Source organism: Nocardioides jishulii (genome assembly GCF_006007965.1).
In the GTDB taxonomy this organism is placed as follows: Bacteria; Actinomycetota; Actinomycetes; order Propionibacteriales; family Nocardioidaceae; genus Nocardioides; species Nocardioides jishulii.
On record NZ_CP040748.1, the window covers coordinates 2,950,061 to 3,175,881 of the forward strand.

The window sequence follows — 225,821 nt, forward strand, 5'->3', positions numbered from 1 at the left end:
GATGGCCCGCAGCGCTGACTCGAAAGGATTGTCGGCCAGCGCCGACGCGGCCGCCGCGACCCGCCGCGCTCGGCCCGCCCCCCGGCCGCGCAGGCCACCTGCCAGCGCGATCAACTCGTCCGCTCCGTATCCATCGCGCAAAGCGGAGTCCGCGACCGAGAGCGCGATGCGCAGGTCCAGCGTCCGGAGGCAGTCGACGAGCGTCCGATCGCGCGACGTGATCGAGTCGTTCACCTCGTCGAGGGTCAGGTCTGCCCAGTGCAGCACGACCTCGGGCAAGGTCCGCTGCCGAGCGCGGCTCCCGCGGGGGACCGTGACGTGCACCCGCTGGTCGACGGTCAGCACCGGCCACCCGTGCCAGTGAGCGGCGGAGGTGTGCGACAGGACCCCTCCCGCCGCGTGGGCAAGGCCGCGGTCCTCAGCCGTGCTCGCCAGGACCCAGCGTCCGCGGGCCACTCGGCGGATGCTCCCCGCGGACGCCGCGGCTTCCAGGCCGTGGCGCCCCACCACCTGACGCAGCTGCTGGGTGGTCGCCACCCCGCCCCATCGTCGGACCAGCTCTCCCACCCGGCCTGATCCCACGGCCCAGGGGTCGGCGCCGCTCCCCCACTCCCGGTCTCCGGGAAGATCCTCGATCGGCACGGGCCCACCGTCGCAAAACGGCGACGCGCCCCGTGGAGTCTCTCCACAGGGCGCGTCGCGCCAGACCGGTCACCTCGGAGCAGTCGCCTCGGCTCAGGCTCCGCAGGCAGGTGCTGCCGGCAGCGGAGCCGGCACACCGATGGCGGGCATCCCCAGACCGACACCCTTCGCGGGGGCGGGCTCTGCGGTGCGCCTCTCCCAGGCGTCACCGGCCCGCGTACGCCGCACGGCCAGGATCGGCGCGTCGGCGATGAGGTGGTGCGGGGCGGCGCGGGTGAGCTCGACCGTGACCATGTCGCCGGGGCGCACGGAGTCGGCCTCGACGCGCGAGAAGTCAGTGGCGAAGTGCACCAGACGGTTGTCGGGGCCGCGGCCGGAGAGCCGGTGCGTGGCGCCGTCCTTGCGACCCTCACCCTCGGAGACCATCAGCTCCACGGTGCGACCGACGAGCTTCTGGTTCTCCTCCCAGGTGATCTGCTCCACGAGCGCGGCGAGGCGCTGGTAGCGGTCCTTCACCACGGCCGGGTCGATCTGGTCGGGCATCGTCGCGGCGGGAGTGCCGGGGCGGATCGAGTACTGGAAGGTGAAGGCCTGCGCGAAGCGGGCCTGGCGCACGACCTCCATCGTCTGGAGGAAGTCCTCCTCGGTCTCGCCGGGAAAGCCGACGATGATGTCGGTGGAGATCGCGGCGTCCGGGATGAGTGCGCGCACCTTGTCGAGGATGCCGAGGAACTTCTTCTGACGGTACGAGCGGCGCATCGCCCGCAGCACCGTGTCGGAGCCGGACTGCAACGGCATGTGCAGCTGCGGCATCACGTTCGGCGTCTCGGCCATCGCCTCGATGACGTCGTCGGTGAACTCGGCCGGGTGCGGCGAGGTGAAGCGCACGCGCTCCAGCCCTTCGATCTCGCCGCAGGCGCGCAGGAGCTTGGAGAACGCCTGCCGGTCGCCGAACTCCACGCCGTACGCGTTGACGTTCTGGCCCAGCAGGGTGACCTCGGTGACGCCCTCCGCCACCAGCGCGCGCACCTCCGCGAGGATGTCGCCGGGGCGGCGGTCCTGCTCCTTGCCGCGCAGCGACGGGACGATGCAGAACGTGCACGTGTTGTTGCAGCCCACCGAGATGGAGACCCACGCGGCGTACGCGGAGTCGCGCTTGGTCGGCAGGGTCGAGGGGAAGACCGAGAGCGACTCGAGGATCTCGACCTGCGCGGCTTCCTGCGACCGGGCCCGGTCGAGCAGCGCGGGGAGCGAGCCGATGTTGTGGGTGCCGAAGACGACGTCGACCCACGGGGCCTTCTTGACGATCGTGTCGCGGTCCTTCTGCGCCATGCAGCCACCGACGGCGATCTGGAGGTCGGGCTTCTTCGCCTTGACCGGTGCGAGGTGGCCGAGGTTGCCGTAGAGGCGGTTGTCGGCGTTCTCGCGCACGGCGCAGGTGTTGAAGACGACCACGTCGGCCTGCTCACCCTCGGGCGCGGCCACGTAGCCCGCATCCTCGAGCAGGCCGGTGAGGCGCTCGGAGTCGTGGACGTTCATCTGGCAGCCGTACGTCTTGACCTCGTACGTGCGGGGCGCGGGCTGGGTGGCGTCAGGCAGGGCAGTCATGGCGCCTTCAAGAGTACGGCGGCGCGGCGGCAGGCGGAGAAATCCCGCGCGCGTGAGGGCTCAGGGGATCCGGTTCGCGCAGCCCGCGACCGTCTCGTCGCGCCACGAGAGCAGCAACGCCTCCAGCTCGTCCACCTCGTCGTGGGCGATCGGGTCGGCCACGTGCTCCAGGACGGGCCTGGACGCGTCGACGAGTGCGCGTACGAGGTCCTGCAGCGGCACCGTGCCCTCCCAGACCGTGTGGCCGTCGTCGTCGAGCAGGTCGGTGACACGGCTGGCGACGTGGACGATCCTGACCAGCACGGCGCTGCCCGCCCGGCGCAGGATCCACCGGAACTCGCCGGGATCCTCGGCCCAGGCGCAGCGGGCGTCGTGGGCCCCGGCAGCGAGCGCCGAGACCGCCCGCAGCAGGTCCCCGAGGGCGGCGGTGACGTCCTGGGCAGAGATGACGGCCCGCAGGCCGCGCAGCGAGAGGCCCGCCGTGGCCCACCCTCCGGGCCCCACGTCGCACCAGAGCTGCAGCCTCTGCGACGACGCCCAGTCGCCCCATTGGGTCGGTCGGACCACCGCCCCCACCTCCTGTTCCCGAGAACGGCCGAAAGGTAGCAGTCAGGTCACAGAGCGGTAAAGGAACGGAATTGGCCGCACCCCGCGGTGGCCCGCATCGCCCCTGTGCGACTACGTTCAGACGCATGACAGCCGCGGTGGAGCCCCAGAGCAGCGCCCCGAGCACCGATGGACTCGTGGTCCTGCGCGGGGTCAACAAGTACTTCGGTGCGATGCAGGCCCTCAAGGACGTCAACCTGTCCATCAAGCGGGGCGAGGTCGTCGTCGTGATCGGGCCATCAGGCTCGGGCAAGTCGACGCTGTGTCGCACGATCAACCGTCTGGAGACGATCTCCGAGGGCGAGATCCTCATCGACGGGCACAAGCTGCCCGAGGAGGGCAAGGCCCTGGCCGACCTCCGGGCCGATGTCGGCATGGTCTTCCAGTCGTTCAACCTCTTCGCCCACAAGACGATCCTCGAGAACGTCACGCTCGGACCGATCAAGGTCCGCAAGCAGAAGAAGGCCGAGGCCGAGAAGCGGGCCATGGAGCTTCTCGAGCGCGTGGGCGTCGAGGCCCAGGCCCAGAAGTACCCCGCACAGCTCTCCGGTGGCCAGCAGCAGCGCGTGGCGATCGCCCGCGCCCTGGCCATGGAGCCGAAGGTGATGCTCTTCGACGAGCCCACGTCCGCCCTCGACCCGGAGATGATCAAGGAGGTCCTCGACGTCATGGTCGACCTCGCCAAGCAGGGCATGACCATGGTCGTGGTGACCCACGAGATGGGCTTCGCGCGCACGGCCGGCGACCGGGTCGTCTTCATGGCCGACGGCGCGATCGTGGAGGAGAACACCCCCGAGGAGTTCTTCACCCACCCGCGCAGTGACCGCGCCAAGGACTTCCTGAGCAAGATCCTGGAGCACTGAACACCGGGCCGAGGGCTCGGTGCCCTCGGTGGACGAGTTTTCGACAGAGGGAGAGTGACATGCGATTCAGAAGGACGAAGGCAGTCGTCGTGGGCGTCAGCCTCGCGTTGGCCATGGCCGCGTGCGGCGGCGACGACAAGGACAGCGGGCCGGAGGTCAAGTCCGACATCGACTTCGAGTCGGGCACCACGATGGCCGAGATCGCGGACCGTGGCACGGTCACCATCGGCACCAAGTTCGACCAGCCCGGCTTCGGCCTGCGCAACCTCAAGGGCGAGCCCGAGGGCTTCGACGTCGAGGTCGGCAAGATCATCGCCGGTGCGCTGGGGATCCCCGCCGAGGACATCACCTGGAAGGAGACCCCCTCCGACGTCCGCGAGCAGGTGATCGAGAACGGTGACGTCGACTTCGTCATCGCCACCTACACGATCAACGACGAGCGCAAGAAGCGGATCACCTTCGCCGGTCCCTACTACGTCGCGGGTCAGCAGCTGATGGTGCGCTCCGACGACGACAAGATCAAGGACCTCGAGGACCTGAAGGACCCCAAGGTCCGGGTCTGCTCGGTCACCGGATCGACCCCGTCCGAGACCATCCGTGACTTCCTCGCGAACGAGCGCCAGCTGACGCTCTTCGACGTGTACGACAAGTGCGCGAGCGCCCTGAAGAACGGCCAGACCGACGTGGTCACCACCGACAACGTCATCCTGGCCGGGTTCGTCTCCGAGTCCGACGGTGACTTCAAGCTCGTCGGTGACCAGTTCACCGAGGAGCCCTACGGCATCGGCATCAAGAAGGGCGACGTCGACTTCTGCGAGTTCATCAACGAGACGCTCGAGGCCAACGAGGACAGCTACAACGAGGCCTGGTCCTCGACGGCCGGCAAGATCGAGGGCACGTCCCCGGCGCAGCTGCCGGACGCCGACTCCTGCTCGTGACGCAGGCCTGAGTCATGACACCGTCGCCGGCGGTGCAGCCACCCCGCTGCACCGCCGGCGACCACCCCCCGAACGAGGAGAGAAGTGGACGCCGTCTTCGACAACCTTGACCTCTTCTGGTCAGGCTATCTTCGGTCCCTGGGCATCTGCCTGTGGGCCATGGCGGGTTCACTCGTCCTCGGCACGCTGATCGCCGCCTGCCGCGTCTCCCCCGTGCCCGCCCTGCGCTGGTTCGGCACCTCCTGGGTGACGCTGGTGCGCAACTGCCCGCTGACGGTCGTGCTCTTCATGATCGCCTTCGGCATCCCCGAGCTCGGGATCAACGCCTCCTACTACGTCTTCGGCGTGGCCGCGCTGGTGCTCTACACCAGCGCGTTCGTCTGCGAGGCCATCCGCTCGGGCATCAACGCCGTGCCGGTGGGCCAGGCGGAGGCGGCGCGGGCCATCGGCCTGACCTTCACCCAGAACCTGAGCCAGGTGATCATGCCGCAGGCACTGCGCACCTGCATCCCGCCGCTGGGCAGCGTGATCATCGCCATGTTCAAGAACTCCGCGGTCCTCGGTGCCTTCGGCGTCGCCGGCGACCTGTGGGGCGTCGGCAAGCGACTCTCCTCCGCGCAGGGGTACGACGCCTTGCCCGTCTTCATCGGGGTCGCCATCGGCTACCTCTGCATCACCCTCCCTGCCGCGGCTGTCCTGGCCTACCTCGAGCGGAAGGTGGCGATCGCACGATGAGCAACGTCCTCTACGACGAGCCCGGCCCCAAGGCACGGCGCCGTTCACTCATCGGCACCGTCATCGTCTCCGCGGCGATCCTCGCCCTGCTCCTGCTGGTGGCCAGGCGGCTCGACGAGCAGGGCCAGTTCGCGGGCGACCTGTGGGCGCCGCTCTTCGACCCGAACAACGAGTACTTTCCCGACGTGTGGCGGTCCCTCGGCAACGGCCTGAGGGCCACGCTGGTCGCTGCCGTCCTGGCGATCGCGGCCTCCCTCGCCGTCGGGACCCTGCTCGGCGTCGGGCGTCTGATGTCGGGCCGCCTTGCGCGCATACCGCTGGTGACCGTCATCGAGCTCCTGCGCGGCCTCCCGGTGATCGTCACCATCTTCCTGGTGCACACCGCCGTCAAGGAGTCCGACCTCGACCTCTCGTTCCTCCCGGGCGACGAGGGCCTGTGGGTGCTCGTGGTCGGTCTGACCCTCTACAACTCGGTGATCATCGCCGAGATCGTCCGCGCCGGGGTGGGCTCCCTGCCCCGCGGGCAGGCCGAGGCCGGCTACGCGATCGGCCTCACGCGGTGGCGGACGATGCTGTCCGTCCAGCTGCCGCAGGCCTTCCGCACGATGCTTCCGGCGTTGATCAGCCAGCTCGTGGTGATCCTGAAGGACACCTCGCTGGTGGCGGTGCTGGGCATCTACAGCGAGCTGCTGCGTGAGGGGACGTTCATCTCGCAGTACCTGAAGAATCCACTCCAGGTGTACCTCCTCATCGGCGCCATCTTCATCCTCATCAACTACCTGCTCTCGCGGCTGGCGACCACGGTGGAGCGGCGCCTGAGCACGCGTACCTCCGGAAGCGTGGCCAACGCGCACTCCGTCACCCCGACCGGCGCGAACACCTGATCCGGGAGCCGGGGCACCATGACGACGTCGAGAAGCTCCCGGCGGATGACAGGCGCGGAGCGCCGTGAGCAGCTGATCACGATCGGCCGCGGGATCTTCGCCGAGCGCGGTTTCGAGGGGACGGCCATCGAGGAGGTCGCCTCCCGCGCGGGGGTGTCGAAGCCGGTCGTCTACGAGCACTTCGGCGGCAAGGAAGGGCTCTACGCCGTCGTGGTCGACCGTGAGGTCACCCAGCTGCTGCTCCAGATGCGGTCGTCGCTCTCCCCCGCGGAGCCCCGAGCCCTGCTCGAGTCGTCAGCGCTGGCCCTGCTGACCTACATCGAGGAGAGCCCCGACGGCTTCCGGATCATCGTGCGGGACTCCCCGCGAGGAGCGGCCAGCTCGACCTTCCAGTCGATCATCGGCGACGTCGGCCACCGGGTCGAGGGGATCCTGGCCGAGGAGTTCACCCGCCACGGACTCCAGGCCGAGCACTCCCCCATGTATGCGCAGATGCTGATCGGCATGACCGTCACCCTGGGGCAGTGGTGGCTGGACACCCGCAGCCCGGACAAGACCACGGTCGCCGCCCACCTGGTCAACCTGGCGTGGAACGGCCTGACCGGTCTCCAGGTCGAGCCCGAACTCCGCACCGAGCGACCCTGACGTCTCGACGTCAAGATTCTCGATGGTGGGCTAGGCTGATCCCATGCGCGACGAAGTCGACGATCTCGTGGAGGCCTGGGCGCGTGAGCGCGCCGATCTCGACCTGACCCCGGTCGAGGTCTTCAGCCGGATCGGGCGTCTCTCGCGCCACCTCGACCTGGCCCGCAAGGGCGCCTTCGCCGCCAGCGGCGTGGAGTCCTGGGAGTTCGACGTGCTGGCCGCGCTGCGGCGCGCCGGCGACCCGTACGAGCTCTCCCCCGGTCGCCTGCTGCGCGAGACGCTGGTGACCAGCGGGACGATGACCAACCGCGTCGACCGGCTCACCACCCGGGGCCTCGTCGAGCGGCTGCCCGACCCCAACGACCGTCGCGGGGTGCTCGTACGCCTGACGCCGGAGGGCAAGAGCACCGTGGACGCGGCCTTCGAGGCCCTGCTCGACGCCGAACGGGCGTTGATGCCCGACCTGGACGCCGAGGACCGCGAGCAGCTGGCGACGCTGCTGCGGCGGCTGCTCGAGCCCTTCAGCTGACCCGGCCCGCTGGCTCAGCCCTCGAGCAGCTCGCTGGCCTCCAGCCACTCGAGCTCCAGGGACTCACGCTCCTGCGCCAGCTCGCCCAGGGTGGCGTTGAGCTCGGCCATCCGGTCGTACTCGGTCGTCGAGGCCAACGACGCTAGCTCCTCGTGGATCTTCTGCTCGAGCTCGGTGATCTTGGCGAGCCGCTTGTCGATCCGGGCGACCGCCTTGCGGGCCGTACGCTCCTCGCTGCTGCCGGAGCGTGCCTTGCCGCCGCTCGGGGCAGCAGGCGCCGCCGACGCAGCAGCCGCGGAGGCAGCGGCGTTCGCGCTCGCCAGTCCGGCCGCGCGACGCTCCAGGTATTCGTCGACCCCACGCGGCAGCATCGAGATCTGGCCGTCACCCAGGAGCGCCCACACCGAGTCGGTGACCCGCTCGAGGAAGTAGCGGTCGTGGGAGACCACGACCAGGGTGCCGGGCCAACCGTCGAGGAAGTCCTCGAGGACGTTGAGGGTCTCGATGTCGAGGTCGTTGGTCGGCTCGTCGAGGAGCAGGACGTTGGGCTCCAGGAGCAGCAGTCGCAGCAGCTGGAAACGACGGCGCTCGCCACCGGAGAGCTCGCCGATCCGGGCGACCAGGCGGTCGCCGGTGAAGCCGAAGCGCTCCAGCATCGAGGTCGCCGTCAGCTCCTGGCCGTCCGCGGTCTTCGTGACCCGGCGGATCGACTCCACCATCGGGAGCACCCTGGCGTTGGGGTCGAGGTCGTCGAGCTGCTGGCTCAGGTGCTGCATCGAGATGGTGCGACCGTGCTTCACCTTGCCGGAGCGCGGCGCCAGGTCACCGGCGAGCATGGAGAGCACGGACGTCTTGCCCGCACCGTTGACGCCGACCAGGCCGACGCGGTCGCCGGGCCCCAGGCGCCAGGTGGCGTGGGAGAGCAGCTGACGCTCGCCGCGGTAGAGGTCGACGTCCTCGACGTCGATGACGTCCTTGCCGAGCCGCTGCGAGGCGAACTTCTGCAGCTCGAGGCGGTCGCGCACCGGGGGCACGTCCGCGATCAGGGCGTTGGCCGCCTCGATCCGGAACTTGGGCTTGGCGGTCCGGGCGGGCGCACCGCGACGCAGCCAGGCCAGCTCCTTCTTCATCAGGTTCTGGCGTCGCCCCTCGGTGACCGCGGCCTGACGCTGGCGCTCGGACTTGGCCAGCACGAAGGCGGCATAACCACCCTCGTAGGCGTCGACGACCCCGTCGTGCACCTCCCAGGTGGTCTGGCAGACCTCGTCGAGGAACCAACGGTCGTGGGTGACGACCACCATCGCGGTGGGCCGGTTCTTCATGTGCTCGGCCAACCACGCGACCGCCTCGACGTCGAGGTGGTTGGTGGGCTCGTCGAGGACGATCAGGTCGTGCTGCTCCAGCAGCAGCGCAGCCAGCGCACAGCGCCGGCGCTCGCCGCCGGAGAGGCCCAGGACCGGGCGGTCGAGGTCGAGGCCGGTGAGCAGCTCCTTGACCACGCCACGGGCGGTGGCGTCGCCGGCCCACTCGTGGTCGGCCTTGCCGCCCAGGACGGCCTCGCGCACGGTGTGGGAGTCGACGAGCTCGTCGCCCTGGTGCAGGTAGCCGACGTCGACCCCGGACGTACGGGAGACGCGACCGGAGTCCGGCTCCTCCTGCCCGGTCATGATCTTGAGCAGGGTCGTCTTGCCGTCGCCGTTGCGACCGACGATGCCGATGCGTTCACCGACGCCGATGCCCAGGGAGACACCGTCCAGCAGGGGTCGGATCCCGTAGGACTTCGAGACGCGTTCGAGGTTGAGCAGGTTGGCCATCAGTTCTCCGGGAAGGGCGAGGTGTCGACCACGTGGGCGCCGGCCACGGGTCCATGGGCGGTGAGGACCACCGGTCGGGTGGAAGCGAGTGAGGCGGCCACGTCGCGCGCAGCCTCCGCCGACTCGCAGAGGAAGACGCAGGTGGGGCCGGAGCCGGAGACGAGTCCGCGCAGGGCGCCCTCCGACTCACCCCGGGCGAGCAGGTCACCCAGGTCGGGGCGCAGGTCGACGGCCGCGGCCTCCAGGTCGTTGTGCAGGGCGGCGGCCAGCGCCACCGGGTCACCGGAGGCGAGCGCGGTCAGCACGGGCTGGGCGGGGGCGGGCTCCGGCGAGGCGTCGGGGAAGAGCGCGTCGAAGTGCCGGAAGACCGCCGGGGTGGACAGGCCCCGGTCGTCCGGGACGACGACCCACGACCATGCGCCGAAGTCGTCGGTCGGGGTGACGAGCTCGCCGCGACCCACCCCGCGAGCGGTGCCACCGATCAGCGAGAAGGGGACGTCGCTGCCCAGCTCGGCAGCCAGCGCGAGCATCTCGCTGTCCGGCGTCCGGAGGTCCCACAACCGGTCCAGGGCGACGAGGGCGGCGGCCGCGTCGGCGGAACCGCCAGCCATGCCCCCGGCGACCGGGATCGTCTTCGAGACCTCGACCCGCGCGGTCGGTCGGCAGCCGTCGTCGCAGCGTCGGGCGCAGAGCAGCTCCGCGACCCGGTCGACGATGTTGTCGCCTGCCGCGGGAAGCTCCACCTCGCCGAGGTGGGCGGCGACCGCGGTGGTCAGCGACCAGTCGTCGGCGGCGTACGCCGTGAGGTCGTCGTAGAGGCTGACGGCCTGGTAGACGGTGTCGAGGGGGTGGAAGCCGTCCTCGCGGGGCGCACCGACCCCGAGGTGGAGGTTGATCTTGGCCGCGGCACGCACGGTGAGACTGCGGGTCATCTGCCGATTCCCGAGGTGGTCTCGAGGAGCGCCTCGGTGATCCGTACGAAGTCGTCGAGGACCAGCGTCTCGCCGCGCGCCTGGGGGTCGACGCCGGCCGCGACGAGGGCGGACTCCGCACGCTCGCCCGAGCCGTCGACGAACTGCTTGAGCGTGGAGCGCAGGGTCTTGCGGCGCTGGGCGAAGGCCGCGTCGACGACCCCGAAGACCTGCTCCCGGGTCGCGGTCGTGGCCGGGGGCTCGCGACGGGTCCACGCCACCAGGCCTGAGTCGACGTTGGGAGCGGGCCAGAAGACGTTGCGGCCGATGGCACCGGCACGGCGTACGTCGGCGTACCAGGACGCCTTGATCGAGGGGATGCCGTAGACCTTCGAGCCCGGCCGCGCGGCCAGGCGGTCGGCGACCTCGGCCTGCACCATCACCAGTCCACGCTCGAGGGAGGGCAGCAGGGCCAGCATGTGCAGGAGCACGGGCACCGAGATGTTGTAGGGCAGGTTGGCGACCAGGGCGGTCGGCGCCGGGCCGGGGACCTCGGTGATCCGCATCGCGTCGGCGAGCACGACCTCGAAGTGGGCCGCCTGCTCGGGGGCGTAGGCCTCGATGGTCTCGGGCAGGAGCCCGGCCAGGAGGGGGTCGACCTCGATGGCCACCACCCGCTGGGCCACCTCCAGCAGCGCCAGGGTGAGCGAGCCCAGGCCAGGGCCGATCTCGATCACCACGTCGTCGGCGGTGATGGCCGACTCGCGGACGATGCGACGCACGGTGTTGGCGTCGATCACGAAGTTCTGCCCGCGCTGCTTGGTGGGCCGCAGGTCGAGGCGGGCCGCCAGCTGACGCACATCGGCCGGCCCCAGTAGACGAGGGCCGGCCGATGCGTTGGTCATGCGCGCAAGGGTAGTTGTCGCGTCAGCACAGACCCAACCCGCGCGTCAGCGCAGGCCGAGCTTGGCCGAGCAGTGGGGCCACTGGCCCCAACCGGCGCGGGCCTGGAGAATCTTGCCGCGCTTGATCTGCTCCTCACGGCTGTGCTGGTGGGGCAGTCCGCTGCCGCCGACCGAGGCCCACGTGCTGGCGCTGAACTGCAGGCCACCGTAGTAGCCGTTGCCGGTGTTGGTGCCCCAGTTGCCACCGGACTCACACTGCGCGAGCCGGTCCCAGACGGTGTTGCCGCTGGTGAGGACCGGAGCAGCCGGAGCCGGCGCCTTCTTGGTGCCGACCTTGATGATCGCGTCACGGGACTTGCGGGTGACCTCGGAGCTGACGACCTTGCGGGCGACCAGCTTGCCGTTGACGTAGCGCAGCTCGTAGACGACGTCGCGCAGGCCGGCGCGACCGGCACGGACGACCGCCTTCTTGCCCTCGGGCATGGAGGCGTCGGTGCGCTGGATCGTGTCGAAGCCGAGCTTCTCGCCGGAGACGTTCTTGCGCACGATCTTGATGCGCTTGACGGTGATGCGGTCGCCGGGCTTGATCTTCTTGCCGGGGCGAGGGGTGACCACGTCGTGCTTGCCGAGCTTGACGTCGAGCTCCTCGAGCACCTCACCCACGGTCATCGCCGGCACGTCGACCTTGCGGGCCTTGCCTGCGCCGACGGCGAGACGGACCTCCTTCGGCGTGACGACCTCGAGCTCCATGCCGGAGCGGCGGATGGTCGAGGAGCGGCTGGCCGAGAGGTCAGCGCCGGCGAAGCGGCGGCCGATCTGGCTCAGGGCGCCACCGACGGAGGTGGCGGTCACCCAGTGGGTGGATTCCTTGCCGTCGACGTTGAGCTCCAGGGGACGGCCGAACGCCACGGTGATGGCGGTGCCGTCGGAGACGGAGGTGTCCAGGGAGGGAGCGACCTCGTCGTACTTGCCGATCTCGATGCCTTCGGAGGCGAGGACCTCCTCGACGGTGCCACCGAGGACGGTGACCTCGTTGCTCTTCCCGTCGAGGGTCAGGGTGACCGACTTGCTGAGTGCTGTGTATCCGAGAGTGGTGCCTACGACAACCAGGGCAATGACGGCGCTCAGGGCGACGAGGAGCTTGCGGCTGTGCAGGGCAGTCTGGATGGACGGTGCGATGCGCACGTTTCTCCGAACGTCGTGCTTCCCGGTTCTCAGGGATCAGCACGTGTGCCACACGCACCACGACGTTGTCATGGGGGGAAGAGCATGTGGTGCTCCGAGCCTGACGTGATGTCAACCCGGCGTGTTGATCGGTGGTTGGGGGGTCCTGATCCCGGCTTTCCGCTTTCGACGATAACGAAAACGGCCCGGACCCCCAAACGAATCAGGCAATTCAGGCCCCTCCCAGGGGGCCCACCACGTCAGATCACGGAACGATCACGCCTGAATGACGCGGTCTCGGCGCGTGACGAGGCTCTCGTCGAGGATCCGGCGCTGAGAGCGCTACCACGCGCCCCCGAAGGCGACTTCGGTGTTGGTGTCGACGGCCGCGCAGAGCTCCCCGAGGTCGTCTCCCCTGACCTCGGCCATGAACCGCATCGTGAGCGGAATGAGGTAGGAGGCGTTGGGGCGTCCTCGCCACGGCACGGGCGTGAGGAACGGTGCGTCCGTCTCGACGAGGAGGCGGTCACGCGGTGTCACCGCGAGCGCCTCGCGCAGCGGGTGGGCGTTCTTGAAGGTCACGGTCCCGGCGAAGCTCAGGTGGGCGCCACGGTCGAGGCACTCGCGCGCGAAGTCGGCGTCGCCGGAGAAGCAGTGCATCACCCAGCGCTCGGGCGCACCCTCGGAGTCGAGCACGTCCAGCACGGCCCGGTGGGCGTCGCGGTCGTGGATCACCAGCGTCTTGTCGAGGCGCTTCGCCATGTCGACGTGGCGTCGGAAGCTCTCCTCCTGCGCCGCGACGCCCTCGGGACCGGTGCGGAAGAAGTCCAGCCCGGTCTCCCCCACCGCTCGCACGTCCGGGTGCGCGGCGGCCAGCTGCTCGATCTCGTCCAACGCCGCTTCCAGCTCGCCCTTCTCGGCCAGGCGGGGCGCCTCGTTGGGGTGCAGCGCGACGCCGGCGACGATCGCCGCGTGGTCACGGGCAGCCTCGACGGCCCAACGAGCACCCGGCAGGTCGCAGCCGATCTGGACGATACGGGTCACCCCCACGGCCGCCGCGCGAGCCAGCGCCTCGTCCGTCGCCAACCAGTCGCCGTCGGCGATGTCGAGGTGGCAGTGGTTGTCGACGACCGGGTGCGGCAGCGGCTCGGGGGCGGGAGGCCGTTCGCGCTCACGCCTCGCGCCCGACTTCTCCTCGGTCGCCGCCCGTTCACGGACGGGATGGTCACTCATGGGCGCCGTCGACCCGCTCCAGGATGATCTCGGCCAGCACGGCCGGGACCTCCTCGGGGATCCAGTGACTGACGCCGTCGAGCTCGACGTAGCGGTAGTCGGCCTCGACGAACTCGTCGCACGCCTCGGCGGCCGCCCGCGAGATCGCGCTGTCGCCGGTGCTCCAGACGTACGTCGTGGGCACGGTGACCTGGCGGCTGCCCGACGGCCGGCCCGACGGCAGGAGGGAGAGCGGGAGGGCGCGGTACCACGCCAGGGCACCGCTCAGGGCACCGTCGGCGACGATCTCGCGGTGGAAGCGCTCGAGCTGCTCGTCGGTCATGCCGCTGCCGCGCAGCCAGCCGTCGAGCACGTGCGGACGGGCGTTGACGATCCCGTCGACCAGGAAGGGGACGTTGAAGAGTGCGAAGTACCACGAGCGCAGCGCCTGCGTGCTGGTCATGGTGGCCCGCGCCATCGCGCCGGGGTGCGGCACCGAGACGGCGGTCAGCGTGCGGACGAGGTCGGGCCGCGACGTGGTCAGGCCCCAGCCCACGATCGCTCCCCAGTCGTGGCAGACCAGGTGGACCGGCTCGCCGATCTCCTCGACGAGCGCGACGACGTCGCCGACGAGGTCACGCATGCGGTAGTTCCAGCGCCCCTTGGGGCGGGCGTGCGGCGAGTAGCCGCGCTGGTCGGGGGCGTAGGTCCGCAGCCCCGCGGCGTGCAGCACCGGCTCGACCTCACGCCAGGCGGTGGCGCGCTGGGGGAACCCGTGGAGCAGCACCACCGGCCTGCCGTCCACGGGCCCGCCCGTGGTGACGTCGAACGAGAGTCCGTCGCGCACGAAGCTCTTCATCGGACGTGCACCACGTCGTAGACCTCGCGCTTCGGCACGCCCGCCAGCTTGGCGACGGCGGCGATCGCTTCCTTGCGGCTCATCCCCCCACCTTCGCGCTCCGCCACCGCCTCGCGCAACGCCTCGGGCGTGTTCTCGACCGCGGCCGTCGGCGCGGCTCCCTGGACGACGACGGTGACCTCACCGCGTACGCCCTCGGCGGCCCAGTCGGCCAGCTCGCGCAGGCCACCGCGCACGACCTCCTCGTGGGTCTTGGTGAGCTCTCGGCAGACCGCCGCGGGACGCTCGTCGCCGAGCGCGGCGGCCATCGCCTCGAGGGCAGCCTCGGTGCGGTGCGGCGCCTCGAAGAAGACCATCGTGCGCTCCTCACGCGCCAGTGACTCCAGGCGGCGTGAGCGCTCGCCGGCCTTGCGCGGCAGGAAGCCCTCGAAGCAGAACCGGTCCACGGGCAGGCCCGAGACGGCCAGCGCCGTGAGGACGGCGCTGGGCCCGGGGACCGCAGTGACCCGGACGTCCGCCTCGACGGCCGCGGCCACGAGCCGGTAGCCGGGGTCGGAGACGCTGGGCATCCCGGCGTCGGTGACCAGCACGACCCGCTCGCCGGCGAGCAGGGCCTCGAGCAGGACGGGCGTACGCGCCTGCTCGTTGCCCTCGAAGTAGGAGACGACCCGCCCCGACAGGGTGATGCCGAGGTCGGTGGTCAGCCGCTTGAGCCGGCGGGTGTCCTCCGCGGCGACGACGTCGGCGCCGGCGAGCTCCTGGGCCAGGCGCGGCGGCGCGTCACCCGCCTGACCGATCGGGGTCCCGGCGAGCACGAGGACCCCGGGACCCGCCGCGTCCGGTCCCTTCGCGCTCGATTCGTGAGCTCTCGATCCGCTCGCTCTGGGAGACGTCGCCGCTGACATGGGCCCCATCCTGCCGTGTGATGACTACAGTGACCGATCGTGACCCCTGAGGCGAGGCTCCCCACGCGGGCGAAGCCCCGGTCCGAAGCCCGGACCCCCACCCCGCGCGGAGTCGAGCCTGCCCACGCCCCACCGCGTCGCGGCCTCGAGCAGCCGATGTACGCCTTGGGCGGCGCCGCGCTGCTCACGCTCTTCTCGTTCGTGCTGCGCGTCTTCCGGATCGGTGAGCCGAACTCGTTCGCCTTCGACGAGACCTACTACGCCAAGCACGGGTGGGCGCTGACCCACTTCGGCTACGCCAGGAGCTACGTCGACGACGCCGACGCCAAGATCCTCACCGGCCAGACCGACAACCTGTGGACCGACACCCCCGAGATGATCGTCCACCCCGAGGTCGGCAAGTGGCTGATCGGTGCCGGGGAGATGATCTTCGGGATGGATCCCACCGGCTGGCGGATGGCCTCGGCCATCGTCGGCTCGCTGATGGTGCTGGTGATGTGCCGCTTCGCCACCCGGGTCACCGGATCGGTCTTCCTCGGCCTCCTGGCGGGCTTCCTGCTCTCCCTCGACGGACTGCACCTGGTGCTCTCGCGCCTGGCGCTCCTCGACATCTTCCTCGCCTTCTTCATGCTGCTGGGCGTGCACTGCGTCGTCGCCGACCGGCAGTGGTTCACCCGCCGCACCGCCGAGGCGGCCGACCAGCCCGTCGGCACGTGGGGCCCGGTCTGGCTCTACCGGCCCTGGCTGCTGGCCGCAGGGCTCTGGTTCGGCCTCGCCGTGGGCACCAAGTGGACCGCGCTCTACCCGCTCGCCGCCTTCGGTGTCTGGGCGTGGGTCTCCAACGCGGTGGCGCGTCGCTCCCTGCGGGTGCGGTGGGCGGTGGCGAAGTCGGCCCTCGTCGACGGCGTCCCGGCCTTCCTGCACCTCGTCGGCGTGGCCTTCGTCGTCTACGTGCTGTCGTGGACCGGCTGGATGCTCAACGCTGAGGAGTACGAGCAGCACCTCTCCGACACCCAGTACTCGCGGTTCAACGGTGGCGGCAAGTGGCCCAGCGCCACGCAGCCGGACGCCGCGTGCGACGGCCCACTCGACGCAGTGACGAGCCTGTGCGTGCCGAAGGAGGCCGTGCAGACGCTGCGCTCGCTGGCCTCCTACCACCGCGACGTGTGGAACTTCCACACCGAGTTCCTCAACGACGCGACCCACACCTACGCCTCGAAGCCGTGGGGTTGGCTGGTGCAGAACCGGCCCGTCGGGGTCGACGCCCAGCTCGACATCAAGCCCGACACCGAGGGCTGCGGGGCCGCCGCCGACTCGTCGTGCCTGCGCCAGGTGCTGCTGCTGGGCAACCCGATCCTCTGGTGGGGCGGATGCGTGGCGCTGGTCGCCTCACTGGTGCTGTGGGTCGGGCGCCGCGACTGGCGCTTCGGCGTCCCCGTGGTCGGCGTCGCCGCCACGTGGCTGCCGTGGCTGCGTTACGACGACCGCACGATCTTCCTCTTCTACGCGATCGCCATCCTGCCCTTCGTCGTGCTCTCACTGACGCTGTGCATCGGCGCGCTGCTCGGGCCCACGCTGCGGGCGTCGACGAGGCGCACGGTCGGCGCCGTCGTCTCAGGCGTCTTCGTCGGCGCCGTGGTGCTGGCGTTCGGCTGGTTCTGGCCGATCTGGACCGACCAGCTCATCACCCACGGGGAGTGGATGCGGCGAATGTGGCTGAAGTCGTGGATCTGATCGGGGCCTCGGAGCTCTCGACGAGACCCTGCACGATCAGCCACTGCGCCACGAGGTAGGTCGACATCACCCAGAAGCCGTGGGCAGGCAGGGCCAGACCGGCGCCCCCCAGGCCGATCAGGGAGTCGGAGAGCACGAAGAGGGCGGCGCCGGCAGCCGTGGCCGGGGAGACCCGGTGCGCCAGGAAGGCCATCGCTCCCAGCGCCAGGCCGTAGAGCGCCACGGCGAAGAGGAACGGGCTCACCCCACCGGTGGCGAGGAAGAAGCCGGCCAGCGCCAGCCACCACACCACGTACGGGGCGAGCAGGGCCGGACGGCCTGCGGTGCGCGAGGCGTCGCCCGCACGGACGAACGCGGCGGCGTAGGCGACCTGCGCGATGCCGAAGAGGCCGACACCGGCCAGGAAGAGGTCGGGGTTGATCAGCGCCAGGTCGCCGAACCAGCTGAAGGTCACGCCCACCGCGGCCAGCGGCCACCAGGAGGGCAGCGGACCGGAGGCGGTCCGGCGTCGGTGGGCGAGCACGAGTCCGAGCGCCGGGAGCAGCAGCGCCTTCGAGACCGGCGCGACGACGCCGGCCCCGGGTACGCCGGCCGCCACCCCGAGCTGGGCGACGAGGTGGACACCGGTCACCGCCCAGAAGGGCGCCGTGACGCCGGCGGGCACACCCCGCATCCGGGGCATCCGGGGTGTCCCGGTCGCACCGGGCATCCGGGCGGCCAGTCTCGACACCGTGCTGCGCAGTCCCCGACGTGCTCGCGTTCGCATGCCCGCACCCTGCCGCACCCGGGGCCGAAACGTCGAGCAAACTCGCCAGACGATGGGAATCAGAGGGTGGAAATCAGTCGGCGGGGATCAGTCGTCGAGACTCTTGAAGAAGGGGCCGAGCAGGGTGGCGACGTGGCCGGTGACGGTGGCCCGGTCGCGGCCCTCCTCCAGCATCCGCGAGGCGGTGTAGACGACCGACTGCACCAGCTCGGCCAGCGCCTCGGCGCCGCCGAGCGCCTCGAGCAGCGGCCGGCCGATCTCCTCGTGCAGCTCGCCCCCCGCGGTGGCCATCCGGTCCCGGGCGTGGGTCGCCAGGCCGCGGACCACGGCGTGCTCGCCCTCGTCGACGAGCGCGAGGTTGGCCTCGATGTACGCCGCCACCTTGGCCCCGGGAGTCGCGGCAGCGCTCATGGCGACGTGGATCCGCTCGCGCCATCCCGGCAGGACGTCGGCGATCACCGCGTCGAGGAGCTCCTCGCGGGAGGAGAAGTACTGGTACAGGCTGGTGCGCGCCAGACCGGCCCGCCGCCCCACCTCAGCGAGGCTGGGGGCGGCGGACCCGTCGGCGAGCAGGTCCCGGGCAGCGTCCAGCAGAGCTCGGCGCTGCTTGGCGCGGTGCTCGGCAAGACTTGCGGCGTTGATCCGGGGCATTTCTCTCCACTGCTCCCTCAGGGCTGGCGGGTCAGACGTCCGTCAACCATCTCGTAGACCGAGTCGCAGTGCGACAGCACGTCCCGGTCGTGGGTCACCATCACGGTGGCGACACCCTGCTCGCGGGTCTCCCGGGCGAGCAGCGAGACGACCTCCTGGGAACGCTGACGGTCGAGTGCGGCCGTCGGCTCGTCGACGAGCAGCACCTTCGGGCGCACCATCAGGGCCCGGGCGATGCCGACGCGCTGACGCTCGCCACCGGAGAGCTCGTGGGGGCGACGGTCGGCCTTGTGCGCGATGCCGACCTCGTCCAGCAGCGCGTGCGGGTCACGGGTGTCGGCGAACTTGCCGAACGTCGTGGGCAGGCGCAGCTGGTCGACGGCGGTCAGGGCCGGCACCAGGTTGGACGTCTGGAACACGAAGCCGATCTTCTCGCGGCGGATCCGCGACAGCTCCTTGGCCGAGCGGCCGACGAGCTCCTCGTCGCCGATCTGCACCTGGCCCGAGTCAGGGGTGCTCAGTCCGCCGGCCACGGCCAGCGAGGACTTGCCCGAGCCCGAGGGGCCGACGACCGCGACGAACTCGCCGGGGGCGACCTCGAGGCTGACGTGGTCGAGTGCGGTGACGATCTCGTCGCCGTCACCCAGGGTGAGGCTGACGTCGGTGATCTTGAGGCCGTTCATCGGCTGGCTCCCAACGCGGTGAGGGGGTCGACTCGGGTGATGCGGACGATGGCGATGGCGGCACCCACGAGGCCCAGGACGATCAGCAGGACCGAGGCCAGGGCGATCGGGCCGACCTGCAGGGCGAACGGCATGGCCGTGGTCTGCAGCCCGGCACCAGCACCGACGCCGATCAGGACGCCGAGGCCGACCGAGACGAGGAGGAGGATCAGTGCCTGTCCGAGGCCGTCACGCAGCAGGTAGCCGGTGGAGGCACCCATCGCGCGCATGACGGCGATCTCGTCCTTGCGGTGGATGGTCAGCACGGTGAAGAACGCACCGGCCACGAGGGCACAGATCGCGTAGAGGAAGACCTGGATCAGCATGAGGGTCGAGGTCTCGGCGGTGTAGCCGGGCGACGCGCCGTAGGACTCCTTCAGCGTGAGCGAGGAGGTCCCGACCTTCTCGTCACCGGCAGCGAGCTGGTCGGCGGTCGGCTCGTCGTCGTACTGCACGGCGATGGCGCTGACCTGGTTGTCGCGACCCTGCGGGAGGTCGGCGTCGAGCGAGACGCCGGCCGCGGCTGCCTGCCAGGTCGGCAGCTCGACGTAGCCCATGTCGACGTGGCCGAAGGTGTTCTGGCCGTCGAGGAAACCGCTGACGGTCAGCTCGATGTCGGACTGCTCGAGGGTGATGACGTCACCGATCTCGATGCCCTGCTCCTCGGCGTCGGCCGAGAGCACGACCGAGTGGGCGTCGACCAGGCCGTCGCCCTGGGCGGCCTCGGGAGCGACGAACGAGTCCTGCTCGACGCCGATGAGGGCCAGGTCGATCTGGGTGCCCTTCTGGTTGGCACCGTTGACCAGCGCGAGACCGAACGGCGCAGCGTCCTTGACGCCGGGCTGCTCGGCCCAGGCCTCGGCGTCGTCGACCTCGACGACGCTGCGGGTGAAGGCGGAGTCCTTCTGGATGTCCTTCTCGAAGGCGAAGGAGCTGACGGGGAGGTTCTGGAGTCCGGAGACTCCGTCCTTGGTCAGGCCTTGGGCGAGGCCGGAGAGCAGCACCATGAGGATGGCGATCAGGACGATCACTGCCCCCATGAGTCCGAACCGGGCCCGCGCGAAGCGGAGCTCACGAAGAGCGAGGAACATGGGTCCACCTAGATGAGGTTTGACGACACAACGTCGGCAAGTTTACGGACAGGGTGTCGGGAAACCCAAGGGATGCCCCGCCGGGAGCGCGAATGTGAGCAGGCGCACGCTGGCGCCCCCCCAGGGGTATGGACAGTGGCCGCCAGCCGGGTGAGGATGCCCGGACGAGCGACACGCCCCTTCTCGAGGAGACACATGTCCAGGCGCACCCGCATCGGAGCCATGGCCGCCACCCTGGCCGCCTCCGCCCTACTCGTCAGCAGTCTCGGTCAGGCATCGACCGCCACACCGGGCCACCACAAGCCCTCCCACCACCGTACCGTCGGAGTCCAGGTCCTCTCCTTCAACGACTACCACGGTCAGATCGAGGCGCCGGCCGGCAGCAGCGCCATCCTCGGCGAGGCCGACGACCCCAGCAACACCGTCGTCGGTGGCGGCGAATACCTCGCCACCCACCTCAAGAAGCTGCGCAAGGGCGTGCGCCACTCCACGACCGTCGCGGCCGGCGACCTGATCGGCGGCTCCCCCTTCCTGTCCGGCCTCTTCCACGACGAGCCGGCGGTCGAGTCGCTCAACGCGATGGACCTCGACATCTCCTCGGTCGGCAACCACGAGTTCGACGAGGGCGTCACCGAGCTGCTGCGCATGCAGAACGGCGGCTGCCACCCGGTCGACGGCTGCTACACCGACAAGCGCTTCCGCGGCGCCGACCACCAGTGGCTCGCCGCCAACGTGGAGTACAAGCCGGGCACCCGCAAGGCCGGGCGCACCGTGCTCCCGCCCTACGAGATCAAGCGCTACCAGGGCATCAAGGTGGCCTACATCGGCATGACGCTGGAGGGCACCCCTGAGATCGTCGCCCAGGCGGGCATCCGTGACGTCCGCTTCCTCGACGAGGCCCGGACCGCCAACCAGCTGGTGCGCCAGCTCAAGCGCAAGGGTGTCGAGGCCTTCGTGGTGCTGCTGCACGAGGGCGGCTTCGCCCCCGGCACGTACGACGAGTGCGGCGGCCTCTCCGACCCGATCAAGACGATCAACGACAACCTCGACCCCGAGGTCGACCTGCTCGTCACCGGGCACACCCACTCCCCGTACGTCTGCCCGCTGCCCGACGCCCGCGGCAACACCCGCTACGTCACGAGCGCCTCGTCGCAGGGGCGCGTCGTCAACGAGACGTGGCTGCAGCTCGACCCGCGTACGCGTGACGTGGTGCGCGACAAGGTCACCTCGACCAACCACCTGGTGACCCGCGACGTGCCCGCCGACACCAGGCAGAGCGCGATCATCGCCAAGTGGAGCGCGCTGGCCGCCCCGATCTCCAACCGCGTCGTGGGCACCATCTCCGGCGACATCACCCGGGCCGCCGACCGGCAGACCGAGTCCGGCCTGGGCAACCTCATCGCCGACGCCCAGCTCGCAGCCACCTCCGCCCCGGCGGACGGTGGCTCGGTGGCCGCCTTCATGAACCCCGGTGGCGTGCGTGCCGACCTGACCTACAGCCAGGTCAGCGGCGGGGAGGGCCCCGGCGAGGTGACCTACGGCGAGGCCTTCGCGGTGCAACCCTTCGGCAACCTCGTGGTGACCATGGACCTCACCGGTGACGCCATCGAACGGCTGCTCGAGCAGCAGTTCGCCGGAGACACCAAGCGGTTCCACCTCGGAGTCTCCGAGGGCTTCACCTACACCTACGACATGTCGCGACCGGCCGGGGACAAGATCGACCCGGCGACGATCGCGATCAACGGGGTCACGCTCGACCCGAGCGCGACCTACCGGATCACGACCAACAACTTCCTCGCCGACGGCGGGGACGGGTTCACGGTCTTCACCGAGGGCACCAACCGTGCCGGAGGCGGCGACGACCTCGCCGCCCTGGTCGACTACATGGCAGCGCGCCCCCAGCTGGCACCGGCTCCCACGGACCGGGTGACCGAGCTGCCCTGACGCCCCTTCGGCGGTCAGCCGACACGACCGGGTCGCTCCCACGAGCGGCCCGGTCGTGCTGCTTCGGGAGAGTGGCGCCGGGCTGTGGAGTGACGTGAGAGAATGAGGGTGCCGTTCTGCTCGTCATGAGCGGCGCCGCACGCCGATCCGCATCAAACGAAGAGTGTGAGCATGGAGTTCTCCCAGGGCCAGACGGTCATCCACCCCCACCACGGTCCCGCGACCGTGGCCAAGGTGTTCAGCCGTACCTTCAAGGGGAAGGAGAGGCAGTACCTGGAACTGAAGGTTCACAGCAGCGACCTGTCGATCAACCTTCCCATCGACCAGGCCGACGAGGTCGGCGTCCGGGCCGTCTTCGCCCAGGACGAGACCAACGACCTGCTCGACGTGCTTCGTGCTCCCACCGGCGCCCAGGAGCAGAACTGGTCGCGCCGGATGAAGGCCAACTCCGAGCGCCTCAAGCTCGGCGACCTCCCGACCACGGCCAGCGTCGTGCGTGACCTGATCCGTCGTCAGGAGGAGCACGGACTCTCTCCCAACGAGCGCGAGATGCTGAAGGCCTCGAGCCGCCTCGTGCTCGCCGAGTTGGCGCTGTCGCTCTCGATCGAGGAGAGCGCGGCCGAGGAGCTGCTCCGCGCCACGGTCCTCGGCGAGGAGACCGCCCTCGGCGACGAGGTCGCGGCCCAGCCTGCCGACGCCTGAGCGTTCCAGCGCCTGAGCGTTCCAGCGCCGAGCCTGCCCCGCGTGTGCGGGCGGGCTCGGCGTTTGCGTGCCCGGGGTCAGTGCTCCCGCAGGAGCGTCCCTGAGCCCTCGACCCGGTCGTCGATGCCGTGCTCGCGCAACGCGTGCCACAGGGTGGCGGCGTTGATGGCCACGACCGGCTTGCCCAGCTCGGCCTCGAAGGTCTCGGCGTGCCGGACGAAGGAGAGGTTCGTGCCGACCTGCACGATCGCCTCCACGTCTGGGCCGTCGATCTCGGCCACGACCTCGCGCAGCCGGTCCTCCTCCACGCGGGCGATGTCCATCGCCGTGGGGCAGCGCAGGCCCGTGATGGCAGCCACGTCGAAGCCGGCCTGGGTGAAGAACCGTCCGACTTCACGGTCGGCCACGGGCTGGTAGGGCGAGAAGACGGCGACACGGCGTACGCCCAGCACCTGGAGCGCGGCGCGGCAGGCGCTCGCGCCCGTGGTGACCGGCAGGCCGGTGCGCTCGGTGATCCGCCGCTCGAACGCCGCGTTGCCCTCCACCCCGCCCCAGAAGGTCTCGGCCGACATGCCCATCACCATGCGCTCGGGCTCAGCGGTGAGGACATCGCGCACGGCGTCGTCCATGGAGGCGCGGATCTGGGTGAGCAGGGCCTCGAAGCCCGCGTCGCCATCGATCGTCGGGTCGGGGATGTACATCGAGCCGGCCCGGAAGGCGACGCCCTCCACCCCGGCCTTCCAGTAGTCGTGCTCGACGACGGTGTTGGTGGAGGGGACGATGACGCCGAAGACCGCGCGCGGGCCGACGACGTTGGTCATGCCGCGTCCTGGGGGAAGTAGAGGTCGACCGCCCGGTGGGCGCGTTCACGGCTCGCGGGACGGTCGAGGAGCAGGGCGTCGACCAGCAGGGGCGCCACGATCGCGTTGACCGCGTCGTCGGCGCGCTCCCCCGTCACTCCGTCGCTGGCCAGGACCGCGCGGAAGGGAGCCACCAGGTCGTCGACGTAGCGCTGGCGCAGCGGACCCGCCGCGTCGTCGCTGGCAGCCATGGTGACCAGCGCCTGGAGGAAGGCGGCCACCGGTCGGTCACGCAGGCGGTCACAGAGCAGGTCGACCTCGGCGTGCAGGTCGGCGACCGGGTCGCCGGAGAGCACCCGCTGCACCGGCGGCGCCACGTCGATGAGGGCGGCCAGCACGTCGGTGGGCGTGGCCCAGTGCCGGTAGATGGTCGAACGGGAGACTCCGGTGGCCTGGTGCAGGCGCAATGGGGTCAGTGCGGCGCCCCCCTCGGTGAGGAGGACCTCCAGCGCCGCAGTCAACACGGTGGAGACGGTGTCCGCTGCTGGCCCCGCGGGGCGACCGATCTTGCTCACGAGGGTTGACGGTACAGCGTGCACCGCACCATGTACTACCTCCGCGGGGTGAGTCGGGCATCGAATCGCCCTCGGACGGGTAGGGGTCACCCGGACGAACCCCCACCCTCACGAGGAGGACGCATGTCCAAGGTCATCATCATCGGCGGGCACGGCAAGGTCGCTCTGCGCCTGGCCCCGCAGCTGGTCGAGCGCGGCGACGAGGTCACCAGCGTCTTCCGCAACCCCGACCACGAGGCGGAGGTCGCCGCCACCGGCGCCCAGCCCGTGGTGGGCGACGTCGAGACGATGAGCACCGAGGCCCTGACCGAGCTCGTACGCGGCCACGACGCTGTCGTGTGGTCCGCCGGAGCCGGCGGGGGCGACCCGAAGCGCACGTACGCCGTCGACCGCGACGCCGCGATCCGCAGCATGGACGCCGCCAGGGCCGCCGGGGTGGAGCGTTACGCGATGGTCTCCTTCCTGGGCGCCTCCCGGGAGAACCTCCCTCCGAAGGACGACTCCTTCTACCCCTACGCCGACGCGAAGGTGGCGGCCGACGAGCACCTGCGCGACAGCGGGCTGGCCTGGACGATCCTGCAGCCCGGCGCCCTGACGCTCGACGAGCCGACCGGGAAGATCGACCGTCTCGACGCCGTGCCCGAGGACGGGCACACCTCCGTGAGCCGCGGCGACGTGGCGGCGGTCGTGGCGGCGGTGCTGGCGGACCCGGCCACCGTGGGGCGGTCGATCGCGTTCCGCAACGGCAGCACACCGATCGGCGACGCCGTCCAGGGCTGAGAGGCACCGCAACGCACAGGATCCGGTCCGTCGAGTGACGGACCGGATCCTGTGAGTGGTGGAGCTTAGGGGATTCGAACCCCTGACCTTCTCATTGCGAACGAGACGCGCTACCAGCTGCGCCAAAGCCCCGTGAGCCGTGAGGCCCACGCACCCGAAGATGCGTCAGAAAACATAGCATCCCACGCCCCGACCCAACCAATCAGGTGGCTCGGTCGGTGGGTCAGTGACCGACGGCGCGGCGGTGAGCCGCTTCTTCGGCCGCCTGCGCCTCGGCCTTCTTGATCTCCTGCGCGGTGCGGGCCAGGGCCGACTCCGACTCGGAGTGGCCCGAGGTCCAGACTCCGGTCGACTCCAGGTCGATGGTCTGCACGGTGCGCCGCGCGACGGCGGGCTTCGTGACGTAGGTCGGCAGGGTCACGGGAACCATGTCCCAGCGTGACGGGTCGTCGGGGTCCAGGTCGGCCTCGACGGCAGGCATGGAGACCGAGGAGTCGGAGAGCTCCGCGGTGACGACGGGGTGGGCCGCGGTCGGCTCGTCGGCCTCGGCCGGCGGGGCGACCGGAGCACGGCGTACGACCGGGGCTGCGCGCCGCTCGGACTTCACCATGAGGCGGCAGGCCACCAGCCAGGCGACCAGGAGCGTGGCCGGGGCGGTGACCGCCCACCAGGTGACGACGTCGGCGGCGGCCAGGGCCAGGACGACGACCAGGCCGAGCAGGATCACCGAGAGGACGTTGCGCCGACGACGGGCCGCGCGGTTGGCAGCAGCGCGCCGAGCAGCGACGGAGGCGACGACCGGGGCCGGCCCCTTGGTCTCGATCACGGGACGGGAGGGAGCACGACCGGGCTGGATCACCAGGCGGGCGTCGCGGGACGAGGTGGGCTCGCGCCGAGCCAGCACCCGCATCCGGTGGGAGAAGCGCTCCACCGAGCGGCTGCGTTGCACCGAGTCATGGTGCTGGAGCGCCTTGGGCAACAGATACACGGCCCACGCCACGGCGAGGGCGACGAAGATCAGTGCGCTGGGGTCCACGTGACGAGACTAGATTCGCCGAGGCCGTGTGAAGTGCAACGCGGCAGGTGTGTCGCGCAACTACTGGTGTGACTGTTGTGATTTGTGGTCACCGAGGTCGTGCCGTGCCGCCTCACCCGGCGAAGGGGGGCCCGATCTCCCGCGAGCTCCGCAGCCGGGCGAGCATCCCGTCGGGGACCTCCTCCTTCGTCACCGCGTAGATCCGGTGGTCGCGCCAGTCGCCGTCGATGTGCAGGTAGCGCGGCGCCAGCCCGACCTCACGCATCTGGAGCTTCTCCACGACTCGCAACGAGTTGGTGTTCTCGGGGCGGATGCAGATCTCGATGCGGTGCAGTCCAGCGGTGGTGAAGCAGTGGTCGATCACCAGGGCGACCGAGTGCGGCATCAGGCCGTGGCCCGCCACCGCCTGGTCGATCCAGTAGCCGACGGAGGCCGACTGGGCAGATCCGCGCACGATGTTGTTGACCGTCACCTGCCCCACCAGCGACCCGCCGACCTCGATCACGAAGGGCATCGTGGTGCCCAGCTTCGCCGAACGGTGCAGCCGCCTCACGAGCTGGTTGAAGGCCGAGGGCCGGGGTTCGGTGCCGGCCGGGACGGTGGCCTCCCAGCGCTCGAGCCAGTCGCGGTTGCGGGAACGCGCCTCCATCCACGCCCGACCGTCGCTGCGGGCGATCGGCCGGATCCTGAGCGGACCGTCGACGAGCACGGCAGGCCATCCCTGAGCCATCCTCAGTCTCCGTCCGTTCGGGGGTGGTCACCTCCGGCGACCTGGTCGACCGCGTGCGCCAGCACGGGGGCCAGCACCGCGAGTCCGTCCTTCACCCCGCCGCGTGAGCCAGGGAGGTTGACCACGAGCGTACGTCCGCAGAGGCCGGCCAGTCCTCGGGACAGCATGGCCGAGGGCACGCCCTGGGCGACGCCGTACGCCCGGATCGCCTCGGCGATGCCCGGGACCTCGGCGTCGAGCACCGCACGGGTCGCCTCCGGCGTCCGGTCCGTGGGGGTCAGACCGGTGCCTCCGGTGGTCAGTACGACCCGCGCGCCAGCGGCGACCGCCTCCCGCAGTGCCTGCTCGACGGGATCCCCGTCCGGCACCACGACGGCGTCCTGGACGGTGAAGCCCCGGCCGCGCAGCCACTCGACGATCACCGGCCCGGTCTCGTCGGCGTAGACCCCGGCCGCCGCCCGGTTGGAGGCCACCACCACGACCGCCGTGGGGGCGGCGCTCATCGGGACCAGTCCCCCGACCTGCCGCCAGCCTTCGACTCCACGCGTACGTCGGTGATCACCGTCGCCTTGTCGACCGCCTTGACCATGTCGACGACGGTCAGAGCGGCCACCGAGACCGCGGTCAGCGCCTCCATCTCCACGCCGGTGCGGTCGGTCGTCGAGACCGTGGCGGTGATCTCCACCGCGTCGTCGGCGACCACCAGGTCGACGGTGACCGACGAGAGAGCCAGCGGGTGGCACAGCGGCACCAGCGTCGGCGTCTGCTTCGCGCCCATGATCCCCGCCAGCCGGGCGACCGCCAGGGTGTCTCCCTTGGGGACCCCCGCTCCGCGCAGCAGGGCGACGACCTCGCCGCTGACCAGCACGCGCCCGGAGGCCACCGCCGTACGCTTCGTGACCGCCTTGTCGGAGACGTCGACCATCCGGGCAGCCCCGGACTCGTCGACGTGCGTCAGTCCCGTTGCCTCGCCCACGCGTGCCTCCTCGGCAGTCGTCGTCAGAAGTCCTCGTCCAGGCAGAGCACCTGGACCATCTCGCCGGCGCTGACCCCGGTGCTCTCCTCCGGCACCACGACGAGCGCGTTGGAGGCGGCCAGGTCACCGATCATGTGCGAGCCGTGGCCGCCGACGGGCGTCACCCAGGCCCCACCCCGGTCGGCGCCGTGGACGGCGCGCACGAGCTGGCGCTTGCCGGGCGTCGAGGTGATCGGCTCGGTGAGGCGGGCGCGACGGGTGGGTCGCGAGGCCGGGCTCTTGCCCATCATCGTGCGCAGCGCCGGCAGCACGAAGGTCTCGAAGGAGACGTAGGCCGAGACCGGGTTGCCGGGCAGCGTGAAGATCGGGACCTCGTCCTCGCCCACCACGCCGAAGCCCTGCGGACGTCCGGGCTGCATCGCCACCTTGCCGAACCAGACGGTGCCGAGGCCGCCGAGCGCCTCCTTGACCACGTCGTAGTCGCCCTCGGAGACACCGCCGGAGGTGATCACCAGGTCGGCGCGCACGAGCTGGTCGCTGAGGGCCTCGGTGAACGAACGTACGTCGTCGGGCACGATGCCGACGCGGTACGCCGTTGCACCGGCCTGTCGGGCGGCCGCGGCGAGCAGGTAGGAGTTGCCGTCGTAGATCGAGTCGTGGCCCAGCGGCGTGCCGGGGTCGCGCAGCTCCGAACCCGTGGAGATGACGACGACGCGCGGTCGGGGACGGGACCTCACGGTGGCCCGGCCGATCGAGGCGAGCAGGCCGAGGTGGCGCGGCCCCAGGACGGTGCCGTGCTCGACGACCAGGTCACCGGCCTGCACGGCCTCCCCCGCCCGACGGATGTTGGCCCCGGCGTCGGCGCCACGCTCGATGCGCACGGTGGCGACGCCACGGTCGGTCCACTCGTAGGGCACCACGGTGTCGGCACCGGCGGGCACGGGCGCACCGGTCATGATCTTGACGGCCGTGCCCGGGGAGAGGGCAAGGTGGGCGGCCCGCCCGGCGCTGATCTCGCCGACCACCGGAAGGCGGACGGGGGCGTCGGCGGTGGCACCCGCGACGTCAGCCGCGCGCACCGCGTAGCCGTCCATCGCGGAGTTGTCGAAGCTCGGCAGGGCGACCTCGGCGACGACGTCCTCCGCGATCGCCATCCCGAACGCCTCCATGAGGGGCAGCGGGAAGTCGGCCAGCGGGCTGACCGAGGAGACGATCCGGGAGACCAGCTCGTCGACGCTGGTCACGTCGGAGGGGGCCTCAGGCATGGGCGCCGCCGTCGTTGCCGTCGCTGTTGCCGTCGCTGTTGCCGTCACCCAGCACCTCGCCGGCGGCGACCCGCTGCGCGGAGGTCGCCTCGAGCGCCACGTCGCCCTTCAGGCGGACGCCGCGCCCGAAGGTCCAGTCACCCTCGATGCGGACCGAGGAGGCCTCGCGCAGTGACGGCGCGCCCTCGGGGAAACGCTTGTCGAACTCGCTCACGAGCTTGTAGTAGTCGCTGTCGAGGTCGACGAACGGGACGGTGTCGGTGACCTGGTCGAGCACGAAGTCCTGGCCCAGGTCGTAGATGTCGGAGCGCAGCACCAGCAGGTCGTTGGTGGTCTTGACCGGTACGAAGCGGTCACGGCCCACCTCGATGGTCCTGGCTCCCTCGAAGACCTCGATGGCCGCGCCCATGGCGGTCTCAATCTGGACGACCTCGGGCGAGGTCGGGTCGGCGGGGTCGACGGTCTTGACGTTGCGGATCAGGGGCAGCCCCAGGATGCCGCTGCGCTGGGCGAGGGTGTCGCGCATGGCGTGCAGGTCGAACCAGAGGTTGTTCGTGGAGGTGAACCGGTGCCGGTCCAGGTCGGCCAGCGCCTCCTTGTCGGACTCGAGCGTCTGGGCCGACTCCCGCAGCACGATCCGTCCGTCGGACTTGCGGCGGGCGAAGTGGCCGCCCTTGCGGTCGGAGGCGGTGCGGCGCACGGCCTCGATCGCGAAGGGGGCACCCGAGGTCGCGAACCACCCGGCGACCCGGGCGTCGGGGACCGCGCCGAGGTTGTCGGAGTTGGAGACGAAGACGTAGCGGTAGCCGGCGTCGATCAGCTGCTCGAGGAGGCCCGAGCCCTGGAGCGCGGTGTAGATGTCACCGTGACCCGGCGGGCACCACTCGAGGTCGGGGGCAGGGGGCCACGCCACCGGCGTGAGGCCCTTCAGGAGGAGCTTGGGCTCCTTGTTCTGCAGGAACTCCAGGGGCAGGCCCTCGACCGCCAGGTCGGTGTAGCGGGCGAGCGCGTCGCGGGTGTCCTGCGAGGTGCGGAAGCTGTTCATGAAGATCAGCGGCAGGGTGGCGCCGTAGGTCTTCCGCAGCTGCAGGACCTGGCGCACGATGATGTCGAGGAAGGAGAGGCCACGGCGCACGCAGAGCAGCGACTTGGCCCGGTCCATGCCCATCGAGGTGCCCAGACCGCCGTTGAGCTTGATGACGGCGGTGGCGCGCACGGCGGCGAGCGCGTCCTCGTCGCTGACCTCCACGTCGTCGAGCTTCTCCATGTCGAGGGGCTCGATGGAGGACTCCGCGATCATGCCGGTCTCGCCGTGCTCGAGGAGTCGGTAGTAGTGCGCAAAGGTCTCGATCGCCACCTCGTCGACACCGGCGTCGCGCATCTTGGCGCGGGCGGCCTCCAGGCCCTTGCTCCGAACAGTCGTTGCCATACCTACGATCGTAGGCTGATCGCGTGACGGACGACGCCTTCCCCCACACAGCGGTCACGGACACCGCGTCGGTGGCGGCCAAGAAGGCGCTGCGCCGCACCCTTCTGGCCGCCCGCGCACAACTCGGCCCCGACGAGCTCGAGGCCACCGCCGAGCGCCTCAGCACCCACGTGCTCGCCCTCCCGCAGCTCTCGCCGGGGGCGTGCGTGGCGGCGTACGTCTCGAGCGGGAGCGAGCCCGGGACCCACGTGCTGCTGGAGCGGTTGCGCGAGGCCGGCGTACGGGTGCTCCTGCCGGTGCTGCTCGCCGACGACGACCTCGACTGGGCGGAGTACGCCGGCGCCGACGCCCTCGTCGACGGGCTGCGGCGCACCCGGCACCCCAGCACGCAGGCGCTGGGCAAGGACGCGGTCGCCGAGGCCGACGTGGTGCTCGTGCCGGGCGTCGCGGTCTCGACCACCGGCCACCGGCTGGGGCGGGGCGGCGGCTCCTACGACCGGGCGCTCGCCCGCGTGGAGGGGGCCTTCGTCGCCGTGCTGCTGCACCCGGGCGAGGTCGGGCAGCGGGTGCCGGTCGAGGCGCACGACCAGGTCGTCGACGCAGCCATCACCCGCGACGGCGTCCTCCCGCTCGGCTGAGGCCTACTCGGTCGGCCTGAGCAGCAACCGGTCGCCGCTCGCCCGGCGTACCTCCTCGCGGCTCCACCGCCACGGCAACGTGCGCCCCTCGACGTAGGCCTCGACCTGGTCGTCGTAGTGCGCCGAGGCCGGGTGGCCGGACACACCCGTCAGGTTGACCCAGCGCGAGTCGTCGAAGTCGGCCAGGTCGACCACCATCCGCATCGACGGCGCGGAGGTCACCGTGAAGCCGTCGGTGAGGTCGTACGCCGTCGCGTTGGGCACGGCCCCGCTGCCGCCGATGCCGCCGCCGTCGCGGTTGAAGATCCGTTCGACGATCCCGATCCCGGAGGTGCCGAGCGTGGCGTGGGTCAGCTCCAGACGGTGCGCCCTGCCCCACTGCCAGCGGTCCGGGTTGCGCGCCTGACGCTGCGTCATCTCGTCGCGCGCCTCGACCAAGGCCTTGCGCAGCACGTCGTCTCGCACCTCGACGGTCTCCTCGGTCTCGCGGTCGTCCCAGAGCACGTGGGTGGGATCGCGCAGGAGGTTCTGGACCACGCTCACCCAGCGCGCGCCGCCGCCGGGGTGGATGCGTGTGCGCAGGTCGTCATGGAAGGTCAGGGCGAGCAGCCGCTCCCACACGACGTGGAAGTACGCGGCCGCCGCGCTGTCGGCGTCGTCCTGGCCGTCCCACTCGGAGAGCAGGTCGACCGCCTCCTGGACGTAGGGGTCGAGGCCGTGGATCGACTCCAGGGCGGGCACCAGGGAGGGCGCCAACGGGTTGCGGGCGTCGAGCTGGATGCGAGTCACGTCGTCGACGGTCAGCTCGCGCTGGTCGACGAGGAGGTCGCGGATGCGCTGGGCGCGGTGGCCATCGTCCCAGTCGTCGGTGAGGAAGTAGGGGTAGTCGTCGCCGATGACCGCCTGGTTGGCGGTCACGATGAAACCCTCGTCGGGGTTGAGCACCGAGGGCAGCGCCTCGAACGGGACGTACTTCCCCGTCCAGTCGTTGCGGGTCAACCACCCGGCAGCGGGCGTACGGCCGTCGTGACCAGCCTTGCGCACGGGGATCTTTCCGGGAGCCTGGTAGCCGATGTTGCCGGCTCGGTCGGCGTAGACCAGGTTCTGCGACGGCACGTCGAAGAGGGCGGCGGCGGCGCGGAAGTCGTCCCAGTCCTGGGCCCGGTTGAGCGCGAAGACGGCGTCGGCGGTGGCGCCCGGGTCGAGCGCGGTCCAGCGCAGGGCCACCGCGTACGGACCGGCATCTTCCGCACCAGCTGCGTTGGCACCGATCGAGCTCGCGTCCTGGGAGACGTCGGAGATCAGCGGACCGTGGTCGGTCTCACGGACCCGCAGGGCGAAGTCGTCCTCACCCCGCACCTTGACGACCTCGGTGCGGGTCCGGAGCGGGCGCGCCTCGCCGCCGTGCCACCAGGAGTCGCCGTCGATGCGCTCCAGGTAGAGGTCGGTGACGTCGGCGCCCAGGTTGGTGAGGCCCCAGGCGACCTCGGCGTTGTGCCCGATCACGACACCGGGAAAGCCGGAGAAGGTGAACCCGGCGACGTCGAGGGTGCAGTCGTCGGTGACCTGGCGGCAGTGCATCCCCATCTGCATCCAGATGCCGGGCTGGCTCGTGCCCAGGTGGGGGTCGTTGGCCAGCAGGGGCTTGCCGCTGGCGGTGCGCGACCCGGCGACCACCCAGGAGTTGGAGCCGAGGGCGTCGCCGCGTCCCAGCAGCGCGGGCACGGCGTCGACCGCGTCGCGGACGCCGCGCAGGGCGGCACCCGCCTCGCGCGCAGCGTCGTCGGCGGTGCGGGTGCCCGTCGCGGTGCCGGTGGCGCTCCCGGCGCCGTCGCGGGCGCGGGAAACTGACGGCGCCCGGGCCTCGAACCGCCCATCCGAGACCTCACCGCCGCGCACGATGGGGAGGTTGCTTCCGAAGTCGTAGTCGGGGTGGAGGGCGGCCACCACGTCGGCGTCGTTGTCCAGCGCCGCCACGGCGCGGTCGACCTCGTCGTCCATGTTGCCGCGCAGGTCCCATGCCATCGCCTTGAGCCAGGCCAGGGAGTCGGTGGCCGACCACTTCGTCGGGACGTGGTCGACCCCGGTCAGTCCGAGCACCGAGTACTCCACCGCGACCTCACCCGGGTCGCGCTGGGCCAGGTAGGCGTTGACCCCGTCGGCGTAGGCGTCCAGCAGCGCCCGGGTGCCGGAGGAGACGAGCCCCAGCTCCTCCTCCGCGACACGGCGCCAGCCCATGGTGCGCACCATCAGGTCGCTGTCGAGCGCCTCACGCCCGAAGAGCTCGGCGAGGCGACCGGCCGTCGCGTGACGACGTACGTCCATCTCGAAGAAACGCTCCTGGGCGTGCACGTAGCCCTGGGCGCGGACGAGGTCACGGTCGGTGTCGGCGTAGATCTGCGGGACGCCGTGCTCGTCGCGCAGGACCTCCACCGCACCCCCGAGGCCGGGGAGGTCTGCCTCCCCGGTGGTCTGCGGCAGCGGGGCGCGGTAGGTGTTCACGGCGTAGGCCGACAGCGCCACCAGGAGCAGCACCAGCGCCAGCACCAGACCCGTGGTGACGTGGGCCCACGTGGGCCAGGCGCGGTAGCGCACCCACCACGACGCCTCCGGGACGTGGACTCCGGACGAGGCGTGGGTCACAGGGGCAGTCGGCGTGGTCATCGCTGGACATTCTGCCTACCCGAGGTGCTTTATCATGTGCGACGTGCCGACCTACCAATACGCCTGCACCGAGTGCGACCACGCCTTCGAGCAGTTCCAGAGCTTCAGCGACGACGCGCTGACCGAGTGCCCCCAGTGCCACGGGCGCCTGCGCAAGCTCTTCAACGCCGTGGGTGTGGTCTTCAAGGGATCGGGCTTCTACCGCACCGACAGCCGCTCGGGTCAGTCCTCCAGCGTCCCTGCTTCCTCGACCTCCTCGGACTCGAGCAGCCCCTCGAGCACCTCGTCGTCAAGCACCTCGACCTCGGGCACCTCGAGCGCTGCGCCGGCCACCACCGCCAGCTGACACCACACACCAGCTGAGCGCCGCCGCGCCTGAACAGGCGCGGCGCCCCCGGCAGCTCTGTGCACGAGTGGTCCGCTGCCCCGCGACGCTCTTCTAGCGTCGCCGCATGCCTGCTCCTGAGACCTCTCCTGCCCACGGGCGCACTCGTCTCCTGGCCCGTCGCTGGTGGCGCCGCCACGTGCTCGCGCACCGCCGAGGTCTCGCGGCGTGCTGCGTGGGCGTCGCTGCCCTCGCGACCCTGAGGACGGTCTCCCCCGCTTCCCCACCCGGGGTCGAGACCTGGGTCGCCTCCCGCGACCTCCCGGCCGGGACCAGCCTGGTCGCCGGCGACGTGGTCCGGGCCACGTACGCGCCCGAGGACGTGCCCGACGGCATCGTGGACGCGCCGGAGGGAGCACAGCTGGCCAGCCCTCTGCGACGTGGAGAACCAGTGACCGACGCCAGGGTGCTCGGCCCCGACCTCGCGGCGGGCTATCCAGGACGTGCCGCGGTGCCCGTACGGGTGCCGGACCCAGCCGCGGTCGGGTTGCTGCGCGTGGGCGACGCCGTCGACGTGCTCAGCGCCGACCCCTCGACCGGAGCAGCGTCGACGGTGGCGCGGGACGCCCCCGTGGTCGCGCTGCCCACCGAGCCCGGTGGCGTCACCGGGCAGGCCACGACGGGGCGGCTGGTCGTCCTCGCCCTGCTCCCGGAGGAGGTGCAGGGGGTCACGGTCGCCGCCGTGCAGCAGTACCTCACCGTCGTGTGGTCGCGTTAGCGTGGGGCGGTCACACCCCCTGCGCCCCTGAAGATCTGGAGAGACACATGAGCGGCTTCAAGGCCTTCCTCCTGCGAGGCAACCTCATCGAGTTGGCCGTCGCGTTCATCATGGGCGGCGCCTTCGCCACCGTGGTCACGGCGATGGTCGACGTCATCATGGACCTCATCGGTCTCCTGGGCGACCAGCCCGACTTCTCGAACTACGCCCCCAAGGATGTCTCGGTCGGCGCCTTCATCACGGCCCTGATCGCCTTCCTGATCCTGGCGGCGGTCGTCTACTTCGCGATCGTCGTGCCCTACACGAAGGCCAAGGAGAAGTACTTCCCCGACGCCGACAAGGAGGACGCGGCCGCCCCGGAGGACGTCCAGCTGCTCCAGGAGATCCGCGACCTGCTCAAGGCGCAGGCGCAGCGCGGCTGACCTCAGTGGCCGCCGTGGTGCGGGGGGACCTGACGCTTGAGCCAGGCCTCGCTGGCTGACTCCTTGGTCGCCGCGCGGCTGTCCGGGTCCCGCTCGTCACTGGTCGTCGCGGGGAGGACGTCGCCGAAGATCTCGGCGAGGCGGCGTCGCTTCTTCCAGTCCGGCTCGACCGCCGAACTGTCCTTCTCACTCATGCGACCAGCCTACGCCGGGACCCCGAGGCGGGGCGTACGCACGGCTCAGGCGCAGCGCGCCTCGTACTCAGCTGCCCGGACCTCTGCCTCGGTCGGCTTCTCCTCGCCCGGCTCCGGCGACTCGCTGGCCGAGGGGCTCGGCGAGTCGGAGGAATCGCCCTTCTCCTTGCCGGGCGCCCGGTCGGCGCGGATCGCCTTGGAGGTGAGCTCGGCGCCCAGCGGCTTGTCACGGGCGATCCTGCGCCACATCTCGTCGGCCTGCTCGGTCCAGGCCACGCGTCCCCAGTCTGGTGAGTCCCGCGGGAACTCGGTGAACGGCACGGTCACGAACTGCACCTTGTCCATGCCGACGTTCTGCAGGCTCATGGCGATGCCGGCGAGCTGCTTGAGGTCGCTCATGTTCTCGGAGATCGTCAGGGCACTCGCCACGGCCTTGAGGAAGGCCAGCACCTTGTCCGGACGCGAGAGCGTGCCGGCAGAGCTGACCTTTTTCACCATGGAGGCGATGAAAGTCTGCTGGCGCGAGATGCGGCCGATGTCGGACCCGCTTCCCACGGCCCGCACGCGCACGTAGTCGAGGGCCTCGGCACCGCGGATCTCCCGCTCACCGGCCTTGATGAAGATGTCGTGCTTGGGGTCGTCGATGTCGTAGGGCACGCAGACCGGGACGCCGTCGAGCGCGTCGACCATGCCCTTGAAGCCGTTGAAGTCGAGCTTCACGAAACCGTCGACACGGACGCCCGTGTTGAGCTCGAACTGCTCGACCGTGCAGCCCTCCCGGCCGATCTCGAAGGCCTTGTTCCAGATCGAATTCTCCGCGCCCGCGATCTCGTCGTTCGCGCCGCAATCGGGGCGGGTGACCAGTGAGTCGCGCGGGATCGAGATGCCGTACGCACGCTTCCGGTCGGCAGAGATGTGCAGCAAGATGTTGGTGTCGGAGTGCTCCACGCCGACATTCTCGCCGTCGAGTTTGTTGCCCTTGCCTAGGCGCGTGTCGGTGCCCATGACCAGGATCCGCACCGGCTTCTTCGGACCGGTGTCGAAGTCCTCCGGGCGGTTGTTGACCTCGTCCAGCGCGGTGGACCTGTTGATGTTGCCGGAGATGCTGCGGTAGAACGCGACGGCACCGAGCCCGGTGACGAGGCTCAGCACCAGGATGGTGGAGAGGATCACCGTGCCGACGGTGTGGCGCTTCTTCTTGCGGCCGCGACGCTTCGGGCCGGTGCCCGCGTCGTTCGACGGCTCGGATACCTCGCTCACGCACACCTCGGGAGATCAGGGGAAACAGGACCCGGGGCAGGGACTCCGGGACGGGTCGAATGTACGGCAACTCGCCAACTGGCGTGGTTGTCGGCCCTTGGCTACACGTGTGTCGCCTGCCACGATGACCCGATGCCGACCCCAGAATCCGCCGCTGACCGCGACCTCGACCTCGTCCTGCTGGGTGCCACCGGGTTCGTGGGTCGGTTGACCGCCGCGCACCTCGCGGCCCATGCCCCGGCCGACCTGCGCTGGGCGGTGGCGGGCAGGAACGAGTCCACCCTCGGCTCCGTCGTCGCCGACCTGGCCGGATCGCCGTGCCCACCCGTCGAGACCGTCGTCGTCGACGTGACCGACCGAGCCGGCCTCGACACCCTGGCTGGCCGCACCCGGGCACTGGCCACGACGGTCGGCCCCTACCTCTCCTACGGAGAGCCCGTGGTCGCGGCCTGCGCCGCCGCTGGGACCGACTACCTCGACCTCACCGGGGAGGCTGAGTTCGTGGACCGGACCTGGATCCACCACCACGCCACGGCCGTGGCGTCGGGGGCGCGGTTGGTCCACGCCTGCGGCTTCGACTCGGTCCCGCACGACCTGGGCGCCCAGTTCACCGTCGAGCAGCTGCCGGCCGACGTCCCGCTGACGGTGCGCGGCGTCGTACGCTCGAACGCTGCCTTCTCCGGCGGCACCTACCAGTCCGCGCTGACGGCGATCTCGCGGACGTCGCAGGCCAGGCAGGCGGCGAAGGTCCGTGGTTCCCGAGAAGGTCGCCCGCAAGGGCGCTCCTCGCGGGCCGTGGCCGCGAAGCCGGGGCGCGACGAGATCCTGGGCTACTGGCTCCTGCCGCTCCCGACCGTGGACCCCCAGGTGGTGGCTCGCAGCGGGGCAGCGCTGGAGGCGTACGGCCCCCGGTTCCGCTACTCCCACTTCGCCGGCACCCGTACGCTGCGCGCTGCCGCGGCCGGCGCGCTGGGTGTCGTGGCGCTGGGTTCCGCCGCCCAGGTGCCGCCCCTGCGCAAGCTCCTGGCGACCCGGGTGCCTGCAGGCACCGGACCGTCGGAGGAGAAGCGGGCCCGCTCGTGGTTCACCGTCGACCTCGTCGGTGAGGGCGGGGGTCGTCGCGTGCACACCCGGGTCAGCGGCGGGGATCCCGGCTACTCGGAGACAGCGGTGATGCTCGCCGAGGCGGCCATCAGCCTGCTGCGCGACGACAACCCGGAGACGTCTGGCCAGGTCACCACGGCGGTGGCGATGGGCCCGCGCCTGCGCGAACGGCTCGTGCGTCACGGGATGGGCTTCGAGGTGGTGGACGCAGGCCCCCTGCCCTGATCCGCCTCCCTCACGGCACGCACCCCGCTGGATCCTCTTCACCCACACCAGCGGCGAGGCCGCTGAGGCCCGCGCTCGCGCCGAGGGTCATAAGCTCTCGACCGCCGAGCGGGCCAAGGGCAGCGCGGGCCCGTACGGCGCGGCGGAGCTGCAGGAGCGCGACGCCCAGGTCGTCCATCAGGAGCTGGAGCGCGCCGCAGCTCCTGATCAGTCCCTGGAGCGGGCGGCACACCCGACGGACGAGATGGACGACCCGTGCGGTCAGCTCGGCCACCACTGCGGGAAGAGCGGCGCCCAGGGTGAGGCCACTGACCATCAGGCGCTGGGTCGCCATGGTCGCCAACTCCGCGAGGGCGTCACGCACCAGTGCGTGCACCACCGCGACGTAGCTGGCGGCCACCTCCAGCGCGCGGGCCACACCGCTGAGAGATGCCGCGGTCGCGCGGAGGTTGGTCTCCAGCACCCGGCACTGGGCGGCACCCGACTCAGCGGCGATCCCCTCCATGCCACCCAGCGTCGAGACCATGTCGCGGCTGACGTCGTCCGCAGCGGCGAGCACGCGGGTGGCCTCGCCCTCCATGACCCGCGCCGTCACGCGCACCTTCTCCTGGTTGCCCGTCAGCTCCATGAGCCAGACGTTCAACGGCGCCACCTTGTCCAGCACCTCGGCTCCGAGCCAGGAGACCAGCGAGCCGAGAGGGTCGGCCATCGTGCCGGCGACCCCCAACCCGACGGCCCCGGACTCCAGGAAGGCAGCACCCCACTCCCCGCGTTCGATCTGGTCCACGACCCCCATGGCTTCCTGGGCCAGCGTCATCCCGCCCAGGAGGCCACCTGCGCCCCCGTTCACCACTCACACCTTCCGGCGAGCAGGGCAGCCAGATGGGCATCGACCGCACCCATGTCGCGGCTCAGGGCGGTGACCGCATCGGCGGTCACGGCCACCGCCTCCGCCTGGTCGCGCAGGGCGTCGACCACCCTGTCGCGCAGGAGGTCGACGGCGGACGCCAACGAGACGTTGAGCAGTCCGAAGCTGTCCTGACCGATCGCGACCCCGCCGACGAAGTGGCCGCGAGCGTTGACGGCGTCGGCGACCACGCGCAGGCGGTTGGCCTCCGCCTCCAGCACGTCGGGATCGATCCGGAGACGCGGAGCGACCGGCTCCCTCATCGCGCACGCCCGACGACGACGTCGGCCAGACCCAGCCGATCGGCTGCCTCGGCCACGATGCGGGCGGCCAGCGAATCGCTGCTCCCCCACACCCGCTGGGCGTGCGACTGCACCTGTCCCAGCGCGTCGAGCTGGGCAGCCCGCAGCGCCGACATCACCGCGCGCGCCAGGGCGTCGCCGGGCGGCGACGCGGTCGCGGTGAAGCGGAGGCCGCGCAGCACCCCGACGGCGTCGACCTCGGCCTCGACGCCCGGCGCCGAGCCCCGGCCCCGGACCGCGCCCACGGCAGTCTGGAACTCCTGGGCTCGCAGCATCTGCTCGGTGGCGGCCTGCGCCTGCGCGTCGATGCGGGCGAGGACGTCGTCTGTTGTCTCGTGCGTGACTGTCTCGTGCGTGACCATGCGCCCACCCTCGCCCTGCGACGACGACGCCGGGCCAAGCTCTCCACAACGCCGAGGTCAGCACGAACGTGTGCACGGACGGTGGCCGTCAACCTGTGGAAAAAGCCCCGGGGGGGCGGTGCTGTGGTGCCCCAGGCAAGAGTCGAACTTGCGACCTTTCGCTTAGGAGGCGGCTGCTCTATCCACTGAGCTACTGGGGCGTGACGACCGGGCACCCGTCCCGGCGTCAGGGGACATCTTGGCATGTCCGACGACAAGGGCTGTCGAGACCACGGGAACCGACGGGCCCGGGCGCGCGTCCCATCCCCATGACGACTTCTCCTCACCTGCGCCCGACCCTCGTCACCGCAGGCGTCATCGTGGCGGTGACGGGCGTCTTCGCGGCGGGTGTCCTCACCGGCGCCCGAGGCCCGTCCGCCCGCGACGATGCACCGCCCCCAGCACAGGGTCCCTTCCACCTCGTCGGTCACGGACTCGAGGCAGCCGGTTCGTGCGACGACCTGCTGGAGGCCTACCAGGAGCGGGCGCTCCCTCTCGTGACCGCCTGGGGTTGGGGAGCAGGACGAGACGAGCTGATGGCCGGGGACAGCATCGCCCGGACACAGGCAGGCGCCTCAACGGCCCCCGCTCCCTCAGCTGCGACGTCGAGCGCGACCGGCACCAACGTGCAGGAGGCGGGCGTCGACGAGCCCGACCTCGCCAAGACCGACGGCAGCGCGCTGGTCCGGGTCCAGGACGGCACCCTGGTGGCCCACGACGTCGCCGGCGCCGAGCCCGTCGAGCTCTCGCGACTTCGCCTGCCGGGCCTGCGCGACGCCGAGATCCTGCTGGTCGACGACACCGTCGTCGCGCTCGGGCCCACCCGGGGCGCCCGCGACAGCGCCCACGAAGAAGGCACCCGCGTCGTCACCGTCGACCTCACCGACCCGACGTCACCCGAGATCGGCGCGCAGACCACGTACGACGCCCCGCTCGTCACCGCGCGCCTGCACGGGGACGTGGTCCGTCTCGTGCTGCGCAACGACCTGCCGGAGCTGGACTTCCGCCACGCCAACCAGGTGCTCGGTGAGCGCTTCACCCGCTGGAGCAACCGCAAGCTCGTCCGCGAGACCACCCTGGCCGACTGGCTGCCGCAGGTCGACGGCGAGCAGGCGGTGGACTGCGCCGACGTCGCCGTCCCCGACACCGAGGCAGCGGTCGGGACGACCACGACCGTGGCGTTCACGGCGGACGAGCCGACGAGGCGTACGTCCGTGGCCGTCGCCACGGCGACCGACCTGGCGTACTTCTCGACCGACCGGCTCCACCTGGCCACGCAGCCCTCGTGGAGCTGGAGCCGCGACGACACCTCCAGCAGTGCGGTGCCCTCGGGTGGGTCGGATGGACGCAGCCAGCTCTACGCGTTCGCCCTGGACGCCACCGACACGACCTTCGTGGCGGCGGGCGAGGTCGAGGGCGGTCTCCGGGACCGGTGGTCGATGGACTCGGCCGACGGCCTCCTTCGCCTCGCGGTCGGCCCGACCATCGCGACCGGCAACTTCAACTCCGTGGTGACGTTGGCCGAGGAGGACGGTCACCTCGTCGAGCGCGGTCGCCTCGACAAGCTGGGGGTCGGCGAGGAGATCAAGGCCGTGCGGTGGTTCGACGACCTCGCCCTCGTCGTCACCTTCCGTCAGACCGACCCGCTCTACGCCGTCGACCTCACCGACCCGGGCGACCCGACGCTGCTCGGGGAGCTCAAGATCCCCGGGTTCAGCGAGTACCTCCACCCCATCGGGCCGAACCGGATCCTCGGGATCGGCCAGGACGCCGACCCGCGTTCGGGGGCGACGCGCGGCGCCCAGACGGCCCTCTTCGGTGTCACCGACCTGACCTCTCCGAAGCGGCTCGACACCGTCTCCTACCCCAAGTTCAGCGTGGCGGGGGCCGCGACCGACCCGCGGCAGTTCACCTGGCTGCCCACCGAGAGGGTGGCGCTGACGGTGGTCTCGAAGGGCTGGGAGGGGCGCACCGGCTGGCTCTCGATCATCAGGCCGCGCGACCACCGACTCACCGAGACGCGGCGCGAGGTGGAGTACGGCACCGACGTCGACCGCGTCCGGATCCTCCCCCTGCCGGACTCCCGGGTCGCCCTGGTGACGGGAGACGGCGTCACGTTCGTCGACGTAGATTGAGTGGCATGTGCCGCAACATCCGCCCGCTCAACAACTTCGAGCCGCCGGCCTCCTCCGAGGAGGTGTCCGCCGCTGCGCTGCAGTACGTCCGCAAGGTCGCCGGGACCACGAAGCCGTCCGCCGCCAACCAGGCCGCGTTCGACGCCGCGGTGGCGGAGATCGCCCACACCACGCGTCACCTCCTCGACTCCCTGGTCACCACGGCCCCACCCAAGAGCCGTGAGGTCGAGGCGGCCAAGGCACGCGCCCGCGCCGAGCTCCGCTACGGCCGATGACCGAGCAGCTCGTCACGCACCACGAGGTGGGGCCGGCGTACGCCGCCGCGCTCGACGTGCTCGCCGGCCGGCGGCTGGTGGTGCTCACCGGGGCCGGGCTCTCCACGGACTCCGGCATCCCCGACTACCGCGGCCCGGGCTCGACGGCGCGCATGCCGATGACCTACTCCGAGTTCGTGGGCTCGGCACGAGCACGTCAGCGCTACTGGGCGCGCAGCCACGTCGGGTGGTCGCGCATGCGAGGGGCCCATCCCAACGCCGGCCACCTCGCGCTCGCGCGGATCGACCCCGAGCTCCTGATCACCCAGAACGTCGACGGCCTCCACGAGGCGGCCGGCAGCCAGCGGGTCGTGGCGCTGCACGGGCGCATCGACGAGGTCGTCTGCCTGGCCTGCGGCTCGGTGCAGCCGCGCGCCGACCTGCATGCGCGCCTCGACGAGCTGAACCCTGGCTGGCTGGTTGCGCACTCCGCCGTGGAGACGCTCCCTGACGGCGACGTCGAGCTCGACGACACCGACGACTTCGTGGTGCCCGACTGCGCGCGCTGCGGCGGCGTGCTCAAGCCGCACGTCGTCTTCTTCGGCGAGAACGCTCCCAAGGAGAAGGTGAGGCGTTGCTTCGAGGCGGTCGACGCGCTGTCCGACCCTGAGCCCGACAGGCGTGGCGCGCTGCTGGTCGCGGGCTCCTCGCTGACCGTGATGAGCGGGCTGCGCTTCGTGAAGCGGGCCGCGCGCGACGACCTCCCGGTCGTGGTCGTCAACCGGGGCGCGACGCGTGGCGACGACCTGGCCACGCTGACCGTCCACGCCGGGACGAGTGAGTTCCTCACCGACCTGGCGCGACGCCGGGGCCGGTGAGGGCTCAGACCACCTTCACGAAGATGTGGTCAGCCGACTCGTAGTCGATCTCGGCGCTCTCGCCACCGGAGCCCAGCAGCACGCCGTCGGCGGTGGCGATGATCGTGACCGTCTTGTCGGGCACGGCGCCGACGCGACGCAGGGTGGCCATCAGCGCCTCGTCCTTCTGGACCTCCTCCGAGATGCGTCGCACGTGGACGCGGGAGGGGTCGAAGGTCGCGATCTTGGAGAGCGACGCGACGCCCTCCATGAAGGCCTCCGCCTGCTCCTCCTGGCCGAGCTCGTCCAGCCCCGGGATCGGGTTGCCGTAGGGCGACTCGGTCGGGTTGTCGAGCAGCTCGATGAGGCGACGCTCCACGGTCTCGGAGATCACGTGCTCCCAGCGGCAGGCCTCGGCGTGCACCAGCTCCCAGTCGAGGCCGATGATGTCGGTCAGCAGCCGCTCCGCGAGGCGGTGCTTGCGCATCACGCGGGTGGCCAGGCGCAGACCCTCCTCGGTGAGCTCGAGGTGGCGGTCGCCCTCGACGGTGAGGAGCCCGTCGCGCTCCATGCGCGCGACCGTCTGCGAGACCGTCGGGCCACTCTGGTGCAGGCGCTCGGCGATGCGGGCGCGCAGGGGGACGATTCCCTCCTCCACGAGCTCGAAGATCGTGCGGAGGTACATCTCGGTGGTGTCGATGAGGTCGCTCACGGGGCCCATTGTGTCCCATGGCGCCGACAGTGGCACGCTGACGAGATGAGCACGCTCGTCGTCCCGTCGCGTTTCTGTGGTCCCCCGGTCTCGGCCAACGGCGGGTGGACCGCCGGTGAGCTGGCCTCCCACCTCGACACCCGGCTGCCGGTGCGGGTCCGCCTGCGTCAGCCCCCGCCGCTCGACGTGGAGATGAACGTCACCGAGGCCGACGGCACGACGGCGCTCCTCCACGCCGAGGCCGTCGTCGCCCAGGCCGTGCCCAGCCCGGTCGAGCTGGTCCCCGTCGACGGCGTGGACGTCGAGACGGCCCGCGCGGCGCAGGCGTCGTACGCCGGTGCCGCCCGGCACCCGTTCCCGACCTGCTTCGCCTGCGGCCCGGACCGGGCCGAGGGTGACGGTCTGCGGATCTTCCCGGGCGAGGTGACCCCGGTGGCGGGCCGGCGACGGGTCGCGGCGACCTGGACCCCCGATCCCAGCCTCGCCGGGACCGACGGCCGCACCAGTCAGGCCGTCACGTGGGCGGCGCTCGACTGCGTCGGCGGCTGGTCGGAGGACCTGCTCGGCCGTCCGATGGTGCTCGGCCAGATGACGGCACGGATCGACCGCCTGCCCGAGGTGGGGCAGACGGTCGTCGTCATGGGAGAGCACCGCGGCACCGAGGGCCGCAAGAGCTCCACCGCCTCCACGCTCCTGACGGCCGACGGCGAGGTGCTCGCGGTCGCCGAGCACGTCTGGATCGCGGTCGATCCGGCCCGGTTCAGCTGACGAGCTCCTCGGCGAAGAGCGAGTTGTAACGGCCCAGGCCGGTCACGAAGTCGGCCAGCGCCGCGTCGTCCCACAGGGCGACGCGCTCGCGCAGACGCTCTCGCCGGCGGGCGTCAACCTCCGCGAGACCCTCGCGGGCGGCGTCGGTCAGCGTGAGCAGGCTGGCGCGCTTGTCGACGGGATCGGCCGTACGCTCCACCAGGCCCAGGTCAACGGCGTGCTGCACCTGCCGGCTGACTGCGCCCTTGTCCATGTCGTGGGCGTCGCAGACCTCCGAGGCCCGCATCGCCCCGCGGTCGCGCAGGAGCAGGAGCAACAGGTAGGCCGCGGGCTGCAGCTCCGGGTGGATCTGCGCGGCACGAAGGGCGACGACCCGCCTGGCGCGACGGACCAGCACCAGGATCTCGCCCTCGAGGGCGTCGAGCACCAGGTCCCGGTCGTCGCGAGCCGGGGTCACTGCTGGCCCACCGTGGTCGGCGTCCCGGCCACCGCTTGCTTCACCTCGTCGGCGCGCTGCACCGTACGCCGCAGCGGCACCTCCTTGATGAAGAGGATGCAGACGAACGAGAAGAGCGCGAAGGGCACCGTCAGGGCGAAGATCATGGCGATGGCGTCGCCGTAGGCGTTCTCGAAGACCAGGCGGATCGGCTCCGGCAGCTCGGCGAGGTTGGGCACGGAGTGGGAGTCACCCGAACCGGTCATGCCGACGCCGAGGGCACGCAGCCCCGCGGTGACCGAGTCGGAGACCTGGTGCGCCAGGACCGCCCCCAGAGCGGCGACACCGGCGGATCCACCGATCGAGCGGAAGAAGGCCACCAGGGCCGAGGCGGCACCCATGTCGGAGAAGGCGGTGTTGTTCTGCACGGCCAGCACGAGGTTCTGCTGGATGGCCCCCACGCCGACGCCGAGCACGGCCATGAAGAGGCCCACCTGGACCAGGTGGGTCTCGCGGTCGATGGTGCCGAGCAGGCCGAGACCCACGATCACCAACAGCGAGCCGCCGACGAGGTAGCGCTTCCACTTGCCGGTGTCGGAGATCAGCTTGCCCGACAGGATCCCGGCGACCAGCGTGCCGGCGACCATGCAGATGCTCATCAGGCCGGCCCGGGTCGGCGTCATGCCGCGCGAGAGCTGGAAGTACTGGCTGAGGTAGACGCCGGAGCCGAACATCGCGACCCCGACGGTGATCGAGGCAAGGGTCGCCAGCGTGGTGGTGCGGTCACGGAAGAGGCGCAGCGGGATCACCGGGTCGACGGCGACCTTGGCCTCCCACCACGTCGCGAACGCGAGCACCGCCACCGAGGAGACCAGCAACATGTAGCTCGTGAAGGAGGTCCACGCGAACTGGTTGCCGGCCAGGGAGACCCAGACCAGGAGGAGCGAGACGCCCAGCATCAGGAGCAGCGAGCCGACGTAGTCGATGGTGACGTCCTTGCGCGCACGCGGCGGCAGCTTGAGGGTCTTCTGCAGCAGGAACCACGCAGCGACCGCGAACGGCAGGCTGACCCAGAAGCACCAGCGCCAGCCGAGGGTGTCGACGACCAGGCCGCCCACGAGGGGGCCCGAGACAGTGGCGACGGCGAAGACCGAGCCCATGTAGCCGGCGTAGCGACCGCGCTCGCGCGGCGACACCATGCTGGCGATGACGACCTGGACCAGCGCGGTGAGACCACCGATGCCGAGGCCCTGGATGACGCGGGCGCCGATCAGCATCTCCATGGAGGTGGAGAAGCCGGCGATCAGCGAGCCGAGAGCGAAGATGCTCAGGGCCGTCTGGGTGAGGATCTTCTGGTTGAAGAGGTCGGCGAGCTTGCCCCAGATGGGCGTCGTGGCGGTCATCGCCAGCAGCGTGCCGACGACGACCCACGTGTAGCCGGTCTGGCTGCCGCCGAGGTCGGCGACGATCGGCGGCAGGGCGGTGTTGACGATGGTCGAGGCGACCATCGCGGCAAACATCGCCAGCAGCAGGCCGGACAGGGCCTGCAGGATCTGGCGGTGTGACATCTGACCGGACTCCTCCGCGGTGGCGGCGGGAGAGGGTGAGGACATGGGAGCTCGTTTCGGTGGCAACGTGACGGAGTGACGAGACCTGGACGACTGGCGTCGCGGGGGTCTCCCCCGACACCGGTCCTGGCTCAGTTGATGGGTGAAAGGTTGTCAGAAGCAACTTTATTCCGACAGTCGCCGCGTCGGCATCGCGGTTCAACCACGACAATCGGCATGGATCCGAGGGCGAGCGGGCACAAAGGTTGAATGTGCCAACGCAGCAGAGTTGAATGAACTGATGCAGAAGATTCGGGTCTTCTTGCTGGATGATCACGAGATCGTGCGTCGCGGGCTCCGCCACTTGCTGGAGGCCGAGGACGACATGACGGTCGTCGGCGAGGCCGGCACCGTCCGTGACGGTCGTCGAGGAGTGTTGGAGCAGCGACCGGACGTCGCGCTGCTCGACGCGCGCCTGCCCGACGGTTCCGGCGTCGAGGTCGCCCGTGGCATCCAGGACGTGGCGCCCGAGGTCAGGACCATGATCCTGAGCAGCTTCGACGACGAGGAGACCCTCGTCGCGGCGTTCTCGGCCGGGGTGAGCGGCTACGTGCTCAAGCAGATCGAGGCCGACTCACTGCTCAAGGGCATCCGTGAGGTGGCGAGTGGGAAGTCGCTGGTCGCCCCCGCCGTCGCCTCGCGGATGATGGAGCGGATGCGCCAGAGACGGGAGAGCGGTGCCGGCGCCCTGCCCGACCTGACCCCGCAGGAGCGACGCATCCTCCAGCTCATCGGGGACGGCCTCACCAACCGGCAGATCGGCGACCGTCTCTTCCTCTCCGAGAAGACGATCAAGAACAACGTCACTCCCCTGCTGGCCAAGCTCGGCGTGCAGCGGCGCGCCCAGGCGGCCCTGCTCGCCGCCCACCTCCTCGACTAGACCTCGTACGCCGCCGCTCACCGCGCCAGCGCGGCTGCGTCCTCCCGGATCCGGTAGACCGACGAACGACCGGCGGGCACCCTCTCCCAGGAGTCGTCGACACCCATCGTCATCTCTGCCGCGCCGAGGAAGAGGTAGCCGTCGGGCGCCATGACCTGACGGACCCGACGCAGCACGTCGCGCTTGGTCTCGACGTCGAAGTAGATGAGCACGTTGCGCAGGAAGACCACGTCGAACTGGCCGATCGGGCCGAACGGACGGGTCAGGTTGAGGCGCGAGAACTTCACCATCGACGCAATCTCGGGGTTGAGCTTCCAGCTGGCGCCCGAGCGCTGGAAGTGGCGCACCAGGGTCGTCGCCGGCAGGCCGCGGTTGACCTCGAGCTGGGAGTACTCCGCGCGCCGGGCCCTCTCGAGCACCTCCTCGGAGAGGTCGGTGCCCAGGATGTCGACGTAGAAGCGCTGGATGGCGGGGGTCTCGCGCACGGCCATCGCGACGCTGTAGGGCTCCTGCCCCGTCGAGCAGGCAGCCGTCCAGATCCTCAGGCGCCGCTGCGGGCGGCGGGCGGCCAGGGCGGGCAGCACGTCCTGACGCAGCGCCACGAACGGGTCGTTGTCGCGGTAGAACGAGGTCTCGTTGGTGGTCAACGCCTCGACGACCCTGCGCAGCAGCACGGGGTCACGGGTGCGCTGGACGTGCCGGACGAACTCCGTGACGTCGGCATGCCCGCAGGCGCGCGCCAGTGGCATCAGGCGCGAGTCCACGAGGTAGACCTTGCCGGCGTCGAGCACGATCGCACTCTCCGCCCGGACGTGGTCACGAACGAACGCAAAGGCGTCAGCAGACAGGCTCATGCCTCTCCTCCCCTGGTGTCGTCCTGGTGCGACGTCACACGACGCCGGACCTCTGCAGCCACCTGCCCCAGGGGCAGCAGCTGCTCGGCGAGCCCGGCGGCCGCCACCGCTCCTGGCATGCCCCACACCACCGAGGTGGCGCGGTCCTGCGCGATCACGCTGCCGCCGGCGTCGACCAGGTGCTGCGCCCCCTTGGCGCCGTCGGCGCCCATCCCGGTCAGCACCAGCCCCAGCACCGGACCACCGGCAGCCCGCGCGGCCGACCGGAAGAGCACGTCGACGGCTGGGCGGCAGTAGTTCTCCGGCGGCTGCTGGTTGAGCCGGGCCACGAGGTCGCGACCGGCGCGCTCCACCACCAGGTGGTGGTCGCCGGGGGCGATCGTCACGGCGCCGGGGGCGAGCACGGCGCCGTCCGTGGCCTCCCGCACCGGGAACTGGCAGTGCCGGTCGAGCCGCGCGGCGAACTGCGTGGTGAAGACGGGCGGCATGTGCTGCACGACCACCACCGGGACCGGCAGCGGCGGCAGCGAGGTGAGGACGGTGAAGAGGGCCTCGGGCCCACCGGTGGAGCTGCCGACGGCGAGCAACCGGTAGCCGGTCGCAGGCATGCGTCGATCGCGCGTGACGGGCGGCGCGACGACTGCCTGCGCAGGCGTCGGTGCGGACGTGGCTGCGGGCGTACCGGCGGCGGACGGGGCCGTCGCGCGCGCCGCCGTCAGCCGTGGCGGGGCCAACGACTTGATCAGCGGGATCAGGGCGTCGCGCACCTGCTCCATCGAGCGGCTCACGCTGCCGACGTTGGCCGGCTTCGGCACGTAGTCGGAGGCGCCGGCCGCGAGGGCGTCGAAGGTCGCGGTGGCGCCGCGCTCGGTGAGCGTGCTGAACATGATGATCGGGAGGCGGTTGCCCCCTGCGCGGATGGCGCGCACCGCCTCGATGCCGTCCATCCCGGGCATCTCGATGTCCATGGTCACGAGGTCGGGCGCGAGCGACTCGATCTTCTGCAGGGCGGCACGACCGTTGATCGCCGTGCCGACGACCTCGATGTCGGGGTCCTCGGAGAGCAGGCTGGTGACCAGGCGCCGGATGACGACCGAGTCGTCCACGACGAGCACGCGGATGGGGGGCACGCAGGGTCCTTCGATGATCGTGGCCGCCGAGCAGCGGACGCGCTTCTGATCGGCGCCGGGCGGCGCCACCTGAGCAGAAGCGGCAGCAGTCGGCGGGTGAGGCCGCAGGTCGACCCGTCCCGAGCGCGGGTCGACCTGCGACGTACGACGCTCAGACGCGGAAGCTGTCCACTCTGGTCCGCAGGCTCACGGCCATCTGGGCGATCTCGTTGACGGCGGCGTGGGCCTGGGTGACGGCCTCGGTCGTGGACCCGGCTGCCTGGGAGACGCCGTCGATGTTCTCGGCGATCTGCTGCGTGCCGATGGAGGCGTCCGCCACGTTGCGGCCCATCTCGTTGGTGGTCGCGGTCTGCTCCTCCACCGCCGAGGCGATGGTCAGCTGGTAGTCGTTGATCGAGCGGATGATCGCGTCGATCTCGCCGATGGCCGAGACCGCGCCCGCGGTGTCGCCCTGGATCGTCTCCACCCGACGCGCGATGTCCTCGGTCGCCCGCGCGGTCTCCTGCGCCAGCTCCTTGACCTCGTTGGCCACCACGGCGAAGCCCTTGCCGGCCTCACCGGCACGCGCAGCCTCGATGGTGGCGTTGAGGGCGAGGAGGTTGGTCTGCTCGGCGATCGAGGTGATCACCTTGACGACCTTGCCGATCTCCTGGCTCGACTCGCCCAGCTTCGACACCGTCGCGTTGGTCGACTCGACCGTGCGCACTGCGTCGCCGGCGACCCGGGCGGCCTCGTTGGCCGAGTGCGCGATCTCGCGGATCGACGCCGTCATCTGCTCCGATCCCGCGGCGACGGTCTGCACGTTGCGGCTGACCTCGTCGGCCGCACCGGAGACGACGCTGGCCTGCACCGAGGTCTCCTCGGCGGCGGCGGCGATCTGCTCCGACCCTGCGGAGAGCTGGACGGCCGCGGAGCTGACCGCGTCGGCCGAGCCCATCACCCCGGTCATCAGCTCACGCAGGCGAGCCGTGGCCACGTCCAGGCCGATCGCCATGTCTCCCACCTCGTCACGGTTGGCGACCTCTGCACGACGGGTCAGGTCGCCGTCGGCCAGACCGTCGATGACCTGCTTGACCCGGGCGATGTTGCGCGCCAGCGTCATCGCGATCCACCAGGCGACCAGTGCGGCGAGCGCGATGCCGAGGACCATCACGGCGATGTTCAAGCGGCGCGTGGAGACGTACATCTCCCTCGTCTCCTCCACCGCGGCCTCGGCCTGGTCCAGCTCGTGCGAGGTGAGCGCGTCGAGCGACTCCTCCATCACCGCGGTCAGCTTCTTGACCTCGGTGGAGTTCGCCTCGTCCCAGCCCGTGAAGTCGGACGCCAGGGCCAGATCGGCCATGGTCGTGACCTGGAGGTCGTGGTAGGCCGTCGCGGCCTCGGTCTGGCGGCCGACGATCTCGCGCGCCACCGGGTCCAGCCCCGTGGCGTCGTGGGCACGTTCGGCGGCCTCCAAAGCTCCGAAGTGCTCCTCGAGCTCCTCCAGCGACGCCCTCTTCCCAGCCTTCGTCGGCTTGATCAGCGCGTCACGCGCAGCCATGCGCATACCGTCGACGGCCGCGCGCATCCCGTCGACCCGCTCCACGCCCATCACGTTCTCGTCGTGGAGCTTCTGGGCGTTCTCGTTGAGCTGGCCGAGCGCGAGGATCCCCACCACGCCGACCACCAGGGCGACGGCGTTGCCGATGCTGACGGCGGCCAACATCTTCGTACGCACGCTGCGATCACGCAGGAATGACTGGACGAACGAACGGCGTTCGGCGGCGAGGGGCAGGTCAGTGCTCATCAGGGGTGTCCTTCGGGCAGCGTCGGGTCTTCAGTGCTCTGGAGCTCCCATCGGCAGCCATGGCCTCGACCGGAGGAGAAGGGCCCGCCTGACGCAGACCTTCGGTGGTGACCCCCGTGAGGTCAGGCGGCCACGGCCCGCTCGACGTCGAGGGCGAGCAGGAGCTGCCCCTCGAGCTTGTACGCACCGTGGAGGAACTCCCGAGAGGCTCGGGTCAGGGTGTCGGGCGGGAGCTCGAACTGCTCCTCCTCCACGTCGACCACGGCGCCGATGCTGTCGACCAGCAGCGCGATCGTCTCGCCGGCGACCCGGACGACGACGAGCATCGCCTCCTGGTCGGCGGCACGGTCAGGCAGCCCGAGGCGGGCACGCATCTCGACGGCGCTGAGCACCTGACCACGCAGGTTGATCAGGCCTGCGACGCTCTGCGGGGCCAGCGGGACCCTGGTCTGGGGCTGCCCGCGCAAGACCTCCTGGACCGACGCGACGTCGACGCCGTAGAGGTGCCCGTCGAGGGTGAAGGTGACCAGTCGGGTGCTCACATCGCCTCCTGGAGCTCGGGCCGGAGGTCGACCTCCGAGGCCTCGTAGAACATGGGGTCGGCCGAGAGGATCGCGGCGCGGACGTCGAGCACCTCGACGACGCGGTCGCGGACGAGCGTCGAACCGAGCACGCCGTGGGCGGTCACGTCGGCCTGGAGGTCGCCACCGCCGTCGACGATGTCGACGATCTCGTCGACCACGATCGCCACGCTGCGCGAGCCGACGGTGTAGATGACGACGACGAGCTCGTCGTCGGTGCGGTCGCTGAGCGTGCCGTAGAAGGAGCTGAGGCGCACCAGCGGCAGGATGCCGCCGCGGTACTGGACGACCTCGCGGCCACCGATGTGCTCGACCCCGGAGGTCGGGAAGTTCTCCAGGCGGGTGACCGAGGAGAGCGGGATCGCGACCTTGCGGTCCCCACCCAGCCCGGCGACAAGGAGGCGCAGGCTCTCGTCGACGACGGGCCGTGCGCCGGTGTCGGCGACCCGCTCCTGCTCGAGCACGTCGCTGTTGAGCACGCGCCGGGCCAGGGCCTGGACGTCGAGGATCAGGGCCACGGTGCCGTCGCCCAGGATGGTGGCACCGGAGTAGGCGCCGATCGCCTTGAGCTGGGTGACCAGCGGCTTGACCACGATCTCCTCCGTGCTGAGGACACGGTCGATGACCAGGCCGAAGCGGCGGCCCTCGGCCTGCAGGACAGCGATGACGACGTGGCCGTCGGAGCGGTCGGACTCCACGCCCAGCAGGTCGGCCAGGCGGACCAGCGGCAGCAGGGACCCGCGCAGGCGGTGGACCGAGGCGCCGTTGACGTCCTCGACGGCGTCGGCGGCCCGGTCGGCGTCCAGCGCCACCAGCTCCAGCAGGCTGACCTGCGGGATCGCGTAGCGGTCGCCCGCGCACTCGACGGTGAGCGCCGGGACGATGGCCAGGGTCAGCGGGATCCGCAGGCGGCAGGTGGTGCCGCGGCCCAGGACCGAGTCGATCTCGATGGTGCCACCGATGGCCTCGATGTTCGTGCGCACCACGTCCATGCCGACCCCACGTCCGGAGACGTTGGTGACGGCGGCCGCGGTCGAGAAGCCGGGCAGGAAGACCAGCTGCAGGATGTCGTTCGGCGACGTCTCGGCCAGCTGGGCCGACGTACGCAGGCCCCGCTCGAGCGCCTTGGCCGCGATCCGCTCGGGGTCGATGCCGGCCCCGTCGTCGCTGACCTCGACCACGACCTGGCCACCCTCGTGGTAGGCCCTCAGGGTCAGGACGCCCTCGGCCGGCTTGCCGGCGGCGACACGAGCCTCCGGCCGCTCGAGCCCGTGGTCGACGCTGTTGCGCACCAGGTGGGTGAGCGGGTCCTTGACCGCCTCGAGGAGCGTGCGGTCGAGCTCGGTCTCCTTGCCGACCATCGCCAGGGTGACGGTCTTGCCGCACTGGGCGCCGAGGTCGCGCACGACGCGGGGCAGCTTGGCCCAGAGGTTGTCGATGGGCTGCATGCGGGTCTTCATGACGCCCTCCTGCAGCTCGGAGGCGATGAGGTTGAGCCGCTGCGCGGAGCGCACGAGGTCGACGTCGTCCTGGTGGCTGGCCTGACGGACGATCTGGTTGCGGGTGAGCACGAGCTCGCCGACCAGCTGCATCAGGGTGTCCAGCAGCTCCACGTCGACCCGGACCGAGGACTCGGCGACGGTCCGACGGTGCGGGGACTCCTCGGTGGGCTCGGCCTCCGCCGTCGCGTCCGGGACGGGCACGACGGGCACGGCGGGCACGACGGGCACGGCGGGCACGGCCGTGGTCGTCTCGACGACGGCTGCCTCCGCCCGACCCTCGAGGACCGCGGAGATGCGCGCGACGACGGGGGCGACGTCGATGTCGCCCTCGTCTCCACCGGCCTCGATGGCCCCGAGGAGGTCACGCACGGTGTCGACCATGGCCAGCAGCACGTCGGTGGTCTGCGGCGTCATCGACATCTTGCCGTCGCGCAACCGGGCCAGCAGGTTCTCGCCGACGTGCGTCACGGCCTCGAGCTTCCCGAAGGCCAGGAAGCCACTCGTGCCCTTGATCGTGTGGATCGTCCTGAAGATGCTCGCCAACAGGTCACGCGAGCCCGGCTCCCGTTCGAGGGCCACCAGGTCACGGTCGAGCTGGTCCAGGTTCTCGTGGCTCTCCACGAGGAACTCCTGGACGATCTCATCCATCTCATCCACGCGGGATCTGCCCTCTCGTCGTCGCATGCTGCTTCGAGAGGCTCATCGGCCGCAGGAGGCGCGACCTGAGTGGATGGGGCGGGCGGGGAGGGAAGGTGCCACTCCCGCCGCAGCGGGTCAGTCCTTGCGGCGGCGGAGCGCCTCGGCGAGGGTCGCCACGGCCTCCTGCGGCGGCGAGGCCGCACCCTGGTTGCTGGAGGCGAGCTCGGCCAGGAGCTCGGCGCGGTGCACGCTCACGGAGCGGGGGGCGTCGATGCCCACGCGTACGACGTCACCGCGGACCTCGAGGATCGTCACGGTGATCTCGTCACCCACGACGACGCTCTCGCCCGCCCGACGGCTCAGCACCAACATGGGACCAACCTACGCCAACGCACCAGGGCCGCCGCGGGGGTGTTCATGGCGCCAGCGGCACGGCAACGGACAGGGTGGCGTCGTCGAGGATCACCTGGGCCGCCCGACGCGTGGTGGTGTTCACCAGCACGGGAGCACGCAGGTTGGCGGTGCTGTCGGCCAGCGACGTGCCGGTGGTCAGGACCAGCAGGACGAGGACGTCGGAGGCGTCCTCGATCTCGAGCTCTGCCACCACGTCGTCGCCCACCACCGGTGCGTAGTCCGGGAAGAAGGGCACCGGCGAGGCCACCAGGAAGCGCAGGTCGGGGTCGTCCAACGAGCGGAGGTCGCACAGGACGCCGTCCTCGTCGAGCTGGACGAGGGCGAAGCGCCGGTGCTCCGGAAAACCCGGAAGCGGATGGACGAGCTCGATCACCGGAAGGTCGTGCATGGCGCCCACACTCCCACACTCGTCCCCCGCACGACGCTCGACCTCACGACCCGCGTCAACGCAGGAAGTCCAGGAGGCTCGGCTGCAGGACGCGCGCGGTGGCGCCGAGGGCTGCCTGGTAGGCAACCTCCTGCAGCTGCAGGTCGACCATCGCCCGGGGCAGGTCGACGTTCTCGATCTCAGTCAGCGACTTCGTGATCGCCAACTCCCCGTCCTGGGCGCGCAGCAGCGCCGCCTCGAGCCGGTTCGTCCGACCACCGACCTCCGCCAGAGCCCCGGTCATCCGGTTGCCTGCGGCAGCCAGCTTGTCCAGGCTGGTCCGCATCTCGCCGGCGTCACCCGAACGGAGCGCGTTCACCGCAGCGGCCAGGTCGTCGAAGAGGTTGGCGCCGTCGGGACCGAACGCCTCACGGGCGTCCATGTCGACCCGCACGCTGACGCCGTCCGCGACCGTGCGCATGACCGCCCCTGCCGCGGTGCCGACGTACTGCCCGTCGGGGTCGTAGGCACGGCTGCCGGCGGTGACGCCGCCGAAGACCGGTCGTTCGAGGTACGTCGTGTTGGCCTGGGCGATCAGCGACTCGCGCAGCTGCTCGACCTCGATGGCCAGGGCCTCGCGCGCGGTGGCGCTCATCGCACCGTTGACGCCCTGGAGCACCAGGTCGCGGGCCCGCCGGGTCTCGTTGGTCATGGACTGCAGGGTGGTGTCGACCTGACCCAACCAGCCTCGACCGTCCTCGGCGTTGCGGGCGTACTGCAAGGTGTCGGCCAGCGAGGAACGCAGCCGCATCGCAGCGGTCGTGTCGGTCGGAGAGTCCGACGGCCGGTTGAGCACCCGTCCGGTGGAGAGCTGCTCCTGGCTCTTGGCCAGACGGCCCAGGCTGAGCTGGAGGCCCTCGAGCGAGCGCTGGCTCATCATCGACTGGGTCACGCGCTGGATGCTCATCGGCCCACCAGCCCGGTGCGGTTGATCAGGGTGTCGAGCATCTGGTCGAGGGTGCTCATCACCCGCGACGCGGCCTCGTAGGCCCGCTGGGCGCTGACCAGGCCGACCATCTCCTCGTCGAGGTTGACGCCGGCGAGCTGGTCACGCGTCCCGTCGACCTGCGCCGTCAGCGCGGCCTGGTTGGAGGCCAGGCGTCGCACCGAGGCGATCTCGCTGCCGAGTCCGTTGACGAGCCGCTGGTAGCCGCTCTCGGCACCGCCGGTGGCGGCCAGGGCCGTGGCGTTGCCGCCGTCGAGCCCGCCTCCGGGGATGCCGGAGGCGGCGACCTTGTCGAGGTCGGTGATCGCCACTCGCAGCGACCCGGCCGGGTCGCTCGCGTCGAAGGAGAAGAAGTCGCCGCCCGGAGTGCCGTCAAGCGTGTAGCCACGCCCGTGCTGGGTGTTGACGTCGGCCACGAGCTGGCGCACCACGTCGTCGAGGCCGTCACGGTAGTCGGGCAGGGTCGAGGTGAGCAGGTCGGCCGTCGCCCCGATCTCGCCGCGCATGCCGGGGGCCACCGCCGTGGAGCCGGCCCGGGTCTCGACGGCGAGGCTGACCGCGCCGCCCGTCGCGCCGGTGGCCACCACCAGGCGCCCGGCCTCCTGGCCGATGACCAGGGCGGTGCCGTTGACCGTGACGTCGAGACCGCCGTCGGCCCGCTGCGTGGCGACACCACCGGTCAGCTCGGAGAGGCGCATGGCCAGCTGGTCGCGCTGGTCGAGCAGCAGGTTGGCGTCGGTGCCGCTGAAGCCGGCCACCGCGATGGAGCGGTTGGTGTCGGCCAGGTCGCTGGCCAACGTGTTGACCTCGGCGACCAGGGTCTGGAGACGGTCGCGCTGCCCGCTCTCCTCCGTGGCCACGTTGGCGGCCTGGACGCGGATCGACTCGACCAGCGTGGCAGCACGGTCCAGGACCTGGCTGCGGGCCGCGTCGCCGCCCGGTGAGACGGCGAGGTCGTGCCACCCGGTCCGGAAGTCGTCGAGCGCGGCGGCGACACCGTTGTCACCGGGCTCGCCGATGCCCGCCTCGAAGCGCGCCAGCGCGGCTGCGCGGGTGGAGAGGTAGGAGTTGTTGCCGTGCTCGTAGCGCGCCCGTGCGTCGAGGAACTGGTCGGTCATGCGTACGACGCCGGAGGTGCGCACACCCTCGCCGGCACCCTCGCAGCGCGACCACATCGCCGGCTGTGCCGGGGCGCCCACGGTCTCGGCCTCGGCGCGACGACGGGCGTAGCCGACGGTGGCGGAGTTGGCGATGTTGCTGCTGGCCACGTCCATCAGCACCCGGTTGTGGTGCATGGCGCTGAGGGCGGTGCCGAAGGAGGAGAAGGTTCCGCTCATCGTCACAGGCTCCGATCAAGGAGGGGCTTGCGAGCCAGGCCGACGACGGCGCTGCCGTCCGCGCTGTAGCCGTCGGTGCCCTCCGTCATGGTCAGCAGGGTCTCTCGAGCCGACCGGATGCCAGCGGTGATCAGCTCGCGGTTGGCGTCAGCCATCGTGGTGACGTCGGTGGTGATCCGGGCGAAGGCGTCGCGGTGGTCGGCCAGGATGGTCGTCCAGGGCTCGTCCGCCGCGTCGATCAGGGCACGCAGGCTCGGGTTGGGGGCCAGGCCGAGGACCTCGGCGGCCTCGTCGGCAGCCACGGCTCGGACGAGCTCGGTCTCACGGATGGTCTCCAGGACCGACTCCACGTCCTTGGCCGCCTGGAGCAGCCAGCGGGTGCGGCCTGTGGCCATCACGAGCTGCTCGACCTCGAGCTTGTAGAGCAGCGTCTCCAGCAGCTCACGCTCGCGCCACAGGATCTGCGAGAGCTTCTCCATCGGTCTTCCCTTCGTCGTCCAGACCGCCATCTGGCCTGTGTACGTGCGGCATCAGACCATCCCATCGGCGTCCGTGCGGCGAACCTGAACGATTGTCGCGCACTGTCGAGATCGGTGACCCAGGTCACCGGGGGTACTGGTCCAGCCATCCTCGCCTAGCCCCGAGGGGCCACGAGGTGCCGGGACCTTGGTCCCTGCTTTGGGCCCGCACGGGCCATATACCTCTTTTTGGGTATGGGTGTTGTTAGTGAAGCGATGAACTAATCAGGTGTTCTCGGAAAACAGCACGACCCTCGATCGCCACGAGCTGATCACCTCAACCATGCCGCTGGTGGGCCACATCGTCCGCGAGATGGCCGGACGCGTGCCCCACCACGTGTCGCGCGACGACCTCACCTCGGCCGGGCTGGTCGCGCTGGTGCGGGCCGCCGACTCCTTCGAGCAGGAGCGTGGCGTCCCCTTCGCCCGTTACGCCGCGACCCGGATCCGGGGCGCGCTCATCGACGAGCTCCGCAGCGTCGACTGGGCCTCGCGCTCCGTACGCCGCCGCGCCCGCGACCTGGAGGGGACCCGGCACCAGCTGGCCGTCGCCCTGGGTCGGGTCCCGACCAACGCCGAGGTCGCCAGCGCCCTGGGCATGAGCCTGGACGAGGTCGTCGCCAACGACGACGACGTCGCCCGCGCCCAGGTGCTCTCCCTGCAGGGAGGTCCCGACGACGCGCTCGACGAGCTGGTCCCGGCCGACACCGCCACCCCCGAGCAGCTCGTCCTGCACCGCGAGCGCCTCACCTACATGGTGGAGGCCGTCGACGAGCTGCCCGAGCGTCTCCGCGTCGTCGTCACGGAGTACTTCCTGGCCGAGCGGCCCATGACCGAGATCGCCGAGCAGCTCGGCGTCAGCGAGTCCCGCGTCTCCCAGCTCCGCGCCGAGGCGCTCAGCCTCCTGCGTGAGGCGCTCAACCGCGAGCTCGACCCAGACCTGGTCACTCCCCCCAGCCGCCCCGAGGGTTGCGCCGCCCGACGCCGCGAGTCCTACTTCGCCGCCGTCGCCACCCGCCACGCGGCTGCTCTGCGACCCGCGCAGGTGGGTGTGGACGCGCGGGCCTGACCTCGTACGAAAAAAACTTCGCAGGACACCTCAGGGTCGCCACCCGGCGGCCGAACAGACAGGCAACGAAGTCCACGGACGGACTTCGGAACGTGACTCTCCAGGAAGGAAACCACCATGAGTCTCCGCATCAACCAGAACATCGACGCCTTCAACTCGTACCGCAACCTGTCGGTCACCCAGGGCCAGATGTCCAAGTCGCTGGAGAAGCTCTCCTCGGGCTTCCGCATCAACCGCGCCGCCGACGACGCCGCCGGTCTCGCGATCTCCGAGGGCCTGCGCTCGCAGGTCGGTGGCCTCAAGGTGGCCGTCCGCAACGCCCAGGACGGCATCTCCGTCGTGCAGACCGCTGAAGGTGCTCTCACCGAGGTCCACGGCATCCTGCAGCGCGTTCGCGACCTGGCCGTCCAGGGCGCCAACGACTCGAACAGCGCCGAGGCCCGCACCAACATCGAGACCGAGATCGCCAGCATCGGCGCCGAGCTCGACCGCATCGCCGAGTCCACCGAGTTCAACGGCACCAAGCTGCTCAACGGCTCGGTCGCCAGCCTGAACTTCCAGGTCGGCGCGCAGGGTGACGGCAACAGCTCCATCGCGGTCGTCCTCGACGACGTCAAGGCCACCGTCGACGGCATCAAGGACCTGAAGGTCACCGACTTCGCCACCGCCCAGGCCTCCATCGAGTCCGTGGACACCGCGATCGAGGCGATCTCCACCACTCGCGCCGGCCTGGGTGCTTCCCAGAACCGCCTCGAGCACACCATCAACAACGTGAACGTGGCGATCGAGAACCTCACCGCGTCGGAGAGCCGCATCCGCGACACCGACATGGCGCAGGAGATGATGAGCTTCACCCGCGCACAGATCCTGTCGCAGGCCGGCACCGCGATGCTCGCGCAGGCCAACCAGGCCCCGCAGGGCGTCCTGTCGCTCCTCCGCTGATCCAGCGGTAGCTGACACCAGCACCACCCAGCAGCATCCCCAGTGCCCCGGAGCCCACGCTCCGGGGCACTGCGGCTCTTCGACGACCTTTCCCCGGGATCGACCGCACGATCCCTCAGGTCGTGGCCGGCGCTGCCGATCATCCCTGCGTCGGACGCGCCGCGTCCGACGTCGACCAGATCCTTCGAGAGGAGACTCCGTGGCGACTGCGAGCATCAGCGGACTGGGCAGTGGCCTGGACACCGCCGGCATCGTCAGCCAGCTCATGCAGCTGGAGGCCGTGCCGCAGAGCAAGCTGAAGAGTCGCGTCACCTCCGAGGAGTCGGCGCTCAAGATCCTCCAGAACCTCAACTCCAAGGTGGCCGCTCTGGCCACCAAGGCAGGTGAGGTCGGAAAGTCCACTGCGTGGAGCTCCCTGACCTCGACCTCGTCGCACGAGGGGGTGACCGCCACGATCGCGGCAGGTGCCGCGGCGAGCAGCTTCACCGTCGACATCCAGGCCCTGGCCACCAGCCACGGCGAGACCCACCTCGGGACCGCCGCGGCCAGCGACGTGCTGGTCCCGGCCGACGCCGACGGCAAGCGGCTGCTGACGGTGACCCACCAGGACGGCACCACCGCCACGGTCGACGCCGGCGACGGGACTCTGCGCGGGATCGTCGACGGCCTCAACGCGACCGCCAGCGGCTCGGGCCTGCGGGCCACGATGCTGCAGGTCAGCCCGGGGGCGTACCGCCTCGTGGTCGACGCCGCTGCCACCGGTGCCGCCTCCTCCTTCACCCTGACGGCCGCCGACGGCAGCGCGCTGCTCGGTGGTCCCGAGGCGTCACGCACGCGGGCCGGGACCGACGCACAGGTCGAGGTCTCCGGCTTCACCCTGACCTCGTCGAGCAACACCTTCACCGACCTCATGCCGGGCGTCACGGTCACGCTCTCGGCCAAGGCGAAGGTCGGTGAGACCGCACAGGTCGAGGTCACCCGCGACGCCAGCACCCACGTCGCGACGATCAAGTCGTTCGTCGACGGCATCAACGCGCTGCTCAGCGACATCGATGCCCAGAGTGCCTACAACGCCACCACCAAGAAGGCAGGCGTGCTGGCTGGCGAGAGCGGCGTGCGCGAGCTGCGTACGGCCCTGGCCACCTCGCTCTACCCGAACGACGGCTCCTCCATGGCCGCCCTCGGCCTCCAGGTCGACCGCTACGGCAAGCTCGTCTTCGACGAGGAGAAGTTCGCGACGGCGTACGCCGCCGACCCCACCGCCGTCACGCAGGCCTTCGGCAGCACCGACGGCTTCGCGGCGCGGGTCCAGAAGGTGGCCGAGGCCGCGAGCGACAAGTACGACGGGACGCTGACGTCGGCGATCAAGGGCCGCACCGACGGCATCTCCCGGCTCACCGACTCGATCACCGCGTGGGACCTGCGGCTCGAGCTGCGCCAGAACTCGCTCACCCGCCAGTTCACCGCCCTCGAGGTGGCGCTCAGCAAGATGAACAGCCAGTCCAGCTGGCTGGCAGGTCAGATCAACTCCCTCTCCGGCTCCGAAAGTTGAGTGCGTCCATGAACGCGAACGTCCGCCAGACCTATCTCGGCGCCTCCGTCTCCACGGCGAGCCCGCAGCGGCTCCTGGTCATGCTCTACCAGCGGCTCGTGCTGGACCTCCAGCGTGGGCGCGACGCCCAGGAGGCCGGCCAGCGCGAGGAGGCGAACGGCCACCTGCTGCACGCCCAGGACATCGTCATGGAGCTGCGCATCAGCCTGCGCACCGACGCCTGGTCGGGCGCCCCTGCCCTCGCCTCGCTCTACGACTGGATGTACACCCAGCTCGTGCTCGCCAACACCCGCTGCGACGCCGCGATGACCGAGCACGTGCTCGCCCTTGCCGAGCAGCTGTGCGACACCTGGCGCCAGGCCGCCCTCCAGGCTGCCGGCTGATGCGTGGCGACACCGCCGCAGCCGTGAGCCCGTGGCACGACGAGCTCGACCGGCTCGAGGCAGAGCTGGAGGCGATCCGCGTCCTCCTGGCCAACCGCGAGCAGGGCAGCCACGCCGAGACGGTCGACACCGCGTCGTGGACGCCGGCCCCCGGGCTCGGCCCTCTCCCCCGCGACCTCGTGCCCCGCGCGGAGGCCCTCCTGGCCAGCCAGCGCCAGGTGCAGCTCGACCTCTCCCAGGCGATGGCGGCCACCAGCCGCCAGCGCGACTTCGCCGCCCGCGTCACCGACGCCACGGCTGCGCCCGCCGCCCCGGCGTACCTCGACGTCAGCGCGTGATTCCGCTCAGGACCCACCTCCGGCGACCGATGGAAGCCCTGTCAGCCCGCACCGCCCCCTGGTCCCCCCACCCGACAGGAGCCTGACGTGCACGCGCTCGTCATCGACGACTCCCGCTCGATGCGGATGATCCTGGCCCGCATCCTGCGCGGCGCCGGGTTCGAGATCACGGAGGCCGGCCACGGCCAGGAGGCGCTCGACCACCTCACTGGTGGGCTGCGCCCCGACCTGTGCCTCATCGACTGGAACATGCCCGTGATGAACGGCTACGAGTTCGTCACCGAGGTCCGCAAGGTGCGCGAGTGGCGCGACATCACTCTGATGATGGTCACCACCGAGAGCGAGCACTCCCGGATCGTCGCCGCCCTCGCCGCCGGCGCCCACGAGTACGTCATCAAGCCCTTCACCGCCGACGCCATCCTCGACAAGCTCGAGCTGCTCGGCCTGACCCACGACGGAGCGATCGCATGACCGCACCCGCGAGCGCGGACGCCCAGCAGGGCGCCGTCCTCAGCCCGGACGACGTCCGCACGCTGACCGAGGAGGTGTGGTCGACGTTCCTGGGCCACACCGCGCCCTTCACCGCCGCCGAGGCTCGCGCCTTCACCCCGACGTGGGCCGCCAGCGTCACCGTCAAGGGCGAGTGGAACGGCATGGTCTCCATGCAGCTGACCGGTGTCGGCGCCCACCGCCTGACCTGCGGCATGCTCGGCATGGACCCCGAGAGCGACGAGCCGTCGGAGGCCGACGTCGTCGACGCCGTCGGCGAGCTGGTCAACATGGTCGGTGGCAACGTGAAGAGCCTCGTGCCCGGTCCCAGCCAGCTCTCCCTGCCTCTGGTCGCCACGGGTCAGTTCGCCCACGGCTCCGACCAGCAGGAGATCGTGCGCCTCGACTTCGCCTGGGGTGACGAACCCGTCTCCCTCACCGTCCACTCGGGAAGTCCCGCCGTCAGCAAGGTGAACCGATGAAGATCCTCGTCGTCGACGACAGCCGCGTCATGCGCCAGATCGTCATCCGTACGCTGCGTCAGTCGGGCTATGCCGGCCACGACGTGGTCGAGGCCGAGAACGGCCTCCGGGCCGTCGAGATGGTGGCCACCGAGAAGCCCGACCTCGTGCTCTCCGACTGGAACATGCCCGAGATGAACGGCATCGACGCCCTCGCACACCTGCGGGCCTCCGGCTCAGAGGTGCCCTTCGGCTTCGTCACCTCCGAGGGCTCGGAGGAGATGCGGGCCCGCGCGGCCGCCGCCGGCGCGCTCTTCCTGATCGCCAAGCCCTTCACCCCGGAGCTGTTCGACGAGGCTCTCTCGGCGGTGCTCCCCCGGGCATGAAGGTTCACCTCCCCGTGGCCAAGGAGGTCCGTGACCTCCTCAGCGACCTCCTCGGAAAGCCCGTCTCGATCGAGCCGGCCGCCCCCCTGGCCCCCGGCCCGAAGCGCCCGGCGACGATCGGTGTGTACGTCGACGACTCGTTGCGCGTCGCTGCCCTGATCTGCTTCGACCTGCCGCTCTCGGCGTACGCCGGTGCGGCCATCGGCCTGGTGCCGCCCCAGGTCGCCGAGGACGCGGTCACCCAGGGCTCCCTGCCCGAGGTGCTCCGCGAGAACCTCCACGAGGTGCTCAACATCGCGGTGAGCCTCTTCAACAGCGCCCCCGGGGCCGACCACCTGCGCCTGCACGCGATGCACCCGGCCGGTGAGCCGACGCCGCGTGACGTGCTCGTGCACGCGCTGACCCTGGGTCGTCGCACGGACATGCGCGTCGACGTGCCGTACTACGGCACCGGGATCATCTCGGTCGTCCAGACCTTCTAGCCCATCGCCAGGGCCACCCCGTACGCGCCGAGGGGTGGCCCAGACCGGAGTTGCTGGTCCTTCTCGGGTGGTGCCGCGCGTCACCGGGTCTCTCCTTTCTGCTTTTCCCTGCGCCGTTCTTCTCAACTGCGCCCGGCAGCCGCCGAAGGGAGAGTCGAGCACGGAGCGCTCATCCCCGCCGAAGGACCGGCAACGCCCTCCCCGAGAGGTTTCCCTGCCATGCCCTTCGCTGTCTCCGACGCGGTCTCCCGCGTGCTCAGCTCCGCACTCGACGGGGCGTCGCTGCGCCAACGCGTGATCGCCGACAACATCGCCAACGTCGACACCCCCGGCTTCCGAGCCACCTCGGTCGACTTCGAGTCGTCGCTGCGCCAGGCCATCGCCTCGGGCCGCTTCGCCGCCGGGGACGCCTCGGTGACCGCCCGCGGGATCCCGACCAACACCCCGGTGGGCGTGAACGGCAACAACGTCGACCTGCGCAAGGAGTCGCTGGCCGCGATCCAGTCGCAGTTCCAGTACCAGCTCCTCACCCGCGCGGCCTCCGACCGCCTGGCCGTGGTCCGCACCGCAGCGACGGGGCAGTGATGGGCGCCTTCGACCTGCTCCACATCGCGGGGTCGAGCCTCGGCATGCACCAGACCTGGTTGGACGCCCTGGCCCACAACATCGCCAACGCCAACACGGTCACCGGCACCGACGAGGACGCCTTCCAGGCCCAGATGGTGGTGGCCCGCGCCCGCCCCGACGGCGGTGTCAGCGTCGGTGGCATCGAGTACGGCGACCCGGAGGGCCGGATGGTCCACAGCCCGGACCACCCGCTGGCCGACGAGAACGGCTACGTGCGCCTGCCCGACATCGACATGTCCAGCCAGATGAGCCAGCTGGTCATGGCCCAGCGCGGCTTCCAGGCCTCGGTGCAGGTCACCAAGACCGCCCAGGACTCCTACAACGCTGCCCTGCAGATCGGACGCTCATGAGCATCTCAGGTATCGAGGCGATGGGCTTCACGCCGTACGTCGCCCCGGTGGTCACCCCGACCGCCCTCCCGACGGTCGGCGGACCGCAGGGTCCCGACGGCGCCGGCGGAGAGTTCGGCGAGCTGCTGCTCGACGGCCTCGAGCGCCTCGAGTCGGTGCAGACCAACGCCGACCAGCTCGCCGTCAAGGCTGCCACCGGTGACCTCGACAGCATGCACGACTACACGATCGCCGCGACCGAGGCCAGCGTGACCACCCAGCTGACGGTCGCCGTGCGCAACCGCGCGGTCGAGGCCTTCAACGAGATCATGCGGATGCAGGTCTGATGAAGGAGACCGCCACCCGCCTCCTCGCCCGCGTCCGTGAGTCGCTGGCCGGCTTCAGCACCGGCCAGAAGGCCATCGCCGGCGTCGGCGTCCTCGCGCTGCTGCTCGCCGGCTTCATGGTCTTCCGCTGGGTCGCCACCCCGAGCTACAGCCCCCTCTACTCGCAGATGAGCTCCGAGGACGCCGCCGCCGTCATCGAGGAGCTCACCGCCACCGGCGTCCCGCACAAGCTCTCCGACGACGGCAACACCGTCCTCGTCCCCAAGGAGCAGGTGCACGAGACCCGGATCGCGCTCAGCGGCGAGGGCCTGCCCGCCAACAAGGACGGCGGCTACTCGCTGCTGGACGAGCAGAGTCTCTCCACCTCGCAGTTCCAGGAGCAGACCTCCTTCAAGCGCGCCATGGAGGGCGAGCTCGCCAGCACGATCGAGGCCATCGACGGCGTCAGCACCGCCGTCGTGCACCTCGCCATGCCCGCCAAGCAGGTCTTCGCCAAGGAGCAGGACCCCACCACCGCCTCGGTCCTGGTCGACACCCAGGCTGGCAAGGCCTTCACGCCCGAGCAGGTCCAGGCCGTGGTCCACCTGATCGCCTCAAGCGTCGACGGCCTGGCCCCCGAGAAGGTGACGGTCGCCGATGCCAGCGGCCGCGTGCTCTCGGCCGACGCCGCCTCCGGCGGCCTCGGCGCCGGCACCCGGACCCAGGCGATCCAGGAGCACCAGGACGAGCTGAACGCCAAGATCCAGCGCACCCTCGACACCGTCGTCGGCCCCGGCAACTCCACCGTCGCCGTGACCGCCAACCTCGACTTCGACAAGTCGGTCAGCACCAGCACGACGTACGAGTCGGACCCCGAGGCGAAGCCGCTCTCGAGCAACCGCCAGCGCGAGACCTACACCGGCCCCGGCGCCCCGGGCGTCGGCGGCGTCGTCGGCCCTGAGGGCAACACCGAGATCGACGGCAACGGCAACGGCAACGGCAACTACGCCAAGAACTCCACCACCGAGGACAACGCGGTCAACTCCGTCGTCGAGCGACGCGAGTCCGCCCCCGGCGCCGTCGACTCCCTGCACATCGGAGTGGCGCTGGACAGCAACGCCCCGATCAAGGTGAGCAACGCCGACATGCGCCGACTGATCGCCGCAGCGATCGGTGAGGACCTCGACCGCGGCGACACCGTCGAGGTCACCTCGATGCCCTTCGACCGCAGCGCCCAGGAGGCCGCCGAGGCCGAGCTGGCCGACGCGGAGAAGGCCGAGGCCGAGGCAGCGCTTCTCGCCCTCATCCGCAACGTGGCCCTCGGCGTGGTCGTGGTCATGGTCGGGCTGCTGGCCTGGATGCAGGGACGCCGCCGCGCCCGGGCTCGCGCCGACGCCACCAGCTACGTGGTCGAGCAGCTCCGACTGGACGCGCAGACACGCGCCGAGGCGCTGCCCGAGGCACCGAGCCCGGCTCTGGCAGCGCTGGAGTCAGCCGAGCACGACGAGGTCGAGAAGATGCGTGACGAGCTCGCGGCCCTGGTCGAGCGCCAGCCCGAGGACGTCGCCGCGCTGCTGCGCGGCTGGCTCGTGGAGCCGCCCCGATGAGCGCCGTGACGACGTCGGCAGGCGTGCGCAAGACCGCCGTCCTGCTGATCCAGATGGGTCGCGACAAGGCTGCCCAGGTGATGAACCACCTCTCCGAGTCGGAGGTCGAGCTGGTCTCCGCCGAGATCGCCCGCCTCAGCTCGGTGAGCGCCGACGAGTCCACCAACGTGCTCACGGAGTTCCACGACCTGCTGGTCGCCCGAGCCCACGTCTCCAAGGGTGGTCTCGACTTCGCCCACCAGATGCTGGAGCAGTCGCTCGGGCCGGAGCGCGCCGCCGAGGTCATCGAGCGCCTCAACGCCGCTGCGGTGCAGATGCCCTTCCAGTTCCTGCACCGGGCCGACCCCGCCCAGATCCGCTCCTTCATCGCCGACGAGCACCCGCAGGTCATCGCCCTGGTGCTCGCCCACATGACCGCGGACAAGGCCTCCCTGCTGCTCTCGGGCCTCGCGCCCCAGCTGCAGGCCCAGGTGGCCCACCGCATCGCGGTGATGGACCGGACCTCCCCCGAGATGGTGCGCTCCGTCGAGGCGATCCTGGAGCGCAAGCTCTCCTCGATGCTCCAGCCCACGGAGCTGTCGCAGGTGGGCGGCGTCGACCCCCTGGTCAACATCATCAACCGCTCCGACCGCTCCACCGAGCGTCAGATCGTCGAGGGCCTGGAGGCGCTCGACGCCACCCTGGCCGACGAGATCAAGAGCCGGATGTTCATGTTCGAGGACATCGTCACCCTCGACGACCGCTCGGTGCAGCAGGTGCTGCGCGAGGTCGACGGTGCCGACCTGGCGCTCGCCCTCAAGGGCGTGCCCGAAGGCGCGGTGCGCAACAAGATCACCGGCAACCTGTCCGAGCGTGCTGCGGAGAACCTGCTCGAGGAGGTCGAGCTGCTCGGCCCGGTCAGGCTCACGCAGGTCGAGGAGGCCAGGCAGAACATCATCCGGACCATCCGCCGCCTCGAGGAGCAGGGCCAGATCATGGTCCGGCGTGGGAACGACGATGAGTTCGTCGACTGACGTGGCCGCCGGCTCCGGCGTCGCCCCCTTCCGCACCCGCGACCTGCGGGTCGGCACATGGACCCGTCTGGCGCCCGACAGCGCGCTGGGCGACCCGGTCAGCGAGCGCACCCTCACCGAGGTGGCCGAGCAGGCCCGTGCCGCGGCGCAGGCCCAGGGCTACTCCGTGGGCTGGGCGCAGGGTCGTCGCGAGGCGGCTGCCGAGGCCCGGGTGAGGGCCACGGCCGAGGCCGAGCGCCTGGCGCTCGCCGAGGAGCAGCGCGCGGCCGAGCACCGCGACGCCGTGCAGGCCCTGCTCGCCGCCGCCGCCCAGCTCCGCGCGGTGCTCGACGGCGCGGGTGCCCGGGTCGAGGCCCAGGGCACCGAGCTGGCCTGGGCCCTCACCGAGCAGCTCGTCGGCCACGAGGTGCGCGGCGCCACCGCGGCCGACGTCGTACGCCGCGTGCTCGCCCTCGCGCCCACGGGCGAGGTCGCGTGCGTACGCCTGCACCCCGACCACCTCGAGTCCCCCGAGCTGAAGCTGCTGGCCGACGGCACCCGTTGCGTCGCCGACCCCACCCTGGGCCGCCTCGACGCGGTCGTCGAGGTCGCCGACCACGCGTTCGACCTGCGGATCGACGCCGCGATGACCCGCGTCCGCGAGGTGCTCGCGTGACCTCCCTCGACCCGCGTACGTCCGTGGCTGCGCTCGCCGCCGCAGCACCGGCCCTCCTCGGCCGGGTCTCCCAGGTGCTGGGCCTGCAGCTGGTCGTCACCGGCCTGCCGGCCGCCGTCGGCGACCTCGTCGAGGTCGAGGGCGACGAGCCGGTGCTGGCCGAGGTTGCAGCCAGCGGCCCCGAGGGGCTGACCTGCCTGCCGCTGGGGTCCACCACCGGCCTCACCGCCGGCGCCCTGGTGCGCCACACCGGTGGACCGTTGCGGATCCGGGTCGGCGAGGAGCTGCGCGGCCGCGTGCTCGACGGGCTCGGCCGTCCCATCGACGGCGGACCCTCCCTCGACCACCTGTCCCTGGTCGGGGTCGACCACCCCGCCCCCGACGCCCTGGCCCGTCCGCGCATCGTGCACCAGCTCGGGCTCGGCGTCCGCGCCCTCGACTCCCTCGTCCCCTGCGGACGCGGTCAGCGCCTCGGCATCATGGCCGGCTCCGGCGTCGGCAAGTCGAGCCTGCTCTCCATGGTCGCCCGCGGCACCGACGCGGAGATCTGCGTCCTCGCCCTGGTCGGCGAACGTGGCCGTGAGGTGCGCGAGTTCATCGAGAACGACCTCGGTCCCGAGGGTCTGGCCCGCTCGATCGTGGTCGTCGCCACCTCCGACGCCCCGCCCGTCGAGCGCCTGCGCGCCGCCTTCGTCGCCACCCGCATCGCCGAGTCGTTCCGCGACGCCGGCCGCCACGTGGTGCTGATGATGGACAGCCTGACCCGCGTGGCGATGGCCCAGCGCGAGATCGGCCTGTCGGCCGGCGAGCCTCCCGCCACCCGCGGCTACCCGCCGAGCGTCTTCGCGCTGATGCCCCGCCTGCTCGAGCGGGCCGGCACCTCCCCGGTCGGCAGCATCACCGGCCTCTACACCGTGCTCGTCGAGGGCGACGACATGCAGGACCCGATCGGCGACACCGCCCGCTCGATCCTCGACGGTCACGTGGTGCTCTCGCGCCGTCTGGCCACCTCGGGCCACTTCCCCAGCATCGACGTGCTCGAGTCGATATCGCGCGTCAACGGTGCGGTCACCACCCCCGACCAACGTCAGGACGCGACCTGGTTGCGACGCCTGCTCGCCGCGCACCGCGACGTCAAGGAGCTCGTCGAGATCGGGGCGTACGCCCGTGGCGCCGACCCGGACGCCGACCTCGCCCTGGCCCTGATGCCGCGCATCAACGACTTCCTGCGCCAGGAGATGGACGACTCCACCCCGACCGCGCAGACGTGGGGCCGGCTGCACGCCCTGCTGCATCCCGCTGAGCTGGGGGCCGCGTCGTGAGCGCCCGCAACCTCGACCGCGGCATGCGGGCCGTGGAGCGTGTCCGCGCGGTGCGCGAGCGCGACAGCCGGATCGGACTGCAGCAGGCGCTCGCCGAGCGCGAGCAGCGACGTGCCCGCCTCGCCGACCTGAACGACCAGCTGGCCAGTTCTCCCGCCTGGGACGAGGGTGACGCCACCTCCTTCCGCGCCCGCCGCGCCGCCGTCCTGGCGATCGGGGCAGCCGCCGGGGCGGCAGGCGACCAGCTCGGCGCCGCCCACCGCATCGCCGACTCCGCGCAGGCGCACTGGTCCACCGACAAGACCCGGCTCGCCGCCGTCGAGTCGCTGCTGGCCCGGCGGGCCGAGGTCAGGCGCGGCGAACGGGCGCACCGCGAGGCCGTCGAGCTCGACGACATCGCCGCCCAGCTGTGGGGGCGCGCCCAGCGCGTCAGGCCTGCCGCTTCCTTCCCCACAACTCCCGCCTCCTCCTCTGCCACCCCCACCCGTTCTCCCCTCGACCCGCAAGGTGCCCGATGAGCGTCGCCGACGTGACCAGTCGGATCTCCGAGATCCAGAGCCAGCTCACGCTGCTCGCCCCCAGCCCGTCCAGCCTCTCCACCGGGCAGGCGGCCTTCAGCGCCGCCCTCGAGGGCGCCCTCCTCGACACCGGGAGCACCGCCGGCGGGACCGGCGGCGGCACCGCCGCTGGCGAGGCTGTGGTCGACGAGGCGAAGAAGTACCTCGGCATCCCCTACGTCTGGGGCGGCACCGACCCGTCGAAGGGGCTGGACTGCTCGGGCCTGGTCCAGCTGGTCTACCGCAACCTGGGCTACGAGCTGCCGCGCGTCTCCTACCAGCAGGCCGCTGCCGGCCGACCGGTGGCGAGCATGGCCCAGGCCCAGCCCGGCGACCTGATCGCCTGGGACAACTCGAGCCGCAACAAGGGCGTCGACCACATCGCCATCTACATCGGCAACGGGAAGATGATCGAGGCGCCGCGCACCGGTCTCGACGTCCGGATCATCGACGTGCCCACCACCCCCGACGTGATCCGTCGGATCGTTCCCGACGCCGGACTCGCAGGCGTGCAGCCGGCGTCCGTGCCCGGCCTGCCGGCCGGCGGCGCAGCGTTCGCCCCGCTCTTCGCCACGGCCGGGGCCACGCACGGGGTCTCCCCCGCCCTGCTCGCTGCCGTCGCCCGTCAGGAGTCCGGCTTCGACCCGACCGCGGTCAGCCCCGCCGGCGCCCAGGGGCTCATGCAGCTGATGCCCGCGACTGCGCAGGGCCTCGGAGTGAGCAACTCCTTCGACCCGGGTCAGGCCGTCGACGGCGCCGCACGGCTGCTGCGCGACCTGCTCGACCGCTTCGGCAGCACCGACCTGGCGCTGGCTGCGTACAACGCCGGGCCGGGCGCGGTGATGCGGCACGGCGGCATCCCGCCCTACCAGGAGACGCAGAACTACGTGCGATCGATCATGGCGATGCTGGAGGGGGCCCGATGACCGCGCTTCCCCCGCTGCCGGCCAGCGCCGCTCCCGCCGCCAGCGCAGCCGGGCCGTCCGCCTCGTCGGGCGCCGGCTCGGGAGGCTTCCTCGAGATGCTGCTCGCGGCCCTGCCCGGCGCAGCTGTGGCTGCCCCCACCACCCCAGCCACCCCCACTGGCACGGGTACCCCGACGGGGCTCACCGGCCTCCCCTCCGAGGCGAGCGACGCGACTGTGTCCCGCGACCAGGACGCCGACGCGGAGACCGGTCCGCAGGCGGAGACCGAGCCGGTCCTGCCCGTGCCGTTCTCCGCGACCCCGCCGGTTGCCGTCACCGAGGCTGTCCGGCTGGCCGAGGCGCCCACCGGGACCACGACCGACGCCACCGAGCCCAGGACCGACGAGTCAGGCGGACGTACGTTCCTGCTGCCCGGCCCCGTCGCGACGCCGCAGGGGGCAGCGCTCTCCGCGCCGGTCTCCCTGGCTGGCGTCTCGGCCGCTTCGGTGCCGCTCGCGGACGGCATCCAGCCCGACTCCACGACCACCGCCACGACCACCGCCACGAGCGCTGCCACGACCGCCGGCGCCACCGGGGTGCCCGCCTCCGGTGCCCCGAGCGCGACTTCCGCACCGGGCATCGACATCTCGGCCATGACCCCGGTCCAGGCCGTGACCACAGCTCCGCCCATCGCAACCGCTGCCAGCGCCGCGACGGCGACCCCGACTGCGGCTCCGCCGGTGGCGGACCAGGTCTTCGGCGAGGTGTCGCGCCTCGTCTCCCGGGGCGACGGCACGCACCGGCTCACCATGACACTCAGCCCGGAGGCGCTCGGCGACGTACGCGTGACGCTCACCCTCCGCAACGGAGAGGTCACCGTCGACTTCGCGGCCGGCGACGAGGCCCGGCGCGCCCTGCTCGAGAGCGCGCCCGAGCTGCGCCGCCTGCTCGAGTTGACCGGTGCGAGCGAGAGCCGGGTCACCGTGCGCGACGGCGCCGGCCCAGGTGCGGGCCAGGCCCACGACGGCCCCTCCACCAGCGGCAGGGGCGCCGACGAGGCCCACCGCGACCAGGACCACCACGCAGGGACGCGTGACGGAGAGAACGCCATGGATGGCAACCACCGCGGACCAGGCGACACCCGCCTGCCGCACGACCCGGTCAGGTCGACCCGCGCTGCGGGCCTCGACCTGACCCTGTGAGGAGGAAACGTGTCGATCCCGGCCACCGAGGCCGTGACTCCGGGACTGTTCGGCACCGGAGCCACTGCGACTCAGACCACCCAGGACAAGGACATGTTCCTGCAGCTCCTGGTCACCCAGATGCGCTACCAGGACCCGCTCAACCCCACCGACTCCAGCCAGTTCCTGGCCCAGACGGCGCAGTTCACGTCGCTGGAGAAGATGCAGGCCGTGGCTGACCAGACCGCGCTGCTGCTCGCCTCCCAGATGGCCTTCGGGGCCAGTGGGCTCGTCGGGCGCCACGTCACCTACACCGACGCCGACGGCAAGGTCCAGAAGGGCACGGTCTCCGGCGTGACCTTCGGCGCCTCCGGCCCGGTGCTCGACATCGACGGCGCCGAGGTGCCGTTGGGCTCCATCGTGTCGGTCACCGACGGGACAGCCACTCCCGACGCGACCACCGACTCCGACTGACCTTCCTGATCGTCCCCTTCTCCATCACTCTGCTCTCCATCACTCTGCGAGGAAACCCATGCTCCGCTCACTCTTCTCCGGCATCTCCGGGCTCCGCGTCAACCAGACCATGCTCGACGTGACCGGCAACAACATCGCCAACGCCAACACCACCGGCTTCAAGTCCTCGACCACGGTCTTCCAGGACACCCTCAGCCAGCTGCTCGGTGGCGCCACCGCCGCCAACGCCACCGGCGGCGGCACCAACCCGACCCAGGTCGGCCTCGGCGTGCAGCTCGCCGCGACCGCCACCAACTTCGGTCAGGGCTCGGCCCAGACCACCGGCCGGGCCACCGACCTGATGATCCAGGGCGACGGCATGTTCGTCGTCCGCAAGGGCAACGAGCAGCTCTACACCCGTGCGGGCGCCTTCGCGTTCGACGAGACCGGCGTGCTGGTCAGTCCCAACGGCAACCGGGTGCAGGGCTACCTCCTCGACGCGGCCGGCAACCCCACGGGCGGCCTCGCCGACGTCACCCTCGACGTCGCCAACGCGGTCCCCGCCGTGCCTGCCGGCGTCAGCATGACCTCGTACCAGATCGGCAGCGACGGCAAGGTCCGCGGCATCTTCTCCGACGGCGTGCAGCGCGACATGGCGCAGATCGCCCTGGCCAACTTCACCAACGTCCAGGGCCTGGAGAAGGTCGGGGAGACCTCCTTCCGCGCCAGCGCCAACTCGGGCGCTGCGCAGATCGGCACCCCCGGTGAGGGCCAGATGGGCAAGATCGTGGGTGGCGCCCTGGAGATGTCCAACGTCGACCTCGCCGCTGAGTTCACCAACCTGATCCTCGCCCAGCGCGGCTTCCAGGCCAGCTCGCGAGTGATCACCACCTCCGACCAGGTGCTCGAGGAGCTCGTCAACATCAAGCGCTGACGACTCCCCGGCCGCGACCGGCGCGTGCTCCGCGAGGAGCCGCGTCGGTCGTCGGCATTTCGCCACCTCGGACGCCTCAGGTGCCGGTGCGGCCCGCCGATGGGGTGGGTGTCGCCCCACGGACGGGCCGACTCCCGTGGACAGCACAAGGATGGTGCGCTCGATGATCATGTTGACCCGTCTGTCAGGCACGCCGTTCGTGCTCAACTCAGACCTGATCGAACGCATCGACGCCACCCCCGACACCGTCGTGACGCTCGCCGACGGCACCAAGTACGTCGTGGCCGACTCGATGCCCCAGGTCGTCGACGCCGTGCGCACCTACCGCAGCGAGATCGTCGCGCTCTCCTGGCAGCTCGACCCGAGCTCGGGACGTACACCTGCGGCGGCAGCTCCCGCCCCCAGCCACCTGGCCACGGTAGCCCCGCTGCCGGGCGTCGAGGTCGAGGGCACTCCTGAGGAGGAGAACTGATGGATCCGGCCACCCTGATCGGCATCATCCTGGCCTTCGCGGTGATCGCGATCGCCAACCTCCTCGAGGGCGGCGACCCCACGGCGATGTTCCTGCTGCCCCCGATGCTCCTGGTCTTCGGAGCCACCCTGGCGATCACCGTCGCCGGTGGCACCGTCGCCGACGCCAAGCACGCCCTGGTCTCCCTCAAGCACGCCTTCACCGGCAAGCCCGCCAGCTCCGCCGACCTCGTGCCCGTCGTCGTCTCCCTGGCCGAGCGCGCCCGCCGCGAGGGCCTGCTCGCGCTCGAGGACTCGCTGCGCGAGATCGACGACCCGTTCCTGGTCAAGGGCATGACCCTGGCCATCGACGGGACCGACCCCGAGGAGGTCCGCGAGATCCTCGAGGCCGAGGTCTACGCCAAGAAGGCCCAGGACAAGCACGCGGCCAAGTTCTTCGGCGACGCTGGCGCCTACGCCCCCACCATCGGCATCGTCGGCACGGTCATGGGCCTCGTGCACGTGCTCGAGAGCCTCGCCGAGCCCGAGAAGCTCGGCCACCTGATCGGCGCCGCCTTCCTCGCGACCCTGTGGGGCGTCTTCTCCGCCAACGTGCTGTGGCTGCCCATCAGCAACCGCCTCAAGCGCCTGAGCGAGCTCGAGACCACCCGCATGGAGGTCGCCATCGAGGGCATCGCCGCCATCCAGTCCGGCTCCAACCCCCGGGTCGTGGCGCAGAAGCTGACGTCGCTCCTCCCCGCGGGACAGCACGCCGAGGCGGCCTGAGATGGCTCGCCGCACACGCCGCGAGATCGAGGAGGAGCACGAGAACCACGAGCGGTGGATGGTCACCTACGCCGACATGGTGACGCTCCTGATGGTGCTCTTCATCGTCATGTTCGCGATGAGCCAGGTCGACGAGGAGAAGTACGGGGCCCTGAAGCAGGGGCTCGCCACCGGCTTCGGCGGCCAGTCAGCCACCGTGATGGACGGCTCCCGGGCCCTGCTCGACAAGGAGGGCAGCGCCCCGGTCACGCCTCTCCCCAACGGGGACGACCCCGAGCTCACCGCCGAGCAGCGCCGGGCGGTGGACGCCGCGGTCACCCGCCAGGAGCAGCTGCGCCGGCAGCGCGCGTACGGCGACGTCGAGGCCGAGGTCGACCGACTGGTGGAGATCCGCGACCGGCTGGAGCGGGCCATGCGCCGAGGCGGCCTGGGGCGTGACGTGGTCACCACCATCGACAACCGTGGCCTGGTGGTCAGCCTGGTCTCGCGCCACGTCGTCTTCGAGGCCGACCGCGCCGAGCTGACCCCGCGCGGCACCCAGGTGGTCAACACCCTCGCGACGGTGCTGCGCCGCATCCCGGACCCGCTCCAGGTCGACGGCCACACCAACCAGGTGCCGGTGAAGCCGAAGTACTACGCCACCGACTGGGACCTGTCGGCGGCCCGCGCCATCACCGTCCTGCGGCACCTGGACGAGACCCAGGGCATCAAGGGCTCGCGCCTGACGGCGTCGGCCTTCGGCCACGAGAAGCCGCTGGTCGACCCGGCCAGGGCTGGGTCCCAGCGCATCAACAAACGAGTCGACATCGTCGTCCTCTCCTCGCTCCCGGCCGAGAGCCGCGAGCTGCTGGAGCAGGCCGCGAAGCAACGAGGAGGCAGGACATGACGGTGACGGCGATGCCACCCACGGCAGGCGAGCAGACCGAGGCCCCGGAAGGCAAGGGCAAGGGCAAGGGGAAGCGCAAGAAGATCATTGTCGCGGTGCTGGTCCTGGTGGTCGGCGCAGCGGGATGGTTCTTCTTCCTCAAGCCCGACGCCGAGAGCGCCCCGGTCCCCGGCGAGGTGGTGGTGCTGGACTCGATCCAGGTGAACCTCGCCGCCGGCCACTACCTGCGCCTGGGCCTGGCACTGCAGCTCACCGAGGAAGCCCACGACATCAACGGCAGCAAGGCCCTGGACGCCGCCATCACGGTCTTCAGCGGCCTCGAGATCGCTGACGTCGCCCGTGGTGAGCAGCGCGAGGAGTTGCGCGAGGAGCTGATGGAGAAGCTCGACGAGGCCTACCACGGCGAGGTGCTCGAGGTGTTCTACACCGAGTTCGTCACGCAGTGAGCCCGCTCGGGACGCGCCGTCACGACGGTGCGTCCCGAGCCACACCTCGAAAACGCTCAGGAGGGCCCCCGGGCCGCCGATTCGTCAGCACGTGACCCCTCCTGCCTCCACGACCGTGTCCCGCCCCGGGACCTCGGGCGCCCGTGCGCGCCGTCGTACGCGCCGGGCCGAGCCGGTGCCCTACGACTTCCGGCAGCCGATCCAGCTCTCCCGTGAGCACTCGCGCATCCTGCAGCTCGGGTTCGACTCCTTCGCCCGACAGGCGACGACGGTCTTCACCTCGCTGCTGCGCACCGTGTGCCAGATGCAGCTGGTCTCGGTCCAGCAGCTGAGCTACGACGAGTACATCGACTCGCTCCAGGGGCCCACCTACCTGACGAAGTTCCTCGCCGAGCCGATGAGCGGCCAGGGCATGGTCGCGATGCCGCTGGGCGCCGCCATGGCCAGCATCGACCACATGCTCGGCGGTCCGGGCTCGCCGGTGCAGCCGCAGCGGCCGCTGACCGAGATCGAGAGCAACGTCATCGCCAGCCTCATGGAGCGCCTGCTCCACGAGATGCGCTACGGCCTCGCGTCGATCGTGGACCTCGAGCTCGCCGCGACGGGCGTCGAGTACAGCCCCCAGTTCGCCCAGGTGGGGGGCGCCGGCGACGCGATGGTCGTGGTCGTCCTCGACCTGCGCATCGCCGAGCAGACCCACCAGGTGAGCCTCTGCCTCCCCTTCAACGGCCTGCTCCCGCACCTCGTCAGGGCTGCCGCCCCCGCGCCGGTCTCCGACCGTGAGCGGGCCAAGAAGGCCCAGGCCGCCGAGATGCTCAAGGCCCAGTTCTCGCTGGTGCCTGTCGACGTCTCGATCCGCTTCCGCGCGACCCACCAGGACCCGCACTGCCTCGGCTCGCTGAAGCCCGGTGACGTGCTGCGCCTCGCGCACCCCTCGACGGCACCCCTCGACGTCGTCGTCGACGACACCACCTTCGCCCACGCCACCGCGGGGGCCAAGGGCCCCCGCCTCGCCGCCCTCATCGTCGACGCCACCAAGGAAACCCGATGACCCTCTCCCCCGACACCGCCCTCGCCCTCGCTGCCGCGGAGGCCGCCGCCGAGGTGCTGCCCGCGGTCACCCCGCTGACGGCCGCCGGCGCCCAGCAGGGCACCGAGCACGTCACCGCCTCGTTCGCCGGTGCCGCCACCGCCCAGCTCACGGTCGGGGACGGACGTACGCACCGCATCGCCGTCCTGGTCGGGCAGGACCTCGTGTCAGCGCTCGCCGAGAGCCCCCTGGGTGGCCTCGACCTGGCCGCCGCCACCCAGCCCGCGGTCGACGCGATCGCCGGGGTCCTGGGCGCCACCGCCCGCGCCGGCGTGGTGACCGAGATGTCCCTGGTCATCTCCGACCTGGCCGGTCCCTTCACCGTGGTCCCGCTGGTCGGCGACGGCATCGACGCCGCGGTGCTGCTGCCCGACGCGTTGCTCTCGGCTCCTGCGGCCACCCCCGCAGCCGTCCAGCCGGCGACCGCCACGGTTCCGCAGCAGTTCGGCACGGCCAGCCCCCAGGTCTTCGCGGGCACCGCCGCCGCTCCGGCCAGCCGCGGCATCGAGATGCTGGCCGGGGTCGACATGGAGGTCACCGTCGAGCTGGGCCGCACCCGGATGACGGTGCGCGACCTGCTCGCCCTCTCCCCCGGGACCGTGCTCGAGCTCGACCGCGCGGCCGACGGCCCGGCCGACCTGCTGGTCAACGGTCGTCTGATCGCCCGCGGCGAGGTCGTCGTCGTCGACGAGGACTTCGGCCTGCGGATCACCGAGATCATCGAGGAAGCAGGCGTCTGACTCGTGCTCGAACTCACCCTCCGGCTGATCTTCTCGCTGGCCGTCGTCGTCGGGCTGCTCCTGCTGCTCGCCCGTTTCGGTGCTCGCCGCTTCTCCGGTGGGGCCGGCAGCCTGGTGAACGTGGTGCACCGCCAGCCCCTGAGCCGTACGTCGGCCGTCGCGGTCGTGACCGTGGGCAGCCGCGTGCTCGTGCTCGGCACGACCGAGCAGCAGGTCAGCGTGCTGGCCGAGCTCGACCCGGAGGAGCTCGTCACCGAGGAGCAGGTCGCGGAGGCGCTCGCAGTCCCGACCTCGGGCTCCACCGACGCCAGCGACACCGCCGGTGCCGAGGCGCCGACTGCCTCGCTGCCCGCGACCCAGGCCCTGACGCCCCCCAAGCACCTGGGGAACCAGCCCGGCTTCGGTGGGCTGAACGGGTCCGTCCTCTCCCCCAGCACCTGGAAGCAGGCGTTGGCCGCCCTCTCGACTCCCACCAGGAAGGCGTCGTGAGCTCCACGCCCCCGCGCCGGTCGTTGGCCCGCCTGCTGCTCGGCCTGCCCCTGGTGGTGCTGGGACTCTGTGCGCTGCTCACGTGGCCGGCGACTGCGGCGACCGCTGCCGGCACGGGCGCCACGACCGACGCGTACGCAGCCCTGACCACCCTCGACCTCGAGCGCGGCATGCTGATGGCCGACCCGGGCGGTCCCGACGGTCCTGCCGGCCCGTCCAGCTCGGTGACCGTGGAGCTCGACGACCTGACCAAGAACCCGAGCACCTCGGTCGTCGTCATCCTGGCGATGACGCTCCTCTCGCTGCTCCCGGCGATCCTGCTCACCTGCACCAGCTTCACCAAGATCCTCGTGGTGCTGGGCCTCACCCGCAATGCGCTGGGCCTGCAGCAGACGCCGAACAACCAGGTGCTGGCCGGTCTGGCGCTCTTCCTCAGCCTCTTCATCATGGGCCCCGTCCTGAGCCAGATGAACGACGTCGGCCTGCAGCCCTACCTGGCCGGCGACAAGACCGTCACGGTGGCCATGGACGACGGGATCGAGCCGCTGCGCGAGTTCATGCTCGACCAGTCGGGCGACGAGGAGCTGCTGCTGCTCACCAACGTCGCCGGCCGCGACCTGCCCGACGACCGCGCCGACGTCGCCCTCACCACGCTCGTGCCGGCCTTCGTGCTGAGCGAGCTGAAGGAGGCCTTCATCATCGGCTTCGTCATCTTCATCCCGTTCCTGGTGATCGACATCGTCGTCTCCGGCGCCCTGATGGCGCTGGGCATGATGATGATGCCGCCGGTGATGGTGTCGCTGCCGTTCAAGCTGCTCCTCTTCGTCCTCGTGGACGGGTGGGGCCTGGTGATCTCCTCCTTGGTCGCCAGTTACGGCGGGAGTGGCTAGTGACCGACACCACCGTCATCGAGATCGCCCTGCAGACGATGCTGGTCGCCCTCAAGCTCTCCGCACCCATCCTGGTGACCTCGCTGGTCATCGGCTTCACGGTCTCGCTCTTCCAGTCGATGACCCAGATCCAGGAGTTCACGCTCGCCTTCGTGCCCAAGCTGATCGGTGTCGGCGTGGCCCTGCTGATCTCGGGCAACTGGATGCTGCACACCCTGGTCAACTTCACCCTTGACCTCTTCGAGGCGCTGCCCTCGATGCTCGGCTGACCCGGAGCCCGAGCCGTGACCCTCACCGTGGATGGCCAGGAGCTGATCGGCCTCCTCCTGGCCTCCGTACGCATCGTCGCGTGGATGGCGATCGTGCCGCCGTTCTCGTCGCGCTCGGTGCCGGCGATGGCCAAGGTCGTGCTCTCCCTCGGCCTCGCCTTCGCTGTCGGCCCCTCGGCCGCCGGCCAGCTCCCGGTCGACGGCTGGGGCCTGATCGTGGTGACGCTCACCCAGGTCGCCGTGGGCGTGGGCATGGGCTTCGTGACCTTCCTGCTCTTCCAGGCCATCGCCACGGCCGGCACCCTGGTCGACCTCTTCGGCGGTTTCGCGCTGGCCCAGGGCTTCGACCCGTTGGCCATGAACATGAACACCGTCTTCGGCAAGTTCCACCAGATGCTCGCCACGGTGCTGCTCTTCGTCACCGGCGGCCACCTGCTCGTCATCGGGGGCCTGCTGAGCACCTTCGAGCTGCTGCCGCTGGGCGAGGTCCCCGACACGGCCGGCGCCCCGGGGGTGCTGACGACCGCCTTCACGCTCTTCTTCGTCACGGCGGTGCAGATCGCCCTGCCGATGATCGCCGTGCTCTTCGTGGCCGACCTCGGTCTGGCGCTGCTGACCAAGGTCGCGCCTCAGCTCAACGCGATCAACGTGATGTTCCCGGCCAAGATCGGCCTGACCCTGCTCCTGCTGGGCCTCTCCTTCCCTGTGCTGCCCGCCGCCCTCGAGCGACTCGTCAACCTCGCCAACGAGGCCATGGCGACCATCGCCGGCGGGGGGTGAGCGGTGTCCGAGGAGAAGACCGAGCAACCCACGGCGCAGAAGCGCAAGGAGAACCGCAAGGAGGGTCAGGTCCCGCGCACCCAGGAGCTGGGCGGCTGGGGCTCGATGCTGCTCGTCGGCATGGTCCTGCCCCTCCTGCTGGGCCGCGAGCTGGAGGCGCTGCGTGACCTGATGGTCGCCTCCTTCCGGGCGGCGTCGTCCCCCGACGTCGCGACCTCGCTCGAGATGCTCTCCGAGGGGTTGTGGCACGTCGGGCTCACCCTGGTGATCCTCGGCTGCGGCGTGATGGTGATCGGCGTCGCCGCCACCCTCGCCCAGGGCGGCTTCTACCTCGCCACCAAGGCCGTTCAGCCGAAGTGGTCGAAGCTCAACCCGATCAGCGGCGCCAAGCGGATCTTCGGCCCCCAGGCGTGGTGGGAGGGCGCGAAGATGCTCATCAAGAGCTCGGTCGTGGGCTTCCTGGCCTACGGCGTCATCGCCTCGATGATCCCCCTGCTCGGCGGCCTGGTGCCGATCCCCGTCGTGCTCGACGTGGTGCGCGAGAAGTCGCTCGCGCTGATCCGCAACGTGGCCGTCGCCGGCCTGGTGCTCGGCGGGCTCGACTACGCCTTCCAGCGTCGCCGCGTGGGCAAGCAGGCCCGGATGACCAAGCACGAGGTCAAGCAGGAGAGCAAGAACACCGAGGGCGACCCCTTGGTCAAGAGCGCCATCCGCTCGCGCCAGCTGGCCGCCTCCCGCAACCGGATGATGGCCGACGTGCCCACCGCCGACGTCGTGCTGGTCAACCCGACCCACGTCGCGGTGGCGCTGAAGTACGACGCCGAGCGAGGCGCCCCCCAGGTGGTGGCGCGCGGCGCGGGCGCGGTGGCGCAGCGCATCCGTGACGTGGCCACCGAGCACCGCGTGCCGCTGGTGCGCGACGTACCCCTGGCCCGGGCGCTGCACTCCTCCACCCAGGTCGGACAGGAGATCCCCGCCGAGCTCTTCGCGGCCGTCGCCCAGGTGCTGGCCTTCGTGATCAGCCGCCGCACCCGTGGCCACCACGGCGGCGAGCACCGTACGCCGCGCGCCGACGAGGAGCTGCCCCGCGTGCTGCCCGCCGGGCGTCGGCGGCCCTCGACGTCGCCGCCCGCCGGCCCGTCCACCTGACCTGCACCCTCGGAAACCCTCAACCCGGCGACCGGGTGGCCGATCGGACCACCGGACGCCAGGGACGGTGACGCCGGTGCCATGGAGGGCACGCCTCGATCGGTGACCCTGAAAGGTCCTCCATGCCCCTGAAGCGCCTCACCCAGCTCGGCGTGCCCGTCGGCATCGTGATGATCGTCGTGATGCTCGTCGTGCCGTTGCCGGCGATGGTGCTCGACGTGCTCATCGCCCTCAACATCACCGGCGCGCTGCTCGTGCTGATGGTCGCGATGTTCGTGAGCCGGCCGCTGGACTTCGCGGCGTTCCCGGCGGTCATCCTGGTGATGACGCTCTTCCGGCTGGCGCTCAACGTGAGTGCGACGAGGCTGGTGCTGCTCGACGGCTACGCGGGCAAGGTGATCGACACCTTCGGCCACTTCGTGGTGGGCGGCTCGCTGGTCGTGGGCCTCATCGTCTTCGTGATCCTCCTGGTCATCCAGTTCGTCGTCATCACCAACGGTGCCGGCCGTGTCGCCGAGGTGGGCGCCCGCTTCACCCTCGACGCGATGCCGGGCAAGCAGATGGCCATCGACGCCGATCTCAACTCCGGGCTGATCACCGAGGAGCAGGCCCGCCAGCGTCGGGCCGACGTGCACGCCGAGGCGGACTTCTACGGCGCGATGGACGGTGCGTCCAAGTTCGTCAAGGGTGACGCGATTGCCGCCATCATCATCACGCTGGTCAACCTGATCGGTGGCTTCGCCATCGGCGTCGCCCAGCTGGGCATGCCCATGGGCGAGGCGATCCAGACCTACAGCCTGCTGTCGATCGGCGACGGCCTCGTCTCCCAGATCCCGGCGCTGCTGCTCTCGGTCGCGACCGGCCTCATCGTCACCCGCAACACCGGTGACGACGACATGGGCTCCGACATCCTGCGCCAGATCGGCAGCAACAAGATGCCACTGCGCATCGCAGGCTTCGCCGCCTTCTCGCTCTGCCTGATCCCCGGCCTTCCCAAGATCCCCTTCCTGCTCGCCGGCGGGATCATGCTGCTGGCCTCGGCCAGGGTGCCGGCCGAGGAGGTGCCGCAGACCGCCGAGCAGCGCGAGGCCGAGGCGCTGCCCTCCCCCGACTCCCCCGAGCGGCTGGCGGCCGAGATCCAGGTCGACGCCCTGGGCCTCGAGCTCTCCCCCGACATCATCGACCTGGTCGACCCCAGCGTCGGCGGCGACCTGCTCGACCGGGTCAAGGCGCTGCGCCGCAAGGTGGCCTCCGACATCGGCATCGTCGTGCCGCCGGTGCGCACGCGCGACAACATCGACCTGCCGGCGCGGACCTACGCGATCACGCTCTTCGGCATCGAGGTGGCGCGGGGCGAGGCGCCGCCCGGCTCGGTGATGGCGATCGGCGAGATGTTGGGCAACCTGCCCGGGCAGCCGACCGTGGAGCCGGTCTTCGGCCTCGAGGCGAAGTGGATCCCCTCCGGTCTCCGCGCCCAGGCCGAGATCAGTGGCGCCACCGTCGTCGACCGCGCCTCGGTGATCACCACCCACCTCTCGGAGGTGGTGACCCAGCACGCCGCCCGCCTGCTCGGCCGCGAGGACGTCCGCCTGCTCACCGACGTGGTCAAGCGCACCCACCCGGTCGTCATCGAGGAGCTCACCCCCGCCCAGCTCAGCCTGGGCGAGGTGCAGCGGGTGCTCCAGTCACTGCTCGACGAGCAGGTCAGCGTGCGCGATCTCGTACGCATCTTCGAGGCGCTGTCGTTGCGCGCCGCCGTCTCCAAGGATCTCGACGGGCTCGTGGAGGCCTCACGCCAGGCGCTGGGCCCGGCCATCGTGGCGCCCTACCTGCAGTCCGGCGACGTGCACGTCATCAGCCTCGACCCGCAGCTCGAGCACCGGATGCTCGAGTCGATGCGCAGCACCGAGCAGGGCGCCGTTCTCGCGCTCGACCCGGAGACCGGCCAGCGGGTCCTCATGCAGCTCACCGTGCTGGCTCGCGACGCCGAGGAGGCCGACCAGCGCCCGGTGCTGGTCTGCGCGCCCCAGATCCGCGCGGCGCTGCGCCGCATGGTGCGTCCGACGCTCGACCGCCTCCCGGTGCTCTCCTACTCCGAGCTGACCGGCACCGGACAGGTCCGCTCGGCGGGCGTCGTGACGGGCGAGATGAGCCTCACCACCACGGGCGGCTGAGCGGCGGGCGTACGCCGTGGCGTGCGCCCCTCAGGCCCCTCAGGCCTGCTCGGGCTCCGCCGGCTCCTCCGGTCCGCCACGGGCTCCCACGGGGACGCGCCAGGTGATCACGGTGCCTGACGGCTCCCGGCGCGCGACGGTCAGCGAGCCGCCCAGGAGCAGCGCCCGTAGGCGGGTGTTCTCCAGGCCGCTACGCGGCGCGTCGAGGTCGATGCCCCGGCCGTCGTCGGTCATCTCGAGGGTGAGCCACCCGTCGCACCGGACCAGGTCGACGCGGCACATGCTGGCCTCCGCGTGGCGGGCGACGTTGGAGAAGAGCTCGCGCGCGGTGGCGAGCAGGTGTGCGGCCGTCGCGGGGTCGACGGTCTCGAAGTCCCCCTCGGTGCAGACCAGCGGTGCGAAACCCAGGATCCGGGCATACTCGGCCCCCAGCTCCACGACGTCCTCACGGGGCTTGATGCACATGCTGTAGGTGAGGTCGAAGATCGCCGAACGCACGCCCTCCATGGTCTTGTCGAGGTCGCCCACGATGCCGGTGAGCTGGTCGCGCAGGGACTCGTCGACCTGCCCCCGGGTGAGGGCCTTGATCTGCAGTCCGGCCGCGAAGATCCGCTGGATCACGACGTCGTGGAGGTCCCGGGCGATGCGTTCGCGCTCCTCGCGCACGATGCTGATCTCACGCTCCCGGAGCGCGCGCGACCGGACCAGCAGGAGCTCGACCTGCTCGGCCACGGTGTCGACCAGGGCCTGCTCCCGCTCGTCGAGCGGAGCGGAACGGTGCGCGAACCAGACGAGGAGCGAGCGCCGCTCCACGTTGACCTCCCCCACGGGCGCCACGATGACGCGGTCGCCGGAGAGGTCGACGTCGCGGGCGCCACCGACCGCGACCAGGTCGTCCAGGCGCGGGCGCGCCACGGCGAAGTGCTCGCGCAGCCGGGCGACCTGGCCGGGCGCGATGTCGGCGGCCCGCATCTCGTGCAGCCCGCTCGGGTGCGGGAAGAGGACCGCCACGCCGGAGGCTCCGAGCACCGACCGCGCCGCGGCCGTGGTCATCTGCAGGACCTCCTCGAGCGAGGTTCCCTCCCCGAGGCCACGCACGGCCCGCATGAAGACCTGGGTGCACTCAACCAACCGTCGGCTGTCGGCGTGGGCGCGGGCGTTGCGCAGGGCCGGGACCGCCTGCTGCACCACGTCGCCCAGGCGCGCGGAGGCGTCCTCGTCGAGACCGTCCCCGGGCACCACGAGGCAGAGCCGCACCGCCGCCCGCCCGTCGACCACGAGGTCGACGGAGGTCTCGGTGAACCCTGCCCGGGCGGCGGGCCACTCAGCGGCGGCCGTCCGTCGGGGGGGCGAGGCCGCGCCGTCACGGTCGAGGACCTCCAGGCGGACCGCGCACGCCCCGGTGGCTGCGCGGGCGTGGGCTGCCAGGCGCTGAAGCACCCCTCCCTCGTCGAGGTCACACGCCAGGTCGGGCATGACGCTGGTGGACGCCTCGGGGGTCAGGGGCATGGCCCAAGAATCTCACGTCCGGACACGCAGCGACCCACAGGCCGTTCCGAGGAACGCGAACCGGTGGATGGGACCGGGCCTGTGGGTCGGGTGTCTGCGTTGGATTCGCCAGGAGCCTGCTCCTCGCGAGGCGCGAGCTCTACTGGCTCGCAGCCACCTCACTCATCCGAAAAGACTTCATATCTTCGGACCACCTCCTTTCCGTGTACCTCAACCGTAGGTCGGGGTGGGCGCGGGGACAAGCAGTTTTTCTGCTGGCCTGCGAGACCGGGCGCTCACGCCTCACCGACGGTGGCAGCGGCGAACTGGGCGGCGCTGAGCCGGGCGTACGTCCCTCCCGCGGCGAGCAGCTCCTCGTGCGTGCCCTGTTCCACGATCGCGCCGTCCTCCATCACCAGGATCAGGTCGGCGTCGCGGATCGTGGAGAGACGGTGGGCGATGACGAAGGAGGTGCGGTCGGCCCGCAACGCGGCCATCGCCTGCTGCACCAGCAGCTCGGTACGGGTGTCGACCGAGCTGGTGGCCTCGTCCAGGATCAGCAGCGCCGGGTCGCAGAGGAAGGCACGGGCGATGGTGACGAGCTGGCGCTCGCCGGCCGACAGGTTGCTGCCCTCCTCGTCGACCACCGTCTCGTAGCCGTCGGGCAACGAGTGCACGAAGCGGTCCACGAAGGTGGCCCGGGCGGCCTCGAGGACCTGCTCGCGGGTCGCGTCGGGGCGGCCGTAGGCGATGTTCTCCGCGATCGTGCCGCGGAAGAGCCAGGTGTCCTGGAGCACCATGCCCATGCGGCTGCGCAGCTCGGCGCGTGGCACGCTGGCGATGTCGACCCCGTCGAGGGTGATCCGCCCGCCTGTCACCTCGTAGAAGCGCATGACCAGGTTGACCAGCGTCGTCTTGCCCGCGCCCGTGGGGCCGACGATCGCCACCGTCTGGCCCGGGCGCGCGACCAGGGAGAGGTGGCGGATCAGGGGCCGCTCGGGGTCGTACGCGAACGAGACGTCCTCGAAGCGCACCTCACCGCGGCCCGCGGGGGCCAGGGACCCGCGCGCGGAGTCGTCCTCCTCGGGCGCGTCCAGCAGCTCGAAGACCCGCTCGGCCGACGCCACGCCCGACTGCAGCAGGTTGACCATGGAGGCGAGCTGGGAGACGGGCTGGTTGAAGGAGCGCGTGTACTGGATGAAGGCCTGCACCTCGCCCAGGCTCAGCGCGCCGGAGGTGACCCGGACCCCGCCCACCACCGCGACGGCGACGTAGCTGAGGTTGCCCACGAACTGGCTGATCGGCATGATCAGCCCGCTCACGAACTGCGCCTTCCACGCGGCCCGGTAGAGGCCGTCGTTCTCCTCGGCGAACCTCTCCTCCGACTCCGGCTGGCCGCCGTAGACCTTCACCAGGGTGTGACCCGAGAAGGCCTCCTCGATGTGGGCGTTGAGGCGTCCGGTCTGGCGCCACTGGGTGACGAAGAGGGTCTGGGAACGCTTCATCACCTGCGCGGCGAGCAGCATGGTCAACGGCACCGAGACCAGCGCGATCACGGCCAGGACCGGCGAGATCCACAGCATCATCGCGAGCACCGCGACGACGGTCAGCAGCGAGGTGACCATCTGGCTCAGGGTCTGCTGCACCGACTGCGAGACGTTGTCGATGTCGTTGGTGGCGCGGCTCAGGATCTCGCCGCGGGGCTGACGGTCGAAGTAGCCGAGCGGCAGGCGGTGCACCTTCGCCTCGACGTCGGCACGCAGACGGCGTACGACGCTCTGGACCACGTCGTTGAGCAGGTAGCCGGCCAGCCACTGGAGCAGGGCGCCCATGACGTAGACGGCGAGCACGGCCAGGAGCACCTCCCCCACCGCGGTGAAGTCGACGCCGCGACCCGGCACCAGGTCCATGCCGGCGACCATGTCGGCCTGGGTGGTGTCACCGGCGGCGCGCAGCCGTTCGACGACCTCGGCCTTGCTCTGGCCCTCCGGGAGCCGTTCGCCCCAGAAACCGGCGAAGACGAGGTCGGTGGCGTGGCCCAGGATGCGCGGCCCGACCGAGGTGAGCACGACGCTGAGCACCGTCAGCGCCAGCACCGCGAGGATCCGCGGGCGCTCCGGCCGCATCCGGCCGACGAGCCGGCGCCCGGAGGGCCAGAAGCTGCTGGCCTTCTGCCCGACCATGCCGCCGGGACCACGACCGTGGCCGCCTCCGCCGGTGATCCGCTCGGTGGTGCGCAGGTCGCCGCTGGGCTTCTTCGGCTCGCTCATGCCGCCTCCTCCTCGACAGCGCGCTGGGAGGTGACGATCTCCTGGTAGGTGGCGCAGGTCTCGAGCAGGTCGTCGTGGGCGCCGAGGCCCACCACACGGCCGTCCTCGAGCACGACGATCCGGTCGGCGTGGCGGATGGTGGCCACGCGTTGGGCCACGATCACGACGGTGGCGTCACGGGTGATCGGCACCAGCGCCTCGCGCAGCCGCACGTCGGTGGAGAGGTCGAGCGCCGAGAAGGCGTCGTCGAAGAGATAGATCGCCGGCCGTCGGATCACCGCCCGCGCGATCGCCAGTCGCTGGCGCTGGCCACCGCTGACGTTGGTGCCGCCCTGGGCGATCGGCGCCTCGAGACCCCCGGGCATGGCGCGGACGAAGTCGGCGGCCTGCGCCACCTCGAGCGCGGCCCACATCTCCTCCTCCGAGGCCTCGGGCTTGCCCTGGCGCAGGTTGCTGGCGACCGTGCCGGAGAAGAGGAACGCCCGCTGCGGCACCAGGCCGAGCTGCGCCCAGAGCACCTCCGGCTCCAGGTCGCGCACGTCGACGCCGCCGACACGCACGCTGCCTCCGCTCACGTCGAAGAGGCGGGGCACGAGGTTGACCAGCGTCGACTTGCCCGCACCGGTCGACCCGATGACGGCCAGCGTCTCGCCGGGGCGTGCCGAGAAGGTCACGTCCTTCAGCACCGGGCTCGCCGCGCCCGGGTAGGAGAAGGTCACGTCGTCGAGGTCGAGGTCGCCGGGGCGCGGGACCTCGGTGACGGGGTCGGCGGGCGGCACCACGGACGTACGCGTGTCGAGGACCTCGGTGATCCGCTCGGCGCAGACCGAGGCACGCGGCAGCTGCATGAGCATGAAGGTCGCCAGCATCACCGACATCACGATCTGCATGACGTAGGAGATGTAGGCGGTGATCGCGCCGATCTCCATGGCCCCGGAGTCGACCCGGTGGCCGCCGAACCAGATCACGCCGACGGTGGCGACGTTGGAGACCAGCATGACGATCGGGAACATGCTGGCCATCCAGCGGCCCGCGGTGACCGCGACCGAGGTGAGGTCGTCGTTGGCCTGGGCGAAGCGGGCCTCCTCGTGACGCTCCCGGACGAAGGCGCGCACCACGCGTACGCCGGTGACCTGCTCGCGCAGCAACCGGTTGACCTCGTCGATGCGGCCCTGCATCTTCTGGAAGCTCGGGATCATCCGGCTCACGACGAAGCCGATGGCCACGGCCATCACCGGGACCAGCGCGGCCAGCAGCCACGAGAGGCCGACGTCCTCACGGATCGCCATCACCAGGCCGCCGACCATCATGATCGGCGCCATCACCATCATCGTGGAGGCCATCATCACCAGCATCTGCACCTGCTGGACGTCGTTGGTGCCGCGGGTGATCAGCGACGGCGCGCCGAACTGCTGCAGCTCACGGGCGGAGAAGGTGCCCACCCGCGTGAAGAGCGCGGATCGCAGGTCGCGTCCCAGCGACATCGCCATCCGCGCCGCGAACCAGACGGCGACGACCGTGCAGATGGTCTGGAGGGCCGCGACGGCCAGCATCACGCCACCGCGCCGCCAGATGAAGCCGATGTCGCCGGGCACCACGCCGTCGTCGATGATCTCGGCGTTGATGCTGGGCAGGAAGAGGAAGGAGAGGGTGGCGGCGAACTGCAGGACGACCACAGCGGCGACATGTCCGCGGTAGGGACGCAGGCGGTCGCGGACCAGACGCAGGAGCACCCGCCGAGCCTACGGCCGCAGACGTCACGGCGCGAGGCGAATGCACTCCCAGCCTTGGTCGGTGCGGGTGTACTGCAGGCGGTCGTGCAGCCGGGCGTAGCGACCCTGCCAGAACTCCACCACGTGCGGCGTCACCCGGTAACCACCCCAGGTGGGCGGAACCGGCACGTCGACGTCGGGGCCGAAGCGGGCGTCCTGGAGGGCGTACGCGGCCTCGAGGTCGAGGCGCGAGCCGATCGGCTGCGACTGGGCCGAGGCCCACGCCCCGATCTGCGCACCGCGCGGACGCACCCGGAAGTAGGCCTCCACCTCGTCGGCGTCCAGGGGTGTCGCGGTGCCCTCCACCCGCACCTGTCGCTGGAGGGGGTGCCACGGGAAGAGGAGCGCGCAGGCGGGGTTGCCGGCCAGCTCGGTCCCCTTGCGCGAGGCCTGGTTGGTGAAGAAGGTGAAGCCGCGCTCGTCGAAGCTCTTCAGCAGCACCATGCGGGCCGAGGGCTGCCCGTCGGCGGAGACCGTGGTGACGACCATGGCGTTGGGCTCGTGGAGGCCCGAGGCGACCGTGTCGGCCCACCAGCGCCGGAACTGCGCGATCGCGTCGTCGGCAGCGTCGGCCTCGTCCAGGCCGGTCTCGGCGTACTCGTGGCGCAGGTGCGCCAGGTTGACCTCGGGCTCCATCGGTCTCACTCCCCCACGGTTCGCTGGGGTCGTCCACGCACCAGCCCGACCGAGTATGCCCGTGCGTGAGCAGCCGGGCGAAGATCACCCGCCGCGTCTGCCGAGGTCAGGCCTGCGCGACGGCCGTGGACCCGCAGTGGCCCGCACCAGGGGTATTGAGTGCAGAATGGACCACGCCCGTGCGGCCGCACCCGGCCCGGGCCCGGAAACACCGCGCAAAGGAGCGTCACGTATGACCGAGGTGCACCACGGACTCGAAGGCGTCATTGCCTTCGAGACGCAGATCGCTGAGCCCGACAAGGAAGGCAGCGCGCTGCGCTACCGCGGCGTCGACATCGAGGACATCGTCGGCCGCGTCCCCTTCGAGAACATCTGGGGACTGCTGATCGACGGCCAGTTCACGCCGGGCCTTCCGGCTGCCGAGCCCTTCAACCTGCCGGTGCACACCGGTGACGTCCGCGTCGACATCCAGGCCGCCATCGCGATGCTCGCGCCGGCGTTCGGGTTCGGCCAGACCTACGACATCTCCGACGAGCAGGCCCGCGCCGACCTCGCGCGCGTCGCCGTCATGGTGCTCTCGTACGCCGCCCAGTCGGCCCGCGGCCTGCACCAGCCGGTCGTCCCGCAGAAGATCGTCGACGAGGGCGCGACCCTGGCCGAGAAGTTCCTGATCCGCTGGAAGGGCGAGGCCGACCCCAAGCACGTCAAGGCCATCGACGCCTACTGGTCGTCGGCCGCCGAGCACGGCATGAACGCCTCCACCTTCACCGCCCGCGTCATCACCTCGACCGGTGCCGACGTGGCGGCTGCCTTCTCGGGCGCCATCGGCGCCATGTCCGGCCCGCTGCACGGCGGCGCGCCGTCGCGCGTGCTCGGCATGATCGAGGACGTCGAGAAGCTCGGTGACGCCCGGGCGTACGTCAAGAAGCTGCTCGACGACGGCGAGCGCCTGATGGGCTTCGGACACCGCGTCTACCGCGCCGAGGACCCCCGTGCCCGTGTGCTGCGTCGCACGGCCCGCGAGCTCGACGCCCCGCGCTACGAGGTCGCCGAGGCGCTGGAGAAGGCCGCCCTGGCCGAGCTCCGCGAGCGTCGCCCGGACCGGGTGCTCGAGACCAACGTCGAGTTCTGGGCGGCCATCGTCCTGGACTTCGCCGAGGTCCCGGCCCCCATGTTCACCTCCATGTTCACCTGCGCCCGCACGGGTGGCTGGTCGGCGCACATCCTGGAGCAGAAGAAGACCGGTCGCCTGATCCGCCCGTCGGCGATCTACACCGGTCCCGCCTCGCGCCCCGCCTCCGACATCGAGGGCTGGAACCCCGAGTGGGGCAACTGAGCTGACATCGCCTCACGGCCCCGTCGTCACTGCGGTGACGGCGGGGCCGTTTCCGTGCCGGAGGGATCGGGTACCGCAGGGGGAGCACCATTTCCCCAACCAGCAGGAGGCAGCCATGTCCCAGGGACCTGACAACGAGGCCTACGGCGAGTACAGCGTCGACGACGAGGACCAGCCCCAGGGCGACGGCGACAGCCTGGTCGACAACCGCGGTCTCACGGAGCCCCTGGACGAGGGCTACTCCCCTCCCGAGAAGTGGTCCGCGGCCCAGGGCTACGGCAACACCCCCCGGGAGGAGGCCGAGGGCGAGAGCCTCGACCAGCGCCTCAAGCAGGAGGAGCCCGAGCCCGACCCCTACGTCGAGGCCGAGGAGGCCGAGGACGCCGAGATCGTCGACGACGGTGAGGTCGGCGACGCCCGTGCCGGTCGTCTGGTCGACCCCGACCAGGGGCTCAGCGAGGACACCGAGAAGGACCTCGTGGGCGACGACGTCGGCATCGACGGAGCCGGCGCGAGCGCCGAGGAGGCCGCGATGCACATCGTGGAGGAGGAGACGGCGGAGTGAACCGGCTGCTCAGTCACTGTGCTGGGCGAGGTACCAGCTGAGCTTGCCCTTGGCCGCCCGGCGGGTCAGGGAGATGTGCACGTGGTCCCGGTGTCGCGCCGTCTTCGAGCACTTCTTCTTCGACTTGCACGACGACGGCAGGTAGTTGCGCGGCTGGAAACCGCGGTACGAGCTCCACTGCCGGTCGTTCCAGATGATGTACATGATCCCCATCCGGCGAGCCAACGCGTGCGGGTTGCCGTCGGCGTCGGGGGCGAAGATCTCGTCGAGGAACGCGCGGGCACGCTTGCGGTCCTTCTTCTTCGTGGCGTCGAGCACCCAGTCGAAGGCCCGCGACTCCTTGTGCTCGGAGACCGATGACCCCGCACAGGCGCGGAAGATCGGGCCGCGTCCGCCTCCTCGCTGCACCAAGTGGTCGGAGAGCAGGCGGATGCCGGGGCGGAGCTTGCGGTTGCAGCCGGTCTGCGGCTGGTAGCCGGCGTAGTTCTCCACCGGTTGCGTGAAGACGAGGTCGGTACCGGCGTACGCGGTGTGGGCGCTGCCCAGCAGCGTCGCGACGAGCGCCAGCACGGTGGTCAGCAACGTGGTGAGCGCAGCACGGGCAAGTCGGGGGGTCGTGGCCACGAGTGGCCTCCTTGCGTGTTCCGAGAGGGAGGGGTCCCACGTGGTACGCAACCACCCGTCGGGCCACCGCGACAGGGGTTCCGAGGAATTCCAGCGCTGGTATTCGCCCGGGCAGGTCGGCAGCGAAAGAACGCCTCGCGTGGGCCTGATCCCTGGTCGGGCCCACGCGAGGCGTCGGTGTGGAGGCAGACGCGCGGCACAAGACTGCCCCCAGCCCCGCGCGCCTCGGCCGTCAGCGGAGCTGGCCGGCCTCCACGTCAGGGCAGGGACGCGAAGGTCCGCGGCGGTGGCGACACCGCGACCTCATCGGGTCCCTGCCTGGTCCGGGCACCGTGTGCCGGTGGCGCGAGCCGTCCCGACCCGGTCCGCGAAGGCCGCGAGGGCCATGGGTGCGTAGACCTCCGCGGACCGGGTCGCCCGTCGCACCCCGTGACGAGGAGTGGCGAGGACCCGTCGCAGGGTCCGACTCCCCCACGTCGCGGGACCGAACGGCACGAGTGCCCGACGCGGTGCCACCGGCGACGCGGGCTGCCCGGAGGTCGTGACGACCTCCTTGGCGGGGGCGGCCGCTTGACGGGGCACGACAGCCTGGGCGGCGCGCTCGACGGACAGGTGGGACTGGCTCATACCGCCATAGTACATAAATCTGGTTGACTTACTAGCCCAAAGCCAGGAAGCCCTCCCGGGTCACCACTCCTTGGCGTACGCCCGTGAGAGCGGCTCGTCGGCGTAGTGGCCGAACCCCGCGATCTCGCGGTAGCCCGACGAGAGGTAGAGCGCCATCGCCTCGGGCTGCTTCAGCCCGGTCTCCAGGACGACCGAGGCAGCCCCGGCGGCGCGCGCGTCGGCCTCCACGGCGGCGAGCATCGCCCGCGCCAGCCCGCGGTTGCGCCACGCGGCGACGACGTACATCCGCTTCAGCTCCACGGTCGGGCCGCGGCGTACGACGTCAGGGGTCTCGACCCAACGCCACGCAGCGGTGGCCACGGCCACGTCGTCGACGTAGCCGACCAGGAACGCCCCGTGGGGAGCGAGGAACTCGGTGGGGTCGACGGGTGACTCGTCCTGCCCGCCGTAGCGCACGACGTACTCGCCCTGGACCTCGTCGACGAGGCGTGCAGCGTCGGGGTGGGTGATCGGCAGCCGCTCGATCCGGAGGCCGAGGCCGGAAGCCGTCATGGGAGGATCCATTTCATTGAAGTGCCGTCCGGGTGACAGACTAGGCAACGCTGCTGACAGCGTCGTCAGGACTCCCCGCTCCGGCATTTCCCGCCGAGGACCGATGAGAAAGGATGTCCGGTGACCAGCACCGACGCCATCAAGATTCCTGCAGAACTCCTTCCCGTCGACGGCCGCTTCGGTGCGGGCCCGTCGAAGATCTCCACCAGCGCGCTCGACGCGCTCGCCGCCACGGGCCAGACGCTGATGGGCACCTCCCACCGCCAGGCCCCGGTGAAGAACACCGTCGGCCGCGTGCGCGAGGGCCTGGCCGAGCTCTTCTCGCTGCCCGAGGGCTACGAGATCGTGCTGGGCAACGGCGGCGCGACCGCCTTCTGGGACATCGCCGCCTTCGGCCTGGTGCGCAACAAGTCGCAGCACCTGAGCTTCGGCGAGTTCTCCTCGAAGTTCGCCTCGTCGGTCAAGAAGGCCCCGTGGCTGGCCGAGCCCACCGTCATCACCTCCGAGCCCGGCTCGCGCCCCGACGCCGTCGCCGAGGAGGGCGTGGACGTCTACGGCTGGGCCCACAACGAGACCTCGACCGCCGTCATGGCGCCGGTCGTGCGCCCCGAGGGCATCGACTCCGACGCCCTCGTCCTGATCGACGCCACGTCGGGTGCCGGCGGCCTGCCGGTCGACCTCAACCAGGTCGACGCCTACTACTTCGCCCCGCAGAAGTGCTTCGCCTCCGACGGCGGCCTGTGGATCGCGGCCATGTCGCCCAAGGCGCTCGCTCGCGCCGAGGAGATCGCGGCCACCGACCGCTACATCCCGCCCTTCTTCTCGCTGCCGACCGCGATCGACAACTCGAAGAAGAACCAGACCTACAACACCCCGTCGGTCGCCACCCTCTTCCTGATGGCGGAGCAGCTCGACTGGATGAACGCCAACGGCGGCCTGACCGGCATGGTCGAGCGCACCACGTCGTCGGCCGACGTCCTCTACGGCTGGGCGGAGAAGACCTCCTACACGACGCCCTACGTCAGCGACCCGAGCCACCGCTCGCTCGTCATCGGCACCATCGACTTCGACGACGCCATCGACGCCGCGGCGATCGCCAAGGTGCTGCGTGCCAACGGCGTCGTGGACACCGAGCCCTACCGCAAGCTCGGCCGCAACCAGCTCCGCATCGCGATGTACCCCGCGATCGACGCCTCCGACGTCGAGAAGCTGACGCAGTCCATCGAGTACGTGGTCAACCAGCTCGGCTGAGACCCGTCGGTCTGCCAGGACCCCGTCACCCACGTGGTGGCGGGGTCCTCGCCATTTCCGGGCGAAGGCCCCCCTTCGGAAGCTCACGTGCGGGGCGGATGTCGTCAGGGAGCGGTCAGCCCTGCGCTCCAGCGCGTCCACACGCCCTGCCACCACGACCGGAGCGCGTCCACGGCCGGGCCGACGGTCCCCGGCAGCTCCACCCGCAGCACGTCGCGCTCGCGGCCCTCGGTGCTGAGGAGCACGTCGCCCTCCGGGAGGACGGTCAGTCCTTCGCCCTGCGGCTGCCGGGGCAGCTCGAACTGCTCGACGACCTCCCACTCCGGGAAGGTGAGCAGGTAACCGCGGGTGTAGTTGCGCAGCAGCACGTGGTCGCCCGAGGGAAGGAACGCCCCGTCGGTGATGATCGCCGGCACCTGGCCGAGGTCGCGCATGGTCTCCGGGTCAGCGGCGTCGACCTCGGGCACCTCCATGACGCGCCCGCCGAGCGCGCCCTTGGTGACGACGTAGAGCCGCCCGGTGCGGGGGTGGGCCAGCAGGGTCTCGGCGTCGCGCGCCCGGTCGGGGTAGCGCAGCGTACGCGTCTCGGGGTCGTCGGCAGCCATGTCCCGCGGCCCGACGGACACGCGCGTCAGGGTGACGCTCGCGCGGGCGCGGCGGTTGTCGCCGATGTCGGCGACCCAGACGTCTCCCTCCCCCGCCGGCGCGAGGGCCTCGACGTCGCGGGGGTTGGGCTCGAAGGTCGTCACCCCGACGGTCTCGCCCGTCGCGGGGTCGAGCGTGAAGACCTGCCCGGAGTCTCCTGAGTCGTTGACCGTGACGATCCAGCGCTCGCCGTCGACGTCCACCCAGGTCAGCCCCGACGACTCCACGATGCGGTGGTCGGAGACCCGGAAGGCGACCTCACCGGCCGGCGGCTCATCCGCGCTGGCGGTGCCGACGACGAACGGGGTGGCGACCAGCGCGGTCACGGCGACTGCGCGCCACCTGGCGGCCCGTCCCACACCCATCTCGTGACCCCTGTCCTGTGCAGCGTCTGCTGCCGACGCCGGCCAGCGTACGCAGCGTCGGGTCGCGCTCAGTCCGCGGCGCGCAGCGCGGCGCCGTCGCCGCCGACCGGCTCGTCGAGCAGCTCGGCCAGCCGGGGGCTGATGCCCCAGGTGGCCACGAGCTCCTCGTACTCCTTGCGGACGCCACCGCCCTTGACCTTGCTGCCGGTGCGGACGGCACGCAGCAGGGTGTTGCGCGGGGTGTGCGCCGACTCGACGAACTCGACCACGTCGACCTTGTAGCCCTCGAGCCGCAGCAGCGAGGCACGCAGCGCGTCGGTGAGGGTGTCGGCGAAGCGCTCGCGCAGGATGCCGTGGCGGGTCAGCGCGGCATAGGGCGACGGCGTACGCGCCTTGCGCAGCTGCGCAGCGATGTCGTGGTGGCAGCAGGGCGCGGCGAGCACGAGCGAGGCACCCCACTCGACGGCGCGGTGCAGGGCCTCGTCGGTGGCGGTGTCGCAGGCGTGCAGGGCGAGCACCACGTCGGGCGCCGGGTCGAGGACCACGTCAGCGATCGAGCCGACCACGAAGTCGGCGTCGATGCCGAGCTCGGCGGCCACCTTGGTGTTGTGGTCGGCCGACTGTTGCTTCACGTCGACGCCGGTCACGTGCACCGGCAGCTTGCGGACGTGGGTGAGGTAGCGCTGCGCGGCGAAGGTCAGGTAGGCGTTGCCGCAGCCGAGGTCGACGATGCGCAGCGGGTCGGCCTTGGAGGGCTGGCGCAGCGCCTTCTTCTTGAGGGCATCGGTGATCGAGGCGTCCAGCAGGCGCAGGAACTCCTCGACCTGGCGGTACTTGGCCTGTCGGGTCGGCTTGACCTTGCCCTCGGGCGTGGAGATGCCGACGGCCAGCAGCACCGGGTCGTCCTCGGCCAGGAGTCGCTCCTTGGCCTGGTCGTGGGTGCGCTCGACCTCGACGGCCTCCTCGCGGGGGGTCACGCTGACCATCGCCTCGAGCTTCTTCGTGACCCGCACCTGCACCTGCTCGGTGGTGGTCTCGACGTGCCAGTTGCCGAAGGGCTCGTCCAGCAGGGCGTCGACCACCTCGCGGAGGTCACCGTCAGCGGCGTGGTTGGAGGTGTGGGCCTGGGTCTCGTCGTACTTCACGACCTGGAGCCGGCGACCAGCCTTGAGGTCGACCCAGCGGAGCTCCACACGCTTCCACGCCGGGGTCTCACCCTTCTGGCGACCTGACGCCACCGCACGCACGAGGGTGGCGTCGTCGAGGACCAGCGCGCGGACGCGCATGAGGGCACGGAGCAGTGGTTCAGCAGGCATGGAGTTCTTCGGTCACTTCACTCGTTCGTCACTTCAGCAGGGAGGCGACGAGGGCGATCAGGATCAGGGCACCCAAGGAGATCGGAATGATGAGTCGACGCTGCTTGGGGGTCATGCTTCGATGGTAGGCGGCGAGCGTTGACCGGGGGAAACTCCCGACGCCGCCTCCCCGGTTACCCTCGACTGCATGAGCGCCACCCCCGCCGCCGTCACCCTGCGCCCCTTCCTCGGGTGGCTCCACCCGACCGAGGGCGAGGCGGTCGACCCGTCCGTCGTGCTGGCCCACCTGCGCAGCCAGGGAGTGCTGGGCTCCGTGCAGGCCGGCCCCGTCGGCGTCGACGAGGAGTGCACCGTGGTCCTGCTCGTCGACGACGTCGACCGTGTGCAGGTCCTGCGCGACGGCAAGGTCCGCGCGGGCGCTCCGCTCAGCACGTTCGGCCCCTCGTTCGCCGAGGAGCTCGGCCTGGAGCTGCTCATGGGCGACGAGGCGTGGGGCGGCTTCGACGACGCCGACGAGGAGGACGAGGATCCCGACGTCCTGCTGTGTCGGGCGGTCGACTCCTCGCTGCCGCTGCTGGCGCACAGCCTCGGCGGCCTCGACGCCGGCCACGTCGACGGGTGGACGGTGGCGCTTTTCGACGAGCCCTACGTCGCCCTCGACGACCACGGCTGGCTGCCGGGCGACCTTCCCGCCCTGCTGCTGCGCCGCGACGGCCGCACCCGGGAGATCCAGGTGCTGACCTCCTGGAGCGACCCGGTCGGCCACGCCCTGACCCGCGAGCCCGACCTGGTGCCGGCCTTCGACGAGGTCGACGACCCGGCCGTCGCCGCCCTGACCAACCCTCACCTCGCTGTCGACTCCGACCTGCGCGCGGTGCTGGCGCACCCGCGCTTCCGCCACCTCGACGTGGCCACGGTGGCCGGCGCGCTGCAATCACCCATGGACGAGGGATGGTCCGTGCGGGTGCTCGCCGCACTGGGCCTGCCCACGTTGGCCGGCGACCTGCACGAGGGCCGGGCCACCCTGCCCGACGCCACCCGTTTCCAGCCCGCCCCGATCACCCGCACGGTGGTCGACAGCGTCCTGCGCTACTACGACGCACCGCCCGAGGAGGTCGCCCGCCGCAGCGTCCTCGGCCGCCTCTACGACCGGGTGCAGCGCAACCGCGTCGCCGCCGGGGCGGTGGTGGGCGCCGAGGTCCTCGCGTCCGCGGCGATGCTGGCCGCCAGCGTACGACCGGGGCGCGGATCGGGTGCCCGCACCGCGCTCGCCACCGGCGCTGTCGTGACGCTGCTCGACGCCACGCTGGGCACGGCGCTGGCCGTACGCCGCTTCTCGCGGCAGTGACGGCCCCCCAGGGGTGGCGGCCCCTGGAGTGCACCGACCTCGTCGGTCACTGAGGGCCTCAGGGTCGCCGGTGGTCGCCGGCGAGCAGTGCGGCGAGCGTGATGACCTCACGCCCGGCAAGGTCCTCGACCTGGGTGCGGCACGACATCCCGTCGGCCAGGACGACGGCGTCCGGGTGGGCCCGCAGCGTCGGCAGCAGGTGCGTCTCGGCGACCGCGACCGAGACCTCGTGGTGGCCGGCCTCCACGCCGAAGTTGCCGGCGAGACCGCAACAGCCCGAGACCTTCACGACTGTCGCCCCGGTGCGCCGCAGCAGCGCCTCGTCCGGAGCGAACCCGACCACCGCGTACTGGTGGCAGTGCGGCTGCACCACCACGGTCGTCCCGGTGAGGTCGGGCACCGCCACGTCGTGGCGGGTCAACAGCTCGGCCAGCGTCACCGCGGCGCCTGCCACGCGACGGGCCGCAGCCGGGTCGCTGGCGAGCCGCAGCGCGTCGGAGCGCAGGGTGGCCAGGCACGACGGCTCCAGCCCCAGGACCGGCGCACCGGTCGCCACGTAGGGCCCGAGCGCAGCCACGAGCCCGTCGACGCTGCGGCGTGCGGCGTCGAGCTGTCCCGTCGAGACGTACGTCAGCCCGCAGCACCCGCGGGCCCCGATGACCTCCGCGCGCAACCCGGCGCCCTCCAGGACCCGGGCCGCTGCGCGAGCGGCGTCAGGGGCGAAGTGGTCCGTGAACGTGTCCGCCCAGATCCAGACGTCCGGGGCGACGCCCGCGGCGTCGGCGGGGGCCACCCCGCTCCCCCGCAGCCGGTCGGGCGGCGGCGTCGGGAGTGAGCGACGCGCGTCCACCCCGGCGACCCGCTTGGCGAGCCGCGCGAGGACGCCGTCGCCGGCGGCCAGCGGCAGGAGCCGTCGCGCCGGGGAGTCGAGCAGCATCGGCAGTCGGCCGAGGGTGTGGTGGGTCCGCGGTCGGCGCACCCAGCCCAGCGGCCCGGCGTGCCGCTGGTGCAGGACCTCCGACTTCAACGTCGCCATGTCGACACCGGTGGGGCAGTCGGTGGCGCACGCCTTGCACGACAGGCAGAGGTCGAGCACCTCGGCCACGGCGTCGTCGTCCAGCCCGGTGAGGGTGCCGTCGGCGTCCAGCGCCTCCTGCAGCACCCGGGCCCGGCCCCGGGTGGAGTCCTTCTCCTCGCGGGTGGCCTGCCACGACGGGCACATCACCCCGGGCGAGTGGGCGGAGACGCACTTGCCGACACCGGTGCAGCGGTGGGCCTCCGCGCCCAGGTCGGCGACCAGGCGCAGGCCACTGACCTGACGCACCGGGCGCGCCGGTCGCAGGTCGGCGTCCAGCGGCGCCGGGTCGACGAGGACGCCCGGGTTGAGCAGGCCGTCAGGATCGGCGAGCGCCTTGGCGGCGGCGAAGAGCTCGAGGGAGCGGGCGTCGTACATCAGCGGCAGCAGCTCGGAGCGGGCCCGGCCGTCGCCGTGCTCCCCCGACAGCGACCCGCCGTAGCTCGCCAGCGCGGACGCGCACTCGCGCAGGAAGCCCTTGAACCGCGCGCCACCGTCGGAGAAGTCGAAGTCGATCCGCACGTGGACGCACCCGTCGCCGAAGTGGCCGTAGGGCACCCCGTCGAGGTCGTGGGCGCGCAGCAACGCGTCGAAGTCACGCAGCCAGGCGCCGAGCTTCTCCGGCGGGACCGCGGCGTCCTCCCAGCCCGAGTGGGCGGGGCGGGCAAGGGAGCGCGCGGCGAGCCCGGCGCCGTCCTCACGGATCCGCCACAGCAGCGCCTGCAGGGCCGGGTCGGTCACCACCATCGCCTCCAGGGCGCCGGCCGCGGCGACCACGGCACGCGCCCGCGCGCCGGCCTCACCGGCCTCCTCACCGGTGACCTCGGCGAAGAGCCAGCCCGTTCCCCGCGGCAGGGGCGGGGGCGAGGAGACGAGCCGCACGATCCGCTCGTCCAAGCCTTCGCAGGCCACCAGTCCGTCGACACCGAGCAACCCCGGGACCGCGTCGGCGGCCTCGACCATGGAGCCGTAGCCCAGCACGACGAGGTGACGCACCGGTGCGTCGCGCACCAGGCGCACGGTGGCCGTCTCGACCACCGCCAGCGTGCCCTCGCTGCCCACGACGAAGCGCTCCGGGCGCAGCCGCTCGGGCAGCAGGTGCTCCAGCGCGTAGCCACTCACCTGACGGGAGAACTGCCCGAAGTGGGTGCGCGCGTGGGCGAGGTCGCCGGCAACCAGGGCAGCGAGGTCGCCGGCGAGGCCGTCGCTGACCCCGGGCGCCAACCGCTGCCGCTGCCCCGAGCCCCACAGCACGTCGAGCGCCTCGACGTTGTCGCTCGTACGCCCGTAGCCCAGCGCCCGCGAGCCGCACGCGTTGTTGCCGACCATGCCGCCGACCGTGCAGCGGGTGTGGGTGGAGGGGTCCGGGCCGAAGCGCCACCCGGCGGCCGTCGCGCGCGCCTGCAGCGCCGCGTGCACGACGCCCGGCTCGACCACGGCGGTGCCGGACTCGACGTCGAGCTCCCGGATCCGGGTCAGGTGGCGCGACGTGTCGACGACGATGCCGGGCCCGACCGCGTTGCCGGCGATCGAGGTCCCGGCGCCACGCATCGTCAGCGGGGTGCCGCTCGCCCTGGCGACGGAGAGGACGGCCTCGAGCTCGTCGGTGTGCCGTGGGCGCACCACCACCAGGGGCAGCACGCGGTAGAGCGAGGCGTCGGCGGCGTGCAGGGCCCGGTCGAGGTCGCTGGCGCCGACGTCCGCCACCCCCGCCGCGCCCAGCGCGGCGACCAGGTCGGCGGTGGTGCTCACTCAGGCCTCGGGGACGTCACGGTAGAAGCGCTGGCGACGCCGCACCAGGCCGAGCCAGGACCACGACCGCGGAGTCATCACCGAGCCTCACCGTGGAGGCGGATCGCGTGGTGGACGACGTCGAGCACCTCGAGCTCGCCGCCCTCGATGCGGCTGCGCGGGATGAACTCCACCGCGTCGGTCGTGCCGCCCAGCTCGGCGACGTAGGGCTCGGCGCCGTCAGCCAGTCGCGCGGCAAAGATCACGTGCACACCGTGGAAGTCCTCGAGGCGTCCGTCGGGCGCAGTCCCGGTGAAGTGCACGTCGTGCACGCCCAGCAGCTCGCCGACCTCGCACTCCACGCCGCCCTCCTCCAGCACCTCGCGCGCCAGGGCGTGGGCCGGTGACTCGCCGTGCTCGACGCCACCTCCGGGCAGCGTCCACGCGCCGGAGTGGAACCCGGCCGGAGAGATCCGGGTGAGGAGCCACTCCTCGCCGTCAGCGCCGTCCCGGGTGATCACGCCGTACGCCGCGAGTCGCTGCAGGCGCATCGGCTGCAGGTCGCCGAGGGCGTCGGCAACCATCGCGAAGACCGGGACCGTGCCGCTGAGCACGTCCGCAATCGGCTTCCAGGCCGACTCGACCGTGGAGCCGTCGACCTCGACCACGTGGGGCTCCGGCGCGTCCTTGGCGACCCACCCCTCGTAGACGATCCGCAGCGCGTGGGCGTCGACCATCCGGCCGTCGCGGCGGACGCCCGGCATGTGGGCGGAGTAGACGTGCGCGGTCTCACCGACCGCCGCCGCCAGCCCCGCCTCCTCGTAGACCTCGCGCACGACGGCGTCGCGCGGGTCCTCGCCGTGCTCGAGCCCACCGCCGGGCAGCGTCCACATCTCCTGCGCGGAGATCCGCTCCGCGACGCGGGAGAGCAGGATCTCGTCGGTGCCGTCGCCCAGCGTGCGCCGGATGACCGCGTACGCAGCAACACGCTGGTATCGGGGGAGGGATCCGGACGCGTTCATGGCACCAACCTAGGACACCCGTCCCAGCGCGGGACCTTCGCCTCCGCCGGCCTCACGGGGCCACCCGAGCCACGGCGGGCCCCACGTGGCCGGGACGCAGTGGCGCGGCATGTTGTCCCACTGCGCCGCCTCCGAGCGGCACGGGGCGTGGCCGCCGAGGTGCTGCGGATACCACGGGGCGTGCTCCCCCGGAGCCGGACGGTGGTGCGGCAGGGTCTGGAGCCCTTCGAGCATCTCGGTCAGCCGCACGCCCAGCTTGGCGGTCCACTCCGTGAGGTCCTCCCCCGGGCCCACGGTGAGCGGCTCACCGAGGTGCACGTCGATGCGGCGACCGCGCGCGAAGCTCGGGCCGGGCTCCCGGCCACCCAGCACGCCACCCTCGGGACGCCCCACGCTGTAGATGCGCTGGATGCCCCACAGCGCGACGGGAACCACCACGGCGCCGGTCTCACGGGCCAGCGCGGCGACACCGCGGGTCAGCGGACGCACCGTGTAGGAGTAGGAGATCCCGCCCTCGGGGAAGGCCGCGACCGCCTCACCGGCGCGGAGCAGTCGCCGGGCATGGAGGTAGGCGGCCGCAGGAGCGGCCCGGTCGACGGGGATGTGGCCCATCGCGGTCATGGCCGAGGCGATGCCGCGGGTGTGCCACACGTCGTACCGCGCCATGAAGCGTGGGTGGCGACCACGCGTGTGCGCCGCGAGCGCGATCGGGAGCATGTCGCCGTAGGAGACATGGGTGGAGGCGATGATCACCGGGCCGGAGGTGGGGATGCCCTCGGCGCCGACGACCTCGACCGTCGCGTCCAGGGCGCGCAGGAGCGTCCGCCCCAGCGTCAGCGCCGCGCGGTACGTCCTCTCCCTGCCTGCCACGACCCCCATGGTCGTCGTCGACGACGCCGGCGTCAGGAGAACGGGGGCCTGGCGTCGCGGGCGATCGACTGGCGACCTGCCCAACGCCACACCCGGGCCGCCCGGTCACGGTCCTCATCGGTGACGAGGTTGCCCATCCAGCGCAGCGCCAGCGTCATCAGGAAGTCCGACCGCATGCCGATCGGCCCGAGCGCCGTGATCACCTTCGGGACCGTGGCGATGCCAGCGAGGCGGCGGGCGATCGAGAACGACTCCCCGTAGCTCTCGCGCAGCAGGGCCGGCCAGGCGGTGGCCAGCGAGTAGCCGTCGTCGGCACCGTGCGCGGCGAGCAGCTCGGCGACCACCCGGCCGGTCTCCAGGCCGTAGTCGATGCCCTCGCCGTTGAGCGGGTTGACGCAGCCGGCGGCGTCGCCGACCAGCGCCCAGTTGGCCCCGGCCACGTTGCTCACCGCCCCACCCATCGGCAGCAGGGCGGAGGCCTCGGCGCGCAGGTCACCGCGCAGCTCGAACTCCTCGCGCAGCTGTCCGGCGTAGTGGCGCATCAGCGGCTTGACCGCGATGTCGGCAGGACGCTTGGCCGTGGCCAGCGCCCCGGCGCCGAGGTTGACCTCTCCGGTGCCCAGCGGGAAGACCCAGCCGTAGCCGGCCAGGGCCTTGCCGTCCTCGTCGCGCAGCTCGAGGTGGGAGGAGATCCAGGGGTCGTCGCTGCGGTCCGACTTCACGTACGACCGACCCGCGACGCCGTAGACGGTGTCGCGGTGCCACTCGCGGCCGAGCAGCTTGCCGAGCGGGGAGCGTACGCCGTCGGCGACGACGAGCCAGCGGCACCGCACCACGACCCGCTCCTTGCCCCGCGGCCCGGCGACCTCGAACACCACGGCAGCCACCCGGCCACCGTCGCGGACGACGTCGACCGCACGGGCGCCGTCGACGGCGGTGGCGCCGGAGGTCACGGCCGTACGACGCAGGTGGTCGTCGAGCTCGGTGCGCGCGACTGCCGAGCCCCAGGTGGACAGGTCGGAGCCCTTCACGTCGGGCCAGTTCAGCTCGAGCGTCTGGCCGAAGCCGTGGGCCCGCAGCCCGTGGTTGACGGTGTGTCCCTTGACCCAGTCGGTGAGGCCCAGGGCCTGCAGCTCGTGGATGGCACGCGGCGTCAGGCCGTCGCCGCAGGTCTTGTCACGGGGGAAGACCGCTGCGTCGACGAGCAGGGTCTCCAGTCCGTGGCGGGCTGCCCACGCGGCAGCGCCGGATCCAGCGGGACCGGCGCCGACGACGAGGACGTCGGTCTGGGTGGGCAGGGTGTGGGGCACCCCGCGATTCTCGCAGGCACGTGGCTGCCGGGCACATCGCCCCGAGCGGGACACCTGAAATGCCACGAGGGCCGGTCCGCGTGAGCGGGACCGACCCTCGTGGGTGGTACGTGACTACGTCGGGGACGCGACTCAGTTCTGGTAGGAACCGAAGTCGAAGTCGTCCAGCGCGACGGCCTGGCCGCTGCCCTGACCGAAGTCGTAGTCGTAGTCGTAGCCGGTGACCTGGTAGGCGGCCGCACGGGCCTCCTCGGTCGGCTCGACGCGGATGTTGCGGTAGCGCTCCAGACCGGTACCGGCCGGGATGAGCTTTCCGATGATCACGTTCTCCTTCAGACCCAGGAGCGAGTCCGAACGACCGTTGATCGCCGCGTCGGTGAGGACTCGGGTCGTCTCCTGGAAGGAGGCGGCCGAGAGCCACGACTCGGTGGCCAGCGAGGCCTTGGTGATGCCCATGAGCTCCGCACGACCCGAGGCCGGCTTGCCGCCCTCGGAGACCACGCGACGGTTCTCCTCCTCGAAGCGAGCACGGTCGACCAGGTCGGACGGCAGCAGGTTGGTCTCACCCGACTCGATGACCGTCACGCGACGGAGCATCTGGCGCACGATGATCTCGATGTGCTTGTCGTGGATCGACACACCCTGGCTGCGGTACACCTGCTGGACCTCGTCGACGAGGTGCTGCTGGGCCCGGCGGATGCCGAGGACCCGCAGGACCTCCTTGGGGTCCGGCGTACCGAAGGTCAGCAGGTCGCCGACCTCGATGTGGTCGCCGTCGGCGACGCGCAGGCGCGAACGCTTGGAGACCGGGTACTCCACGAGCTCGGAGCCGTCGTCGGGGGTGACGATGACCTTGCGGGCCTTGTCGGTGTCCTCGATCTCGACGCGACCGGCGACCTCCGAGATGGGCGCCATGCCCTTCGGGGTGCGGGCCTCGAAGAGCTCGACGACGCGGGGAAGACCCTGCGTGATGTCGTCGGCCGACGCCACACCACCGGTGTGGAAGGTACGCATGGTCAGCTGGGTTCCGGGCTCACCGATCGACTGGGCCGCGATGATGCCGACGGCCTCACCGATGTCGACCAGCTTGCCGGTGGCCAGCGAACGGCCGTAGCACTTGGCGCAGGTACCGGTGCGGGCCTCGCAGGTGAGGACCGAGCGGACCTTGACCTCGGTGATGCCGGCCTCGACCAGCTCGCCGATCTTGACGTCACCCAGGTCCTCACCCGGCACGGCGAGAACCTCGCCGGTGGTCGGGTGGACGACCTCGGTCGCCGCGGAACGGGCGTACGCCGCGGTCTCGGCGTTCTCGTGACGGACGATGCGACCGTCCTCGAGGACCTCACCGATGACCTTGGCGAGACCACGCTCGGTGCCACAGTCGTCCTCACGGATGATGACGTCCTGCGAGACGTCCACCAGGCGCCGGGTCAGGTAACCCGAGTCGGCGGTACGCAGCGCGGTGTCGGCCAGACCCTTACGAGCACCGTGGGTCGAGATGAAGTACTCCAGCACCGACAGGCCCTCACGGAAGTTGGCCTTGATCGGACGCGGGATGATCTCGCCCTTGGGGTTCGCCACCAGGCCACGCATACCGGCGACCTGACGGATCTGCATCATGTTTCCGGAGGCACCGGAGTCGACCATCATGTAGATCGGGTTCGAGCGGTCGAAGTTCTTCGCCATGGCCTCGGCGACCTCGTTCGACGCCTGGGTCCAGATCTCGATGAGCTCCTGACGACGCTCCTCGTCGGTGACGAGACCGCGCTCGAACTGCTGCTGGACCTTCGAGGCCTGAGCCTCGTAGCCAGACAGGATCTGCGCCTTGGCGGCCGGAGCCGTCACGTCGTCGATCGACACGGTGACACCCGAGCGGGTGGCCCAGTGGAAACCGGCGTCCTTGAGGGCGTCGAGCGAGGCAGCGACCTCGACCTTGGTGTAGCGCTCGGCCAGGTCGTTGACGATCGAGCCGAGACGCTTCTTGCCCACCTCTTCGTTGACGAAGGGGTAGTCGGCCGGAAGGGTGTCGTTGAAGATCGTGCGACCCAGCGTGGTGTCGACGATCGCCGAGGTCGGCTCGTCACCGATGTCGGCGACGTAGTCGGCCAGACGGATCTTCACCTTCGACTGCAGCGAGATCTCGCCGCGGTCGAACGCCATGATCGCCTCGGCCTGCGAGGAGAACTGACGTCCCTCGCCGGGCTCGCCCTCACGGTCGGTCGTGAGGAAGAAGAGGCCGATGATCATGTCCTGGGTCGGCATCGTCACCGGGCGACCGTCGGACGGCTTGAGGATGTTGTTGGTCGAGAGCATCAGGATGCGAGCCTCGGCCTGGGCCTCCGCCGACAGCGGCAGGTGGACAGCCATCTGGTCACCGTCGAAGTCTGCGTTGAACGCGGTGCAGACGAGCGGGTGGATCTGGATGGCCTTGCCCTCGATCAGCTGGGGCTCGAACGCCTGGATGCCGAGACGGTGCAGCGTGGGTGCACGGTTGAGCAGCACCGGGTGCTCGGTGATGACCTCTTCGAGGACGTCCCAGACCACCGCGAAACGGGGACCGCCGGACGTCGCGCGCTCCACCATCCGCTTGGCGGACTTGATGTTCTGCGCGTGCGAGAGGTCTACCAGACGCTTCATCACGAACGGCTTGAAGAGCTCCAGCGCCATCTGCTTGGGCAGACCACACTGGTGCAGCTTCAGCTGCGGACCCGAGACGATGACCGAACGACCCGAGTAGTCGACGCGCTTTCCGAGCAGGTTCTGACGGAAGCGACCCTGCTTGCCCTTGAGCATGTCGGAGATCGACTTGAGCGGACGGTTGCCGGGGCCCGTGACCGGGCGACCGCGACGGCCGTTGTCGAAGAGGCTGTCGACAGCCTCCTGGAGCATCCGCTTCTCGTTGTTGACGATGATCTCCGGCGCACCGAGGTCGAGCAGTCGCTTGAGTCGGTTGTTGCGGTTGATCACGCGGCGGTACAGGTCGTTGAGGTCGGAGGTCGCGAAGCGGCCACCGTCCAGCTGGACCATCGGGCGCAGGTCCGGCGGGATCACCGGAACGGCGTCGAGCACCATGCCGATCGGCTGGTTGCCGGTCTTGCGGAAGGCGTCGACCACCTTGAGGCGCTTCAGGGCGCGGACCTTCTTCTGGCCCTTGCCGTTGGCGATGGTGTCGCGCAGCGACTCCACCTCGGCGGCGATGTCGAAGTCCTGGAGGCGCTTCTGGATCGCCGTGGCGCCCATGTGGCCCTCGAAGTACTTCCCGAACCAGTCCTTCATCGAGCGGTACAGGATCTCGTCACCGAGCAGGTCCTGGACCTTCAGGCTCTTGAAGGTGCTCCAGATCTCCTCGAGGCGGGCCAGCTCGTTCTCGGAGCGCTTGCGCAGCTGCGCCATCTCGCGCTCCGCGCCGTCCTTGACCTTGCGACGCTGGTCGGCCTTGGCACCCTCGGCCTCGAGGGCAGCCAGGTCCTCCTCGAGCTTCTTCGCGCGGTCGTCGATCATCGAGTCGCGACGCTTCTCGAGACGCTCGCGCTCCAGGCTCACCTTGTTCTCGAGGGAGGACATGTCGCGGTGACGTGCCTCCTCGTCGACGGAGGTGATCATGTACGCCGCGAAGTAGATGACCTTCTCGAGGTCCTTCGGGGCGAGGTCGAGCAGGTAGCCGAGACGCGACGGGACACCCTTGAAGTACCAGATGTGGGTGACCGGCGCGGCCAGCTCGATGTGGCCCATCCGCTCGCGGCGCACCTTGGAGCGGGTGACCTCGACGCCACAACGCTCACAGATGATGCCCTTGAAGCGGACGCGCTTGTACTTGCCGCAGTAGCACTCCCAGTCCCGGGTCGGGCCGAAGATCTTCTCGCAGAAGAGTCCGTCGCGCTCGGGCTTGAGGGTGCGGTAGTTGATGGTTTCCGGCTTCTTGACCTCGCCGTGGCTCCACTCGCGGATCGAGTCCGCGGTGGCCAGCGAGATCTGCAGCTGGTCGAAGAAATTGACGTCGAGCACTGTGTTGATTCCCTACCTTCTCAGACTTCTTCGACGGAGCTGGGCTCGCGACGCGACAGGTCGATGCCGAGCTCTTCAGCTGCTCGGAACACGTCGTCCTCGGCGTCCTTCAACGAGATCGGGGTCCCGTCCTGGGACAGGACCTCGACGTTGAGGCAGAGCGACTGCATCTCCTTGATGAGAACCTTGAACGACTCGGGGATACCGGAGTCGGGGATGTTCTCACCCTTCACGATGGCTTCGTAGACCTTGACGCGACCGGGCACGTCGTCGGACTTGATCGTCAGCAGCTCCTGGAGCGCGTAGGCAGCGCCGTACGCCTCCATCGCCCAGACCTCCATCTCACCGAAGCGCTGGCCACCGAACTGGGCCTTACCGCCGAGCGGCTGCTGGGTGATCATCGAGTACGGGCCGGTCGAGCGCGCGTGGATCTTGTCGTCGACCAGGTGGTGGAGCTTGAGGATGTACTTGTAGCCGACCGACACCGGGTCCGGGAACGGCTCGCCGGAGCGGCCGTCGAAGAGACGGGCCTTACCGGTCGAGTCGATCAGGCGCTTGCCGTCACGGTTGGGGAGCGTCGCGTCGAGCAGACCGACGATCTCGTCCTCGCGGGCACCGTCGAAGACCGGGGTGGCGACCTTCGTGCCGGGCTCGGCCTTGTCCGCACCGATGCGGATGAGGCGCTGCTTCCAGGCCGCGTCCGACTGGTCGTCGGAGAGGTTGAGGTCCCAACCCTGCTTGGCGAGCCAACCGAGGTGGAGCTCGAGGATCTGGCCGATGTTCATACGACGCGGCACACCGAGCGGGTTCAGGATCACGTCGACCGGGGTGCCGTCCTCCATGAACGGCATGTCCTCGATCGGCAGGATCTTGGCGATGACGCCCTTGTTGCCGTGACGACCGGCGAGCTTGTCACCGACGGAGATCTTGCGCTTCTGCGCCACGTACACGCGAACCAGCTGGTTCACGCCCGGGGGCAGCTCGTCGCCCTCCTCGCGGTCGAAGACGCGGACGCCGATGACCGTTCCGGACTCACCGTGCGGGACCTTCATCGAGGTGTCGCGGACCTCGCGGGCCTTCTCACCGAAGATGGCGCGCAGCAGGCGCTCCTCCGGGGTCAGCTCGGTCTCACCCTTGGGCGTGACCTTGCCGACGAGGATGTCACCGGTGGTGACCTCGGCGCCGATGCGGATGATGCCGCGCTCGTCGAGGTCGGCCAGACCCTCCTCGGAGATGTTCGGGATGTCCCGGGTGATCTCCTCGGGGCCGAGCTTGGTGTCGCGCGCGTCGACCTCGTGCTCCTCGATGTGGATCGAGGTGAGGATGTCCTCCTGGACCAGGCGCTGGCTCAGGATGATGGCGTCCTCGTAGTTGTGGCCCTGCCACGGCATGAAGGCCACGAGGAGGTTGCGACCCAGGGCCATCTCGGCGTTCTCGGTGCAGGGGCCGTCGGCGATCGGCGAACCGACCTCGAGGCGGTCACCCTCGCTCACCAGCGGGCGCTGGTTGATCGCGGTGCCCTGGTTCGAGCGGCGGAACTTCGCCAGGCGGTACGCGGAGTACGACCCGTCGTCGTTCATGGTCTCGATGACGTCGGCGGAGACCGACTTCACGACACCAGCCTTGTCCGACACGACCACGTCACCGGCGTCGACGGCGGCGCGGTACTCCATGCCGGTGCCGACGAGCGGGCTGTCCGAGGTGATGAGCGGAACGGCCTGACGCTGCATGTTGGCGCCCATGAGCGCGCGGTTGGCGTCGTCGTGCTCGAGGAACGGGATCAGGGCGGTCGCGACCGACACCATCTGGCGCGGCGAGACGTCCATGTAGTCCACGTCGCCCGGCAGGATCTCGGCGACCTCGCCACCCTTGGTGCGGACCAGGACGCGCTCGTCGACGAAGCGACCCGAGTCGTCGATCGCGGCGTTGGCCTGCGCGATGACGTAGCGGTCCTCGTCGTCGGCGGTCAGGTAGTCGACCTTTTCCGTGACGACGCCGTCCTCGACCTTGCGGTACGGGGTCTCGATGAAGCCGAACGGGTTGATCCGACCGTAGGAGGCCAGCGAGCCGATCAGACCGATGTTCGGGCCTTCAGGGGTCTCGATGGGGCACATGCGGCCGTAGTGCGACGGGTGGACGTCTCGGACCTCCATGCCGGCGCGGTCACGGGAGAGACCACCGGGACCGAGAGCGGAGAGGCGACGCTTGTGCGTCAGTCCCGCGATCGGGTTGGTCTGGTCCATGAACTGCGACAGCTGCGAGGTGCCGAAGAACTCCTTCAGCGCCGCGACGACCGGGCGGATGTTGATCAGGGACTGCGGCGTGATGGCCTCGACGTCCTGGGTCGTCATGCGCTCACGGACGACGCGCTCCATGCGGGCCAGACCGGTGCGGAGCTGGTTCTGGATCAGCTCGCCGACCGTGCGCATGCGGCGGTTGCCGAAGTGGTCGATGTCGTCCGCGGAGACCTTGAGCGGCTTGTCGTCCTGGCCGATCACGACGTTGCCCTGGGGGTCGAGGAGGTCGACGGGCTCGGTCGGGACGCCAGAGGCGTGCAGCTGCACGATGTAGCGGATCGCGGCGACGATGTCGGCGATGGTCAGCGTCTGCTGGTCGAACGCCTCGTCGAGGCCCAGCTTCTTGTTGATCTTGTAGCGACCGACCTTGGCCAGGTCGTAGCGCTTCGGGTTGAAGTAGTAGTTCTTCAACAGGGTGAGCGCGGCCTCACGCGTCGGCGGCTCGCCCGGACGGAGCTTGCGGTAGATGTCGAGCAGCGCGTCGTCCGGACCCTGGGTGTTGTCCTTCTCCTCGGTCAGCTGGATCGACTCGTACTGACGGAGCTCGGCCATGACCGACTCGTAGTCGTACGGCTCGCCCTCGTAGTCCTCCTCGGAGGCGAGCGCCTGCAGCGCCTTGAGCAGCACCGTGACGTTCTGCTTGCGCTTGCGGTCGAGGCGTACGCCGACCAGGTCGCGCTTGTCGATCTCGAACTCGAGCCAGGCACCACGCGAGGGGATGACCTTGGCGGTGTAGATGTCCTTGTCGGAGGTCTTGTCGGCGGTGCGCTCGAAGTAGGCACCGGGCGAACGGACCAGCTGGGACACGACGACACGCTCGGTGCCGTTGATGATGAAGGTGCCCTTCTTCGTCATCATGGGGAACTCACCCATGAAGACGGTCTGGGCCTTGATCTCACCGGTCGTGTTGTTCATGAACTCGGCGGAGACGTACAGCGGTCGGGAGTAGGTGAAGTCCTTCTCCTTGCACTCCTCCTCCGTGTACTTGGGGTCCACGAAGACAGGGTTCTCGAACGACAACGACATGGTGTCGTTGAAGTCCTCGATCGGAGAGATCTCCTCGAAGATCTCCTCGAGACCCGACTTCTCGGAGACGTCCTCGCCAGCCGCCTTGCGGGCGGCGACGGTCTCGTCCCAGATCTCGTCACCGATCAGCCAGTGGAAGCTGTCGGTCTGGAGAGCCAGGAGAGAGGGAACCTCGAGAGGCTCCTTGATCTTTGCGAAAGAGATGCGACGGGGGTTACCAGCGGAGCTGCGCGCGGCCAAGATGTGCGTCCTTCGAAATCATCGCTGAAGGTGAGTGGCGCCTCCGACCACTACAACACCCCTCCGGACAGGGCGAGAGCATATGAGGGCAGGCGCAAAGAAAGAGCCTATCCCACGAAGGGGGTCGCCACCAAGACCCGCGAGGAGGGAGTTGCATCACAGCAGCGAATCGAGACGATTCCCGCGGACGCACCTCCGGGTGACGGGTCGATGATTACCCCCGGGAGGGGTCCGGGTCAAGCAGGCCCGCCTTCTGGGCGGGGAAGCACGAAGGCGGCCACCCTCACGGGTGACCGCCTTCGCTGTGCTCACGAGGAGCGATGCTCTGACGAGCGGAGTGTCCGAACAGACGTCACTTGAGGGTGACGGTGGCGCCGGCGCCCTCGAGGGACTCCTTGGCCTTGTTCGCGGCCTCCTTGTTGGCGCCTTCGAGGACAGCCTTGGGAGCGGACTCCACCAGGTCCTTGGCCTCCTTGAGACCGAGACCGGTGAGGGCGCGCACCTCCTTGATGACGTTGATCTTCTTGTCACCAGCGGCCTCGAGGATGACGTCGAACTCGTCCTTCTCCTCAGCGGCCTCGCCACCGGCAGCGCCGCCAGCGGCGGGGGCAGCGGCAACGGCGACGGGGGCAGCGGCGGTGACGCCGAAGGTGTCCTCGAACTCCTTCACGAACTCGGAGAGCTCGATGAGGGTCATCTCCTTGAACGCGTCGAGGAGCTCTGCGGTGCTGAGCTTCGCCATGAGGGCGATTCCTTCCATTCGGTGGTCAGACCGGTTTCGGCCCGACCGGGGGTTTCAGGTGGTGTACGTCGGCCTGGGGTCAGGCGTCGGTGGACTCGGCAGCCTCGTCAGCAGCCTCGGCGGGAGCCTCCGCAGCGGGAGCCTCCTCCGAAGCGGCCTCTTCGGCAGCCGGAGCGTCCTCGGCAGCGGCCGGCGTGCCGGCACCACCTGCGAGGATCGAGGGGTCCTGCTCTGCCTTCGCCTGCAGGGCGCCGGCGAGCCGGGCAGCCTGCGAGAGCGGGGCGTTGAGCAGGTAGACGGCCTGCGACAGGGAGGCCAGCATTGCGCCAGCCATCTTGCCGAGCAGGACCTCACGCGACTCGAGATCGGCCAGCTTGGCGATCTCGGCAGCGTCGAGGATGTTCCCGTCCAGGACACCGCCCTTGATGACAAGGGCGGGGTTTGCCTTGGCAAAGTCACGCAGACCCTTCGCCGCCTCGACCACGTCGCCCTCGATGAAGGCGATGGCGGTCGGGCCGGTGAGCAGGTCGTCGAAGCCGGTGATGCCCACCTCGTTGGCGGCAAGCTTGGCCAGCGTGTTCTTGACCACGGCGTAGTTGGCGTTCTCGCCGAGGGAGCGCCGCAGTTCCTGCAGCTGCTTCACGGTGAGACCGCGGTACTCGGTCAGCACAGCACCAGCGGAACCGTTGAATGACTCAACGATGTCCGCGATGGCTGCTGCCTTCTCTGGCCGCGCCATGGGTCTCCTTCCGGACTACGCTCGAAGACGTACCGGCTTGGCCCCTGAAACAACGAACGCCCCGGGCACAGGAGCCCAGGGCGTGATGGACGATCGAGATCATCCTGCTCTGTACACCTGCGCTGGCCGTCCACTGCTGCGGAACCTTCGGTCATCCTCTCCCCTTGCGAGGAAAGCGTGACCACCGGCGGTCTCTGGTTACGAGTAGGGACTCTAAACCAGGGGCGACGCAGGACCCAAATCGGCGGAGCACGCGCCTGGGCACCCAGTCAGTCTCGCAGTTTTGACCACATGGTCCGGCGTTGCGTGTTGCAATCTGTCCGTGGACCCGATGCTGACTCCCCTCGACGAGGTGCTGGAGCGCGTCGACAGCCGACTGCTCTCCCCCCAGACCGACGTACGCATCTGGACGACGGGTTTCCCGCTCCTGGACGACGCGCTGGGCGGCGGCCTGCGAGCCGGCACCCTCAACCTCCTCGCCGGCTCCCAGGGCGAGGGCAAGACCACGTTCGCGCTGCAGATCGCTCGCCAGTGCGCCAAGGCCGGACAGCCCGTCGTCTTCTTCTCGTTCGAGCTCGAGGCCGAGGTGCTGCTCCAGAAGATGATCGCGGCGGAGGCGGCCGAGTACGCCGCCGAGAGCCCTGTCAGCGTCTACCAGGTGCGTGCGGCCTTCGAGGGCACCGACGGCGGCGCCGGAGGCCTGCCCGAGCGCCTGGGCCGCTACAACGGCGGCCTCGACGCCCTGGCGGCGATCTCCGAGTTCGCCCCGCTCCTGCACGTGCACCGCTCCACCACCACCTCGACCAACCTCGACGTGATCGCCCGGACCGTCAAGGACGTGACCGCCCAGCACGGCCACCCCCCGCTGGTCGTCATCGACTACCTGCAGAAGGTGCGCCCGCGCGAGCCGATGGAGGAGGAGCAGGCCGTCACCCACGTGACCGAGCGCCTCAAGGACATCGCCATCGACTCCGACTGCCCGGTGCTCAGCATCTCCGCCTCGGACCGGGCCGGCCTCGAGCCCGGTCAGCGCATGCGCGCGCGCAACATGAAGGGCTCCACGGCCCTGGCGTACGAGGCCGACGTCGTGCTGATCCTGTCGAACAAGGCCGACATCGTCGCCCGGCACCACCTGCTGTACGCCGCGAACAACGGCGCGAACTTCCGTGAGTACTCCGTGCTCACCGTCGACAAGAACCGCTCCGGGCGCACCGGCGCCGAGGTCGAGTTCCGCAAGCAGTTCACCAGTGGACGCTTCGTGCCCGAGGGCTCGGTCGTCTCGGAGGACCTGGTCGACGAACGCGTCTTCGTGAAGTGATCCCGAGGCCTCGGTCGGTCGGTGGGAGGTCGACCGATGCCGGGCACTCCGCGCAGCCGATGGGACCGCTCACCGAGAGGTGACCGGTCCCTTCTGGTTCACGGGCCGAGCCGGAAATGGGCCGAGCCAGGAATCGGCTGAGCCAGAAATGGCACAGGGCCGGCCACCCCATGGTGACCGGCCCCGTCGCAGGAACCTGCGGGATCAGATGATCACTCGCCGGACTCGTCCTCAGCCGCGACGTCCTTCACGCGGTTGGTGTCGACCAGGACGCCGGGGCCCATGGTCGTGGAGAGCGAGATCTTCTTGATGTAGCGGCCCTTGGAGCTGGCCGGCTTGAGACGCAGGATCTCCTCAAGGGCAGCGGCGTAGTTCTCGGCGAGCTGCTGCTCGGAGAAGGAAGCCTTGCCGATGATGAAGTGCAGGTTCGAGTGGCGGTCGACGCGGAACTCGATCTTGCCGCCCTTGATGTCGGACACGGCCTTGGCCACGTCCGGCGTCACGGTGCCGGTCTTCGGGTTCGGCATGAGGTTGCGGGGACCGAGCACGCGACCGAGGCGGCCGACCTTGCCCATCATGTCCGGGGTCGCGACCACGGCGTCGAAGTCGAGCCAGCCGCCCTGGACCTTCTCGATCATGTCGTCGCCACCGACGAAGTCGGCGCCGGCCTCACGGGCGGCCTCGGCCTTGTCCGCGTTGGCGAACACGAGGACGCGGGCGGTCTTGCCGGTGCCGTGGGGCAGGTTGACCGTGCCGCGGACCATCTGGTCGGCCTTGCGGGGGTCGACGCCGAGGCGCATGACCACGTCGACGGTCTCGTCGAACTTCTTCTTGCTGTTGTCCTTCGCGATCTTGATCGCGGCGAAGGGGGCGAAGATCTCGTTCTTGTCGAACTTCGCCGCTGCCTCGCGGTAGCTCTTGCTGCGCTGCATGTCTGGTTACTCGTTTCTTCCAGTGTGGTCAGTGAGCCAGCGCGGCTCTGCCACTCAGATTGGTTCGGGAGGGGAGGATCAGTCGGTGGTGATGCCCATGGAACGGGCGGTGCCTTCGACGATCTTCATCGCTGCGTCGATGTCGTTGGCGTTGAGGTCGGGCAGCTTGGTCTGCGCGATCTCACGAACCTGGTCCTTGGTCAGCTTGCCGACCTTCTCCTTGTGCGGGACGCCCGAACCCTTGGCCAGGCCAGCGGCCTTCTTGATCAGCTCAGCGGCCGGCGGGGTCTTGGTGATGAAGGTGAACGAACGGTCCTCGTAGATGGTGATCTCCACGGGGATGACGTTGCCGCGCATCGACTCGGTCTGCGCGTTGTACGCCTTGCAGAAGTCCATGATGTTCACGCCGTGCGGACCGAGGGCGGTACCGACCGGCGGAGCCGGGGTCGCGGAGCCAGCCTGGAGCTGGACCTTGACCAGGGCTGCGATCTTCTTCTTGGGAGGCATTTCTTGATCCTTCTGATCGTGACGTCGTGGTCTTGTCGAGCCGGAGCGGGATGCCTCCCGACGGCTCTGCCACCTGGGTGTTGCTCACGCCGCTGACGCGACGTTGGCGCGGGTGCCGTTCACACGGCAAACGCCGGCCGTCGGACAGTCTCGCATTTCCGTCCCGTGAGGACGGAATTCTCGACTGCCCCCGACCGGCGGCGCTGGTTGCCTCAGACCCGCTGGATCTGGCTGAAGCTCAGCTCGACCGGGGTCTCCCGGCCGAAGATCTCGACGAGGGCCTTGACTCGCTGGGACTCACCGTTGATCTCGGTGATGGTCGCGTGCAGCGTGGCGAACGGACCGTCGACCACCATCACGGAGTCGTTGACGTCGAAGTCGGCGACCTCGACCGGCTTCCTCGCCTGCGACGAGCCGGACGACTTCGAGGAGGAGGCGGCCTCCGCCTCGGCCTCGGCCACGGCGACGGCGCTGGGAGCGAGCATCGACTCGACCTCACCCATCGACAGCGGGACCGGGTTGTGGGCGTTGCCCACGAAGCCGGTGACCGACGGAGTGTGGCGCACGGCCGACCAGGACTCGTCGGTCAGGTCCATGCGGACCAGGACGTAGCCCGGCAGGACGGTACGGGTGACCATCTTGCGCTGGCCGTTCTTGATCTCGGCGACCTCTTCGGTCGGCACGACGATCTCGTGGATGTACTCACCCATGTCGAGCGCCTGGATGCGGTTCTCGAGGTTGGCCTTCACACGCTTCTCCATGCCGGAGTAGGTGTGGATGACGTACCAGTCGCCGGGCTTGGCCCACAGCTCGCGGCGGAACGCCTCGAGCGCGTCGACCTCCTCGGTCTCGCCGTCGGCGGACTCCTCGGCAGAGGCGTCCTCCTCGGTCGCCGGGGTCTCGACCTCGGCCTCGTCACCCTCGAGGGTGGAGTCGTCGTCGATGGACTCGGTCGCCTCGAGGTCAGCCTCGGTCGGCTCCGGCGAGTCGTTGTGCTCAGACACGTGCTGCTCCGTCACTTGGTTTCACTGGTTGCTGGTCACGCTCAGGGTCCGAGCCTCGGTCAGTTCGTGCCGCCGGTGAAGGCCCAGAAGACCAGGCGCCCGAACCCGAGGTCCAGGAGCGAGACGATGGTCATCATCACGAGGACGAAGACCATGACGACGATGAAGTACGTCACGAGCTGCTTCTGCGTCGGCCAGACGACCTTGCGCAGTTCGGCGATCACCTGGCGCAGGAACGTCACCGGGCTGGTGCGGCTGGTGCCCTTCTCAGCGCGAGGCTCGTGAGCCTTGGCGTCCGACACGGTGCCTCCATGGTTTCGATGACGTGGTGCTTCTAGTTTCCTGCCTCAGACAAATCCTGCTGTTGCAGGGCACGAGGGACTTGAACCCCCAACCTTCGGTTTTGGAGACCGATGCTCTGCCAGTTGAGCTAGTGCCCTCCGACGGGACTCCCGCTCACTCCGGCCCGGGTGGGGGGCAGGGATCAGCATGTGGGAGAACCACCAGTCGGAGAGTGTACGGGGCTGCTGCGGTCTCGTCCAAACGCCCTACGATGTGTCCATGACCGAGACTTCCTCCCCCACCCCAGCCGGCAGCCCCCGTGACAAGCGCGTCTCCTCCCGGATCGCCGCGATCGCCGAGTCGGCGACGCTCAACGTGGACGCGAAGGCGAAGGCGCTGAAGGCCGAGGGACGTCCGGTGATCGGTTTCGGCGCCGGCGAGCCGGACTTCCCGACCCCGTCGTACATCGTCGACGCGGCCGTGGAGGCGTGCCGCGACCCGAAGAACCACCGCTACACCCCCGCGGGGGGCCTGCCCGAGCTCAAGCAGGCGATCGTGGAGAAGACCAGGCGCGACTCCGGCTACGAGGTCACCCCGGCCCAGGTGCTCGTCACCAACGGTGGCAAGCAGGCCATCTACGAGGCCTTCGCGACCATGCTCGACCCGGGCGACGAGGTCATCGTCCCCGCTCCCTACTGGACCACCTACCCGGAGGCCATCGCGCTCGCCGGCGGCGTGCCGGTGCCTGTGCTCGCCGACGAGACCCAGGACTACAAGGTCACCGTCGAGCAGCTCGAGGCGGCGCGCACCGAGCGTACGAAGGTCCTGCTCTTCGTCTCCCCCTCCAACCCGACCGGCGCGGTCTACACCGCCGACGAGATCCGGGCGATCGGCCAGTGGGTCGAGGACAACGACCTCTGGGTGCTGACCGACGAGATCTACGAGCACCTCGTCTACGACGACGTCGAGACCGGCTCGCTGCCCGTCCTCTGCCCGTCGCTGGCCGACCACTGCGTGGTCGTCAACGGAGTCGCGAAGACCTACGCCATGACCGGCTGGCGGGTGGGCTGGCTCATCGGCCCCGCCGACCTCGTCAAGGCCGCGGGCAACCTGCAGTCGCACGCCACCTCCAACGTCGCGAACGTCTCGCAGCGTGCCGCGATCGCCGCCGTCTCCGGCGACCTGGCCGCCGTCGACGAGATGAAGGTCGCCTTCGACCGTCGCCGCCGCACGATCGTCGAGATGCTCAACGCCGTCGAGGGCATCTACTGCCCCACCCCGCTGGGCGCCTTCTACGCCTACCCGTCGGTGAAGGGCCTGCTCGGCAAGTCCTACGACGGCAGGGTCATCGACACCTCGGCCGACCTCGCCGAGTACATCCTCGAGAAGGCCGAGGTCGCGGTCGTCCCCGGCGAGGCCTTCGGCTCCCCCGGCTACCTGCGCCTCTCGTACGCCCTGGGCGACGACGACCTCATCGAGGGCGTCACCCGGATCCAGAAGCTCTTCTCCTGATCTGACCCGCACCACCCGCACCGACCGCAGGGGCGCCCCACCCGGGGCGCCCCTGCGGCGTTCGGCGGGCCCCCGGCGCATGTAGCGTCAGCCCATGGCTCGTGACATCCGCGCGCTGCCCAAGGCGCACCTGCATCTCCACTTCACCGGCTCGATGCGCCACGCCACCCTGCTGGAGCTGGCGGAGCGCGACGACATCACCCTGCCGGAGTCGCTCGTCGAGGACTGGCCGCCGCAGCTGTCGGCCGCCGACGAGAAGGGCTGGTTCCGTTTCCAGCGCCTCTACGACGTCGCCCGCTCGGTGCTGCGCACCGAGGACGACGTACGACGCCTGGTGCGGGAGGCGGCCGAGGACGACGTGCGCGACGGCGGGCGGTGGCTGGAGATCCAGGTCGACCCCAGCGGCTACGCGGCCCGCTTCGGCGGCATCACGCAGTTCACCGACCTGGTCCTCGACGCCGTCGCCCAGGCGTCGCGCGAGACCGGGCTGGGCATGGCCGTGGTGATCGCCGCCAACCGCACCCGCCACCCGCTCGACGCACGGACGCTGGCGCGCCTGGCCTCGCAGTACGCGGGCCGGGGCGTCGTGGGCTTCGGACTCTCCAACGACGAGAGGCGCGGGCGCACCGACGACTTCCGTGCCGCCTTCGACATCGCACGGCGTGCCGAGCTCGCCCTCGTGCCGCACGGGGGCGAGCTCCTCGGTCCCGGCCACGTGCGTACGTGCCTGGACTCCCTGGGCCCCACCCGGCTCGGCCACGGAGTGCGCTCGTCGGAGGATCCGCGCCTGCTCGAGCGCATCGTCGACGCCGGCATCGCCCTGGAGGTCTGCCCCGTCTCCAACGTCGCCCTGGGCGTCTACCCCGACCTGGCCTCGGTCCCGCTGCCCCAGCTGGTGGCGGCCGGCGCGACCGTGGCGCTCGGCGCGGACGACCCGCTGCTCTTCGGCTCCCAGCTCGCTGGGCAGTACGCGACGATGCGTGCCGCGCACGACCTGGACGACGAGCAGCTGGCCGATCTGGCCCGGATGTCGATTCGGGCCTCGAGAGCCCCTGACTGGGTGAGAGAATCCGTACTCGCCGAGATCGACGCATGGTTGGCAGGCGTCGACGGCAGCGGCCCGGGCCGCACCACGGAGAGGAACTCATGAGCGACCCGCAGAACCCCTACGGTCAGCAGCCGGACCCCACGGACCCCCACGGACGGCCCTACGGCGCCCAGCCCTACGGCTCGCCCCAGGGACAGCCGGGACCCACCGGCGAGCCGAACCCGTACGGTCAGCAGCCGCAGCAGAACCCGTACGGCCAGCAGGCACCGCAGGAGAACCCGTACGGCGCCCCGCCGGCCTACGGGCAGCAGCCCGCCTACGGGCAGCCGGCGTACGGGCAGCCGGGCTACGGTCCCGGCGGCCTCGGCCCCGCCAAGCCCAACCACCCGTCGGCCACCACGTCGATGGTGCTGGGCATCATCGGCCTCGGCAGCCTCGTGATCGCCTGCGGCATCGGCCTGATCCTCTCCCCCTTCGCCTGGGTCATGGGCGGCAAGGCCGTCAAGGAGATCGACGCCTCCAACGGCCAGCTGGGTGGTCGTGACCAGGCGCGCGCCGGCCAGATCATGGGCATCATCGGCACGGTGATCTTGGTACTGATGGTGATCGCGGTGGTGGCTTTCTTCGCGCTGGTCTTCCCAAGCGGGCCCTCGGACTACACCTTCGAGAGCACCCCCGTCGAGTACTCCGAGGGCTACTGAGCCTCACCGACCACGAGGCCCTCGCCGTCCGGCGGGGGCCTCGAGTTCTGCTGTTGTGCCTCCACGCGACCGCGACCTGAACCACCATGGTCCCGACCGAGACCACGAGAGGCACTCAGTGAGCGATCCGAACCCCCCGAGCAACCCGTACGGCCAGCCCAGCAACGACCAGCCCGGCTACGGCCAGGCCCCCTACGGCCAGCTGCCCGGCCACGACCCGTTCGCCGTCAGGGGGCTGGGCGGACCGCAGCCGCACCCGCGCGGCACCACGGTCCTCGTGCTGGGGATCGTCGGCGTGTTCTGCTGCGGCTTCCTGGCGCCGGTCGCCTGGGCGCTGGGATCCAGCGCGGACAATGACGTCACGACGTACCCGGGTAGCTACAGCAACGCCGGGCAGATCAAGGCGGGCAAGATCCTCGGCATGGTCGGCACTGCGGTGCTCGTCCTCAGCTTCGTGGCCACGGTGCTCCTCATCGCCTACGCCGGCTCCATGGACCTGGATCAGCCGAGCAACCAGAACGAGTGGTCGAACCTCCAGTAGGGCTCGGCAGCGCACTGGTCGGCGGGCCGGTCTCCCCCTAGGGTCGAAGGACCACCCCCAACCAGGAGGGACCGACCCATGGACATCGTCCTCATTCCCGGCCTGTGGCTGGACGCCACCGCCTGGGACCCCGTCACAGCCCACCTCGCCTCGCGTGGTCACCGGGTCAACGCCCTCACCCTGCCCGGGCAGGGTGACGGCCAGAGCGGTGCGACCTTCGACGACCAGCTCGACGCGGTGGTCGCAGCCGTCGAGGGCGCCGAGCAGCCGCCCCTGGTGGTGGGCCACTCCGCCGCCAGCACCCTGGCGTGGCTCGCCGCCGACCGACGACCCGACGGAGTCGCTGCCGTAGCGCTCGTCGGAGGGTTCCCGGCGACCGACCGCACCACGTACGCCGACTTCTTCCCCGCCCAGGACGGCAAGGTCCTCTTCCCGGGGTGGGACCCCTTCGAGGGTCCTGACACCGTCGACCTCGACGAGGCCGCTCGCGAACGGATCGCCGCCACCATGCACCCGGTGCCGCACTCTGTCACCACGGGAGAGGTGCGCTACGTCGACGAGCGACGGCGGGCAGTCCCGCTGACGCTGGTCTGCCCGGAGTACTCCCCCGACCAGGCGCGCTCGTGGGTGGAGGCGGGCGAGGTGCCGGAGGCGGCCGCGACGGACCAGCTCGACTACGTCGACATCGACAGCGGTCACTGGCCGATGTTCTCGGCCCCCGACGTGCTGGCAGGGCTGCTGGACGACATGGCCCGGCTGCGGTCGCTGTGACCCCTGGGCCCGGTTGATCCCCCGCGTCAGAGCGACAGGCCGACGAGCACCGGCTCGTTGACCAGGCGTACGCCGAAGGCCTGCTCGACGCCGTCACGCACCGTGCGCGCGAGCACCATGAGGTCGTCGGCGCTGGCACCGCCGCGGTTGGTCAGGGCGAGCGTGTGCTTGGTCGAGAGGCTCACGCGCCCCTCGACCTGCGCGGGGCTGAACCCCTTGGCGAAGCCGGCGTGCTCGATCAACCACGCCGCGCTCGACTTCACCGACCCGTCAGGCTGGGGGAAGCGAGGGGCGTTCTCGGGCAGCGTCCGGGCCTGGTCGGCGCTGAGCATCGGGTTGGTGAAGAACGACCCGGCGCTCCAGGTGTCGTGGTCGGCGGCGTCGAGGACCATGCCCTTGGCAGCGCGCAGCCCCAGGACCGCGGAGCGTACGTCGGCAGCCGGCGCCCGCTGCCCGACCTCGACGCCGAGGGTGCGGGCGAGCTCGCCGTAGGCGATGGGCGCGGAGAGCGAGGCGGCCGGGAGCTGGAACGTCACCTCGAGGATCAGGTACCGGTCGGGCTCTGCCTTGAAGCGGCTGTGGCGGTAGGAGAAGCCGCACTCGGCGACGCTGAAGGTGCGCTGACGCCTCTCGACGCGGTCGAAGGTGCGCACCTGCGCAATGGTCTGCGCGACCTCCTGGCCGTAGGCGCCGACGTTCTGCACGGGGGTGGCACCGACGGAGCCGGGGATGCCGGAGAGGGCCTCCACGCCGCTCCAGCCGGACGTGACGGCGTGTGCCACGACGTCGTCCCACACCTCCCCCGCAGCGGCCGTGAGGACGGCCCCGCCACAGGTGGCGTCATGAGGCTCGACGTCGGCGGAGAGGCCCCGGGTGGCGATCCTGACGACGCGGCCGGAGAAGCCGGCGTCGGAGACGACGAGGTTGGAACCCCCGGCGACCAGCAGCACCGGCACGCCGCGCTCGTCGGCGTCGACGACGGCCTCGATGAGCTCGGCCTCGGTCGTCGCCTCGACGTAGTCCGCGGCGGGTCCGCCGAGCCGCAGCGTGGTCAGGTCGGCCAGACGCACCTCAGGCACCGGACTCCTCGGCCTGCTCGGACTCGTCGGGCTCATCGGACTGCGCAGGGAGCACGACGACGGCCTTCGGCATGCCGAGCACCTTGGCACCGGCGCTGGTGACGAGCAGCGCCAGGGCGACGACGCAACGCCCGTCCTCCTCGGCGACGCTCTTGACGGTCGCGGAGACGACCACCTCGACCGACCCCTCGGCGGGGACGACCACGGGGTCGGTGAACTTGGAGCCGATCTCGCGCACCTCGGCGCCGGGGAACCAGTCGGTGACCGCACGGGCCATCAGCGCCATCGTGTACATGCCGTGGGCGATGACGCCGGGCAGGCCGACCGAGAGCGCGACGGCCTCGTCGAGGTGGATGGGGTTGTGGTCGCCGCTCGCGTCGGCGTAGGCGCGCAGGTCGGCGCGGGTGACCGCGAACGTACGCGGGCCGAGTGCGGCGCCCTCGACAGGCGCGTTGACCGGTGCTGCGGCGCTCATGCCTGCTCCTCCGCCGCTTCCTGGTCGGCCTCGCCCCGGTGGACCAACGTGGCGCTCGCTGTGCAGACCAGCTCGCCGTCGGCGTCGGTGACCGTGCTCAGGGTGCCGATGATGTCGTTGCCACCGATCTGGCGCAGGCGGGAGACCTCGAGCGTGGCGACCAGGGTGTCGCCGGCGACGACGGGGCGCGCGTACGTGAAGCGCTGCTCGCCGTGGACGATGCGGTGCAGCGGGACCTGCTCGGCGTCGAGGAACGTCTGCATGGCCTCGAAGGCCAGGACGATCGGGTAGGTCGGCGGTGCCACCTGCGCGGGGGCGCCCCCCGCGGCGGCGGCGAAGGCCGCGATCGACTCAGGGGTGACGTGGTGCTCGGAGGTCGCCGGGAAGCTCCGGCCGACGAGCGAGGAGTCGAGGGTCATGGCGTCCAAAATAGCGACAGACCCACCCGAGCACGTCGGGCGGGTCTGTGCGGGAAGTCTGTTCGCGTCAGCGGGTCTCGCGGTGCGCGGTGTGCTTGCGGCAGCGCGGGCAGAACTTGGACATCTCCATACGGTCGGGGTCGTTCCGACGGTTCTTCTTGGTGATGTAGTTGCGGTCCTTGCAGTCCACGCACGCAAGGGTGATCTTGGGGCGAACGTCAGAGCTCTTGCTGGCCACGGGAAGTCCTTAGTCGAATGCTTGGTGTGATGCCTTTGCCGATGCTACCGGCTTGATGGGGATCAGGCTTCGTAGCGAGGGCGGGACTCGAACCCGCGACACCACGATTATGAGTCGTGTGCTCTAACCACCTGAGCTACCCCGCCACCGGAAGAGCGCCACCCCGGCGACGGGGTGGAGACTCGTTCCCAGAGCCCCTTTACGGAATCGAACCGTAGACCTTCTCCTTACCATGGAGACGCTCTGCCGACTGAGCTAAAGGGGCAACGAGGAAGAAGATTACACAGGTCCTAGCACCGCGCAAAATCGCCCCCCACCCATGGGACGCGGGCAGGCCTTCTGCGCTGGTCAGGCCCCGATTCGCGGCCACGGGTGAGCCTCCTCGAGTTGCAGCGCCAGACCGAGCAGCAGCGCCTCGCTGCCCCATCCACCGCAGAGCTGCATGCCCTGGGGAAGCCCCGACGCGGTCCTCGCCAGCGGCAGGCTCACCGCCGGGTCTCCGGTCGCGTTCTGCAGCGGGGTGAAGGCGACCCAGTCCATCAACCGGTCGATGACCTCCTCGTAGGGGCGCGTGGGGTCGAGGTGCCCCACCTTCGGCGTCTCGGTGGCCAGCGTCGGGGTGAGCGTCACGTCGTACGCCGCGAAGTGGCGCCGCGACGACTGCTGGGAGGCGCCCATCGCCGCGATCGCGGCGGGGAGCCTGGCGATGTTGCGTCGGCAGTGACGCGCCAGCCCCAGGGTGAGGTTGTCGAGCTTGGTGGGGTCCCACGACCCGCGGTGGGCGCGCGGTCCGGTCCGCACGAGGTACATGGCGAGCATCGACCAGTAGAGGAGGAAGGAGTCGGCGAACCAGTCCGGCACCGGGGGGTCGACCTCCTCCACGTGGTGGCCCAGTGCCTCGAGCCGGGCGGCGGTGTCGAGGGTCAGCTGGCGCACCTCGGGGGTCGCCTCGCGCCCGATGCCGGCGGTGACGACGGCGATCCGCAGCGGTCGGTCGACCGGACGGGTGACGTCGCCCACGGCGGGCAGCCGCGGATCGCGGTAGACCTTCTCGGCCTCCCTCAGGAACGCGGCGGTGTCGCGCACGGAGCGGGTCAGGACGCCGTCGGCCACGATGCGTACGGGCATCTGGCGGGTGAACGCGTCGGAGGGCACCCGACCGCGCGTGGGCTTGAGCCCGACGAGACCGTTGACCGCGGCGGGGATCCGGATCGATCCGCCTCCGTCGTTGCCGTGGGCCAGGGGCACCGCCCCGGTCGCCACCAACGCCCCGGCACCCGAGGACGAGGCGCCCGCGTAGTGGTCGCGGCGCCAGGGGTTGCGCACCGGCCCTTGACGGGGGTGGTCGCAGGCTCCGGAGAAGCCGAACTCGGAGAGCCGGGTCTTGGCGACGCTGACCGTGCCGAGCCGGTGGAAGAGACGCGCGACGTCACCGTTGACCGGGCTGGGCGGGGCGACGAACGCGTCGGTGCCCTCCTGGGTGGGCAGGCCGCGGACGTCGACGTTGTCCTTGAGCACCATCGGCAGGCCGGCGAACCAACCCCGTCGCCCCCCGCTCGCGCGGACTCGCGCGCGTCCGTAGTCGCGGACGGCGACAGCGCCGAGCGCGCCGTCGACGGACTCGATGCGGGCGATCGATGCCTCGACGAGCTCGCTGGACGAGACCTCGCCGCGCTGCAGGCGGGTGACCAGTCCGACCGCGTCGTCCGTGCCGAGGGCGTCGTCGGTGAAGGCGTGGATGGGCTCCATCCCGGCACCCTAGTGAGTCAGGTGACCTGACGGGAAGGAGTCGCGAACCCGCTGGATCACCTCAGTGGTCGAAATCCCTGGCGTGCGCGGCACGCACTCGAGCTTGCCGGCGGCGACGGCAGCGCCGTAGACCTGCTCGGCGGCCTCGGGCGTGAGGTCGTCACCGTGGACCACCAGGTCGATCTCGTGCTCGGCGAGGAACTGGGCGTCGACCTCGAACGGGGCGTCCGGCACCACCTCGTCCACGTGACGGCACGCCTCGATCACCGCCACGCGTTCGGCCAGGGTCATGATCGGCCGTCGCTTGTACGAGGCAGCCGTCTCGTCGGAGAGGACACCGACGACCAGCCACTGCCCGCGGCTCCTGGCGGCTCGCAAGAGCTCGACGTGTCCCGCGTGGAACAGGTCGCCGACCATGTCGACGTAGACCCTCGCGGGTGAGGCGGTTGCGTCCGGGACGTCCATTCCTCGATCATGCCGAACCTGTGGCGGCAGCACCTTCCGCGCGGTCAAAAGTGTCGGCGGGCACTGGTTGAGTTGATCCATGGAAGCCGCCGCCCGCCCCGTCGACTCAGCCACTGCCGCAGAGTTGCTGCGCGAGCTCGGTGTGCACCGGCGGTTGGTCGCTGAGGCGGAGGCTGCCGAGCTCGAGCTCGTGTACGCGTGGGCGATCAGCCACCCGGCGCTCGGTGAGGGTGGCGCGCTGTCGGCCGATGAGTTTCTGGGCGGCGCCGGTACGCCGGGAGTCGCGGCCTTCACCGCCGAACCGTTGGCGGGAGTCCTGCGGGTGTCGCCGGCGTCGGCTCAGGCGTTGTTGGCCGACACCGTGGACCTGGTGCACCGGCTGCCTCGCTTGTGGGACCAGGTGCAGTCACTCGAGGTGCCCGTGTGGAAGGCACGACGGATCGCGACCGCCACCCGGTCGCTGTCGCTGGCGGCAGCCCGGTGGGTCGACCGGCAGCTGATCGGGGCAGCGGGGTCCATCGGTGCCGCGGCCTTGGACCGGTTGATCGCGCTCGCGGTCGCCCGCGTCGACCCCGAGGGCCAGAAGGACCGGGAGGCCGCGGCACGGTCGCGGTGGGACGTGGAGCTGACGCACCGGCGGGACTGGGCCGGGACCTCGGAGCTGCGAGCGGTCGGCGACACCGTCGCGCTCGGCGAGGTGATGGACCGGATCAACGCCGACGCCAACGCGTTGGCTGGTGCAGGTGACGACGACGCGGTGGGCGCCAGGCGGGTCAAGGCACTGGTGTCGCTGGCCCGTGAGGGTGTCGACCAGTTGGCGTTCGGGTTCGCCCGCGAAGACGTCGCGTCCTCGAAGGCTCGCACCAGCGCCCCGAGGCAGGCCATCAAGCTGTACGTCCACGCATCGCTGGCGGACCTGGCCACGCTCTCGGCGGGCTCGGGCGAGGTGGCGGTGGCGGAGGTCGAGGGCTTCGGACCCATCACGTCTGACCTGGTGAAGCAGTGGCTGGGCGTCACGAAGGTGACCGTCACCCCGGTCCTCGACCTGGCCGACAACCCGTGGTCCCCGCGGCACGACCCGCCGCCACGGATGCGGGACCAGGTCGTGCTGCGGCACCGCGGCTGCGTCTTCCCGTTCTGCGGACGCGACGCCCGCTCCGGCGACCTCGACCACGTGATGCCCTGGGACCCGAATCACCCGACAGAGCCGGGGACCACGCCGGACAACCTCGCCCCACTCTGCCGACGTCACCACCGCGCCAAGACAAACGGTCGCTGGCGCTACGTCGTACTCACTGATCCCGCGACCGACCCCACCGACAGGCCGGGTCACCCGCCCGAGCACCTCTGGACCGGCCCCCACGGGCAGACCTTCCTCGTCACCGGCGGCAGGACCGTCGCGCTCGGCGAGCCCTGACGTACCGCGCGCCCTCCAGGGCTCTTTCAGAGCGCCAGCACCCACAGCACCAGCGGCAGCAACACGCTCGTGGCCAGCGCGGTGAGCCCCATCGACAGACCCGAGAAGGCGCCTTCGGTCTCGTCCTCGAGCAAGGCCCGCGAGGTCCCGATGCCATGCGAGGCAGCACCCATCGCCAGGCCACGGGCGCGGCGGTCGCGCACCCGCAGCAGCGTCAGCACCGTCGGGCCGAGCACCGCGCCGAGGATGCCGGCGACGATCGTGACGATCGCGGTCACCGGGGGCAGTCCCCCGGCCTGCTCGGCCAGCGCGATCGAGACCGGCGTGGTGGCCGCCTTCGGCGCCATGGTGACGGCCAACGTCTCGCTCCCACCCAGCAGCAGGATCAGGGCGTACGCGGTGGCGATGGAGACCGCGGCCCCCAGCGGGATGGCGACCAGCATCGGCGCGACGACCCCGCGCATCCGGCGGGTCTGACGGTGCAGCGGCACGGCCAGCGCGACGGTGGCCGGACCGAGCCAGAAGCTGATCAGGAGCGCACTGTCGGCGTACGTCGGGTAGTCGACGTCGAGCAGCGTGATCCCGAGGGCGGTGCCGGCGATCGCGACCACGACCGGTTGCGCCGCTGGGTGGTAGCGGCTGGCCCGCCGCAGCCACAGCCCGAGCTGGTAGCTGAGCAGCGTCAGCAGGACCAGCGCCAACGGTGAAGTGAGGGCGTCAGGCATCGGGCCCACCGCCATCGCCGGCCGATGCGGGAGGTGGCGCGGTGGGCGGCCCAGCGGACGGCAGGGTGGCCGCCTCAGCGTGCTCCCTGCCCCAGACCTGGACGACCCAGCCGACCAGCGCCAGACCGGCCAGCCACGACCCGGCCAGGGCGACCCCGATCGGCAGCGCATCGTCGCGCAGCAACGCTGCGTAGGCGACGATGCCGACGCCGGCCGGGACGAAGAAGAGCTGCAGGTGCTTCAGCAGCCCGTCGGCCGCCCGGACCACGCCGGACTCCTTCGAGGGACGGCGCCACTGGAGCCAACCGAAGAGGAGCACCATCCCGACCACCGGGCCGGGCACCGGCAGGTGCGCCACGTCGACCAGCAGCTCCCCCACCACCTGGCACAGCAGCAGGACGGTCAGGCCCCGGATCATCGCTCTCCCCGACCCACCCGGGCACCGCGACGGTGGCAGTCGGGCAGGTGCGGGTCGAAGAGGCCGCCGGCCTCCATCAGGGCGTACATCGTGGTCGGCCCGACGAAGGTGAAGCCACGTGCCTTCAGCGCCTTGGACAGAGCGACCGACTCCGCCGAGGTCGTCTCGGCCTGCGGCACCACCTCCCGGGTGGGCGCGTGAGACAGGAGCAGCTCCTCCAGCCCCTCCCCGGAACGCAGGGCGACGACGGCACGCGCGTTGACCAGCGTCGCGTCGACCTTGCGGCGGTTGCGCACGATGCGGGCGTCGGCCATCAGGCGCTCGACGTCGGCCTCGGTGAAGGCCGCGACGACGTCGGCGTCGAAGTCGGCGAAGAGTTCACGGAAGGCCGGGCGCTTCGCCAGGATCGTGCGCCACGAGAGCCCCGACTGGAAGGCCTCGAGCGTCAGCCGCTCGAACCACCTCGCCTCGCCGTGGACCCGTACGCCCCACTCGGTGTCGTGGTAGTCGCGCATCAGCTCGTCACCCACGGCCCACGGGCAGCGCGCCAGACCGTCGTCACCGACCACGCTGGTGGGCAGGCTCATGGATCTCCGGCAATCAGGTCAGGACGGGCAGCTGGCACGGTCGGCGCTCGGCCCGGCGAGCGCTCAACTCCGTGGGCGCAACCGTACGCCCGGCATCGCCGGCGCCGGGATGGGAGGCAGGTGCTGTCCGTCCACCACGCCGAAACGCCCCGGAACGACCTCGGTGCTGTCGGTCACCAGGACGCCGTCGCGGTGCAGCTGGGCCTGCCACTCCTCGCGGGCAGCCACGACCTCCTCGTGGGTGCGGCCGACGAAGTTCCACCACATCAGGATCTCCTCGCCGAAGGGTGGGCCGCCGATCACGACGATCCGCGCCGCCCTCCCGGCGCGCAGGGTGACGCGCTGGTGGCCGGTGCCGAGGTAGAGCAGCTCGCCCGGCGCCACTTCCTCCTCGCCCACGCCAAGGCTGCCGGCGTCCAGCAGGATGCCGTGCTCGAAGGTCGGGTCCAGGTCGAGCACGAGGGCGGCGTCGTCGTCGAGCAGCAGCTCGGCACCCAGCAGCGGCGTGTGGGTGGTCACGGGCGAGGTGTCACCCAGCAGCGACCCGACGAAGACCCGAGCCTGCCAGCCCTCGCCGTCCAACGGCGTCGGCACGTGGTGCTCGAAGCCCGGTGCGACGTCCTTTGCCCCGGCCGGCAGCGCCACCCACATCTGCACGCCGTGCAGCGCGTCGGTCTGCGGCGTGGAGACCTCGGAGTGGCTGATCCCGCGCCCGCCGGTCATCAGGTTGAACTCGCCGGGACGCACCATCGCGTGGACCCCGGTGGAGTCGCGGTGCTCGATCTCGCCGGTGAAGAGCCAGCTGACGGTCTGGAGCCCGATGTGCGGGTGCGGCGCGACGCTCATCCCGCCGGTCTCCGCCACCGGGTCGGGTCCGTAGTGGTCGACGAAGCACCAGGCACCGATCAACGACCGGTGCCGTGCGGGCAGCGTACGCCGCACCGTCATCGCACGAGGACCACCCAGCGGGACCTCGCGGGGCACGATCACCTCGACGGTCACGTCCTCGCCACAGGAGATGACCCGCTCGGCGGGGTGCGGGTCGGGGTTGGTCACGCGCTCACCTCTTGGTGTCGAGCCGCACCACGATCGACTTCGACGCGGGCTGGCGAGAACCGTCGGCCAGGTGGTCCAGCGGCACGAGCGGGTTGGTCTCGGGATAGTACGCCGCAGCGCACCCCCGCGGCTGGTCGTAGGGCACGACGCGGAAGTCGTGGACGCGCCGCTCGACGCCATCCCAGACCGACACCAGGTCGACCCGGTCCCCGTCGACCAGGCCGGCGTCGCGCAGGTCGGCCGGGTGCACGAAGACCACGCGCCGGCCGCCCTTGATGCCGCGGTAGCGGTCGTCGAGGCCGTAGATCGTGGTGTTGAACTGGTCGTGCGAGCGCAACGTCTGGAGCAGCAGGTGGCCCTCGGGCACCTCCAGCACCTCCAGCGGCGAGGGCGAGAAGACCGCCTTGCCCTGGACGGTCGGGAAGGTCCGCGAGTCACGCGGCGGGTGCGGCAGGGTGAAGCCACCGGGCCGGTCGGCCAGCTCCTCGTAGCCGTCGCAACCGGGCACCACCCTCGCGATGCGGCGGCGGATCTCGGTGTAGTCGCGGCGCATCGCGTCCCACGGCACCACGTGGTCCTCGCCCAGCGTGGCCAGCGCCAGCGAGCAGACGATGTCGACCTCGCTGCGCAGCATCTCCGAGGCCGGCTCGAGGGGACCGCGTGAGGTGTGCACGGCCGACATCGAGTCCTCCACGGTGATCCGCTGCTCGCGCCCACCCGTGCGGTCCTTCTCGCTGCGACCCAACGGAGGCAGGACCAGGGCGGTCCTTCCGTGCGCCAGGTGCGAGCGGTTGAGCTTGGTGGCGACGTGCACGGTCAGCGCGGCGTTGCCCATCGCCTCCTCCACCACGGCGGTGTCGGGGGCGGCGGAGACGAAGTTGCCGCCCAGCGCGAAGAAGACGTCGAGGTGGCCGTCGCGCAGGGCCTCGATGGTGGCGACCGTGTCGAGGCCGTGCTCGCGCGGTGAGGTGATCGCGAACTCGGCGTCGACTGCGTCGAGGAACCAGCCGGGCGGTCGCTCCCAGATGCCCATCGTGCGGTCGCCCTGCACGTTGGAGTGCCCGCGCACGGGGCAGACGCCGGCGCCGCGCTTGCCGATGTTGCCCTGCGCGAGGGCCACGTTGACGATCTCCTTGACCGTGGCGACGGCGTTCTTGTGCTGGGTGATGCCCATCGCCCAGCAGATGATGGTGCGCCGGGAGCGCTTGAATTCCTCGACCACCGCGGCGATGGTCTCCTCGTCGAGCCCGGTGGCGCGGCGTACGGCGTCGTGGTCGAGGCTGCGTACGTGGTCGGCCCACCGCTCGAAGCCGACCGTGTGGCCGTCGATGAAGTCGGTGTCGAGCACCTCCTCGCCGCGGTCGTGCGCTGCGACCAGCGCGGCACCGACGGCCTGGAAGAGCGCCAGGTCGCCGTTGAGCCTCACCGGCACGTGGAGGTCGGCGAGCTCGGTGCCCTTGCCGATGACCCCGCGCGGCTTCTGCGGGTTCTTGAACCGCATCGTGCCGGGCTCGCGCAGCGGGTTGACGGAGACGATGCGCGCACCGTTGCGCTTGGCGGTCTCGAGTGCGCTCAGCATGCGTGGGTGGTTGGTGCCGGGGTTCTGGCCCATCACCACGATCAGCTCCGCGGAGTGGATGTCCTCCAGCGTCACCGACCCCTTGCCGATGCCGATGGTCTCGCGCAGGGCGTCGCCGCTCGACTCGTGGCACATGTTGGAGCAGTCGGGCAGGTTGTTGGTGCCGAAGGAGCGGACGAAGAGCTGGTAGACGAACGCGGCCTCGTTGGAGGCCTTGCCGGAGGTGTAGAACGCGGCCCGGTGGGGGTCGTCGAGGGCCTTGAGGTGCTCGGCCACGAGGGCGAACGCCTCTCCCCACTCGATCGGCTCGTAGTGGCTCGCCCCGGGGCGCAGCACCACCGGCTCGACGATGCGTCCCTGCTTGCCGAGCCAGTACTCGCTGCGCCCGCGCAGGTCCTCGACGGAGTGCTCGGCGAAGAAGTCACGGCCGACGTGGGCCTGGGTGGCCTCCTCGGCGACCGCCTTGGCGCCGTTCTCGCAGAACTCGGCGTGGTGCCGGTCGCCCGGACCGGGGTCGGGCCAGGCGCAGCCCTGGCAGTCGAAGCCGTCGACCTGGTTGAGCTTGGTCAAGGCGACGGCAGCCCGTGGCACCCCCATCTGCCCGGTCGCGTGCTCCAGTGCCACGCGTACGCCGGTGACACCCGCCGCAGCCTCGGCCGGCGGACCGACCCTCAGGCCGGACTCGTCGACGTCATCGCTCGGGGGCTTCGCCATGGGCCCATCCTCCCCCGCGCTGCGAGAAATCCAAGACCCACGTCACATCAGGTCGGTCGGCTCGAGCTCCTCGGGCGCCTCGCCGTCGGGGTCGCGGCGCGCCTCGGAGACCCGGTCCTCGATGGCTCGGTCCTCGATCGACAGGTGCCAGGACCAGCAGAGCTGCCCGACCACGACGAAGGCGAACGAGGCGACCGCGAAGGCCAGCGTCGAGCTGGTCAGGTGCGGCGTCACCAGGGCCGCGACGCTGGCGTTGAAGAGCAGCGTGACGAAGGTCGCCCCCGACATCACCGCGCCCCGACGCTCGGGCAGCAGGTCGAGCGCCATCAGCTGGAGCGTCGGGTAGGCCATCGCCGAGCCGAGGGCGACGAAAGCGCACCCGAGCACCGCCCACGGCGCGTGATCGCCCCACGGGGTGACCGTCAGGGCGACGCCGACCGCCCCTCCGGCCAGGGCGACGGTGTAGCCGGCACTCACCAGGCGACGGCCGGCGATCCGTCCGGCGGCCCGCCCGGAGATCCACGAGCCCAGCATCATCGCCAGGATCATCGGCACGAAGAGCACCCAGAAGTCGAGCTCGCCCAGGCCGAGCAGGTCGCCGACGAAGATGGCCGCGCCGCCGATGTAGAGGAACTGGGCGCCGAAGAGCAGCGTCCCCGACCAGGCCACCCGGTGGAAGGCGGGGATGCGGAAGACCATCGTGAGGCCGCGCACGATCTCCACGGGTCGCAACGGCGTGCGGCGCGACGGCGGGTGCGTCTCGGGCAGCACCAGCGCCGCCGCGGCGATCAGCACCATCCCCAGCCCGGCCATGAAGCCGAAGACCCACGGCCAGGACCCGAACTGCAGCACCGCGCCTCCGACGATCGGGGCGATGGCCGGGGCCAGGCCGAAGATCATCGCGACCCGGCTCATCAGCAGCTGGGCCTGCGCACCGGAGAAGACGTCCCGGATCACCGTGCGGCTCACGATCGTCGACGCCCCGGCCGAGAGCCCCTGGAGCACGCGGAAGGCGAGCAGCGTGGTGAGGTCGGGCGAGAAGGCCGCACCGATCGAGGCCACCACGTAGACCGCCAGCCCTCCGAGCAGCACCGGGCGGCGGCCGACGGCGTCGGAGAGGGGGCCGTGGAAGACGCTCATCACCGCGAAGGCCCCCATGTAGGCGGTGACCACCAGCTGCATCTGGGCGGTGCTGGCGTCGAACTCGCGCGCCATCGAGGAGAAGGCGGGGAAGGGCGTGTCGACGCTGAACGGCCCGATCATCGAGAGCATGGCCAGGACGACCGGGATGACGACGAGTGCCCTGCGGCTGGTGGGGTCGAGGGCCCGAGAACTCATCCGACGAGTATGCGCCGCAGCCGGTCCTGCCACGCCCGCTGGGGGTGGGCACTCATTAGGCTCGGGGCATGAGTGACGCGTCCTCCACCGTCCCCGCCGTCCCGCCCGCCTGGGCCGCCCTCGTCGACGACGCCACGCTGCTCGTGCCGGACGCAGCCCCCACCGCGGAGGCCCTGGCCGCGCACGCCGCGCTGCGCGACGCCGCCGTCGGCGCGCTGGCCGTGCGCGACACCGACCTCCCGCTGCTGCGCGGGGTGACCCACCCGTTGCGCGTCGTGCTCACCGCCGGCGCCGGGGCCGTCGCCGGTCCGCTGGCGCTGGCTTCGCGCCTGGGGCTGGACGTGCGCGCCGTCCAGGTGGCGCTGCGTGACGTCGACGACCTCGCCGGCAACGCGCGCCGCGTGGTGGCCGCGGTCGACGCGGCCCGGGCCGACGGCGTGCTCGACGACGAGGTCGCCGTGCACGTGGAGGTCCCGACCGACCTGCCCGGCGGGGTCACGGGCGGGTGGGCGCGCGCCGCCGACGAGGTCGCGGCCGCCGAGCTCGCGCTGCACTTCCGGGTGGCCGGTCCCGTGGACGTACGCCCCGACGAGGTCGCCGGCTGGCTCGACGCAGCCCTCGACCGCGAGACCCCCTACTCCGTCGGCGTCGCGGCGGCGGTGAGCGGCAACGGCGCGATCGGGGCGGTCAACCTGCTGCTCGCGACCCGCCGGGCCTTTGACGGCGAGGGCCGTGACGCGGTCGCGGCCGTGCTGGCCGAAGGGGCGTCGGTGGTCGAGGCAGCGCGCAGCGAGGAGTACCTGGCCGGGGCCCGCCGGTGGCTGACCTCCGTGGTGGCGAACGACCCTGCCGACGTCCTGGCCCAGCTGCGGTCGACCGGCCTCCTCGACGCTTCCTGACCGCGCTCGCGGGCTGCCCGAGGTTCGCCCGGGCCGCTACGCTCACCGGTGTGAATCCTTCGTCGCCGCGCCCCGTCCGCCTGCTCCTGATGCGTCACGGTCAGACGTACGGCAACGTCGCCGGCGCGCTCGACACGGCACTGCCGGGGCTCGAGCTGACCGACCTCGGGCAGGCGCAGGCGCGAGCCGCGGCGCGGGCCCTGGCCGACCGTGGCGTCGAGCAGGTGGTCGTCTCCACCCGCGTACGCACGCACCAGACCGCGGCACCCACGGCCCAGGTCCAGGAGCTCTCCCCCGTCGAGCTCCCCGGCATCCACGAGATCGGTGCGGGCGACTTCGAGATGGCGAGTGACGAGGCGTCGGTGCGGGGCTACCTCTCGACCGTCCGCAGCTGGGTGACCGGCGACCTGGGCGTCCGCATGCCCGGCGGCGAGACCGGGCACGAGTTCCTCGACCGCTACGACGCCGACGTCGAGCGGGCCACCACGGGTGGCCACGACACCGTGCTGCTCGTCAGCCACGGCGCCGCCATCCGTACCTGGGTCGCCTCCCGCGTGACCGACGCCGCCGGGCGACCCGAGGCGGTGCAGCCGCTGCACAACACCAGCCTGGTCACCGTCGAGGGCCACCCGCGCACCGGCTGGCGCCTGCTCGACTGGCACGCAGAGCCCGTCGGCGGAGCCTTCCTGGAGGACGAGTCCGCCCCCGACCCGACCGGCGAGCCGACCTCCGACGCCCGCTGAGGCGGCGTCAGATCCAGCCCATCCGCCGCGCGGTGGCCACCGCCTCGTGCCGGTTGGTCGCGCCCAGCTTGCTGACCGCGTTGGAGAGGTGGTTGCGCACGGTGCCCGCCGAGAGGTGGACCCGACGGGCGATCTCCTCGACCGGGGCGGCGTCGGCGGCCGCCTCGAGCACGTCGGCCTCGCGCGGCGTCAGGGGAGAGTCTCCCGCGGCGATCGCCTCGGCGGCGAGCTCGGGGTCGACGTGGCGCCCACCCGCGTGCACGGTCCGGACGACCGTGGCCAGCGTCGCCGCCGAGGTGGTCTTCGGCAGGAAGCCGCGCACACCACTGGCCAGCGCCCGCTTGAGGTAGCCCGGCCTGCCGTGGCTGGTCACGATGATGCAGCCGCAGTCGGGCAGCTCGGCCAGGATCTCGGTGGCGGTCTCGATGCCGTCGAGTCCGGGCATCTGCAGGTCGAGCACGGCCACGTCGGGTCGGCGCTGGCGGGCTGCCGCGACCGCCTCAGGGCCGGTCGCGGCCTGGGCGACCACCTCGAAGTCGTCGTCGAGGTCGAGCATCTGGGCCAGGGCGCCGCGGATCAGGTGCTCGTCGTCAGCCAGCAGGATCCGGATCACGGAGTCCCTCCCTCGGGATCGATGAGGTGCAGGCGCACCACGAAGTCGTCGTCCTCTGCACCCCAGGACAGCCGGCCGCCGCGGCCCGCGACGTCGGCGGCCAGCGTACGCAGCCCGCTGCCGTCGTCCTCGGCCCCGTCGTCGACCCGTCCCCTGCTCACCACCCCGTCGCTGGCCACCCCGTCATTGGCCACCCCGTCGTTGACCAGGGCGACCACGCCGTCGGCGTGACCGATGGTGACCCGGGTGGCTCGGGAGTGGCGCAGCGTGTTGGTGACGCCCTCGCGGACCAAGCGGGCGACGGGCTCCTCCCAGTGCGTCGGCAACCCCGCGACGTCGGTCTCGGCCTTGATGCCGGCGGAGGCGAGCAACGCTCGCGCGCCCTCCAGCTCCTGGGCCAGGTCGACCGGCCGGTAGCCACGCGCCAGTGCCCGGGCCTCTCGCAGCGCCTCGTGGGCAGTGGCCCGCACCTCCCGGATCCGGTCGGCGGCCCGCAGGTCACCGCGCTCGGCCAGGGTCGCGGCCAGCTCGGCCTGCACCGCGATGGTGGAGAGGTGGCGGCCCATCACGTCGTGCACGTCGCGCGAGAAGCGCAGTCGCTCCTCGGCCACCGCCAGGTCGGCCTGGGCGGTGCGGGCCCGGTCCAGCTCGTGCACGACGCCGAGCACCCACAGCGAGCTCTGCGCGGTGAAGACGAAGAAGGCGGCGATGACAGCGCCGTACAGCGCGGCCCAGGGGCCGGAGAGGCCGCAGATCGCCGCCCCGAACACCACGGGTGCCGCCTGCACCCAGGGGTTCCGGGAGCCACCGAGGGCCCACGCGACGGCCGAGGTCAGCACGAAGCCGACGCCGAACCGCTGGTCGGGCGACAACCCCACCACCATCCACACGACCCCCGGGACCACCAGGAGCGCCAGGGCGGCGAGCCACAGGCGGGGGAGGTGCCCCGGCTCGAACCAGAGCCGGATGAAGGCCGCCAGGCACTGGTCGACGACCACAGCCGCCGCCAGGACGAGCACCACGACCGCGACGACCTCTGCGATGCCGCCGACCTCCGGGAGCGCACTGAGGCCACCGGCGCCGATGAGGAACCAGACGAGCAGCCGCAACGACCCACGGGTGTAGAGGTCGATGCGCTGCACGTTCGAGCGCCCCGCCCAGCCCCGCGCGAGCGCGGAGGACCGGACGGGGCGACGGACGACCGTACGCAGGTCGGTCACGCCCGCGGCTCCCAGCGCAGCGCCCGCATCGCCATCACCAGGGCGACGACGGCCCACACCACGAGGAGACCGAGGGCAGGGCCGGCCTCGACGAAGCCCTGGAGCCAGCCGACGCGGTCGAGGCCGTCGGGGTCGCGGCCGAACCAGGCGACCATCATGAGGTCGCTGATCGCAGCGCCCGGGAGCAGGTCGGTCCACCGGGTCACGGCCTCGGGCAGTCCGGCAGTGAAGGAGCCTGCCAGCGCGATGATCATCACCGGGCCGCTGGTCAGCTGCGCCGACTCGGCGGTGCGGGTCCACGAGGCCGTCCAGACCGCCAGCGCGGCGAAGGTCACGCAGGCGACGAGCGTCGCCGCCAGGAGCAGCAGCGGGTTGCGGGGCAGGTCGAAGCCCGCGACCGCCGCGATCGGCACCGCCAGCACCATGACGCCCAGGGTGATCGCCGCACCGGGCAGCGCCATCGAGGTGAGCAGCTCGCCGTCGCGGATCTCGCCCGTACGCAACCGCTTGAGCACCAGCTCGTCGCGCCGGGTCACGAACATCGACAGCAGGTTGTAGTAGCCCGGGAAGATCAGCGCCATCACCAGCGTGATCGTCAGGGCGCCGACACCCGCCTCGGGCGTGGTGTCCGGCATCGCGAAGAGCAGCAGCAGCGGGATCAGCGGCATGGCGAACCCGTAGATGAGGGTGGTGCGGTTGCGCGCCATCAGCACCAGGTTGAAACGGGCCAGGCCCGTCGTACGGGTCAGCGAGGTGGTGGTGCTCATGCCGGCACTCCTTCACGGTCAGCAGCCAGGGCGAGGAAGACGGACTCGAGGGTGGCGCTGCGGGCGTCGAGCATCTCCAGCGAGACCCCGGCCTCGCGGGCGGTCAGCAGCAGCTCGGTGAGCGCCGGCTGCAGGTCGGCGACCCGCAGCACGGTCCTCTCGCCGTCACGGCTCACCTCGGCGGCGTCCGGGAGCACGAGGTCACGCGCGGGGGTCCGGAAGGAGATCTCCGCCGGGTGGCCGGCGACGATCTCGGCGACGGTGCCCTCCTGCACGATCCGGCCGGCCCGCATGATCGAGACCTGGTCGGCCAGCTGCTCGGCCTCCTCCAGGTAGTGGGTGGTCAGCAGCACCGTGGCTCCCTGCGCGCGCAGGCCGCGCACCAGCTCCCACACGGCGTGGCGGCTCTCGGGGTCCAGGCCCGTCGTCGGCTCGTCCAGCACGACCAGCTCGGGGCGACCGGTCAGCGCGCAGGCGAGGTCGACGCGCCGCTGCTCACCGCCCGAGAGCCCCCGCATCCGGGTCTCGGCCACCCGCTCGAGGTTGAGGAGCACCAAGGACTCCTCCACCGAGCGCGCGTCGGTCACGGTGGCGGCCCACATCTGCAGCGTCTCCCGCACCGTGAGGTCGGCGACGAAGCCGCTGCGCTGGAGCAGCACGCCCGTACGACGACGCACCTCGTGGCGGTCGGCCACCGGGTCGAGCCCGAGCACGCGGACCTCGCCGGCCGTGGCCGGGGCGAGGCCCTCGATCACCTCGAGGGTGGAGGTCTTGCCGGCGCCGTTGACGCCGAGGAGGGCGTGGACGGTGCCGGCGCTCACGTCGAGGTCGACGCCGCGTACGGCCTCGAAGGCTGCGTCGCCCTCACCGTACGTGCGGCGCAGGCCCCGGACCTGGATCGCTGTGGTTTCACTCATGGGACAAGCCTCTCCTGCGGCCCCGGTGGGCGACAGTGTCAGGTGTCACGAGCTGGCGCGGGTCCCGCACGGGTCGCCCATGACACCTGTCACGGGCGGTTGCCCCGACGCCGGGTCGCGGCTCAGGAACGCTGCTCGTCGGGCAGCCAGGCCCGTCCGCTGCGGAGCACGTCGAGCGCCCCGGGCTGGGTCTGGTCGAGGTGGGCGCGCGCCAGTCGGCGGAGGCGGAACATCTGCACGAGGCCGATGACCCAGCAGAGGTAGAGCGAGAGGAAGGCGATGCGGAAGTCACCCAGGTCGTACGCAGCCGCACCGGCCGGCTCGACGAGGTCCAGCACGATCCCGATCAGGGCGACGGTGACGAGCGAGGCGACGAAGCCGCCCACGTTCACCAGCGAGGTGGCCCGGCCCACGGCGCGCACGGGGGTGAAGGTGCGCACGATGTCGAACCCGATGACCGACGACGGGCCTCCCGAGGCGGTGGCGGCGGCCGTCAGCAGGATCAGCCACACCGGGGCCGGCCCGTCGAGCAGCAGCACGATGCTCCACAGGACCACCTCGGCGAGCACGACGACCAGCGCGGTGCGGGTGCGGTGGAAGGGCAGGCGGGTGGTCAACGAGCCGATCACGATGCCGGACAGCACGACCCAGCCGGTCATCGCCATCAGCAGGGTGGAGGCTGCAACCTCGCTCCACCCCTGGCCGCGCACCAGGAACGGGAAGCCCCAGAGCAGCACGAAGACGGTGAACGGGAACTGGGTCGTGAAGTGCACCCAGAAGCCCAGGCGGGTGCCGGGGTTGCTCCAGACCCGACCGACCGAGGCGATGACCTGGCGCAGGCTCTCCCGGCCCTCCGCCACGACGGCGTAGGGCGAGTCCTTCACGACGACGAGCACCGCGACGAGCAGGAAGACGCCGATCGTCGAGACCGCGGCGAAGGCGCCGGTCCACCCCAGGCGGTCGAGCAGCAGGGTCAGCGGCGCGGCCGCGGCGATCGCGCCCAGCTGACCGACCCATCCGGTGAGCTGAGTGGTCATGGGCACCTGCGTCGGCCGGAACCAGACCGCCACCAGCCGCACCACGGTCACGAAGACCATGGCGTCACCGGCACCCACGAAGCCACGCGCCACGGCCGCCAGGCCGAACGAGTCGGCGTACGCGAAGGCGAACTGCGCCGCGGTCATCAGCACCAGTCCCCCGCAGAGCAGCGCCCGCGGCCCGAACCGGTCGAGCAGCACGCCGACCGGGACCTGCATCCCGGCGTACACGATGAGCTGCAGCACCGTGAAGAACGCCAGCTGCGACGCGGCGATGTCGAAGCGCTCGGTGGCCAGGAGTCCGGCGACGCCGAGCGAGCTGCGGTGGAGGACGGCGAGCAGGTAGACCGAGACGGCGACGCCCCAGACGAGCCACGCCCGTCGGCCACCGATGCGGTGGATCTGCTCGGCTTCCATTCCCCCGAGTCTGCCTCCCACCGGTGCTCAGGGGTGAAATGCCGAAGACCCCCGCCGAGGCGGGGGTCTTCGTACCCAAGGTGTGGCAGGTGAAGGATTCGAACCTTCGAAGGCGTAAGCCGACGGATTTACAGTCCGCTCCCATTGGCCGCTCGGGCAACCTGCCTCGTGGGTGTCGCCCGGATCCCGTTTGGGCTCCGCGCGAACAAGGGAGACAATAGCCCACGCACTGCGTGAGTTGAAAAATCGCCCCACCCGAGCAAGCAGGAGACTTCAATGGCCGACTCGTCGTTCGACATCGTGAGCAAGCTGGACCGCCAGGAGGTCGACAACGCGTTGGGGCAGACCGCACGCGAGGTCTCGACCCGCTTCGACTTCAAGGGCACGGGCGCCACCATCGAGTGGGCCGGCGAGAAGGTCATCGAGATCTCCGCCTCCGCCGACGACCGGGCCAACGCCGTGCTCGACGTCTTCAAGACCAAGCTGATCAAGCGCGACGTCTCCCTGAAGGTCCTCGACGCCTCCGAGCCGCGCCAGTCCGGCCAGCTGTCGAAGATCACGGTCAACCTCAAGGAGGGCATCTCCACCGAGGACGCGAAGAAGATCGCCAAGCTCATCCGCGACGAGGGCCCCAAGGGCGTGAAGGCGCAGATCCAGGGCGAGGAGCTGCGCGTCTCCTCCAAGAAGCGCGACGACCTCCAGGAGGTCATCTCCCTGGTCAAGGGCCAGGACCTCGACTTCGCGGTGCAGTTCACCAACTACCGCTGAGCACCTTCCGTCATCGGAGGATCTCCGTCACTGGGTGACTGGGATCCTCCGATGACGCATCTCCGGGGCCTCAGGGGCACTGCGGACAACGACGCAGCGAGCCGGCCCACCCGCGTTGGCGCAGCACCCTCGCCAACCGCTCCGCCGTCGTGCAGGGAGACGAGAACACCTGCCCCCAACCGAGTCTGATCGTGAGGTGGCCGGCGGCAGCAGCCGCCGCGTCCCGCTCCAGGTCGGCGTACCGCTGGCTGGCCAACGAGTGGTACGCCCGTCCGTCGAGCTCGATGATGGTGCGGGTTGCCTCGTGGACGACGTCGTGCCGTGACCGCAGTCCCCCCACGTGGGCTTGGCGTCTCCCCCGGGGGAGACCGTGGGGCCGTTCGACCCGCACGAGGTAGCCGTGCTCGAGGACCGAGTCGGTGCCCTCAGTCAGGTCCTGGAGCAGCGCACGGAGCTGGCTCTTCCGCAGCATCCGCGGCCTCGCCTCCAACGTGGCCAGGAGCCGCGGCACCGTGACCGCGCGGGCCTGCAGCGCGTCGGTCAGCACCGCCACGCGCTCGACCTCGCCCACCGCAGCGCCGGCCGTGTCGAGGACCGCGTGCTCGATCCGGATCCGTGGCGGTGACAGGTGGAGGCGGGCCCGTTCGTCGAGCCTCCTCACACGGTGCACCACCACTCCGGGGACGGCATCCACGCGGCGCAGCTCGTCGACCGCCACGTGCACGGGACCGCTGGGCGGTTCCGGTCGAACCCGCTCCACCACCAGGGCGGAGGGACCCCACAGGGCCGCGGGGGCGGCGTACAGGACGGCCGCCCACGCCCGTTGCCTCCACGACAGCTCCCCGGTGTGGGTCACGTAGACGCCGAGGTGCACCCGGGTCAGGTCTCGGCGGCGCACCAGCCGGCGTACGTCGTGGTCAGCCAGCCCGAGCTCGACGAGCTGCCGACGCGACACGACCCCGTCCTGCCGCTGCGCCAGATCGCCCCAGTCCATCCCCGCATGCTGGCGCAGTGGGCTGTCGACCGCTGGGGCCCTGTGGAGAACCCCCGTCGCTCCGTCATCGGAGGTCCCCAGTCACCTGATGACCGAGAACCTCCGATGACGCAAGCCCAAGCGCCGGTCAGGTGCGGGCGTGCCCACCCACCGACACGGCGGTCGGCATGACGGTCGCCCCGGCCAGCGGGGTGAGCCACACGGTGCTGCCCTCACGGACGCCCAGGCCGTTGGAGAGGGTGCGGGTGAGCTGCACCATCACCTCCTCGCCGTCGAGGGTGTGCACCGTCAGGCGCACCTCGAAGCCGATGCGCAGCACGCGGTCGACGGTTCCCTCGATCGCGTGGTCGAGCAGCGGGCTCGTGGAGACCTCGATGTCGTGCGGGCGGATCGCGTGGCCACCCAGCGTGGTGACCTCGCCGAGGAAGCTCATGACGAAGTCGTTGGCCGGCTCGTCGTAGAGCTGGTCGGGGGTGCCGACCTGCTCGACCCGCCCGTTGTTGATCACCACGATCTCGTCGGAGACCTCGAGGGCCTCCTCCTGGTCGTGGGTCACGAAGACGGTGGTCACGTGGACCTCGTCGTGGAGGCGGCGCAGCCAGTCGCGCAGCTCCTTGCGGACCTTCGCGTCGAGGGCGCCGAAGGGCTCGTCGAGCAGCAGGACGCTGGGCTCGACGGCCAGCGCACGGGCGAGCGCCATGCGCTGACGCTGACCACCCGAGAGCTGCGACGGCAGCCGGTGGGCGAACTGCTCCAGGTGGACGAGCTTGAGCAGCTCGTGCACCCGGTCACGGACCTCGTCCTTCGGCTTCTTGCGGATCTCCAGGCCGAAGGCGACGTTCTTGGCGACCGTCATGTGCTTGAACGCTGCGTAGTGCTGGAAGACGAAGCCGACGTTGCGCTTCTGCGGCGCCAACCTCGTCGCGTCCACACCCTCGATCTCGATGGTCCCGGCGTCCGAGGACTCGAGACCGGCGATGACGCGCAGCAGGGTGGACTTGCCGCCACCGCTGGGACCCAGCAGGGCGGTCAACTGACCGGTGGGGATCGAGACGTTGACGTCCTCGAGGGCGACGAAGTCCCCGAAGCGCTTGGTCACTCCCTTGACCTCGATGCTCATGCGTGTGCTTCCTTCTCGTCAGAGTGACTCGGGCGGATGAGGGCGACGACGACGATGCAGACCACCGAGACCATCGCGAGCAGGAAGGCGACGGCGTACGCCTCCTGCGCGGCGAAGTTGAGGTACTTCTCCTCCACCACCAGGGTGGCCGTGCGGGTCTCGCCGAGCACGTTGCCCGAGACGACCTTCACGGCACCGAACTCGCCCAACGAACGGGCGAGGGAGAGGACGACGCCGTAGACGATCGCCCACTTGATGCCGGGCAGGGTGATCCGGAAGAACGTCTGGAAGGCGTTGGCGCCCAGGCTGCGCGCCGCCACCTCCTGGTCCGTCCCGATTTCCTCGAGCACCGGCACCACTTCACGGATCACCAGGGGTAGGGCCACGAAGGCCGTCGCCATGACGATGCCGGGGGTGGAGAAGATGACCTGGATCCCTCGTGCCTCCAGGAACGGCCCGAACCAGCCGTCCCGTCCGCCGTAGACCAGCACCAGCGCCAGGCCCACCACGACGGGCGAGACCGAGAGCGGGAGGTCGATGAGGGCGCTGAGGGCACGCTTGCCCCAGAACTCGTACCGCACGAGCAGCAGCGACATCCCGACGCCGAAGAAGAGGTTGATGACGACCGCGAAGAAGGCCGCGGTGGCCGTCAGCCGCAGGGCGGCCTGGATGTCGGCGTCCTGCAGGACTGCGAAGAAGGCCTCGGCGCCACCGTCGAACGTGTTGACGACGACCAGCGAGACCGGCCAGGCGACCAGCAGGAAGAGGTAGGTGACGACGATCGCGATGCGGATCCACTTAGCCACGACGGCTCACCCGCCTCTGGATCAGGTCGAGCAGCACGATGACCGACAACGAGACCACCAGGAGCACCGTCGCGGTGGACGCCGCGGCCGCGACGTTGTCGTTCTCGATGCTGCCGAGGATGCGTACGGAGGTGACCTCCGTCTTGAAGGGCAGGTTGCCCGAGAGCAGGACCAGCGACCCGTACTCACTCACGCCGCGGGCGAACGAGAGCGCCGCACCCGCAGCGATGGCGGGCACCAGGGCGGGAAGGATGATCCGCCGGAACGTCGTGAACCTGCTCGCGCCCAGGGATGTCGCGGCCTCCTCGACGTCTCGGTCGAGCTCGGCCAGCACGGGCTGGACCGTCCGCACGATGAAGGGCAGGGTCACGAAGAGGAACGCCAGGAAGACGCTGAACCTCGTGTTGGCGATGTCGACCCCCAGTGGGCTGCCGCGTCCGTAGAGCGAGAGCAGCACCAGGCCAGCCACGATCGTGGGCAGGGCGAACGGGATGTCGATCATGATCTCCAGCAGCGCCTTGCCGGGGAACCGGTCCCGCACGAGCACCCACGCGATGAGGGTGCCCATGAAGATGTTGACGAGCGTCACCAGGGCAGCCTGGGTGACGGTCAGCTTGATGGCGGCAGCGGTCTGGTCGTTGGTGACGGTGGTCCAGAAGTTCGCCCAGCCACCCTCGGACGCCGTGACGATCACGGCGCACAGGGGGATGAGGACGAGCAGGCTGAACCACGTCATCGCGATGCCGAGGCCGATGCCGGACGTCATCGTGAGGTTGGTGGCAGTACGCGCCCGGGGGCGCGCCGACCGGCGCCGGGTCCGAGGACCCGACGCCGGTCGGTCAAGGAGCGGGGTGGTGGTCATTCACCCAGCCCGGCCTTGGCGATCGACTTCGTCACCAGACCGTTCTCCACGTCGAAGAACTTGGTGGAGACCTCGTCCCAGCTGCCGAAGTCGTTGTCGACGGTCAGCAGGTTGGGCACGGGCGGGAAGGGGTTGCTCGGGTCGGCCGCACCCTCGACGGTGCCGCCGAAGTCGACGTCGTCGCGGATCGGGCGGAAGCCGGTGAGGGCGAACTGCTTCTGCCCGGCGTCGCTCAGCACGAACTCGAGCCAGTCCTCGGCCACCGGGTTGGCGTCCTTGAGGATGGCGCCCGGGTTCTCGATGAGCAGCGTGGTCTCGGGGATGATGTACTCGAAGCCCTCGCCGTTCTGGGCGGCCAGGATGGCCTCGTTCTCGTAGGCCATCAGCACGTCACCGGTGCCACCGAGGAAGGCCTGCGTGGCGTCGCGGCCCGAGCCGGGCAGCGAGACGACGTTCTTGAAGAACTTGTCGACGTACGCGCTGGCCTCCTTCTCCGAGGCACCGCCCTTGATGGCCTGGCCGTAGGCAGCCAGCGCGTTCCAGCGCGCCGCGCCCGAGGAGGCCGGGTTGGGGGTGACGATCTCGACGCCCGGCTTCACCAGGTCGTCCCACGTCTTGATGTTCTTGGGGTTGCCGTCGCGGACACCGAAGACGACGACCGAGCGCGACACGACGCCCTTGTTCTCGCCCTGGTTCCAGTCCTCGGCGACGAGGCCGGAGTCGACGAGCCGGGTGACGTCGGAGGCGACGGAGAAGTGGACGTAGTCGGCCTTGAGACCCTTGTCGACCGCGCGGCTCTGGTCACCGGAGGCGCCGTAGCTCCCCTTGGCCTTGAAGCCGTCGCCGGCGTCGGTCTTGGCGAACTCCTTCTCGATGGCCTTGTTGGCCGCCTCGGGAACGGCGAAGCCGACGATGCGGAACGACTCGGCCGAGTCTGCGTCGCCACCGCAGGCGGTGAGACCCAGCAGACCCGCGACGGTCACGGCCACGCCGGCGGCGAGCCGGCGCTTGATGGTGCTCTTCATAATCTGACTCCCTCTGTAGCCGGGCCGCCCAGGATGGAGTGGCGCTTCGACTGACTTAGTCGCTAAGACTAGGTGACTTTGCTGTCTTAGTGGTCTTTTGAGACAGAGTCCCGGTGTGTCGCGGGCCACTTACCCCACATGAGGGGGGGCTACTGTGGACAGCAGTTCCAGGTGAGACGGACGTGCCCAGGCACTCCCGGGAGGCACTCGGGAGGCACTGCGCGCGGCCCTGAGCGAAGGACGCCCACGACGTGACGAAGCAGGTCAAGCAGCTCGACCGCGTGATCATCCGATTTGCCGGCGACTCCGGCGACGGCATGCAGCTCACCGGTGACCGGTTCACCCAGGAGTCCGCCGCCTTCGGCAACGACCTGGCCACCTTCCCCAGCTTCCCGGCCGAGATCCGCGCCCCGCAGGGCACGCTGCCCGGGGTCTCCTCGTTCCAGGTGCACTTCGCCGACCACGACATCCTCACCCCCGGCGACCGCCCCGACGTGCTCGTCGCGATGAACCCGGCCGCCCTGCGCGCCAACCTCGGCGACCTGCCCCACGGCGCCACGGTCATCGTCGACACCTACGACTTCACGACCCGCAACCTGCAGAAGGCCGGCTACGCCCACTCCCCCCTCGACGACGAGACGCTGGCCGAGTTCCAGGTGCACGCGATCGACCTCACCGGCATGACCGTCGAGGCGGTCAAGGAGTTCGGCCTCTCCCGCAAGGACGCGGCGCGGGCGAAGAACATGTTCGCCCTCGGCCTGCTGTCGTGGATGTACGGCCGCCCCACCGAGACCACCGTCGAGTTCCTCGCGCGGCGCTTCGCCGGCGTCCCCGCCATCCGCGACGCCAACATCACCGCGTTCCGCACCGGCTGGAACTTCGGCGAGACCACGGAGGCCTTCGCGGTCTCCTACGAGATCAAGCCCGCGCCGATGCCGCCCGGCACCTACCGCAACATCACCGGCAACCTGGCGCTGGCGTACGGCCTGGTCGCCGGGGCCGTGCAGTCCGGGCTGCCCGCCTTCCTCGGCACCTACCCGATCACCCCGGCCAGCGACATCCTGCACGAGCTGAGCAAGCACAAGTCGTTCGCCATCACCACCTTCCAGGCGGAGGACGAGATCGCCGGCGTCACGGCGGCGATCGGTGCCGCCTTCGCCGGGCACCTCGGCATCACCACCACCTCCGGCCCCGGCATCGCGCTCAAGGGCGAGGCGATCGGGCTGGCGGTGATGACCGAGCTGCCGCTCGTCGTCGTCAACGTGCAACGCGGTGGCCCCTCGACCGGCCTGCCCACCCGGACCGAGCAGTCCGACCTGCTCCAGGCGCTGTTCGGGCGCAACGGCGAGGCACCGGTGCCGGTGATCGCGCCGTCGTCACCCGGCGACTGCTTCGACGCGGCGCTGGAGGCGGTGCGGATCGCGATCACGTACCGCACGCCGGTGATGCTGCTCTCCGACGGCTACCTCGCCAACGGCTCCGAGCCGTGGCGCATCCCCGAGCTCGCCGAGCTGCCCGTGATCGACCCGCACTTCGCGACCACGACCAACCACACCAGCACCGGCAAGGACGGCGAGGAGAAGGGCGACTTCTGGCCCTACCTGCGCGACTCCGAGACGCTGGCCCGGCCCTGGGCGGTGCCCGGCACGCCCGGGCTCGAGCACCGCATCGGCGGTCTGGAGAAGGGCGACGGCCACGGCAACATCTCCTACGACCCCGCCAACCACGACTTCATGGTGCGGACGCGCGCAGCCAAGGTCGCCGCGATCGCGGACCGGTTGCCCCCGCTCGAGGTCGACGACCCCGGTGCGGCCGACGGACAGGGCGCGAAGGTGCTCGTCATCGGGTGGGGCTCGACCTACGGCCCCATCGGGGCGGCCGTACGCCGGGTGCGCAAGGCCGGAGGCCGGGTCGCCCAGGCCCACCTGCGCCACGTGAACCCCTTCCCGAAGGACCTCGGGGAGATCCTGCGCCGCTACGACAAGGTGCTCGTGCCGGAGATGAACCTCGGCCAGCTGCGGATGCTGCTCCGCGCCGAGTTCCTGGTCGACGCCGTCGGCCACAACCAGGTCAACGGGATGCCGATCAAGGCCGCCGACCTCGCCCGGGTGGTCGCCTCCCTCGTCACCGAGGTCGAGGGGCAGCGGCTCGACCTGGACGCCACCAGCGAAGGGAGCAACCCATGACCACCCAGCTCGGCCTGCCCACCGTCGGCCCCTCGGGCACGGCGTCGGTGCCACTCACCGACGTCGCCCAGACCGGCAAGGACTTCACCTCCGACCAGGAGGTGCGCTGGTGCCCGGGGTGCGGCGACTACGCCGTGCTCAAGGCCGTGCAGTCGTTCCTGCCCGACCTGGGGCTGCGACGCGAGAACATCGTCTTCGTCTCCGGCATCGGCTGCTCCTCGCGCTTCCCCTACTACCTCGACACCTACGGGATGCACTCGATCCACGGCCGGGCCCCGGCGATCGCCACCGGCATCGCCACGGCGCGTGAGGACCTGTCGGTCTGGGTCGTCACCGGTGACGGCGACGCCCTCTCCATCGGCGGCAACCACCTGATCCACGCGATGCGCCGCAACGTCAACATGACGATCCTGCTCTTCAACAACCGCATCTACGGGCTCACCAAGGGGCAGTACTCCCCCACCTCGGAGACCGGCAAGGTCACCAAGTCGACCCCCATGGGATCGGTCGACCACCCCTTCAACCCGGTCTCCCTGGCCCTGGGCGCCGAGGCGACCTTCGTGGCGCGCACCATCGACTCGGACCGCAAGCACCTCACCTCCGTGCTGGAGGCCGCGGCGGCCCACCGCGGCACGGCGCTCGTGGAGATCTACCAGAACTGCCCGATCTTCAACGACGGCGCCTTCGACGAGCTGAAGAGCCCCGACACCCGCGACGACGCGATCATCCCGCTGGTCCACGGCCAGCCGATCACCTTCGGCACCCCGCTGGAGGACGGTCGCGGCTCCAAGGCCGTCGTGCGCGACGCCGGCGGGGTGGCGGTGGTGGCCACCGCCGACGTCGACCCCGACGAGGTCCTGGTCCACGACGCCCACCGCGAGGACCCCTCGACCGCCTTCGCCATCAGCCGGCTCACCGACGCGGGCCACCTGCACCAGTCCCCCGTCGGCATCTTCCGACAGGTCGAGCGGGCGACGTACGACGACCAGGCGCGCGCCCAGGTCGTCACCGCCCAGGGGTCGGTGACCGAACCGGAACCCACCGCGCGACTCGCCGCGCTGCTCGGCGGCGGCGACACCTGGACGGTCGTCTGAGACTGGCGCAAATGATGCGGGGAACCCGGCTCGTGCCACCTATGCTGCGTGGGTGAGTGACTCCAGGCGCGGCGTGCTCGCCGGCTTCGCCGCCTACCTGATCTGGGGTCTCTTCCCTCTCTACTGGCCGCTGCTCAAGCCCGCCGGAGCGGTCGAGATCCTCGCCCACCGGATGATCTGGTCGGCGCTGAGCATGGCGGTCGTGGTCGTGGTCCTGCGCCGGCTCGGGGGCGTACGCGCCACCTTCGCCGACCGCCGCCGCCTCGCCCTGCTCGCCGGCGCCGCCGCCGTCGTCTCGATCAACTGGGGCACCTACATCTGGGGCGTCAACAACGGCCACGTCGTGGAGACCTCGCTCGGCTACTTCATCAACCCGTTGGTCACGGTGACGCTCGGTGTCGTGGTGCTGGGCGAGCGGCTCCGGCCGCTGCAGTGGGTGGCCGTCGCCATCGCCCTCACCGCGGTGCTCGTCCTGACCCTGGACTACGGCCGCCCACCGTGGATCGCGCTGGTGCTCGCCGCGTCGTTCGCGACCTACGGCCTGGCCAAGAAGAAGGCCGACACCGGCGCCTTCGAGTCACTCACCGTCGAGACGACCCTGGTGGCGCCGTTCGCCCTCGCGTACGCCGTGTGGCTCGCCTCCACGGGCGAGGCGACGTTCGGCCACGAGGGCGCCGGCCACATGGCTCTGCTCGTGGTCGCCGGCGTCCTGACCGCGATCCCGCTGGTGCTCTTCGGCGCGGCGGCGACCAGGATGAGCCTCGTCAGCCTGGGTCTCCTGCAGTACCTGGCGCCGATCCTGCAGTTCTCGATCGGGGTGCTGGTCTTCCGCGAGGACATGCCGGCCGCGCGCTGGGCCGGTTTCGTGCTGGTCTGGGTGGCGTTGATGCTCTTCACCGCCGAGTCGATCAACCACCGGCGGCGCCAGCTGGCGCTGGTCGCCGACGCCTCCGCCCTCTGAAGGGCTCAGGAGGAGCGGTTGGCCACCACGTCGGCGAAGGCCTCCAGCGCCTGGCGGACGCCGTTCTGCGGCAGCACGGTGAGCAGCGCCTTGGCCTCGGCGGCCTGGCCGCGCACGTAGTCGCGTGCAGACTCCATGGCCGGGTTCTTGCGGAGCAGGTCGAGCGCCTCGGCGTGCAGGGCGTCGTCGGCGAGGTCGGCGTCGAGCAGCTCGATGAGGCGAGCGTCCTCGGGACGGTTGGCGGCGCGCGCCATCAGCACCGGCAACGTCGGGACGCCCTCACGCAGGTCGGTGCCCGGCGTCTTGCCGGACTCCTCGCTCTCGGAGGCGATGTCGAGGATGTCGTCGGAGAGCTGGAAGGCCGCGCCGACGATCTCGCCGTACTGGCGCAGCGCCTCGCAGACCTCCGGGGAGGCGCCGGAGAACATCGCGCCGTAGAGGGCGGAGGTCGCGATGAGCGACCCGGTCTTGCCTGCCACGACCTCGAGGTAGTGGGCCAGCGGGTCCTCGCCCTCGCGCGGCTCCACGGTCTCGAGGATCTGTCCCTCGACCAGTCGCGCGAAGGTGCGCGACTGGATCAGGACGGCCTCGGGGCCGAGGGCTGCGGTGACCTCGGACGACCGCGCGAAGAGGTAGTCGCCGGTGAGGATCGCGATGTGGTTGTCCCAACGGGCGTTGGCCGAGTCGGCACCGCGGCGCACGTCGGCCTCGTCCATCACGTCGTCGTGGTAGAGCGAGGCGAGGTGGGTGAGCTCCACGACCGACGCTGCCCGGCGCACCTGCTCGGAGTCGGGGTCGGGGCCGGCCTCGGCCGCCAGCAGCACGAGCAGCGGACGGAACCGCTTGCCACCGGCAGCCATCAGGTGGCCAGCGGTCTCGTTGATGAAGTCGGCACTGCTCGAGACGTGCCCGGCCAGGTCCTCCTCGATCGCCGCCAGGCGGGTCTTCAGGCGTGCGGCGAGGTCCTCGTCAACGACGGGAAGGGCCAGGTCGGCAGAAGCATGGGAGGTCACCTGAGGAATTCTCCCGCACCGGCCAACACGTCGAGCAGCGGGTCCGGCACGATGCCCAGCACCAGCGTCGCGACGGCCGTCACCGCGATGGCCACCGAGGTCAGGATCGACGGGGCGGCCACCGAGGCGGAGTCGGCCTCCGGCTCACGGAAGTACATGAGCACGATGACCTTGAGGTAGATCCACGCGGCCGCTGCGCTCATCAGCACGGCGACCAGCACCACGGGCCACGCCCCGGCCGCCAGGGCGACCGAGAAGACCGCCCACTTGCCGGTGAAGCCCGAGGTGAGCGGGATGCCCGCCATGGCCAGCAGGAAGAAGGCGAAGATGCCCGCGATCAGCGGGGAGTCCTTGCCCAGGCCGGCCCAGCGCGAGAGCTGGGTCGTCTCGCCGCCGGCGTCACGCACCAGGCTGACGACCGCGAAGGCGCCGAGGGTGGTGAGGCCGTACGTGGTCAGGTAGAAGAGGACGGCCTCGGCGGAGCTCAGCTCGTCGGGCGCCAAGGAGCTGGCGGACTGGACGCCCAGGACGCCGGTCAGCACGAAGCCCGCGTGGGCCACCGACGAGTAGGCCAGCAGTCGCTTCACGTCGCTCTGACCGATGGCCAGCACGGTGCCGACGACCATCGACAGGATCGCCACGATCCAGAAGACCGGGAGCCACGACGTACGGTCGTTGCCCAGCGCCACGTAGAAGAGGCGCAGGATCGCTCCGAACGCGGCCACCTTGGTCGCCGCCGCCATGAAGGCGGTCAGCGGGGTGGGCGAGCCCTGGTAGACGTCCGGGCTCCAGGCGTGGAAGGGCGCGGCGCCGATCTTGAAGAAGAGGCCCACGGCCAGCAGGCCGATCGCGACGAGGAGCAGGCCCTTGGCGTCGGTGCGGTTGGCGATCGCGTCGCTGATCTCGCCGAACTGCATCGACCCGGCGTAGCCGTAGAGCAGCGCGGCGCCGTAGAGGAAGAACGCCGAGGAGAAGGCTCCCAGCAGGAAGTACTTCAGCGCTGCCTCCTGGCTGAGGAGGCGACGACGACGCGCCAGGCCAGCGAGCAGGTAGAGCGGCAGCGACAGGACCTCGAGCGCCACGAAGAGGACCAGCAGGTCGTTGGCGGCCGGGAAGAGCAGCATGCCGGTGACCGCGAACAGCAGCAGCGGGTAGACCTCGGTGTGCTCCCACCGCTCGCGCGCGGCGTCGTTCTCGGCGTCGGAGCCCGGCGCCGAGGCGGCCTGGCCCGCGAAGGCACTCAGCCCGCCGTCGAGCCGGCGCTCGGCGAAGAGCGCGGTGCCCAGGAGCGCGAGCACCAGGATGACGCCCCAGAGGAAGAGGGTCGGCCCGTCGACGGCGACCGACCCCATCGCGGCCACGACACCGAAGCCGCGGCCGTCGGTGAAGGCGACCGGGCCCACGTCGGCGTAGTCGAGGGCGACCACGACGACGAGCGCGAGGGCGACGGCCAGGGCCACGAAGGTCAGCGCGACCTGCGTGACGAAGCGGTGGGCGCGCGGCATGAACGCCTCGACCAGCACGGCGATGCAGGCGGCGCCGAAGACGACGAGCAGCGGTGCGAGCTCGAAGTACTCGATGGACGGCTTGACGAACTCGTTCACTGGTCCGCTCCCTCAGTAGCGTCGGACGGCACTTCCACGGTCGGTGGGTCCTCAAGGACCCCGACCTGGGAAAGGATGTCGTCCACTGCCGGGTTGATCACGTCGAGGACCGGCATCGGGAAGAACCCGAAGACGACCAGCGCCACCAGCAGCGGCACCACGGCGCCGAGCTCGCGACGGTCGATGTCGGTGACGGCTGCGTACTCCGCCCTGGCCGGGCCGGTGAACGTGCGCTGGTAGGTCCACAGGATGTAGATGGCGGCCAGCACGATCGAGGTGACCGCGACGGCTCCGGCCCACCAGGCGTGGTTGAAGGCGGCGATCAGGACGAGCACCTCCGAGACGAAGGGCGAGAGCCCGGGCAGCCCCGCGGCGGCCAGGCCAGCCACCAGGAAGACGCCGGCCAGCACGGGGACGGTCTTCTCCAGACCACCCATGGCGCTGATCGAGGCCGTGCCGGTGCGGCGGATCACGAAGCCGGCGATCAGGAAGAGCGCAGCGGTCGCGATGCCGTGGTTGACCATGTAGAGCACCGCACCCGCGGAGCCGGCGCCCGAGAAGACGAAGATGCCCAGCACGATCAGGCCGAAGTGCGACAGCGACGTGAGACCGATCAGGCGCAGGACGTCGTCCTGGCCGATCGCCACCAGCGCGCCGTAGACGACCGAGACCAGCGCCAGCACGACCACGACCGGGGTGGCCCACTCCGACGCCTCGGGCAGGAGGCCCAGGCAGAAGCGGAGCATGCCGTAGGTGCCGATCTTGTCGAGCACGCAGACGAGCAGCACCGAGGTGCTCGGGGTCGCCTTCTCGGTGGTGTCGGCCAGCCAGGTGTGCAGCGGGAACATCGGCGCCTTCGCCGCGAAGGCGATGAAGAAGCCGACGAACAACCAGCGTTGCGCCGTCGGGTCGATGTCGATCGCGGCCAGGTCGCTGATCAGGTACGACGGGGTGCCGGCGTCAGCGGAGACGACGTACAGGCCGATGACGCTGCCGAGCATCACCAGGCCGCCGGCGAGCTGGTAGAGCAGGAACTTGGTCGCGGCGCGGCTGCGGCCCTCACGGCCGAAGCCCGCGACGAGGAAGTACGCCGGGATCAGCGTGGCCTCGAAGACCACGTAGAAGAGGAAGACGTCGGTCGCGGTGAAGACCGCCAGCGACATGGCCTCCAGCGCGAGCACCCAGCCGAAGAACGACTTGGTGTTGCCCTCGTCGGACTCGTTCCAGCTGGCGATCATCACCAGCGGCACCAGGACGACGGTCAGCACGACCATCACCAGGCTCAGCCCGTCGACGCCGAGGGCGAAGTGGGCACCGAAGAGCGAGATCCAGGAGTACGAGACGTCGAACTGCTCGCCGCCACCTGCGGACGTGGTGTCGCCGCCGCCGGTCAGGTAGCCGGCGAGGATCGCGAGACCGATCAGCAGGGTCACGAGCGCGACGCCCAGACCCACCTTCTTGGGCAGCGGCTCACCGCGGCCCGCGGGCAGGAACGAGACGGCCACCGCGCCGAGCAACGGCACGAGGACCAGGGCGATCAGCCAGGGGAAGTCGCTCATGCGAGGTTCACCGCCAGGAGGGCAAGGACGACGATGAGGACGCCGCCGACAATGGACAGGGCGTAGGAACGGACGTAGCCGTTCTGGATGCGCCGCAGGACTCGGGACAGGGCACCGACCGACGCCGCGCCACCCTCGACCGCGCCGTCGACGACGACCCGGTCCATGGTGGTGAGGCCGGAGACCAGGTGGCGGCCGGGCTCGATCACGAGGACGTCGTTGATGCCGTCGCCGTAGAGGTCGGCGCGAGCCGCCTTCGTCGCGAAGGAGACGTCGCTCGGAGCAGTCCGGGGGATGTCCCGCTTGGCGACCAGGTAGACGGCCGCCGCGACACCGATCGCCACCGTCGCGGTGATGATCAGGGTGATCGCCAGCGCCGGGAGCGGGGGCTCGTGGTGGGGGGCGTGGCCGACCACCGGCGTGAGCCAGTTGACGATCCAGTCGCCGAGCAGCAGCACGCCACCGAGGACCGAGAGGGCCGCCAGCACGATCAGCGGTACCGTCATCACCTTCGGTGACTCGTGCGGGTGCACGCCCGGGTCCCACCGCTTGGAGCTCCAGAAGGTCAGGATCATCATCCGCGTCATGTAGAAGCCGGTGACGCCCGCACCCACCAGGGCGAGGACGCCGACGAGGAGGTTCTCGGCCAGCGCGGTCTCGATCACCTTGTCCTTCGACCAGAAGCCGGAGAAGCCCGGGAAGCCGATGATCGCCAGGTAGCCCATCAGGAAGGTGGCGTAGGTGATCGGCATGGCCTTGTTGAGTGCGCCGTAGTGGCGCATGTTCACGTCGTCGTCCATGCCGTGCATCACCGAGCCGGCACCGAGGAACATGTTGGCCTTGAAGAATCCGTGCGTGAGCAGGTGCATGATCGCGAAGGCGTAGCCCGCGACACCGAGGCCGGCGGCGAGCATCATGTAGCCGATCTGGCTCATCGTGGAGCCGGCGAGGGCCTTCTTGATGTCGTCCTTGGCGCAACCGAGGACAGCACCCCACAGCAACGTGATGGTCGCGACGATGACCACCGCGGTCTGGGCGACGGGGGCGTTCTCGAAGACGAAGTTGGCGCGGACCACCAGGTAGACACCAGCGGTCACCATGGTCGCGGCGTGGATCAGCGCGGAGACCGGCGTCGGACCCTCCATGGCGTCGAGCAGCCACGCCTGGAGCGGCACCTGGGCCGACTTGCCGCAGGCACCCAGCAGGAGCAGCAGACCGAGGGCGTTGAGCGTGCCCTCGCCGGCGAGCCCAGCCGCCTCGCTGACGACCGAGAAGTCGGTGCTGCCGAACGTGGCGAACATGAGGCCGATGGCCAGCGCCAGGCCGACGTCACCGACGCGGTTCATCACGAACGCCTTCTTGGCGGCCGCGGCGGCCGACGGCTTGTGCTGCCAGAAGCCGATCAGCAGGTAGGACGCCAGGCCGACGCCCTCCCAGCCGAGGAAGAGACCCACGAAGTTGGCGGCCAGGACCAGCATCAGCATCGCGGCGATGAAGAGGTTGAGGTAGCCGAAGAAACGACGACGACGCTCGTCGTGCTCCATGTAGCCGATCGAGTAGACGTGGATCAGCGCGCCGACACCGGTGATCAGCAGCAGGAAGAGCGCCGACAGCGGGTCGTAGAGCAGGTCCATGCCGACCTCGACCGACCCGGCGGAGAACCAGGTCCACAGCTCCTGGCCGATCTGGCGCTCCGACTCGTCGCGGCCCAGCAGGGCGACGAAGAGCGTCAGGCTCAGGGCGAACGACCCGACGACCGTGGCCGTGCCGAACCAGTGGCCCCACCTGTCGATCGCTCCCCTGGCGAGCGGCCCGCCGAGCAGGAGGACCAGCGCGCCGAGCAGCGGCAGGGCGATCACCAGCCACAGCAGGGAGAAGACTCCCTCCGCGGCGGTGGGGGCGACGACCGGGACATGGGCCTCACCTGCGGCGGACACGAGGGTGCCCACCTGGGTGCCCACCTGCGTGATCGCAGCGGTCAGTGACAGTGCACTCATCGACAACCCCTCAGTACTTCAGCAGGCTCGCGTCGTCGACCGAGGCCGAGCGACGAGTCCGGAAGATGCTCATGATGATGGCCAGCCCGACCACGACCTCGGCCGCGGCCACCACCATCACGAAGAAGGCGGTCACCTGACCGTCGAGGTTGCCGTGCTGCTTGGCGAAGGTCACCAGGGCGAGGTTGCAGGCGTTGAGCATGAGCTCGACGCACATGAAGACCACGATCGCGTTGCGCCGGGTCAACACCCCCACGGCCCCGATGGTGAACAGGATCGCCGACAGGACGATGAAGGGAGTCAGGCTCATTCGGTCTCCTCCTCGACGTCGACGCCCGCGGTCGCCGCGGAGTCGCTGCCACCGGTGAACTTCTCGATGCGGCCCGCCTCGGCCGGGGCCGAACGTACGGTGCCGCGCGCGGCGAGCACGCGCGAGATCGACGCCTCGGAGGCGGTGCCGTCAGGCAGGAGCGCGGGGGTGTCGACGGCGTTGTGCCGCGCGTACACGCCGGGCGAGGGCAACGGGCCGGGGTGCTTGCCCGACTCCGCGTAGTCGCGCATGCGCTGCGCCGCCAGGACGGCCTGGGTGACCTTGACGTCCTTCTCCCGGTGGGCGAGCACCATCGCGCCGAGCGCGGCGGTGACCAGCAGGGCGCTGGTCGCCTCGAAGGCGAAGACCCAGCGGCTGAAGAGGACCTGGGCAATCGCCTGCACGTTGCCGCCGGAGTTGACCTCGTCGAGGCCCACGGCGGTGCCGAACGACACCTGGGCCAGGGCCAGCACCAGGGTGGTCCCGAGCAGCAGGCCCGCGACGACCGAGGTGACCCGTTGGCCGGGGATCGTCTCCACGATCGAGTCGGAGGCGTCGACGCCGACGAGCATCAGCACGAAGAGGAAGAGCATCAGGATCGCGCCCGTGTAGACGATGATCTGCACGACGAAGAGGAACGGGGCCTCGAGCACCAGGTAGAGCACCGCGAGGCTGACCATCACCACGGCCAGCAGCATCGCGGCGTGCACCGCCTTGCGCACGAACAGGATGCCCAGGGCCGCCAGCACCATCACCGGCGCCAGGATCCAGAAGGCGGTCACTCGCCTGCCTCCTTCTTCTTGAAGTTGCCGCGGTAGTAGTCGCCCTCGTCCTCACCCAGGAGCATCGGGTGCGGCGGCTGCTCCATGCCCGGCAGGAGCGGGGCGAGCAGGTCGGACTTCTCGTAGATCAGCGACTCGCGCGTGGTGTCGGCCAGCTCGTACTCGTTGGTCATCGTGAGCGCCCGCGTCGGGCACGCCTCGATGCACAGGCCGCAGAGGATGCAGCGGGCGTAGTTGATCTGGTAGACGCGGCCGTACCGCTCACCGGGGCTGAAGCGCTCGTCGGGCGTGTTCGAGGCGCCCTCGACGTAGATCGCGTCGGCCGGGCAGGCCCAGGCGCAGAGCTCGCAGCCCACGCACTTCTCGAGGCCGTCGGGCCAACGGTTGAGCTGGTGCCGCCCGTGGAAGCGCGGCGCCGTCGGCGCCTTCTCGAAGGGGTACTGCTCGGTGACAACCTTCTTGAACATCGTCCGGAAGGTGACGCCGAAGCCGGCGATGGGGTCCCAGAGCTGTTCCCTGAGCTGCTCGCCCATCCCCTTGCGGGACTCGGGCTTGTCGTCGGCCATCAGTTCTCCTCCTCCGCAGCGGCGGCGTCGCCTGGCACGGTGTTGCTGGCACCCAGGAAGGTGAGCGGGGCGGCGGCGCCGCGGACGGCACCCCCGGCGGGCATGGCCGGCACCGGGAAGGTGCTGGGGCCGGGGTCGACGGCGGGCGCCGACTCGTCCTCGGCGTCCTTCTCGGGCAGGAAGAGCAGCACGACCATCACCAGCGCGAGCACGCCGGCGCCGATCAGGATCGTGCGGTTGTCGAAGCCACCCTCCAGGGAGATGGCGCGGACGGTCGCGACCAGGACGATCCAGGCCAGCGAGGCCGGGATCAGCACCTTCCAGCCGAACGCCATGAACTGGTCGTACCGCAGACGCGGGAGCGTGCCACGCAGCCAGATGAACATGAAGATGAAGAGGAACATCTTCGCGAAGAACCAGAGCACCGGCCAGTAGCCGGAGTTGGCACCCTCCCAGAGGTGCTCGACGCCCCAGGGCGCCTTCCAGCCTCCCAGGAAGAGCGTCGTGGCCAGCGCCGAGACGGTCGCCATGTTGATGTACTCGGCGAGGAAGAACATCGCGAACTTCATGCCGGAGTACTCGGTGTGGAAACCACCGACGAGCTCACCCTCGGCCTCGGGGAGGTCGAAGGGTGCGCGGTTGGTCTCGCCGACCATCGCGATCACGTAGATGACGAACGACGGGAAGAGCACGAGCCCGAACCAGAAGTCGTCCTGGGCCGCCACGATCTCCGACGTCGACATCGACCCGGCGTAGAGGAAGACCGCGACGAGCGCCAGGCCCATCGCGACCTCGTACGAGATCATCTGTGCGCTGGAGCGCAGGCCACCGAGCAGAGAGTAGGTGGAGCCGGACGACCAGCCCGCCAGGACGATGCCGTAGATGCCGACCGAGGCGACCGCCATCACGAAGAGCACCGCCACCGGCATGTCGGTGAGCTGGAGCGGGGTGACGGTGCCGAAGAGGTTGACCTCGGGGCCGAACGGGATGACCGAGAAGGTCACGAACGCGGGGACCACGATGATGAGCGGCGCCAGCAGGAAGACGACCTTGTCGGCCCCCTTCGGGATGATGTCTTCCTTGAACATCAGCTTGGTGCCGTCGGCCAACGACTGGAGCAGGCCGAAGGGGCCGTTGACGTTGGGGCCGATGCGGTGCTGCATGCGAGCCACGACGCGGCGTTCGAACCAGATGTTGAAGAGGGTCAGCAGGACCAGCACCAGGAAGACCAGAAGGGTCTTCACGATGACCATCCAGAGCGGGTCCTGGCCGAAGGCGCTGAGCGGACCGCTCGCAGCGGTGTACATCACTGGACTCCCTTCACGACGACGGAGCTGCCGGGTGAGGCGAGGTCGGCCCACACGCCGCGCCCGAAGGAGCGCGTGGGGATCCAGGCCGTGCCGGTGGGCAGGTCGGCGACCTCCACCGGCAGGACCACCTCGCCGCGGTCACCGACCACGGTGACCGGGGCGCCGTCGACCAGGCCGAGGGCGTCGAGGTCGGCCTGCGCCACCTTGACGACGGCCGGACGAGCGGTGGCCAGGTGGTGGGCGTCGTAGGACTGCAGCGTGCCGAGGTCGACCAGCTGCTTCCAGGTGACCAGGCGCAGGCTCCCCTCGACCGGGGCGGCCGGTGCCGCCTCCACCGGGGGGCGCCCGACGTCGTACGCCGCGCGCTCACCGTCCCAGGCACCGAGCGCGAGCAGCTCACGACGGACCTCGTCGGTCGTGCGCCAGCCCAGCGGGGACCCCATCTCCTCGGCGATGCCGGCGAGGATCCGCAGGTCGGGCAGGGAGGACGGGCTGCTGAGCACAGCGTCGAACTGCCGTGCGCGACCGTCCCAGGTGACGAAGGTGCCGGCCTTGTCGGTGACCGGGGCGACCGGGAAGACCACGTCGGCCGCACGGACCACGTCGGTCTCGCGCTGCTCGAGGGCGACCACGAAGGAGGCGGCCTCGAGCGCGGCCCGGAAGGCAGCGGGGTCGGCGGTGTCGTCGGGGTCGACGCCACCGACGACGAGTCCGCTGACCTGCCCGGCGAGCGCGGCGGCGACGATCGCGTCGCCGTCACGGCCCACGGTGCTGGGCAGCGAGTCCACACCCCACGCGGTGGCCACGTCGACGCGGGCAGCCGCGTCGGCGACCGGGCGGGCGCCCGGGAGCAGGTTGGGCAGGCAGCCGGCGTCGACCGCGCCACGGTCACCCGCACGGCGCGGCACCCAGGCGAGTCGCGCACCGGTGCGCGCCACCAGGTCGGCGGCCGCGCGGAGTGCGCCGGGGGCGGCGCCGAGACGCTCACCGACCAGCAGGACGTCACCGGCACCGAGCTCCACGCCGGCCAGTGCGGCGGCCTCGTCACCCGGCGCGGTCACGTGCACCTCGGCGGAGAGCTTGCGCAGGCCGCGGGAGGTGAACGGCGCCACCGCGACGACCTTGGTGCCGTGGTCGGCGACCGCCTTGCGGAGCCGCAGGAAGATCGTGCCGGCCTCGTCCTCCGGCTCGAAGCCGGCCAGCACGACCGTGCCCGCGGCATCGAGGTCGGAGTAGGTGACTCCCCCGGCGTAGTGCGCCGTCATGACGACGTGCGCGGCGAGGAAGTCGGCCTCCTCCGCGGTGTGCGGGCGGGCCCGGAAGTCGATGTCGTTGGTGCCCAGGGCCACGCGGGCGAACTTGCTGTAGGCGTAGGCGTCCTCGGCGGTGACCCGGCCACCGGTCAGCACCGCGCCGGCGCCGGCGGCGAGCCCGCGGGCGGCGACGGCGAAGGCCTCGGGCCACGAGGCGGGCCGCAGCTCACCGTTGCCGCCGTCCTCGACGCGGTCACGCACCATCGGGTGGGTCAGGCGTGTGGCCGAGCGGGTGTAGGAGAAGGCGAAGCGGTCCTTGTCGGTGATCCACTCCTCGTTGACCTCCGGGTCGTCGCCGGCGAGGCGGCGTACGACCTTGCCGCGACGGTGGTCGACGCGGATCGCCGCGCCACAGGAGTCGTGCTCGGCGACCGACGGCGAGGAGACCAGGTCGAAGGGACGCGCGCGGAAGCGGTACTCCTCGCTGGTGAGGGCCCCGACCGGGCAGATCTGGATCGTGTTGCCGGCGAAGTAGGAGAGGAAGGGCGCGTCGGGCGCGATGCCGATCTGCTGCGAGGCACCCCGCTCGATGAGCGCGATGAACGGGTCACCCGCGATCTCGTCGGCGAAGCGCGTGCAGCGCTGGCAGACGATGCAGCGCTCGCGGTCGAGCAGGATCTGCGGCGAGAGGTTGATCGGCTTGGGGAAGGTGCGCTTGACCAGGTGCTGGGCGGCGAAGCGCGACTCCCCCGCCCCGTTGCTCATCGCCTGGTTCTGCAGCGGGCACTCGCCACCCTTGTCGCAGACCGGGCAGTCGAGCGGGTGGTTGATGAGCAGCAGCTCCATCACGCCCTGCTGCGCCTTGTCGGCGCCGGCGGAGGTGAGCTGGGTGTTGACCTGCATGCCCTCCGACACCACGAGGGTGCAGGACGGCTGGGGCTTCATCCGGCCGGGCGGGCCCTGCATCTGGCGGAGCTCGCCGTCGGGGCCGGGCAGCGCCACCTCGACCAGGCACTGGCGGCAGGCACCGGCCGGCTTGAGCAGCGGGTGGTCGCAGAACCGGGGGATCTGGACGCCGACCTGCTCCGCCGCCCGGATCACCAAGCTGCCCTTGGGCGCGGTCGTGGTGATCCCGTCGATGGTCAGGGTGACCTCGTCGGTGGCCTTGGGGGCCGTGGGGTTGGTGGTCATGCGCGCGCTCCTGCAGGTGCGAAGAGAGTCGATGCCGCCGGGTCGAAGGGGCATCCGCCGTGCGTCAGGTGGGCGACGTACTCGTCGCGGAAGTACTGGATCGACGAGGTGATCGGACCCACCGCTCCGTCGGCCAGCGCGCAGAACGAGCGGCCGAGGATGTTGTCGCACTGGTCGAGCAGCTGGTCGAGGTCGGACTCGCTGCCCTGCCCCTGCTCCAGCTTCTTGAGCACCTGCACCAGCCACCACGTGCCCTCACGGCACGGCGTGCACTTGCCGCAGGACTCGTGCTTGTAGAACTCGGTCCAGCGCAGCGTCGCGCGGACCACGCAGGTGGTCTGGTCGAAGACCTGCAGCGCGCGGGTGCCGAGCATCGAGCCCGCCGCCGCGACCGACTCGAAGTCGAGCGGCACGTCGAGGTGCTCCTCGGTCAGGATGCCGGTGGAGGAACCTCCGGGCGTCCAGAACTTGAGCGCGTTGCCGTCACGCATGCCGCCAGCCAGGTCGATCAGCTCGCGCAGCGTGATCCCGAGCGGGGCCTCGTACTGCCCCGGCTCGTTCACGTGGCCCGACAGGCTGAAGATGCCGAAGCCCTTGGAGCGCTCCGTGCCCATCGAGGAGAACCACTCCGGGCCGTGGGCGATGATGCTGGGCACCGAGGCGATCGACTCGACGTTGTTGATCACGGTGGGGCTGGCGTAGAGGCCCGCCACCGCCGGGAACGGCGGACGCAGCCGCGGTTGGCCGCGACGCCCCTCGAGCGAGTCGAGGAGGGCGGTCTCCTCGCCGCAGATGTACGCCCCGGCGCCGGCGTGGACGACCACGTCGAGGTCGTGGCCCGAGCCGTGGATGTTCTTGCCCAGGTGGCCGGCGAGGTAGGCCTCGGCGACCGCGTGCTGGAGGCGGCGGATGACGTGGAGGACCTCACCGCGCACGTAGATGAAGGCGTGGTTGGCCCGGATCGCGTGGGCGGAGATGATGACGCCCTCGATCAGCGTGTGCGGGCTGGCCATCATCAGCGGGATGTCCTTGCAGGTGCCCGGCTCCGACTCGTCGGCGTTGACGACGAGGTACTTCGGCTTCGGGTTGTCCTGCGGGATGAATCCCCACTTCATGCCGGTGGGGAAGCCCGCGCCGCCACGGCCGCGCAGGCCGGAGTCCTTGACGGCGGCGATGACCTCGTCGGGCGACATCGTCAGCGCCTTCTTCAGCGCCTCGTAGCCGCCCTGCGCCTCGTAGGACTCCAGGGTCCAGGAGCGCTCGGCGTCCCAGTTGTCCGTGAGGACGGGGGTCAGGGTGTCGGTCACTTGCCCTCCTCCTGGCTCTCGGTGGGGGCGATCTGCGCCGCGTCGGTCGACGGGGCGGTCCAGCCGCGCTCGCGGGCGATGGCCCGACCGCGCAACGACGCCGGCCCCGCGGAGGGGCCCTCGTTGGCGAGCCCGTCGTTGAAGCCCGCGATCACGCGCTCGGCCTGACGCCAGGTCACGAGCTTCGGGCCACGGGTGGAGTGGACCTCCCGACCGGCCCGCAGGTCGTCGACCAGCTCGATCGCCGACTGCGGGGTCTGGTTGTCCATGAACTCCCAGTTGACCATCGCCACGGGGGCGTAGTCGCAGGCGGCGTTGCACTCGATGCGCTCCAGCGAGACGGTGGCAGCGTCGCCCTCACGGCGCGCGGCGGTCTCGTCGTTGCCGCAGCCCAGGTGCTCGCTGAGCGTGTCGTAGATGGCGTCGCCGCCCATGACCGCGCAGAGCGTGTTGACGCAGACGCCGACGTGGTAGTCGCCGACCGGGCGACGCTTGTACATCGTGTAGAAGGTCGCCACGCCGCTCACCTCGGCCGGGGTGATGTCGAGGACCTGCGCGCAGGCCTCGATGCCCTCGGGGGTGATGCGCCCCTGGACCGACTGCACCAGGTGGAGCATGGGCAGCAGGCCGGAACGCTTGTGCGGGTAGCGCGCCGCGATCTCGCGGAGCTCGTCCCAGGTCTTCTCGTCGAGCGGTGCGTGCATCATTGCTCTCTGGACTCCTCGGTCGCTCGCTCGTCCCTCGCTCGGCTCGGTCGACGTCATCGCCTTCTGGACCCCTCGGTCGCTCGCTCGTCCCTCGCTCGGCTCTGTCGGGGTCACCGGTCAACACCTCCCATCACGGGGTCGATCGAGGCGATGGCCACGATGACGTCGGCGAGCATGCCGCCCTCACTCATCACGCTCGTGGCCTGCAGGTTGACGAACGACGGGTCGCGGAAGTGGGCGCGGAAGGGCCGCGTACCGCCGTCGGAGACGACGTGCGCGCCGAGCTCGCCGCGGGGGCTCTCGACGGGGACGTACGCCTGACCGGGCGGCACCCGGAAGCCCTCGGTCACCAGCTTGAAGTGGTGGATCAGCGCCTCCATCGACTCGCCCATGATGTGGCGGATGTGGTCGAGGCTGTTGCCCATGCCGTCGGAGCCGATCGCGAGCTGGCTGGGCCAGGCGATCTTCTTGTCGGCCACCATCACCGGGGCCCCTTCGAGCTTGGCCAGGCGGTCGGCCGCCTGCTCGACGAGGCGCAGGGACTCCCACATCTCGTCGAGGCGGATACGGAACCGGCCGTAGGCGTCGGCGGTGTCCCAGGTGATGACGTCGAAGTCGTAGTCCTCGTAGCCGGAGTAGGGCTGCGCCTTGCGCAGGTCCCACGCGTAGCCCGTCGAGCGCAGCGCGGGCCCGGTGATGCCCAGCGCGAGGCAGCCGGCGAGGTCGAGGTGACCCACTTCCTCGAGGCGTCCGCGGAAGATCGGGTTGGCGTTGCACATGGCCGCGTACTCCGGCAGCCGCTTCTTCATCAGTGCGACGAAGGCGCGGATGTCGTCGAGGGCGCCCGCGGGCAGGTCCTGGGCGACGCCGCCCGGGCGGATGAACGCGTGGTTCATGCGCAGGCCGGTGATGGTCTCGAAGAGGTCGAGCACCAGCTCGCGCTCACGGAAGCCCATCGTCATGACGGTGAGCGCGCCGATCTCCATACCGCCGGTCGCGACGGCGACCAGGTGCGAGGAGAGGCGGTTGAGCTCCATCAGGAGCACGCGCATGACCTGGGCCTTCTCGGGGACCTGGTCCTCGATGCCGAGCAGCCGCTCGACGCCCAGGCAGTAGGTCGCCTCGTTGTAGAAGGGCGAGAGGTAGTCCATGCGGGTGCAGAAGGTCACGCCCTGGGTCCAGGTGCGGAACTCCATGTTCTTCTCGATGCCCGTGTGCAGGTAGCCGATGCCGCAGCGGGCCTCGGTCACCGTCTCGCCCTCGAGCTCGAGGATCAGGCGGAGCACGCCGTGGGTGGAGGGGTGCTGCGGTCCCATGTTGACCACGACCCGCTCGTCGGCGGAGTCACCGATCTCGGCGGTGATGGACTCCCAGTCCTGGCCGCTGACGTTGAAGACGCGCCCCTGGCTGGTCTCGGAGGTGGAGGCGTAGAAGTCCTCGGTGGCGTTGCTGTCCATCAGTTGTACGACCTCCGCTGGTCGGCGGGCGGCGTGGTGGCGCCCTTGTACTCGACGGGGATGCCGCCCAAGGGGTAGTCCTTGCGCTGCGGGTGGCCCGGCCAGTCGTCGGGCATGAGGATCCGGGTGAGGGCGGGGTGGCCGTCGAAGATGATGCCGAACATGTCCCAGGCCTCGCGCTCCTGCCAGTCGGCGGTGGGGTAGATCGCCACCACGCTCGGCACGTGCGGGTCGGCGTCGGGAGCGGTCACCTCGACGCGGATCCGGCGGTTGTAGCTCATCGAGAGCAGGTGGAGCACGACGTGGAGCTCGCGACCGGTGTCCTGCGGGTAGTGCACCCCGGAGAGCGACGCGAGGAACTCGAAGCGGAGCTTCTCGTCGTCTCGGAGCACCTGGACCACGGTGAGCAGGTCCTCGCGGCGGACGTGGAAGGTGATCTCGCCACGGTCGACGACCACGTGCGAGACGGCGTCCTCGACGCCGCCCGCAGCCAGGCGCTCGGTGAGGGTGTCGGCGGTCTCGTCGAACCAGCCGCCGAACGGCCGCTGGCTGGCGCCCGGGAAGACCACGGGGGCGACCAGGCCGCCGAAACCGGAGACGTCACCGGTGCCGGTGACGCCGAACATGCCGTGGCGCACGCCGACGGCGCGGTCGAGGACGGTGTCGTCGCTGACGACCTCCGAGGAGACCGTCTCGTCCGAGCCGGCGTCGGGCTCGTTGACGTCCGGCGTCGAGACGACGGCGTCCTCCCGGGCGGGGCTGGTCTGCTGGTGGCCCGGCTCGGGGGTGGCACCCTCGCTGTCGGTGCGGCCCTTGCCGGGCTCGCTCGGGGTGGTCTGCGCGGGGGTGTCCTGCTTCGGGGCGTCGGGGCCCTTGCCGGGCTCGTTCGGCTCGGTCATCGCAGCATTCCTCGCATCGCGCTCGTCGGCAGGGCGTTGAGGGCGGCGTTCTCACGCTCGACGATCTCGGCCGCGCGGTGGGCGCCCATCTTCGTGCCCTGAACCTCCTTGTGGAGCTTGGTGATCGCATCGATCAGCATCTCCGGGCGGGGAGGACAGCCGGGCAGGTACATGTCGACCGGCACGACGTGGTCGACGCCCTGGACGATCGCGTAGTTGTTGAACATGCCGCCCGACGAGGCACACACGCCCATCGACAGCACCCACTTCGGCTCGGGCATCTGGTCGTAGATCTGGCGCAGGACCGGAGCCATCTTCTGGCTCACACGGCCCGCGACGATCATCAGGTCGGCCTGGCGAGGACTGGCGCGGAAGACCTCCATGCCGAAGCGACCGAGGTCGTACTTCGGACCGCCGGAGGTCATCATCTCGATCGCGCAGCAGGCGAGGCCGAAGGTGGCAGGCCAGAACGAGGCCTTGCGCATGTAGCCGGCGAGGCCCTCGACCGTGGTCAGGAGTACGCCCGCAGGAAGCTTGTCTTCTACGCCCATGTCTCTAGTCCCAGTCCAATCCGCCACGACGCCACACGTAGGTGTAGGCGACGAAGACAGTCGCGATGAAGAGCACCATCTCGATGAGCCCGAAGACGGCCATCGAGTCGAAGTACACGGCCCACGGGTAGAGGAAGATGATCTCGATGTCGAAGATGATGAACAGCATCGCGATGATGTAGTACTTCACCGGGAACCGGCCGCCACCCGCAGGCTGCGGGGTCGGCTGGATGCCGCACTCGTACGAGTCGAGCTTGACCTTGTTGTAGCGCTTGGGCCCGATGATCGCGGCCATCGCGATCGAGGCGACAGCGAAACCCGTCGCGAGGATGATCAACGCCAGTACTGGCGTGTAGAGCTCCATCCCTGCTTCCTTCCGTAGCCGTGGCCGACGTGAGGTGCACCACTCGGTTGAGAGTTTGTGAAATCCTTCACGAACAGCTTTCAGGCCAGTCTAGGCCCGCGGATGAAACGCGTCACGTCGCCCCCTCGAATGGGCGAGAACGGCTGTGACCAGCGGATTTAACTCACGGATGTGTTGTGTATTACATCCACGGCGAGCAGGTCAGGCGGTGGCGCGGTGCAGGGCGACGATGCCGCCCGTGAGGTTGCGGAACTCTGGGTCACGCCAGCCCGCGGAGGCCATCAGGGCGGACAGTCCCTCCTGGTCGGGCCAGGCGCGGATCGACTCGGCGAGGTAGACGTAGGCGTCGGGGCTGGAGGAGACGGCCCTGGCGATCGCGGGCAGCGCCTTCATCAGGTACTCGATGTAGAGCGTGCGGAACGGCTTCCACGTCGGGTGGCTGAACTCGGCCACCACGATCCGGCCCCCGGGTCGGGTGACGCGGCGCATCTCGCGCAGGCCGGCGACGGTGTCGACGATGTTGCGCAGGCCGTAGGAGATGGTCACGGCGTCGAAGGTGTCGTCAGGGAAGGGCAGCTGCGTGCCGTCACCCGCCACGAAGGGCAGGTGGGGGTGCTTGGCCTTGCCGACCTGGAGCATGCCGACCGAGAAGTCGCAGGGCACGACGACGGCACCGGCCTCGTGGAACTGCACCGACGAGACGCCGGTGCCCGCCGCCAGGTCGAGGACGAGGTCACCGGGGCGGGGATCGACGGCAGCGAAGGTCTCCCGTCGCCACATCGCGTCCTGCCCACCGGACAGCAAGGTGTTGGTGATGTCGTACCGCTTCGCCACGGCGTCGAACATGCGACGGACGTCGGAGGGCTTCTTGTCGAGTTCAGCGCGGGCCACGGGGGCGAGCCTACGCAGGTGCGACCCAGCACCGGTCCTGAACCTGCCCGGACAGGTGGGCAGGCGTACGCTGCTCCGTTGTGACGAACCATCCGACGCCGCCTGCCACGCCCTCCTTGGTCGCGGTCACCGAAGCCGTCGAGGTGGCCGAGGTGGAGGCCCTGCTCGACCACCTGCCGCGCACCGAACCCGTCACCTGGCTGCGCAACGGTGAGGGAATGGTCGGCTGGGGCGTCGCGGCCCGCATCCGCACCACCGGGCCCGAGCGCTTCCGCGACGCGGACAAGTGGTGGGCCGAGCTGTGCGACCAGGCGCAGGTGCGCGACGACGTCGACCAGCCCGGCACCGGCCTGCTCGCCTTCGGCTCCTTCGCCTTCGCCGACCAGCCCGGCGACTCCGTGCTCACCGTGCCGTCGGTGATCCTGGGCCGCCGCGGGTCGGTGGCCTGGCGCACCACGGTGCACGTGGAGGACAGCCCTGCCCCCGCGGCGGTCGAGGTCGAGCCGCGGGTCGAGCCGACCGGCGTGCTGTTCAGCGACGGTGCCCTCGACGGGGAGACCTGGATGGGAGTCGTCGCCGACGCCGTCGCCCGGATCGACGCCGGCGACCTGGAGAAGGTCGTCCTGGCCCGCGACCTGATCGCCACCGCGGACGCCGAGATCGACGTACGCGCTCCTGTCGCCCACCTGGCCACGCACTACCCGACCTGCTGGACGTTCCACGTCGACGGCATGTTCGGCGCGACGCCCGAGATGCTGGTGCGCCGCGAGCGCGGCCTGGTCACCTCACGCGTGCTGGCAGGCACGATCCGCCGCACCGGCGACGACGAGCGCGACCTCGCCCTGGCCGCCACGCTCGCGCGCAGCTCCAAGGACCTCGAGGAGCACGAGTACGCCGTGCGCTCGGTCGCCGACGCCCTCGAGCCGCACTGCTCGTCGATGAACGTGCCGGAGTCGCCCTTCGTGCTCCACCTGCCCAACGTCATGCACCTGGCCACCGACGTCAACGGGGTCGTCCACGACGCCGCCACCGTGTCGTCGCTGCGCCTGGCCGAGTCGTTGCACCCCTCGGCCGCCGTGGGTGGCACCCCGACCCCGGTCGCGGTGGCGCTGATCGCAGAGATCGAGGGCATGGACCGCGGCCGTTACGCCGGACCCGTGGGTTGGATCGATGCCGACGGCGACGGCGAGTGGGGCATCGCGCTGCGCTCCGCGAGCGTGGACGGCGCCCAGGTGCGGCTCTTCGCCGGCTGCGGAATCGTCGGTGACTCCGCACCCGAGGCCGAGCTGGCCGAGTCGCAGGCCAAGTTCGTCCCGGTGCGCGACGCCGTCACCGGGGCCTGAGGCCGCACCGGTCCGGGCCCGAGCCCGGACCGGTCACGTCCCGATCAGAGCGGCGGCAGGTCCGAACCGACTGCCAGGCGCGTCCAGCCCAGACCCTTGGGCTCGTTGACGAGGCCCATCAGGGAGTCGACGAAGCCGTGGCCCGCCTCGGAGTAGATCGCGTCGTGGATCGCGAGGTTGTGCCGCGCCCCCACCTCCTGCACGAAGTCGATCGCCTCGCCGACCTTGAGCCACGGGGCGCTCGACGGCGTGAGCAGCAGGTCGACCGGCTCGCCGGGCGCGGTGAGGGCGTCGCCGGGGTGGTAGACCTTCGTGCCGGAGAAGTCCATGAGGTAGCCGGAGTTGTGGATGCGCGGGATCTCGGAGTGGATGACCGCGTGGTCGACGCCGACGACCTTGATCGGCACCCCGGCGGTGAACTCCTCGCCGGGAGCGACCTCCGTGAGCCGTTCGACGAGGTCGGGGGCACCGGAGCGGATCTGGTCGGCGACACCGCCGATGGTGTAGATCTGCGCGTCGCACCGACGCAGGTTGTCAGGGGCGTAGTGGTCACCGTGCTCGTGCGTGATGAGGACGACGTCGGCGCCCTCCACCGCCTCGGGGCTGGTGAAGCCACCGGGATCGAGCACCAGCGTGGTGCCCTCGTGCTCGATGCGGACGCAGGCGTGACCGAACTTCGTGATCCTCATGCGGGAAGCCTAGTGGCACCCGTGTCCGAGCAGCGTCGGCGAACGGGCGCCATCGGCGCTTCACCGCTACGGTGAGTCCCACCTGTCACCCGGTCCACCCCGGCCAGCCCGAGGAGAACATGTACACCGCACGTCTCGCCGCACTCACCACCGCCCTCGTCCTGCCGTTGGGTGCCCTGTCGCTGACGAGCGGCTCCCCGACCGCGCAGGCAGGGCCGACGACGGCCACGGCAGCCCGGAAGGCGACGAGCGTCACGGTGCGCTCCCTTCCCCAGATCGTGCAGCCGGGGGCCAAGGCCGCCAGCCCTGCGAAGGCCAAGGTCCCGCTCATCGTCAACGTGACCCCGAAGCGCCGCACCGTCGTGACCCTCCAGGTCCGTACGCCGCAGAAGAAGTGGCGCACGCTGCGCCGGGCGACCACCGACGGCAAGGGCAAGGCCGTCCTGCGCGTGGTCGCGAAGCGCAACGGCGCCCCCGCCACGTACCGCGTCCGGGTCGGCGCGAAGGTCTCGGCGCCGACCTCGACCGAGCGCTGGATGCGGCCTGCCTTCTCCGACACCTTCAGCGGTCGCAAGCTGGGCAAGGCGTGGAACCACCGCGGCACGACGTACAACCCGAGCGTGCGCCGCTGCTCGCGCGGCAGCGCCGCCGCGACGCGGGTGAAGGGTGGGACCCTGCGCCTCAGCGTCCTGAAGGACCCCAAGCGCAAGCGCAAGTGCGTCACCCAGGTCGGCGGCAAGACCGTCCGCCACGCCTACCGCCTCAACGGCCACGTCGGCACGCAGGAGTCCTACACGTTCACGTACGGGGTGGCGGCTGCGCGCGTGAAGTTCCCGCGCCAGGCCGGCCAGCACGGTGCCTTCTGGCTCCAGGTCGACTCCCCCGACCTTCGCACGATCAACCCCAAGCGCAACGGCACCGAGATGGACGTCGTCGAGTCGTACGGCGCCCACTGGGGCGACAACAACTCGCTCGGCCTCGGCACCGGCATCCACCGCTACGTCAAGCGCAACGGTGCGGTCACCACGATCTCCGACGGCGGCTACATCCCCAACGCCCGGAAGTACCTCAGCGGGCCGAAGGACAACTACTACAGCCGCTACCACGTGTTCTCGGTGGAGTGGACCCCGCGCTACTACATCTACCGGATCGACGGCCAGGAGTACTGGCGCACCCACAAGGGCATCTCGGGCACCCCCCAGTTCCCGATCCTGTCGCTGCTCTCCTCCGACTACGAGCTCGGTCGGCTGGCACGCGGTGACAAGGACCTGCCGCAGCACATGCACGTGGACTGGCTGCGCGTCTGGGAGACCGGTCCCAGCTCCGCGAAGTGACCCGGCGCGGCTCCGCACCCCGGGGCGACTCCGCGCTGGCCGTTGGGCAAAGGGCCAGCGAAAAGCATCGTCACGGTCGGCGGTCCCGAGTAGCGTGCAAACCGTGCGGCGTCGTCGCCGTCAGCCCATGCCACGAACCCGAGGACCTTTGATGAATGCAGCACGCCTCGCCACTGCGGCGATCGCCCTGCTCCTGCCTGCCGCCGCGCTGACGCCTGCGGCCATGGCCACCGCCGATCGTGCCGCGTCCGGCCTGCCCACCGGCCCGACCTCTTCCTCCTCCGGCGGCGGCGGCATCTCGCCCGAGGCGCCGTCGGCCAAGCCCAAGAAGAAGAAGGCGAAGAAGAAGAAGAAGGGGCCCAAGGTCTGGACGAAGGCCAAGAAGGTCACCATCCGCATCCACCCGCAGATCGCGCACCCCGGCACGAGTGCCGCGACCGCGTCGGCCGCCAGGGTGCCGGTCGAGGTCACCGTGCTGCCCAAGCGTCGCACCGCGATCACCCTGCAGGTGAAGGCTGGCAAGAAGTGGGTGCGTGCCGCCTCTGCCGTCACCGCCCCCAACGGCACCCACCTCTTCCGCGCCTCGGCCACCCGGGGCAAGGGCGCGGCCACCTATCGCGTCGTCGTCGGCAAGCGCGCGTCGAGCGCCGGCTCCACGGCCCGGTGGCTGAAGCCCTCCTTCTCCGACAACTTCTCCGGAGGCACCCTGAGCTCCGCGTGGAACCACCGCGGTGGCGACTACAACCCGGCGTCGCGTTCCTGCTCGCGCGGTGACGCGAGCGCGGTCAAGGTCAGCGGTGGCGTGGTCCGACTGAGCGTCCTCAAGGACCCGAGCCGCACGGACACCTGCACGACCAAGGGTGACGACGGCAAGCCGAAGCAGTTCTCGTACCGCCTCAACGGCCACATCGGCACGAAGGGCGCCTACTCCTTCACCTACGGCTACGCGGCCGCCCGCGTGAAGTTCCCCAAGGAGCGCGGCCAGCACGGCGCCTTCTGGCTCCAGGTGGAGGAGCCCGACCTCCGCACGATCAACCCCAGGATCAACGGCTCCGAGATCGACGTCATCGAGTCCTACGGCCTCAACGCCGGCAAGGGCGACAAGGCGCTCGGGCTCACCACCGGCGTGCACCGCTACTCGACGAAGGACGGCAAGACGGTCACCTTCCCCGACGGCGGCTGGGTCAAGAACGCCAACCAGTACCTGACGGGCAAGAACGACTCGTACCACGGCGGCTACCACGTGTTCTCCGTCGAGTGGACCCCGACGTACTACGTCTACCGCCTCGACGGCAAGGAGTACTGGCGCTCCTCGAAGGGCATCTCCGGCACGCCGCAGTTCCCGGTGCTGTCGCTGCTGTCCTCCGACTACGAGCTCGACGCGCTCGGCAGCGAGGCGCGACTTCCCCAGCACATGTACGTCGACTGGCTCCGGGTCTGGGAGACGCACCCCTGATCGGGGGTTGGACGACCGGACTGAGCTGACAGGTCAGCGCAGACGCAGATCGACGCACGGGCGGGTCAGGGACGCAGGTTCCTGACCCGCTCGTCCATTTCCCGGCGGGTGTCACGGCGTACGACGACCTCGACGACCTCGATGCCCCCGGCGGGCTGGGCGAGGGCGTGCTCCAGCTCGGGCAGCGACTCCACCCGCCAGTGCGGGGTGCGGGTGGCGGCGCAGAGCGCAGCCAGGTCGACGCCGTGCGGCGTCCCGAAGAGCCGTTCGAACTCGTCGGCGTGCTCGGCGGCCCCCTGCTCCAGCATCGAGAAGATCGACCCGCCGTCGTCGTTGACCACGACCAACGTGAGGTCGGGGCGGGGCTCGACCGGGCCGATCACCAGGCCCCCGGAGTCGTGGAGGAAGGTGACGTCGCCCAGCAGCGCGACCGCCCGCTGCGCGCTCGGGTGGCCCAGGGCCGCGCCGATGGCGCTGCTCACGACGCCGTCGATGCCCGCGAGCCCCCGGTTGGCGATCACCACGGGCGAGGTCGCCGGGGAGCGAGGGGTCATCATCAGGTCGAGGTCGCGGACAGGGCTGGAGGGCCCGACGAAGACGAGGCCGTCGGCTCCGAGCGCTCGGCTCACCGCTCCCGCGACCTCGTAGGGGGTCACCTCGGGCTCGGCGGCGAGGAGGGCGGCCAGCTGGGCCGAGAGCGAACGCCCCGCCTCCTGCCAGCGGCGCAACCACTCGGCTTCGGTCGCGGCCGTCTCGGTGTCGGCGGGAGCCGGCGTCCACACGGGCGCGGCCGCGTCGACGACGAACGGGCGCGGCTGCCAGCGTCCGTCACCGACCTGGTCGACGACCTCGACGTCGTCGCGCGCCAGCAGCCTGCTCACCGGACGGGAGAGCGTCGGGTGGCCGACCACGACCACGCGCTCGACCTCCGCGGCGAGCCCTTCGCTCGCCGGCCCGAGCAGGAGGCGGTAGGGGCCGATCGCGTGGGCACCCGCGCGGGCCCCGGAGCTCGGCTCGGCCAGGAGCGGCCATCCCCCCTGCTCGGCCAGCGACCTGGCGGCCTCACCGGCGCCGTCGCCGGCCACCACCACGGTCCGCGGGCCGCGCGACAGCACGGCCGGCTCGACAGACGCAGGAAGGGGCGCCGCCTCGGCCTCGGGCGCGCGAGGGACCCACCGGTCGGGCGGGGTCAGCGGGTCGTCGAACTGCACGTTGAGGTGCACCGGCCCGGTCCCGGCCAGCAGGCGGGCGACGACCACTGCGGTGTGGTCACCACACGCCAGGTCGTGGGTCGTCGAGCGCGGCAGCAGCCCGACCTGCTCGGTCGTCTGGTTGGCGCTGGTGCCCCGCAGGCGCGCAGGCCGGTCAGCCGTGACGGCGACGAGCGGGAGGTGCTCGTGGTGTGCCTCCAACGCGGCCGGGGCCAGGTTGGCCACGGCGGTCCCGGAGGTGCACGAGACCACCACCGGTCGACCGCTGGCACGAGCCAGGCCCAGCGCCAGGAAGCCTGCGCTGCGCTCGTCGATCCGGGTGTGCAGCCGCAGCAGGCCGGCGCGCTCGGCGTCGAGCAGGGCGAACGACAACGGCGCGTTGCGGGAGCCGGGCGACAGCACGGCGTCGCGCACACCGGCGTCGAGCAGGGCCTGGACCACCTGACGTGCCAGGAGGGTGGAGTCGTTCATCAGGAGAGATCCTGCCCCAGCCGGTCGCGGAGGTCGGGCAGCAGGGCCGCGACCTCGGCCAGCCGCGCCTGCCAGTGGGCCACCCGGTCGGGCGCTGCGGCGAGGCGGGTCAGGGCCTCGCGGTCGACGACCACCCCGGAGGGGCCCGGGACGGGCAGGAACCCGTCCACCGGCAGCAGGGGCTCGACGGCGACGTCATGGGTCAGCAGCTGCACCGTGGCCAGGCCGCAGGCGTGGTCGAGCTCCGGCAGGGCCGCCGCCAGGGCGACCCCGGCCGCGATCCCCACGCTCGACTCCAGCGCGGAGGACACGACGACCGGCAGACCGATCTCCTCGGCGATGCGCAGGCACGCGCGCACGCCACCGAGCGGCTGGACCTTCAGCACCGCAACGTCGGCGGCCTCCAGGTCGCGCACCCGGTAGGGGTCGGCGGCACGGCGGATCGACTCGTCGGCCGCGATCGGGACGTCGACCCGACGGCGTACGAGCGCCAGCTCCTCGACCTCGGCACAGGGCTGCTCGACGTACTCCAGCCCACCGGCAGCCCGGTCGAGCAGCGGGATCGCTGCCACGGCCTCGTCGACGCTCCACAGACCGTTGACGTCGATCCGCAGCCGACCCCGGGGCCCCAGGGCGTCGCGCACCGCCTCGACGCGGGCCAGGTCGTCGGCCAGCGTCTGGCCGGGGTCGGCGACCTTGACCTTGGCCGTGGCGCAGCCACCGGCTCGGGTGATCGCGTGGGCGCGCTCGGCGTCGACCGCCGGCACGGTGACGTTGACCGGCACCCGGTCTCGCACCGGAGCGGGCCAGTCGCCCGAGGCGGCCTCGAGGGCGCAGCGCAGCCAGGGCGCGGCCACCTGGGGCGAGTACTCCAGGAAGGGGCTCCACTCGCCGAAGCCGTGCTCGGTCTCCAGCAGCATCCCCTCACGCACGGTGATGCCGCGGAAGCGGGTGCGCAGCGGCACCGACCAGACGTGCGCGCGCATCAGGCCACGTCCTGGCCCGAGGCGGCGGCGACCAACGCCTGACGGTCGACCTTGCCGTTGGCGAGCAGCGGCAGGTCGTCCAGGCGTACGACGCGGCGTGGCGCCCACGCCCGCGGCAGCTCGTCTGCCACCCAGTCGCGTAGCGCGGCGAGGTCGGGCAGGAGGCCCAGCGCCAGGTCGGGGTCGCCGACGTAGCAGGCCACCACCGCCTGGCCCCACTCCTCGTCGGGCACCCCGACGACCTCGACCTGCTCGAGGGCGGGATGCGCGCGCAGTCGTCGGGCCACGGCAGGCAGGGGGACGTTGACGCCGCCGCTCACGACGACGTCGTCCACGCGGCCGAGCACCACCAGGCGCCCGTCCTCGTCGAGGCGACCGGCGTCGGAGGTGAGGTACCACCCGTCGGCGAACGTCCGGGCGGTCAGCTCGGGGTCGCCCTCGTAGCCGGCGAAGACGACCGGGCCACCCAGCCGGATCCGACCGTCAGCCCCCAGCCCCACCCCGACGCCGTCGAGCGGGACGCCGTCGTAGACGCAGCCCCCGGCAGTCTCGGAGGCGCCGTAGGTCGCCACGACCCGGATGCCCAGCGCCTCGGCCCTGCGCCGCAGGTCGGGGTCGATCGGACCGCCACCGAGGAGCACGGCGTCCATCGCGGCGAGCGCCGCGACGTCGTCGGGCGAGGAGACCATGCGGTGCAGCTGCGTGGGCACCAGCGAGGTGTACGCCGCCGCTCCCCGCTCGTCGGCCCAGCCGCCGAGCACCGGGGCGTGACCCGCGAGCAGCGAGCGGACGATCACCTGGACGCCCGCGACGTAGGACGACGGGAGGACGAGCGCCCAGCGCCCGCCCTCCCCGGCGCCCAGGTCGCGCAGGCGTCGCGCGGAGGCGTGCGCGGAGGCGAGCACGGCCTCGCGCGTGAGGACCACGCGCTTGGGGCTCCCGGTGGAGCCGGAGGTCTCGATCAGCAGTCGCGGGGCCTCGTCGGCCGCCAGCCACGCCTCGAGCTGGGCGACGGCGGTGCCGGGGTCGTCGGACGGTCGCAGGAAGTCCACGCCTTCACGCTAGTGCCCGCCGCGAAAACCACGTGACACGGCCGCCCGGGGCGTGTGACGCTCGTCCTCGATGTCCAGACTGCTCGCCCGCGCGAAGCCGCCGTCCCCGCTCGCAGGACGCCTCGCCACCCAGTCCCTGCTCTTCGCCCTCGGGGACGGCACGTTCATGACCGGCTCGGCCGTCTTCTTCACCCAGGTCGTCGGGCTCTCCGCCGCCCAGGTGGGCCTCGGCCTGACCCTCGGCGGCCTCGCGGCCTTCCTGCTGGCCATCCCGAGCGGCAAGCTGGTCGACCACTTCGGGGCGCAGCGCTGCTGGGCGGTCAGCGCCGCGGGCCAGGCTGCGGTCTACGCGGTGTGGCCGTTCATCGGCGACTTCACCGGCTACGTGCTGATGGCCGTGGGGATGGAGATCTTCGCCGCGCTGGGCCACGCCGCCCACGGTTCCTACACGATCGACGTGCTGCCCCCGGCCGAGCGGGTGCTCTCACGCGCCTACATGTACTCCGCCCTCAACGTCGGTTTCACCCTGGGCGCGGCCGTGGGCGGGGTCGCGCTCGCCTTCGACTCCAACGCCGTCATCCGGATGGTGCCGTGGTTCACCACTGTGGTCTTCCTCGTCAACACCGTCGCCATCGCGCGGCTGCCCCGCAGCCCCGCGGAGCAACGTACGCCCGAGGAACGGCGCGCCGTCGTGCCCGGCCCCGGCCCGTTGCGCAACCCCGGCTGGCTGGCCACCAGCTTCTTCACCGGCGTGATGTGGACCAACCAGGTGCTGCTCAACGTGGTGATCCCGCTGTGGCTGGTCGAAGAGACCGACGCGCCGCGGGTGCTGCTGGCCTTCCTCTTCGGCACCAACACCGTGATGTGCGTCGTGCTGCCGATGGCCACCGCCCGCGGCGTCAAGGACCTCACCACCGCCCTGCGTGCGGTGCGGATCTCGACGACCTTCTTCGTCGTCTCCTGCCTCCTCACCCTGGCCACCCACGAGACCTTGGGCTGGGCCACGATCGCCCTGATCTGGCTGGGCCACGTCACGGTGACCGGCGCGGAGCTCTACCTCAGCGCGGCGAGCTGGTCGTTCGAGGCGGAGCTGATGGACCCGCGGCGACGTGGCGCCTACCAGGGAAGCCAGGGGCTCACCCACACCCTGGGGTCGGTCTGGGCACCGGCGCTCTACACGTTCCTGGCGATGGAGTGGGGAGCGGGCGGGTGGCTGGTGATCGCCGGGATCGTGGCCCTCGCGGGCGCAGGCATCCACCCCGCGGTGCGCACCGGCGAGCGGTGGCTGGTGCGCCACGTCCCCGCCGAGGATCTGGCCGCGGCCCGTGGAGCCACGGCCAGCGTCCCCGTCGAGTCGCTCAGGGAAGGGTGACGCGCCGGAACCTCGGGCGGTAGAGGACCGGGTTCTGCTCGACCACCTCCGGGTCCATGGCGTTGACGCTCCAGCTCACCACGACCGTGCCCTTGCGGGGCAGCAGTCCCGGGTGGGCCAGCGGCATGTACTGGAAGACCCTCTTGCCGCTGGGGATCTCGGCGACGGGCCCGGTGGAGACGAAGGGCCCCGTCGGGGAGTCGGCCTTCCAGATCACCAGCTCGGTGCCGACGAACTCGTACTGCTTGCTCACCGCGTACCAGGAGCCCTCCTGCTCGAAGACGCTGAGCACCCGCGACACCCCAGTCTCGGCGGGGATCAGGCTGGCGACGTTCGAGGCGTCGCGGCTCCACCCGGCGCCGTCGTAGTACTCCCACGACGACTCGTCGAGGTAGTCGTCGACCGTCGTCCGTGCCACGTGGAGGGAGTAGCCGAACACGTAGTCGCCCCCGGGCGTCGACGTGCCGTAGACGTAGACGTGCTTCCCGACGACCTCCACCGCCGCGCCCCACAGCGGCCGCGCGAGGTCCGGCTCGTCCGGGCCGAGGTCGGTGACGCCGACCAGCTCGGGGGTGCCGTTGACCGGCACGACGAAGTTGGCCACGCTCGAGCCGAGGACCTCGAAGTCCCACATGCCCTGGCCCGTGGCGCGCACCCGCATGAGGCCCACGGCCACCCGGTCCTCCCCCGCCTCCTCGTCGGGCACGGCGACGACGCCCATCGGCCAGTAGCCCACCCCGTCCTCGCGGTCGGGCACCGCGGGGCCGTTGTCGGCCGTGCGCAGGACGGAGGCGCACCCGTTGCCCATGACCAGGATCGAGTTGCGCACCATCGAGGCGCCGGGCTCGCCGGCAGGCCGCGTGGTGTCACCGAAGACCCACAGGCTGCGCCCGTCGGAGAGCTGCGTCGAGGCGCCCACGTCGCCGCCCGCGAAGCCGGGGGTGGCGCGGGTGCTGCGGACGAAGCGGTTGATGCCGGCGACCGAGGTCGGGGTCTTGTACGGCAGGCAGTCGAGGTAGTCGCCGGTCGAGGACGGCGGGTCGGTCTCGCTCTGGAGGGCGACCATGACCGCGAGAGGCACCACGAGGATCACGAGGACCACCAGGACGACCCGGCGGCGGATCTCTGTGGTCATGCTGGGCAGCGTAGTCCCGGCTCCACGACGCGCCTGCGTCCCGCCGATCCGGGCCTGCCAGAATCGGCGGGTGGTCCTTGCTCCTCACCCTGCCCCCCGCCCGTCCCTGCTGCCGACCGGAGCTGCGCGATGAGCGCGGCGACTGCTGGCGACTGGATCGCCGGGGCGCGCCCGCGCACCCTGCCCGCCGCGGTCGCCCCGGTGCTCGTCGGCACCGGCATCGCGGCGTACGCGGACTCGATGGTGGGCTGGAAGGCCCTGCTCGCGCTCGTGGTCAGCCTCGCGCTCCAGGTCGGCGTCAACTACGCCAACGACTACTCCGACGGCATCCGCGGCACCGACGCCGACCGGGTCGGCCCGATGCGCCTGGTCGGCTCCGGGCGCGCGACGCCCGCCGCGGTCAAGCGGGCGGCCTTCGCGGCCTTCGGCGTCGCCGCCGTGGCGGGGCTGGTGCTGGCCGCGACCACCGCGTGGTGGCTGCTGGCGGTGGGCGTCGTCTGCATCGTCGCCGCCTGGTTCTACACCGGCGGCAAGAAGCCCTACGGCTACCTCGGGCTGGGCGAGGTCATGGTCTTCGTCTTCTTCGGCCTGGTGGCCGTCATCGGCACCACCTACGTGCAGACCGAGACCTGGGAGTGGCCCGCGCTGTACGCCGGCATCGGCATCGGCGCGCTCGCCTGCGCGGTCCTGGTGACCAACAACCTGCGTGACATCCCCACCGACGTGCTCGCCGACAAGCGCACGCTCGCGGTGCGCCTGGGCGACGAACGGACGCGTGGCTTCTACGCGTTGCTCGTCGCCGCCTCCGCGGTGGCTGTCGTCGCGGTCGCGGCCTCCACCCACTGGGGCGTCCTGCTCGCCCTGGTCTTCGGTCTGCGGATGGTGCCGGCCCTGCGCACCGTGCTGAGCGGCGCGACCGGCCCTGCGCTGATCCCCGTCCTGGCCGCGACCGGCATGGGTCAGCTGTGGTGGGCCGCCCTGGTGACGGTCACCCTCAACGCGGTCTGACTCCCCGCCTCAGAACGAGGTGAGCGAGTAGGGCACCGGCCCGCCGTCGCTCATCGCCGCCCACGTGTGCAGCGCGTCGGCGTCACCGCGGACGCGGCCGACCGCGACCAGGGTGTCGACGGTGACGACCCCGAGGTAGAGGGACCCCAGCGTGCTGACGTCGAGGCTGACCTGGGGCGCGGCGTCGCTGGGCGTGACCGTGGCGCGGCCGTCGCGCACCGAGACGGCCCACCGCCCCTCGGCGAGGCCGAGGGCGTCGACGACACCGAGGACGACCTCGCCGTCGGCCGACCAGGGTCGGGCGGCCAGGGCCGCGGGGACGTCGAGGATCCGCACCCAGATGTGGTCGGAGGGACCCTTGGCGCTCACGCAGCGCGGGTCGGTCAGCGCCCACGCCAGCGGGTGGTCGGGGCGTACGGTCGCCGTCACCCGGTCGGTGAGGTCGATGCCGGCCAGGAAGTCCCACAGGGCGAGCTCGCCCTCGGTGGAGACCGAGGCCAGGTCGCGCACCTTCACGGTGTGGTCGTCGCCCCAGCCGCCGTGCTCGTAGAGCGCGTAGCCGTGCGGCTCGTCGGCGTCGTCGAGGTGGACCACGGCGCGCATCTTCTTGGACGGCGCCTGGTCCGACCAGTCCCAGCCACCGTGGGTGAAGGAGGAGTAGCCGGCCGGGCGCGAGATCGAGCCGCGGTGGGTGGCGTGCCACTGCGCGAAGACCCGGCTCGGCACGTCGCCGAGCTCGGCGGGCTCGAGCACCACCGTGCGGCCGAAGGAGCTGAAGTCGTCGAAGGCGAAGCGGCGCGTGACGTCGACCTCGACCTTGCTGACCTGGGTCGCGGGTCCGAAACCGAAGCGGCGGTAGATCCCGCCCTCGGAGACGGTCAGGGCGGCGACCGACTTGCCGGCGGCGGCCGCTGCGGTGAGGTCGGCGCTGAGGAGGCGCCGCGCCAGACCTTGGCGACGACTGGACGGAGCGACGGTGACGTCGCTGATCATGTGCAGGTCGATCACCTCGGCGCCGGTGTTGAGCTCGCCGTCCCAGCTGGTGACGGTGGCCACCGGCACCGGGCTCTCGCCGAAGCTGCCGGCGGGCAGCCAGGCACCGTGCAGGCGGGCGGAGTTGCCCCGTACGTCGCGCAGCCACACGTCCTCACCGCGACTGTCGGCGCGGACCAGGTGGAAGCCGCGGTTGACGGCTTCGAGGTAGCCACGCAGCAACGGCGCGGGGGTCTCAGGGTCGTTGGGGTCGAGCGTGCGGACGTCGTACTCCATCGCTCCACCGTATCCGGGGCGCTCCTCGCGCCGGACAGGTGGTTTCCGCTGGCCGCCCGTCAGAGCACCCAGAGCAGGACGACGGTCACGCAGTAGAAGAGGAACGACAGCAGCCACGTCACCTGTCCGCGGCGCAGGTCCTGGGCGGCGCCGAACGCGCGCCGGCAGTAGCGCTCGGCGTCGTAGGCACCGGAGAGCTGCTGGACGGTCGAGTCGAGCCAGTAGGGACCGTGGGCGGCCTGCAGGAAGAACCAGAGACTGGCCAGGCCCAGGACGACCGAGAGGCCCAGGACGACCAGGAGCAGGACCTGGTCGGACCCGGCGAAGGCACCGATTCCGTCGTCCTTGCCCTTGAGGGTCATCACCCCGACTCCGAGGGCGAGCCAGGAGGCGGCACCCGTACGCCAGCCGTCGGCGCGCTCGCGGACCGCCTGGAGGGCGTCCTTGGCCACGTCGACCGTCACGGTCCGCAGCTCGGGCAGGTCGCCGCCGCCGTGGGCCAGCCTCGACTGGAACTCCCGGAACTCCTTCTCGTCCCGCGCCTTGCCCATGGCCCGCGCGAAGACCCCGCGCCCCCGCCCCACCGCGCGGGAGGACGTCCCGGCTGCGGGGCTCAGCTGCCAGTCAGCCGGTCTCCCCTGCGCACCTGCGGCGTCGTCCATGCCCCCCATGGTGGCGGCTCGTCGGTGCCGTGTCGACGGCCCGGAGCCACCGCGTGGGGACGGGGCTCAGTCCTCGTCCTGACGGGCCTTGTAGGCCTCGAACTTCTCCGACGCCTTGGCGGACCGCTCGGCCAGCACGCGCGCGAGCGCCTCACGCTGGCGAGACAGGAGGAACCACGACAGGACCCCGGAGAGCAGGAAGGCGAGGATCAGCGCCCACAGCAGGGGCACCTCGTCGGCGAGCAGGGCCCAGACACCGATCACGATCACCAGTGACGAGACCAGCAGCAGCAGGCGCAACGCGTTGTAGATCCAGAACTCCTTCACACCCTCCACTCTACGAGCCGGGGTCCATGGTCGCGCCGTCGCCCGAGCCCCTGCCCCCAGACGTCGCTCGGCTACGATTCCCGGTGACCAGATCACGGGGGATGTGGAGAATCATGTTCGAGCGCCTGCGCCGACGACTGCCGGGCGTCGCTGCGGCAGCTCCGGAGACTCCACGGGCCGCCGTGCCGCACGAGTTCGAGGTGCTCTCGATCGCCTTCGAGCTGGACGTACGGCTGTGCCAGCTGCAGCTGACCTCCTTCGACCGGTTCTTCGACCTCGACACGTTGGCGAAGTTCACGGTGATCGTCAACGGCGGCGAGCCCGTGCTCCAGGAGCTGAGGCGCCACGCCGAGACCCTCAGCCCTCGCCTGCGCGAGAAGCTGGTGCTCGTCGAGCCCCACGACCTGCGCCCGGGCGACTTCAACTCGTGGCGCGGCCAGCAGATCCTCAAGCTGATCTTCGCCCGCCGCGTGGAGACCTCGCACTACCTCGTGCTGGACTCCAAGAACCACCTCGTCAAGCCCGCCTCGGCGGCCGACTGGTTCGACGAGCGCGGCCGGGGTCGCACGGTGCTCACGCCGACCAGCAACCTGATGCGGCGACTGCTCATCGCCTCGTACGAGGTCTTCGAGCTCGACGCCGACCCGATGGCGCCGGTCATGCCCACCATCACGCCCTACCTGATGCAGACCGACCTGGTGAAGGCGATGATGCGCGAGGTGGGCCAGCGGGCGGGGGTCCCGTTCGTCAGGGCCTTCCGCCGCGTCTACCCGCAGGTGGGTGAGTTCTTCCTCTACTACGCCTACCTGCTGTACCGCTTCGGCTCCGTCGACGACCTCTACTACGACGACGTCCCCAACTGCGTCACGCTCTTCACGACCTATCCCGAGACGGCCGAGGTCGTGCACCGCGAGCTGGACCGTCTCGCGGACCCCGAGATCCAGTTCTTCGGCCTGCACCGCAACCGGCTCCCCCAGCTCGACGACCTGCAGCGCGAGCGGATCACCCAGGTCTGGCACGACGCCGGTCTCCTGACCGCGCACCCGGCCGAGTACTACCTGACGCCGCTGACCTGAGTCACCGGGCGTCACCGGCCACCGGGCTGGCGTAGGCACCTAGGCTGGGGGCGTGCTCAAGATCCTGCTCGTCGTGCTGCTGGTCGCCGTGACCATCTACCTGGTCACCCGAACGATCGAGCGGCGAGGAGGGTCGCGCTCACCCCGCGGACCGCGGGGCGGAGCCGCCCGGCCGCCGCGCCAGGTCGCTCCCGACGACGACCCCGACTTCCTGTGGGACCTCGAGCGCAAGCGGCGCCGCGAGGCCAAGGAGCAGGGCCAGACGCCGCCCGATCAGGACGAGGCGAACGGCGAGGACTCCACCGGCACCAGCTGAACCTGGCTCGCGCCCTCGGCGTAGGAGTGCTGCGAGGTCGTCGAGAAGAAGTTGACGCCGATGAAGCTCCACCACAGCGTCGCCAGGCCGATCAGCGCCAGGATCGAGGCGACCCTGCCGCGCAGGCCGGCGGTCGTACGGGCGTGCAGGTAGGCCGCGTACACGACCCACGTGATGAAGGCCCAGACCTCCTTGGGGTCCCAGTTCCAGTAGCGGCTCCAGGCCTCGTGCGCCCAGATCGGGCCGGTGATCAGCACGGCGAAGGTCCACACCGGGAAGCCGAAGGCGTGCATCCGGTAGGCCAGGCGGTCCAGCACCTTGGTGCTCGGCACGCGCGACCAGTAGCCGGTCGTACGCTCCACGCCACGCTCGGCGTCCTTCTTCTCGATGCGCTCCTGGATGAGGAACATGATGACGAGCAGGCCGCCCAGGGTGAAGGCAGCGGTGGCGATGACGGCGGAGACCACGTGGATGACCAGCCACGGCGAGTCCAGGGCCTCGGTGAGCGGCGCGACGGGCTTGTGCAGCCAGATCACGGCGATCATCAGCACCGTCAGCACGGTGCCCACGACGAGCGGGGCCAGCCACGACAGGCCGAAGCGCTTGTAGGTGAGCAGGTAGATCACGACGACGAACCAGGCGCCCGAGATCGCGAACTCGTACATGTTGCCCCAAGGCACCCGGTTGGGGTCGGCGGCCATGCCGCGGCCCAGCAGGGCGACGAAGTGCACGGCGGCGCCGAGGCACGTCAGCAGCAGCCCGAGGCGGCCGAAGAGCGCGGTGCGCCCGGTCGTCACCTCCTCGGTGTGCGGCACCTGGCGCAGGCCCGCCCACTCGACGAGGTGGCTCAGCAGGGCGAGGAAGTAGACCACCCCGGCGACGGTGATCGCCTGGTTGCTGAGGACTTCCCACTGGGTGTCGGTCACGACTGCTCCTTCGGTGCGGCACCGGTCGGCGCCGCCTTGAGTTCTGCGGTGATGCTCTCGACCTCGTCGGCGATGTCGCCACCGCTGGAGCGGTCGAGGCCACCGATCTCCACGAGCGTGGCCCCGTCGACGCGGCGCGCGCGCACCCAGATGCGACGGGGACGGACGTACAGGGACCCGATCAGGCCGAGCAGCGCGAGCACGACGCCGGCGAGTGCGACGAACTTGCCCGGTGTCTGGCTGATCTGGATCTTGTTCCAGCGCTCGACGCCCTCGAAGGTGACGCTGCCGAGGTCGTCGGGCAGCTCGACGGTGTCGCCCGGGCGCATGTCGACGCGGAACATCTTGCCGCCCTCACCGGTCACCTTGGTCATCCGCGCCTTGTCGAGCACGTAGACCGACTGCGACCGGCCCTCGTCGAGGCCGAGGTCACCGGTGTAGACCTCCATCGAGACGAGCGGGTTGAGCAGGTCGCCGAAGGAGGAGTGCGGGCCGTCGTCGAAGACGTACGTCGGGTAGAACTCGCCCTCGAGCGCCAGCGGCGTCTTCGCGTCGGGTGCCTTGACGACGCCGAAGGAACGGAAGTTCATGTCGGTGGGCAGGAAGATCGTCGGACCGGAGTAGGCGACCTCGCCGTCCGGGTCCTTGACCGTGATCACCGGGGCGTAGCCGTGGCCGATCAGGAAGACGTCGGTGCTGCCGATGGTCAGCGGGTGGTTGACCCGGAGGTCGTAGGTCTTCTCCTCGGCGCCCGGCTCCTCGGTGTAGCGCAGCTTGGAGACGAACTTGCGGGCCTGGCCCGCTCCGGCGCCCGAGGTCAGCCACTCGAGCTCGAAGTCGGTGACGTCGAACGAGAACGGCTCCATCCACTCCTGCTGGTAGAGGCTGCCCGGCACGAAGTCGTCGTACTGCGTGAGGTTGTTGGAGAAGCCGTTGCCGACGGTCACGATCACGCCGCCCTGGTAGCCGAAGAGGCTGCCGGCCGCCACGCCCGCCATCACGACGAGGATCGACAGGTGGAAGACCAGGTTGCCGGCCTCGCGCAGGTAGCCCCGCTCGGAGGCGACGTAGCCGCCCTCGGTGCCCTCGTCGTGCCGGTCGCGGCGGAAGCGGCGCTTGCCCAGCACCTTCTCGGCGCGCGCCAGCACCTCCTCCGGCGACTCCTCGGTCTCGTACGAGGCGCTGTCGGCCAACCGGGTCAGGTGGCGCGGAGCCTTCGGCGGACGCGCCCGCATGGCCCGGAAGTAGACCTTGGTGCGCGGGATGATGCAGCCCACCAGCGAGATCGTGAGCAGCAGGTAGATCGCGGCGAACCACGGCGAGGCGTAGACGTCGAAGAGTCCGAGCTTCTCGTAGATCGGTGTCAGCGTCGGGTGGTTGTCCTGCCACTGCGAGGCCTTCAACGCATCCACGTCGGCCTGCGGGATCAGTGACCCGGGCACGGCCGCGAGCGCCAGCAGGAGCAGCAGCGCCAGGGCGGTACGCATCGAGGTCAGCTGACGCCACGTCCAGCGTGCCAGCTCGACCAGGTTGAGGTCGTTCACACACTCACCTCGAAGTCGGAGACCAGGTGGACCTGGAGCCAGGTCACCATCTCGAGCCACCAGCCGGTCACCATGAGCAGGCCGACGACGACCAGCATCAGGCCACCGGTCCGCATGACGGCCACCTGGTGGCGCTTGAAGAACGCGAAGGCACCGAGCGCCTTGCGGTAGGCCAGCCCCGCCACGATGAACGGGATGCCCAGGCCCAGGGCGTACACCCCGGCCAGCAGGGCGCCGCGACCCGCGGTGCCCTCCGTGTAGGCCAGGGTGAAGATCATGCCGAGGGTCGGGCCCAGGCAGGGCGTCCAGCCCAGCCCGAAGAGGACCCCGAGCAGGGGGGCAGCGCCCAGCCCCACGGCGGGGACCTTGTGGATGCGCAGGTCGCGCTGGAAGATCGGCAGCCAGCCGGCGAAGGCCAGGCCCAGCACGATGGTCACGAGGCCGAGCACCACGGTGATCTCGCGGGTCCACGTCTGCAGCCACTCGCCCAGCGCGCCGGAGACCGACCCCAGGGCCACGAACACCGCGGCGAAGCCGAGCACGAAGAGCACCGAGCCGAGCAGCATCCGACCGCGCCGGCGCTCGGCCTCGCCCGCGGCGAGGTCGGCGCCCGACAGACCGGTCGCGTAGGAGAGGTAGCCGGGCAGCAGGGGGATCACGCACGGCGAGAAGAAGGAGACCAACCCGGCGACCATCGCCACCGGGATCGCCACGAGCAGTGAGCCCGATGCGGCGATCTCCCTGAACGCGTCACCCATCGATCGGCTCGGCCTTCTGGCCCGACAGGTCTTCGATGACGCCGACCAGCGTGCGCGCCGAGGGCAGGACACCGATCACGGTCGCGGCGACGCGTCCCTCGGCGTCCAGGACGACGGTGGAGGGGATGGCGTTGGGCGGGATGGTGCCGCTGAAGGGCAGCAGCGCCTTGCCGTCGGGCGAGTAGAACGAGCGGTAGGGCACGCCGAACTTGCGGACGAAGCTCTTGGCCTGGCTCGTCGAGCCGTCGCGGATGTTGATCCCGACGAACTGGGCGATGTCCTCGGTGGCCTTCTCCGCCTCGAGCAGGTGCGGCATCTCCGCGCGGCAGGGCGGGCAGGCCGACCACCACACGTTGACCACGGTGACCTGGCCTCGCAGGTCGGCGAGGTCGAGCTGCTCGCCGTCGAGGTCCTCACCGGACAGCTCGATGGGCTTGCCGCGCTCGTCCTCGTCGACCGTGGCGACCACGCCGTCCTGGCTGATGTAGCCCTTGTCGCCGGTGCTGCCCAAGCTCGAGCAGCCGGTGAGCAGCAGCGCAGCGACGAGGAGGGCCGTGGCGACCCTCGGCAGGCCGTGGAGACGGGCCGGGCCACGACGGACCCGAGTGAGACGTGGTGACACGATCAGGGACGCTTCTCTTCCGGTGCGCCGCCCGCCGAGAAGGGCGCGTTCTTGTCCTGCGACGGGATCAGGTCACCCGCGGGCTCGGAGTAGAGGACCTTGTCGAGGCGGTCGTCCTCGAACTGCAGGGTGGTCAGCGAGCAGAGCGTGCACTCCCTCTTGCGGGGGTCGTGCAGGAAGGACTTGCCCTCGGCGAAGAGGCGCAGCGTCCAGATCGGCAGCTGGTGCGAGACCACGACGGCCTCGTGGCCACGAGCCGCGTCACGGGCGTCGTACACCGCGGCCAGCATGCGGGCCGCCATGTCCTCGTAGGGCTCGCCCCACGACGGCTTGAACGGGTTGTAGAGGTGGCGCCACAGGTGCGGGCGCTTGACCAGGGTCATCGGGCCCTCGCTGAAGTTGAGGCCCTCGAACTTGTTGGTCGACTCGATGACGCGGGGGTCGATCTCGGGCGTCAGACCCAGGCGCGCGGCCAGCGGCGCGGCGGTCTCCTGGGCCCGCTCGAGCGGGGAGGTACGCATGTGCACGATGTCGCGGTCACCGATCGACTCGGCGATCCGCTCAGCCATCTTCACCCCGCGCTCGGAGAGGTGGAAGCCGGGGCGGCGGCCGTAGAGGACCCCCTGCGGGTTGTGCACCTCACCGTGGCGCAGGACGTGGACGAGGGTGGTGGTCATGCGTTCTCTCCTGCTGCAGCGGCGGCCCGGGCAGCGCCCGGGAGGGCGTCGAGCACGGTCTGGACCGCGCGGTCGTCATGGGCCGCGGACACGAACCAGCACTCGTACGCACTCGGGGGCAGGTAGACCCCGGCGTCGAGCATGGCGTGGAAGAGGGCGGCGTAGGCCTTCTCGTCCTGGGCACTGGCGTCGGCGAAGTTGCGGACCTCACCGTCACGCAGGAAGACCGAGAACATCGTGCCGGCGGACTGGATCCGGTGCGGAAGCCCGGCGGCGGTGAACGCGTCGGTGATGCCGGCCTTGATCGCGTTGCCGGCAGCCGTGAGGTGGGCGTACACCTCGTCTCCTGCGCGGCGCAGGGTCGCGAGGCCGGCGGTGGTGGCGATCGGGTTTCCGGACAGGGTGCCGGCCTGGTAGACGTTGCCCTCCGGCGAGAGGTGGCTCATCACGTCGGCGCGACCGCCGAACGCGGCGGCCGGGAAGCCGCCACCCATCACCTTGCCGAAGGTCATCAGGTCGGGAGTCCAGCCCTCGACGGCGCCGTCGAGGCCCCACCCGCCCTGGGCGGTGGCGCGGAATCCGGTCATCACCTCGTCGGAGATGAAGAGGGCGCCGGCGCTGCGGCAGGTCTCGGTGAGGAAGGCGTTGAAGCCCGGCTCCGGCGGGACGATGCCCATGTTGCCGGGCGTCGCCTCCACGATCAGCGCCGCGATGCGCTGCCCGTGCTCGGCGAAGGCGGCGGTGACCGCGGCCCGGTCGTTGTAGGGCAGCACCAGGGTCAGGTCGGTCGCCGACGTCGGTACGCCGGGGGTGCCGGGCACTGCGAAGGTGGCCAGCCCGGAGCCGGCCTGGGCGAGCAGGGCGTCGACGTGGCCGTGGTAGTTGCCGGCGAACTTCACGATGACGTCGCGGCCGGTGAAGCCGCGCGCCAGCCGGATCGCCGACATGGTCGCCTCGGTGCCCGAGGAGACGAAGCGGACCCGGTCGACGGGCGTACGCCGCACGATCTCCTCGGCGAGCTCGACCTCGGGCTCGGTGGGGGTGCCGTACGACGTGCCCCGCGCGACCGCGGCGTTGACCTCGGCCAGCACCTCGGGGTGGGCGTGGCCCAGGAGCATCGGCCCCCACGAGCAGATCAGGTCGACGTAGTCGTTGCCGTCGACGTCGGTCAGCCACGCCCCCTGGGCGGAGCGGATGAACCGCGGCGTGCCGCCGACGGCGTTGAAGGCACGAACGGGAGAGTTGACTCCCCCGGGGGTCACGGCTCGTGCGCGCTCGAACAGCGCGCCGCTACCGGCGTGGGGACGTGGAGTCACCACGCCATTGTGACCCAGCGGCCCAACCCAGTCGATTTCCCGCCCCGTGAGGTGGGTGACGCCGCGGGGGCGGCGCCTCCTGGGTCACCTCCTGCGTACCCCCACGGTGAAGTGACCGATGGACAGACGCTGGAGGGCCGGTGCGCTCCGTGGCCCGACGTGGGCGTCCCACAGGTGCACCGTGAACGCCTCCATCGGTGCACCGGCATAGGTGAAGGTGGCGGTGCCGTCGACGCCGGGCGTCTCGGCCACCACCCGCTCGGGCACGAAGGAGGTCCGTGGTCGCACCGTCAGCCCCCTTCCCGTGGCGACCTGGAACCCCGCGATGCGTACGGCGTCGGCCCGGCACCCTTCCTCCGCGTCGATGCCCGAGACGGTCAGCTGCACGAGGTCGGGGCGCAGGTGCGGGAAGGTGAAGGTGCAGATCGTGCGTCGCTGCCATGCGTGGAGAGTGTCGAGCTGTCCGCCCCGGTGACTGCGCCAGATGCGCAACACCTCGCCGTCGGCGACCAGCCGGGGGTGCGAACCCTCGACCTCGGGCACCCCGGAGCAGCACTCCAGCGCCACGTCGACGGGGACGACGCCCACGTCCACGAGCTCGGTGATCGAGCTCAGGGCAGCCTCCTCCCCCTGGTCGGGGAAGAGGTATCGGGCCGTGTGCACGCCTGGGGGCATGGCGAACCTCCGGAAGGGGGGAGTCCGCGGCCGGTCGGACAGACCGCGAGGGAACAGTCAAAAGGTACACGCAATACAAGATTGTTCCAATTCCACCTTTTTCTCATTGCTTGAGCAGATGAGCCGCCTCGCTTGCCCAGTAGGTCAGGACGATGTCGGCACCGGCGCGTCGGATCGAGGTCAACGTCTCCAGGATCGCGGCCTCGCGGTCGATCCACCCGTGCGCCGCGGCTGCCTCGACCATCGAGTACTCACCCGAGATGTTGTACGCCGCCACCGGCACGTCGACGGCGTCGCGCACCTGGCGCAGCACGTCGAGGTAGGCCAGCGCCGGCTTCACCATGACGATGTCGGCGCCCTCCTCGACGTCGATCAGCGCCTCGCGTACGCCCTCGAGCGCGTTGGCCGGGTCCTGCTGGTAGGTCCGACGGTCGCCGGACAGCGACGAGTCGACGGCCTCGCGGAAGGGGCCGTAGAAGGCGGAGGCGTACTTCGCCGAGTAGGCCAGGATCGAGACGTCGGTGTGGCCGTCGAGGTCGAGGGCGTCGCGGATGACCGCCACCTGCCCGTCCATCATCCCGCTCGGGCCGACCATGTGGACCCCGGCCGCGGCCTGGGCCTGCGCCATCTCGGCGTAGACCCGCAGCGTGGCGTCGTTGTCGACGCGACCGTCCTCGGCCAGGACGCCGCAGTGGCCGTGGTCGGTGAACTCGTCGAGGCAGAGGTCGCTCATCACGGTCAGGGCGTCGCCCACCTCGGCGACGACGTCGGCGATCGCCACGTTGAGGATGCCGTCCGCGTCGAGCGCCCCGGAACCGAGGGCGTCCTTCGCCTCGGGGATCCCGAAGAGCATCACGCCGCCCAGGCCGAGCTCGGCAGCCTCGCGAACCGCCGCTTTGAGGCTGTCCCGGGTGTGCTGCACGACGCCGGGCATCGACGAGATCGCGACGGGCGAGTCGATGCCCTCACGCACGAAGACCGGCAGCACCAGCTGGCGCGGTTCGACCGTCGTCTCGGCCACCATCCGTCGCAGCGCCGGGGTGGCGCGCAGGCGGCGGGGACGGATCGCGGGGCCGGTCAGGTCGTCGAGAGGAGCCATGGATCGATCCTCTCACTGCCTGCGCAAGGGGCGGGGCACACAGCACGGGCGCACGGGAAACGCACCGCGCCCCGCCACCGACCACGGGGGTCGGCGCGGGGCGCGGGGCTGCGCTGGGCGCGGGCTGCGCGGGGCAGCAGCGACTACTTCGCGGCGGCCTTGCGGCGGCCCGAGGCCTTGCGGTCCGACGGCTTGGTGACCGGCTGGCCCGCCTCGACCATGGCGGCGCGACGCGCGGCCCCGAAGTCGGCCAGGGCATCGACGAGCAGGTCGACGTCGGGCTTGGGAGCCATCACGTCGACACGCAGGCCGTGCTCCTCGGCGGTCTTCGCCGTGGCGGGTCCGATGACCGCGATGATCGTCGACGGGTGCGGCTTGCCGGCGATGCCGACGAGGTTGCGCACGGTGGACGACGAGGTGAAGACCACCGCGTCGAACTTGCCCGTCTTGATCGCGTCGCGGGTCGGCGCCGGCGGCGGCGCGGCACGCACGGTGCGGTAGGCGGTGACGTCGTCACACTCCCACCCGAGCTCGCCCAGGCCGGTCACGAGGACCTCCGTGGCGATGTCGGCACGCGGGAGGAAGACCCGGTTGATCGGGTCCAGCACCTCGTCGTAGGGCGGCCACTCGTCGACCAGCCCGCGGGCGGACTGCTCGCCGCTCGGCACCAGGTCGGCACGCAGGCCCCACGCGGCGATCGCCTCGGCGGTCTTGTCACCGACCGCGGCGATCTTCAGGCCCGAGAAGGAGCGGGCGTCAAGGCCGTACTCCTCGAACTTCTCGCGCACGGCCTTGACCGCGTTGACCGAGGTGAAGGCGATCCACTCGTAGCGGCCTTCGACGAGGCCGCGCACGGCCTTGTCCATCTGCAGCGGGTTGCGGGGCGGCTCGACCGAGATGGTCGGCACCTCCTCCGGCACGCCACCGAAGTCGCGCAGGCGCGCCGAGAGCGAGCCGGCCTGCTCCTTCGTACGCGGCACGAGGACGCGCCAGCCGAAGAGCGGCTTGGTCTCGAACCACGACAACGTCTCGCGCAGGTTGACCACGTCGCCGATCACGATGATCGCCGGCGGGGCCACCCGGGCGGAGCGCACGTCGGCCGCGACGTTCTCCAGGGTGGAGGTCAGGGTCGACTGCTCGGTGGTGGTGCCCACGCGGGTCACCGCGACCGGGGTCTTCGGCGACCGGCCGGCCTCGATGAGCGCCTTGGAGCACTCGCCGATGGCCCCGACACCCGACAGCAGCACCAGGGTGCGGTCGTCGGCGTACTGGCGCCAGTCGATGGTGCCGCCGCAGGTCACCACGGCGACCTCGCGGTGGTTCTTGTCGGTCAGCGGGATGCCGGCGTACGCAGGAACGGCCGCGATGGCGGAGACGCCCGGGACGATCTCGAAGCCCACGCCCGCCTTGACGCAGGCCTGCGCCTCCTCGGGACCGGAGGCATACATGAACGGGTCACCGGTCATGAGGCGCACCACCCGCGACTTCTTGCCGTGCTTCACCACCAGACGGCCGCGGGCGGCATTGGTCAGGGGCTGTCCGTCGTCTCCGAAGCCGCCGTCGACGAAGACGGGCCCGGCCGCGACCTCGGCCTCGGCGCCCTCGGCGGGCTCCACCGGCTCGGGCAGACCGAGGACGGTCCGCACCATGGCGGCGTGCTCGGGCGCCTCGGTCACCACCACCTCGGCGGAACGCAACAACTCGACGGCACGCACGGTCAGCAGGCCCGGGTCACCGGGCCCAGCGCCCACGAACGACACCCATCCGGTGGGGGTCGGCTTGTCAGGGGTCTTGCCAGTAGTCATGGACTGCTGCTTCCTCACTGGTGTTTCCATCAGGCTGGTTCCTCCATCAGTTCGGCTGCGCCCGCGGCGAGCATCTCGCTCCCCAGTCGGGTGCCGATGCCAACGGCATCACCGGGCAGGCCGGAGGCGCTCATGCGCACCGTCCGACTGCCGTCCCCGGACAGGGCCACGGCCCTGATCCACAGTTCTTCTCCGCTGTCGCCCTCGGCGACCTCTGCCAGCGCACCCAGCGGGGCGCTGCAGCCGGCCTCCAACGTGGCCAGCACCCGCCGCTCGCAGAGCACTGCGGCCCGCGTGGCGGCGTCGTCGAGCGCGGAGAGCAGCTCGACGAGCTCGGTGTCGGCGGTACGGCACTCGATCGCCAACGCACCCTGGCCGGGGGCCGGGAGCATCTGGATCGGGTCGAGCAGCTCGGTGGCCTCGTCGCTGCGGCCGAGGCGGTTGAGTCCGGCACCGGCGAGCACCACGGCGTCGAGCTCGCCGGAGGCGACCTTGCCGATGCGGGTGCCCACGTTGCCGCGGATCGCCACCACCTCGAGGCCGAGGCCGAGGGCAGAGAGCTGGGCGGCACGACGCGGCGAACCGGTGCCGACCCGGCTGCCCACGGGCAGCTCACCCAGCGTGAGGCCGTCGCGCGCCACCAGGACGTCGCGCGGGTCCTCGCGGCGCGGGATCGCCGGCAGGGCGATGCCCTCGGCGGGAGTGGTCGGCAGGTCCTTGAGCGAGTGGACCGCGAAGTCGACGCGCCCGTCGAGCAGGGCGTCACGCAGCGCCGAGACGAAGACCCCGGTGCCGCCCATCTGGGCCAGCGGGCCGCGGTTGACGTCGCCCTCGGTGCTCACGTGCACCAGCTCGACCTCGTGGCCCAGGGCGCGCACCATCTCGGCGACCGTCCCCGACTGCGTGGTGGCCAGGGCGGAGGCACGGGTGCCCAGGCGCAGGACGCGGGTCATGAGTTGCCCCCCTCGACGATGTCGGAGCGGGTGACGGCCGAGACGGCGTCGGGGTCGAGCGCGAAGAGCTCGGCCAGGGCGGTGGCGTAGGAGATCGCGCCGTCCTCGTCAGCCAGCTCGCGCACGCGCACGGTGGGCTGGTGCAGCAGCTTCTCGGCGACCCGGTGGACCGTACGTCGCACCTCGGCCACCACCTCGGGGTCGGCCTCGCCCAGGCGCGCCTCGAGGCGCTCGAGCTCCGACTCGACGACACCGGTCGCCATGGTGCGCAGCGCCACGACGGTCGGGGTGACGGAGGCCTGACGACGGGCGGAGAGGAAGGCCCGGACCTCCTGGGCCACGATCTCGCGGACGCCGGCGACGCTGCGGACCGCCTCGTGGTCGCCACCCAGGCGCTCGGCGAGGGCGGCCAGCCCGAGGATCTCGACGCCGGGCAGCTCGGCGGCAGCCGGGTCGACGTCGTGCGGCAGGGCCAGGTCGAGGACGGTGAGCGGCTGCGTACGCCCCTCACGGGCCTCCGCGACCTCGGCGGCGGTGAGCACCACGCCGGAGGCGCCGGTGCAGGTGACCAGGAGGTCGGCGGAGCCGAGGGCGTCACCGAGCTCGTCCATCGGGACCGCGCGGACGCCGTCGTGCTCGTCGGCCAGACGCTGGGCGTTGGCCAGGGAACGGTTGGCCACGACGACCTCGCGAGCGCCCTGGCGGGTCAGGGTGGCGACGGCGAGCGAGGCCATCGAGCCGGCGCCCAGCACCAGCGCGGAGACGTTGCGTACGCCGTCGTCCCCCAGCGCCTCCTGCAACGCCGCGGACACCATCGAGGGAGCGGCGGAGTCGACGTCGGTCTCGGCGTGCGTGCGCTTGCCGACGCGCAGCGCCTGCTGGAAGAGGGAGTTGAGGGCGGGACCAACCGTGCCGAGCTCCTGGCCGACGCGCAGGGCGTTGCGGGCCTGGCCGAGGATCTGGCCCTCGCCGAGCACCATCGAGTCCATGCCCGCGGCGACGTGGAACAGGTGCGAGACGGCACCGTCCTCGTAGTGGACGTAGAGGTACGGGACCATGGCCTCGGGAGCCGCGCCGGAGCGGGCGACGAGCAGGCGGGAGAGCTCCTCGACGGAGCCGTGGAACCGGTCGACGTCGGCGTAGATCTCGAGGCGGTTGCAGGTCGAGATGACCGCGGCCTCACCCACGTGCTCGGAGTCGGCGGCGTCGAGCACCAGCTTGCGGGCGCCGTCGGCGTCGAGCGCCAGGCCCTCGAGGACCGACATCGGGGCGGACTTGTGGGAGATGCCCACGACGAGGACGCTCATGACACTCCTCCCGGTGCGAGCGGGGCTGCATCGGTCGCGGCAACCGCCTCGACCGCCGCCTTGCGCTGCTCGTGGTAGGCGAGGATCTGGAGCTCGATCGAGAGGTCGACCTTGCGCACGTCGACGCCGGCCGGCACGGCCAGGACGCTGGGCGCGAAGTTGAGGATGCTGGAGATGCCGGAGGCGACCATGCGGTCGGCCACCGACTGCGCGGCCGCGGCGGGCGTCGCGATGACCCCGATGGCCACGGCGTGGTCGGCCACGATCTGCTCGAGCTCGTCGAAGGGCCGTACGGCGATCCCGGCGACCTCCTCACCGGCGCGGGCCGGGTCGGCGTCGAGCAGCGCGACGACGCGGAAGCCACGGCTGCGGAAGCCGGAGTAGTTCGCCAGGGCGTGGCCCAGGTTGCCGATGCCGACGATGACGACGGGCCAGTCCTGGGTGACACCGATCTCGCGGGCGATCTGGTAGGTCAGGTACTCGACGTCGTAGCCGACGCCACGGGTCCCGTAGGAGCCGAGGTAGGAGAGGTCCTTGCGCAGCTTGGCGCTGTTGACGCCGGCCGCCGCGGCGAGCTCCTCGCTGGAGCAGGTCGCGATGCCGCCCTCGGTGAGTCCGGTGAGCGCCCGCAGGTAGACGGGGAGTCGAGCGACCGTCGCTTCAGGGATCTCGCGCGCATTCTCGCCAGAGGACCGTGAACTCACTGGGACATCTCTTTCCAGCCGCAACGATCCACCGGGGGGCTCCGGGGGCGGGAATCGCTCGACCCGGCCACTTTATGAGTTTGTGAACGTGAGAACAAAATCTTCCCGCCCTTCGGCTACCACAGGTGAGGTGCGCCACAGCAGGCGGGTGGCCGTCTTCGGGTCGGGGTTCGAGCGGCCTCCTCGACGGCCAGCGGAGCGACCGTCAGCGCACCAGCGCCGCCCGCAGCCTCGCCTCGTCGACGCGCCAGAAGTCGTGCTGGCGGCCGTCGACGAAGGTCACCGGGATCTCCTCGCCGAAGCGGTCGTAGAGGTCCTCGTCGGAGTCGATGTCGATCTCCACGAACGACTCCCCCAGCTCGGCGCAGACGCGCTCGATGACGGCGCGCGCGTCGTCGCAGAGATGGCAGCCGGGTCGCCCGTAGAGCGTGATGCGTGGTTCGGCCATGGATCCATCATCCCAGCCGGTGGTGAGGCCCGGGCCCGCGCAGGTCCTGCGGACGGGCCCGCACCGCCACGGGGGTCAGTCCTCCCCGATCAGCCCCAGCGCGCGGCGACGCTCGATGCCCCGCAGGCGCCCCTTCTCGACACGGCCGGTGACGGTGACGGGCAGGGAGTCGAGGACCTCGATGCGCGACGGACGCTTGAAGCGCGCCAGGCGTGCCTCGACGTGCTGACGCACGGCGGCCTCGACCTCGTCCGGCGGGCCGTCGGAGACGACGTACGCGACCACGGCCTGCCCGCTGGCCGGGTCGTCGACACCGATCACTGCCGCGCCGGTGACGCCCTCGACCTCGGTGATGACGTCCTCGACCTCGGAGGGGTAGACGTTGAAGCCCGAGACCACGAGCATGTCGCGCACCCGGTCGACGAGGAAGAGGTCTCCGGTCGGGTCGCGGTAGCCGACGTCGCCGGTGGACCACCAGCCGTCGTCGCCGGGGCCGTCGGCGCCGTCGGGCCAGTAGCCGCTGAAGAGGTTGGGTCCGCGCACCTGGATCTCGCCGGGGTCGTCGCCCTCGAGGTGGCCGGTGTGCTCGTCGACCAGGCGCACCTCGACGCCGGTGAGCGGGCGGCCCACCGAGCCGGGGAGCGAGGGGGCACCGCGCATCGTGGTGGTGACCACCGGGGCCGCCTCGGTGAGGCCGTAGCCCTGGTGGACCTCCAGCCCGGTCTCGGCGGTGAAGCGCTCCATCACCTCGGCAGCCAGGACGGCCGAGCCCGACAGGACGAGCCGCACCGGGCCGAGCCGCTCCTTGACCTGGTCGCGTCCGATCCAGTGGCCGAAGACGGCCGGGGCCAGCGGAAGCACGGAGATCGCCTCGTCGTCGATCAGGTCCAGGGTGCCCTCGGGGTCGAAGCGGTCGACCAGGACCAGCTTGGCGCGGTGGCGCAGCACGCTCCCGAGCACCGCGTTGAGGCCGTAGACGTGGAAGAGCGGCAGCACGCCGAGCACGACGTCGTCGCCGTGCATCATCGGCGGGTCCGTGTCGGCGACCTGCTCGATGTTGGCCAGCAGCGCGCGGTGGGTGAGCATCGCGGCGCGCGGACGTCCGCTGGTGCCCGCGGTGTAGAGCAGCGCGGCGAGCCGCTCGGGGTCGGCGACCGGCACGAACTCGGCGGGCTCCCCCGAGACCAGCTCGGCGTAGGTCGTCTCGTCCTGGCGACCCTCGCCGATCACCACGACGTGGGGGTCCTTGGCGCGGGTGAGCAGCTCGGGCTCGAGGTCGCCGGCACCGGGCAGGGGCGTCCCGGCGAGGGCGGCCCGCACCATGGCGACGGCCTCACGGGCGTGGCTGGCCGTCTCGGCGTCGGCCACGATGAGGCGCGACCCGGAGTCGGCGATCTTCCGGGCGAGGTCGTACGCACCCGTCGCGGGGTTGACCGGCACCGCGACGGCGTGCGCACGGAGCGTGCCGAGGTAGGTGGTGACGAACTCGAGCCGGTTGCCGAGCACGAGCATCACGCGGTGGCCGCCCACGACGTGGAGGCGGTTGAGGCCGTGGGCCACGCGCGCGACCTCGTCCTCGAGGCGCGCCCAGGTCAGGCTGCGTCCCCCCACTTCCACGAGCGCGAGGCGTTCCGGGCTCTCCGCAGCGGCGGAGGCCACGAGGTCGGCGACGTCGGTGGCACCAGGCATGCTGGTGATACTGGCACATCCAACGATCACCTCTCACCTAGTCTGGGACGGTGACCCAGTCGGAGAAGCACCGGCCGCCCGCACGGCCACAGGACCTGCGTCGGCGATCGGCGCTCGCCGGCGAGGCAGCCGCTGCCACCGCCGAGGTGGAGCACGCGCTGTCGCTCCCGCAGGACGACCGCGCCGCCGCCTTCTTCGACGTCGACAACACGGTGATGCAGGGCGCGAGCATCTACCACCTCGCCAAGGGCCTCTACAAGCGCAAGTTCTTCGGCACGAAGGACATCGTCGGCGCCGTCTACAAGCAGGCGTACTTCCGCTTCGTCGGCGTCGAGGACCCCCACCACATCGCGGAGACCCGCGAGTCCGCCCTCGGCTTCATCAAGGGCCACACCGGCGCCGAGCTCGAGGAGCTGGGCGAGGAGATCTTCGACGAGGCGATGGCACACCGCATCTGGCCGGGCACGCGTGCGCTGGCGCAGATGCACCTCGACCAGGGCCAGCGCGTGTGGCTCGTGACCGCGGCGCCGGTCGAGATCGCCTCGACCATCGCCCGCCGGCTCGGGCTGACCGGCGCGATGGGCACGGTCGCCGAACGCGACCCCGACGGCGTCTACACGGGTCGCCTGGTGGGCGACCTGCTCCACGGCCCCGCCAAGCGGGAGGCGATCCTGGCGCTCGCCGAGCGGGAGGGACTCGACCTGGCCCGGTGCTCGGCCTACTCCGACTCCATCAACGACCTGCCCATGCTGGAGCTGGTCGGCCACCCCGTGGCGATCAACCCCGACTCCGACCTGCGCCACCACGCGCGCAGCCACGGGTGGGAGGTCCGCGACTACCGGACCGGTCGCCGGGCCGCGCGCCTCGGCCTGCTCGCCGGAGCGGTCGGCGGAGTGGTGGCCGGCGGCGTGGCCGCCGGGCTGGCCGCCCGCGACCGCCACCGCTGAGCCGGGCCGGCTGGCGGGTCAGCCGAAGACGGAGTCGCGCTCCAGCAGCAGCGAGAAGAGGGTCTGCTGGATCGTCTCGCGCACCTGGTCGGTCAGGTTGAAGACCAGCATCGGGTCCTCCGCCTCGGCCTCGTCGAAGGCGTCGGTGCGGATCGGCTCGCCGAACTCCAGCAACCACTTCGACGGAAGCGGCACCAGTCCCAGCGGGCCGAGCAGCGGGAAGAACGGGGTGACCGGGAGGTACGGGAGGTTGAGCATCCGCGCCAGCGTCGGGAGGTTTCCGACGATCGGATAGATCTCCTCGGCACCCACCACCGAGAGCGGGACGATCGGTACGCCCGTGCGCAGCGCCGCGGAGACGAAGCCGCCACGACCGAATCGTTGCAGCTTGTAGCGCTCACTGAAGGGCTTGCCGATCCCCTTGAAGCCCTCGGGCCAGACGCCGACGAGCTCACCGCTGGTCAGCATCCGCTCCGCGTCGGCCTGGCAGGCGAGCGTGGCACCGAGGCGGCGAGCCATCGCCGCGACCAGCGGGAGGCGGAAGACGAGGTCGGCGCCGAGCGGACGCAGGAAGCGACCCGTCTGGTCGTGCACGGTGACCATCGTCATCAGCGCGTCGACGGGGATGGTGCCCGAGTGGTTGGAGACCACCAGGGCGCCACCCTCCTCGGGGATGTTCTGGATGCCGCGCACCTCGATGCGGAACCACTTCTCCGCCAGCGGGCGCAGCATGGCGAGGAGCAGGCGCTCGGTGAGCTCGGGGTCGAAGCCGAAGTCGTCGATGTCGTACTTGCCCTCGAGGCGCCGGCGCGTGAACGCCATCAGCTCGGCGAGCCGACGCTCCCAGTCGCCGCCGAGGACCTCGCGGGCGCCGGCCTCGATGGCTGCGGTCCAGTCGGCCAGGGGGATCCCGGGGATCGACCCGCGGTCGTGGGTGGTGGTGGAGGAGGTCCGAGGCGCCTTCGATGCGGCAGCGGTCGGCGCGGCAGAGGGCTCGCGCCTCGCGTCCTGGGCTGGAGGCTTCGGCGTGCCGTTCCCGGCCGCGGCGGACGAGGGCTGGCCCGGCTTGGCGCCGCGTGAGGCGGCGGGCGGCCGAGGGGCACCTTGGGCACGGGAGGCTCCACGAGCCAGACCGCGGGCAGCCGCCGAGGGCTTCGTACGCCCGGTGCCACGGCCGGGCTGCCCGTTGGTGCCGATGGGGATGATCTCTGCCTCAGGCACGACGCGCTCCTGCCGTGGCCGGGGTGGACTCCGCCTCCAGACTCTTGGCGAAGTCTGCGAGGGCGTCCTTCGTCGTCCACTGGGGAGTGAATCCCAGGACGTCGCGCATGCAGGTGGTGTCCACCCCACGACCGTAGGTCAGAAAGGCCAGCTGTTCACGCGAGAAGTCCGCCAGTCGGGCCGAACGCAGGGCACTCGCGGTGCGTCCGATCGCGAATCCGGGCATCGGGACGTTGGCCTTGCCGAGCCGACGGATGACCTGGGAGAGCAGCAGCATCCCGTCACCGGCGATGTTGAACGTGCCGGCGACGTCGGTGGTGGCGGCGTGGCGCAGCACCGCGAAGAGGTCGCGCTCGTGCAGGAACTGCACGCGGGGGTCGTAGCCGAACACGGTCGGCACGAACGGCATGCGCAGGTAGTTGGTCAGCGGACTGACCACGTGCGGGCCGATGACGTTGGCGCAGCGCAGCGTGGTGACGCGGACGTCGGGGCGACGGCGGGCGAAGCCGCGGACGTACCCCTCGATCTCGTAGACGTCCTGGGCGTAGCCCGAACGCGGGACCGACTTGGGCCCCATGTCCTCGGTGAACATCGCGGGGTCGCGGCTGCTGGCGCCGTAGACCGTGGTCGTCGACTTCACGACCAGGTGCTTGACCGTCTCGACCTTCTGGCAGGCAGCCAGGAGCTGCATCGTGCCGATGACGTTGAGCTCCTTCATCGCGTTGCGGCCACCGGAGCTGCCGGGGGTCGCGATCACGCTCATGTGGACGACGGTGTCGACCTGCTCACGAGCGATGACCTTCGCGATGACGGGGTTGCGGATGTCGGCACGGACGAAGGAGACGTCGCCGATGTCACCGCGTGGTGGGACGACGTCCACACCGATGACGCGGTCAATGGAGGGGTCGGCTGCTGCGTGGCGCGCAAAACGGCGCCCGATGTCCCGGGAGATCCCGGTGACCAGCACGACCCTCCCCATGGCCGCTGGGTCTTACTTGCCGAGCTTGCGACGCTGCACGCGCGTCTTCTTGAGCAGCTTGCGGTGCTTCTTCTTCGACATACGCTTGCGGCGCTTCTTGATGACAGATCCCATGGGACCACCTTTCACACGTACAACGGGCCGAGCGAGCCGGTCGACCCGTCGAGCCAGACCAGCCTAACGGCCCGGCCGCTCCCAGCAGAAACTGGTTCCACGGGTGGAGGGGCCGAGCCGTCGCCGGCGCGCGGTTTCAGCCGGCGTTGAAGAAGCTCTTGCGCAGGTACTCGTTGACGTCGTCCTCGGTGACCCGGAACGAGCGGCCCACGCGCACGGCGGGCAGCTCGCCGCTGTGCACGAGGCGGTAGACGGTCATCTTGGAGACGCGCATCACTGCGGCGACCTCGGCGATCGTCAGGAACTTGATGTCCGACATGTCCGACGGATTCACCATGGCACACCGATCCTTCTAGGCCGCACGGCACCGGCTTCCCCACCGGTGTCACAAACGTGTGGCGCGTGAGCCGAGGATAGGCCTTGTGTGACCAGTGGGGAAGAAGAACCTTCGGCAAAGTGCCCATAACACGGCGTGTCGCATTGATTTAACCCAATTTGGGGTACTCACTTCGAGTTGCACCGTTGTGGTTCGCCGAGTGGGAGCGCCCCGGCCGGGACGTGCCGATCAAGGGCTGGGGATCAGGGCTGCGGGTCGAGCCCGTGGAGGGGGAAGACCTCCATGCGGGTGGCGTGGATCGCCCGGTCGAGCCACGCCTCCGGGTCGTAGCCCTCGCGCCAGTCGCGGTAGGCCGGGACGCGGCCGTCGGTCATCCGGAACGGCACCTGCTCGTGCCGCTGCAACGCCACGTAGGTGCGCCACTCGACGGGAGTGTCGGCCTGCGGGTCGATGGGCTGGCCCGCCATGATCGCCAGCAGGTGCGTCCACGCGCGCGGCACGACTGACGAGACGGAGTAGCCGCCACCGCCGGTGACCACCCACTTGCCCTCGGTGAGCTCGTGGGCGAGGTCGTGGAGGGCCTCGTACGCCGCTCGCTGACCGTCGACGCTGAGCATGAGGTGGGTGAGCGGGTCCTCCATGTGGGAGTCGCAGCCGTGCTGGGTCACCAGCACCTGGGGCTGGAACTCGCGCAGCAGGGGCGGGACGACCGCGTGGAAGGCGCGCAGCCAGCCCGCGTCGGCGGTGCCGGGCGGCAGGGCGACGTTGACGGCGCTGCCCTCGGCGCCGTCGCCGCCGGTCTCGGACGGGAAGCCTGTGCCGGGGAAGAGCATCTGACCGGTCTCGTGCAAGGAGACGGTGAGCACGCGCGGGTCGTCCCAGAAGATCTTCTCGACGCCGTCGCCGTGGTGGGCGTCGACGTCGATGTAGGCGATGCGCTCGACCCCCTGCTCGAGGAGCCAGGTGATGCCGACGGCGACGTCGTTGTAGATGCAGAAGCCGCTGGCGCGGTCGGGCATCGCGTGGTGGAGGCCGCCGGCGATGTTGGCGCTGTGCAACGACTCGCCGCTGTGCACCTGGCGGAACGCCTCGACGCTGGCGCCGACCACGTGGGCCGAGGCGTGGTGCATGTCGAGGAAGACGGGGTTGTCGTCGGTGCCGAGGCCGTGGGCGTGGTCGACCAGGCCCTGGGTGGTGCCGACCCGCTGGACCGCCTCGATCAGCGACTCCGAGTGCACCTTGGCGATCAGCTCCAGGTCGGCCATCGGTGCGGGCACCAGCTGGAGACCGTTGTCGGTGAGGCCGAACTCCTCGACCAGCCGCATCGTGAGGTCGACGCGGATGGGAGCCATCGGGTGCTCAGGGCCGAAGTTGTACTCCGTCAGCGACTTGTCGAAGACGACGGTCGCCGGGCCGTGACACTCCACCATGGGTGGGACGGTACTCGTTGGATGTGCCGCGCATCTCACGTCCCTCAGTGTGGGCACTGGTAGACGGCGCGCTGGGGGCGGCGCGCGCGATCGGTCAGGAGCCGGCGAGCTCCACCGAACGGTCACGGGCCGCAGCGGTGGCCTCCACGAAGGCCGACCGGAGCCTGTGCTGCTCCAGCTGGGCGAGGGCGGCGGCGGTGGTGCCGCCGGGCGAGGTGACCTGCTCGCGCAGGAGCGCGGGGTGGGTCCCGGTCTCGCGCAGCATCGTGGCGGAGCCGTGCAGGGTCTGCACCGCGAGCTCGGTGGCGACGTCGCGCGCCAGCCCCAGGTGGACACCGGCCTCGATGAGGGCCTCCGCGACGAGGAAGACGTAGGCCGGGCCCGAGCCCGAGATCGCGGTGACCGCGTCGATCTGCTTCTCGGGGAGCGTCAGGACGCGACCGCAGGCGCTGAGCAGCTGCTCCGCCGCGGCGAGGTCAGCGGCGGTGGCCGCCGAGCCGGGTGACATGACCGACATGCCCTCCCCCACGAGGGCGGGGGTGTTGGGCATGACGCGGATGACGACGACGCCCTCGGGCACGAGGCCCTCGAGGGTCGCGATGGTGACGCCGGCGGCGAGTGAGATGACGACCTGACCGGCGCGCAGGCTGCTGGCGACCTCGCCCAGGACGGACGCGACGTCCTGCGGCTTCACGGCGACGACGAGGGTGTCGGCCTGCTGGGCGGCGGCGACGTTGTCGACGACCTCGATGCCGTGCTTCTCGGTGAGCTCGCGGGCGCGGGCCTCACGCTTCTCCCCCACCAGCAGGGAGTCGAGCGGACGTCCGGCACGGATCAGTCCGGCGAGCACGCTCTCACCCATCGCACCGGCACCCAGGATCGCGGTCTTCGTCATGCGGGTCATTGTGCCCGTAGTCGCCGACGGCCGTGGTCGGACGTCACCCGAAATGGGGAACTGTGGGCCTCCCGCCCCTCGCTCAGGCGCGGATCTCCACAGGCGAGCGTGGACGCACCCCCCGACGCGCGTCGATTTCCCTACGCTCCCGAGGAGTCACCTCGGACAGGTCACCTCGGGAAAGGTCCTCCATGCGACGCCGTACGTCCACCCTCCGCCCCCTCCTCTGCGCCGGGCTGCTGTCGCTCACCCTGCTGCTCGCCGGGTGTGCGGAGGCGGATCCGCAGCCGAAGTTCGAGAAGCCGGCGGCTTCGCCGTCGGTCGCGGGGGAGGAGACGGCGGAGGAGTTCATCGAACGGTGGAACGACGAATACAACCGATTGATTGCCGGGGAGCCGAACTCGTGGCGAGAGATGACCGCGTCCTGTGATCCATGCATTCAAGCGGCAGACACCGTTGAGTCGTACTACGAGGCCGGAGGCGGCGCCAAGACCGAGGGCCGACGGATCATCGCCGTGAAAGTAGGCGAACCCGTGCAGGGGCAGTACCTGGCCAACGTGAGAATCAAGAGCGCCCCAACCACGTACCGCGAGGCCGCAGACGCTCCCGAAAAGCAACTCTCCGGGGGAACGTGGACGTATGACGTGACCCTTACCCGAGACGGCCGTGAGTGGAATTTCATCACCTTCGTGAAGAGGGCGCAGTGAGCAGGGTCGGCGTTTCGGTCGCCGCGCTGTTCATCTCCCTCAGTTCACTGACCGTCCCAGCCGCCCACGGAAAGGACGGCACCTGCTCCGCAGGAGGCGACCTGGGGGACGTGGAAGCAGTCTGCGCAGAGACGGCAGAGGAAGCACGGAAGCGAATCAACAAGGACGGCACAGGGCCTGGCGCCTCGTTCCTGTATCGCGCGACCCTCAAATGCCGGGGCGAACTGGACGCTGATGGCATGTGCGACATGATCGGTTGCGGCGACTCTAACGAAGCCCGCTTTGTCTACTCGCTCCAGCGGTCTCCTATCGGGCTCACCCCACCTGCTTGGACGCACGTCGTTGACGTCTGCCTCACCTCGCCCGACGAACTCATCCAGACCATCTCCGCTGCCGACGTCGCCCGCGAGTTCAAGCGCCTCACCTGGCCCGCCGCCCGCATGACCATCCAGCCACCCGACGGCGAAACCCTGGTCAACCTGCCCACGATCTTCTTCACCAACGACACCGCCAAGCAGACCCAGACCGTCACCCTCCTCGGCCAGACCGTCGAGATCGAAGCCACTCCCACCGAGTGGACCTGGCGCTGGGCCACCTCCGGCGACGGCGGCACCGCCGACGATCGGGCTCCCCTCACGACCACCGACCCCGGGGCACCCCACCCGAACGCGACCGTCACCCACGCGTACACCCGCGCGGACACCACCGTCCGCCCGAGCCTCGACGTCACCTACACAGGTCAGTACCGCGTCAACAACGGCCCCTGGGAAGAGATCCCCGCCACCCACACCGTCACCGGCGCACCGCAGAGCCTGCGCGTCCTCGAGGCACGCCCGACCCTCGTGCGGTGACCCCTGCGGTCACGTGAGCAGCCGTCACCGCAGGGGTCAGTCGTACGGGACTTTGCCGACCTCGACGGTCCGGCCGCCGCTGATCAGGAACAGCTGACCGTGGGGGCCCGTCCACAGGTGGTCGGGCGCGTGGCCTGACCTTCCGTCCGGACCGGCCACGGGGTCAGGGACGACGTCGTACCTCCATCGACCCTCCGTCTTCGCCCGATGGTGACGCCGACAGAGCGGAGCCAAGTTGTCCGGCGTGGTGCCCGGACCCGACGGATCGTCTGGGTCCCACGGCACCACGTGGTCCAGGTCGCCACTACGGGCATCGCGGCCGCAGAACGGGAAGACGCAGCCACGGTGTCGGAGCACCACCTGTCGTCGCATCCGTGGCGGCGGATCGTGCCGTGGACTCCACGAGGCGTCCGCCAGGTCAAGCACGGGGGTGACACTCACGCGGCAGCTTCCATGGGTCTGACCGAGCCACTGACCCAGCAGGTCGCTCGTGATCGGCCCGAGCCGCTCGACCTCCGCGATCGCGATCCCCTCGCCGCTGCTGGCGCTTCCCGCGAACCCGGCAGCGAGCGTCGCCAGATCGGCGAGCGAGGTGTGGACGTACAGCTGGAGCGCAGCACGGGCCGCACGCCCGCCGCCCTTCCCAGCCTTGCCGCCGGCGCCCTCCGCAGCGAACCCGATCGCCAGCTGCTCGGCGCCGTGGCGGGCCAGCAGCACCAGGGCCTTGACGCGTCGCGCGCCCGCTGGGTCGTCGTCCCCGACTTCGCCCAGGGCTGCGGCGTCGGCATCGATACGCGCCAGGACCTCGCCCAACGCCACCGTGTCGCCGACGGCCGTCAGCTCGCTGGTGCCGGCCCAGTCGCGCGGGTGGTTGAGCTGCACGTCCCACCGCGAGCGCTCGGCCTCCTCCCGGCTCTTCGCGGGCTCGGGGTCCACCCTGGCCACGGCCAGGTCGAGCAGACGGTCGAGCGCCGCCGTGCCGATCGAACCGGCCGCACCGATCAGCTGGCGGTCCACCCATCGCGCCGCGGCCAGCGACAGGGAGCGGGTCGCCGTCGCGATCCGCCGCGCCTTCCACACCGGCACCTCCAGGGCCCGGACCTGGTCCCACAACCGGGGCAACCGGTGAGCAAGGTCCAACACATCAGCCACCACCGCCTGCGCCGACGCCGGTGACACCCGCAACGCACCGGCCAGCGGCTCAGCCGTGAAGGCGGCCACTCCGGGCGTACCGTCGCCGCCCGGGAACTCGTCGGCCGAGAGCACACCGCCCTCGCCCAGGGCGGGATGGGCGTATGCCCAGCGCAGCACCCACTCGAGCTGCTCCACCTCCAGCAGCGCGACCAGGTCGCGGCGCTCGGCGACGGCCGCGAGCATCGAGCGCTCGTCGAGGTCGTCGGGGGCGAAGGGGAGTTCCATGGGTCAACTCAACCGGAGGGCGCCGACGGTTTTCAGGACCCGCATCACACGGCACGATGGGCCCATGACCCGCTTCCCCGCATCCCTGCATCCCGGCGACACCATCGGCGTGACGGCGCCTTCCGCAGGCGCGGTCGGCGCGGGGATGGACCGCATCCGGTTCTGCATCGACTGGCTCCGCGAGCAGGGCTACGAGGTCGTCGTGGGCGACTGCCTCGAGGGCAGCGGCGTGACCTCCGCCCCGGTCGAGCAGCGCGCGGCCGAGCTGACCTCGATGCTGTGCGACCCGGCGATCCGCTGCGTCCTGCCGCCGTGGGGCGGGGAGACCGCCATCGACGTGGTCGACCTGCTGGACTGGGACGCGCTCGCAGCGGCCGAGCCGACGTGGATGGTCGGCTACTCCGACCTCTCGACGCTGCTGCTCCCGATCACGACCCGCCTCGACTGGGCGACGATCCACGGCGACAACCTCGCCGACACCCCCTACCGCCCGCCCGCGGGGCTGCTGTCCTGGCTGGAGCTCGCGTCCTCTCCCGGGCCGCACCTCCAGCGCGACTCAGGGAAGGTCACCACCTGGGGAGACTTCGCCACGGAGCCCCACGCCGTCGAGTGGCGGGGGGTCGGCGAGGGCAGCTGGCGCCTGCACGGTGCGGACTCGCTCTCGGCGAGCGGGCGGCTGATCGGCGGCTGCGTCGAGACGGTCGGGCACCTCGCCGGCACGGCGTACGGCGACGTCGCCGCCTTCGGTCAGCGCCATGCCGACGACGGCCTCATCGTCTACCTCGAGGCGTGCGAGGACGCGGCGTACTCCGTCTGCCGCCACCTGCACACGATGCGTCTGGCTGGCTGGTTCGAGCACGCCAACGCCATCCTCATCGGCCGCACCCGCGCCCCCGACAGCAACGGGATGACGCAGGACGAGGCCGTGCTCGACGCCCTCGGCCGCCTCGACCTGCCGATCGTGTTCGACCTGGAGATCGGCCACGTCGGGCCGCACCTGCCGCTGGTCAACGGCGCGCTCGCCACCGTGACCGTCGACGGTGACAACCACACGCTGAGTCAGGAGCTGCGCTGACGGCAGGCTCAGGCCTGGGGTGAGGTCTGCCCCAGGTGCGTACGCGCGAACTCCAGCGACTCGCGCAGGTCAGCGACCCGCTCCTCCTTCGAGGAGCAGCGGCGCGTGTTGATCTCCAGCACGACGGCGCCGTCGAAGCTGGTCTCGGAGATGTGCTGGAGGAACTTGTCCGCCCCCATCTTCCCGCGCCCCGGCACCAGGTGCTCGTCCTTGGCGCTGCCCGTGCCGTCGGTGAGGTGCACGTGCTGGAGGCGCGATCCCATCCGCTGCGCCATCTCGATCACGTCGTCGCCGGCGATCGCCGCGTGGGAGATGTCGATGGTGGTGTGCGCGAAGTTGCCGGCCGACGGGTCCCAGTGCGGCAGGTACATGCCGCTCGCCGTGACGCCGCGCTTGCCGGCGGTCGCGCGCCAGGGATACATGTTCTCGACGGCGAAGTGCAGGCCCGTCGACTCCTCGAGGTCGGCGATGCCCTCCTCGAAGCGGGCGGCGTAGTCCTTCTGCCACCGGAAGGGCGGGTGCACGACCACCGTCGGGGCGCCCAGCGCGTGGGCGAGCGCGGCGGAGCGGTGCAGCTTGCCCCACGGCTCGGTGCCCCAGACCCGCTGCGTCCAGAGCAGGCACGGGGCGTGCACGGCGCAGACCGGCATCTGGTGGTGGTCGGAGAGCTGCTTGAGCGCGGCCGTCTGCTGGGCGACGCCGTCCATGCCGACCATGACCTCGACGGCGTCGTAGCCGACCCGGGCCGCGTAGGCGAACCCGGCCGCCGTCGACTCGGGATAGATCGAGACCGTCGAGAGCCCCACGGTGATTGCCATGTCAGTCCGTACCCCGTCGGTCCAGGATTGATGTGGTCGAAGCGCTCGAGGATGACGCCCTCGCGCAGTGCCCACGGGCAGATCTCGAGCTCGGGGAGGTCGAAGATGTCCATCACGGCCAGGGCGACGAGCGCGCCGGGCACCATCTGGTGGGGCGCGGCTCGGCGAGACGCCGGGCAGGTCGGCCATCTTCTCCGGTGGCGTCGCGATCAGCGTCGGCAACCAGGCCTCGAGGTCGTCGCGGCGCAGCGTACGAGGCACGAGGTGGCCCTCCGAGGACGGCGCGGCGCCGCAGATGCGCGCCAACGAGCGGAAGGTCTTCGAGGTGGCGGCGGCACGGTGCGGGGCCCCGTGGCGCAGCAGGTGTCCGGCGTCGCGGGCGATCTCGGAGCGGATGCGGCGGCGCAGCTTGCGCAGCGACACCTCGTCGGGCGCGTCGGCGCCGAAGTAGTCACGAGCCAGGCGCGCTGCGCCCAGCGGGATCGACCACGCCACGTCCGGGGACTCGTCGGGGCCGCCGGCGATCTCCAGCGACCCGCCCCCGATGTCGAAGACGGCCAGCCGTCCGGCCGACCAGCCGAACCACCGGCGTACGGCCAGGAACGTGAGGCGTGCCTCGTCCTCCCCCGACAGCACCTCGATGCGGGTGCCGGTCTTGTCGGCGACGTGGTCGAGCACCTGGTCGGTGTTGTCGGCCTCGCGCACCGCAGAGGTGGCGAAGGAGAGCATCTCCTCGCACCCCTTGTCCTCGGCGACCTCCATCGCGGCCGCGGTGAAGTCGGTGAGGGCCTCGATCCCGGCGGACGACATCGAGCCCTCGGGAGTCAGGTGCTCGGCGAGGCGGAGGGGCACCTTGTAGGAGAACGCGGGCAGCGGCGCGGCGCCAGCGTGCGCGTCCACGACGAGCAGGTGGCCCGTGTTGGAACCGATGTCGAGGACGCCCAACCGCATGCTCCCAACCTACCCGGAGGATCGTGCGGACCGAGGACGGTCGCCCAGAACCTAGAATCGCGAGGTGCCCGAAGTCGACCTCGTCTTTCCCCGCGTCCACGTCGAGTTCGCGGACCCCGCCGACGCCGAGCAGGTCTTCCGGTGCGACCTCACGTGGCTCACCTCGGCGTGGACCTGCATCTTCGGCCAGGGGGTGCCCGGGCATCTACGACACCTCCCCCGACGTCGGCTGCTGCACCCTCGGCGCGCACTTCTCCGACGCCGAGGACGAGCAGCGGGTCGCCGGTTTCGTGGCGATGCTGACCCCCACCCAGTGGCAGCAGCACCCCGGCGGCGAGGTCACCGAGGGCGACTGGGTCGAGCTCGACGACGACGGGGAGCGCAAGACGCGGGTGAGTGTGGTCGACGACCAGCCGGCGTGCGTCTTCGCCAACCGTCCCCGGTTTCGCCGGCGGGGAGGGTTGCGCCCTGCACGGCCTGGCCCTGCAGATCGGTCGCAACCCCCTGGAGACCAAGCCCGACGTCTGCTGGCAGCTGCCGATCCGACGCACCTACCGGACCGTCGAGCTGCCGGACGACACCTCGTACCTGGAGATCTCGATCGGCGAGTACGACCGTCGCGGCTGGGGTCCCGGGGGCCATGACCTGGACTGGTACTGCTCGGGCAACACGGAGGCCCACGTCGCCCCGGACCCGGTCTACGTGACGCACGCCGCCGAGCTCACCGAGCTCATGGGCGCCCCGGCGTACGCCGCCCTGGTCCAGCACTGCGAGGCCCACCTGCGCTCGCGCTCGGCACTGGCGATCCATCCCGCCAGCCGCGGCCATCACGCGTGAGGTCCTGTTTCAACCACAACCCTCGATGTCAAGAGACATAGACCCCGGTTTATGTCTGACATCTGGGCTGTGGGAACAATCTCACCATGCGCCTTGACCACCTCTCCTACGCCGCGGGCCCTGACGGTCTTGCAGGAACAGCCGCGCGCCTGGGCGAACTGCTCGGCGCCGATTTCGTGGACGGCGGTGTCCACCCGCGATTCGGCACCCGCAACCGCACGCTCGCGCTGGCGGACGACACGTACCTCGAGATCGTCGAGGTTCTGGACCACCCGGCTTCCGACAAGGCCCCCTTCGGTCAGGCCGTCCGCGCCCGCTCCGCCCTCGGCGGCGGCTGGCTCGGCTGGGTCGTGAAGGTCCGCGACATCGCGATCGCCGAGCAGCGCCTCGGTCGCGAGGCCGTGCAGGGCAACCGCCGTCGCCCCGATGGCGTCGAGCTCCGCTGGAAGCAGGTCGGCGTCAACGGCCTCATCTCCGACCCGCAGCTCCCCTTCTTCGTGCAGTGGGAGACTGGCAAGGAGCTCCACCCGAGCGCCGGTGCCGACGGCAGCACGGCCCTCTCGGCCATCGAGATCGCCGGTGACCCCCAGCGGGTCAGCGAGTGGCTGGGCCAGCCGGTCGAGCACCCGCTGGAGGACGTGAAGGTCGACTGGGTCGCCCCGAGCGGCACGCCCGGCATCATGGCCGCGCACTTCCAGACCCGCAACGGGATGGTCCGGATCTGACCTCGTGGCGGGGCCTGGCGCCGCACGGCGTGCGGCCGAGCCCCAACATCTGGCACCACACCGCGACGTACGAGGTCGAGAACCGCGCCGTCGACCCTGACGGCCACCTCGTCGCCGCGATGCGCGAGACCGCCTCGTGGCGCGCCCGGACCGTGCTCGACCTGGGCTGCGGCTCCGGATTCCACCTGCCGTTCTTCGCCGAGGACGCCGCGCAGGTGATCGGCGTCGAGCCGCACCCGCCGCTGGTGCAGCTCGCGCGCCGGCGCACGAAGGCGCTGCCCCACGTCAGCGTGCTGCCGGGCACCGCGCAGGCGATCCCGCTGCCCGACGCCTCGGCCGACGTGGTGCACGCGCGCTGGGCCTACTTCTTCGGCCCCGGGAGCGAGCCCGGCCTCGCCGAGCTGGACCGCGTCGTACGCCGTGGTGGCACCGCGATGGTCATCGACAACGACGCGACCCGCTCGACCTTCGGTGCCTGGTTCCGTCGTGGCTACCCGATGGTGGACCCCGTCGCCGTCGAGCGTTTCTGGTCCTCGCACGGCTGGCAGCGTCGCAGCATCGACATGGGCTGGCGCTTCTCCTCGTGGGCCGACCTGGAGGCGGTCGTGAGGATCGAGTTCGACCCCGCGACGGCCGAGGCCGCGATCGCGGAGCACCGCGAGCGGCACGGCGACGCCCCCTCCGGCCTCTCGGTCGACTACGCGGTCAACCTGTGGTGGAAGCACTTCTGACCTCCGCGCGCCCGGGGACGGTGGAGTTGTCGGCGCCCTCCCCTACCGTGCTCGCATGACCAAGTCGACCCGCACCCGGACCACCTACCGCTGCTCCGAGTGCGGGTGGGAGACCGCGAAGTGGGTCGGACGCTGCGGCGAGTGCCAGGCCTGGGGCTCAGTGGCCGAGGCCGCCTCGGTCGCACCTGCCGGCCGCACGGCGTTGGCCGCGGTCACCTCGCCAGCCGTGCCGATCGGCCAGGTGCCCGTGGAGGACGCTGCCTTCCGCTCCAGCGGCATCCCCGAGCTCGATCGCGTCCTCGGCGGCGGGCTCGTGCCGGGTGCGGCGATCCTGCTGGCCGGTGAGCCGGGGGTCGGCAAGTCGACATTGCTGCTGGAGGTGGCCGCGCAGACCGCCCGCACCCGCCACCGCACGCTCTACGTCACCGGCGAGGAGTCCGCCTCGCAGGTGCGCCTGCGCGCCGACCGTACGCACGCGATCCACGACGAGCTCTACCTCGCTGCCGAGACCGACCTGGGCGCGGTGCTGACGCACATCGAGGAGGTACGACCGACCCTGCTCGTCGTCGACTCGGTGCAGACCATCAGCGCCTCGGGCGTCGAGGGCGTTCCCGGTGGGGTCACGCAGGTGCGCGAGGTCGCCGCGGCCCTGGTGCGGATGGCCAAGACCCGCAACATCACCACCGTCCTGGTCGGACACGTCACGAAGGACGGCTCCATCGCCGGTCCTCGCGTGCTGGAGCACGTGGTCGACGTGGTGCTGCACTTCGAGGGTGACCGCAACTCGCGCTTCCGCATGGTGCGGGCGATGAAGAACCGCTTCGGGCCCGTCGACGAGGTCGGCTGCTTCGACCTCTCCTCCGAGGGCATCACCGCCGTCACCGACCCGACCGGCCTCTTCGTGGAGCACCACTCCACCCAGGTGCCCGGCACCTGCGTCGCGGTCACGATGGAGGGCCGCCGGCCGTTGCTCGCCGAGGTGCAGGCGCTCGTCACCCCGACGGCCGCCGAGCGCCCACGGCGTACGACGTCGGGCGTCGACTCCTCGCGCCTCTCCATGGTGCTCGCTGTGCTCCAGCAGCACTGCGGCATCCGGCTGCACAACCACGACGTCTTCGTCTCCACCGTGGGCGGGGCCAAGCTGGTCGATCCTGCGAGCGACCTCGCGATCCCGGTGGCCGTCGCCGGCGCCTGCTTCGACGTCGCCGCCCCCGCGGGCGTGGTGGCGATGGGCGAGATCGGCCTGGCGGGTGAGCTGCGGCGCGTCCGCGACCTGCCACAGCGACTGGCCGAGGCGAGCCGGCTCGGGTTCCGCGTCGCGGTCGTGCCGGGTGAGCGAGGTCCCTCGAAGTCCCGCTCGCCGGAGTCGTGGACGGTCGACGGGATGCGGGTGCTCGACGTGCAGGACGTCGCCTCTGCGCTGCGGCTGCTGCGCCTGACCAAGGGTGACTGACGACGCGCCGCGACAGGGCGCCGGCGAGGGCATGGTCGGGCCTTCCGGCCGCTACACTGACGCTGCTGAGGGCTGGGCGCCCTCGGTGGTGAGGGACGGAGAACCACGTGGTCAACATCGAGCGCAGCGATGAACTCCTGCGTCTGCGGGCCACCCTCGCCTCGATCGCCCCCGGCACGGCCCTGCGCGACGGACTCGAGCGCATCCTGCGTGGCCGGACCGGCGCCCTCATCGTGCTCGGCTACGACAAGCTCGTCGAGTCGATCTGCACCGGCGGCTTCACGCTCGACGTGCCCTTCACCGCCACCGGCCTGCGCGAGCTCGCCAAGATGGACGGCGCGATCATCCTGGACAAGGACGTGACGCGCATCCACCGTGCCGCCGTGCACCTGATGCCCGACCACACCATCCACTCCGACGAGACCGGCACCCGGCACCGCACCGCTGACCGGGTGGCACGCCAGACCGGATTCCCCGTCGTGTCGGTGTCCCAGTCGATGCAGATCATCGCGATCTACGTGGGCGAGACCCGCCACGTCCTCGAGGACTCCGGACAGATCCTTTCGCGGGCCAACCAGGCCCTGGCCACGCTGGAGCGCTACAAGCTGCGTCTCGACGAGGTCTCCTCGACGCTCTCCGCGCTCGAGATCGAGGACCTCGTCACGGTGCGTGACGTCGCCGTCGTGGCCCAGCGCCTGGAGATGGTGAGCCGGATCTCGGCGGAGATCGAGGACTACGTGCTCGAGCTCGGCACCGACGGCCGCCTCCTCTCGCTGCAGCTCGAGGAGCTCATCACCGGCGTCGACGCCGACCGCGAGCTGGTGATCCGGGACTACCTCCCCGCCGGCAAGAAGCCCAAGTCGCCCGCGGAGGTGCTCGCCTCGCTCGGTGAGCTCTCGCCCACGGAGCTCGTCGACCCCGGCGCCGTCGCCAAGGCCCTGGGCATGACCACGGGAGACCACCTCGACGGCGCCGTCGCCCCACGCGGCTACCGGCTCCTCGCGAAGGTGCCCCGCCTGCCTCCCACCGTCGTCGACCGCCTGGTCGAGAACTTCGGCGGTCTCCAGCAGCTGCTCTCCGCAGGCATCGACGATCTCCAGACCGTCGACGGGGTCGGCGAGCTGCGCGCCCGCTCGGTGCGCGAAGGGCTTTCGCGCCTGGCGGAGTCGAGCATCCTCGAGCGCTACGTCTGAGGGTCCTCCCTCGTCCTCACGGGACGGCGGCAGGAGCCGTGGACGTCAGCCGTTCGGCTCGACCGCTCCGGACGGCTTCGGGCTCGAGGCCGGCTTCTTCGGCTTCTTCTTCTTCGGCTTCTGCTGCTTCGGCTCGACCGTCTTGGTCACCGTGACCGGCGAGGGCCTGGCGAGCTTGAACTGGACCGACGTCGGCTCGCCCGCGTAGGCCGCCGCGTTGACGTGGTACCACCCGGCGCGGGCCCAGTCGGTGAGGTTGGAGCACTCCTCGTCGGAGCGACGACCGCTCCACGCCATGACGACCTTGGTCTCGTGGTCGCGGTAGACGGTGACGTCCTTGGTGGGGATCGCCTTCGGGCAGTGGCGGCTGTGCCAGATCTCGTCGGGGTCCTTGCGCGAGCCCGAGTCGATCTTCACCGTCACGCTGCGCGAGGAGACCTGCCAGGTGCACGCCTCCGCGGTCTTGGTGGTGAGCACGAGCGTGATCGGCAGCTGGGCGCCGGAGCGCTTCTCCGGCACGTCGGGGGTGACGACGACGTCGTCGTTGGTGCAGACGCCGTCGGGGGCCGGGAGCGGGGGCTTGGTCGGCTTGGCGCGGGCCGATGCCGAAGGGCTGGCTGACGGGGTCGCGGTCGGCGACTCGGTGGTCCCCGCCTTCTCCGTCGTCTCCTTGCTGACCGTCGCCACGGCGTCCTCGTCGTCGGACTTGGCGTCACTGCTGCTGGTGAGCAGACGGGCGGTGCCGAAGACCACCAGGAAGGCGACGACGAGCACCAGGGCACGGCGGAACCAGTAGACGCGGGGCGGCAACGGACCCTTGGGGGAGGTCAGCGCGGACATGCTCGAAACGTTAGTCACAGCGACCACCCGGACTCGGGAGACTCTCCGGAGCCCCAGGACTTGTTCGAGGCGGTGGTGGCTACGATCGCCGCGATGAGCACGCTCCACGCACCGATCCTCGACTGGTATGCAGCGCACCAGCGCGACCTGCCCTGGCGACGTCCTGAGGCGTCCCCCTGGTCGGTCATGGTCAGCGAGTTCATGCTGCAGCAGACGCCGGTCTCGCGGGTGCTGGGACCGCACGAGGCATGGCTGACCCGGTGGCCGACGCCGGGTGCCCTCGCCGCCGAACCCACCGGTGAGGCCGTACGTGCGTGGGGGCGCCTGGGCTACCCGCGCCGTGCCCTGCGCCTCCACGCCGCCGCGACCGCCATCGTCGAGCGTCACGGTGGGGAGGTGCCAGCGGCGTACGACGACCTCGTCGCCCTGCCCGGCGTCGGTGACTACACCGCCTCGGCGATCGCCAGCTTTGCCTTCGGTCGCCGCCACGTCGTGCTCGACACCAACGTGCGCCGGGTCTTCGCCCGGGCGGTGAGCGGCGTCGAGTTCCCGACCACCGCCCCCACCCGCGCCGAGCGCGACCTCGCGACCACCCTGCTGCCCGAGGAGCCGGCGGTGGCCGCCGAGTGGGCCGTGGCCGTCATGGAGCTGGGGGCCCTGGTCTGCACTGCCCGGTCACCGCAGTGCGGCGACTGCCCCGTGCGGGAGCAGTGCACGTGGCTGCGGGCCGGGCAGCCGGCGTACGACGGTCCACCGCGCCGCGGGCAGGCGTGGGACGGCACCGACCGGCAGTGTCGCGGTCGCCTGATGGCGCTGCTGCGCGACGACCACGGCGCTGTCCACGCCAGTCGCCTGGTCTCGGCGTGGCCGGACGCTGGTCAGCGGGAGCGTTGCCTCACCTCGCTGCTCGCCGACGGCCTCGTGGTGCAGGCCGGGGACGAGACGTACGCCCTCCCCTGACCCTCCCCCACACCGGGAGAACGGCAACGGCCCGGTCGCCTCCGCTCTCGCGGGGCAACCGGGCCGTCGTCACGTCAGACGCACCGGGTGGTGCGACGTCACTCGCCTTCGCGGGGGACGTCCACCGGGCCGGCCGAGTCGTCGGGGCCCTCGGGGAGCCCACCCTCGACGTCGATCGTCTCCAGCGGAGGCATGTCCGGCACGGTCGAGTTCTTCTGGCCGGCGAAGGTGAAGGTCGCGGTCGGGCCCTCGCCCTCGACGTCCACGAGCACGATCTGGCCGGGGCCGACCTCGCCGTAGAGCATCTTCTCGGCCAGCACGTCCTCGATCTCGCGCTGCACGGTCCGGCGCAGCGGGCGAGCGCCCAGCACCGGGTCGTAGCCGCGCTCAGCGAGCACCCGCTTGGCGGCCGGGGTGACCTCGATCGTCATGTCGCGGTCGCGCATGCGCAGGTCGACGGAGGCGATCATGTTGTCGACCATCGCCACGATCTGCTCCTGCGTCAGCGGCGGGAACACGATGACCTCGTCGACGCGGTTGAGGAACTCGGGGCGGAAGTGCTGCTTGAGCTCCTCCGACACCTTGGCCTTCATCCGGTCGTACGTGCCCTGGGTGTCGGACGCGTTGCCGAAGCCGAGGCTGACGCCCTTGGCGATGTCACGCGAGCCCAGGTTGGTGGTCATGATGATGACGGTGTTCTTGAAGTCGACCACTCGACCCTGGGAGTCGGTCAGGCGACCTTCCTCGAGGATCTGGAGCAGCGAGTTGAAGATGTCGGGGTGGGCCTTCTCGACCTCGTCGAAGAGGACGACCGAGAACGGCTTGCGGCGCACCTTCTCCGTCAGCTGGCCACCCTCCTCGTAGCCCACGTAGCCGGGGGGCGAACCGAAGAGGCGCGAGACCGTGTGCTTCTCGGCGAACTCGCTCATGTCGAGCTGGATGAGCGCGTCCTCGTCGCCGAAGAGGAACTCGGCCAGCGTCTTGGACAGCCACGTCTTACCGACGCCCGAAGGACCGGCGAAGATGAACGAACCGCCGGGGCGCTTCGGGTCCTTCAGGCCGGCACGGGTGCGGCGGATTGCCCGGGAGATCGCCTTGACGGCGTCGTCCTGGCCGATGACGCGCTTGTGGAGCTCGTCCTCCATCTTGAGCAGACGGGTGGACTCCTCCTCCGACAGCTTGACGATCGGGATGCCGGTGGCGACCGCGAGGACCTCAGCGATGATCTCCTCGTCGACCTCGGCGATCTCGTCCAGGTCGTTGGAGCGCCACTGCTTCTCACGCTCGGACTTGGCAGCGATCAGCTGCTTCTCCTCGTCGCGCAGGCGCGCTGCGGCCTCGAAGTCCTGACCGTCGATCGCGGCCTCCTTGCGCTGGCGCACGTCGGAGATCTTGTCGTCGTACTCGCGCAGGTCGGCGGGAGCGGTCATGCGACGGATGCGCAGGCGCGAACCGGCCTCGTCGATGAGGTCGATCGCCTTGTCCGGCAGGAAGCGGTCGGAGATGTAGCGGTCGGCCAGCGTCGCCGCCGAGACCAGCGCCTCGTCGGTGATCGTCACGCGGTGGTGCGCCTCGTAGCGGTCGCGCAGGCCCTTGAGCATCTCGATCGTGTGGGCGATCGACGGCTCGGCGACCTGGATCGGCTGGAAGCGGCGCTCGAGCGCGGCGTCCTTCTCGAGGTGCTTGCGGTACTCGTCGAGCGTGGTGGCACCGATGGTCTGGAGCTCACCGCGGGCCAGCATCGGCTTGAGGATGCTGGCGGCGTCGATCGCGCCCTCGGCGGCACCCGCACCCACCAGGGTGTGGATCTCGTCGATGAAGAGGACGATGTCGCCGCGGGTCTTGATCTCCTTGAGCACCTTCTTGAGGCGCTCCTCGAAGTCACCGCGGTAGCGCGAGCCAGCGACGAGGGCGCCCAGGTCGAGGGTGTAGATCTGCTTGTCGCGCAGCGTCTCGGGGACGTTGCCCTTGACGATGTCCTGGGCGAGGCCCTCCACGACGGTCGTCTTGCCGACGCCCGGCTCACCGATGAGCACCGGGTTGTTCTTCGTGCGGCGCGAGAGGATCTGCATGACCCGCTCGATCTCCTGCTCGCGACCGATCACCGGGTCGAGCTTGCCCTCGCGGGCGGCCTGGGTGAGGTTGCGGCCGAACTGGTCGAGCACCAGCGAGGACTGCGGGGTCTCACCGGCGCTCGAGCTGGCGCCGGCGCTCGCTCCGGCCGTCTCCTTGCCCTGGAAGCCGGAGAGCAGCTGGATGACCTGCTGGCGGACGCGGTTGAGGTCGGCCCCGAGCTTCTGCAGCACCTGGGCGGCGACGCCCTCGCCCTCACGGATCAGACCGAGCAGGATGTGCTCGGTGCCGATGTAGGAGTGGCCGAGCTGCAGCGCCTCGCGCAGGGAGAGCTCGAGCACCTTCTTGGCGCGGGGGGTGAAGGGGATGTGGCCCGAGGGAGCCTGCTGACCCTGGCCGATGATCTCCTCGACCTGGGCCCGGACGGCCTCCAGCGAGATGTCGAGGGACTCCAGCGCCTTGGCGGCCACACCCTCACCCTCGTGGATGAGGCCGAGCAGGATGTGCTCGGTGCCGATGTAGTTGTGCGAGAGCATGCGGGCCTCTTCCTGGGCCAGCACCACCACTCGTCGGGCTCGGTCGGTGAACCGCTCGAACATCTGCGCTCCTAACGTCTCTGGTCTCCAGCCGCGCACGGTGCACGCACAGACGTGGAGACACTGGGCTCAACGCCCAGCACCAGCCTACGTGTTCCCGGTGACAGGGCCAGTCCCTCCGCTCACAGCGAACAGTGCCGTCGCCCTCGGGACGTCGTGCCGCGCGATCAGCGGCCGCGGCGCACGACCAGCGTGACCTTCTTCGGCGCCGGAGCCCTCACGTACGGGGTCCCCACGTGCCGCACCCGCAGCTGGTGGCGACCGGGTCGCTGCGCCGGCAGGACCAGCCTGGCCCAGCCGTTCCTGCCCACCGTGGCGCGCACGACGCGGCGCCCGACCTTGACGGTCACCCGCCCCTGCGGGACCGCCGCGCCCTTCACGTAGGTCTCCGAACCGGGGAGCGTGCGTACGCGCACCCGCAGGGACACCTTCCTGCCGCGCGGGCGGGCGACCTTCGCAGGCACCCGGAGCTGGGCCAGGTCGGGCTTGACCTTGTAGCTGCGCGACGTGGCCACGCCGACCGGCACCCCGGGCACGTGGAGGCGCTCGCGCACCTTGATCTCACTCCCGACGTCGGCCGCGGTGATCTCGTACTCGAGTCCCGACGCCCCCGCGATCACGCGACCGTCGCGCAACCACTGTCGCTCGATGCGGCTGGCGCGCAGCGGCTCCCACAGGGCCGGGTCGACCCGCAGGACGTAGCCCCGGCCCCTGGCCGGTGTCGCGGAACGCTGGACGAGGGGGTTCCACATGGCGTTGGGGGCCGGCGCCTGCGGGGCGGGGAGGCGACCGAGGTCGATGAGGTGGAGCTGACCGCCGGAGACGTGCACGACGCGGTCACCGTCGGCCGAGAGGTCGTGGCCCGCCTCGCCGTCGACGCCGCGCGCGACGGTGCGCGTGGTGCCCCGATCGACGTCACGCACGACCAGGTCGGTGCCCGTGTCGCGCGTGAGGGCGAAGAGCACCGTGCCGCCGTCACGGTCGGCCACCGGGGTGGCGGAGGTGCCGGTCAGCGACCACCCCTTGTCCTCGACGTCGGCCTGCACCTCCGAGCCGGCGGCGAGCGTACGCAGGTGGGTCGCCCTGCGCGGGCGGTCGCCGGGCTCGCGCTGCGGGCGTACGAGCGCGAGGCTGCTCCCGTCGGCGCTCAGCGACGGCGAGGCCCCGGGCGCCACGTCACGGTGGCTCACGCGGTCGGACCCCGACGCACGGGTGGCCAGCACGACGCTGGAGGCACTGCTGCTGGAGGCGTTGCGGGTGAAGGCGATCCGGGTGCCGTCGGGGTTGACGCTGGGCTCGGTGAAGTCGGCGCCGGCCCGGTCAGGCGAGACGAGGCGCAGGAGGGACTCCCCGCGGCCGCCGACCTCGGCCAGCACGACGTCGCTGCCAGCGCCTGAGCCCGCGCCGTGGAACGGCTTGTCGATGATGTCGGTGGCGCGGGTGGTGAAGACGACGTGCGTGCCGTCCTCGGAGATCTCGGGTTCGGCCGAGCCCTCGTTGCCCGGCGTCCGGTCGACGACCTCGCTGGAGACGAGCCGGGTGATGCCCCACCGCACGTCGGTGACGTAGACCTGCGACGCCGGGTCCCAACCGGTGGAGTGGCCGGCGGAGTGGCGGGTCCAGGCGATGACGTTCCCGTCACGGCTGGTCGAGGTCTGCGCGACGGAGCCGCCGCGGTCCTCGACGCCGGTCGTCACCCGGGTCGTCTCGCCGGTCGCCGTGTTGTGGCGGTAGAGACCGCTCGTACCGTCGACCGCGCCGGCGAACGAGATCCACACTCCGTCGGCCGAGAGCGAGGGGTCGGAGACGACGACACCCGGCGGGACAGGGATGCGCGCGGCCCCGACGTGGGGCGCAGCTGCCCCGGCGGCGACGAGCGCCGACCCGGGAAGCGCGCTCGACACCAGAGCCGCCGTCACGGCACACGTGAGCAGAGCTCGGCGCATCGATTCACTTCCCCATGGTCGACACCCGGGCAGGAGACACCGGGCCTCCACAGCATCCCCCGGCTCTCGCGGAGCGACGACCCCGATATTGGGGAGGTGAAGCACGACAGAGCCCGGCCTCCCCTGGGCGGGGACGCCGGGCTCCGTCGGTGCGTCAGGTCAGTTCGCGGCCTCGTACGCGGCGACGACGCTGGCGGGCACACGCCCGCGCTCGGAGACGTCGTAGCCGTTGGCCTTCGCCCACTCGCGCACGGCCTTGGTGTCGGTGCCCGAGCCGGAGCTCTTGCGGGCGGCGCCACCGCGCCGCGACCCGGTGACCTTGCGGGCGTGGCCCACGTAGCCGGAGAGTGCGTCGCGGAGCTTCTGGGCGTTGGCGTCGGTGAGGTCGATCTCGTACGTCGCTCCGTCCAGGCCGAACGTGACGGTCTCGTCCGCGGGGGAACCGTCGAGGTCGTCAATGAGGACGATGCTTACCTTCTGAGCCATGGAATTCCTCTGCATTGGGGGACGAACAATTAAAGGGAACCGTACTCCCTTTTCCGCGTCTCGGAAAAGGCGAAGCGCATTCTGGCATGATTTGGCCGCTTTCAAGCAACGCCCGATCGGGCCATTTCATTGACCTGGGCGAATACGACCGCCCCCACCCGCGGCCTTTTCCTTGAATGAGCCACCCACACCGAGTCGCATTTGGATTCCATGCCGTTCGCATTCAACGGCGGGTGATGCGCACCTGGATCCGGACGGTCTCGGCACGCTTGACGTGCGGGGTGCCGGCGTACGAGACACGCACCGTGTGACGCCCGACTCCCAAGCCCTTGAGCCGCACGGTCATCCGCCCGTCGGCGTCGACCTTCACCGCTTTCGAGCGCTTGCCCCCACTCACTTGGACCTTGCCCTGGGGGCGGACCCCGAAGTCGTGGCGCACGCGCACCGTGACCACCACCGGGGCGCCGGCCTTCACGCGCGAGCGGGCGACCTTCGCCGTCAGGTCGCTGCCGGGCTTGACGGCCTTCGTCGCGGCCGAGACCGCGGACACCGGCTCGCCCACCACGGGGGTGAGCGTCTCGCGCACCGCGATCCGCTTGCCGAAGTCGGCCGGCGTCACGACGTACGTCCGTGCCTTCGCCCCGGGAATTGGTCGACCGTTGCGCAGCCACTGGTAGGTGGGTGTGAAGCCATCGGCGTCCTCCCACGTGCCGGCCTTCGCGACGAAGGAGTACGACGGCCCCTTCGCCACCTTGGCGCGCGCCTGGGCAGGGAGGGCGGTGTTGACGGGCACGGGCGGCGCGACGGGTTCCCCGAGGTCGGCGGTCCAGGCGGTCGTGCCGTCGACGCTGAGGGCGGCGAAGAGGACGTGGCGCCCCGTGCCGCTGATGGCGGCACCCGAGACGCCGAACGCCGAGCCCGGGTGGGCGGTGGAGACCCACGTGGTCGTCCCCCGCGCCACGTCACGCACGAACACCTCGACCGCGAGACGCCCGGGGCCAGACGTCATGGCGGTGAAGAGCACGAAGCGGCCGTCGCTGCTGAGCTCCGGGGTCTGCGAAGGGCTGCGCATCTCGCCGGAGTCGTCGGTGCTCGCTCGCACGGTGGCGCCCGCCGCGACGGTCGTGACGAAGACGCCGGAGTGGGGGAGCTCGGGAGATCCCCCCTCGGCCACGAGGTAGGCGACCTTGCGCCCGTCGGCGCTGATCGCCGGCTCGCTGGCCGCAGCGCCACCGGCTGCGCGCGAGACCAGGGCGAGCGCCCCGGTACTGCGGGTGCGCACCACGACGTCGTCGGTCACGTCGGTGTCGCCGCTGACCAGGTCCTGGTCGGTCACGAAGGCCACCCGGTCGCCGTCGGCGCTGTTCACCGGCGACCCCGACTCCGTGGCGGCGCCGGCGCCCGAGATCCGTTCGACCTCACCGGTCGCGATCTCCTTCACCAGCACGTCGCTGCCCTCGCCACCGGTCCCGTCGGCGAGGTTGGTGGAGTAGGTGGAGAACGCCACGGCCGTGCCGTCCTCGCTGATGTCGGGACTGAACGAGTGTCCGTCGCCGGGCACGCCGTCCGCGGTGGCCGAGACGGGGCGGCTGGTGCCGGACGGACGGTCGAAGACCCGGACCTGCACGGTGGGACCGACGCCGTAGGTGCCCGTGCCGAGGACGTACGCGATGCGGTCGCCGTCGGCGCTGATCGAGAGCTCACCGACGGGCGTGGCCCCGGTGAAGAGCGGCGTCGTGACGCCCGTGGTGCGGTCGGCGACGTAGAGGCCGAAGGTCGCGCCCGCACTGCCCGTGTAGGCGACCCAGCGACCGTCGGCGCTCATGTCGAGCCCGGACGGGTAGCCGCCCAGCGCCACGCCGGCGGGCGGCACCACCTGGACCGGGGACGGGTCGGCGGCCTGCGCCGGCCCGGAGACGGCGACCAGGGCTGCGAGCAGCACCCCCACCACGACGACGGACACCCTGCTGGCACGACTGTTCATGCATCCTCCCAGGACCGGCCGCCCCGGGCACGAGACGATCGAGTCAAGGATGGCGTGAACCAGGTCACATGGCCAGCGTTCTCACCGACGCGTGACGCGCACCCGGACCCGGACGGTCGCGGCACCCTTCACGTGAGGGGTGCCGGCGTACGAGAACCGCACCGTGTGACGCCCGACCCGCAGGCCCTTGAGGCGCACCGTCATCCGCCCGTCGGCGTCGACCTTCACCGTCCGCGACCGCTGGCCCGACCTCACCGCGACCTTGCCCTGCGGGCGGACCCCGAACGCGTGCGAGACCTGCACCCTGCACACCACCGGGGCACCCGCCTTCACCCGCGAGCGGGCGACCTTCGCCGTCAGGGAACTGGCGGGCTTGACGGCCTTCGTCGCGGCCGAGACCGCCCACACCGGGTCACCCTCCGCGGGCGTGAGGGTCTCGCGCACTGCGATCCACTGGCCGAAGTCGGCCGGGCGCACGACGTACGTCGTCCCGGTCGCCCCCGCGATCGGACGGCCGTTGCGCCACCACTGGTAGCTCGGCGTGAGGCCGTCGGCGCCCACCCAGACGCCCGGGGTCACGGCGAGGGAGTACGACGGTCCCGTCCCACTCCCGATCTCGCCGGTCGGGAGCTGGGAGTTGATCGGGACCACGGGCTCGGGATCGGGGAAGGGGGCCGGTGTCGGGTCGCCGAGGTCGTGGGACCACAACGTCTGCTCCGAGGACTCCTCGGAGTAGCTCAGGTAGGAAAGGAGCACGTGACGGCCGGTGCCGCTGATCGCGTGGCCGAACGCATAGCTCGTGCCCGCCTGTCCCCCGGCCGAGACGAGCCTGGTGCTCCCCAGGGCGAGGTCGCGGACGTACACCTCGATCGCGCGTGACGGCGGATCCGTCACGACGCCCGGGAGGGCGCTGAAGAGCACGAACCGGCCGTCGGCGCTGAGCGCGGGGAGGACCCCCGGGCTCCTGAGCAGCCGGTCACCGTCGAGGCTGGCACGCACGGTGGCACCCGTCGCGAGGTGCGTGACGAAAACGCCCGAGACGAGCATGCCCGGACGGCCACCCTCCTGGACGAGGAAGGCGACCCGGCTGCCGTCGGCGCTGATCGACGGCGCGGTGCCCCCGGAGTCAGGAGCGCGGGAGGCAAGGACGAGGGCCTCGGTGCTGCGGGTGCGGACGACCACGTCGGCGTTCTGGTCGGTGTCCGCATCGACGAGGGCCTCGTTGGTCTGGAAGGCGACCCGGTCGCCCTCGGCGCTGATCGACGGGGCGCTTGACTGCGCCGTGACCTCGGTGCCCGAGATCCGTTCCACCGCACCGGTCGCGAGCTCCTTGACGACGACGGCGCTCGTGGGGCCGCCGATGCCGCCAGGACCACCAGTGCCGGGAGCGAGGTTGGTGGCGCGCGTGGTGAAGGCGACCGCGGAGCCGTCGCCGCTGATCTCGGGATCCCACGAGGCCGCGTTGCCGGCGACGCCGTCCGTGGCGGAGACGAGGCTGCTGCTGCCGGTGGAGCGGTCGAGG

At 70.9% G+C, this 225,821-nt stretch carries 223 protein-coding genes, 6 tRNA genes and 3 pseudogenes (2 of these 232 running past the window's edge); 88 read left to right on the forward strand and 144 right to left on the reverse strand.

Going from position 1 to position 225,821, the window contains the following annotated elements; translation table 11 throughout:
* From FCL41_RS13995 to FCL41_RS14005, 3 genes are all read right to left on the reverse strand, one after another.
* Positions 1–642: the 5' portion of a DUF559 domain-containing protein gene (locus FCL41_RS13995; RefSeq protein ID WP_137065049.1), read on the reverse strand. 294 nt of this gene lie to the left of the window's left edge; 642 of the gene's 936 nt are visible here — the first part of the coding sequence; it begins with the start codon at positions 640–642; its stop codon lies off the left edge, out of view.
* 93 nt (positions 643–735) lie between these two features.
* Positions 736–2,250, reverse strand: a complete 1,515-nt coding sequence (gene miaB / locus FCL41_RS14000) for a tRNA (N6-isopentenyl adenosine(37)-C2)-methylthiotransferase MiaB (RefSeq protein WP_137065048.1) — start codon at positions 2,248–2,250, stop codon at positions 736–738.
* Positions 2,251–2,310: 60 nt separating this feature from the next.
* Positions 2,311–2,817, reverse strand: a complete 507-nt coding sequence (locus FCL41_RS14005) for a hypothetical protein (protein WP_137065047.1) — start codon at positions 2,815–2,817, stop codon at positions 2,311–2,313.
* A 212-nt stretch (positions 2,818–3,029) separates the two neighbouring features.
* On the opposite strand from FCL41_RS14005, the gene FCL41_RS14010 reads away from it, so the two are divergent.
* The 6 genes from FCL41_RS14010 to FCL41_RS14035 all read left to right on the forward strand — a co-directional run bounded on the left by FCL41_RS14010 (position 3,030) and on the right by FCL41_RS14035 (position 7,450).
* Positions 3,030–3,719 (forward strand): amino acid ABC transporter ATP-binding protein, encoded by a 690-nt coding sequence (locus tag FCL41_RS14010; RefSeq protein WP_420846578.1) that lies wholly within the window; start codon positions 3,030–3,032, stop codon positions 3,717–3,719.
* Between the two features lie 59 nt (positions 3,720–3,778).
* Positions 3,779–4,657, forward strand: a complete 879-nt coding sequence (locus tag FCL41_RS14015) for a glutamate ABC transporter substrate-binding protein (RefSeq protein WP_137065045.1) — start codon at positions 3,779–3,781, stop codon at positions 4,655–4,657.
* 84 nt (positions 4,658–4,741) lie between these two features.
* Positions 4,742–5,392 (forward strand): amino acid ABC transporter permease, encoded by a 651-nt coding sequence (locus FCL41_RS14020; RefSeq protein WP_137065044.1) that lies wholly within the window; start codon positions 4,742–4,744, stop codon positions 5,390–5,392.
* Positions 5,389–6,276, forward strand: a complete 888-nt coding sequence (locus FCL41_RS14025) for an amino acid ABC transporter permease (RefSeq protein WP_137065043.1) — start codon at positions 5,389–5,391, stop codon at positions 6,274–6,276. Before FCL41_RS14020 ends, FCL41_RS14025 begins: the two co-directional genes overlap by 4 nt.
* 45 nt (positions 6,277–6,321) lie before the next feature.
* Positions 6,322–6,921 (forward strand): TetR/AcrR family transcriptional regulator, encoded by a 600-nt coding sequence (locus FCL41_RS14030; protein ID WP_239021652.1) that lies wholly within the window; start codon positions 6,322–6,324, stop codon positions 6,919–6,921.
* Positions 6,922–6,964: 43 nt separating this feature from the next.
* A complete protein-coding gene (locus FCL41_RS14035) occupies positions 6,965–7,450 on the forward strand; it encodes a MarR family winged helix-turn-helix transcriptional regulator (RefSeq protein WP_137065041.1) in 486 nt (161 codons plus the stop codon).
* Between the two features lie 14 nt (positions 7,451–7,464).
* Here FCL41_RS14035 and FCL41_RS14040 read toward each other — a convergent pair whose 3' ends face one another.
* The 7 genes from FCL41_RS14040 to rsmI all read right to left on the reverse strand — a co-directional run bounded on the left by FCL41_RS14040 (position 7,465) and on the right by rsmI (position 15,130).
* Positions 7,465–9,264 carry an ABC-F family ATP-binding cassette domain-containing protein gene (locus FCL41_RS14040; protein WP_137065040.1) on the reverse strand — a complete coding sequence of 600 codons (1,800 nt, stop codon included), beginning with the start codon at positions 9,262–9,264 and terminating at the stop codon, positions 7,465–7,467.
* Positions 9,264–10,196, reverse strand: a complete 933-nt coding sequence (locus FCL41_RS14045) for a 4-(cytidine 5'-diphospho)-2-C-methyl-D-erythritol kinase (RefSeq protein ID WP_137065039.1) — start codon at positions 10,194–10,196, stop codon at positions 9,264–9,266. Before FCL41_RS14045 ends, FCL41_RS14040 begins: the two co-directional genes overlap by 1 nt.
* Positions 10,193–11,080 (reverse strand): 16S rRNA (adenine(1518)-N(6)/adenine(1519)-N(6))-dimethyltransferase RsmA, encoded by an 888-nt coding sequence (rsmA, locus tag FCL41_RS14050; RefSeq protein ID WP_137065038.1) that lies wholly within the window; start codon positions 11,078–11,080, stop codon positions 10,193–10,195. Before rsmA ends, FCL41_RS14045 begins: the two co-directional genes overlap by 4 nt.
* A 45-nt stretch (positions 11,081–11,125) precedes the next feature.
* On the reverse strand, positions 11,126–12,265 hold the full coding sequence (locus FCL41_RS17660) for a resuscitation-promoting factor (protein ID WP_137065037.1): 1,140 nt from the start codon (positions 12,263–12,265) through the stop codon (positions 11,126–11,128).
* Positions 12,266–12,586: 321 nt separating this feature from the next.
* On the reverse strand, positions 12,587–13,477 hold the full coding sequence (locus FCL41_RS14060; RefSeq protein ID WP_137065036.1) for a TatD family hydrolase: 891 nt from the start codon (positions 13,475–13,477) through the stop codon (positions 12,587–12,589).
* Positions 13,470–14,315, reverse strand: coding sequence for an alpha/beta fold hydrolase (locus FCL41_RS14065; protein WP_137065035.1), 846 nt, complete (start codon positions 14,313–14,315; stop codon positions 13,470–13,472). The genes FCL41_RS14060 and FCL41_RS14065 overlap by 8 nt, the downstream gene beginning before the upstream one ends.
* Complete coding sequence (gene rsmI, locus FCL41_RS14070) at positions 14,312–15,130, reverse strand: 16S rRNA (cytidine(1402)-2'-O)-methyltransferase (protein WP_239021653.1); 819 nt, start codon at positions 15,128–15,130, stop codon at positions 14,312–14,314. The genes FCL41_RS14065 and rsmI overlap by 4 nt, the downstream gene beginning before the upstream one ends.
* Before the next feature lie 129 nt (positions 15,131–15,259).
* Between rsmI and FCL41_RS14075 the strand changes: the two genes are divergently transcribed.
* A complete protein-coding gene (locus FCL41_RS14075; RefSeq protein WP_239021654.1) occupies positions 15,260–16,954 on the forward strand; it encodes a dolichyl-phosphate-mannose--protein mannosyltransferase in 1,695 nt (564 codons plus the stop codon).
* Here the strand turns inward: FCL41_RS14075 and FCL41_RS14080 are convergent.
* From FCL41_RS14080 to FCL41_RS14095, 4 genes are all read right to left on the reverse strand, one after another.
* Positions 16,905–17,720, reverse strand: coding sequence for a lysoplasmalogenase (locus FCL41_RS14080; RefSeq protein WP_137065033.1), 816 nt, complete (start codon positions 17,718–17,720; stop codon positions 16,905–16,907). The two genes, FCL41_RS14075 and FCL41_RS14080, sit on opposite strands and share 50 nt — an antisense overlap.
* Before the next feature lie 87 nt (positions 17,721–17,807).
* Positions 17,808–18,371, reverse strand: a complete 564-nt coding sequence (locus FCL41_RS14085; protein ID WP_137065032.1) for a TetR/AcrR family transcriptional regulator — start codon at positions 18,369–18,371, stop codon at positions 17,808–17,810.
* 17 nt (positions 18,372–18,388) lie between these two features.
* The gene (locus FCL41_RS14090) at positions 18,389–19,054 is read right to left on the reverse strand and encodes an ABC transporter ATP-binding protein (protein WP_138868069.1); all 666 of its coding nucleotides are present in this window, start codon (positions 19,052–19,054) and stop codon (positions 18,389–18,391) included.
* Entirely contained in the window at positions 19,051–20,184 is a 1,134-nt protein-coding gene (locus FCL41_RS14095) for an ABC transporter permease (RefSeq protein ID WP_137065030.1), read from the reverse strand. The genes FCL41_RS14090 and FCL41_RS14095 overlap by 4 nt, the downstream gene beginning before the upstream one ends.
* A 195-nt stretch (positions 20,185–20,379) precedes the next feature.
* Here FCL41_RS14095 and FCL41_RS14100 point away from each other — a divergent pair, with 195 nt between their 5' ends.
* Entirely contained in the window at positions 20,380–22,128 is a 1,749-nt protein-coding gene (locus tag FCL41_RS14100; RefSeq protein ID WP_170970191.1) for a bifunctional metallophosphatase/5'-nucleotidase, read from the forward strand.
* Positions 22,129–22,299: 171 nt separating this feature from the next.
* Positions 22,300–22,830: a CarD family transcriptional regulator gene (locus FCL41_RS14105; RefSeq protein ID WP_137065028.1), complete on the forward strand. Its 531-nt coding sequence runs from the start codon at positions 22,300–22,302 to the stop codon at positions 22,828–22,830.
* A gap of 77 nt (positions 22,831–22,907) precedes the next feature.
* Here the strand turns inward: FCL41_RS14105 and FCL41_RS14110 are convergent, their stop codons facing one another.
* Together FCL41_RS14110 and FCL41_RS14115 are read right to left on the reverse strand one after the other, a co-directional pair.
* Complete coding sequence (locus FCL41_RS14110; protein WP_137065027.1) at positions 22,908–23,651, reverse strand: maleate cis-trans isomerase family protein; 744 nt, start codon at positions 23,649–23,651, stop codon at positions 22,908–22,910.
* Positions 23,648–24,205 (reverse strand): TetR/AcrR family transcriptional regulator, encoded by a 558-nt coding sequence (locus tag FCL41_RS14115; RefSeq protein ID WP_137065026.1) that lies wholly within the window; start codon positions 24,203–24,205, stop codon positions 23,648–23,650. Before FCL41_RS14115 ends, FCL41_RS14110 begins: the two co-directional genes overlap by 4 nt.
* A 123-nt stretch (positions 24,206–24,328) precedes the next feature.
* Between FCL41_RS14115 and FCL41_RS14120 the strand changes: the two genes are divergently transcribed.
* Positions 24,329–24,985: an SDR family oxidoreductase gene (locus tag FCL41_RS14120; protein WP_137065025.1), complete on the forward strand. Its 657-nt coding sequence runs from the start codon at positions 24,329–24,331 to the stop codon at positions 24,983–24,985.
* A gap of 56 nt (positions 24,986–25,041) precedes the next feature.
* On the opposite strand, the gene FCL41_RS14125 is transcribed toward FCL41_RS14120, so the two are convergent.
* From FCL41_RS14125 to FCL41_RS14155, 7 genes are all read right to left on the reverse strand, one after another.
* Positions 25,042–25,117, reverse strand: a tRNA-Ala gene (locus tag FCL41_RS14125).
* Between the two features lie 91 nt (positions 25,118–25,208).
* A complete protein-coding gene (gene sepX / locus FCL41_RS14130; RefSeq protein WP_137065024.1) occupies positions 25,209–26,021 on the reverse strand; it encodes a divisome protein SepX/GlpR in 813 nt (270 codons plus the stop codon).
* Positions 26,022–26,133: 112 nt separating this feature from the next.
* A complete protein-coding gene (locus tag FCL41_RS14135; RefSeq protein ID WP_137065023.1) occupies positions 26,134–26,751 on the reverse strand; it encodes a GNAT family N-acetyltransferase in 618 nt (205 codons plus the stop codon).
* Between the two features lie 2 nt (positions 26,752–26,753).
* A complete protein-coding gene (locus tag FCL41_RS14140) occupies positions 26,754–27,254 on the reverse strand; it encodes a MogA/MoaB family molybdenum cofactor biosynthesis protein (RefSeq protein ID WP_137065022.1) in 501 nt (166 codons plus the stop codon).
* Complete coding sequence (gene moaC / locus FCL41_RS14145) at positions 27,251–27,727, reverse strand: cyclic pyranopterin monophosphate synthase MoaC (protein WP_212723063.1); 477 nt, start codon at positions 27,725–27,727, stop codon at positions 27,251–27,253. Before moaC ends, FCL41_RS14140 begins: the two co-directional genes overlap by 4 nt.
* Before the next feature lie 23 nt (positions 27,728–27,750).
* Positions 27,751–28,992 (reverse strand): molybdotransferase-like divisome protein Glp, encoded by a 1,242-nt coding sequence (gene glp / locus FCL41_RS14150; RefSeq protein WP_137065020.1) that lies wholly within the window; start codon positions 28,990–28,992, stop codon positions 27,751–27,753.
* Entirely contained in the window at positions 28,985–30,421 is a 1,437-nt protein-coding gene (locus FCL41_RS14155) for a UTP--glucose-1-phosphate uridylyltransferase (protein WP_137065019.1), read from the reverse strand. The genes glp and FCL41_RS14155 overlap by 8 nt, the downstream gene beginning before the upstream one ends.
* Positions 30,422–30,444: 23 nt before the next feature.
* Between FCL41_RS14155 and FCL41_RS14160 the strand changes: the two genes are divergently transcribed.
* Complete coding sequence (locus FCL41_RS14160) at positions 30,445–31,059, forward strand: 5-formyltetrahydrofolate cyclo-ligase (protein WP_239021655.1); 615 nt, start codon at positions 30,445–30,447, stop codon at positions 31,057–31,059.
* Positions 31,060–31,062: 3 nt separating this feature from the next.
* Here FCL41_RS14160 and FCL41_RS14165 read toward each other — a convergent pair whose 3' ends face one another.
* Positions 31,063–33,723: a penicillin acylase family protein gene (locus FCL41_RS14165; RefSeq protein WP_137065018.1), complete on the reverse strand. Its 2,661-nt coding sequence runs from the start codon at positions 33,721–33,723 to the stop codon at positions 31,063–31,065.
* A 34-nt stretch (positions 33,724–33,757) separates the two neighbouring features.
* On the opposite strand from FCL41_RS14165, the gene FCL41_RS14170 reads away from it, so the two are divergent.
* The 3 genes from FCL41_RS14170 (at position 33,758) to mscL (ending at position 35,248) form a co-directional block, all read left to right on the forward strand.
* Positions 33,758–34,069 (forward strand): FmdB family zinc ribbon protein, encoded by a 312-nt coding sequence (locus tag FCL41_RS14170; RefSeq protein WP_137065017.1) that lies wholly within the window; start codon positions 33,758–33,760, stop codon positions 34,067–34,069.
* 106 nt (positions 34,070–34,175) lie between these two features.
* Positions 34,176–34,826 carry an SAF domain-containing protein gene (locus FCL41_RS14175; RefSeq protein ID WP_137065016.1) on the forward strand — a complete coding sequence of 217 codons (651 nt, stop codon included), beginning with the start codon at positions 34,176–34,178 and terminating at the stop codon, positions 34,824–34,826.
* A gap of 47 nt (positions 34,827–34,873) precedes the next feature.
* A complete protein-coding gene (gene mscL / locus FCL41_RS14180) occupies positions 34,874–35,248 on the forward strand; it encodes a large conductance mechanosensitive channel protein MscL (RefSeq protein ID WP_137065015.1) in 375 nt (124 codons plus the stop codon).
* Between the two features lie 2 nt (positions 35,249–35,250).
* Here the strand turns inward: mscL and FCL41_RS14185 are convergent, their stop codons facing one another.
* Entirely contained in the window at positions 35,251–35,442 is a 192-nt protein-coding gene (locus FCL41_RS14185; protein WP_137065014.1) for a hypothetical protein, read from the reverse strand.
* 45 nt (positions 35,443–35,487) lie between these two features.
* Complete coding sequence (locus FCL41_RS14190) at positions 35,488–36,702, reverse strand: LCP family protein (protein WP_137065013.1); 1,215 nt, start codon at positions 36,700–36,702, stop codon at positions 35,488–35,490.
* A 132-nt stretch (positions 36,703–36,834) separates the two neighbouring features.
* Between FCL41_RS14190 and FCL41_RS14195 the strand changes: the two genes are divergently transcribed.
* Positions 36,835–38,031 carry a saccharopine dehydrogenase family protein gene (locus tag FCL41_RS14195; protein WP_137065012.1) on the forward strand — a complete coding sequence of 399 codons (1,197 nt, stop codon included), beginning with the start codon at positions 36,835–36,837 and terminating at the stop codon, positions 38,029–38,031.
* 10 nt (positions 38,032–38,041) lie between these two features.
* Here FCL41_RS14195 and FCL41_RS14200 read toward each other — a convergent pair whose 3' ends face one another.
* From FCL41_RS14200 to FCL41_RS14215, 4 genes are all read right to left on the reverse strand, one after another.
* On the reverse strand, positions 38,042–38,881 hold the full coding sequence (locus tag FCL41_RS14200; protein WP_137065011.1) for a hypothetical protein: 840 nt from the start codon (positions 38,879–38,881) through the stop codon (positions 38,042–38,044).
* The gene (locus FCL41_RS14205) at positions 38,878–39,201 is read right to left on the reverse strand and encodes a hypothetical protein (protein WP_137065010.1); all 324 of its coding nucleotides are present in this window, start codon (positions 39,199–39,201) and stop codon (positions 38,878–38,880) included. The genes FCL41_RS14200 and FCL41_RS14205 overlap by 4 nt, the downstream gene beginning before the upstream one ends.
* Positions 39,198–39,602, reverse strand: coding sequence for a hypothetical protein (locus FCL41_RS14210; RefSeq protein WP_137065009.1), 405 nt, complete (start codon positions 39,600–39,602; stop codon positions 39,198–39,200). The genes FCL41_RS14205 and FCL41_RS14210 overlap by 4 nt, the downstream gene beginning before the upstream one ends.
* Positions 39,603–39,726: 124 nt before the next feature.
* A tRNA-Arg gene (locus tag FCL41_RS14215) sits at positions 39,727–39,802 on the reverse strand.
* 108 nt (positions 39,803–39,910) lie between these two features.
* Here FCL41_RS14215 and FCL41_RS14220 point away from each other — a divergent pair.
* From FCL41_RS14220 to FCL41_RS14230, 3 genes are read left to right on the forward strand one after another with little or no spacing between them, the layout of a single operon-like run.
* Entirely contained in the window at positions 39,911–41,776 is a 1,866-nt protein-coding gene (locus tag FCL41_RS14220; protein WP_137065008.1) for a beta-propeller domain-containing protein, read from the forward strand.
* Between the two features lie 5 nt (positions 41,777–41,781).
* On the forward strand, positions 41,782–42,051 hold the full coding sequence (locus FCL41_RS14225; protein ID WP_137065007.1) for a DUF2277 domain-containing protein: 270 nt from the start codon (positions 41,782–41,784) through the stop codon (positions 42,049–42,051).
* A complete protein-coding gene (locus FCL41_RS14230; protein WP_137065006.1) occupies positions 42,048–42,908 on the forward strand; it encodes a Sir2 family NAD-dependent protein deacetylase in 861 nt (286 codons plus the stop codon). The genes FCL41_RS14225 and FCL41_RS14230 overlap by 4 nt, the downstream gene beginning before the upstream one ends.
* 4 nt (positions 42,909–42,912) lie before the next feature.
* Here the strand turns inward: FCL41_RS14230 and FCL41_RS14235 are convergent, their stop codons facing one another.
* On the reverse strand, positions 42,913–43,599 hold the full coding sequence (locus tag FCL41_RS14235) for an iron-dependent transcriptional repressor DtxR (protein WP_137065005.1): 687 nt from the start codon (positions 43,597–43,599) through the stop codon (positions 42,913–42,915).
* A gap of 45 nt (positions 43,600–43,644) precedes the next feature.
* On the opposite strand from FCL41_RS14235, the gene FCL41_RS14240 reads away from it, so the two are divergent.
* Positions 43,645–44,367 carry a hypothetical protein gene (locus FCL41_RS14240; RefSeq protein WP_137065004.1) on the forward strand — a complete coding sequence of 241 codons (723 nt, stop codon included), beginning with the start codon at positions 43,645–43,647 and terminating at the stop codon, positions 44,365–44,367.
* On the opposite strand, the gene FCL41_RS14245 is transcribed toward FCL41_RS14240, so the two are convergent.
* Both FCL41_RS14245 and FCL41_RS14250 read right to left on the reverse strand, forming a co-directional pair.
* On the reverse strand, positions 44,360–44,824 hold the full coding sequence (locus FCL41_RS14245) for a MarR family winged helix-turn-helix transcriptional regulator (RefSeq protein WP_137065003.1): 465 nt from the start codon (positions 44,822–44,824) through the stop codon (positions 44,360–44,362). The genes FCL41_RS14240 and FCL41_RS14245 overlap by 8 nt on opposite strands.
* Positions 44,821–46,416 (reverse strand): MDR family MFS transporter, encoded by a 1,596-nt coding sequence (locus tag FCL41_RS14250; RefSeq protein ID WP_239021656.1) that lies wholly within the window; start codon positions 46,414–46,416, stop codon positions 44,821–44,823. The genes FCL41_RS14245 and FCL41_RS14250 overlap by 4 nt, the downstream gene beginning before the upstream one ends.
* A 235-nt stretch (positions 46,417–46,651) precedes the next feature.
* Here FCL41_RS14250 and FCL41_RS14255 point away from each other — a divergent pair, with 235 nt between their 5' ends.
* On the forward strand, positions 46,652–47,290 hold the full coding sequence (locus FCL41_RS14255; RefSeq protein WP_137065002.1) for a response regulator: 639 nt from the start codon (positions 46,652–46,654) through the stop codon (positions 47,288–47,290).
* Positions 47,291–47,307: 17 nt separating this feature from the next.
* Here the strand turns inward: FCL41_RS14255 and FCL41_RS14260 are convergent, their stop codons facing one another.
* The 10 genes from FCL41_RS14260 to FCL41_RS14305 all read right to left on the reverse strand — a co-directional run bounded on the left by FCL41_RS14260 (position 47,308) and on the right by FCL41_RS14305 (position 57,385).
* Positions 47,308–48,144: a CheR family methyltransferase gene (locus tag FCL41_RS14260; RefSeq protein ID WP_137065001.1), complete on the reverse strand. Its 837-nt coding sequence runs from the start codon at positions 48,142–48,144 to the stop codon at positions 47,308–47,310.
* Positions 48,141–49,274 carry a protein-glutamate methylesterase/protein-glutamine glutaminase gene (locus tag FCL41_RS14265; RefSeq protein ID WP_137065000.1) on the reverse strand — a complete coding sequence of 378 codons (1,134 nt, stop codon included), beginning with the start codon at positions 49,272–49,274 and terminating at the stop codon, positions 48,141–48,143. Before FCL41_RS14265 ends, FCL41_RS14260 begins: the two co-directional genes overlap by 4 nt.
* A 151-nt stretch (positions 49,275–49,425) precedes the next feature.
* Positions 49,426–51,060 carry a methyl-accepting chemotaxis protein gene (locus tag FCL41_RS14270; RefSeq protein WP_137064999.1) on the reverse strand — a complete coding sequence of 545 codons (1,635 nt, stop codon included), beginning with the start codon at positions 51,058–51,060 and terminating at the stop codon, positions 49,426–49,428.
* Positions 51,061–51,182: 122 nt separating this feature from the next.
* Positions 51,183–51,602: a chemotaxis protein CheW gene (locus FCL41_RS14275; RefSeq protein WP_137064998.1), complete on the reverse strand. Its 420-nt coding sequence runs from the start codon at positions 51,600–51,602 to the stop codon at positions 51,183–51,185.
* Complete coding sequence (locus tag FCL41_RS14280; RefSeq protein ID WP_239021880.1) at positions 51,599–53,791, reverse strand: chemotaxis protein CheW; 2,193 nt, start codon at positions 53,789–53,791, stop codon at positions 51,599–51,601. Before FCL41_RS14280 ends, FCL41_RS14275 begins: the two co-directional genes overlap by 4 nt.
* Before the next feature lie 126 nt (positions 53,792–53,917).
* Positions 53,918–54,154, reverse strand: a complete 237-nt coding sequence (csrA, locus tag FCL41_RS14285; protein WP_137064996.1) for a carbon storage regulator CsrA — start codon at positions 54,152–54,154, stop codon at positions 53,918–53,920.
* A 43-nt stretch (positions 54,155–54,197) separates the two neighbouring features.
* Complete coding sequence (gene fliW, locus FCL41_RS14290) at positions 54,198–54,584, reverse strand: flagellar assembly protein FliW (RefSeq protein ID WP_137064995.1); 387 nt, start codon at positions 54,582–54,584, stop codon at positions 54,198–54,200.
* 55 nt (positions 54,585–54,639) lie between these two features.
* Complete coding sequence (locus tag FCL41_RS14295; protein WP_137064994.1) at positions 54,640–55,530, reverse strand: flagellin N-terminal helical domain-containing protein; 891 nt, start codon at positions 55,528–55,530, stop codon at positions 54,640–54,642.
* Positions 55,527–56,906 carry a flagellar hook-associated protein FlgK gene (flgK, locus tag FCL41_RS14300; RefSeq protein WP_137064993.1) on the reverse strand — a complete coding sequence of 460 codons (1,380 nt, stop codon included), beginning with the start codon at positions 56,904–56,906 and terminating at the stop codon, positions 55,527–55,529. The genes FCL41_RS14295 and flgK overlap by 4 nt, the downstream gene beginning before the upstream one ends.
* 2 nt (positions 56,907–56,908) lie before the next feature.
* Positions 56,909–57,385 carry a flagellar protein FlgN gene (locus FCL41_RS14305; RefSeq protein WP_137064992.1) on the reverse strand — a complete coding sequence of 159 codons (477 nt, stop codon included), beginning with the start codon at positions 57,383–57,385 and terminating at the stop codon, positions 56,909–56,911.
* A 268-nt stretch (positions 57,386–57,653) separates the two neighbouring features.
* Here FCL41_RS14305 and FCL41_RS14310 point away from each other — a divergent pair, with 268 nt between their 5' ends.
* The 33 genes from FCL41_RS14310 to flhA all read left to right on the forward strand — a co-directional run bounded on the left by FCL41_RS14310 (position 57,654) and on the right by flhA (position 83,584).
* The gene (locus tag FCL41_RS14310) at positions 57,654–58,493 is read left to right on the forward strand and encodes a sigma-70 family RNA polymerase sigma factor (RefSeq protein WP_239021657.1); all 840 of its coding nucleotides are present in this window, start codon (positions 57,654–57,656) and stop codon (positions 58,491–58,493) included.
* Between the two features lie 117 nt (positions 58,494–58,610).
* Positions 58,611–59,435: a flagellin N-terminal helical domain-containing protein gene (locus FCL41_RS14315; RefSeq protein ID WP_137064991.1), complete on the forward strand. Its 825-nt coding sequence runs from the start codon at positions 58,611–58,613 to the stop codon at positions 59,433–59,435.
* Between the two features lie 199 nt (positions 59,436–59,634).
* Positions 59,635–60,987 (forward strand): flagellar filament capping protein FliD, encoded by a 1,353-nt coding sequence (gene fliD / locus FCL41_RS14320; protein ID WP_137064990.1) that lies wholly within the window; start codon positions 59,635–59,637, stop codon positions 60,985–60,987.
* 8 nt (positions 60,988–60,995) lie between these two features.
* On the forward strand, positions 60,996–61,370 hold the full coding sequence (fliS, locus tag FCL41_RS14325) for a flagellar export chaperone FliS (RefSeq protein ID WP_137064989.1): 375 nt from the start codon (positions 60,996–60,998) through the stop codon (positions 61,368–61,370).
* Positions 61,370–61,708: a hypothetical protein gene (locus FCL41_RS14330; protein ID WP_137064988.1), complete on the forward strand. Its 339-nt coding sequence runs from the start codon at positions 61,370–61,372 to the stop codon at positions 61,706–61,708. The genes fliS and FCL41_RS14330 overlap by 1 nt, the downstream gene beginning before the upstream one ends.
* Positions 61,709–61,795: 87 nt before the next feature.
* Complete coding sequence (locus FCL41_RS14335) at positions 61,796–62,179, forward strand: response regulator (RefSeq protein ID WP_137064987.1); 384 nt, start codon at positions 61,796–61,798, stop codon at positions 62,177–62,179.
* Positions 62,176–62,679: a chemotaxis protein CheX gene (locus FCL41_RS14340; RefSeq protein ID WP_137064986.1), complete on the forward strand. Its 504-nt coding sequence runs from the start codon at positions 62,176–62,178 to the stop codon at positions 62,677–62,679. Before FCL41_RS14335 ends, FCL41_RS14340 begins: the two co-directional genes overlap by 4 nt.
* On the forward strand, positions 62,676–63,044 hold the full coding sequence (locus FCL41_RS14345) for a response regulator (protein ID WP_137064985.1): 369 nt from the start codon (positions 62,676–62,678) through the stop codon (positions 63,042–63,044). The genes FCL41_RS14340 and FCL41_RS14345 overlap by 4 nt, the downstream gene beginning before the upstream one ends.
* Positions 63,041–63,526, forward strand: coding sequence for a hypothetical protein (locus tag FCL41_RS14350; RefSeq protein WP_137064984.1), 486 nt, complete (start codon positions 63,041–63,043; stop codon positions 63,524–63,526). The genes FCL41_RS14345 and FCL41_RS14350 overlap by 4 nt, the downstream gene beginning before the upstream one ends.
* 219 nt (positions 63,527–63,745) lie before the next feature.
* On the forward strand, positions 63,746–64,111 hold the full coding sequence (locus tag FCL41_RS14355) for a flagellar basal body rod protein FlgB (protein ID WP_137064983.1): 366 nt from the start codon (positions 63,746–63,748) through the stop codon (positions 64,109–64,111).
* Entirely contained in the window at positions 64,111–64,503 is a 393-nt protein-coding gene (locus FCL41_RS14360) for a flagellar basal body rod protein FlgC (RefSeq protein ID WP_137064982.1), read from the forward strand. Before FCL41_RS14355 ends, FCL41_RS14360 begins: the two co-directional genes overlap by 1 nt.
* A complete protein-coding gene (gene fliE, locus FCL41_RS14365) occupies positions 64,500–64,829 on the forward strand; it encodes a flagellar hook-basal body complex protein FliE (protein WP_137064981.1) in 330 nt (109 codons plus the stop codon). Before FCL41_RS14360 ends, fliE begins: the two co-directional genes overlap by 4 nt.
* Positions 64,829–66,415: a flagellar basal-body MS-ring/collar protein FliF gene (gene fliF, locus FCL41_RS14370; RefSeq protein ID WP_137064980.1), complete on the forward strand. Its 1,587-nt coding sequence runs from the start codon at positions 64,829–64,831 to the stop codon at positions 66,413–66,415. The genes fliE and fliF overlap by 1 nt, the downstream gene beginning before the upstream one ends.
* Positions 66,412–67,428 carry a flagellar motor switch protein FliG gene (gene fliG / locus FCL41_RS14375; protein ID WP_137064979.1) on the forward strand — a complete coding sequence of 339 codons (1,017 nt, stop codon included), beginning with the start codon at positions 66,412–66,414 and terminating at the stop codon, positions 67,426–67,428. Before fliF ends, fliG begins: the two co-directional genes overlap by 4 nt.
* A complete protein-coding gene (locus FCL41_RS17535) occupies positions 67,412–68,083 on the forward strand; it encodes a FliH/SctL family protein (RefSeq protein WP_137064978.1) in 672 nt (223 codons plus the stop codon). The genes fliG and FCL41_RS17535 overlap by 17 nt, the downstream gene beginning before the upstream one ends.
* Positions 68,080–69,405, forward strand: coding sequence for a FliI/YscN family ATPase (locus tag FCL41_RS14385; protein ID WP_137064977.1), 1,326 nt, complete (start codon positions 68,080–68,082; stop codon positions 69,403–69,405). The genes FCL41_RS17535 and FCL41_RS14385 overlap by 4 nt, the downstream gene beginning before the upstream one ends.
* Positions 69,402–69,923 (forward strand): flagellar FliJ family protein, encoded by a 522-nt coding sequence (locus FCL41_RS14390; protein WP_137064976.1) that lies wholly within the window; start codon positions 69,402–69,404, stop codon positions 69,921–69,923. The genes FCL41_RS14385 and FCL41_RS14390 overlap by 4 nt, the downstream gene beginning before the upstream one ends.
* A complete protein-coding gene (locus FCL41_RS14395; protein ID WP_137064975.1) occupies positions 69,920–70,888 on the forward strand; it encodes a transglycosylase SLT domain-containing protein in 969 nt (322 codons plus the stop codon). The genes FCL41_RS14390 and FCL41_RS14395 overlap by 4 nt, the downstream gene beginning before the upstream one ends.
* A complete protein-coding gene (locus FCL41_RS14400) occupies positions 70,885–72,069 on the forward strand; it encodes a flagellar hook-length control protein FliK (RefSeq protein ID WP_137064974.1) in 1,185 nt (394 codons plus the stop codon). Before FCL41_RS14395 ends, FCL41_RS14400 begins: the two co-directional genes overlap by 4 nt.
* A gap of 9 nt (positions 72,070–72,078) precedes the next feature.
* On the forward strand, positions 72,079–72,522 hold the full coding sequence (locus FCL41_RS14405) for a flagellar hook capping FlgD N-terminal domain-containing protein (protein ID WP_212723061.1): 444 nt from the start codon (positions 72,079–72,081) through the stop codon (positions 72,520–72,522).
* Positions 72,523–72,580: 58 nt separating this feature from the next.
* The gene (locus tag FCL41_RS14410; RefSeq protein WP_137064973.1) at positions 72,581–73,435 is read left to right on the forward strand and encodes a flagellar hook-basal body complex protein; all 855 of its coding nucleotides are present in this window, start codon (positions 72,581–72,583) and stop codon (positions 73,433–73,435) included.
* Positions 73,436–73,598: 163 nt separating this feature from the next.
* The gene (locus tag FCL41_RS14415; protein ID WP_137064972.1) at positions 73,599–73,907 is read left to right on the forward strand and encodes a flagellar FlbD family protein; all 309 of its coding nucleotides are present in this window, start codon (positions 73,599–73,601) and stop codon (positions 73,905–73,907) included.
* Positions 73,907–74,671: a motility protein A gene (locus FCL41_RS14420; protein WP_137064971.1), complete on the forward strand. Its 765-nt coding sequence runs from the start codon at positions 73,907–73,909 to the stop codon at positions 74,669–74,671. Before FCL41_RS14415 ends, FCL41_RS14420 begins: the two co-directional genes overlap by 1 nt.
* 1 nt (position 74,672) lies before the next feature.
* Entirely contained in the window at positions 74,673–75,557 is an 885-nt protein-coding gene (locus FCL41_RS14425) for an OmpA/MotB family protein (RefSeq protein WP_137064970.1), read from the forward strand.
* A complete protein-coding gene (locus FCL41_RS14430; protein WP_137064969.1) occupies positions 75,554–76,003 on the forward strand; it encodes a flagellar basal body-associated FliL family protein in 450 nt (149 codons plus the stop codon). Before FCL41_RS14425 ends, FCL41_RS14430 begins: the two co-directional genes overlap by 4 nt.
* Positions 76,004–76,118: 115 nt before the next feature.
* A complete protein-coding gene (locus FCL41_RS14435; RefSeq protein ID WP_239021658.1) occupies positions 76,119–77,054 on the forward strand; it encodes a flagellar motor switch protein FliM in 936 nt (311 codons plus the stop codon).
* Positions 77,051–77,833 (forward strand): flagellar motor switch protein FliN, encoded by a 783-nt coding sequence (gene fliN / locus FCL41_RS14440; RefSeq protein WP_137064967.1) that lies wholly within the window; start codon positions 77,051–77,053, stop codon positions 77,831–77,833. The genes FCL41_RS14435 and fliN overlap by 4 nt, the downstream gene beginning before the upstream one ends.
* Positions 77,834–77,836: 3 nt before the next feature.
* Positions 77,837–78,322, forward strand: a complete 486-nt coding sequence (locus tag FCL41_RS14445) for a flagellar biosynthetic protein FliO (RefSeq protein WP_137064966.1) — start codon at positions 77,837–77,839, stop codon at positions 78,320–78,322.
* Entirely contained in the window at positions 78,319–79,212 is an 894-nt protein-coding gene (fliP, locus tag FCL41_RS14450) for a flagellar type III secretion system pore protein FliP (protein ID WP_239021659.1), read from the forward strand. Before FCL41_RS14445 ends, fliP begins: the two co-directional genes overlap by 4 nt.
* The gene (locus tag FCL41_RS14455) at positions 79,212–79,481 is read left to right on the forward strand and encodes a flagellar biosynthetic protein FliQ (RefSeq protein ID WP_137064965.1); all 270 of its coding nucleotides are present in this window, start codon (positions 79,212–79,214) and stop codon (positions 79,479–79,481) included. The genes fliP and FCL41_RS14455 overlap by 1 nt, the downstream gene beginning before the upstream one ends.
* 15 nt (positions 79,482–79,496) lie before the next feature.
* Complete coding sequence (locus tag FCL41_RS14460; protein WP_137064964.1) at positions 79,497–80,261, forward strand: flagellar biosynthetic protein FliR; 765 nt, start codon at positions 79,497–79,499, stop codon at positions 80,259–80,261.
* A 3-nt stretch (positions 80,262–80,264) separates the two neighbouring features.
* Positions 80,265–81,410 carry an EscU/YscU/HrcU family type III secretion system export apparatus switch protein gene (locus FCL41_RS14465; protein ID WP_137064963.1) on the forward strand — a complete coding sequence of 382 codons (1,146 nt, stop codon included), beginning with the start codon at positions 80,265–80,267 and terminating at the stop codon, positions 81,408–81,410.
* Positions 81,411–81,532: 122 nt separating this feature from the next.
* Positions 81,533–83,584, forward strand: a complete 2,052-nt coding sequence (flhA, locus tag FCL41_RS14470; protein WP_137064962.1) for a flagellar biosynthesis protein FlhA — start codon at positions 81,533–81,535, stop codon at positions 83,582–83,584.
* 39 nt (positions 83,585–83,623) lie between these two features.
* Here the strand turns inward: flhA and FCL41_RS14475 are convergent, their stop codons facing one another.
* The 4 genes from FCL41_RS14475 to pdxH all read right to left on the reverse strand — a co-directional run bounded on the left by FCL41_RS14475 (position 83,624) and on the right by pdxH (position 89,750).
* Positions 83,624–85,093: a sensor histidine kinase gene (locus FCL41_RS14475; RefSeq protein ID WP_137064961.1), complete on the reverse strand. Its 1,470-nt coding sequence runs from the start codon at positions 85,091–85,093 to the stop codon at positions 83,624–83,626.
* A 275-nt stretch (positions 85,094–85,368) separates the two neighbouring features.
* Complete coding sequence (locus FCL41_RS14480; protein ID WP_137064960.1) at positions 85,369–87,342, reverse strand: ABC transporter ATP-binding protein; 1,974 nt, start codon at positions 87,340–87,342, stop codon at positions 85,369–85,371.
* On the reverse strand, positions 87,339–89,075 hold the full coding sequence (locus FCL41_RS14485) for an ABC transporter ATP-binding protein (protein WP_137064959.1): 1,737 nt from the start codon (positions 89,073–89,075) through the stop codon (positions 87,339–87,341). Before FCL41_RS14485 ends, FCL41_RS14480 begins: the two co-directional genes overlap by 4 nt.
* A 24-nt stretch (positions 89,076–89,099) precedes the next feature.
* Positions 89,100–89,750, reverse strand: coding sequence for a pyridoxamine 5'-phosphate oxidase (pdxH, locus tag FCL41_RS14490; protein ID WP_137065384.1), 651 nt, complete (start codon positions 89,748–89,750; stop codon positions 89,100–89,102).
* 232 nt (positions 89,751–89,982) lie between these two features.
* Between pdxH and FCL41_RS14495 the strand changes: the two genes are divergently transcribed.
* Both FCL41_RS14495 and FCL41_RS14500 read left to right on the forward strand, forming a co-directional pair.
* Positions 89,983–91,086: a citrate synthase 2 gene (locus FCL41_RS14495; protein WP_137064958.1), complete on the forward strand. Its 1,104-nt coding sequence runs from the start codon at positions 89,983–89,985 to the stop codon at positions 91,084–91,086.
* Between the two features lie 115 nt (positions 91,087–91,201).
* A complete protein-coding gene (locus tag FCL41_RS14500) occupies positions 91,202–91,651 on the forward strand; it encodes a DUF5709 domain-containing protein (protein ID WP_137064957.1) in 450 nt (149 codons plus the stop codon).
* A gap of 9 nt (positions 91,652–91,660) precedes the next feature.
* Here FCL41_RS14500 and FCL41_RS14505 read toward each other — a convergent pair whose 3' ends face one another.
* The 3 genes from FCL41_RS14505 to FCL41_RS14515 form a co-directional block, all read right to left on the reverse strand.
* Positions 91,661–92,275 (reverse strand): VldE C-terminal domain-containing protein, encoded by a 615-nt coding sequence (locus tag FCL41_RS14505; protein ID WP_137064956.1) that lies wholly within the window; start codon positions 92,273–92,275, stop codon positions 91,661–91,663.
* 303 nt (positions 92,276–92,578) lie between these two features.
* A complete protein-coding gene (locus tag FCL41_RS14510) occupies positions 92,579–92,902 on the reverse strand; it encodes a hypothetical protein (protein ID WP_137064955.1) in 324 nt (107 codons plus the stop codon).
* Between the two features lie 60 nt (positions 92,903–92,962).
* Complete coding sequence (locus FCL41_RS14515) at positions 92,963–93,454, reverse strand: GNAT family N-acetyltransferase (RefSeq protein ID WP_137064954.1); 492 nt, start codon at positions 93,452–93,454, stop codon at positions 92,963–92,965.
* Between the two features lie 120 nt (positions 93,455–93,574).
* Here FCL41_RS14515 and serC point away from each other — a divergent pair, with 120 nt between their 5' ends.
* The gene (serC, locus tag FCL41_RS14520; RefSeq protein WP_170970189.1) at positions 93,575–94,705 is read left to right on the forward strand and encodes a phosphoserine transaminase; all 1,131 of its coding nucleotides are present in this window, start codon (positions 93,575–93,577) and stop codon (positions 94,703–94,705) included.
* Between the two features lie 104 nt (positions 94,706–94,809).
* Here the strand turns inward: serC and FCL41_RS14525 are convergent, their stop codons facing one another.
* Both FCL41_RS14525 and FCL41_RS14530 read right to left on the reverse strand, forming a co-directional pair.
* The gene (locus FCL41_RS14525) at positions 94,810–95,715 is read right to left on the reverse strand and encodes an esterase-like activity of phytase family protein (protein WP_137064953.1); all 906 of its coding nucleotides are present in this window, start codon (positions 95,713–95,715) and stop codon (positions 94,810–94,812) included.
* Between the two features lie 68 nt (positions 95,716–95,783).
* Complete coding sequence (locus FCL41_RS14530; protein WP_137064952.1) at positions 95,784–97,031, reverse strand: class I SAM-dependent methyltransferase; 1,248 nt, start codon at positions 97,029–97,031, stop codon at positions 95,784–95,786.
* A 187-nt stretch (positions 97,032–97,218) separates the two neighbouring features.
* On the opposite strand from FCL41_RS14530, the gene FCL41_RS14535 reads away from it, so the two are divergent.
* A complete protein-coding gene (locus FCL41_RS14535; RefSeq protein ID WP_137064951.1) occupies positions 97,219–98,379 on the forward strand; it encodes a hypothetical protein in 1,161 nt (386 codons plus the stop codon).
* 58 nt (positions 98,380–98,437) lie between these two features.
* On the opposite strand, the gene FCL41_RS14540 is transcribed toward FCL41_RS14535, so the two are convergent.
* From FCL41_RS14540 to rplJ, 8 genes are all read right to left on the reverse strand, one after another.
* Positions 98,438–101,206: an FAD-binding and (Fe-S)-binding domain-containing protein gene (locus tag FCL41_RS14540; RefSeq protein ID WP_137064950.1), complete on the reverse strand. Its 2,769-nt coding sequence runs from the start codon at positions 101,204–101,206 to the stop codon at positions 98,438–98,440.
* Positions 101,207–101,283: 77 nt separating this feature from the next.
* A complete protein-coding gene (locus FCL41_RS14545) occupies positions 101,284–102,207 on the reverse strand; it encodes an NUDIX hydrolase (RefSeq protein ID WP_137064949.1) in 924 nt (307 codons plus the stop codon).
* A 9-nt stretch (positions 102,208–102,216) separates the two neighbouring features.
* A complete protein-coding gene (locus FCL41_RS14550; protein WP_170970188.1) occupies positions 102,217–103,077 on the reverse strand; it encodes a lysophospholipid acyltransferase family protein in 861 nt (286 codons plus the stop codon).
* A gap of 32 nt (positions 103,078–103,109) precedes the next feature.
* Positions 103,110–104,387, reverse strand: coding sequence for a geranylgeranyl reductase family protein (locus tag FCL41_RS14555; RefSeq protein WP_137064947.1), 1,278 nt, complete (start codon positions 104,385–104,387; stop codon positions 103,110–103,112).
* Between the two features lie 132 nt (positions 104,388–104,519).
* The gene (locus tag FCL41_RS14560; RefSeq protein WP_137064946.1) at positions 104,520–108,392 is read right to left on the reverse strand and encodes a DNA-directed RNA polymerase subunit beta'; all 3,873 of its coding nucleotides are present in this window, start codon (positions 108,390–108,392) and stop codon (positions 104,520–104,522) included.
* A 20-nt stretch (positions 108,393–108,412) separates the two neighbouring features.
* On the reverse strand, positions 108,413–111,955 hold the full coding sequence (gene rpoB, locus FCL41_RS14565) for a DNA-directed RNA polymerase subunit beta (protein WP_137064945.1): 3,543 nt from the start codon (positions 111,953–111,955) through the stop codon (positions 108,413–108,415).
* A gap of 352 nt (positions 111,956–112,307) precedes the next feature.
* Complete coding sequence (rplL, locus tag FCL41_RS14570; RefSeq protein WP_137064944.1) at positions 112,308–112,697, reverse strand: 50S ribosomal protein L7/L12; 390 nt, start codon at positions 112,695–112,697, stop codon at positions 112,308–112,310.
* A 79-nt stretch (positions 112,698–112,776) separates the two neighbouring features.
* The gene (rplJ, locus tag FCL41_RS14575) at positions 112,777–113,436 is read right to left on the reverse strand and encodes a 50S ribosomal protein L10 (RefSeq protein ID WP_137064943.1); all 660 of its coding nucleotides are present in this window, start codon (positions 113,434–113,436) and stop codon (positions 112,777–112,779) included.
* A gap of 331 nt (positions 113,437–113,767) precedes the next feature.
* Between rplJ and FCL41_RS14580 the strand changes: the two genes are divergently transcribed.
* Positions 113,768–114,754 carry a DnaB-like helicase C-terminal domain-containing protein gene (locus tag FCL41_RS14580; protein WP_239021881.1) on the forward strand — a complete coding sequence of 329 codons (987 nt, stop codon included), beginning with the start codon at positions 113,768–113,770 and terminating at the stop codon, positions 114,752–114,754.
* Between the two features lie 212 nt (positions 114,755–114,966).
* On the opposite strand, the gene rplA is transcribed toward FCL41_RS14580, so the two are convergent.
* The 5 genes from rplA to FCL41_RS14605 all read right to left on the reverse strand — a co-directional run bounded on the left by rplA (position 114,967) and on the right by FCL41_RS14605 (position 117,637).
* Positions 114,967–115,686 carry a 50S ribosomal protein L1 gene (rplA, locus tag FCL41_RS14585; RefSeq protein ID WP_137064941.1) on the reverse strand — a complete coding sequence of 240 codons (720 nt, stop codon included), beginning with the start codon at positions 115,684–115,686 and terminating at the stop codon, positions 114,967–114,969.
* A 78-nt stretch (positions 115,687–115,764) separates the two neighbouring features.
* Positions 115,765–116,193 (reverse strand): 50S ribosomal protein L11, encoded by a 429-nt coding sequence (gene rplK / locus FCL41_RS14590; RefSeq protein WP_135833236.1) that lies wholly within the window; start codon positions 116,191–116,193, stop codon positions 115,765–115,767.
* Between the two features lie 212 nt (positions 116,194–116,405).
* Positions 116,406–117,197 (reverse strand): transcription termination/antitermination protein NusG, encoded by a 792-nt coding sequence (nusG, locus tag FCL41_RS14595; RefSeq protein WP_137064940.1) that lies wholly within the window; start codon positions 117,195–117,197, stop codon positions 116,406–116,408.
* Between the two features lie 59 nt (positions 117,198–117,256).
* Positions 117,257–117,499 carry a preprotein translocase subunit SecE gene (secE, locus tag FCL41_RS14600; protein WP_137064939.1) on the reverse strand — a complete coding sequence of 81 codons (243 nt, stop codon included), beginning with the start codon at positions 117,497–117,499 and terminating at the stop codon, positions 117,257–117,259.
* A gap of 65 nt (positions 117,500–117,564) precedes the next feature.
* A tRNA-Trp gene (locus FCL41_RS14605) sits at positions 117,565–117,637 on the reverse strand.
* Between the two features lie 121 nt (positions 117,638–117,758).
* Between FCL41_RS14605 and FCL41_RS14610 the strand changes: the two genes are divergently transcribed.
* The 5 genes from FCL41_RS14610 (at position 117,759) to FCL41_RS14630 (ending at position 122,052) form a co-directional block, all read left to right on the forward strand.
* A complete protein-coding gene (locus FCL41_RS14610; RefSeq protein WP_137064938.1) occupies positions 117,759–118,991 on the forward strand; it encodes a pyridoxal phosphate-dependent aminotransferase in 1,233 nt (410 codons plus the stop codon).
* A 94-nt stretch (positions 118,992–119,085) separates the two neighbouring features.
* Positions 119,086–120,141: an adenosine deaminase gene (locus tag FCL41_RS14615; RefSeq protein ID WP_137064937.1), complete on the forward strand. Its 1,056-nt coding sequence runs from the start codon at positions 119,086–119,088 to the stop codon at positions 120,139–120,141.
* Complete coding sequence (locus tag FCL41_RS17160) at positions 120,138–120,740, forward strand: DUF4190 domain-containing protein (RefSeq protein WP_175422352.1); 603 nt, start codon at positions 120,138–120,140, stop codon at positions 120,738–120,740. Before FCL41_RS14615 ends, FCL41_RS17160 begins: the two co-directional genes overlap by 4 nt.
* Positions 120,741–120,858: 118 nt before the next feature.
* A complete protein-coding gene (locus FCL41_RS14625; protein WP_137064936.1) occupies positions 120,859–121,281 on the forward strand; it encodes a DUF4190 domain-containing protein in 423 nt (140 codons plus the stop codon).
* 78 nt (positions 121,282–121,359) lie between these two features.
* A complete protein-coding gene (locus FCL41_RS14630) occupies positions 121,360–122,052 on the forward strand; it encodes an alpha/beta fold hydrolase (RefSeq protein WP_137064935.1) in 693 nt (230 codons plus the stop codon).
* 26 nt (positions 122,053–122,078) lie between these two features.
* Here FCL41_RS14630 and FCL41_RS14635 read toward each other — a convergent pair whose 3' ends face one another.
* The 8 genes from FCL41_RS14635 to FCL41_RS14670 form a co-directional block, all read right to left on the reverse strand.
* Positions 122,079–123,167, reverse strand: coding sequence for a UDP-N-acetylmuramate dehydrogenase (locus tag FCL41_RS14635; protein WP_137064934.1), 1,089 nt, complete (start codon positions 123,165–123,167; stop codon positions 122,079–122,081).
* Positions 123,124–123,606 carry a MaoC/PaaZ C-terminal domain-containing protein gene (locus tag FCL41_RS14640; protein ID WP_137064933.1) on the reverse strand — a complete coding sequence of 161 codons (483 nt, stop codon included), beginning with the start codon at positions 123,604–123,606 and terminating at the stop codon, positions 123,124–123,126. The genes FCL41_RS14635 and FCL41_RS14640 overlap by 44 nt, the downstream gene beginning before the upstream one ends.
* Positions 123,603–124,025, reverse strand: coding sequence for an FAS1-like dehydratase domain-containing protein (locus FCL41_RS14645; RefSeq protein ID WP_137064932.1), 423 nt, complete (start codon positions 124,023–124,025; stop codon positions 123,603–123,605). The genes FCL41_RS14640 and FCL41_RS14645 overlap by 4 nt, the downstream gene beginning before the upstream one ends.
* 67 nt (positions 124,026–124,092) lie before the next feature.
* On the reverse strand, positions 124,093–124,263 hold the full coding sequence (gene rpmG / locus FCL41_RS14650; RefSeq protein WP_137064931.1) for a 50S ribosomal protein L33: 171 nt from the start codon (positions 124,261–124,263) through the stop codon (positions 124,093–124,095).
* Positions 124,264–124,335: 72 nt separating this feature from the next.
* Positions 124,336–124,409 (reverse strand) — tRNA-Met (locus FCL41_RS14655).
* Positions 124,410–124,455: 46 nt separating this feature from the next.
* A tRNA-Thr gene (locus tag FCL41_RS14660) sits at positions 124,456–124,528 on the reverse strand.
* Between the two features lie 83 nt (positions 124,529–124,611).
* Positions 124,612–126,012 carry an amidase gene (locus FCL41_RS14665; RefSeq protein WP_137064930.1) on the reverse strand — a complete coding sequence of 467 codons (1,401 nt, stop codon included), beginning with the start codon at positions 126,010–126,012 and terminating at the stop codon, positions 124,612–124,614.
* A 9-nt stretch (positions 126,013–126,021) separates the two neighbouring features.
* Complete coding sequence (locus tag FCL41_RS14670) at positions 126,022–126,477, reverse strand: adenylyltransferase/cytidyltransferase family protein (protein ID WP_170970187.1); 456 nt, start codon at positions 126,475–126,477, stop codon at positions 126,022–126,024.
* A 79-nt stretch (positions 126,478–126,556) separates the two neighbouring features.
* Between FCL41_RS14670 and FCL41_RS14675 the strand changes: the two genes are divergently transcribed.
* Positions 126,557–127,894, forward strand: coding sequence for an HNH endonuclease (locus tag FCL41_RS14675; RefSeq protein ID WP_137064928.1), 1,338 nt, complete (start codon positions 126,557–126,559; stop codon positions 127,892–127,894).
* 26 nt (positions 127,895–127,920) lie between these two features.
* Here the strand turns inward: FCL41_RS14675 and FCL41_RS14680 are convergent, their stop codons facing one another.
* The 6 genes from FCL41_RS14680 to FCL41_RS14705 all read right to left on the reverse strand — a co-directional run bounded on the left by FCL41_RS14680 (position 127,921) and on the right by FCL41_RS14705 (position 134,311).
* Positions 127,921–128,619 carry an LrgB family protein gene (locus tag FCL41_RS14680; protein ID WP_239021660.1) on the reverse strand — a complete coding sequence of 233 codons (699 nt, stop codon included), beginning with the start codon at positions 128,617–128,619 and terminating at the stop codon, positions 127,921–127,923.
* The gene (locus FCL41_RS14685; RefSeq protein ID WP_137064926.1) at positions 128,612–129,037 is read right to left on the reverse strand and encodes a CidA/LrgA family protein; all 426 of its coding nucleotides are present in this window, start codon (positions 129,035–129,037) and stop codon (positions 128,612–128,614) included. Before FCL41_RS14685 ends, FCL41_RS14680 begins: the two co-directional genes overlap by 8 nt.
* Positions 129,034–129,624 carry a DNA-3-methyladenine glycosylase I gene (locus FCL41_RS14690; protein ID WP_137064925.1) on the reverse strand — a complete coding sequence of 197 codons (591 nt, stop codon included), beginning with the start codon at positions 129,622–129,624 and terminating at the stop codon, positions 129,034–129,036. The genes FCL41_RS14685 and FCL41_RS14690 overlap by 4 nt, the downstream gene beginning before the upstream one ends.
* Positions 129,625–129,687: 63 nt before the next feature.
* Complete coding sequence (locus FCL41_RS14695) at positions 129,688–130,680, reverse strand: pirin family protein (RefSeq protein WP_239021661.1); 993 nt, start codon at positions 130,678–130,680, stop codon at positions 129,688–129,690.
* Positions 130,681–130,684: 4 nt separating this feature from the next.
* Positions 130,685–132,973, reverse strand: a complete 2,289-nt coding sequence (locus FCL41_RS14700; protein WP_137064924.1) for an FdhF/YdeP family oxidoreductase — start codon at positions 132,971–132,973, stop codon at positions 130,685–130,687.
* A 42-nt stretch (positions 132,974–133,015) separates the two neighbouring features.
* Positions 133,016–134,311, reverse strand: a complete 1,296-nt coding sequence (locus FCL41_RS14705) for a multidrug effflux MFS transporter (protein WP_137064923.1) — start codon at positions 134,309–134,311, stop codon at positions 133,016–133,018.
* A gap of 68 nt (positions 134,312–134,379) precedes the next feature.
* Between FCL41_RS14705 and FCL41_RS14710 the strand changes: the two genes are divergently transcribed.
* Together FCL41_RS14710 and FCL41_RS14715 are read left to right on the forward strand one after the other, a co-directional pair.
* Complete coding sequence (locus tag FCL41_RS14710; protein WP_137064922.1) at positions 134,380–135,210, forward strand: hypothetical protein; 831 nt, start codon at positions 134,380–134,382, stop codon at positions 135,208–135,210.
* A gap of 50 nt (positions 135,211–135,260) precedes the next feature.
* Positions 135,261–135,953, forward strand: a complete 693-nt coding sequence (locus FCL41_RS14715; protein WP_212723060.1) for a histidine phosphatase family protein — start codon at positions 135,261–135,263, stop codon at positions 135,951–135,953.
* A gap of 7 nt (positions 135,954–135,960) precedes the next feature.
* On the opposite strand, the gene FCL41_RS14720 is transcribed toward FCL41_RS14715, so the two are convergent.
* The 6 genes from FCL41_RS14720 to FCL41_RS14745 form a co-directional block, all read right to left on the reverse strand.
* A complete protein-coding gene (locus FCL41_RS14720) occupies positions 135,961–136,566 on the reverse strand; it encodes a response regulator transcription factor (RefSeq protein WP_137064921.1) in 606 nt (201 codons plus the stop codon).
* Positions 136,563–137,786, reverse strand: coding sequence for a sensor histidine kinase (locus tag FCL41_RS14725; protein ID WP_137064920.1), 1,224 nt, complete (start codon positions 137,784–137,786; stop codon positions 136,563–136,565). Before FCL41_RS14725 ends, FCL41_RS14720 begins: the two co-directional genes overlap by 4 nt.
* The gene (locus FCL41_RS14730; RefSeq protein ID WP_137064919.1) at positions 137,783–138,553 is read right to left on the reverse strand and encodes an ABC transporter permease; all 771 of its coding nucleotides are present in this window, start codon (positions 138,551–138,553) and stop codon (positions 137,783–137,785) included. Before FCL41_RS14730 ends, FCL41_RS14725 begins: the two co-directional genes overlap by 4 nt.
* Positions 138,550–139,470: an ABC transporter ATP-binding protein gene (locus tag FCL41_RS14735; protein WP_137064918.1), complete on the reverse strand. Its 921-nt coding sequence runs from the start codon at positions 139,468–139,470 to the stop codon at positions 138,550–138,552. Before FCL41_RS14735 ends, FCL41_RS14730 begins: the two co-directional genes overlap by 4 nt.
* A gap of 122 nt (positions 139,471–139,592) precedes the next feature.
* Positions 139,593–140,924: an MFS transporter gene (locus tag FCL41_RS14740; protein ID WP_137064917.1), complete on the reverse strand. Its 1,332-nt coding sequence runs from the start codon at positions 140,922–140,924 to the stop codon at positions 139,593–139,595.
* Between the two features lie 83 nt (positions 140,925–141,007).
* Positions 141,008–141,090: transfer RNA gene (locus FCL41_RS14745), tRNA-Tyr, on the reverse strand.
* Between the two features lie 110 nt (positions 141,091–141,200).
* On the opposite strand from FCL41_RS14745, the gene FCL41_RS14750 reads away from it, so the two are divergent.
* The gene (locus FCL41_RS14750; RefSeq protein ID WP_137064916.1) at positions 141,201–141,692 is read left to right on the forward strand and encodes a YajQ family cyclic di-GMP-binding protein; all 492 of its coding nucleotides are present in this window, start codon (positions 141,201–141,203) and stop codon (positions 141,690–141,692) included.
* Positions 141,693–141,762: 70 nt separating this feature from the next.
* Here FCL41_RS14750 and FCL41_RS14755 read toward each other — a convergent pair whose 3' ends face one another.
* The 5 genes from FCL41_RS14755 to FCL41_RS14775 form a co-directional block, all read right to left on the reverse strand.
* Positions 141,763–142,686, reverse strand: coding sequence for a type IV toxin-antitoxin system AbiEi family antitoxin domain-containing protein (locus FCL41_RS14755; protein ID WP_137064915.1), 924 nt, complete (start codon positions 142,684–142,686; stop codon positions 141,763–141,765).
* A gap of 127 nt (positions 142,687–142,813) precedes the next feature.
* Positions 142,814–143,806, reverse strand: a complete 993-nt coding sequence (locus tag FCL41_RS14760) for a sulfate/molybdate ABC transporter ATP-binding protein (RefSeq protein ID WP_137064914.1) — start codon at positions 143,804–143,806, stop codon at positions 142,814–142,816.
* The gene (locus tag FCL41_RS14765) at positions 143,803–144,612 is read right to left on the reverse strand and encodes a sulfate ABC transporter permease subunit (protein ID WP_137064913.1); all 810 of its coding nucleotides are present in this window, start codon (positions 144,610–144,612) and stop codon (positions 143,803–143,805) included. The genes FCL41_RS14760 and FCL41_RS14765 overlap by 4 nt, the downstream gene beginning before the upstream one ends.
* Positions 144,605–145,378 (reverse strand): sulfate ABC transporter permease subunit CysT, encoded by a 774-nt coding sequence (gene cysT, locus FCL41_RS14770; protein WP_239021662.1) that lies wholly within the window; start codon positions 145,376–145,378, stop codon positions 144,605–144,607. Before cysT ends, FCL41_RS14765 begins: the two co-directional genes overlap by 8 nt.
* A 92-nt stretch (positions 145,379–145,470) precedes the next feature.
* Entirely contained in the window at positions 145,471–146,499 is a 1,029-nt protein-coding gene (locus FCL41_RS14775; RefSeq protein ID WP_137064911.1) for a sulfate ABC transporter substrate-binding protein, read from the reverse strand.
* A gap of 251 nt (positions 146,500–146,750) precedes the next feature.
* Between FCL41_RS14775 and FCL41_RS14780 the strand changes: the two genes are divergently transcribed.
* From FCL41_RS14780 to rarD, 3 genes are read left to right on the forward strand one after another with little or no spacing between them, the layout of a single operon-like run.
* Positions 146,751–148,685 (forward strand): 2-oxoacid:acceptor oxidoreductase subunit alpha, encoded by a 1,935-nt coding sequence (locus FCL41_RS14780; RefSeq protein ID WP_137064910.1) that lies wholly within the window; start codon positions 146,751–146,753, stop codon positions 148,683–148,685.
* A complete protein-coding gene (locus FCL41_RS14785; protein WP_137064909.1) occupies positions 148,682–149,779 on the forward strand; it encodes a 2-oxoacid:ferredoxin oxidoreductase subunit beta in 1,098 nt (365 codons plus the stop codon). Before FCL41_RS14780 ends, FCL41_RS14785 begins: the two co-directional genes overlap by 4 nt.
* Positions 149,780–149,831: 52 nt before the next feature.
* Positions 149,832–150,740 (forward strand): EamA family transporter RarD, encoded by a 909-nt coding sequence (rarD, locus tag FCL41_RS14790; protein WP_170970186.1) that lies wholly within the window; start codon positions 149,832–149,834, stop codon positions 150,738–150,740.
* A gap of 5 nt (positions 150,741–150,745) precedes the next feature.
* Here rarD and FCL41_RS14795 read toward each other — a convergent pair whose 3' ends face one another.
* The 16 genes from FCL41_RS14795 to FCL41_RS14870 form a co-directional block, all read right to left on the reverse strand.
* Positions 150,746–151,753, reverse strand: coding sequence for a polyprenyl synthetase family protein (locus tag FCL41_RS14795; RefSeq protein ID WP_137064908.1), 1,008 nt, complete (start codon positions 151,751–151,753; stop codon positions 150,746–150,748).
* Positions 151,750–153,357 (reverse strand): NADH-quinone oxidoreductase subunit NuoN, encoded by a 1,608-nt coding sequence (gene nuoN, locus FCL41_RS14800; protein ID WP_137064907.1) that lies wholly within the window; start codon positions 153,355–153,357, stop codon positions 151,750–151,752. Before nuoN ends, FCL41_RS14795 begins: the two co-directional genes overlap by 4 nt.
* Entirely contained in the window at positions 153,354–154,916 is a 1,563-nt protein-coding gene (locus FCL41_RS14805) for an NADH-quinone oxidoreductase subunit M (RefSeq protein ID WP_137064906.1), read from the reverse strand. Before FCL41_RS14805 ends, nuoN begins: the two co-directional genes overlap by 4 nt.
* Complete coding sequence (gene nuoL, locus FCL41_RS14810) at positions 154,913–156,913, reverse strand: NADH-quinone oxidoreductase subunit L (protein WP_137064905.1); 2,001 nt, start codon at positions 156,911–156,913, stop codon at positions 154,913–154,915. Before nuoL ends, FCL41_RS14805 begins: the two co-directional genes overlap by 4 nt.
* Before the next feature lie 10 nt (positions 156,914–156,923).
* A complete protein-coding gene (nuoK, locus tag FCL41_RS14815) occupies positions 156,924–157,223 on the reverse strand; it encodes an NADH-quinone oxidoreductase subunit NuoK (RefSeq protein WP_135833267.1) in 300 nt (99 codons plus the stop codon).
* Complete coding sequence (locus FCL41_RS14820; protein WP_137064904.1) at positions 157,220–158,005, reverse strand: NADH-quinone oxidoreductase subunit J; 786 nt, start codon at positions 158,003–158,005, stop codon at positions 157,220–157,222. Before FCL41_RS14820 ends, nuoK begins: the two co-directional genes overlap by 4 nt.
* Positions 158,002–158,538, reverse strand: a complete 537-nt coding sequence (gene nuoI / locus FCL41_RS14825) for an NADH-quinone oxidoreductase subunit NuoI (RefSeq protein ID WP_137065379.1) — start codon at positions 158,536–158,538, stop codon at positions 158,002–158,004. Before nuoI ends, FCL41_RS14820 begins: the two co-directional genes overlap by 4 nt.
* Positions 158,539–158,570: 32 nt before the next feature.
* Positions 158,571–159,878: an NADH-quinone oxidoreductase subunit NuoH gene (gene nuoH / locus FCL41_RS14830; RefSeq protein ID WP_137064903.1), complete on the reverse strand. Its 1,308-nt coding sequence runs from the start codon at positions 159,876–159,878 to the stop codon at positions 158,571–158,573.
* Positions 159,878–162,325, reverse strand: coding sequence for an NADH-quinone oxidoreductase subunit G (locus FCL41_RS14835; RefSeq protein WP_137064902.1), 2,448 nt, complete (start codon positions 162,323–162,325; stop codon positions 159,878–159,880). The genes nuoH and FCL41_RS14835 overlap by 1 nt, the downstream gene beginning before the upstream one ends.
* Positions 162,322–163,632, reverse strand: a complete 1,311-nt coding sequence (gene nuoF, locus FCL41_RS14840; RefSeq protein WP_137064901.1) for an NADH-quinone oxidoreductase subunit NuoF — start codon at positions 163,630–163,632, stop codon at positions 162,322–162,324. Before nuoF ends, FCL41_RS14835 begins: the two co-directional genes overlap by 4 nt.
* The gene (nuoE, locus tag FCL41_RS14845; RefSeq protein WP_239021663.1) at positions 163,629–164,339 is read right to left on the reverse strand and encodes an NADH-quinone oxidoreductase subunit NuoE; all 711 of its coding nucleotides are present in this window, start codon (positions 164,337–164,339) and stop codon (positions 163,629–163,631) included. The genes nuoF and nuoE overlap by 4 nt, the downstream gene beginning before the upstream one ends.
* A gap of 110 nt (positions 164,340–164,449) precedes the next feature.
* A complete protein-coding gene (locus FCL41_RS14850) occupies positions 164,450–165,796 on the reverse strand; it encodes an NADH-quinone oxidoreductase subunit D (protein ID WP_137064900.1) in 1,347 nt (448 codons plus the stop codon).
* Entirely contained in the window at positions 165,796–166,434 is a 639-nt protein-coding gene (locus tag FCL41_RS14855) for an NADH-quinone oxidoreductase subunit C (RefSeq protein WP_239021883.1), read from the reverse strand. The genes FCL41_RS14850 and FCL41_RS14855 overlap by 1 nt, the downstream gene beginning before the upstream one ends.
* Positions 166,435–166,691: 257 nt before the next feature.
* Positions 166,692–167,246, reverse strand: a complete 555-nt coding sequence (locus FCL41_RS14860; RefSeq protein ID WP_137064898.1) for a NuoB/complex I 20 kDa subunit family protein — start codon at positions 167,244–167,246, stop codon at positions 166,692–166,694.
* 4 nt (positions 167,247–167,250) lie between these two features.
* Positions 167,251–167,610, reverse strand: coding sequence for an NADH-quinone oxidoreductase subunit A (locus tag FCL41_RS14865; protein ID WP_137064897.1), 360 nt, complete (start codon positions 167,608–167,610; stop codon positions 167,251–167,253).
* Between the two features lie 201 nt (positions 167,611–167,811).
* Positions 167,812–168,501 carry a demethylmenaquinone methyltransferase gene (locus FCL41_RS14870; RefSeq protein WP_137064896.1) on the reverse strand — a complete coding sequence of 230 codons (690 nt, stop codon included), beginning with the start codon at positions 168,499–168,501 and terminating at the stop codon, positions 167,812–167,814.
* An 80-nt stretch (positions 168,502–168,581) separates the two neighbouring features.
* On the opposite strand from FCL41_RS14870, the gene FCL41_RS14875 reads away from it, so the two are divergent.
* Positions 168,582–169,844, forward strand: coding sequence for an isochorismate synthase (locus FCL41_RS14875; protein ID WP_137064895.1), 1,263 nt, complete (start codon positions 168,582–168,584; stop codon positions 169,842–169,844).
* A 44-nt stretch (positions 169,845–169,888) separates the two neighbouring features.
* On the opposite strand, the gene FCL41_RS14880 is transcribed toward FCL41_RS14875, so the two are convergent.
* Entirely contained in the window at positions 169,889–170,533 is a 645-nt protein-coding gene (locus FCL41_RS14880; RefSeq protein ID WP_137064894.1) for an MBL fold metallo-hydrolase, read from the reverse strand.
* 119 nt (positions 170,534–170,652) lie between these two features.
* On the opposite strand from FCL41_RS14880, the gene FCL41_RS14885 reads away from it, so the two are divergent.
* Together FCL41_RS14885 and FCL41_RS14890 are read left to right on the forward strand one after the other, a co-directional pair.
* Positions 170,653–171,867, forward strand: coding sequence for a glycoside hydrolase family 16 protein (locus tag FCL41_RS14885; RefSeq protein ID WP_137064893.1), 1,215 nt, complete (start codon positions 170,653–170,655; stop codon positions 171,865–171,867).
* Between the two features lie 151 nt (positions 171,868–172,018).
* Positions 172,019–173,323: a glycoside hydrolase family 16 protein gene (locus FCL41_RS14890; protein WP_137064892.1), complete on the forward strand. Its 1,305-nt coding sequence runs from the start codon at positions 172,019–172,021 to the stop codon at positions 173,321–173,323.
* Between the two features lie 65 nt (positions 173,324–173,388).
* Here the strand turns inward: FCL41_RS14890 and menD are convergent, their stop codons facing one another.
* Genes menD through FCL41_RS14905 form a run of 3 tightly spaced genes read right to left on the reverse strand, consistent with a single transcriptional unit; the run spans position 173,389 to position 177,043 of the window.
* Positions 173,389–175,005, reverse strand: a complete 1,617-nt coding sequence (gene menD, locus FCL41_RS14895) for a 2-succinyl-5-enolpyruvyl-6-hydroxy-3-cyclohexene-1-carboxylic-acid synthase (RefSeq protein ID WP_137064891.1) — start codon at positions 175,003–175,005, stop codon at positions 173,389–173,391.
* Positions 175,005–175,991: an o-succinylbenzoate synthase gene (locus FCL41_RS14900; RefSeq protein WP_137064890.1), complete on the reverse strand. Its 987-nt coding sequence runs from the start codon at positions 175,989–175,991 to the stop codon at positions 175,005–175,007. The genes menD and FCL41_RS14900 overlap by 1 nt, the downstream gene beginning before the upstream one ends.
* Positions 175,991–177,043 carry an AMP-binding protein gene (locus FCL41_RS14905; protein ID WP_239021664.1) on the reverse strand — a complete coding sequence of 351 codons (1,053 nt, stop codon included), beginning with the start codon at positions 177,041–177,043 and terminating at the stop codon, positions 175,991–175,993. The genes FCL41_RS14900 and FCL41_RS14905 overlap by 1 nt, the downstream gene beginning before the upstream one ends.
* Positions 177,044–177,113: 70 nt before the next feature.
* Here FCL41_RS14905 and FCL41_RS14910 point away from each other — a divergent pair, with 70 nt between their 5' ends.
* Positions 177,114–178,415 (forward strand): MFS transporter, encoded by a 1,302-nt coding sequence (locus tag FCL41_RS14910; RefSeq protein WP_137064889.1) that lies wholly within the window; start codon positions 177,114–177,116, stop codon positions 178,413–178,415.
* Here FCL41_RS14910 and FCL41_RS14915 read toward each other — a convergent pair.
* Positions 178,402–179,550 (reverse strand): DUF4185 domain-containing protein, encoded by a 1,149-nt coding sequence (locus FCL41_RS14915; protein WP_137064888.1) that lies wholly within the window; start codon positions 179,548–179,550, stop codon positions 178,402–178,404. The genes FCL41_RS14910 and FCL41_RS14915 overlap by 14 nt on opposite strands.
* Positions 179,551–179,679: 129 nt before the next feature.
* Here FCL41_RS14915 and FCL41_RS14920 point away from each other — a divergent pair, with 129 nt between their 5' ends.
* On the forward strand, positions 179,680–180,558 hold the full coding sequence (locus FCL41_RS14920) for a 1,4-dihydroxy-2-naphthoate polyprenyltransferase (protein WP_137064887.1): 879 nt from the start codon (positions 179,680–179,682) through the stop codon (positions 180,556–180,558).
* 9 nt (positions 180,559–180,567) lie between these two features.
* On the opposite strand, the gene FCL41_RS14925 is transcribed toward FCL41_RS14920, so the two are convergent.
* The 3 genes from FCL41_RS14925 to FCL41_RS14935 form a co-directional block, all read right to left on the reverse strand.
* Entirely contained in the window at positions 180,568–181,827 is a 1,260-nt protein-coding gene (locus FCL41_RS14925) for a GNAT family N-acetyltransferase (RefSeq protein ID WP_137064886.1), read from the reverse strand.
* Positions 181,828–181,886: 59 nt separating this feature from the next.
* Entirely contained in the window at positions 181,887–182,489 is a 603-nt protein-coding gene (locus tag FCL41_RS14930) for a hypothetical protein (protein ID WP_137064885.1), read from the reverse strand.
* Between the two features lie 66 nt (positions 182,490–182,555).
* A complete protein-coding gene (locus FCL41_RS14935) occupies positions 182,556–182,816 on the reverse strand; it encodes a DUF4229 domain-containing protein (RefSeq protein WP_137064884.1) in 261 nt (86 codons plus the stop codon).
* A gap of 113 nt (positions 182,817–182,929) precedes the next feature.
* On the opposite strand from FCL41_RS14935, the gene FCL41_RS14940 reads away from it, so the two are divergent.
* On the forward strand, positions 182,930–183,892 hold the full coding sequence (locus FCL41_RS14940; RefSeq protein WP_137064883.1) for a DUF6492 family protein: 963 nt from the start codon (positions 182,930–182,932) through the stop codon (positions 183,890–183,892).
* Positions 183,893–183,944: 52 nt separating this feature from the next.
* Positions 183,945–184,208 carry a hypothetical protein gene (locus FCL41_RS14945; protein WP_175422353.1) on the forward strand — a complete coding sequence of 88 codons (264 nt, stop codon included), beginning with the start codon at positions 183,945–183,947 and terminating at the stop codon, positions 184,206–184,208.
* On the opposite strand, the gene ccsB is transcribed toward FCL41_RS14945, so the two are convergent.
* From ccsB to FCL41_RS15015, 14 genes are all read right to left on the reverse strand, one after another.
* Positions 184,166–185,134, reverse strand: coding sequence for a c-type cytochrome biogenesis protein CcsB (gene ccsB, locus FCL41_RS14950; protein WP_137064882.1), 969 nt, complete (start codon positions 185,132–185,134; stop codon positions 184,166–184,168). The two genes, FCL41_RS14945 and ccsB, sit on opposite strands and share 43 nt — an antisense overlap.
* Positions 185,131–186,678: a cytochrome c biogenesis protein ResB gene (resB, locus tag FCL41_RS14955; RefSeq protein WP_239021665.1), complete on the reverse strand. Its 1,548-nt coding sequence runs from the start codon at positions 186,676–186,678 to the stop codon at positions 185,131–185,133. The genes ccsB and resB overlap by 4 nt, the downstream gene beginning before the upstream one ends.
* Positions 186,675–187,436 (reverse strand): cytochrome c biogenesis CcdA family protein, encoded by a 762-nt coding sequence (locus tag FCL41_RS14960; RefSeq protein WP_137064881.1) that lies wholly within the window; start codon positions 187,434–187,436, stop codon positions 186,675–186,677. The genes resB and FCL41_RS14960 overlap by 4 nt, the downstream gene beginning before the upstream one ends.
* A complete protein-coding gene (locus FCL41_RS14965) occupies positions 187,429–188,058 on the reverse strand; it encodes a TlpA family protein disulfide reductase (protein WP_239021666.1) in 630 nt (209 codons plus the stop codon). The genes FCL41_RS14960 and FCL41_RS14965 overlap by 8 nt, the downstream gene beginning before the upstream one ends.
* Before the next feature lie 2 nt (positions 188,059–188,060).
* Positions 188,061–188,735, reverse strand: a complete 675-nt coding sequence (locus FCL41_RS14970; RefSeq protein ID WP_137064880.1) for a histidine phosphatase family protein — start codon at positions 188,733–188,735, stop codon at positions 188,061–188,063.
* Positions 188,732–190,051 carry a glutamate-1-semialdehyde 2,1-aminomutase gene (gene hemL / locus FCL41_RS14975; RefSeq protein ID WP_212723059.1) on the reverse strand — a complete coding sequence of 440 codons (1,320 nt, stop codon included), beginning with the start codon at positions 190,049–190,051 and terminating at the stop codon, positions 188,732–188,734. Before hemL ends, FCL41_RS14970 begins: the two co-directional genes overlap by 4 nt.
* Positions 190,052–190,135: 84 nt before the next feature.
* The gene (locus tag FCL41_RS14980) at positions 190,136–190,726 is read right to left on the reverse strand and encodes a hypothetical protein (protein ID WP_137064878.1); all 591 of its coding nucleotides are present in this window, start codon (positions 190,724–190,726) and stop codon (positions 190,136–190,138) included.
* A 103-nt stretch (positions 190,727–190,829) separates the two neighbouring features.
* Positions 190,830–191,825 carry a porphobilinogen synthase gene (hemB, locus tag FCL41_RS14985; RefSeq protein ID WP_137064877.1) on the reverse strand — a complete coding sequence of 332 codons (996 nt, stop codon included), beginning with the start codon at positions 191,823–191,825 and terminating at the stop codon, positions 190,830–190,832.
* Between the two features lie 143 nt (positions 191,826–191,968).
* Entirely contained in the window at positions 191,969–193,630 is a 1,662-nt protein-coding gene (locus FCL41_RS14990) for a bifunctional uroporphyrinogen-III C-methyltransferase/uroporphyrinogen-III synthase (RefSeq protein ID WP_137064876.1), read from the reverse strand.
* Positions 193,631–193,659: 29 nt separating this feature from the next.
* Positions 193,660–194,583 (reverse strand): hydroxymethylbilane synthase, encoded by a 924-nt coding sequence (gene hemC, locus FCL41_RS14995; protein ID WP_137064875.1) that lies wholly within the window; start codon positions 194,581–194,583, stop codon positions 193,660–193,662.
* Positions 194,580–195,890 (reverse strand): glutamyl-tRNA reductase, encoded by a 1,311-nt coding sequence (locus FCL41_RS15000; RefSeq protein ID WP_137064874.1) that lies wholly within the window; start codon positions 195,888–195,890, stop codon positions 194,580–194,582. The genes hemC and FCL41_RS15000 overlap by 4 nt, the downstream gene beginning before the upstream one ends.
* A complete protein-coding gene (locus FCL41_RS15005; protein WP_137064873.1) occupies positions 195,887–196,594 on the reverse strand; it encodes a redox-sensing transcriptional repressor Rex in 708 nt (235 codons plus the stop codon). The genes FCL41_RS15000 and FCL41_RS15005 overlap by 4 nt, the downstream gene beginning before the upstream one ends.
* A 205-nt stretch (positions 196,595–196,799) precedes the next feature.
* On the reverse strand, positions 196,800–197,042 hold the full coding sequence (locus FCL41_RS15010) for a glutaredoxin family protein (protein WP_137064872.1): 243 nt from the start codon (positions 197,040–197,042) through the stop codon (positions 196,800–196,802).
* A gap of 75 nt (positions 197,043–197,117) precedes the next feature.
* The gene (locus tag FCL41_RS15015; protein WP_137064871.1) at positions 197,118–198,731 is read right to left on the reverse strand and encodes a class I adenylate-forming enzyme family protein; all 1,614 of its coding nucleotides are present in this window, start codon (positions 198,729–198,731) and stop codon (positions 197,118–197,120) included.
* 50 nt (positions 198,732–198,781) lie between these two features.
* On the opposite strand from FCL41_RS15015, the gene FCL41_RS15020 reads away from it, so the two are divergent.
* Positions 198,782–199,678 (forward strand): HAD family hydrolase, encoded by an 897-nt coding sequence (locus tag FCL41_RS15020; RefSeq protein WP_137064870.1) that lies wholly within the window; start codon positions 198,782–198,784, stop codon positions 199,676–199,678.
* 18 nt (positions 199,679–199,696) lie between these two features.
* On the opposite strand, the gene FCL41_RS15025 is transcribed toward FCL41_RS15020, so the two are convergent.
* The 6 genes from FCL41_RS15025 to proC all read right to left on the reverse strand — a co-directional run bounded on the left by FCL41_RS15025 (position 199,697) and on the right by proC (position 204,654).
* Positions 199,697–200,899, reverse strand: coding sequence for a lysophospholipid acyltransferase family protein (locus tag FCL41_RS15025; protein WP_170970184.1), 1,203 nt, complete (start codon positions 200,897–200,899; stop codon positions 199,697–199,699).
* Positions 200,892–201,878: an NAD-dependent epimerase/dehydratase family protein gene (locus FCL41_RS15030; protein WP_137064869.1), complete on the reverse strand. Its 987-nt coding sequence runs from the start codon at positions 201,876–201,878 to the stop codon at positions 200,892–200,894. Before FCL41_RS15030 ends, FCL41_RS15025 begins: the two co-directional genes overlap by 8 nt.
* Before the next feature lie 12 nt (positions 201,879–201,890).
* Positions 201,891–201,992 (reverse strand): 30S ribosomal protein bS22, encoded by a 102-nt coding sequence (locus FCL41_RS15035; RefSeq protein ID WP_110241215.1) that lies wholly within the window; start codon positions 201,990–201,992, stop codon positions 201,891–201,893.
* A 136-nt stretch (positions 201,993–202,128) separates the two neighbouring features.
* Positions 202,129–202,329 (reverse strand): helix-turn-helix domain-containing protein, encoded by a 201-nt coding sequence (locus tag FCL41_RS15040; RefSeq protein ID WP_137064868.1) that lies wholly within the window; start codon positions 202,327–202,329, stop codon positions 202,129–202,131.
* A gap of 242 nt (positions 202,330–202,571) precedes the next feature.
* The gene (locus FCL41_RS15045) at positions 202,572–203,759 is read right to left on the reverse strand and encodes an acetoin utilization protein AcuC (RefSeq protein WP_137064867.1); all 1,188 of its coding nucleotides are present in this window, start codon (positions 203,757–203,759) and stop codon (positions 202,572–202,574) included.
* A 94-nt stretch (positions 203,760–203,853) separates the two neighbouring features.
* Positions 203,854–204,654 carry a pyrroline-5-carboxylate reductase gene (gene proC, locus FCL41_RS15050; protein ID WP_137064866.1) on the reverse strand — a complete coding sequence of 267 codons (801 nt, stop codon included), beginning with the start codon at positions 204,652–204,654 and terminating at the stop codon, positions 203,854–203,856.
* 191 nt (positions 204,655–204,845) lie between these two features.
* Between proC and FCL41_RS15055 the strand changes: the two genes are divergently transcribed.
* Complete coding sequence (locus tag FCL41_RS15055) at positions 204,846–205,361, forward strand: hypothetical protein (protein ID WP_137064865.1); 516 nt, start codon at positions 204,846–204,848, stop codon at positions 205,359–205,361.
* Entirely contained in the window at positions 205,358–206,212 is an 855-nt protein-coding gene (locus tag FCL41_RS15060) for a hypothetical protein (RefSeq protein ID WP_138868070.1), read from the forward strand. Before FCL41_RS15055 ends, FCL41_RS15060 begins: the two co-directional genes overlap by 4 nt.
* A 36-nt stretch (positions 206,213–206,248) precedes the next feature.
* Here FCL41_RS15060 and FCL41_RS15065 read toward each other — a convergent pair whose 3' ends face one another.
* Positions 206,249–207,631, reverse strand: coding sequence for an HNH endonuclease (locus FCL41_RS15065; RefSeq protein ID WP_137064863.1), 1,383 nt, complete (start codon positions 207,629–207,631; stop codon positions 206,249–206,251).
* Between the two features lie 64 nt (positions 207,632–207,695).
* Between FCL41_RS15065 and FCL41_RS15070 the strand changes: the two genes are divergently transcribed.
* On the forward strand, positions 207,696–208,706 hold the full coding sequence (locus FCL41_RS15070) for a S66 family peptidase (RefSeq protein ID WP_137064862.1): 1,011 nt from the start codon (positions 207,696–207,698) through the stop codon (positions 208,704–208,706).
* Between the two features lie 8 nt (positions 208,707–208,714).
* Here FCL41_RS15070 and FCL41_RS17830 read toward each other — a convergent pair whose 3' ends face one another.
* From FCL41_RS17830 to FCL41_RS17840, 3 genes and pseudogenes are all read right to left on the reverse strand, one after another.
* The gene (locus FCL41_RS17830) at positions 208,715–209,524 is read right to left on the reverse strand and encodes a sugar phosphate isomerase/epimerase family protein (protein WP_137064861.1); all 810 of its coding nucleotides are present in this window, start codon (positions 209,522–209,524) and stop codon (positions 208,715–208,717) included.
* Between the two features lie 92 nt (positions 209,525–209,616).
* Positions 209,617–209,670, reverse strand: a pseudogene (locus tag FCL41_RS17835) (hypothetical protein); the annotation flags it as partial.
* Between the two features lie 67 nt (positions 209,671–209,737).
* A pseudogene (locus FCL41_RS17840) lies at positions 209,738–210,475 on the reverse strand (Ppx/GppA family phosphatase); the annotation flags it as partial.
* Positions 210,476–210,498: 23 nt separating this feature from the next.
* Here FCL41_RS17840 and FCL41_RS17860 point away from each other — a divergent pair.
* From FCL41_RS17860 to disA, 6 genes and pseudogenes are all read left to right on the forward strand, one after another.
* Positions 210,499–210,858, forward strand: a pseudogene (locus FCL41_RS17860) (hypothetical protein); the annotation flags it as partial.
* 13 nt (positions 210,859–210,871) lie between these two features.
* Positions 210,872–211,312, forward strand: a complete 441-nt coding sequence (locus FCL41_RS17740) for a DUF3109 family protein (RefSeq protein ID WP_338088642.1) — start codon at positions 210,872–210,874, stop codon at positions 211,310–211,312.
* An 86-nt stretch (positions 211,313–211,398) separates the two neighbouring features.
* Positions 211,399–212,037 carry a VOC family protein gene (locus FCL41_RS15085; protein ID WP_137064858.1) on the forward strand — a complete coding sequence of 213 codons (639 nt, stop codon included), beginning with the start codon at positions 211,399–211,401 and terminating at the stop codon, positions 212,035–212,037.
* Positions 212,038–212,066: 29 nt separating this feature from the next.
* Positions 212,067–212,768 (forward strand): class I SAM-dependent methyltransferase, encoded by a 702-nt coding sequence (locus FCL41_RS15090; protein WP_239021667.1) that lies wholly within the window; start codon positions 212,067–212,069, stop codon positions 212,766–212,768.
* 55 nt (positions 212,769–212,823) lie between these two features.
* Positions 212,824–214,221 (forward strand): DNA repair protein RadA, encoded by a 1,398-nt coding sequence (gene radA / locus FCL41_RS15095; RefSeq protein WP_138868071.1) that lies wholly within the window; start codon positions 212,824–212,826, stop codon positions 214,219–214,221.
* A gap of 107 nt (positions 214,222–214,328) precedes the next feature.
* The gene (gene disA / locus FCL41_RS15100) at positions 214,329–215,414 is read left to right on the forward strand and encodes a DNA integrity scanning diadenylate cyclase DisA (RefSeq protein ID WP_137064856.1); all 1,086 of its coding nucleotides are present in this window, start codon (positions 214,329–214,331) and stop codon (positions 215,412–215,414) included.
* Positions 215,415–215,459: 45 nt separating this feature from the next.
* Here the strand turns inward: disA and FCL41_RS15105 are convergent, their stop codons facing one another.
* On the reverse strand, positions 215,460–216,254 hold the full coding sequence (locus FCL41_RS15105; RefSeq protein ID WP_137064855.1) for a hypothetical protein: 795 nt from the start codon (positions 216,252–216,254) through the stop codon (positions 215,460–215,462).
* A 93-nt stretch (positions 216,255–216,347) separates the two neighbouring features.
* Between FCL41_RS15105 and FCL41_RS15110 the strand changes: the two genes are divergently transcribed.
* A complete protein-coding gene (locus tag FCL41_RS15110) occupies positions 216,348–217,214 on the forward strand; it encodes an HhH-GPD family protein (RefSeq protein ID WP_137064854.1) in 867 nt (288 codons plus the stop codon).
* Positions 217,215–217,312: 98 nt separating this feature from the next.
* Here the strand turns inward: FCL41_RS15110 and FCL41_RS15115 are convergent, their stop codons facing one another.
* The 5 genes from FCL41_RS15115 to FCL41_RS15135 all read right to left on the reverse strand — a co-directional run.
* Positions 217,313–219,886: an ATP-dependent Clp protease ATP-binding subunit gene (locus tag FCL41_RS15115; RefSeq protein WP_137064853.1), complete on the reverse strand. Its 2,574-nt coding sequence runs from the start codon at positions 219,884–219,886 to the stop codon at positions 217,313–217,315.
* A 164-nt stretch (positions 219,887–220,050) separates the two neighbouring features.
* Complete coding sequence (locus tag FCL41_RS15120) at positions 220,051–221,787, reverse strand: TolB-like translocation protein (RefSeq protein ID WP_137064852.1); 1,737 nt, start codon at positions 221,785–221,787, stop codon at positions 220,051–220,053.
* Between the two features lie 201 nt (positions 221,788–221,988).
* The gene (locus FCL41_RS15125; protein WP_137064851.1) at positions 221,989–222,315 is read right to left on the reverse strand and encodes a histone-like nucleoid-structuring protein Lsr2; all 327 of its coding nucleotides are present in this window, start codon (positions 222,313–222,315) and stop codon (positions 221,989–221,991) included.
* Between the two features lie 223 nt (positions 222,316–222,538).
* Positions 222,539–224,299, reverse strand: a complete 1,761-nt coding sequence (locus tag FCL41_RS15130) for a TolB family protein (protein ID WP_137064850.1) — start codon at positions 224,297–224,299, stop codon at positions 222,539–222,541.
* 81 nt (positions 224,300–224,380) lie between these two features.
* Positions 224,381–225,821 carry the 3' portion of a TolB family protein gene (locus tag FCL41_RS15135; protein ID WP_137064849.1) on the reverse strand. It continues 398 nt past the right edge of the window, so the window shows 1,441 of its 1,839 coding nt (coding positions 399–1,839); the start codon falls outside the window, past its right edge — the gene reads right to left on this strand; the stop codon is at positions 224,381–224,383.

Coding starts and splice junctions, on each gene's coding strand:
- FCL41_RS14400 (WP_137064974.1), top strand. CDS start 70,885: ATGACCGCGCTTCCCCCGCTGCCGGCCAGCGCCGCTCCCGCCGCCAGC.
- FCL41_RS14250 (WP_239021656.1), bottom strand. CDS start 46,416: ATGTCCTCACCCTCTCCCGCCGCCACCGCGGAGGAGTCCGGTCAGATG.
- FCL41_RS14530 (WP_137064952.1), bottom strand. CDS start 97,031: ATGCCTGCTGAACCACTGCTCCGTGCCCTCATGCGCGTCCGCGCGCTG.
- nuoE (WP_239021663.1), bottom strand. CDS start 164,339: ATGATGCACGCACCGCTCGACGAGAAGACCTGGGACGAGCTCCGCGAG.
- FCL41_RS14205 (WP_137065010.1), bottom strand. CDS start 39,201: ATGAGGGAGCCGGTCGCTCCGCGTCTCCGGATCGATCCCGACGTGCTG.
- FCL41_RS14425 (WP_137064970.1), top strand. CDS start 74,673: ATGGCTCGCCGCACACGCCGCGAGATCGAGGAGGAGCACGAGAACCAC.
- nuoL (WP_137064905.1), bottom strand. CDS start 156,913: ATGAGTGCACTGTCACTGACCGCTGCGATCACGCAGGTGGGCACCCAG.
- fliF (WP_137064980.1), top strand. CDS start 64,829: ATGAAGGAGACCGCCACCCGCCTCCTCGCCCGCGTCCGTGAGTCGCTG.
- FCL41_RS15085 (WP_137064858.1), top strand. CDS start 211,399: ATGCGCCTTGACCACCTCTCCTACGCCGCGGGCCCTGACGGTCTTGCA.
- FCL41_RS14760 (WP_137064914.1), bottom strand. CDS start 143,806: ATGAGCATCGAGGTCAAGGGAGTGACCAAGCGCTTCGGGGACTTCGTC.
- FCL41_RS17830 (WP_137064861.1), bottom strand. CDS start 209,524: ATGGCAATCACCGTGGGGCTCTCGACGGTCTCGATCTATCCCGAGTCG.
- FCL41_RS14750 (WP_137064916.1), top strand. CDS start 141,201: ATGGCCGACTCGTCGTTCGACATCGTGAGCAAGCTGGACCGCCAGGAG.
- FCL41_RS17535 (WP_137064978.1), top strand. CDS start 67,412: ATGAGTTCGTCGACTGACGTGGCCGCCGGCTCCGGCGTCGCCCCCTTC.
- FCL41_RS14545 (WP_137064949.1), bottom strand. CDS start 102,207: ATGAACGCGTCCGGATCCCTCCCCCGATACCAGCGTGTTGCTGCGTAC.
- rsmA (WP_137065038.1), bottom strand. CDS start 11,080: ATGACCAACGCATCGGCCGGCCCTCGTCTACTGGGGCCGGCCGATGTG.
- FCL41_RS14880 (WP_137064894.1), bottom strand. CDS start 170,533: ATGAGGATCACGAAGTTCGGTCACGCCTGCGTCCGCATCGAGCACGAG.
- FCL41_RS14135 (WP_137065023.1), bottom strand. CDS start 26,751: ATGGCTCAGGGATGGCCTGCCGTGCTCGTCGACGGTCCGCTCAGGATC.
- FCL41_RS14960 (WP_137064881.1), bottom strand. CDS start 187,436: ATGGGTGACGCGTTCAGGGAGATCGCCGCATCGGGCTCACTGCTCGTG.
- FCL41_RS14095 (WP_137065030.1), bottom strand. CDS start 20,184: ATGTTCCTCGCTCTTCGTGAGCTCCGCTTCGCGCGGGCCCGGTTCGGA.
- FCL41_RS14015 (WP_137065045.1), top strand. CDS start 3,779: ATGCGATTCAGAAGGACGAAGGCAGTCGTCGTGGGCGTCAGCCTCGCG.
- FCL41_RS14090 (WP_138868069.1), bottom strand. CDS start 19,054: ATGAACGGCCTCAAGATCACCGACGTCAGCCTCACCCTGGGTGACGGC.
- FCL41_RS15015 (WP_137064871.1), bottom strand. CDS start 198,731: ATGCCTGGTGCCACCGACGTCGCCGACCTCGTGGCCTCCGCCGCTGCG.
- FCL41_RS15115 (WP_137064853.1), bottom strand. CDS start 219,886: ATGTTCGAGCGGTTCACCGACCGAGCCCGACGAGTGGTGGTGCTGGCC.
- FCL41_RS14395 (WP_137064975.1), top strand. CDS start 69,920: ATGAGCGTCGCCGACGTGACCAGTCGGATCTCCGAGATCCAGAGCCAG.
- FCL41_RS14025 (WP_137065043.1), top strand. CDS start 5,389: ATGAGCAACGTCCTCTACGACGAGCCCGGCCCCAAGGCACGGCGCCGT.
- FCL41_RS14915 (WP_137064888.1), bottom strand. CDS start 179,550: ATGACCACAGAGATCCGCCGCCGGGTCGTCCTGGTGGTCCTCGTGATC.
- FCL41_RS14730 (WP_137064919.1), bottom strand. CDS start 138,553: ATGAGCACCACCACCTCGCTGACCCGTACGACGGGCCTGGCCCGTTTC.
- FCL41_RS15130 (WP_137064850.1), bottom strand. CDS start 224,299: ATGAACAGTCGTGCCAGCAGGGTGTCCGTCGTCGTGGTGGGGGTGCTG.
- FCL41_RS14355 (WP_137064983.1), top strand. CDS start 63,746: ATGCCCTTCGCTGTCTCCGACGCGGTCTCCCGCGTGCTCAGCTCCGCA.
- FCL41_RS14260 (WP_137065001.1), bottom strand. CDS start 48,144: ATGAGCCTGTCTGCTGACGCCTTTGCGTTCGTTCGTGACCACGTCCGG.
- menD (WP_137064891.1), bottom strand. CDS start 175,005: ATGAACGACTCCACCCTCCTGGCACGTCAGGTGGTCCAGGCCCTGCTC.
- FCL41_RS14735 (WP_137064918.1), bottom strand. CDS start 139,470: ATGAGTGAAACCACAGCGATCCAGGTCCGGGGCCTGCGCCGCACGTAC.
- FCL41_RS14175 (WP_137065016.1), top strand. CDS start 34,176: ATGCCTGCTCCTGAGACCTCTCCTGCCCACGGGCGCACTCGTCTCCTG.
- FCL41_RS14910 (WP_137064889.1), top strand. CDS start 177,114: ATGTCCAGACTGCTCGCCCGCGCGAAGCCGCCGTCCCCGCTCGCAGGA.
- FCL41_RS14475 (WP_137064961.1), bottom strand. CDS start 85,093: ATGCCCCTGACCCCCGAGGCGTCCACCAGCGTCATGCCCGACCTGGCG.
- FCL41_RS14010 (WP_420846578.1), top strand. CDS start 3,030: ATGCAGGCCCTCAAGGACGTCAACCTGTCCATCAAGCGGGGCGAGGTC.
- FCL41_RS14315 (WP_137064991.1), top strand. CDS start 58,611: ATGAGTCTCCGCATCAACCAGAACATCGACGCCTTCAACTCGTACCGC.
- fliS (WP_137064989.1), top strand. CDS start 60,996: ATGAACGCGAACGTCCGCCAGACCTATCTCGGCGCCTCCGTCTCCACG.
- FCL41_RS14480 (WP_137064960.1), bottom strand. CDS start 87,342: ATGAGCGAGCCGAAGAAGCCCAGCGGCGACCTGCGCACCACCGAGCGG.
- FCL41_RS14885 (WP_137064893.1), top strand. CDS start 170,653: ATGTACACCGCACGTCTCGCCGCACTCACCACCGCCCTCGTCCTGCCG.
- FCL41_RS14785 (WP_137064909.1), top strand. CDS start 148,682: ATGACCACCCAGCTCGGCCTGCCCACCGTCGGCCCCTCGGGCACGGCG.
- FCL41_RS15110 (WP_137064854.1), top strand. CDS start 216,348: ATGAGCACGCTCCACGCACCGATCCTCGACTGGTATGCAGCGCACCAG.
- FCL41_RS14990 (WP_137064876.1), bottom strand. CDS start 193,630: ATGACTACTGGCAAGACCCCTGACAAGCCGACCCCCACCGGATGGGTG.
- FCL41_RS14670 (WP_170970187.1), bottom strand. CDS start 126,477: ATGGACGTCCCGGACGCAACCGCCTCACCCGCGAGGGTCTACGTCGAC.
- FCL41_RS14240 (WP_137065004.1), top strand. CDS start 43,645: ATGAGCACGCTCGTCGTCCCGTCGCGTTTCTGTGGTCCCCCGGTCTCG.
- rplA (WP_137064941.1), bottom strand. CDS start 115,686: ATGCAGCGCAGCAAGAGCTACCGCGAGGCAGCGGCGAAGTTCGACAAG.
- hemC (WP_137064875.1), bottom strand. CDS start 194,583: ATGACCCGCGTCCTGCGCCTGGGCACCCGTGCCTCCGCCCTGGCCACC.
- nuoI (WP_137065379.1), bottom strand. CDS start 158,538: ATGGGCGAGCAGCTCAGGGAACAGCTCTGGGACCCCATCGCCGGCTTC.
- fliE (WP_137064981.1), top strand. CDS start 64,500: ATGAGCATCTCAGGTATCGAGGCGATGGGCTTCACGCCGTACGTCGCC.
- FCL41_RS14140 (WP_137065022.1), bottom strand. CDS start 27,254: ATGAGCGCCGCCCCCACGGCGGTCGTGGTGGTGGCCTCCAACCGGGCG.
- FCL41_RS14185 (WP_137065014.1), bottom strand. CDS start 35,442: ATGAGTGAGAAGGACAGTTCGGCGGTCGAGCCGGACTGGAAGAAGCGA.
- FCL41_RS14280 (WP_239021880.1), bottom strand. CDS start 53,791: ATGGATGAGATCGTCCAGGAGTTCCTCGTGGAGAGCCACGAGAACCTG.
- FCL41_RS14420 (WP_137064971.1), top strand. CDS start 73,907: ATGGATCCGGCCACCCTGATCGGCATCATCCTGGCCTTCGCGGTGATC.
- FCL41_RS14430 (WP_137064969.1), top strand. CDS start 75,554: ATGACGGTGACGGCGATGCCACCCACGGCAGGCGAGCAGACCGAGGCC.
- nuoH (WP_137064903.1), bottom strand. CDS start 159,878: ATGTACACCGCTGCGAGCGGTCCGCTCAGCGCCTTCGGCCAGGACCCG.
- mscL (WP_137065015.1), top strand. CDS start 34,874: ATGAGCGGCTTCAAGGCCTTCCTCCTGCGAGGCAACCTCATCGAGTTG.
- FCL41_RS14645 (WP_137064932.1), bottom strand. CDS start 124,025: ATGACCCTCGACTCCTCGCTCGTCGGCCGGAGCTTCCCGGCGACCTCC.
- rplL (WP_137064944.1), bottom strand. CDS start 112,697: ATGGCGAAGCTCAGCACCGCAGAGCTCCTCGACGCGTTCAAGGAGATG.
- FCL41_RS14920 (WP_137064887.1), top strand. CDS start 179,680: ATGAGCGCGGCGACTGCTGGCGACTGGATCGCCGGGGCGCGCCCGCGC.
- FCL41_RS14775 (WP_137064911.1), bottom strand. CDS start 146,499: ATGAAGAGCACCATCAAGCGCCGGCTCGCCGCCGGCGTGGCCGTGACC.
- FCL41_RS14210 (WP_137065009.1), bottom strand. CDS start 39,602: ATGGTCACGCACGAGACAGTCACGCACGAGACAACAGACGACGTCCTC.
- FCL41_RS14165 (WP_137065018.1), bottom strand. CDS start 33,723: ATGACCACGCCGACTGCCCCTGTGACCCACGCCTCGTCCGGAGTCCAC.
- FCL41_RS14030 (WP_239021652.1), top strand. CDS start 6,322: ATGACAGGCGCGGAGCGCCGTGAGCAGCTGATCACGATCGGCCGCGGG.
- FCL41_RS14360 (WP_137064982.1), top strand. CDS start 64,111: ATGGGCGCCTTCGACCTGCTCCACATCGCGGGGTCGAGCCTCGGCATG.
- FCL41_RS14665 (WP_137064930.1), bottom strand. CDS start 126,012: ATGGAGCCCATCCACGCCTTCACCGACGACGCCCTCGGCACGGACGAC.
- FCL41_RS14295 (WP_137064994.1), bottom strand. CDS start 55,530: ATGAGCATCCAGCGCGTGACCCAGTCGATGATGAGCCAGCGCTCGCTC.
- fliW (WP_137064995.1), bottom strand. CDS start 54,584: ATGCACGACCTTCCGGTGATCGAGCTCGTCCATCCGCTTCCGGGTTTT.
- FCL41_RS14155 (WP_137065019.1), bottom strand. CDS start 30,421: ATGGCAACGACTGTTCGGAGCAAGGGCCTGGAGGCCGCCCGCGCCAAG.
- FCL41_RS14970 (WP_137064880.1), bottom strand. CDS start 188,735: ATGACCACCACCCTCGTCCACGTCCTGCGCCACGGTGAGGTGCACAAC.
- FCL41_RS14925 (WP_137064886.1), bottom strand. CDS start 181,827: ATGGAGTACGACGTCCGCACGCTCGACCCCAACGACCCTGAGACCCCC.
- hemB (WP_137064877.1), bottom strand. CDS start 191,825: ATGGCTCCTCTCGACGACCTGACCGGCCCCGCGATCCGTCCCCGCCGC.
- FCL41_RS14890 (WP_137064892.1), top strand. CDS start 172,019: ATGAATGCAGCACGCCTCGCCACTGCGGCGATCGCCCTGCTCCTGCCT.
- FCL41_RS14305 (WP_137064992.1), bottom strand. CDS start 57,385: ATGGAGAAGCTCTCGCAGATCCTGTGGCGCGAGCGTGAGCTGCTGGAG.
- FCL41_RS14865 (WP_137064897.1), bottom strand. CDS start 167,610: ATGGAGCTCTACACGCCAGTACTGGCGTTGATCATCCTCGCGACGGGT.
- FCL41_RS14705 (WP_137064923.1), bottom strand. CDS start 134,311: ATGAGTTCTCGGGCCCTCGACCCCACCAGCCGCAGGGCACTCGTCGTC.
- miaB (WP_137065048.1), bottom strand. CDS start 2,250: ATGACTGCCCTGCCTGACGCCACCCAGCCCGCGCCCCGCACGTACGAG.
- FCL41_RS14270 (WP_137064999.1), bottom strand. CDS start 51,060: ATGAGCACTGACCTGCCCCTCGCCGCCGAACGCCGTTCGTTCGTCCAG.
- FCL41_RS14410 (WP_137064973.1), top strand. CDS start 72,581: ATGCTCCGCTCACTCTTCTCCGGCATCTCCGGGCTCCGCGTCAACCAG.
- flgK (WP_137064993.1), bottom strand. CDS start 56,906: ATGAGCGGAACCTTCTCCTCCTTCGGCACCGCCCTCAGCGCCATGCAC.
- FCL41_RS14035 (WP_137065041.1), top strand. CDS start 6,965: ATGCGCGACGAAGTCGACGATCTCGTGGAGGCCTGGGCGCGTGAGCGC.
- FCL41_RS14940 (WP_137064883.1), top strand. CDS start 182,930: ATGTTCGAGCGCCTGCGCCGACGACTGCCGGGCGTCGCTGCGGCAGCT.
- FCL41_RS14860 (WP_137064898.1), bottom strand. CDS start 167,246: ATGGGCGTAGAAGACAAGCTTCCTGCGGGCGTACTCCTGACCACGGTC.
- FCL41_RS14900 (WP_137064890.1), bottom strand. CDS start 175,991: ATGCGCGCGCACGTCTGGTCGGTGCCGCTGCGCACCCGCTTCCGCGGC.
- fliN (WP_137064967.1), top strand. CDS start 77,051: ATGACCCTCTCCCCCGACACCGCCCTCGCCCTCGCTGCCGCGGAGGCC.
- rplJ (WP_137064943.1), bottom strand. CDS start 113,436: ATGGCGCGGCCAGAGAAGGCAGCAGCCATCGCGGACATCGTTGAGTCA.
- FCL41_RS14740 (WP_137064917.1), bottom strand. CDS start 140,924: ATGGAAGCCGAGCAGATCCACCGCATCGGTGGCCGACGGGCGTGGCTC.
- FCL41_RS14170 (WP_137065017.1), top strand. CDS start 33,758: ATGTGCGACGTGCCGACCTACCAATACGCCTGCACCGAGTGCGACCAC.
- FCL41_RS14805 (WP_137064906.1), bottom strand. CDS start 154,916: ATGAGCGACTTCCCCTGGCTGATCGCCCTGGTCCTCGTGCCGTTGCTC.
- flhA (WP_137064962.1), top strand. CDS start 81,533: ATGCCCCTGAAGCGCCTCACCCAGCTCGGCGTGCCCGTCGGCATCGTG.
- FCL41_RS14340 (WP_137064986.1), top strand. CDS start 62,176: ATGACCGCACCCGCGAGCGCGGACGCCCAGCAGGGCGCCGTCCTCAGC.
- FCL41_RS14350 (WP_137064984.1), top strand. CDS start 63,041: ATGAAGGTTCACCTCCCCGTGGCCAAGGAGGTCCGTGACCTCCTCAGC.
- FCL41_RS14580 (WP_239021881.1), top strand. CDS start 113,768: ATGCTGACTCCCCTCGACGAGGTGCTGGAGCGCGTCGACAGCCGACTG.
- FCL41_RS14105 (WP_137065028.1), top strand. CDS start 22,300: ATGGAGTTCTCCCAGGGCCAGACGGTCATCCACCCCCACCACGGTCCC.
- FCL41_RS15035 (WP_110241215.1), bottom strand. CDS start 201,992: ATGGGATCTGTCATCAAGAAGCGCCGCAAGCGTATGTCGAAGAAGAAG.
- FCL41_RS14510 (WP_137064955.1), bottom strand. CDS start 92,902: ATGAGCCAGTCCCACCTGTCCGTCGAGCGCGCCGCCCAGGCTGTCGTG.
- FCL41_RS14700 (WP_137064924.1), bottom strand. CDS start 132,973: ATGGCGAAGCCCCCGAGCGATGACGTCGACGAGTCCGGCCTGAGGGTC.
- fliG (WP_137064979.1), top strand. CDS start 66,412: ATGAGCGCCGTGACGACGTCGGCAGGCGTGCGCAAGACCGCCGTCCTG.
- FCL41_RS14040 (WP_137065040.1), bottom strand. CDS start 9,264: ATGGCCAACCTGCTCAACCTCGAACGCGTCTCGAAGTCCTACGGGATC.
- FCL41_RS14085 (WP_137065032.1), bottom strand. CDS start 18,371: ATGCCCCGGATCAACGCCGCAAGTCTTGCCGAGCACCGCGCCAAGCAG.
- FCL41_RS14680 (WP_239021660.1), bottom strand. CDS start 128,619: ATGCCTGACGCCCTCACTTCACCGTTGGCGCTGGTCCTGCTGACGCTG.
- FCL41_RS14610 (WP_137064938.1), top strand. CDS start 117,759: ATGACCGAGACTTCCTCCCCCACCCCAGCCGGCAGCCCCCGTGACAAG.
- FCL41_RS15040 (WP_137064868.1), bottom strand. CDS start 202,329: ATGGTGAATCCGTCGGACATGTCGGACATCAAGTTCCTGACGATCGCC.
- FCL41_RS14690 (WP_137064925.1), bottom strand. CDS start 129,624: ATGAGCCTGCCCACCAGCGTGGTCGGTGACGACGGTCTGGCGCGCTGC.
- FCL41_RS14110 (WP_137065027.1), bottom strand. CDS start 23,651: ATGACCAACGTCGTCGGCCCGCGCGCGGTCTTCGGCGTCATCGTCCCC.
- FCL41_RS14535 (WP_137064951.1), top strand. CDS start 97,219: ATGAGCGCCACCCCCGCCGCCGTCACCCTGCGCCCCTTCCTCGGGTGG.
- FCL41_RS14345 (WP_137064985.1), top strand. CDS start 62,676: ATGAAGATCCTCGTCGTCGACGACAGCCGCGTCATGCGCCAGATCGTC.
- radA (WP_138868071.1), top strand. CDS start 212,824: ATGACCAAGTCGACCCGCACCCGGACCACCTACCGCTGCTCCGAGTGC.
- FCL41_RS14230 (WP_137065006.1), top strand. CDS start 42,048: ATGACCGAGCAGCTCGTCACGCACCACGAGGTGGGGCCGGCGTACGCC.
- FCL41_RS14060 (WP_137065036.1), bottom strand. CDS start 13,477: ATGAGTGACCATCCCGTCCGTGAACGGGCGGCGACCGAGGAGAAGTCG.
- FCL41_RS15065 (WP_137064863.1), bottom strand. CDS start 207,631: ATGGAACTCCCCTTCGCCCCCGACGACCTCGACGAGCGCTCGATGCTC.
- FCL41_RS14080 (WP_137065033.1), bottom strand. CDS start 17,720: ATGCGAACGCGAGCACGTCGGGGACTGCGCAGCACGGTGTCGAGACTG.
- FCL41_RS14850 (WP_137064900.1), bottom strand. CDS start 165,796: ATGGACAGCAACGCCACCGAGGACTTCTACGCCTCCACCTCCGAGACC.
- FCL41_RS15055 (WP_137064865.1), top strand. CDS start 204,846: ATGCGACGCCGTACGTCCACCCTCCGCCCCCTCCTCTGCGCCGGGCTG.
- FCL41_RS14615 (WP_137064937.1), top strand. CDS start 119,086: ATGGCTCGTGACATCCGCGCGCTGCCCAAGGCGCACCTGCATCTCCAC.
- FCL41_RS14685 (WP_137064926.1), bottom strand. CDS start 129,037: ATGATCCGGGGCCTGACCGTCCTGCTGCTGTGCCAGGTGGTGGGGGAG.
- FCL41_RS15045 (WP_137064867.1), bottom strand. CDS start 203,759: ATGGTGGAGTGTCACGGCCCGGCGACCGTCGTCTTCGACAAGTCGCTG.
- FCL41_RS15000 (WP_137064874.1), bottom strand. CDS start 195,890: ATGAGCGTCCTCGTCGTGGGCATCTCCCACAAGTCCGCCCCGATGTCG.
- FCL41_RS14640 (WP_137064933.1), bottom strand. CDS start 123,606: ATGAGCGCCGCAGCACCGGTCAACGCGCCTGTCGAGGGCGCCGCACTC.
- FCL41_RS14220 (WP_137065008.1), top strand. CDS start 39,911: ATGACGACTTCTCCTCACCTGCGCCCGACCCTCGTCACCGCAGGCGTC.
- FCL41_RS14330 (WP_137064988.1), top strand. CDS start 61,370: ATGCGTGGCGACACCGCCGCAGCCGTGAGCCCGTGGCACGACGAGCTC.
- FCL41_RS14415 (WP_137064972.1), top strand. CDS start 73,599: ATGATCATGTTGACCCGTCTGTCAGGCACGCCGTTCGTGCTCAACTCA.
- FCL41_RS14675 (WP_137064928.1), top strand. CDS start 126,557: ATGGAAGCCGCCGCCCGCCCCGTCGACTCAGCCACTGCCGCAGAGTTG.
- FCL41_RS14755 (WP_137064915.1), bottom strand. CDS start 142,686: ATGGACTGGGGCGATCTGGCGCAGCGGCAGGACGGGGTCGTGTCGCGT.
- FCL41_RS14100 (WP_170970191.1), top strand. CDS start 20,380: ATGTCCAGGCGCACCCGCATCGGAGCCATGGCCGCCACCCTGGCCGCC.
- pdxH (WP_137065384.1), bottom strand. CDS start 89,750: ATGGAGCCCGAGGTCAACCTGGCGCACCTGCGCCACGAGTACGCCGAG.
- FCL41_RS15105 (WP_137064855.1), bottom strand. CDS start 216,254: ATGTCCGCGCTGACCTCCCCCAAGGGTCCGTTGCCGCCCCGCGTCTAC.
- FCL41_RS14635 (WP_137064934.1), bottom strand. CDS start 123,167: ATGAGCCCGACGAGTCCGAGCAGGCCGAGGAGTCCGGTGCCTGAGGTG.
- proC (WP_137064866.1), bottom strand. CDS start 204,654: ATGACGAAGACCGCGATCCTGGGTGCCGGTGCGATGGGTGAGAGCGTG.
- FCL41_RS17160 (WP_175422352.1), top strand. CDS start 120,138: ATGAGCGACCCGCAGAACCCCTACGGTCAGCAGCCGGACCCCACGGAC.
- glp (WP_137065020.1), bottom strand. CDS start 28,992: ATGCCTGAGGCCCCCTCCGACGTGACCAGCGTCGACGAGCTGGTCTCC.
- FCL41_RS14500 (WP_137064957.1), top strand. CDS start 91,202: ATGTCCCAGGGACCTGACAACGAGGCCTACGGCGAGTACAGCGTCGAC.
- FCL41_RS14835 (WP_137064902.1), bottom strand. CDS start 162,325: ATGACCACCAACCCCACGGCCCCCAAGGCCACCGACGAGGTCACCCTG.
- FCL41_RS14515 (WP_137064954.1), bottom strand. CDS start 93,454: ATGACGGCTTCCGGCCTCGGCCTCCGGATCGAGCGGCTGCCGATCACC.
- csrA (WP_137064996.1), bottom strand. CDS start 54,154: ATGTTGGTGCTGAGCCGTCGGGCGGGCGAGAGCGTCGTCGTGGGTGAC.
- FCL41_RS15070 (WP_137064862.1), top strand. CDS start 207,696: ATGACCCGCTTCCCCGCATCCCTGCATCCCGGCGACACCATCGGCGTG.
- FCL41_RS14630 (WP_137064935.1), top strand. CDS start 121,360: ATGGACATCGTCCTCATTCCCGGCCTGTGGCTGGACGCCACCGCCTGG.
- FCL41_RS14120 (WP_137065025.1), top strand. CDS start 24,329: ATGTCCAAGGTCATCATCATCGGCGGGCACGGCAAGGTCGCTCTGCGC.
- FCL41_RS14525 (WP_137064953.1), bottom strand. CDS start 95,715: ATGGGTGTGGGACGGGCCGCCAGGTGGCGCGCAGTCGCCGTGACCGCG.
- FCL41_RS14195 (WP_137065012.1), top strand. CDS start 36,835: ATGCCGACCCCAGAATCCGCCGCTGACCGCGACCTCGACCTCGTCCTG.
- FCL41_RS15010 (WP_137064872.1), bottom strand. CDS start 197,042: ATGGCCGAACCACGCATCACGCTCTACGGGCGACCCGGCTGCCATCTC.
- FCL41_RS14495 (WP_137064958.1), top strand. CDS start 89,983: ATGACCGAGGTGCACCACGGACTCGAAGGCGTCATTGCCTTCGAGACG.
- FCL41_RS15030 (WP_137064869.1), bottom strand. CDS start 201,878: ATGGGGAGGGTCGTGCTGGTCACCGGGATCTCCCGGGACATCGGGCGC.
- rplK (WP_135833236.1), bottom strand. CDS start 116,193: ATGCCTCCCAAGAAGAAGATCGCAGCCCTGGTCAAGGTCCAGCTCCAG.
- FCL41_RS14225 (WP_137065007.1), top strand. CDS start 41,782: ATGTGCCGCAACATCCGCCCGCTCAACAACTTCGAGCCGCCGGCCTCC.
- FCL41_RS14930 (WP_137064885.1), bottom strand. CDS start 182,489: ATGGACGACGCCGCAGGTGCGCAGGGGAGACCGGCTGACTGGCAGCTG.
- FCL41_RS15125 (WP_137064851.1), bottom strand. CDS start 222,315: ATGGCTCAGAAGGTAAGCATCGTCCTCATTGACGACCTCGACGGTTCC.
- nuoK (WP_135833267.1), bottom strand. CDS start 157,223: ATGAGCCTGACTCCCTTCATCGTCCTGTCGGCGATCCTGTTCACCATC.
- FCL41_RS14065 (WP_137065035.1), bottom strand. CDS start 14,315: ATGAAGAGCTTCGTGCGCGACGGACTCTCGTTCGACGTCACCACGGGC.
- FCL41_RS14045 (WP_137065039.1), bottom strand. CDS start 10,196: ATGACCCGCAGTCTCACCGTGCGTGCCGCGGCCAAGATCAACCTCCAC.
- cysT (WP_239021662.1), bottom strand. CDS start 145,378: ATGACGTCCGGCATCGGCCTCGGCATCGCGATGACGTGGTTCAGCCTG.
- FCL41_RS14980 (WP_137064878.1), bottom strand. CDS start 190,726: ATGCCCCCAGGCGTGCACACGGCCCGATACCTCTTCCCCGACCAGGGG.
- FCL41_RS14710 (WP_137064922.1), top strand. CDS start 134,380: ATGAGTGACGCGTCCTCCACCGTCCCCGCCGTCCCGCCCGCCTGGGCC.
- FCL41_RS14255 (WP_137065002.1), top strand. CDS start 46,652: ATGCAGAAGATTCGGGTCTTCTTGCTGGATGATCACGAGATCGTGCGT.